Genomic DNA, 230686 nt, shown 5'->3' with positions numbered 1-230686 from the left:
CAACCCGCAGAAGCGCAGCTACTACGGCGGCATGGTGTCCGCGCCGGTGTTCGCCAAGGTGATGGAAGGCGCGTTGCGACTGCTGGACGTGCCGCCGGACAACGTGGGCCGCTGGTACGTCGGTGGTCCGCTGCAGGGCGCTGGCGGCCTGGCCGGCAGCAATCCGCCGGTCGAGGCGCCGATCGACGACGCCCCCATCGACGACGGTGCGCCATGAGCATGCATCGTCTGGACCACCTCTTGCTCGGTATCGGCGATGCGGCGCTGGCGCAGGCGGCCGGCGCGCGTGGCCTGTCGATCGCGGGGCTTGCCATCGATTCGCGGCAGGTCGCGCGGGGCGAGGCCTTCATTGCCTTGCGCGGCACGCAGACCCATGGCATCCGTTTCGCCCCTGCCGCCGCGCAGCGCGGCGCCTCGGTGGTGCTGGCCGAGGCGCCGATGCCGGACGACATCGCCGCGCCGTCGTCGCAGGCGGTCGGCGGCGTGCCGGTGGTGTGGATCGACCAGCTCGCTTCGCAGGTTGGCGAGATCGCTGCGCGCTTCTACGGCCGCGCCAGCGAGGCGATGCGCGTGGTTGGCATCACCGGCACCAACGGCAAGACCTCGTGCGTGCAGATGCTGGCGCAGGCGTTGAGCTTCCTCGGCCATCGCAGCGCCACCATCGGCACGCTGGGCGCCGGCGTGCACGGGCAATTGCACGAAGGCGCGCGCACCACGCCCGACGCGGTGGCCGTGCACCGCTTGCTGGCGGAATTCCGCGACGCGGGCGTGAGCCACGTGGCGATGGAGGTGTCCTCGCATGCGCTGGTGCAGCACCGCGTGGCCGCGGTGGATTTCGACGTGGCCGCCTTCACAAACCTCACCCGCGATCACCTGGATTACCACGGCGACATGGCGTCGTACGGCGCGGCCAAGGCCAGGCTGTTCGCGTGGCCCAGCCTGCGTGCGGCGGTGATCAATCTTGACGACGCGTTCGGTCCGGAGCTGCTGGCGCAGCTGGATGACGCCGTGCAGCCGCTGCGCACCAGCATGGCCGACAAGGCCGATGCCGATATCGGCGCCAGTGCCATCGTCACCTCCTCCAGCGGACTGGGCTTCGTGCTGCGCACGCCGTGGGGCACCGCGCCGGTGAAGAGCTCCTTGCTGGGGCGCTTCAACGTGGCGAACCTGCTCACGGTGGCCGGCTGCCTCGGTGCGCTGGGCGAGCCGTTCGAGCGCATCGTCGCCGCACTCGAAAGCCTGCAGCCGGTGCCCGGCCGCATGAGCCGCCTTGGCGGGCAGGGCGACCTGCCGCTGGTGGTGGTGGACTATTCGCACACGCCCGATGCGCTGGAGCAGGCGCTGACCGCGTTGCGCGCGCACTGCGCCGGCCGCCTGGTCTGCGTGTTCGGTTGCGGCGGCGAGCGCGATGCCGGCAAGCGCCCATTGATGGGCGGCATCGCGGCACGGCTGGCCGACCAGGCCATCGTCACCGACGACAATCCGCGCGGCGAGAACGGCGATGCCATCGTGGCGCAGATCGTGGCCGGCATGCCCGCGGGCACCGTGGTCGAACGCGACCGTGCCGCAGCCATTGCCCTCGCGTTGCGCGACGCCCATGCCGGCGACGTGGTGCTGATTGCCGGCAAGGGCCACGAGCCCTACCAGGAAGACGCCAGCGGCAAGCATCCCTTCGACGACATGGCTGTGGCGCAGGCGGCGCTGGCACGCCGGGAGCCGCGCGCATGATGTCCGCAAGCACCATCGCCCTGTGGACCCACGGCCGCCTGCTTGGCGCCGACGCCAAGGTCACCGGCGTGGTCATCGATACGCGCCAGGTCAAACCCGGCGACCTGTTCGTGGCGATCAAGGGCGATCGCGTCGATGGCCACGACTACCTGGCCGACGCGGCCGCCCGCGGCGCCGTCGCGGCCATGGTGACGCGCAAGCTGGAGCACGAGCTGCCGCAGATCGTGGTGCAGGACAGCGCGCTGGCGCTGGGCGACCTGGCCAGCGCCGTGCGGGCGCAGCGCGATGTGCGCGTGGTCGGCATCACCGGCTCCAACGGCAAGACCACGGTCAAGACACTCGCCGCCTCGATCCTGTCGCGGCACGGCCGCACCCATGTCAGCGCGGGCAACTACAACAACGAGCTGGGGTTGCCGCTGAGCCTGCTGGCGATGCCGCTCGATACCGAGTTCGCGGTGCTGGAAATGGGCGCCGGCAAGCCGGGCGACATCGCCTACCTGGCCGCCATCGCGCGGCCCGACGTGGGCGTGGTCAACCTGATCGCGCCCGCGCACCTGGAGCGGATGGGCAGCATCGAGGGCGTGGCTGAAACCAAGGGTGCGCTGTACCAGGCACTGCCCGCCGACGGCGTGGCCATCGTCAATGCCGACGATGCCTTCGCCAGCTTTTTCGACGGACTGGCCAGTGGCCGCAAGCTGCTGCATTTCGGGCTGGACCATGCGGCCGACGTCAGCGCCCGCGTGCTGGAACAGCGGGCGGACGGATCGCGCTTCGTGCTGCGGACGCCGCTGGGCGAGGCGGAGGTCTCGTTGCCGCTGCCCGGTCGCCACAACGTCGCCAATGCGCTGGCCGCCAGTGCCATCGCGCTGGCGCTGGACGTGCCGCTGGCCACCATCGTGGCGGGGCTGCAATCGGCCGAGGGCGTACCCGGCCGGCTTCGTCGCGAGGTGACGGCCGCTGGCTGGACGGTGATCGATGACAGCTACAACGCCAACCCCAGCTCGATGATGGCGGCGATCGACACACTGCTGCTGGCCAGCGGCGAGCGCTGGCTGGTGCTGGGCGACATGGCCGAACTGGGCGCCGATGCGCGCGCCTTGCACGCCTCGGTGGGACAACGCGCCCGCGAGCGCGGCGTGGAACGGCTGTTCGCGGTGGGCCCGCTGGGCGCGGCCACGGTCGAGGCTTTCGGCGACGGCGGGACGCATTTCGCCGACAAGCCTGCCCTGATCGCGGCGCTGCGCGCGCAACTGCATGCGGGCGTGACCTGCCTGGTGAAAGGTTCGCGCTCGGCCGGCATGGAACAGGTGGCGGCGGCGCTGGGGCAACCCGTGGGTGCCGGCCAGGCGAAGGGGGGCGCGTCCGATGCTGTTTGAACTGGCCGAATGGATGTCGCGCCATTTCGTGGCGCCGCATCTTTTCCAGTACATCACCTTCCGCGCGATCATGGCCGCGCTCACCGCGCTGGCGGTGTCGCTGCTGCTGGGCCCGGCGCTGATCCGCAAGCTGAGCGCGCTGAAGGCCGGTCAGGTGGTGCGCAGCGACGGCCCGCAGACGCACTTGGTCAAGGCCGGCACGCCGACCATGGGCGGCGTGATGATCCTGCTGTCGGTGGGCATTGCCACGCTGCTGTGGGCCGACCTGCACAACCGCTACGTGTGGGTGGTGCTGGCGGTGATGCTGACCTTTGGCGTGATCGGCTTCTACGACGACTACCGCAAGCTGGTGCTGAAGGACAGCCGTGGGCTGGCCAGCCGCTGGAAGTATTTCTGGCAGTCGGTGTTCGGCCTCGGCGCCGCGCTGTTCCTCTACTACACCGCGCCGCACGCCACCGGCGCGCTGCCGGTGGCGGAGACGGCGTTGTACGTGCCGCTGTTCAAGCACGTGGTCGTGCCGATGGGGCTGTTCTTCGTGGTGGTGGCGTATTTCATGATGGTGGGCTTTTCCAACGCGGTGAACCTCACCGACGGTCTGGATGGCCTGGCCGTGATGCCGACCGTGCTGGTCTCCGGTGCGCTGGGCGTGTTCGCCTACCTGGCCGGCAACAAGGTGTTTTCCGAATATCTGGGCATTCCCTCCATCCCCGGCGCGGGCGAGCTGGCGATCTTCACCGGCGCGCTGTCGGGCGCCGGACTGGGCTTCCTGTGGTTCAACACGTACCCGGCGCAGGTGTTCATGGGCGACGTGGGCGCGCTGGCGATGGGTGCGGCGCTGGGTTGCGTGGCGGTGATCGTGCGCCAGGAAGTCGTGCTGCTGGTGATGGGCGGCGTGTTCGTGATGGAAACGGTGTCGGTGATGCTGCAGGTGGCCAGCTTCAAGCTCACCGGCAGGCGCATCTTCCGCATGGCGCCGATCCATCACCACTTCGAACTCAAGGGCTGGCCGGAACCCCGGGTGATCGTGCGTTTCTGGATCATCTCGGTGGTGCTGGTGCTGGTGGGCCTTGCCACGTTGAAGGTGCGTTGAGCATGGACGGGATTCGGCATTCGGGATTTGGGATTCGGAAAAGCGCGCGCACCGCGCTGTCGCGCGCTTGCGTCCGCGAATCCCGAATCCCCAATCCCCAATCCCGCGCCGGAGGCGCCCATGTTTGACGTCTCCCAGGCAAAACGGCGGCACGGCCCGCGCGGCAGCTTTGATCTGCCGTTGCTGGTGGCGCTGGTCGCGCTGGCCGGCATCGGTGTGGTGATGGTGGCATCCAGCTCGATTTCGGTGGCCGACAGCCAGCACCTGGGCGCGTTCTATTACCTGAAGCGGCATCTGGTGTTTCTAAGCCTCGGGCTGCTGGCGGCGGGCGTGGCCATGCGCACGGAGATGAAGCTGCTGGAGAAGTTCGCGTTTCCGCTGCTGGCGTTGGCGTTCGTGCTGCTGGTGGCGGTGTTCGTGCCGCACCTGGGCATGCGCATCAATGGCGCGCGGCGCTGGCTGAACCTGCTGGTGACCAGTTTCCAGCCGGTGGAGGCGGTGAAGCTGATCCTGGTGGTGTACATCGGCAGCTATCTGGTGCGTCATCGCGAGAATGTGGAAACGCGCTTTCTGGGCCTGTTCAAGCCGGTGATGGTGGCGGGGCTGATCGTGCTGCTGCTGCTGGCGCAACCGGATTTCGGCTCGGCCACGCTGGTGATCGCGGTGACCATCGCGATGGTGTGGCTGGGTGGCGCGCGGCCGATCTTCCTGTTCCTGATGGGGCTGCCGCTGATGCCGTTGCTGTACGTCGCGGCCACCGGCGAGAGCTACCGCATGAAGCGGCTGACCTCGTTCATGGACCCGTGGAAGGACCCGTTCAACGACGGCTTCCAGCTCACCCAGTCGCTGATGGCGATCGGTCGCGGCGAGTGGACCGGCGTGGGGCTGGGCTCGAGCGTGCTGAAGCTGTCGTACCTGCCCGAGGCGCATACCGATTTCATCTTCGCGGTGATCGGCGAGGAGCTGGGCCTGGCCGGCGTGGTGATGGTGATCGGCCTGTTTGCGCTGGCGGTGGGACGCGGACTCCACCTGGGCCTCAAGGGCGTGGAAGTGGGCCAGCGTTTTTCCGGCTACGTGGCGTTCGGCACCTCGCTGATGCTGGCGATGCAGGCGATCGTGTCGGTGGGCGTGAACCTCGGCGCGTTGCCCACCAAGGGGCTCACCTTGCCGCTGATCAGCTACGGCGGCTCCTCGATGGTGCTGACCTGCGCCATGGCCGGCGTGCTGCTGCGCGCCACCTTCGAGATCAACCGCGCGCTGGACGCCCGCTACATGGCCACCCGGATGCCGGCGGCGGTAACCGCTGTCGATGCGAATGCCGCGGCACTGCCGCGCGAGCAGGTGGCGGCATGACTATCAACGGGAATCGGGAGTCGGGAATCGGGAATCGCCAAGCCGCGGCGCGTGCGGCCTTTGCCGACTCGCGGCCCGTGCTGATCATGGCCGGCGGCACCGGCGGCCACATTTTCCCGGGCCTGGCGGTGGCCGAGACGCTGCGTGGTCAGGGTGTGCCGGTGATGTGGCTGGGGGCGGTCGGCGGCATGGAAACCCGGGTGGTTCCGGCGCACCACATTCCCCTGCACACGGTGGCGGTACGCGGGTTGCGCGGCAAGGGCTGGAAGGCCCGCCTGCTGGCGCCGGCGATGTTGCTGCGGGCCTTGCTCGACGCGCTGGCGCTGTTGCGGAAAATCCAGCCGCGCAGCGTGTTGTCGATGGGCGGTTACGTGGCCGGGCCCGGTGGGCTGGCGGCGTGGCTGTTGCGGCGGCCGCTGCTGGTGCACGAGCAGAACCGCGTGGCCGGTTTCACCAACCGCAAACTGGCCAGCATGGCTCGCCGCGTGCTGACCGGTTTCGACGGCGCGCTGCCGCAGGGCGAATGGGTGGGCAACCCGGTGCGCCAGGTGATCGCCCAGCTGCCGCCACCCTCGTCGCGCATGGCGCAGCGGCACGAGGCGCCGCGCCTGCTGGTGTTGGGCGGCAGCCTGGGTGCACGCGCCTTGAACCTGGCGGTGCCACGCGCCCTGGCCATGCTCGATGCGTCACAGCGGCCGCAGGTGCTGCATCAATGCGGCGCGCGCGGCCTCGACGAGACCCACGCCGCCTATGACCAAGCCGGTGTCCGGGCGCAGGTGGTGCCGTTCATCGATGACATGGCCGCCAGTTATGCCTGTGCCGATCTGGCGGTTTGCCGCGCCGGCGCGCTGACCCTGGCCGAGCTGTCGGCGGCCGGGCTGGGCGCGGTGCTGGTGCCGTTTCCGCATGCGGTGGACGACCACCAGACCCGCAATGCCGACGTACTGGTGCAGGCCGGCGCGGCCGTCCTGCTGCCGGAATCCAATCTGAAAGGGAACAGCTTGAACGTAGAACTTCTGGCGCAGCAGCTCGCTGCGCTGCTTGGCGATCGTGACCGCCTGCTGGCCATGGCCGAGTCCGCCCGCACGCTGGCCAAGCCCGATGCGGCGGCCGCCATCGCCCGCGCCTGTCTGGAGGTGGCGGCATGAACCCGCGCCGGCTTTCCGCCCAGGAAGATCTGATGAGCACGTTTCGTCGCGTGCATTTCATCGGCATCGGTGGCGTGGGCATGAGCGGCATCGCCGAGGTGCTGCACAACCTGGGCTATGCCGTCTCCGGCTCCGACCGCCACGCGTCGCCCACCGTGCTGCGGCTGCAGAGCCTGGGCATCACGGTGCACGTCGGCCATGCGGCAAGCAACCTGGGCGATGCCGACGTGGTGGTCACCTCCAGCGCGATCCCGCACGACAACCCCGAGTTGCTGGCCGCCCGCGAGGCGCGCATCCCGCTGGTGCCGCGGGCGGAAATGCTGGGCGAGCTGATGCGCTTCCGTCGCGGCGTCGCCATTGCCGGCACCCACGGCAAGACCACCACCACCAGCCTCACCGCCAGCGTGCTGGCCGAGGCCGGCTACGACCCCACCTTCGTGATCGGCGGCCAGCTCAACGCCGCCGGCGCCAACGCGCGGCTGGGCACGGGCCAGTACCTGGTGGCCGAGGCGGACGAATCCGATGGCTCCTTCCTGCTGCTGTCGCCGATCATCGCGGCGGTCACCAACATCGACGCCGATCACCTGGAGAACTACGGCGGCGACTTCGCCCAGGTGAAGAAGGCCTTCGCCGATTTCCTGCACCGGCTGCCGTTCTACGGCTTGGCCGTGTTGTGCGTGGACGACGCCGAGGTGCGCGAGCTGGCCGGCCGCACCACGCGCCGCGTGATGACCTACGGCATCGCGTCGCAGGACGCCGACGTGCGCGCCAGCGCGTTGCGGCAGAGCGGCTTCGAGATGCACTTCAACCTGCACCTGCCGGGCCGCGACGAGCCGCTGCCGGTGATGCTGAACCTGCCCGGGCGCCACAACGTGCTGAACGCGCTGGCGGCGGCGGCGATCGGCTGGCAGCTGGGTGTCGAGGCGGAAGCGATCGCGCACGCGTTGGGCCAATTCCAGGGCGTGGGCCGACGCTTCCATCGGCGCGGCGAGATCGCGCTTGACCAGGGTTCGGTCCTGCTGGTGGACGACTACGGCCATCATCCCAGCGAGCTGGCGGCGGTGTTCGCCGCGGTGCGCGGTGGTTGGCCCGATCGGCGCTTGGTGGTGGCTTTCCAGCCGCACCGCTACAGCCGCACCCGCGACCTGCTGGACGATTTCGCCAACGTGCTGGCCGAGGTCGACGTGCTGGTGCTGACCGATGTCTACGCCGCCGGCGAAGCGCCGATCGCGGGCGCGGATGGCCGCGCGCTGGCGCGTGCCGTGCGCGCGCGCGGCAAGGTCGATCCGGTGCTGGTCGACCACCCGCGCGAGTTCGGCGACACCTTGCCGGCGCTGCTGCGCGACGGCGACCTGCTGCTGCTGATGGGCGCCGGCGACATCGGCGCCGTGGCGGTCGAGCTGGGGCGGTCCGGTCAGTTGAGGACACGCCAATGAGCGCCACGCAACGCCACCGCATCGAGCATCCCGCCGACTTCGGCCGCGTGGCCGTGGTGATGGGCGGCAGCTCCACCGAGCGCAGCGTGTCGCTGGATTCGGGCCGCAATGTGCTGGCCGCCTTGCAGGCGCGCGGTGTCGATGCGCACGCCGTCGACGGCATTCCCGCCTTGCTGGACGCGCTGCGCGCCGGCCGCTTTGCGCGCGTGTTCAATATCCTGCACGGCCAGCACGGCGGTGGCGAGGATGGCGTGCTGCAGGGCGCGCTGGAGGCCATTGGCGTGCCATACACCGGGTCGGGCGTGCTCGGTTCCGCCTTGTCGATGGACAAGACACGCTCCAAGCGGGTGTGGCAGTCGCTGGGCCTGCCCACGCCGGCGTTCATGCCCTTGCCGCGCGGCGCCGATGTGCAGGCTGCGGCGCGGACGATCGGTTTTCCGCTGATCGTGAAGCCCGCCTGCGAAGGCTCCAGCGTGGGCGTGAGCCGCGTGTTCGATGCCGCGCAACTGGACCAGGCGGTGGCGCTGGCGGCGCAGTATCCCGGCGACCTGCTGATGGAAACGCTGATCGAAGGCGACGAGCTCACCGTCAGCATCCTGGGCCGCGACGTTCTGCCCAGCATCCACATCGTGCCGAAGGCGCAGTTCTACGATTTCAACGCCAAGTACGTGGCCGAAGACACCCAGTACCTGTGCCCGGGTCTGGAAGGCGAGGCCGAGGCCGCGCTGCGTGCGCTGGCGTTGCAGGCTTTCGATGCGCTGGGCTGCAGCGGCTGGGGCCGGGTCGACGTGATGCGCGACCGCCAGGGCCGCAACTGGCTGCTGGAAGTGAACACCGCCCCGGGCATGACCTCCCATTCGCTGGTACCCAAGGCCGCCGCGGCCGCCGGCATCGATTACGAGGAACTGTGCTGGCGGGTGCTGGAAACGAGCTTCGGAGCACCGGTCGCCGGCTCCTCCGAATCCCCAATCCCCAATCCCGAATCCCGCGACTCCAACGGAGGCGCCCAGTGAAAAGCTCCGTCCGCCTGATCGCCTGGTGCCTGGCCATCGCCCTGGTGGCGTTGCCCATCGTGGGCGTGCTGCGCGGCTGGTTCGCGGCCGCGCGGTGGCCGGTGAACCATCTGACCGTGCAGGCGGAGTTCAAGCACGTGACGCCGGCCGAAGTGCGCGCGGCGGTGCTGCCCGGCATCGGTCGCGGGTTCTTCGCGCTGGATCTGGACAGCGTGCAGAAGGCCGTCGCCGCGCTGCCGTGGGTGGAGTCGGTGGAAGCGCGCAAGCGCTGGCCCGACACCCTGGCGCTGCGCATCTACGAGCGCCAGCCGTTCGCCCGCTGGAACGACAAGCGGCTGATCAGCCGCCAGGGCCTGGTGTTCGATGCGCCAGGTGCCGGCGACATGGTCGCGCTGCCGCACCTGCAGGGCCCGGATGATCGCCTGGCCGAGGTGGTCAGCTTCTATGCCCAGACCCGGAAAGCCTTTGCCGGCAGCGGTCTGCGCATCAACGGCGTGGCCCTGAGCGAGCGCGGCAGCTGGAGCATCAGCACCGCCGCCGGCGCGCGCATCGTGATCGGCGACCGCGATCAGGCCGGCCGGCGGCTGCGCCGCTTCCTCGATGTCTATCCGCAGCTGATGGCCGGCCATGCCGAGCCGTTTGCCTACGCCGATCTTCGCTACACCAACGGATTCGCAGTGCGCTGGCCGCAAGCGGCCCCCGCCAACGCTGGAGGTTCGCCCCCCACCATGAACATTTCCTCATGAAACCACGCAACGACAAGCAGCTCGTCGTCGGGCTCGACATCGGCACCTCGAAGGTGGTGGCGATCGTCGGCGAATACGAGATCGGCGAGCCGATCACGGTGATCGGCATCGGCACCCATGTGTCGCGCGGCATGAAGCGCGGCTCGGTGGTCGATATCGAATCGACCGTGCACTCGATCCAGCGCGCGGTGGAGGAGGCCGAGCTGATGGCCGGCTGCGACATCCGCTCGGTCTACGCTTCCATTTCCGGCAGCCACCTGGAAACCCGCAACTCGCACGGCAATGCGGCCATCCGCGACCGCGAGGTGACCGTGGGCGACCTGGAGCAGGTGCTGGAAGCGGCCAGCGCGGTGGCGATCCCGGCCGACCGCAAGGTGCTCTACAAGGAGTCGCAGGAATACCGCATCGACGGCCAGGACGGCATCCGCGCGCCGGTGGGCATGAGCGGCGTGCGCCTGGAAGCCAATGTGCATCTGGTCACCGGCGCGGCGGCGGCGGTGCAGAACATCACCAAGTGCATCCAGCGTTGCGGCCTGTCGGTGGATGAGCTGGTGCCCTCGGCGCTGGCCAGCGCCAAATCCGTGCTGACCGACGATGAGCGCGAGCTGGGCGTGTGCCTGGTCGACATCGGCGCCGGCACTACCGACATCGCCATCTACACCCACGGTTCGATCCGCTTCACCGCCTCGCTGCCGGTGGGCGGCGACAACGTCACCGGCGACATCGCCCAGGGCGTGCACACGCCCACCGCGCATGCCGAGGAAATCAAGATCAAGTACGCCTGCGCGCTGGCCGGTCTGGCCCACGCCGACGAAACCATCCAGGTGCCCAGCGTGGGCGACCGCCCGCCGCGGCGGCTGGCGCGGCAATCGCTGGCGCAGAGCGTGCAGGCCCGCTACGAGGAAATCTTCGAGATGGTGCAGGACCAGCTGCGCCGCTCCGGCTACGAGAACCTGGTGGCCGCGGGTGTGGTGCTGACCGGCGGCGCCTCCAAGATGGAAGGTGCGCTGGAGCTGGCCGAGGAGATCTTCCACATGATGGTGCGCATCGGCGTGCCGCAGGAGATCAATGGCTTGGGCGAAGTCGTCTCCAGCCCGCTGCACGCCACCGGCGTGGGCCTGCTGCTGCACGGCTCGCGCGCCGGCGGCACCCGCGTCAGCCACCCCATCGGCGGCAGCGTGGGCGGGCTGGTCGGCAAGTGGCGCAACTGGTTCACCAGGAATTTCTGAGGGGGCGCGGGATGCGCCACCGCGGGTGACGGATTCACCCACCACCGCGGGACGGCAGGAGCCGTATCCGCGGTTACAACGACAACAACTCTACGGAGAACGGGAAATGTTTGAACTGATCGAAAAACTCGCACCCAACGCCGTCATCAAGGTGATCGGGGTGGGCGGTGGCGGCGGCAATGCCGTGGCGCACATGCTCAACTCGCACATCGAGGGCGTGGAATTCATCGTCGCCAACACCGACGCCCAGGCCATGACCAACTGTGGCTCGCGCACCCACCTGCAACTGGGCGGCAACGTCACCAAGGGCCTCGGCGCCGGCGCCAACCCGGAGGTGGGCCGGCAGGCCGCGCTGGAGGATCGCGAACGCATCGAGGCGATGCTGGAAGGCGCCGACATGGTGTTCATCACCGCCGGCATGGGCGGCGGCACCGGTACCGGCGCCGCGCCGGTGGTGGCGCAGTTGGCCAAGGAAAAGGGCATCCTCACCGTGGCGGTGGTGACCAAGCCGTTCCCGTTCGAGGGCCGTCGCCGCATGCAGGTGGCGCTGAAGGGCATCGAGGATCTGCAGCAGCACGTGGATTCGCTGATCACCGTCCCCAACGAGAAGCTGCTCAGCGTGCTGGGCCGCGAAGTCACCCTGCTGAACGCGTTCAAGGCGGCCAACGACGTGCTGCAGGGCGCCGTGCAGGGCATCGCCGACCTGATCACCGCCCCGGGCCTGATCAACGTCGACTTCGCCGACGTGCGCACCGTGATGTCGGAAATGGGCCTGGCGATGATGGGCACCGGCACCGCATGCGGCGACGACCGCGCCCAGGCGGCCGCCGAGGCGGCGATCAAGAACCCGCTGCTGGAAGACGTCAACCTCAACGGCGCATGCGGCATCCTGGTCAACGTGACGGCCGGCCCCAACCTCACCATGCGCGAATTCGACGAAATCGGTCGGGTCATCCACGACTTCGCCAGCGAAGATGCCACAGTGGTGATCGGTACCTCGCTGGACCCGGAGATGAAGGACGATGTGCGCGTCACCGTGGTCGCCACCGGACTCAACCGTGCTGCCGCCTCGCGCCAGCCGATCCGTGCGGTAGAGACCCAGCAGCAGGTGCAGATGCGCCCGCGCCCGGTGGTGCTGCGTACCGGCACCGGCAACGAAGTGGTCGACTACGCCCAGCCCGAAGCGACAACCGGCCATGGCCGCACGGAAGCGGGCGCCGCGCCGGCGCGCAATGCCGAACCGAATATCGACTATCTCGACATTCCCGCCTTCCTGCGCCGCCAGGCCGACTGAGGTAACGCATAGACTGAACAAACCTACGCACCGCTTGTCCATCTCTGCATCGCCTGGCGCCGGCTGCTCACCGGCGCTGCCGCGTTGCGTCGTTGTTCGTTGCCGCGCTGGCATGACTGTCGTGCGGCGAAGGTCGGCGTGGGTTCACCGGTGACAGACGTGATGTCGCGTTCAATCAACGACATACGTCTTTACATGGCACTCCGCTCCAGCGGCGCGCCCCGATGGATGGCTTCACCGCCACTGCGCTCGACCCGGCTTCGCGGACTACCTTCCGCAGGGATGAAGGAATCATGAAGGCTTAATCAGACTGTACGGTTCGGTTTGCTTTTATCGCAGGTTAAATCTGTGTTAGCATCCGCTCCCTGATTGGCTGCTACCTACACAGGTACCAACAAAAATGATCAAGCAGCGTACGCTCAAGAACATCATCCGGGCCACCGGCGTGGGTTTGCACACCGGCGACAAGGTCTACATGACCCTGCGTCCGGCCGCGCCGAATACAGGCATCGTGTTCCGCCGTACCGACCTCGAACCACCGGTGGAAATCCACGCGCGACCCGACAATGTCGGTGACACGCGCCGGTCCACCACGCTGGCCAAGGGCGACGTGCGCGTCTCCACGGTGGAACACCTGTTGTCGGCGATGGCGGGGCTGGGCATCGACAATGCGTATGTCGATCTTTCCGCCCCGGAAGTGCCGGTGATGGATGGCAGCGCCGGCCCGTTCGTGTTCCTGCTGCAGTCGGCGGGCATCGAGGAACAGAACGTCGCCAAGCGCTTCATCCGGATCAAGAAGCCGATCAAGGTGCAGGAAGGCGACAAGTGGGCCAGCTTCACGCCGTTTGACGGCTTCAAGGTGGGTTTCTCGATCGACTTCAACCATCCGATCATCTCCAAGCGCACCTCGCGCGCCGAGATCGACTTCTCCACGACCTCGTTCGTGAAGGAAGTCAGCCGGGCCCGCACCTTCGGCTTCATGCGTGATATCGAGATGCTGCGCGAGCACAACCTGGCGCTCGGTGCCTCGATGGACAACGCGGTGGTGCTGGATGACTACCGCGTGCTCAACGAGGACGGTCTGCGCTACGAGGACGAGTTCGTGAAGCACAAGATCCTCGACGCCATCGGCGACCTGTACCTGCTCGGCCACAGCCTGATCGGCGCCTATGACGCGCACAAGTCCGGCCACGAGCTCAATAACAAGCTGCTGCGCACGCTGATCGCCGACGCCTCGGCGTGGGAAGAAGTCAGCTACCAGGACGATCCGGCCACTTCGCCGATCTCCTACGCGCATCCAGCCCAGGCGATCTGAGGCCCGCCACCCGGCCCATGGCGTCGCCAGAAACGGCCCTGCGACGGCAGGGCCGTTTTTTTGTGCGCGTCGTTCGCGTTCCCGGCGCCGCTTCACGTTTTCGCGACATGCAAAGTGCTTCGCGACGCAAACGCGTGGTATAAAAACCCTCCGACCGCCAACCCGGCGCGGTCGACGGGGGTCTCGCGGGCATGAAACGGCGCTGCCGCTTGCAGCTATCCGGCCTGGGGGCGAGGGGAATCAGCGGGTTCGGCGATGGACGCCAATTCAAGGAACAGTCCCTGCAATTCGGGGTCTGTCATGGATGCCGCGGCGGCCCGGAGATGGGCGGCTGCGGCAGGCGAAAGCGGTTTTGACCGAGGCGGCTGCGCAGGGGCCGGCGGTTGGGGGACCACTTTCACGGCAATCGCACTGGCGTCGGTGCCGATGGCATTGGCGGTGGCCAGGATCTGCGTCTGCATCAACCGCAGGCGTGCCGCCCAGGCCGGTGAGGTTGCCAGGAAGACAAGGCGTCCGTTGCGTACGTTGGCGAATCGTGTTTCGTCGCGCAGCGGCAAGGGCAACGTCTGACGCAGTGCGCGATCGAGTGCTTCCAGCGCGCCGGCCTTTCGGGCCAGGGCTGCGAAGGAGCCGCAATCGACCAGGGCTTTCGGGCCATGGCCGGGGCGGCGCGAAGCAGGTTCGGCGTGCTGCGTCACGGCGGGATTCGACTTGGGAAACTCATGCAAATCATACTCGTCTCACGTCACCGAAAGTTGCCGCGCACGCTCGATCTGTCGCGGCGCTGGCTGCGCTGGAAGCTGTACGTGGCCGCCGGATTCGTGCTGCTCGGCTGCATCGGCGTGGGGGCGGCGCTGGCGTTGACCATCGCCAGCCCGCAAGAGCGCACGTTGGCCCGCATCCACGACCTGCAGCAGCAGATCCGGCAACAGGATGCGCAATTGCAGGGTGTCCGCCAGGACGCCGAGCGTGGCCTGGACGCGCTGGCGCTGAAGCTGGGCCAGTTGCAGGCCCAGTCGACCCGTCTCAATGCGCTGGGCGTGCGGCTGGCCCAGGTCGGCAAGCTCGACGACGCCGAGTTCAGTTTCGACCAGCCGCCTCCGGTGGGCGGCGTCGAGGAGGCCGGCGACACGGGTTACGCGCTGCCGCCGGCGCTGGAAGCGAGCATCGACCAGCTCGCCGGGCAGTTCGACAGCCAGCAGGCGCAATTGTCCGCGCTGCAAAGCCTGTTGCTGGACGCGCGCATCGAATCCAGCCTGAAACCCACCGGCATGCCGGTGCAGGGCTATATCTCGTCGTATTTCGGTGGGCGCCCGGACCCGTTCGACGGCCACATGGCGCGCCACACCGGCATCGACATCGCGGTGCCCAAGGGCACGCCGGTGCATGCCGTGGCGGCGGGGATGGTGACGTTCGCGGGTGTTCGCCGCGGCTACGGCAAGGTGGTCGAGATCGACCATGGCAACGGCTACATGACGCGCTACGCCCACAACAGCAGCTTGCTGGCGCATCCGGGCCAGCGCGTGCGTGTGGGTCAGGTGATCTCCGACGCCGGCTCCACCGGGCGTTCGACCGGTTCGCACCTGCATTTCGAGGTGTGGCACGGGGGCCGGGTGGTCAATCCGCTCACCTACGTGCGCAGCCATCGCTGAAATCTCTGCCCCCGGTGCGGCCGTCGGCGGCCGCCATGGGCGCGCGTTGCCCTTGAATACCGGCGCGGCGACCGCCATTCCGAATCCCCTGTGGGGCCTGCCTGTGGGGCCTGTAGTAATATGCCCGATTGGCCCGCGCCGGTTGGCGGGCATCCCGTTTATCTACCCGGAAGATCGATGTTCAATCGTGCCTTGACGAGCCTGTTTGGTAGCCGCAACGAGCGCGTGCTGCGTCAGCTTTCCCGATCCGTCGCCCGCATCAATGCGCTGGAGCCCGAGTTCGAGAAGCTCAGCGATGACGCACTGCGCGGCAAGACCGAGGAATTCAGGCAGCGCGTGGCCGGGGGCGAATCGCTGGACAAGCTGCTGCCCGAGGCGTTCGCCGTGGTGCGCGAGGCGGCCAAGCGCGTGCTGGGCATGCGCCACTACGACGTGCAGATGATCGGCGGCATGGTGTTGCACCAGGGCAAGATCGCCGAAATGCGCACGGGCGAAGGCAAGACCCTGGTCGGCACGCTGCCGGTGTACCTGAATGCGCTCGAGGGCAAGGGCGTGCACGTGGTCACCGTCAACGATTACCTGGCCCGGCGCGACTCGGCCCAGATGGGCCAGCTGTATGGCTTCCTGGGGCTGACCGTGGGCGTGGTGTATCCGGGCATGGACCACGCCGACAAGAGTGCGGCCTATGCCGCCGACATCACCTACGGCACCAACAACGAGTTCGGTTTCGACTACCTGCGCGACAACATGGCGCTCAGCAAGGAGCAGCGCTACCAGCGTGGCCTGAACTACGCCATCGTCGACGAGGTCGACTCGATCCTGATCGACGAGGCGCGTACGCCGCTGATCATCTCCGGCCCGGCCGAGGACTCCCCGGCGCTGTACATCGCGCTGAACAAGATCGTGCCGCACATGATTCGCCAGACCGAGGAAAACGGCAGCGGCGATTACTGGGTCGATGAGAAACAGAAGCAGGTGCACTTGTCCGAGGAGGGCATGCAGCACGCCGACGAACTGCTGCGCGCCGCCGGCGTGATCGACGCGGACAGCGGCCTGTACGACTCCAAGAACCTGGCGGTGGTGCATCACCTTAACGCCGCGCTGCGCGCCAACGGCATCTACCAGCGCGACGTCGACTACATCGTGCGTGATGGCGAGGTGGTGATCGTCGACGAGTTCACCGGCCGCACCCTGACCGGCCGGCGCTGGTCCGACGGCCTGCACCAGGCGGTCGAGGCAAAGGAAGGCGTGCCGATCCAGCGCGAAAACCAGACTCTGGCGACGGTGACGTTCCAGAATCTGTTCCGCATGTACAAGAAGCTGGCCGGCATGACCGGCACCGCCGACACCGAGGCGTTCGAGTTCCAGAGCATCTACGGCCTGGAGGTGGTGGTGATCCCCACCCACAAGCCGATGATCCGCAAGGACAACCCGGACATGATCTTCCTGTCGCAGACGCCGAAGTACAACTCGGTGATCGAGGACATCAAGGCCTGTCACCAGCGCGGCCAGCCGGTGCTGGTCGGTACCACCTCGATCGAGGTGTCCGAGCTGCTCTCCGGCCTGCTGAAAAAGGCCGGCGTGGCGCACGAGGTACTGAACGCCAAGCAGCATGAGCGCGAAGCGCAGATCGTGGCCCAGGCGGGCGCGCCGGGGCAGGTCACCATCGCCACCAACATGGCCGGCCGCGGTACCGACATCGTGCTGGGCGGCAGCCTGGAAGTGGCGCTGGCCGCGCTGCCCGAAGGCGCCAGTGAGGTCGATCGCGCCCGCGTCAAGGCCGACTGGAAAAAGCTGCATGACCAGGTGCTCGCCGCCGGCGGCCTGCACATCATCGGCACCGAGCGGCACGAGTCGCGGCGCATCGACAACCAGCTGCGCGGCCGCTCCGGCCGCCAGGGCGACCCGGGCTCCTCGCGCTTCTACCTGTCGCTGGAAGACAACCTGCTGCGCATCTTCGGCGGCGAAGGCCTGGTGCGCTGGATGAAGCGCTTCGGCATGAAGGACGACGACGCGCTGGAAGATCGCATGATCAGCCGGCAGATCGAGAAGGCGCAGCGCAAGGTCGAGCAGCACAACTTCGACATCCGCAAGCACCTGCTGGAGTTCGACGACGTCGCCAACGACCAGCGCAAGGTGATCTACCGCCAGCGCGACGAGCTGCTCGAGGGCGAGGAAGTGGCCGCGACCGTGGCCGATATCCGCGAGGACGTGGTGACCAGCATCGTGCGTGCCCACGTGCCGGCGGACAGCATCGACGAGCAATGGGACATTCCCGCCCTCAACCGCGAGCTCGAAAGCCAGTTCGGTCTCTCGCTGGGTCTGGTCGAATGGCTGGAACAGCAGCATGAGGTGGATGCCGACGCGATCCTGGCGCACGTGCGCGAGGCGCTCGATGTGCTGTTCCAGGCCAAGGAAGCGCAGATCGGCGCCGAAACCATGCGCCAGCTCGAAAAGCACATCATGCTGACCGTGGTCGACAACGCCTGGAAAGATCACCTGGCCAACATGGATTACCTGCGCCAGGGCATCTATCTGGTCGGCTACGCGCAGCAGGACCCGAAGCAGGCGTTCAAGAGCGAGGCGTTCAAGCTCTTCTCCGAAATGCTCAACCGGATCAAGACCGAAGTGGTGCAGATGCTGGCGCGCATCCGCATCCGCAGCGAGGAGGAAGTGGCGGCAATGGAGGCCGAGCAGCAACGCCTCGCCGAGCGCATGCAGAAGCAGATGCTGGCCAGCGGCGGCGGCGCGCCGGGCGAGTCCGCGCTGCCTGCCAGCGGTGCGGGCATGCGGCCGGTCACGGGCGAGAAGGTGGGCCGCAATGACCAGTGCCCCTGCGGCTCGGGCAAGAAGTACAAGCACTGCCATGGCCAGCTGTCGTGACCATGCGGTTTGATTGAACGATGGGAAGGCGGTCGGCATGGCCGCCTTTTTTCATCCCCCTAGCGCGGGCGCGCGGTGAACATGGCCGATTCCAGCGTGAAATCGAGCGTCGCGCGAATGTTGTAGTAGCGCTGCACCTCGGCCGGCGCATCGGCCAGCAGATGGCGGATGGCCGCCTCCAGCACGGGCGGCGTGCGCATGCGCGCGACCCAGCTGGCGAAGTCGATCTCCAGCGGCCAGGCCTGCTCGGCCGTCACCTCGAAACCCGCCCGTTGCAGCATCGTCCGCCATTCGGCCGGGCTGTAGTCGCGCACATGCGAGGTGTCGCGCAGCAGTTCCAGTGCCTGCAGGTGCGTATCCAGCAGCGCGGCATGCGGCCCCTGCGGCCCCACCACGTCGATGAAGCACAGGCATCCCGAGGGCTTGATCACCCTGGCCGCCTCGCGCAGCGCGGCGGCCGGATCGCTCCAGTGGTGGGCGCTGTATCGGCTGATCACCAGGTCGAACGCGCCGGCCTCGAACGGCAATCGCTCTGCCGGCCCCTGCTCGGTGCGCACCGAGGACAACCCCCGCTGCGCGGCGGCATCGCGCACCACCGCAAGCATGTCGCGCGCGAGGTCATAGGCCACCACCTCGCCTGCATGGGGCGCCACGGCGAAACTGGCGTGGCCGGCGCCGCAGCCCATGTCGAGCACGCGCGCACCGCGCGGCAGTACCGCTGCGAGTGCGGCCAGGTGCTGCAGATCCGCCCCGCGGGCGTGTACCGCGCTTTCCAGGTAGGCCTGGGCGCGCGAACCGAATTGCCGGTCGACCTTGGCGTGATGTTCCATGGCATCCACTCATGCTGCGGAGCAGCAAAGCTAGCACATGGCATGGTCCATCGGATTGCATCGGCTGTGCGCCGTGGATGGCCCGACGGCGATACCCGCGATCGGCCGGCTCAGTCGCCGCCGCCGGGCGGACGGACGCGGTGCGGCTCCGCGTCGACCGTGATGTACTGGATCTCCTCGGCATCCAGCCGCAGCGCGGTGAGCTTGCCGCCCCAGACGCAGCCGGTATCGATGGCATGCACGCCGAAGCCGGCGAAACGCTCCAGCGCCGACCAGTGACCGCAGACGATGCGCGTATCGCGCCGGCGCATGCCGGGCACCTCGAACCAGGGGTAGAGCCCGGGCTTCTGTGTGCCAGGCACGCCCTTGGCATCGAAATCGATGCGGCCGTTGACGTCGCAATAGCGCATGCGCGTCAACGTGTTGATGGTGGCGCGATGGCGATCCATGCCTTGCAGGCGGTTCGACCAGACGGCGGGCCTATTGCCGAACAGGTTGCGCAGCAGGCGCGGGTGGCGCGGGCTGGAGAGCTCGCGTTCAACCTCCTGCGCCGCGCGTTGTGCCTGGCGCAAGGTCCACACCGGCGCCAGGCCGGCGTGGATCATGGTCCAGTTGAGCTTCTCGTCGTGGTGCAGCAGTTTCTGCGAGCGCATCCATTCGAACAGCACCGGCGCGTCGTGCGCGAACAGGACTTCACGCAATTCGGGATTCACGCGCGCCTGCGCGTCGGGCTTGCGCTGGGCGATCGCCAGCAGGCTCAGGTCGTGGTTGCCCAGGGTGACCACACTGGATTCGCGCAGGCTGTGGATCAGTCGCAGCGTCTCCAGCGACTGGCCGCCGCGATTGACCAGGTCGCCGCAGAACCACAGTTCGTCCCGCGCGGTATCGAAGCGCAGCTTTTCCAGCAGCCGTTGCAACTCGGGGTAGCACCCCTGCACGTCGCCGATGGCGTAGGTGGCCATGTCAGGACGCGTCCATCAATGCAGGGTGCGCGGAATCGACAGGGTGAAGGTGGGGATGGGCGCGTCGAACTCGGTGCCGTCGTCGGCCAGCATCTGGTAGCTGCCGCCCATCGTGCCCACCGAGGTCTCCAGCACCGCGCCGGAGGTGTACTCGAACGCGTCGCCGGGGCGCATCCACGGTTGCTCGCCGACCACGCCGTCACCGCGCACTTCGTCGACCTTGCCGTTGGCATCGGTGATCATCCAGTGCCGCGTGAGCAATCGCGCGGGCACGCTGCCGGCGTTGCGCAGCTTGACGGTATAGGCGAAAACGTAACGGTTGTCGCCGGGCCTGGATTGATCGGGGACGAAACGTGTTTCGACCTGCACATCGATCGTGTAGGAAGATTTCTCAGTCATGTCCGGATTGTAGGGCTTGTCGCCGTGCATGGGGCAGGCCATGTCGAGCCATCGTGCACATCGCGGCCGGGACGGTCATTGGCCACCGTGGACTTTCGCCAGGCGCACGAAATCCGCGGGTGCCAGCGTCTCGGCGCGGGCGCCGGGGTCGACGCCCGCGCGGCGGATCGCGTCGGCATCCATCAGTTGCCTGAGCGCATTGTTGAGGGTCTTGCGCCGTTGCGCGAAAGCCGCCTTGACCACGGCGTGGACACCGTCCGGATCGGCATCGTGGCGCTCCTCGGGCGCCAGCGGCACCAGCCGCACCACGGCCGATTCCACCTTGGGTGGCGGCCGGAAGGCTTCGGGCGGCACCGTGAACAGCGGTTCCACGCGGCAGGCCAGTTGCAGCATGACCGACAATCGACCGTAGACCTTGCTGCCGGGTTCGGCGGCCATCCGGTCGACGACCTCCTTCTGCAGCATGAAGTGCATGTCCGCGATCGCACGGGAATGCTCGACGCAATGGAACAGGATCGGGCTGGAGATGTAGTACGGCAGGTTGCCGGCGATGCGCAGCCGCTCGACGCCATGGCGCTGCGCCAGCGCGGTGAAGTCGACCTTCAGCACGTCGGCGTGGATGACCTGCAACGCACCCACGCTGGCCGCGCGCGCCTGCAGCGCCGGGATCAGGTCGGTGTCCAGTTCGATGGCGGTAAGCTTGCCGGCCGCTGCCAGCAGCGGCAGCGTCAGCGCGCCTTCGCCGGGGCCGATTTCCAGCACGAAGTCGGTGGCGCGCGGCGCCATGGCGGTGACGATGCGGTCGATGTAGCGGCCGTCGTGCAGGAAGTGTTGGCCGAAGCTTTTCTTGGGGCGCGCGTTCATGGGGGCGTTTCCCGCAGGATTGGCCCCTCACCTCGCTCCTCTCCCCTTGGGGGAGAGGATGGATGAGTGGCGCGGCGCGCCACGAGGTCCAATGCGAGGTTTGCCGCGGCGATCAGGCTGGACGGATCGGCGCGGCCGCTGCCGGCCAGGTCCAGCGCAGTGCCATGGTCGACCGAGGTGCGGATGAACGGCAGGCCGAGCGTGAGGTTGACGGTGCGGTCGAACGCCTCGCTCTTCAGCACCGGCAGCGCCTGGTCGTGGTACATCGCCAGCACCGCGTCGTAACGCGGGCGCATCGCCGGCACGAAGGCGGTGTCGGCCGGCAGCGGCCCCAGCAAGTGCATGCCCTCGGCGCGCAACCGACCGAGCACCGGTATCACGGTGTCGATCTCCTCGCGCCCCATGTGTCCGCCTTCGCCCGCATGGGGGTTGATGCCGAGCACGGCGATGCGGGGTTGCCGCAGGCCGAACTTCGCCTGCAACTCCGCGTGCACGATGCGCAACACCCGGGTCAGCAACGCAGCGGTGATGGCGTCCGGGACGGCGCGCAACGGCAGGTGCGTGGTCGCCAGCGCCACCCGCAGTTCGGGGCTGGCAAGCATCATCACCACGTCGGCGTGTGCCCGTTCGGCAAAGAACTCGGTGTGCCCGCTGAAGGCGATGCCCGCTTCATTGATCGAGGATTTCTGCAGCGGCGCGGTGACCACGGCGGCGTAATCGCCCGCCATGCAGCCATCGGCGGCGGCGGCGAGGGTGGCCAGCACGTGGCCGGCGTTGCGGGGGTCGGGCTGGCCTGGGAGTTCCTCCGTTTCCAGCGCCACGTGGCGCACGCGCAGGGTGCCGGCCGCGCGATCGGGAGGCGCGCTGCCATCGTCGTCGAGCAAATCGATGGCCACGCCGCAGCGTGCGGCGGCGCGCTGCAGCAGGGCGCGATCGGTGATCGCCACCAGCGTGGCGGCCAGCGGCGTGGCCGCCAGGCGGATCAGCAGTTCGGGGCCGACGCCCGCGGGTTCGCCCGCGGTGAGGGCGAGCCGTGGCAAGGGCATCGACATGCCGCCGGTGTTACGAGGAGGCGCCGTCGGTGTCGGCGTCGCGCAATTCGGGCGCGACGATCTGCACGTAGGCATTGGCGCGCAGGTCGCGCAGGTAATCGTCATAGGCCTGCTCGGCCTTGCGATTGCCGATGGCCTGGCGCGCCTCGTTGCGCTCGAGCTCCACGGTCTGGTCGCTCTGGCGGGTGCCCAGGCGCTGCAGGATGTGCCAGCCGGCCTGGGTCTGGAACGGCTTGGATACTTCGCCGTCCTTCAGGTTGGCCAGCTGCGCGGCGATGCTTGCGCCCCAGGCCTGCTGCGGAAACCAGTCCATGTCGCCGCCGGCGTTGGCGGTGGTGTCGTCATCGGAGTCCTCCTTCGCCAGCTTGGCGAAGTCCTCGTGCTTGTCGACGATGCGCTCGTACAGGTCGCGCGCCTTCTGCTCGGCCTGCGCCGGGGTCACCAGTTCGCTGGGCTTGATCAGGATCTGCCGCGCGTGGAACTCGGTGACGATCTGCTTGCTGGGCTCGCGCTGCCCGATCAGCTTGATGATGTGGAAACCGGTGGGGCCACGCAGCGCCGCGCTGACGTCGCCCGGCTTCATGGAAGCCAGGGTTTCGGCGAACGCCGGCGGAATTTCGTCGAGCTTGCGCCAGCCCAGGTCGCCGCCATCGAGCGCATCGGGGGCGTCGGAGTAGCGGATCGCCGCGGCATTGAAATCCATTCCGCCCTTGATGGCGTCGAGCGCCTGCTGCGCCTTCTCCGCGCTGGCCTGGATGGCCGCCGCGTCGGCGCCGCCGGGAATGCTGATCTGGATGTGGGCCAGATGGACTTCACCGGCCCTGTAGGTGGGGCTGCTCAGCAGGTTGTTGATCTCGCTGTCGGTGATGGTGACCGAACTCTGCACCACGCTTTGCTGCAGGCGCTGCACCATCAGCTGGTCGCCCAGTTGCTTGCGGAACGCCTCGTAGCTCTCGCCGCTGCGTTCCACTTCGTTGCGCAGCTGTTCGGGCGTGAGCTTGTTCTGCGCCGCCACGGCGGCAACGGCCTGGTCGATGTCGGCATCGGAGATGCGGATGCCCTGTTCCTGTGCCTTTGCTATCTGCAGCTTCATCAGCACCAGGCGATTCAGCACCTGCTTCTGCAGCACCTGCTGCGGCGGCAACTGTTCGGGATGGGCCGCGTACTGCTGTTGCACCGAGGCCACGGCCTGGTCCAGCTCGCTCTGCAGGATCACGTCCTCGTCCACCACCGCCACGATGCGATCCAGCGGCTGGCTGGCCGGCGCCGACGCGGGCGCCAGCAATTGGGCGTGGGCCGGGAGCGCGAACGCCAGGGCGAGCAGCAGGGAGGCGAAGAGTTGCTTCATCGATGAAAGCCCGCGTAATGCGATTATTGATAGCCGAGAATATCACGCTGCAACAGCGCGTCGATCTGGTGGCCGGACGAGCCCAGGCCCTTGAAAACGATTTCGAACATGATCGCGTTGTCGCGCCGATCGGCGTTCGCCGACACGATGCCGTACCCGCTCTGCTTCACGTAGTTGCGTCCGACCAGACGCAAGGCCACGCAGCAGCTGTCGTATTGCACGCCGGCCATGGCTTCCACCGAATGGCCATCGGGCACCGACCACGCCAGCGCGCCGACCAGCCGCCAGCGATCGGAGATCGGGTAGACCCCCGAGACGCCGTATTGTTCCATGAGGTTGCGGCGATAGTGGTAGGAGACGTTGAGGATGCCGTCGTCGCCCACGCGGCGCTGCAGTTCCAGCGAGCCCATTTCGGTCATCCGCGTGTTGGGGCTCCATTGGTAACTGCTGTTCAGGCGCCAGCGGTCGCTCAGCTGCAGGCCGAGCTGGGCCACGTAGGCCGAACGCACCCAGTCGTTGCCGATCACCCGCTGCGGCGAGAAATAATGGATCTGCCCCAGGCTTGCCGACATCCGCTCCACGCCGTCCTCATCCAGCAGCCGGCTGGTCAGCGCGGCGGTGAGGTTGTTGGCATCCATCTGGCGGTCGGCGCCCGAGAACTGGTTCGGCGAGAACAGCTGCCAGTAGTCGAACGACATCAGCCGCGTGTCGAACAGCGGCAGGTTGTCCTGCTTGCGGTAGGGCACGTACAGGTAATACAGCCGCGGCTCGAGCGTCTGCGTGTAGTTGGTGCCGAACAGCGACGTGTTGCGATCGAACACCAGCCCACTGTCGATGCTGACGATGGGCAGGGCCCGGGTCGGCGATTGTTCGGTGAACCTGGCGCCATACTTCTGGTAGTCGTCATTCAACTGGTACGCGGTGTACCGGTACGCCAGCCTCGGTCGCACGAACCATGCGGGCGTGCCGAAATAGGCGGCCAGGTAGGGGTAGAGATCCTCGCGCTGGCCCTCGATGTAACCCGGCTTGCGGAACGCGACGGCTTCCGAAGCCATGCCGAATTCCAGCCATGGCGCCAGCGGCACATCCATCGAAAAGGTGGCGTACGGAAGTTGCCGGTATTGCAGCGACGCGTCGGTCACGAACGGGTTCACGTTCTGGTAGACGGTGGCGCCCACGGCCGCACTCCACCATTTTCCGGACCCGCGCATGGCCACGCTGGAGCTGAGCGTGCGCACCACGGTGCCCGATGTCGCCAGGTCTTCGCCGTAGTCGTAGTAATAGCCGCTGTCCGAGGCGCGGTTGATCGAGCTGATCAGGCGCCAGCTGCCCCACAGGCTGGTGACGTTGCTGAAGTTGACCAGGTAACGCTCGGTGTTGCTGGTGTCGTCCAGGCCAACCCGCTCGCCGCGGTCGTGCGGCACGTACTGCACGTTGAACTGGCCCCGCGTACGCGGGAACAGGTAGCGGAATTCACCGCCCAGCATCGGGCCGCGCGCGGTGTACATGCGCGGGTCCAGGGTGGCGTCGTAGTTGGGCGCCAGGTTCAGGTAGTACGGCGTGCTGATCTCGAAACCGCCGCGGCTGCTCTTGCCGAACACCGGATACAGGAAGCCGCTCTTGCGCTCGTCGTTCACCGGAAAGGTGAAGTACGGCAGGTACAGGAACGGCACCTTGCCCATGCGCATGGTGGCGTTGCGCGCCACGCCCACGCCGGTGGTCTTGTCGATGGCGATCGACTTGGCGCGGAACTCCCACACGTGGTGGCCCACGTCGCAGGTGGAATAGGTGGCGCGGGTGTAGCGGGTGCGCTGGGCGTCGAACATCTGGCCCTTTTTGGCCACGCCGTTGCCGCGCGCATCCAGCATCTGGTAGCGCACGTCGTGGGCGATGCCGCGGCTGGCATCGGTGTTGCCCTGCATGTGGCTGGCCGACAGCAGCTGGCCGGCTTCCTGGTAGCGCACGTTGCCGCGGGCGTCGTAGTCGGTGCTGACGTTGTTGTAATCGAGGGTGTCGGCCTGCAATTGCTGATCGGCGCGGTCGAGCTTCACGTTGCCGGAAAGGTGGTAGACCGACTGGTCCGAACTGTCCACGTGCTGCGCCCACACGCTGGTGAGGCTGGTTTCGCGCAGGGTCGGGTCGCGGCTCAGCGTGGGGTCGTAGAAGTCGAGCATCGCGTTGGGCCGGCACATCGCGTAGCTGGGCGGCTTGGGAGCGCAATGGAACGTGCCCAGCGGGCACGCCGTATCGGCGTTGCCGGTGGTGGCGCGGCCAGGTGGCGCGGTTTCCGCGTTGGCCGCTTGGCCGATCAGGGCGAGTGCGGCGGCAACGGCCAGCAGGCGTCGTGGGGGTAGCGTGCGCGTCACAATGGGATTCTGCCGACTTCGAAGGCTCGTTAAGCTAGCAGAAAGACCCCATGTACGGCAGGCGGGCCCTTTCGAAACCGAGCGAGGATTCAGCATGACCGAGCAGAAAATCATCAAGTCCGATGCCGAATGGCGGGCACAGTTGAGCCCCGAGCAATATGCCACCTGTCGCTGTTCGGCCACGGAGGCGCCGTTCAGCGGCAAGTACTACCAGCATGACGCCGCGGGCACCTATGTTTGCGCGGCCTGCCAGGCCGAGCTGTTCGGTTCGGACAGCAAGTTCCAGTCCGGCTGCGGCTGGCCCAGCTACTTCCGGCCGATCACGCCGGCGGCAGTGGCCGAGCTGGACGACGACAGCCACGGCATGCATCGCACCGAGGTCGTGTGCGCGCGCTGCGATTCGCATCTGGGCCATGTCTTTCCGGATGGTCCGCCGCCGACCGGGCTGCGTTATTGCATCAACTCGACGGCGCTGGATTTCAAGCCGGCGTGATGACCGGTGGAGCGGCAGGCCGCCGCATCGGGGCGGTTCCGCTTACGCCATCAGCGCGCCGACATGGGCGGTGACGCTGGCGGCCAGCGCGCCGAGGTCATAGCCGCCTTCCAGCGTGGACACCAGCCGCCCGCCGGCGTGGCGCCGCGCCAACGAGAGCAACTGGTCGGTGATCCAGGCGTAGTCTTCCTGGCCCAGACGGATGTCGGCCAGCGGATCGTTCCGGTGCGCGTCGAAACCCGCCGACACCAGCACCAGTTGCGGCTTGAACGCATGCAGCCGCGGCAGCAGCCGGTGCGTCCACAGCTCGCGGAATTCCAGCGATCCGGCGCCGGGCGACAGCGTGCCGTTGACGATATTGCCCACGCCGCGCTCGTCCTCGGCGCCGCTGGCGGGATACAGCGGCGACTGATGGCTGGACAAAAACAGCACGCGCGGCTCGCGCTCGAAGATGGCCTGGCTGCCGTTGCCGTGATGGACGTCGAAATCGGCGATCGCCACCCGCTTCAGCCCGTGCACGGCGATCGCCTGGGCGGCGCCCACGGCCACGTTGTTGAACAGGCAGAAACCCATCGCCTCGTCGCGGGTGGCGTGGTGGCCCGGTGGCCGCACGGCGCAGAACGCGGCTTCGCACCGGCCGCCGATCACCGCATCCACCGCCGCGGCCACCGCGCCGGCGGCACGCAATGCCGCCTCGACCGAGCCCGGGCCTACCCAGGTGTCCTCATCCAGCGCCTGCAGTTCGCTGTCGCCGGCATGGGCGAGGATGCGCTCGACGTGGGCGGCGCTGTGCACGCGCAGCAACTGCTCGCGGCTGGCGCACGGCGCTTCGATGCGGTCGAGTGCCGCGAAGCGGTCGTGATCCAGCGCCTGCAGCACGGCGCGCAGGCGGGCAGGGCGTTCGGCGTGGTCGAGGCCGGCAGTGTGCTGCAGGCAATCGGCGTGGGTATAGAGCCGCATCATCCGGCGGGTTAGTCCGTGGCGGGCTTGGGCTTGCGCCGGCGTTCGTGCTGCCACAGCACTTCGCCGTGACCGCTGGCGCGCGCCAGCACGCGGCAGATCACGAACAGCAGGTCGGACAACCGGTTGAGGTAACGCTGCGGCTGCGCACGGATGTCTTCCGATCGCGCCAGGGCCACCACTTCGCGCTCGGCGCGGCGGCAGACCGTGCGCGCCAGGTGGCCGCAGGCAGCCGCCATGCCGCCGCCGGGCAGGATGAATTCCTTAAGTGGCGGCAGCGGCTCGTTGAGCTCGTCCAGGGTGGATTCCAGCCGCGCGATATCGCTGTCCTGCACCGTGGCCATGCCGGGAATGCACAGCTCGCCGCCCAGGTCGAACAGGTCGTGCTGCACCTGGGTCAGTATCTCGCGTACCGCCTCGGGCACGCCGTCGGCGGCCAGCACCATGCCGATCGTGCTGTTGAGCTCGTCCACCGTGCCGTAGGCGGTGACGCGCGGCGAATCCTTGCCTACGCGCGAGCCATCGCCCAGCCCGGTGCTGCCGTCATCGCCGGTGCGGGTGTAGATGCGCGACAGCCGGTTGCCCATTGCCGATCAACGTGGCGGCTGCGAATGGCCGGCGCTGTTCAGGGCGCGCGACACCTGCGTCGCCAGCACATGCAGCACCGCGCCAATGCCCACGTACAAGGCCGTGGTCTGCAGGAACGGCAGGTACCAGTCGACCATGTTGGCCGACCATGCGCCCATGCTGCGGGGCAGCGGCACCGTGTCGCTCAGCCAGTAGTAGCTGCCGTTGGACAACGCATAGCAGACGGCCCAGCTCGCCAGAAAGGCCACGGCGGCCATGCCCAGCGTCTGCAGGCGCAGGCCCACCTGATGGCGCGCCAGCAGGCTGCCGCCCATCCACAGGCTGAAATAGGCCGGCAGCAGGAACCAGTACGCCGCCGAGACGCAGTAGTGGCCCCAGAAATCCAGGCCCTGGCCAGAAATCACCAGGTAATCGATCAGCACCGCTTCGGCCATCAGCAACGGGAAGGCCCAGCGCCCCGCGCCGCGGAGCCAGAAGCCGGCCAGGAAGAAGATGCCCCACGAAGCGTCCGGCAGCGCGTCGAAATGGTGCAGGATCGAGTGATGCATGCGGGTGGCGGCCATCACCACGGCGAGAACCACGAAAATGCCCAGGCGCTGGGTGGATGTCTTGGGCATGCTGAGGCTCCATGTGCGGCGATGAGAGACGCCCAGTTTAGCCCAATGTGGCCGTGACGAAAGCCGCAGGTATCATCGGCGGATGAACGCATCGCTGCCTTTCTCCCCCTCGAACTCCGGCGTGCTGATCGTGGGCGGCGGTCTGGTCGGCGCCAGCCTGGCCATCGCGCTGGACGCGGCCGGCATCGCCGCCACGCTGGTGGAAACCGCCGCGCCGCGCACCGACCAGCAGCCCAGCTACGACGAGCGCAACCTGGCGCTGGCACGCGCCACCGTCAACGGCCTGGATGCCATCGGCGTATGGCGCCATGCCGCCGGGCGCGCCACGCCGATCCGGCATATCCACGTGAGCCGCGCGGGCGAGTTCGGCAGCGCGCGCATCGACGCGGCCCGGCATGGCGTGGACGCGCTCGGCTGGACCTTGCCCGCGCGCGAACTGGGCGCCGCCTTGCTGCGGCGGCTGGACGAATGCACGCGGTTGACGCGCCTGGCACCCGCCACCTTGCAGACCCTGCAGCCGCTGGCCGCGGGTTGGCGCGCCGGTATCGCCACCGCCGATGGCGTGCGCCAGGTCGATGCCGCGTTGCTGGTCGGTGCCGATGGCAGCGAATCGTTCGTGCGCGGGCAACTGGGCATCGACGTAGAGCGGCACGATTACGAACAAACCCTGTTCGTCAGCACCGTCACGCCGGAACGCGACCACGGCGGCCGCGCCTTCGAGCGCTTTGCCGATGACGGCCCGGTGGCCTTGCTGCCGCTGGCCGAGCGCCGCTGCGGGCTGGTGCTCACGGTGCCTGCCGCGCAGGTCGGGGCGGTGGCGGCGATGGATGACGAAAGCTTCATCGCGCTGGCGCAGCAGCGTTTTGGCTGGCGGCTGGGCCGCCTGACGCGGCCGGGCCGGCGCCATCCCTACGCCATCCACCGCATTGCCGCGCAGCAGGTGATCGGGCCGCGCGCGGTGCTGGTCGGCAATGCGGCACAGACCATCCACCCGATCGGCGCCCAGGGCTTCAACCTCGGCCTGCGCGACGCGCTGACCCTGTCCGAGCTGGTCGCGGCTGCCGCCGATCCCGGTGCCGCCGACCTGTTGCGGAGCTACGCGGCGCGGCGCGCGCCGGACCGCGAAGGCACCATGGCGATGAGCCATGGGCTGGTGCGGCTGGCCTGCCTGCCGCAACCGCTGCTGGCCCCGCTGCGCTCGCTGGCCTTGCTGGCTTGCGATCGGCTCTCTCCGCTGCAACGGAAGCTGGCGCGGCGCGGCATGGGTTTTCGTGGCGAGCCGCCGCAGGCGGTGCTGGAGCGCCTGCCATGAATCGACCGATGCGGGACATGCCGCGCCGGCGCAGCGCGATGCCGGACGTGGCCGTGGTCGGCGGCGGCATGGTCGGCGCTGCCGCGGCGCTGGCGTTGGCGCGGGCAGGCTTCGACACGGTCTTGCTGGAAGCGCGCGCACCCACGCGGTGGCAGCCGCAGGACGAGGTGGATCTGCGCGTGGTCGGCCTGGCGCCATCGTCGATCGCGCTGCTGGATGATCTGGACGTCTGGCCGTCCATTCGCGAGGCGCGCGCATCCGCTTACGCGCACATGCATGTCTGGGACGCGGCCAGCGGCGCGGCGATCGATTTCGACGCGGCGGCTGAAGGCCGGCGCGAGCTGGGCTTCATCGTCGAGAACAACCTGGTGCAGTGGACGCTGTGGCAGGCGCTGGAGACGGCGGGCGGCAGCTCCAGCGCATCCTGCGCTCGCAGCACTGGCACATCCATGTGCGGCGTGCGGCGCCTGTGCCCGTCGGCGGTGCGGGGGTTCGAAGCGCGCGAGGATCATGTCCGGCTGCAATTGGACGACGGCGAAACCCTGTCGGCGGCGTTGCTGGTGGCAGCCGACGGCAGTTCATCACCATTGCGCCAGTTGGCGGGCATCGGCACGCGTGGCCGCGATTACGCACAGCGCGCGGTGGTGGCTCACGTGCATACCGAGCGTCCTCACGAGAGCACCGCTTGGCAACGTTTCCTGCCTGACGGTCCGCTGGCCTTGCTGCCGCTGGCCGATGGCCGCAGCTCGCTGGTGTGGTCGCTGCCGGAGGAGCAGGCGCAACGCGTGCTGGCGATGGACGATGCCGCCTTCTGCGATGCCCTGGGCGTGGCCAGCGACTTCCGGCTGGGCCGCGTCACCGGTACCACGGCGCGCGCCTCGTTTCCGTTGAAGCTGCAACTGGCCGAGCGCTACCAGGCCGAACGTTTCGTGCTGCTGGGCGATGCGGCGCATACGGTGCATCCGCTGGCCGGGCAGGGCGTCAATCTGGGCTTGCGCGACGTGACCGAATTGCGCGATACGCTGGTGGCCGCGCGCGCCGCCGGCCGGGACATCGGCGCCGCGCACGTGCTGCGCCGCTACGCCCGGCGCCGCCGCAGCGCCGACACGCTGGACGCGCTGGGTTTCGACGCGCTGGCGCGGGTCTACGCCTGGCAATCGTCGCCGCTGGTGGCCGCACGCGGCGCCGGCGTCCGTCTGCTCGATCGCCTCACGCCCTTGAAACGCCTGCTGTCGGGACACGCGGCAGGGCAATAACCACCCACCGGAGCCAACCTCATGCGCATCGTTCGATTGTGTTGCCTGCTCGTGCTTGCCGGCGCGGCGTTTTCCGCCAACGCCAAGATGGTCCATCGTGCCGTGGACTGGACCCTGGACGGTACCAAGTTCCACAGCGTGCTGATCTACGACGACGCCACCAGTGCGAAACGCCCGGGCCTGCTGATGGTGCCCAACTGGTACGGCGTCAACGATGGCGCGGTGAAAAAGGCCGAGGCGATCGCCGGCCGTGACTACGTGATCCTGCTTACCGACATGTACGGCGAAAAGATTCGTCCTGCCTCCTTCGACGAGGCGAAGGCCGCGGTCAAGCCGCTGTACGACAACCGTGCGTTGATGCGCAAGCGCATCGGGCACGCGCTTGACGAGTTGAAAGCCCAGGCCGGCAGCGCGCCGCTCGATGCCAGCCATCTGGCAGCGATCGGCTTCTGCTTCGGCGGCGGCGCGGTGCTGGATCTGGCGCGCAGCGGTGCCGACGTGGGCGCGGTGGTGTCGTTCCACGGCAGCCTGGAGACCGACAACCCGGCGCTGGCGAAAAACATCAAGGCGCGCGTGCTGGTGATGAACGGCGCCGACGACAAGGGCACCATGCCGGCCGCCGACGCCTTCATGGATGAAATGCGCCAGAGTCCGGCCGACTGGCAATTCGTGGTGATCGGCAACGCGGTGCATTGCTTCACCGAAGTGGGCGAGAACTCGCCCGGTTGCCGCTATGACGAACCCATCGCCAAGCGCAGCTACCGCCTGATGCACGACTGGCTGCACGAGACGTTTGCGGGCAAGCGCTAGGGAGCGACTTTGCAGGAGCGGCTTCAGTCGCGATGCTCTTGCTTTGGCTTTTTGCAAAGAGCATCGCGGCTGAAGCCGCTCCTGCAGTTCCAGCCATTCAATACGTACGCTGCACCGAATAGTCGGCCAGCGTCGCCAGGGCGTCGCGATAATCGGACGCGGGCAGCGCCGCCAGTGCATCGCGCGCGGCCTGCGCGTGCGACAACGCGCGCTCTCGGGTGCGCTCCAGCGCGCCCGAATCGCGGATCGAGGCAATGATGCGGTCCAGCGAATCCAGGCCGCCGTGCTCGATCGCGTGACGCAGCGACTGCGTCTGGTCCGGGCTGGCCTTTTCCAGCGCGTAGATCACCGGCAGCGTGGGCTTGCCTTCGGCCAGGTCGTCGCCGATGTTCTTGCCCAGCGCTTCGGGGCTGGAGACGTAGTCGAGCAGGTCGTCGGCGATCTGGAACGCGTAGCCCAGCTCCATGCCGTAGCGGCGCAGCGCATCCACCTGGGCTTGCGGCAGGCCGCCCAGGATGCCGCCCAGCTCGGTGGCGGCGGCAAACAGCACCGCGGTCTTGCGCTCGATCACCGCCAGGTACGCCGCCTCGCTGACGTCGGCGTTGCCGATGTTGAGCAGCTGCAGCACTTCGCCCTCGGCGATGGTGTTGGTGGTGTCGGCCAGGATGCGCATGATGCGCATGTCGTCCAGTTCCACCATCAGCTGGAACGAGCGCGAGTAGAGGAAGTCGCCCACCAGCACGCTGGCCGCATTGCCCCACAGCGCGTTGGCCGTCTTGCGGCCGCGGCGCAGGTCCGATTCGTCCACCACGTCGTCGTGCAGCAGCGTGGAGGTGTGGATGAACTCAATCACCGCCGCCAGCTTCACGTGCTGCTCGCCGGCATAGCCGGCGGCGCGGGCGGCCAGCGTGTGCAGCATCGGCCGCAGGCGCTTGCCGCCCCCGGCGATGATGTGGTCGGCGATCTGGTTGATCAGCACCACGTCGGAGGAGAGCCGATGGCGGATCAGCGCGTCGACGTGCTGCATGTCGACGGCGGCAAGATCGCGCACCTGGGTGAAGTCGGCGGGGCGGCTGGCGTCGGCTGGCATCAAGGTCATGGGGGAATTCAGCAGGGTTATCGGGTCGATTATAGGGCCCGGCGGTGACCGGCATGTCGCGATCGGCACCCGCGCCGCCGCCGCGACATGTCGCCACAAACCGCCGCGCGGGTCGCGACTCTATAATGCCGCCCATGCCTTTCCCGAAATCGATACCCCGGTGAGCAAACTCTCCCGCCTGGAGCGGCGCAGTGCCCTGACCCTGGCCTGCGTGATCAGCCTGCGCCTGTTCGGCCTGTTCCTGATCATGCCGGTGTTTTCGCTGTACGCGAAGACGATGCCGGGCGCCACCGGTTTCATGATCGGGCTGGCGCTGGGTGTTTACGGATTGGGGCAGGTGCTGCTGCAGATTCCGCTGGGGCTGCTGTCCGACCGGATCGGGCGCAAGCCGGCGATCACCCTGGGCTTGCTGCTGTTCGCGCTGGGCGGGCTGATCGCGGCGATGTCGCACACGCTGACCGGCATCGCGATCGGTCGTGCGGTGCAGGGCATGGGCGCGGTGGCCGGCGCCGGCATCGCGCTGGCGGCCGATCTCACAGTGGAGGAAAACCGCGGCAAGGTGATGGGCATCATCGGCGTGTCGATCGGGCTGGCGTTCCTGCTGGCGCTGATCCTGGGCCCGCCGCTGGAGGCCATCGACGGCCTGCCCGGCCTGTTTGCCGCCACCTCGATCCTGGCGCTGGTCTCGCTGGCGCTGCTGTGGCTGATCGTGCCCACGCCCGAACGGGCGCGGGCGCCGGCCGCGGCCGGCTTCGGCCACGTGCTGGCGATGCTGCGCGACACGCGCATGCTGGTGCTGAACGGCTCGGTGTTCTTCCTGCATGCGCTGCTCACCGCCAGCTTCGTGGGTTTGCCGCTGTTGCTGGCGCACACCCTGAACCTGCCGGTGAACCGCCATTGGGAGCTGTACCTGCCGGTGATGGTAGTTGCCGCGCTGGTGATGGGCGCCAGCCTGCGCCACATGCGCGAGGTCGCGCAGAGCCTGCGCGTGGTGATGGTCTGCGTGGTGGCGATCGGGCTGGCGTTGCTGGGTTTCGCGCTGTCGGGCAACCACCTGATCGCGTTCGGCGTGGCCGCCGCGGTGTTCTTCTCGGCCTTCAACCTGCTCGAGGCCGCGCTGCCCAGCCTGGTCTCGCGACTGGCACCGGCGCACCTGCGCGGCGCGGCCATGGGCGCCTATTCCACCAGCCAGTTCATCGGCGCGTTCGTGGGCGGCACCTTCGGCGGCATCGCGCTGGGCCGGCTGGGGGCCAGCGGCATCTTCATCTGCGCCGCCGCCATGACCCTGCTGTGGCTGCCGCTGGTGATGGCCGGCGCGCGGCGCATCGGCGCCGACATCAGGGCGGCGGCCGTGACCGAAGCGCCCGCGCTCTAGCCGCCCCGGAATCCCTGTGGCAGCGGCTTCAGCCGCGATGATCCTGTCCGGTTCGAACCGGCGGCACCGCGGCTGGAGACTCCCACATGCCGCAGGTTCGACGCCCACGAAAGCTGCCGGCAAGCGCTGGCGGCAAACCGGCCATCGCGCACTACTTGCGCGGCCCGTGCACGGTTATGATGGCCAGCCGAAACACCACTCCGGCCGTAATCATCCGTCAAATACGGCCGGCTCAACGAGGGCACTCCCATGGCACGTGGCGTCAACAAAGTCATCCTGGTCGGCAACCTGGGCGCGGATCCGGAAATGCGCCACACCGGCGGCGGCACTGCCGTCACCACCCTGAACGTGGCCACGTCGGAAAGCTGGACCGACAAGCAAAGCGGCGAAAAGGTCGAGAAGACCGAGTGGCACCGGGTAAAGATGTTCGGCCGCCTGGCCGAGATCGCCGGCGACTACCTGAAGAAGGGCCGCCAGGTCTACATCGAAGGCTCGCTGCGCACCGACAAGTACACCGGCAAGGACGGCATCGAGCGCTACAGCACCGACATCATCGCCAGCGAGATGCAGATGCTGGGCGGCAATGACGGTGGCGGTGGCGGCCAGCGCTCGCAGGGCGGTGGCCAGCGCCAGGGCGGCGGCAACTACGGCGGCCCGTCGCGCGGCAACGACCAGGGCGCGTCACGCTCGTCGCCGCCACCGGCGGACAATGGTTTTGCGGACGATGAAATTCCGTTCTAAAACGGACTTGCAAGCCATCTCTCGTCTTTTGTCGGGAAACCCCTGTAGAACAGGGGTTTTTTCCTTTCACCCGCTCTGGCCGTTCTGATCCTGTTGCAAAACGGGTAGGGTGCCAGTGCCGGTTCCGGCTTCGGCGGCGCGTCCGGTACCGTGTTTGGTGCGCGTGGCCAGGCCAATTTCCTCACCGTGCCATCGGCGCTCTCGCCGTGGTGGCTTCGCGCTTGACCTGGGCGCGGGTATTCACCTGAACTGATGTCTTGGAGCGCACGGCGTCTGTTGCGCCGCGACGCAAATTTGAAGGAAGTCGGTTGCAGTCAGGGCTGCTCCGCCAACCAATGCGCCATCGACGTCGGCTTGCGCAAATAATTTTGCGACGTTGGTTGCGGTGACGCTGCCGCCATAAATCAGCCGGGTCCGACGGGCAATTGAAATATCTTCCTTTTCGAGTTTGCTGCGAATGAATGCGTGGACGTGTTGCGCCTGCTGCGGTGTCGCCGTCTCACCGGACCCTATCGCCCAGACCGGTTCGTATCCGACCAACGCTGTGTCGAAGCTCGCGATGCCGTTGAGCTTCAGTACCGCATCCAGTTGCTGGCCGATAACCGCTTCTGTTTCGCCATTGTCTCGCTGCTGCCTCGTTTCACCGACACAAAGGATGGGAGTGAGCCCCGCGGCCCTCGCTGCGGCGAATTTTCGTGCGACGCATTCGTTGCTTTCGCCGTGATACTTGCGGCGCTCCGAATGGCCCACCAACACGTAATTCGCACCGACATCCGCCAGCATCGCGGCGCTTACGTCGCCCGTGAAAGCGCCCTGACCTTCGCGCTCGCTGAGATCCTGCGCACCGAACTGCAGCCCCGAGCCGACGAGTTGCGCGCGCAGGGTGGCGATGTAGGGAAGCGGGGGAAACACGGCGACATCGATTTCGGCCGGCATGTTGGCGCCAATGGCACCGGCGAGGTCCGAAGCCATGGAGCGGCTGCCGTACATCTTCCAGTTTCCGGCCACAAGTTTTCTGCGCATGGTGTGTTTCATAGCTGCACCGGCGCTCCGGTTCTCATGGATTCACCCGCCGCCTCGGCCAGCGCCAGCGCGGCCACGCCGTCGGCGTAGCCAACCTGTGCGGGCGCGCCGTCGAGCATGTCGGCAAAGTGATCCATTTCGCGACGATAGGCTTCCGCGTAGCGGTCGAGGAAGAAGTTCTGGAAGCGGTCGGTCGCGACGCCGCTTTCGCTCCAGAGCTGTACGGTGCTTTCGCTGACGTTGTCCGCGCGCACCATGCCGGCGGAGGCGAACGCCTCGACCCGCTGGTCGTAGCCGAAGCCACTGCGCCGGCTGTTGGCGATGACGCACAGGCGGCCGGAGCCGGTCCTCAGCACGGTCCGCGCGGTGTCGACGTCGCCCAGTTCGCCGATGGCCGGGTCCACCAGGCAGCTGCCGGTGGCGTAGACCAGTACGGGCTCCTCGCCCAGCAGCCAGCGCGCCATGTCGAAGTCATGGATCGCCATGTCCTTGAACAGGCCGCCGGAAACGGCGATATAGGAAGGCGGCGGTGGGGCAGGGTCGTTGGAGGTGATCTGCAGGGTTTCGATCGCGCCGACCGCGCCGCTGTCCAGACGGGCCTTCAAAGCCTGGAAATTGGGGTCGAAACGCCGGTTGAACGCCAGCAACATGTTGGCGCCCGAAAGCCCCGCACGAGCGGTGCGGGCACGGCCGAGATCCTGATCAATCGGCTTTTCGCAGAAAATCGTCTTGCCGGCGGCAGCCGCGCGCAGGCTGTAATCGAGGTGCGTGTCGGTCGAGCTGGCCACGATCACGCCGCTGACGGTCGAGTCGGCCAGGGCCGCGTCGAGCGTCGTTACCGTGGTATTCCATTCGCGGGCCAGCGCCTGGGCCGAGGCGTCGACCGCATCGACCACGCCGGCCAGTTCGATGCGCGGGTGCAGCGCGGCGTTGCGCGCGTGGATATGGCCGATGCGGCCGGCACCGATAAGCACGACTTTATGCATGAGGGTTCTCGTTGGGCAGGGTGAAGACCTGCTGATGGCGGGCGGACCACCCGCACGCCTCAGCCAGGACCAGGGCGGCCACGCCGTCGGCGTAACCGATGAGGGGTTCGGCGCAACCGTGCACCACGTCGGCGAAATGGCCGATCTGGTCGCGGTAGGCGTCGCGATAGCGTTGCGCAAACGCCGGCATGATCGGCGCGCCGCCGGTGCCGCTTTCGGTGAGCGTATGCACGGTGTCGCAGGCCACGTTGCCCGCGCGAATCATGCCGAGGGCGCCGAACGCTTCGATGCGCTGGTCGTAGCCGTAACCGCTGCGGCGCGTGTTCGAGATCACGCACAGCCGGCCGCTGGCGGTCTTCAGCACGCAACGGGCCGTGTCGACGTCGCCCTCGCGGCCGATGTCCGGGTCCACCAGGCAGCTGGCCGTGGCGAACACCTGCACCGGTTCCTCGCCCATCAGCCAGCGCGCCATGTCCAGGTCATGGATGGTGAAGTCCTTGAACAGGCCGCCGCTGGTGGGCACGAAACCCGGTGGGGGCGCGGCGGGGTCGTGGTTCACCAGGTGCAGCGACTCCAGCCGGCCCACTGCGCCGGCGTCCAGCTGCTGCTTGAGGCGGATGAACTGCGGGTCGAACCGGCGGTTGAAGCCGAGCAGGAAACGCGCGCCGTCGAAACGCGGCTGGGCGGCGCGCACTTTCTCCAGGTCCAGGTCGATGGGCTTCTCGCAGAACACCGCCTTGCCCGCGTCCACCGCCGCCAGTGCATGTTCCAGGTGCCGGTCGGTAGTGCTGCACACCAGCACGCCGCCCACGGCGGGATCCGCCAGCGCCTGTTCAATCGTCACCAGCCCGGCGCCATGTTGCGCGGCAAACGCGCTTGCTGCCGGTCGCGGGTCGACGACGTACTTGAGGCGGAGCCGGGGGTGGCGGGCGGCGTTTCCGCCGTGGATCTGGCCCATCCGGCCAGCGCCGATCAATGCGATGTCGATCCGGTCCAAGAGTACACTCCCCCCGAAAATCGGGCTGCGCGGTCATGGAACATATGTTCTGTTTCGTAGTGTAATAGAATTTCTAGCAAGGTGTAGTTTTTTCCAACGCGCGCGCCCAGCCTGGACGCGCGTCGCATTTAGGGAGGAAGGAATCATGGTTGAAGTGGACGTGCCCCCGACCAGCGCCGACGCGTTGCGCGCTGCCATCCTCGAGCGCTACGAAGGGCTCAGCAAGCGGCTGCAGCAGATCGCCCGCTATGTCCTGGACGAACCCAATGCGGTGGCGCTGGAAACGCTGGCGGTACTGGCCGAGCGCTGCGGCGTGCAGCCCTCGGCGATCGTGCGGTTTGCCAAGTCGTTCGGTTTCGAGGGGGCCACGCAGATGCAGCGCCTGTTCCGCGACGGTCTGCTCTCGGGCAATGCGTCGCTGGGCTATGGCGAGCGCGTGCGCCAATTCAGCCAGAGCGTGGACAGCAAGCTGGTGGGGGATCCGGCGCAGGTGCTGGCGGAATTCGTGCAGGGCAACGTACTGGCGCTGCAGAACCTGGGCGATGCGATCGGCAAGAAGAACCTGGCCGCCGCCGTCAAGCTGATCCGCGAGGCCGAGACGATTTACGTGGCTGGTTTTCGCCGCGCGTTTCCGGTGGCCGCCTACCTTGCCTATTCGTTGCACCAGGTCGACAAGAAAACCGTGTTCATCGACAGCATCGGCGGCATGACCCGGCAGCAGGTGCACGCCATCTCGAAACGCGACCTGCTGATTGCGGTGAGCTATCACCCGTATGCGGAGGAAGCCGTGCAATTGATCGACGCGGCCACCGCCCAGCGCTGCCGCGTGCTGTCGATCAGCGACAGTCTGGTCAGCCCGGTGGCGCAACCGGCGACGGTGGTGCTGCAGGTGCGCGAGGCGGAAATCCGCAAGTTCCGTTCGCTGTCCGCGTCGATGTGCCTGGCGCAGGCGCTGGTGATCTCCTACGCCTTTACCACCAGCACGCAGACCCGTAACGCTTCCGCGCTGGGCGGGAACATCCGTTCCAAAAAATGAAACATATGTTGCGTTCCAGAAATAAATGGAATATATTTTACGTGCATTCGGCGCGATGGGCGCCGGATATTCGTGAGAGAAAGCACTTATGCCAGGGGCAGCGCAGCAGCTTGACCTGATTACCATCGGGCGATCGAGCATCGATCTGTACGGCGAACAGACCGGTGGCCGTCTGGAAGACATGATGTCTTTCGCCAAATACATCGGCGGCAGCCCCACCAATACCGCCATCGGCGTGGCGCGGCTTGGCTTGCGCAGCGGCCTGATCACCCGAGTCGGCGCCGACCATTTCGGCCGTTTCATCACCGAGGAACTGGCCCGCGAAGGTGTGGTAACCGACGGCGTCGCGATCGACAGCGAGCGATTGACGGCGCTGGTCTTCCTGGGCATCAGTGACCCGGATACGTTTCCGTTGATCTTCTATCGCGAGAACTGCGCGGACATGGCGCTGGTCCCGGACGACATCGATGAAGCGTTCGTGCGCTCGGCCGGTGCCGTGCTCATCAACGGTACGCACCTGTCGCAACCGAATGTTTTCGATGCCTCCGTGCACGCTTGCCGCATCGCGCGCGCCGCCGGGGCGCGGGTGGTTTTTGACATCGATTACCGCCCGGTGCTGTGGGGGCTCACCAGCAAGGACATGGGCGAGAACCGCTTCGTGGCCCATGCCGGCGTCACCGCGCGGTTGCAGGAAGTGTTGCCGTTGTGCGACCTGATCGTGGGCACCGAGGAGGAGATGCACATCCTGGGCGGCTCCACCGACACTGTCGCGGCGATGCGCGCCATCCGCGAAAAGACGTCCGCATTGCTGGTGTGCAAGCGCGGCGCCCACGGCTGCTCCGCTTTTCCCGGGGCGATCCCCGACAGTCTGGACGATGGCGTGGTCGGTCGCGGCTTTCGCGTGGAAGTGTTCAATGTGCTGGGCGCCGGTGACGCGTTCATGGCCGGGTTCCTGCGCGGCTGGTTGCTGGACGAGCCGCTGGAAACCTCGTGCGAGTACGGCAATGCCTGCGGCGCCATCGTGGTATCCCGCCATGGTTGCGCGCCGGCGATGCCGACCTGGGACGAATTGCAGCAATTCCTCGATGGCACGCCGCGCCCATTTCGCCTGCGCGACGATGCGGCGCTAGAACATGTGCATTGGGCATCCACGCGCACGGGCGCCTACGACGACCTCACCGTACTGGCGATGGATCACCGCAGCCAGTTCGAGGAGCTGTGCCGCGAAACCGGCGCCGACCCTGCGCGTATTCCGGCGTTCAAGGCGCTCACGCTGCGTGCGGTGAACCAGCTGGCCAACGCGGGTGGACACTTCGGGATATTGCTGGACGGCCGCTACGGTATGCGCGGACTGGAAGCGGCGGCCGATTCGCCCTACTGGATAGGGCGGCCCATCGAGTTGCCCGGTTCGCGCCCGCTGGCCTTCGAGAGCTCGGAGGACGTGGCCACCGAGGTGGCTACCTGGCCGCGCAACCACGTGGTGAAGTGCCTGGTGTTTTATCACCCGGACGACCCGATCGAGTTGCTGGGGCAGCAGGAGCGGCAGTTGCGCCGCCTGCAGGATGCCTGTCGCAAGACGCGTCACGAATTGTTGCTGGAGGTAATCGTGTCGCGTCACGGCGCGGTGGATACGCAGACCGCGGCGCGCGCCATCCAGCGCCTGTACGACCAGGGCTTGAAGCCGGACTGGTGGAAGCTCGAGCCGGCGGCCGACAGCGAAACATGGGGCAATATCGAGCGCGTGATCCGGCGCAACGATCCCTTGTGCCGCGGTGTGCTGCTGCTGGGCCTGCAGGCAAGCGAAGCGGCGCTGGCTGCTTCGTTCCAGGTGGCCGCGGCCAGCCCGATCGTCAAGGGTTTCGCGGTGGGGCGCACGATATTCGCCGACGCCGCCGCGCGCTGGCTGTCCGGCGAGATCGACGACGATGGTGCGGTCGCCGAGCTCGCCACCCGCTTCGGCACCCTCGTGAACGCCTGGCGTGCGGCGCGTGAAGCTGCCAACAATGCCCCCTCCAGTGGTGCCACTCGCGAGGCGGTGTGAGATGACGACGGTTCGACTGACTGCAGCGCAGGCCACGGTCCGCTGGCTGGCGGCCCAGCAGATATCGCTGGATGGTCGCGAGGTGCCCTATTTCGCCGGTGCCTGGGCCATCTTCGGACATGGCAACGTAGCCGGCATCGGTGAGGCGCTGCACGCAGTGCGCGACACCTTTCCGACCTGGCGCGCGCACAACGAGCAAGGCATGGCGCATGCGGCCATCGCGTACGCCAGGCAGATGCGCCGCCGCCGCGCGATGGTGTGCACCACCTCGATCGGGCCCGGCGCCACCAACATGGTGACCGCCGCGGCGCTGGCGCACGTCAACCGGCTGCCGGTACTGCTGTTGACTGGCGACGTGTTCGCCGGTCGCCAGCCAGACCCCGTGCTGCAACAGGTGGAGGATTTCGCCGACGGCACCGTGTCGGCCAGCGATTGTTTTCGTCCGGTGTCGCGGTATTTCGACCGCATCACGCGGCCGGAGCAGGTCATGGACGCGTTGCCGAAAGCACTCGCCACGATGCTCGACCCGGCCACCTGTGGGCCGGCCACCGTCACGTTCTGCCAGGACGTGCAGGCCGAGGCATACGACTACCCCGAATCGTTCTTCGCGCCGCGCCTGTGGCGTGAGCGGCGCCAGGCCGCGGACAGCGGTGAGCTGGCCGCGCTGGTCGCGGCGCTGAAATCGGCCGAGCGCCCCTTGCTCGTCGCCGGTGGTGGCGTGCGCTACAGCGAGGCGGAACGCGCACTGATCGCGCTGGCCGAAGCCACGGATTTGGCCGTGGCCGAGACCCAGGCGGGCAAGGGCGTGTTGCCGTGGAACCATCCCAATGCATTGGGTTCGATCGGCGTCACCGGCTCCAGCGCGGCCAATGCCGCGGCCGCCCGCGCCGATCTGGTGATCGGCATCGGCACGCGGCTGGCGGATTTCACCACCGGCTCGCGCAGCCTGTTTGCCGGCGCACGGGTGGCGCAGATCAACGTGCAGGCATTCGACGCGCACAAGCATGATGCGCTGGCGGTGGTGGGCGACGCGCGCACCGTATTGCGGGCGCTGACCGAGGCATTGTCGGGTTGGCGGGCCAGCGCGGCCCCGCACCAGGGCGAAATTGCGGCGTGGCATGCCGCCGTCGACGCGGCCGTCGCCGGCGTCCCCACGCAGACGCAACCGAGCGATGCGCAGGTGATCGGCGCCGTGCAGCGGGCCTGCGACGCCGACGCCGTCGTGGTCTGTGCCGCCGGCGGCCTGCCGGGGGAATTGCACAAGTTGTGGCGCACCGCGCGGGCGGGCGGTTACCACGTCGAATACGGCTATTCCTGCATGGGCTACGAGATCGCCGGCGGCCTGGGCGTGAAGATGGCCGAGCCCGATCGCGACGTGGTGGTGATGGTCGGCGATGGCAGCTACCTGATGCTCAACTCCGAACTGGCCACCTCGGTGATGCTGGGCCACAAGCTGATCGTGGTGCTGCTGGACAACCGGGGCTACGGCTGCATCAACCGGCTGCAGCATGCCACCGGCGGCGCCGGCTTCAACAACCTGCTGGCTGACGCCTCGCACCAGGTGTTGCCGCAGATCGATTTCGCCGCCCATGCCGCCAGCCTGGGCGCGTTGTCCGAGCACGTGACCACGCTTGGCGAGCTGACGGCGGCCATGGCGCGGGCGCACGCGGCCGAGCGCAGTTACGTGGTGGTCATCGACACCAACCCACTGAAAACCACCGAAGCCGGTGGCTGGTGGTGGGATGTCGTCGTGCCTGAAGTCTCCGAACGGTCCGAGGTGGAAGCGGCGCGTCACGCTTATGAACAAGGCACACGAATGAAGAGGGATTTGTCATGAGTATCCGTTTTGGCGTCAGCCCGATTGCATGGGCCAATGACGACATGCCCGAGCTGGGCGGCGAAACGCCGCTGGAAAGCATCCTGGAGGACATCCAGCAACTGGGTTTCGAGGGCGTGGAGCTGGGCGGCAAGTTTCCCCGCGATGCCGGCACGCTGAGGCCGCTGCTGGCGCAATACAAGCTGGATCTGATCGGGGGCTGGTATAGCGGCTCGCTGCTGACACAAACGTCGTACGAGGAGATCACCTCGCTGCAGGGGCACCTGGAGTTGCTCAAGGCGATGGGCAGCACGGTGTTCGTGTTTGCCGAAACCAGCAACGCCATCCACGGCCGGCGCGGCCAACCCCTGGCCAACACGCCGCGGCTTCCGCCCGGCGACTGGGCGTTGTTCGGCCAGCGCATGACCGACGTGGCCGACTACGTCCAGAGCCAGGGCCTGCGCTTTGCCTATCACCATCATCTGGGTACGGTGGTGGAAACGGCGCAGGACCTGGAATCGTTGCTGGCCCTTACCGGCCCGTCGGTGGGGCTTACGCTGGATACGGGCCATGCCGCATTGGGCGGCATCGATGCGCTGGGGGTGATCGGTCGCCACCCGCAACGGATCGCGCACGTGCATTGCAAGGACGTGCGCGGCGACGTGTTCACCCGCATGCAACGGACCGGCGCCAGCTTCCTCGACGGCGTGCTGGCCGGCATGTTCACCGTGCCGGGCGATGGCGGCCTGAATTACGCGCGCATCATGTCGGCGCTGGCAGCCATCGATTACAGCGGCTGGATCGTCATTGAGGCGGAGCAGGACCCCGCCATCGCTGATCCGCGCGAATACGCCAGGCTGGGCTTGTCCACGTTGCGGCGTGATGCCGCCACGGCGGGTCTGGCGCGATGAACGACTTGCGTGTGCGCCCCCGCGAGGCAGACGCCGATGGCACCGTGCTGGAGGTGACGCCGGCCAGTGCGGGCTGGAAGCATGTCGGCTTTCGCGTAGTGAAGCTGGCCAACGGCCAGCGCTACAGCAACCGCGAAACGGGACGCGAAACCTGCCTGGTGATCGTCGCCGGCAGCGCCGACGTGCACGCAGGCAACGCCCATTTCGTGCATGTGGGGACGCGCGCCACACCCTTCGACGCGAAGGCGCCGGGCGCGGTCTATGTGCCGGCAGGGCTGTCCTACACGGTGACCGCGTGGGGCCCTGTGGAACTGGCTGTCTGCACGGCACCGGGCTCGGGCGACGGCCTGCCGCGCCTGATCGCCGAAGCGTCCATGAGCCGCGAAGTGCGTGGCAGCGGCACCAATACGCGCTATGTGCGCAACATCCTGCCGCAAACGGAACCGGCCGACAGCCTGCTGGTGGTGGAGGTGATCACGCCGGGCGGGCACTGGTCCAGCTACCCGCCGCACAAGCACGACACCGCGGCGCCCGACGCCGAGACCGCGCTGGAAGAAACCTACTACCACCGCCTGAACCCGCCGCAGGGCTTCGCCTTCCAGCGCGTCTACACCGACGACCGCACGCTGGACGAAACCATTGCGGTCGAAGACGGCGACGTGGTCATGGTGCCGCGCGGCTACCACCCGGTGGGCGCGCCGCACGGCTACGACCTGTATTACCTCAATGTCATGGCGGGTCCGAATCGCCAATGGATTTTCCGCAACGACCCGGCACACGACTGGATCGCCCGGCGCCCTGGCTAGGGCCGGATTTCGCGACGCTTCAAGTTTCCTTCCCCCGCTGTACGCGGAGAACGCAGAAGGATTTCACGGGTTCACGGGAAGCGGATCTCTCAGCCGGAGATTCGGTACCCGCCAGAAAGCATTCATGCAGGAGTGAGTCATGCGCAACATCGAACATTTCATCAACGGCCAATCGGTGGCCGGCACGACCGGCCGCTACAGCGACGTCTTCGATCCCAATACCGGCAAGGTGCAGGCGCGGGTGTCGCGAGCCAATGCCGCCGAGCTGGATCTCGCGGTACGCAGTGCCGCCGCCGCGCAGCCGGCCTGGGCCGCGGTAAACCCGCAGCGCCGCGCGCGCGTCCTGATGGAGTTCTTGCGCCTGCTCAACCTGCACAAGAACGAGCTGGCCGAACTGCTGGCCAGCGAGCACGGCAAGGTGGTGTCCGACGCGCACGGTGATGTGCTGCGCGGGCTGGAGGTGATCGAGTTCGCCTGCGGCATCCCGCATCTGCAGAAGGGCGAGTACACCCAGGGCGCCGGCCCGCGAATAGACGTCTATTCCGCGCACCAGCCGCTGGGTGTGGTTGCTGGCGTCACGCCGTTCAACTTCCCCGCGATGATCCCGATGTGGATGTTCGGACCCGCCATCGCCACCGGCAACGCCTTCATCCTGAAGCCCTCCGAGCGTGATCCCTCGGTGCCGGTGCGGCTGGCCGAGCTGATGATCGAGGCCGGCCTGCCGCCGGGCATCCTCAACGTGGTGCACGGTGACAAGGAGATCGTGGACGCGATCGTGGCGCACCCGACGATCAAGGCGCTGAGCTTTGTCGGTTCGTCCGACGTGGCCCAGTCGGTCTACGCCGCCGGCGCGGCGCAGGGCAAGCGCGTGCAGTGCATGGGCGGCGCCAAGAACCACGGCATCGTGCTGCCGGACGCGGATCTGGACCAGGTCGTCGCCGACCTGATGGGCGCGGCGTACGGCTCGGCCGGCGAGCGCTGCATGGCCCTGCCGGTGGTAGTGCCGGTGGGTGATGCCACTGCCGAGGCGCTGCGGGCGAAATTGTTGCCGGCGATCGCCGCGCTGCAGGTGGGCGTCTCCAGCAATCCTGACGCGCATTACGGTCCGGTGGTATCGGCCGCGCACAAGGCTCGGATCGAAAGCTACATCCAGCTCGGCGTCGACGAGGGTGCCGAATTGGTGGTGGACGGTCGCGGCCTGAAAGTGCCTGGGCACGAAGATGGCTTCTTCCTCGCCCCCACCTTGTTCGATCACGTCACCACCAGCATGAAGACTTACCAGGAGGAGATCTTCGGGCCCGTGCTGCAGATCGTGCGCGCGCACAGTTTCGAGGAGGCGCTGCAACTGCCGTCGCAACACCAGTACGGCAACGGCGTGACCATCTTCACCCGCAGCGGCGACGCAGCGCGCGAGTTTGCCGATCGGGTCGAGGTGGGCATGGTGGGTATCAACGTGCCGATCCCCGTGCCGGTGGCGTACCACAGCTTTGGTGGCTGGAAGCGTTCGGGCTTTGCCGACCTCAACCAGTACGGCATGGACGGCGTGCGTTTCTACACGCGCACCAAGACCGTTACCCAGCGCTGGCCGAAGGGCGGCGAGGCGATCGAGCAGAGCTTTGTCATTCCCACGCTGTGAAGCGGCATGCAGCGATTTTCCTTCTCCCGCTCCGCGGGAGAAGGTGCCCGGAGGGCGGAAGAGGGCGCTCTTGATCTTGCCCCACAAAAAAACGTCCCCCTCAGCCCTTCGGGCAGCTCCCCCCGCGAAGCGAGGGGAGCAAGAGACCCGGTGTCAATGGAATAATTCTTCCAATTTATAGACTAATGAAATAATCTGATCGCAACAAGGCCGGGGTATCTGCACGCCGGCCGTTGAAGGGGGAATCGCATGGCGGGTGGATGGCTGGCATTTTTCGCAACCGGCGCCGACCAGCCCGAGATCGCCGACCGGGGCGTGATCGATCGGCAGTATCGCAAACACCGCTTGCGCGTGATGCTGGCGATCACGTTGGGTTACGGGTTGATCTACACCTGCCGGCTGGCGCTTGGCGTGGTGAAGAAGCCGATCATCGACGCCGGCATCTTCAGCCCCACCGAGTTGGGTTTGATCGGCTCGGCGTTGTTCTACACCTACGCGATCGGCAAGCTCACCAACGGTTTTCTGGCCGACCACGCGAACATCAAGCGGTTCCTGGCGTTCGCATTCCTGGCCACGGCACTGTGCAACCTGGCGATGGGCTTCGTCACGGCGGTGTGGCTGGCGGTGATCCTGTGGGGCATCAACGGCTGGTTCCAGAGCTTTGGTGCACCCGGCGGCGTGGTAGCGATGACGGCCTGGTTTTCCAACCGCGAACGCGGCCGCGCGTACGGCATCTGGAGCACGGCACATTCCATCGGCGAAGGGCTGACCTTCCTGGTGGTGGGCGCCACGGTAGCCGCGTTCGGCTGGCGCTTCGGTTTCTGGGGCCCGGGCATGATCGGCGTCATCACCGCCATCGGTGCCTACCTCTTGTTGCAGGATCGACCGCAGACGCTGGGCCTGCCCACCGTCAACGACTGGCAGAACGACAATTTCGGCGAAGCCGCCAAGCCGAAAATCACCTCGGTACTGAAGCTGCAGTTGTCGATCCTCAAGATGCCCGCCATTTGGGTGTTGTGCCTGGCCTCGGCGACCACGTACGTGACGCGGTACGCGATCAACTCGTGGGGCATCCTGTACCTGCAGGAAATCCACGGCTACTCGCTGACCATGGCCGGCACGCTGCTGATGATCAGCACGCTGGCGGGCATGGCCGGCGCGATCTCGTTCGGTTTCATTTCGGACAAGCTGTTCGACGCGCGACGGCCGCCGGTCAACCTGCTGTTCGCTGCGCTGGAGCTGGTGGGCTTGGGGCTGTTTTTCTACGGGCCCAGCAACCTGCCGATGATGATCTTCGCGATGGTGCTGTTCGGCATGGGCATGACCGGTTTGGTGACGTCGCTGGGCGGCCTGTTCGCGGTGGATATCGCGCCCAAGCGCGTGGCCGGCGCGGCGATGGGCGTGATCGGCATCTGCAGTTACATTGGCGCGGGTATCCAGGAGCAGGTGTCCGGCATGCTGATCCAGCACGGCATGAAAATGGTCGATGGCGTACGCCACTACAACTTCGGGCCGGCCATCGCCTTCTGGATCGGATCATCCGTACTTTCCATGCTGCTGGCGCTGAGCCTGTGGCGCACACGTCGCAGGGACTGATTCCAATGTTGCAAGCTTCCGATGACTTGAAGGTGATGATGGATGCCGCGCGGGCCGCCGGCGATGGACTGATGCGCCACTTCGGCGCGCTCGCCTCGCTGGGCGTGCGCACCAAGAGCGGGCCGGCCGACCTGGTCTCCATCGCCGACGAGGAAGCCGAACGCACCATCCGCGCGATCCTGGGCAGGGCGCGGCCTTCATACGGTTTCCTGGGCGAGGAAGGTGGCGCCACCTCCGGCGGCGACGATGCGCAGACGTGGATCGCCGACCCCTTGGACGGCACCACCAATTTCCTGTTCGGCACGCCGCTGTGGGGCGTCAACGTGGCGCTGGCACGCGAGGGCGACATCGTTGCCGGCGTCACCTGGCTGCCTGTGTTGAACGAGATGTACGTGGCCGAAAAAGGCGCCGGCGCGTGGCTGAACGGTCAGCGCATCCATGTATCAAGCCGCCATCGGCTGGTGGACAGCGTACTGGGTTGCGGCATTCCCTTCGCGGGCAAGCCCGACCATCCGGTGTTCGCTCGCGAGATGGCGCTGCTCTCCGCCAACGTCGCGGGCATCCGCCGCACCGGCGCCTGTTCGGTCGACATGGCCTATGTCGCCGCGGGCCGCTGGGATGCGTATTGGGAGCGCGCGCTCAACGCGTGGGATATGGGGCCTGGCGTGATCCTGGTGCGTGAAGCGGGCGGCGTGGCCAGCTCCGTCACGGGCGCCGCGCTGGACGTGCACGGCGGCAACGTGTGCGTCAGCAACGGCACCATCCACGATGCGCTGATCGAACAGTTGAACCGCGCACTGCGGGCGCCGACGTCATGAATCCGCATCGTCGCGCCTTTCTTGCCGGCTCCGTGATGGCCGGCTTGTTTGCCCTGGTGCCGCGGGCCATCGGCCGCGTGCTGGGTTATCCGCGGGCGTTGAACGGCCCCATGATCGGCGCCTCCGGACCGGATCATTTCAGCGTGTGGGTGCGCGCCAGCGGTGCATTCGATGTCACGCTGGAATACGCCACCGACCGCGATTTCAGCACCCCCATCATCGGCCCCACGATCCGCGCCAGCGCCGCGAACGATGGCTGCGTGGTGCTGCGCGCGGAAGGGCTCAAGCCCGATACCCCGTACTGGTACCGGCTGAAACACGCAGGCGAGCAGGATCGCTACCAGTGGTTCAACTACACCACGCGCACGGCGCCAGCTGGCCTGGCGGACTTCCGCGTGGCGTTTGGTTCGTGCTGCCGCATCCAGTACGACGCCGACCAGCCGATCTGGAACGCGGTGCGCGGCCTGCAGCCGGATCTGTTCTTCTGGCTGGGTGACAACATCTACGGCGACAGCGATGATCCGGCGGTGCTCACCGACCTGTACAGCCGTGGCCGCGTGGTGGAAAGGCTGGCCCCGCTGTTGCGCAGCACGCCGCAACTGGCCATCTGGGACGACCACGATTTCGGCTATAACGATTCCGATGGCACGCACCCGCGCAAACAGGAGTCGCTGAAGGTCTTCAGAAATTTCTGGGCCAATCCCTCCTATGGCGAGGCTGATTCGCCGGGCGTGTATTTCAGTCATTCGCACGGCGGCGTCGACTTCTTCTTCCTCGATGGCCGCTACAACCGGGACCCGATCGAAAAGCCCGACAACGCGGCCAAGAGCATGCTTGGCGCACGCCAGAAGCGCTGGCTGAAGGCGGCGCTCAGCGCCAGCAAGGCTCCGTTCAAAGTGCTGGTTTCCGGTGGCGGTTGGTCCACGGCGGAGAACGAAAAGGGCGGCGACTCCTGGGGCACCTACCTGACCGAGCGCAACGAGATATTCGACTACATCCGCGACCACGACATCGGTGGCGTGTTCTGCATCTCCGGCGACTCGCACATGGGCGAACTCAACTGCATTCCACGCTCGACCGTGGGCGGTTATGACATCTACGACATGTGCTCCTCGCCGCTGGCGCAGATGCCGGCGAACAAGAACACGCGGCAGATGCCGGAAGTGCGCGTGCGCGATACCTGGACACGCAGCGTCAACGTGGGCCTGATGCACTTCCGCATGACCGGCGGCAAACCCAGCATGACCTACACCCTGCATGACGTGCTCGGCGAACCGGTGTGGGAACCGCTGGTGCTGACCCCGGACGATCTGCGCAATGGCGTGCAGACCTGGGACAGCAAATCCGATCCGAACGAACTGAAGCGGCTGGAACGCTTCAAGCGCGGCGGCGGGTACTACGGCAACGACGTGCCGGAAGGCTGGCCCGAGCAGCCGTACACCACCCGACAGTCCGGCTGAGGCTGCCGAACGCCGCGCTGGGATTCTCCCGCGGCCACGGCACACGGCGACGGGCGATGGCATCATCTTCAGCGGCGCGCGTCTTGCCGCCGAAACTCCGCGTCTGAGCATTGGCGCAAAGGCGGCCGGAGGCAGCTTCGACGCTTTCGGGCGATCAGCGCGCGCACCGGTTGCCCCTTTAGCCCGGCGCGTTTTACGTGCGCTAGGCCCCTGTTCGGCAGCGGAAGGTGAGGCTCACGAACCCCGGTGACCGCCGCTGGCGCCGCTCGATTTCCTCCAGCGGTTCGGTCGAACGTGGCCCATCGTACTTCTCCCGCGTCTCCTTGAACCCGCGTCCGAACAGATCGGTCGCCTCCGCACGTACGCGCCAGCGCGTCCCCAGTTCCCGCTCGACGAACACGGTCCAGCCCATGCCTTCGGACTGGCGCTTGATCTCGTCGTAGCGGTATTCGGTTTTGCGTTCGGCAATGTGTTCGAGTTCGATGCCCCAATGGGTGCGCAGGATGGGCAGGTCCTGGGTGAGTTCGATGCTGCCTTCGACGGGTTTTTCTTCGGAGATCGGGCGGGATTGGCCAGTGGTGGGGTCGGTGACGCGGCTGCGGCGCCATTGCATCGAGGAAGTGAGGCGGCCGCCGTGGAAGCCGATGCCGTCGAGCGGAAGTGACAAGTCGAGCGCCAGGGTATCGCGGCGGCCGTCGCCGATGTTTCCGGGAGCGTCGAAGATGTCGTCGTCGGTGATCACCAGCACGCGGTCGACGACGTCGCTGATGCGGTCGTGCGTCCAACTCGCGGTGAAGGCGGCGTCGTGCCAGAGCTGGTGTTCCCAGGTGAGGGCGCTGCGCCAGGTGCGGTCGGGCTTGAGTTCGGCGTTGCCTGCGCTGATGCGGCCGGTGTCCAGCGAAGCGGAGGCCACGAAATCCTCGAAGTCCAGCTGGCCGACTTCGCGCGAGAGCGCCAGCCGCAACTGGTCGTTGGCGTCGACATCCCATTGCACGGACACGCGCGGCTTGGGGTAGCTGAAGTGGCGCTGGCGCGGGGAATCGCCGGTTTGCGCGATGGTGGATTGCTCCAGCCGCAGGCCGGCGTCGAGCATCCAGCCGGGCGCGGGTTTCCAGGTGGCGCCGGCGGCGGCTTCGCTGCGGCGCTCTTCGATGTGCACGTCGGAGCCGGGCAGGGCGACGTCGACGCCGTCCTGCTGCAGGCGGGTGGTGCTGCGCAGAGTGTTGCGTGCGCCTTCGAACGAGCCGTTGAAGGTGAGTGCATCGGACCAGGCGTGGGTGAGGTCGATGCGGCCGATGCTTTCGCCGGTGCGGGTGTTCTCGTCGAAGGTTTCGTCGTTGCCGTCTTCGTGCGAGCGCTCGCGATCATCCAGCCAGGCCTGGTGGCGGGTGGCCATCAGTTCCAGCCGCGTGCGTTCGCCGAACTCGCGTACGTAGCGGGCGCCGGCTTCGGCTTCGTCGGTGTCCTCGTTTTCGTGCACGCGCTCGCTGCCCTCGGCGGGCGCCAGCGCGTCGATGCGGGTGTCGGTGCGCGCGCGTTCGCCGCGGGCGGCGGCGGTGAGGGTGAGTTGCCCGTCGGCCAGTGGCTGGCGCCAGCTGGCGCTGGCTTCGGCCTTGTTCTTGATGGTTCGGGTGTCCAGCCGCTCGCGCTGCTGCCGCGTGCCGTCCGGCGAGAAGGTGTCGATGTGGCCCCGGCCGGTGTCGTCGTCCAGTTCGGGATCGAGCTTCACGGCCAGCTCCAGCGCGTGGCCGTCCCAGCGGCGGCCGTATTCCCATTGGCCCTTCGGCGCCAGCCATCCGTCGGCGGCGGCGAGCAGCCCGGCTTCGATGGCGGACTGGCTGGTGGCTTCGTGCCGGCGTACGACGTTGGCGAGCAGGGCGTAGCCGGCCATGTCGATGCCGGGCACGCCGCCGCGGATCAGCTCGATGCGTGCCACCGCGCTGGCCGGGATGCGCTTGAGCAAGGTCTTGGTGTCCTCGTGCTTGCTGGTGGGGCGCGCGCCGTCGATCAGCACGTTGCCGCGAGCGCCGGCATAGCCGCGCACGTCCTCGTCGGCATCCACGGTGACGAAGCCGGGCAGGCGCGAGAGCATGTCCCACGCGTTGGCCGGGGCGTTGCCGGCGAAGTCGGCCGGGAGGTGGACGGTCACGTCGCCGCCGCGCGCCGCCGCGGGCGGCTGCGTCTGTGCCGGAGCGGGGAGGATCGAGAATCCGGTGATGGCGATCAGGATGAATCGGCTTGCACGCGAAGCGATGGACATGGAGACTGGATTCCGCCGGAGTTTCCCGCAGTCTGTGCCGGCGTTGCTGACATCCGCGCCACGCCCGATGTCAGCTTGTTGTCAGCGCGGTTGCCGCAGGATCGACCCCATGAATACGCATATGATCCGCCGCATCGCCATCCCCTTCTCGCTCGCCGCGTTGTTGCTGGCCGCGTTCGCGCTAGGCCTTTCGCCGCGTGTGCAGGCCGGCAGCCATGACGACCACGTCGAAGCCCGCGCGCTGCTGCAGCGGGGCGAGATCCTGCCGCTCAGCCGCATCCTCCCCATCGTGCAGCAGCAGGTGCCTGGTGACGTCATCGAGGTCGAACTCGATCACGGCAAGCACCACGGCTGGGAATACGAGGTGAAAGTGCTCACCGCGCAAGGCCGCGTGCGCGAGGTGAAACTCAACGCGCGTACCGGCGAGGTGCGCAAGGTCGAGGACGACTGATGCGCTGCCTGGTGGTCGAGGACGATCCGGACATCCAGGCCGACCTGGCGCGCGCGCTGGAAGCCGCCGGCTTCGTCGTCGACCGCGCCGGCGACGGCGACGATGCCTGGTATCGCGGCGACGTGGAGGACTACGACGCAGCGGTGCTGGACCTGGGCCTTCCACGACTGGATGGCTTGTCGGTGCTGCGCCGCTGGCGCGCGGCGGGGCGCGCGTTCCCGGTGATCATCGTGTCCGCGCGCGGCGACTGGACCGAGAAGGTGGAAGGCATCGAGGCCGGCGCCGACGACTACATGGCCAAACCGTTCGAGATGGGCGAGCTGGTGGCGCGGGTGCGCGCGCTGGTGCGCCGCGGCGCGGGGCGCGTGTCCAGCGTGGTGGCAATCGGCGGCCTGCGGCTGGACACCATGCGCATGAGCGCGGTGTTCAACGGCGCGCCTGCGCGGTTGTCGCCGCTGGAATTTCGGTTGCTGGATTACCTCTCCCACCAGAGCGGCCGTGCGGTGTCAGCTGGCGAGCTGGCCGAGCATCTCTATGGCACTGCCGAGGACGGCGACACCAACGCCATCGAGGCGATCGTGGCGCGGCTGCGGCGCAAGTTCGGCGCCGGCATCATCGTCACCCGCCGTGGCTTCGGTTACCTGCTGGAGCCCACCGCATGATCGCCCGCTCGCTGCACTGGCGCCTGCTCGGCGGCGCCATGGCGGCGATCCTGCTGGCCCTGGTGCTGGCCTGGCTGTTCATGACCGTTCTGTTCGAACACCACCTGGAGCGCCGGCTGCAGGCGGAGATGACGCGCGATGGCCTGCGCCTGGTGGCCGGATTGGCGATGACACCGGGCGAGGCGCCGCGGATTGAGCGCCCGCCGGTGGATTCGCGACTGGAAACACCGGCCGGCGGCTACTACTGGCAAGTGACCACCGCCAACGGCACGCTGCGTTCGCGCTCGTTGTGGGATGGCGATTTGCCGCCACCCTCGGACGCGCCGCTGGATAGCTGGCGCCTGCGCCACGCCAACGGGCCTTACGGCAAGCCGGTGTCGCTGCTGGAACGGCGCGTGGCGCTGGCGGGCGAAGATGCGCCCGCGCTTCTGCAACTGGCGCAGGACAGCGCGCCGCTGGCCTCGGCCCGGGCTGAATTCGGCCGCGAGCTGGCGGCGTTCCTTGCGGGGTTGTGGGTGGTGCTGTCCGGCGCGGCGTGGTTGCAGGTGCGGTTGGGTTTACGGCCGCTCGGCCGCGTGCGCAGCGAGCTGGCCGCGTTGCGCGACAGCGCCAGCGCGCGCTTGCCCGAAGCGCGCCTGCGCGAGGTGCAGCCGCTGATCGATTCCATCAACGCGCTCGCCGATACGCGCGAGCGTGACCTGGCGGTGGCACGCCAGCGCGCGGCGGATCTGGCCCATAGCTTGAAAACACCGCTGGCCGCCATGGCCGCGCAAAGCCGGCGCGCCCGCGACTCTGGTGCCGACAAGGCCGCCGACGGACTGGATCGCGCCATCGCCGCCATCCAGCGCACCGTCGAGGCGGAACTGGCACGCGCGCGCATCGCCGCAATCCGCCGCCAACCCGGCGGCAACGCCGCGGTCCGGGAGACGGTGGAACGGCTGGTGACAGTGCTGGAGCAGACGGATCGCGGTGGCGAACTGGCGTTCACCCTCGACATTCCTGCCAACCTGCACCTGGCGGTGTTGCCGGATGACCTGTCGGAAATTCTGGGCGCGGTGCTGGAAAACGCCGTGCGCTATGCGCGCCGGCAAGTGCGCATACAAGCGGAGGCTGGGCCGGGATGGACGCGTGTGGCGATCGAGGATGACGGCCCCGGCATCGGCACCGACCAGGCCACGGCGGCGCTGGCACGCGGGGGCCGACTGGACGAGGCGCAGGGCGGCAGCGGCTTGGGGTTGGCGATCGCGCGCGAACTGGCCGGGGCCACCGGCGGCGCCATCGGCATGTCCCGCTCCGCACTGGGCGGCCTGCAGGTCTGCTTTACCTGGGACGCCAGCGGAAAGCCGGGCTGAGAGGCGGCGGTTGCGCGGGACGGAACACGGCACCGGGCTGGCCGAGTGCGGTGTTCGCGGCCCGGTTGGCTCGCCTGTCGCCATTACCGGCTGGTTGGCGAACAGGACCTGCCGGAAGATCCATGAATCCACCGGGGCGGAGATACCGCCCCGGTAAAACGCTCACTTCGCCGCTGGCGCACGCAGCGGTTCGATCAGCCTGGCGCCCACGATCCGCTCGAAATCTGCGATGGGGCAGCGCTGGTCGCAACCCGGGATCGACAGATATTCGTAGGACGGCGGGTTGCCTTCATCCAGCTTCTGCAGCTCGCGCACCTGGTCCATCGTCTGCGAGCGGTAGAACGCACGCACGAACTGCTCGCCGGCCGCATCGGCCAGGACCTCGAAACCGATCGCACCGGCAGGCGGCGGATCGTCGCGCGGATAGCCGGGCACCTGCCAGTGCAGGTCGAGCATGCCGCCCAGGTCGGCGATGTTGGTGTCGTGACCCACCAGCAACGTGAGCTTGGGGCCATGCTCCACGGCGGCGAGCATGCGCGCGGCCAGCGGCGAGGCAGCACGATCGGCAACGTAGGGCACGCGGCCTTCATAGCGGTACTTGATCGGATGGAACTCGAGCAGGGTGGCGATCTGTTCGCGATCGAGGCGGCCCCAGGCGACATCCTTCATCGGCATGCCTTCGAGATATTCCAGCAGGAAGGTCTGGCTGGCGGTGGAGGCGATGCCGAACGGGTCGCCCACATCCGGGCGATCGTTCTCGTTGCGCACCAGGCCGGCCGGCATGGTCGAGATATCGCACGCGGCGCCGGGCGTGCAGCCCAGTGCGTGGTTGAGCAAGTCGAAGAGCGGCGCGTTGGCCTTCACTTCCGCGGCCATGCCGCCGGGCGGCATCACGGCCTCCACGGCGCGCATGGCTTCGTCGGCGTCGATCGCCATCGCGCCGGTTTCCAGCGGGTGGAACAGCACGTCGTCGTGCTTGTCGGCGGGGAACGAAACGTCGATGTGGCAGCCCGGTGCAAGCCCCTCCAGCAGCGCACGCGCCGTCGCCTGGGTGCGCGATTTGGAACTCGCCGCCACATCCACGTCGGCCACTGGCGGACAACCCGTGGCGGGCAGCAGGCCACGCGCCGCCCAGTTGGCACGGTCCCACTTGCCGAGCAGGCGCACGGCGTCGTAACCGTGTGCGGTCAACTCGCCGAAATCCGTGGTCCATTTGGGCCACGGTTGATCATTGGTCCCTGGCGGGGTGACCTGCGGCTTGGTGGGCGGGCGCACGCCATGGCGCATCAACATGACCACGCGCTCCAGCCGCAACCCGCTGGGCGCAACGGTGGGCGCGACGTTGGGCGCGGAACTGGCGTGCGCGGAGGCAGCGGGAGCCGTTTCATGCGGACGCGTGCATGCGCCCGCTGCCAGCACGAAGGCGCCTGCCAGCAGGGCAGGCAGCACCGGATGTGTCTTGAGCATGGTTGGGTTCCTCGTGGATCAGGGCCAACGGCTGGTTGCCGTGACCTCGTTCGCGATGGATGCAGAAAAAAGCGGCGATCCCGAGGGACCGCCGCCAGCCACCGTGGGGACGGTAAGTTCAGAAGACGGCGCGGAACGTTAGCGACCATCGTGGCGAGGAGCATTCGCGCTCCAGTTCCATGAAGTCGACGTTGTACGCCTTGTTGTTGGCCATCATCTCGCTGGCGTCGTCGCCTGCGAAATCCTGCTCGAGCTGCTGGCTGCACGAATCGAGCAGGTTGTTGCCGGTCAGGCGAACCACGTAGGCCTTGCCGATGCGCTTCTCCAGGAACAATTCCAGGTTGCCGCCATACATCGTGCTTTGCGTCTCTCCCGGTGAGTTGTGCTGGTAAGCGGCGCCCTGCTTCTGGTAGCTGGCGCCGAAGCTGGCCTTCCACGCAGGGATTTCCTGGGTGATGCCCACGTTGTAGACGTACGACGGCTGGTCGTCGATGGTCGTGTCGCGGCCGGTGATCGGATTGAGGCGCTTGGAGAACAACCGCGTGTAGTTGCCGAAGATGCCGGTGTTGTCCATCCCCAGCACCGTCAACGGCATGGAAAGGTCGAACTCGGCGCCACGAACCCTGGCCGTGCCGATGTTCTCGAAACTGTAGAGGCCGCCCGGGAAATCAGCCGGGTCCTGGCCGGCGTCGGTAACCGGACGGGTGGTGCGCACCATGCCGATGAGATCGGAGATGTTGCGCTGGAAAAGGTTGACGCCGACGATACCGCTCTTGCCGATGTTGTGCTCGAACCCCAAGTCGAAACCGAGCGAATGCTCCATCTTCAGGTTCGGGTTGCCGATCGTCACATCGTAGTCGCCGGGCGATTCCAGGCTGACCGACGGTACCAGTTGATCTACGCTGGGACGGCGCACGGTACGCGCGACGCTGAAACGTAGCTGGTCGGCGTCGCTCAGCTTCCACTGAAGATGGGCCGAAGGATTGAGCATGAACTCACGGCTGTCGGCCCCGCCGGTGGTCTGTCCCACCTGCGCGCCGTTGACGGTTTCGGTGCTGACATAGTCCTGGGCGGTTCGTGTTTTCTCACCACGCACACCTGTCGTGAGGGTGACGTTGCGCGACAACTCCCAATCCACCATGGCGAAGGTGTCGAAGCGGTTCTCGGTGTACTGGAACTGCCCGGTCGTGCCCTTCTGCTTGGCCTTGCTCAGGCCCGATATCTGCGCGTCCGTGTACAGGCGATCCTTGTTTTTGAGTTGCACGCCGACTTTCAGCGTTGCACCGTAAATCCCCAGGGATTTGGCGAAGTCGGGCATGCGGCGCGTGAGCTTGACGTCGGCCGCCCAGTTCTTGTCGTCGGCCACCGTGCCCTTGATCTTGTCCTTGGTATCGGGCGTGTCCTTGAAATAGTGCTTGGTGGTGCTGCCTTTGGTGGCGTTGCGGCCCAGGTAGGCTTCGAAGTCGGTTTGATCGTTGATCGCGGTATCGAATACGGCGGACAAGCCGTAGCTGTCCTCGTCGATCGGCGTCGACTCGAATTTGCGTTCGGGGTTGTCAAGATCGAGGCCGCCAACGGTGCCGTCTCCCTCGTAGATGAAGGTGTTTTCGCGCTCGTGGCGACGCGTCTGCATGGCGAAACCGTCGAAACGCAGGCTGCTGGCGTCGGAGATCAACCAGGTCAGGTCGCCATTGAACGAGAGATCCCTGGATTCGCGGACATCCCCCTGCTCTTCGCGCGAGGTTGCGCGGGACTTGCTGCGATTGTCCCAACTCTGCAAGGTATGGCCATTGCCATGTGCCGCCACGACGTCGGCAAAACCCACGGTGTCGGCGTCCACCACTTCCTGCACCGCGTGCTTCTCGTTGAAGCGCTTCTGCGCGTCCACCGTCACCGAATAGAAGAGGTTCTTGGCGTCGTTGCCACCCGACCAGGAAATGGATGCATTGGGGCGGAACGTGCCGCTTTTCTTGTCCCAGGTTTCGCCGACGCGGGCAATGACGCCCGGTGGCAAGGTGGCGCCATCCTTCAGGATGATGTTGATGGTGCCGCCCACGCCCTGGCTATCGAAGTCTGCCGAGGGAGAACGCACGATTTCGATCCGATCGATGATTTCTGCCGGGATGCGATCCACTGCCACGGAGCGATCGTTGCCAATCCCGGGCACCGAGCGGCCGTTGATCAGGATCTGGGTGTAGCCGTTGCCCAGGCCGCGCATTTCCGGCGCCACGGATTCGCCCACGTCGCCAACAAACGCGACGCCCGGAACGCGACGCAACTGGTCGCCGACGGATACCGGCTCGAATTTGGCGAAGAACTGCTGGTCGTACACCAGCACCGGCGCGGGAATGTCGATGTGGCTGCGGTACTGGATGTTGCCCGTCACGACCATGCCCTGCAGGTCGATGGTTTTTTTATCGTCTGTGGCTGCGGCTTGCTCGTTGTCGCTGGCCGTGGTTCCGGCGCCGGCGTCCTGAGCGAAGCCGGGTATGGCGAGCACGCAGCCGCTCAAAAGCAGGGCCGCGTACAACGCATTTCGGCGAAAAGTGGTCATGGATCATCTACCCCCGAAGACGTGCCATCTTCGACTGCGCCCCCATGGCGAAGCATCTGGCAAACGTAGATTACGAATAAATTTTCTAATTTGCAACACCTTTGGAATTTTTCGTGCAAATGGCGATCTTCTCCCGTATGGTTGGGCAGACGGCCGCGCACGGGCATGGCCGACAGCGAGGAGTTGGGGATGAAAACAATGTTTCTTTACGGTTTGGTGGCAACCTTCGCGCTCGGCGCCGCGGGTTGCGGCGGCGAAACGCGGAGCGCTCCAGTCGCGGGGACAGCGACCGTCCCTGCGCGCGTGCAGACGCAGCCGACCAGCAGCGGCAAGGCCAATGCGGCTGTCGTGGTGGCCAGTGCCGACGGTCAGGCGCACGTCGTTGCGGCCGCGGCGCTGGGCGGGCTGCAAGTGTTCGGCATGGACGGCGCAAGCCAGCGCAGCACCCCTGCGGCCGAGGCGGCGGGGGTGGATGTGGGCTATGGCTTTTCGCTCAACGGCAAACCCACAACGATCCTGGCCGCGGTCGAATCCAGCGGCAACAACCTGCGGCTGTTCACCATGCACGGTGGCACTCCCGTCGAAGCCGGCGCCCGCGCCATTCCGCTGGACTTTGCTGTCGAGGGCGTTTGCCTCTATCGCAGCCGGCTGGACAACGCCTTTTACGCCTTCGTGATCGGTGACGGCGGCGAGGTGGATCAACAGATGATCTACGCCAACGCCGACGGCAAGCTGGATGCGCGCCAGGTGCGCCGCATCAACCTGCCCTCCAAGCTGAAGCAGTGCACCGCCAACAGTGCTGGCGATGTCTATATCAACGAGCAGACGGTGGGCGTCTGGCATCTGAACGGCAATCCGGAGGCAGACCTCGCCGCCACCCTGGTGGACGCGCCGCGGCTGGGCCATCTGGGCGAGGAGAACGAAGGCGTCGCGTTGTACGACGGCGGCGAGGGCAGCCAGTGGCTGCTGGTATCGAACACTTCCGAGGGGCGCATCAATGTCTACGATCGCGCCCACGACCACGCGTTCCTGGGCAGTTTCAGCGTCAGCGCCGGCGACAAGAAGAACACCGTGGCCGATCTCGGGCCACTGTTTGCCACCAGTGCCGCGCTTGGTAGCGGCTTTCCGCATGGCGTGCTGCTGATTGGCGACGAGGATGGCGGCAGCAACTACAAGCTGGTATCGATGGCCGACGTGGCCAGCGCGCTGAAGCTTCCGCCGGGCACGCCGCAGGACCCGCGCAACGCGCCGAAGCCCGCCATCGCCACGGTGACCGCCCTTGTGGAAACACGCCCTGTCAGCAGCTACGGCGATGCGGCCGACGACCCGGCCATCTGGGCCCACCCGACGGATCCAGCCAAAAGCCTGGTGGTGGCCACCGACAAGAAGGCCGGCATGGTGCTGTACGACATGCAGGGTGATCTGTTGCAGTTCCTGCCCGATGGCAAGATGAACAACACGGACCTGCGCGACGATTTCGCCCTGGGCGGCAAAAAGATCACCCTGGTGACCGCCAGCGATCGCACCCACAAATCCATCGCGATCTACCGGCTCGACGGCGACGCGCGCCGGCTCGTCAACGTGGCCGACGGCGTGCAGCCGACCGGGCTGGACGATCCCTACGGCCTGTGCATGTACCGCAGCGCGAAAAGCCACAAGACGTACGTCTTCATCAACAGCGGCGATGGCCTGATGCGGCAGTGGGAACTGCTCGATGCGGGCAATGGCAAGGTGCGTACCACGCAGGTGCGCGAGTTCAAGATCCCCAGCCAGGCCGAGGGCTGCGTGGCTGACGACATCGGCGGCGCACTGTTCGTGGGCGAGGAAGACGTGGCGCTGTGGAAGATGGATGCGGAACCGGACGGCGGCAGCGCGATGACGGCGGTCGACCGCGTGGAAAGCAATCCCGCGATCAAGGATGACATCGAAGGCATGGGCATCTACGACCTGGGCAATGGCCGTGGCTATGTGGTGGTTTCCAGCCAGGGCAACGACACGTACGCCGTCTACCGCCGCGACGGCGATCACGCCTACCTGGGCTCGTTCGCGGTGGTGGCCGACGGTGCGCGCGGCATCGATGGCATCTCCGAAACCGACGGCCTCGACGTCAGCAGCCGCAACCTGGGCCCCGGCTTCGAGCACGGCGCCATGGTGGCGCAAGACGGCCGCAATGTCCTGCCCTCGCAAAACCAGAACTACAAGTACGTGCCATGGGAGTCGATTGCCAAGGCACTGAAACTGGAGATGCGCTGAGCGGTCGTGACTGTCTCAACCTCCCGGGCCCGCCATGGATGGTCGGGAGCGGGCCGATCACGATGGATGCGCGTGGATGCGCTCCGGTGAATCGCCACCAGTCAAAAACCATAGGGCAGCAGCCTGCTGCCCCATGGCGAAACGACCCGGCACAATCGGTGCGTGCTGCGTTTCAAGCCAGGTGCAGGCTTACCAGGGTCGACAATGCACTACTCATGGCGCACCGAAAAGTCGTCAAGACGCTTTGCGTTGGCGGCCTCGGCTGGATGGAGCCGCGTTGATCCGCACCAGGCTCGTGTTTGAGGCCGGAGAGCAGGTCGCGAGCTCCCCCGTCGAGCAGACACTTCAAACGCAAACCGCTGGCAGCTCGTTGGCAGTACCCGGCAGGCGCCGGCTCGCCAAGGATGAACAGGCACATCCGCAGCGCCGCGTGCCGCGCCTGCGCATGTCCTGCCGGCTGAAGGTAATGCCCCGACCATAATTGTCAGGTTGTGCCGTGGTGTCGGAACTGCGGGAAGCCTGCTGAGGCCATTGGGCGGCAGGTTTGTGGCAGGACAGGCCGCGGCGCGCATCCGCATGAAGCGTTCGAAGGGAGCCAGCGCGGGTCCAGGTCGCCTGGGCGACGAATCGTCGGGCGTGGCACGCAAATTGCGTAGCACCGCCTGCAGCGCGCGTGCGGTGTTGCCCGTGCGGTCACGCAACCACCGAGGTTGTCCGCCGATCACTTCCGCCCAGGCGATTGGCGGTCGGCTGCCCGGAAGGCAAGGGAAGAGGGGACCCCATCCAATGCTGTGCGATGCTCCCGACCACCTCAATCCGCTGCCCTCCGGCGGCGCCGATGCCGTCAGCGTCGGCACCGCGCGGGATGGCGCCCCTGCGCGGGTGCTCGCTCCATGGTCGAACATGGCGGCAGCCTTTCTGGGTGGACCGCGATTGCTCGCTATCACCCTGGTACTGGGCCCGGCCGTGCTTTTGCCGGCCGGAGGTGTGCAGGCGCAAACCTATGTGACGTACGGCCCGAACCAGTTCCACGTCGAACGGACACAGGGCGCCGACGGTGCCGATGGCCTCAGCATCCCGGCTGACCAATGCGGAACCCCCAGCCCCGGCGGAACCGGCGCGCGCGGCGCGGCCGTACCTGCCGCAGGCGGTCAGGGCGCGTTGACCTATGCGCCCGGTGACCCGCAGACGATCTTCAATGGCGACATCGTGGTGGTTGGCAGCGCCGGCGGCGATGGCGGCGATGGCGGCAGCGATTGGGTTGACAACGGTTGCAATGACAACGGCGCGAGGGGCGGCGCGGGCGGGGCCGGCGGCAATGTCTCGTTGACGATGAACGCTGGCGAGGATGCACCCAAAGGCGGCTACAAGGTCGGCAACAGCGCGATCATCGCCTACAGCCATGGCGGCAATGGCGGCACCGGTGGCGACGCACGGTACAAGAAGAGAACCGGAGGCGATGGCGGCGTGGGTGGCAATGGCGGCCAGATTGCCATCGTCAACAATCTTGCTCTGGACATCACCGGCACAAGCAGCACGCTGGGCAGCGCCACGGCGGCGGGCATCGTGGCACAAAGCGCCGGAGGTGCCGGTGGCGAAGGCGGTTTCGTCCATAACAGCGATTCACACGCATCGGGCGGCAGCGGCGCATCCGGTGGTGCCGGTGGCTGGGTGAAGATCACCAACAATGCGGCGATCCACACGGCTGGCGGCATCGGGGTCGTGGCGCAGAGCATCGGCGGCTTTGGTGGCGATGCCGGCACAACCGTCAAGGGCTATGGCGGTGCCGGCGGCGGCGGCGGCAATGGCGGCGCGATCACGCTCACGAACCACGGCGCGATCACGATCGGGACGGCAGGACTGCCCGGATGCACCGACGAGAACAAATACGGTTGCAATGCCAGCGGCATGGCCGGGGTGGCGGCGCAGTCGGTAGGCGGCGGTGGCGGAGATGCGGGGGCCGATGCCGGCCTGCACGCGCTGGGCGCGGCGGGTGGCCTGGCCGGCAATGGCAACAATGTCCAGGTCGTCAATTCGGGGACCATCAGCGTCTTCGACACGGCCTCCCACGGCGTGTTCGCACAGTCGGTGGGCGGCGGTGGCGGCAAGGGCGGGATGGCCTTTGGCAGCGGTGGATCGACCACCGCGATTGGCGGCAGCGGGGGCGGCGGCGGTTCCGGCGGCATGGTGCAGGTCTACAACAGCAACGCGATCTGCACTGGCGGGGCCTGTCTCTCCAAGGCCTTGACCCCGGACAACCACACGGCCGGCGGCGCGGCCGGGATTTTCGCGCAGTCGGTCGGCGGTGGCGGCGGCCTTGGCGGCTTTGCCCAGGCGAAGTCGAAAAGCGTCTTCGGCGGTTCGGCCCATGCGACCGGGGGCAGCGGCGGCAGTGGCGGCGATGGCGGCGGCATCGCCGTGACCAACCTGGGGAATGTCGCCACCGCGGAGATCAATTCGGCCGGCATTTTCGCGCAGTCGGTCGGTGGTGGCGGCGGATCCGGCGGCGGCGCACTGTCGATGGCGGCAGCGGTTGTGGGCGGGGCGGTCTCCGTCTCGACCGGCGGATCGGGCGGCAGCGGCGGCGACGGCGGTTACATTGCCGTCAACTGCGGCGCCTATGGCGTCGGCGCGACGTCGCATGTCTGCAACATGCTTGGCGACTTCATGCATGCGGATGCGGTCCAGCCCGGCGCGACGATCGCCACGGCGGGTGATGAATCGCCCGGCATCCTTGCGCAGTCGATCGGCGGTGGCGGCGGCAATGGCGGCTATGCCATCTCGCTGGCGGCGGGCATGACCGGCGCGATGTCGCTGTCCTTCGGCGGCAGCGGCGGCGACGGCGGCACGGGCGGCGACGTGTTCGCCAGCACGAATGGCAGTGGCATCTCGACGCTGGGGCAAAGCGCCGCCGGCCTGCTCGCGCAGTCGGTCGGCGGCGGTGGCGGCAGTGGCGGCGCGTCGATCAGCGTCGCGGCCGGCGGCACGGCCGCACTCGGCCTGGCGCTGGGCGGCAGCGGCGGCACCGGCAATGGCGGCGGCAATGTCACGGCCTTCAACCCCGGCGGCGACATCGGTACGGCGGGGGACAATTCACCGGGCCTGCTGGCGCAATCGGTCGGCGGCGGCGGTGGCCAGGGTGGCGCGGCCATCACGTTGGCGGCCTCGCTGCAGGCATCGGTCGGGCTGTCGCTCGGCGGCAGCGGCGGCTCCGGCGGCAAGGGCAACTGGGTCACTGTCTACAACCAGTCCTCGAAGAACAGCCCGAGCTATGGCAGCGGCGCCATCACCACCACCGGCTACAACTCCAGCGCCATTCTTGCCCAGTCGATCGGTGGCGGTGGCGGTCAGGGCGGCTTTGCGCTCGCCGGCTCGCTGGCACTGTCCGAAACCGGCGCGGCCGCAGGCATCGCCATCGGCGGCAGCGGCGGAAGCGGCAACGATGGCAACAATGTCAATGTCTACAATTATGGTGCGCTGACCACCAGGGGCGGCGGCGCGGCGGCCGTGCTGGCGCAGTCGATTGGCGGTGGCGGCGGCAACGGCGGCGGTGCGATGGCGCTCGGCCTTGCCGGCTCCGGTGCGATTGCCGTGGGTGCCGGCGGCGCAGGTGGCAGCGGCGGCACCGGCGGCAAGGTGTTGATCCGCAACATGGGCGCCATCAATGTGATCGCGCCGCGCAACGGCTATGCCGGCAATGCGCCCGGCATCCTTGGCCAATCGATCGGTGGTGGTGGCGGCACCGGCGGATTCGCCGCGGCCGGCGCGCTGGCGCTCGATGGCGCGGCCAGCGTCGCGGTCGGCGGTGGCGGCGGCAATGGCGGCAATGCAAACGCGGTGACGCTTGACGACTGGTCCGACATTACCGTCGCCGGACCGATGTCCTCCGGCATGATCGGCCAGAGCATGGGCGGCAATGGGGGTACCGGCGGATTTGCCGTCGCGGGCGCCGGATCGCTCGGCTTTTCGGTGGCGGCCGCCGTGGGCGGCGGTGGTGGCGCGGGTGGCAAGGGCAGCAATGTCGCGCTGGGCCTGCATGGCCCGGGCGCCATCCGCACGAGCGGCGACCAGTCCGCGGGCATGCTGGCGCAGTCGCTCGGCGGCAGCGGTGGCACCGGCGGCTGGGCGTTCTCTGCCGGCATCGGCGGGGAGGCCCAGGCCAGCGTGGCGCTGGGCGGCGACGGCGGCGGCAATGGCCGGGCGGGAAATGTCAGCGCCATCACGGAAGCGGGCACGCTGTTGAAGACCGACGGCAAGCTGGCCCCTGCGATCATGGCGCAGTCGATTGGCGGCTCGGGCGGCTTTGGCGGCTTCACCGCTTCGGATTCGGGATCGAAGACCCTGACCGCGACCGTCGGCGCGTCCAATGGCAGTAATCAGGACACCACGCCGGGCACGGCCCAGGTGGACAATGCCGCCGACATCGACACCGGCGGAGACCTGTCGGCGGGCATCGTCGCCCAATCCATCGGTGGCGGGGGCGGCACCAGCGGCTTTGCCACCAGCAGCAGTTCCGGCCAGACATATCACGCAACCCTCAAGGCTCGCGGCTATCGCAACGGTGGCGGCAGTGCGCGCGGCGTCAGCGTGGGGCAGAACGGGATGCTGGCCACGCATGGCGCCGGCTCGATGGGGATATTGGCGCAGTCCATCGGCAGCGGGGGCGGCAATATCGGCGCTACCGCAAGCATGGCCGGTCAGGGCCGCAGCGCCACGGCGACCTTCAATCTCGGCAATTCGGGCAATGCGCGTGGCGATGGCGGATCAGCGACCGTCTGCGGCGCGCTGTCGGACTCGGGCGCGTGCACGGGCGTGCTCGGCGGCAGCGTCGCGACCGATGGAGACACCGCCATCGGCGCGATGACGCAATCGGTCGGCGGTGGCGGTGGGGTCGCGATCTCGGTGGCCAGCGCCAAGCGCGCGGGTTCGACCGGCGACCATAGCCAGGCCGCGACGAATGCGAACCGCTACACGGCCACGGCAACGACCTCGAACGGATACGCGATGGCAGCTTCGTTGGGGGCCGCTGGCTCAAGTGGCGGCGGCCATGGCGGCGATGCCAAGGCCTCGATAGGTGCGGCGATCGCCACGCGGGGCGACATGGCCACGGCGCTGATCGCCCAGTCGGTCGGCGGCGGCGGCGGGACGACCCTGTCGGGCATGACCCATGCCGATAGCGGCACCTTCGCCGCCAACCTCGGCCTCGGCAATGTCGGCAATTCTGGTGGCAAGGGCGCAAGCGTGCAGGCCAGCCTGGCCATGGGTTCGGCCATCTCGACCCAGGGGAGCCTGTCCTACGGCGTGCTGGCGCAGTCAGTGGGTGGCGGCGGCGGCCTGGCGCAATCGTCGAGCGCAACCACGGCGGGCGGCGGGATCGGCAGGACATATCAGATGCTGGGCGCCAGCGGCGGCGCGCACGACCAGGACGGCAGCACGGTCAGCGTCACCAATTTCGCGACCATCGCGACCCAGGGTGTGGCTGCGATGGGTCTGGTGGCGCAGTCGATCGGCGGGGGCGGCGGCGTGGCTGGCGTGGTGCAATCAAGCGCGAGCACCGGCTGGGCCGAATCCAACATGACGCTCGGTGCCGGTGGAAACACCATCGGCAATGGCGGCACGGTGACGGTGAATGCGTCCTTCGACGCCAACACCTATGCGGCAAGCTGGTCCGACCTGCTCAAGGCAAACGGTACCGACGCCACGAAAAACACCCAGCATTTCATCAGTCGCATCCAGCAAGAGCGCTACACCAACCTGTTCAACGCTGGCCAATACCTGGCGAACTATTCCGATATCGAAAAGGCCTATGGTGGCGACCTGGCCGGCGCGACGCGCCAGTACATCACCAATGGCTACAGGGAAGGCCGGACCTCGGCTCCGCTTTCGGGTGCCGAGGTTGCGCCGATGGCCGAAACCGGGAGAATTGCGACCACCGGCAATCAGGCGACCGGGCTGCTGGCCCAGTCGATCGGTGGCGGTGGCGGGGTGGCGAGCTTCGACAACATCCGCGCGAGCGGCAATAACGACAATGGCGCGGCGCGCTACACGCTCGGCGCCACCAGTGCCGGAGCCAGCGGCCATGCCGGCGCAGTCACGGTCATCATGGGCACGGGCGCGGATCACACGTCGTCGGTCGTTTCCACCGTAGGGCAAAATGCCAGCGCCATACTGGCCCAGTCCATTGGCGGCGGCGGTGGCTTGGCGACCTATGCCACGAGCGGCCTGATGGGCAGCAAATACATCGCCGTGGACGCCAGCCTCGGCGGCGTTGCCCATGGCCACAACGAAGGCGGCGCGGTCGGCGTGTATGTCGGCAAGGCGGTCATCGACACCCGCGGCGTCAATTCCTTCGGCATCGCCGCGCAGTCGATCGGCGGCGGTGGCGGCATTGCCGCGCTGGACGTTGATGGCGCGTCCACTTTGCGCATCAACGCCCACCTGGGGGAAGCCGACAGCGACAACAAGGGCGGCTGGGCCATCAGCGGCGCCGTCGCGGTCAGCAGCGTCGCCGACATCCACACCCGCGGCAACGGCTCGACCGGCATCGTCGCCCAGAGCATCAGCGCGGGCGGCGGCATTGTGGGGTTCGATCCCAACGCATGGCTGTCCGCCAATGCCACGATCGGCATGGGCGCGATGGGCGGCAAGGGCGGACAGGCCGCCGCCAACGTCACCGTCAAGTCCTATGGCAGCATCACGACCGACACGCTGATGTCGCATGGCATCGTCGCGCAGAGCATCGCCGGTGGCGGCGGCATGAGCACCGGGCGCCCTGCCAATGTGATCCTTGGCGGCCGGCACAATGGCGACGGCGGCAGCGTCGTCGTCAATAGCTACGACGCCATCACCACCTCCGGCACCACCTCCATCGGCATCGTCGCGCAGAGCATCGGCGGCGGCGGCGGTCTGGCGGCAACGACCGGGACGGCAACGCTGGGCGGCTCGGAGAACGGCTCGGACGCCGGCGCGGTCACGGTGACCAGCAACGCCCCCATCGCCACCAGTGGCACCAATGCGGTCGGCATCCTGGCGCAGAGCGTCGGCGGCGGCGGCGGCGCGGTGCTTTCCTTCGGCAATCGCGTTCCGACCACGCTCCTGTGGGGCGGCGGGAACGCATCGGACGTGACCGTCAATGTGAATGCGCCGATCACCACCACCGGCGGCGGAGCCGACGGCGTCGTCGCGCAATCGGTCGCCGGTGGCGGCGGGCTGGTCATGGACGGCACCACCGTGAACCTGCGCACAAGCCGTGGCAACGGCCGCAGCGGCGTGGTCTACGTCAACGTCGCGCCGCATATCAGCATCAGGACGAGCGGCACCAACGCCGCTGCCATCAAGACGATGTCGAGTACGGACCCGGTCATCAAGGTAGGGGAGGGCGCCTCGATCGTCGGAGGCGACGGCGGAGCGGCAATCCAGTCGGACAGCCCGCTGACCCGGATCGACAATGCCGGCACGCTCGCCACCATCAACGGCACCGGCATGGCGATCCGGGCCCTGTCCGGCGACACCACGGTGAACAACACCGGCACGTTGCTGGGATCGATCAGCCTTGCCCAGGGCGGCGCAAACATTCTGCAGAACGCCGCCGGCGGCACCATCCTCGCCGGCGCATCGCTCGACCTCGGGGGAGGGAGCCTGCACAACGCAGGTACGCTCGGGCATGCCGGCACGCAAACCGGGCGGACGGTGATCAATGGCTCACTGGCACAGGCCGACCGTGCATCACTGATCGTCCGGATGGATCAGGCCACCGACACCGCGGACAGCTTCGATGTCAGCGGGTCCGCCACATTGTCCGGCACGCTGCGACCGGCCCTGCTCAATGCCGAAATGACCAGGCCAGGCACCCTGCTCAAGACCGTCCTGAGTGCGGCCGGGAACCTGGACATTTCGGGACTTGAGCTCGCCGGCCAGAGCGCCGTGGTCAAGTACGGAATCAGCAGCGCGGATGGCAAGGTCGGGTTGGCAACCAAGGTGGATTTCAGCCCCGGTGGACTCACGCGCGACGGTGCGGCCATCGGCAGGATCATTGGTCAGGCCCAGGCCACGGGGCGCACCTCCTTCAGGAGGTTGATGCCCAGACTGCTCGCCCTGCAGAGCACGGCCGATCTCGATCAGGCGTACTTCAACGTGAGTGGCGCCTCGCTTTCCGAGCTTTCGAACGTTGGCGCCGAGGCGTCGACCGAGTTCATGACACACCTGCTCGATCTCCCCGGCAGCTCCGTACGCTCGCGCGGGAGCGTGCCGTTGGCAGCGCAGCAGAGCCAGGGGGATGAGCAGGGCTGGCGTGTCTGGGGACGCGACTTCGGTGGTTCCAGCCGCACGCCAGCGAGGCAGAGCGCAGGCCCGGGTGAGCTGTCCGTAGCCGATCATGGGATGGCCATCGGCTTTGACTATCGCAACGAGCCGGGCACGATGTTCGGGGTCGGCTTGGCCAAAGCGGCCACCCGCTTCACGACAGGCAGCGGCACGATGGGCAACAGCGACGACCATCAGTTCGGCGTCTATGGCACGACGCAGGTGGGGTCGTTCTATCTCGCGGGGGCGGCGTCGACGGGAAGGTTTGACTACGCGACGACCCGCACGCTGTCGCTGATCGGCGCCAGCCATAAGGCATGGTTCCGAGCCACGAGTTGGGGGGCGAGGATGGAGACCGGCGTGCGTCTGGACACGGCAAGCCTCGGCATCACCCCGTATGTGGCGATGCAGTTCGCAAACTTCGTCACGCCCGCTTTCGACGAGGCGCCGGACCAGCATGCGCCGGTGGCCGCATTGCGCTTTCTGCGACGGTCGACCGACAACTATCGGATGGAAGAAGGCGTCGCGTTCGAGCGCATGTTCGACCTCCGCGGGCCTCGCTCCCTGGCCATCAGCCTGCGCGCCGCATGGGTGCATCAATGGTCGTCCAACCCTGATCTGGGCGCCGCGTTCGAGGCGGCCGAGTTTTCCAGCTTCCGGGTGGGCGGGGAGCCGCCGGTGAAGGATCTCGCGTTGCTTTCCGCCGGCGCAGACATGCGGCTGACCGGGAATCTGTCGATCGGCGCCCGGTTCGACGGCCAATTCGGATCCCGTGCACGCCATTACAGCGGCTTGGCCACGCTCGGCTATCGTTGGTAGCGCTCTTTCGTTCAAGCGCGCTCTTGCGACCCCACGAGCCCGCTTGTCCGTGCCCGGTACTGCCGGGGAAGCAAGCTGGCAGGCATGCATTGCGACATCGCGCGCTCGATCCCGGTCGCCACGGCGCGATGCATCAAAGACGAGTCCATGGCCCCACGTCGAACGCCCACCGGTTGCATACGTATTCATTCGCGGCGAGGGCCGATTGGCGGCAACGCTATGCGAGACTCCCAGCCGGCCGTGGCCATCCGTTGGCGCTGGACGCCAGGCGGTGCGGCGAGCTCGCCTTGCAGCTGACGCTCGCGGCCATTCCACGAAACAGTCATCCATGGCGGTTGCCGTGGGAGGGGTTCGCAGCGTGACCAGCAAAATGCCATTCATGCGTTTCGTCGCCGCCATCGTGCTGTTGCTGGCGGCGGGCGGAAGCCTTGCATCCACCGTGGCGGCGCCTGCCGTCGACACCACGCCCCGCATCGAACATCGCCGTGACGGCGTGGAGGTGCACCGCGGTGCCGTATCGCTGCGTGTGACGGCACTGACCGACCACGTCCTGCGCGTGCGGATCGCGCGCGACGGCGCGTTTGCCGAAGACGCCAGCTGGGCGGTGCCGGCTCAGGTGCGCCGCGCGCATGTTGCCGTGGAAGCCGCTGCCGACGGCTTTTCCACCACGGCGTTGCGCGTACGCGTCGATCCACGAACGTTGCGGATGCGGGTGGAGGATGGTCAGGGCCGCACGATCTCGGCCGATGCCGCGCGACCGTTCGATGCGGATGGCCGCGCCTTCACCCTGCGCAAGCAGCTGCCGCAGGCCGAACACATCTTCGGCCTCGGCGACAAGACCGGTGGCTCGCTGGATCGGCGCGGGCAAAGCTACGTGGACTGGAACACCGACGCCTACGGTTTCAGCAGCGCCACCGACCCGATCTACAAGTCGATTCCGTTCTTCATCGGCGTGGGCGGCACGGGCGGCAGCTACGGCATCCTGCTCGACAACACCTGGCGCAGCTGGTTCGACTTCGGCCACCGCGAGGCGGACACGCTGGCCTTCGGCGCGCCCGACGGGCCGATCGACTATTACCTCATCGCCGGCCCCTCCACGGCGGAGGTGGTGCGCCGCTACACCGACCTCACCGGCAAGGCGCCGCTGCCGCCGAAGTGGGCGTTCGGCTACCAGCAGTCGCGCTACAGCTACATGAGCGCCGACGAAGTGCGCCAGGTGGCGGCGCGCCTGCGCGCGGACAAATTTCCCGCGGACGTGATCTGGCTGGATATCGATTTCCAGGACCGCAACCGCCCGTTCACCATCAACCGGCAGGCGTTTCCCGACATGCCGGGGCTGGTGCGCGACCTGCGCGGCGAAGGCATCAAGCTGGTGGCGATCACCGACCTGCACATCGCCAGCGCACCGGGCGAGGGCTACGCGCCGTACGACAGCGGCACGGCCGCCGATGCGTTCGTGCACAACCCGGACGGCTCGGTCTACGTGGCGCCGGTATGGCCGGGGCCGTCGGTGTTTCCGGATTTCACCGAGGCCAGCGTGCGCGACTGGTGGGGCACGCTGTACCGGCCGTTCGTGGCCGATGGCATCGCCGGGTTCTGGAACGACATGAACGAGCCGGCGGTGTTCGACACGCCGACCAAGACCATGCCGCTGGACACCGTGCACCGCATCGCCAGCGACGATTTCGCCCGCCGCACGGCCAGCCACACCGAGATCCACAACGTCTACGGCATGCAGAACACGCGCGCCACCTACGACGGCTTGCGCAAGCTGCGCCCGGACGAGCGCCCGTTCGTGATGACGCGCGCGAGCTATGCCGGCGGCCAGCGCTACGCGGTGACCTGGACCGGCGACAACGCCTCCAGCTGGGATCAGCTGAAACTGTCGGTGCACCAGCTGATCAACCTGGGCCTGTCGGGCTTCGCATACAGCGCCGCCGACGTCGGCGGATTCACTGGCGGCCCCAGCGCCGAGCTGCTCACGCGCTGGTTCGAGATCGCCACGTTCACCCCGGTATTCCGCGACCATGCGGCCAAGGACACGCCGCGCGCCGAGCCGTGGGTGGACGGGCCCGAGCATCTGGCCATCCGCCGCCGTTTCGTGGAGGAGCGCTACCGCCTGCTGCCGTATTTCTACGCGCTGGCCGACGAAAACGCGCGTCTGGGCGATCCGGTCATGCGCCCGGTTTTCTACGATTACCCGGACGCGATCAGCGCCTCGTGCGACCAGTCGATGGCGTTCACCCTGGGCCGCCAGTTGCTGGTGGCGCCGCCGCCGACGCCGGAATCGCCGCAGGCCTACGACGTCTGCCTGCCGGCCGGCGGCTGGTACGACTACTGGACCGGGCTGGCGGTCGATGGCGCATCCGTGGATGGCGCCAGCCAGCCGATCCAGTCGGCGTCGCAGGCCACCAACGAGAAGCGCTCCAGCAGCCTCGTGGTGAAGGAGACGCCACGGCTGGACAAGCTGCCGGTGTTCGTGCGCGCCGGCAGCATCCTGCCGCGCCAGCCGCTGGTGCAAAGCACGGCGCAAACGCCCACTGGCGCGTTGCAGATCGACGTCTATCCGGGCGCCGATTGCCGTGGCCAGCTGTATGCCGACGACGGCCACAGCATGGCCTACCGCAAGCAGGGTTTCCTGCGCCAGGTGCTTCGTTGCACCGTGACCGCGGACGGCGTGCGCATCGATTTCGCCGCGCGCGAGGGCCAGTTCAAGCCGTGGTGGAAGCAGTTGGCAGTGACGATCCACGGCTGGGATGGCGCCGGGTACGCAATGGCCGGTGGGCATCGCGTGGAGGGGGTGGCCGACAGCGCCGCGCGGACTCTGCGCTTTACGGTGGCCGACCAGCCGCGCGCCGCGACTGTCGAGGCCGTGCACCGCTGAGGCGTGATCCCTTCCTGTTTGCGCATCCGTCGTTCCAGCGAATGCTGGAATCCAGTGTCTTCACGCGGTTGTCGAGGCGCTGGATCCCAGCTTTCGCCGGGATGACGATCTAAGGCATCGCCACCGTGTTGTTGTCGCGCTGCACGTCCGGCAGCGCATGCGCCGGATCGATGCTGACGGACTTCACCGCGCGCGTGCCATCCACGTGCACGACGTAGCGGCGATGTTGCTGCCAGGTTTCCCAGGGCACGCGCACCTGCTGTTTGCTGCCGTCGTCGTAGACCACTTCCAGTGTGGCTGGCAGCACCAGCTTGCCCAGGTTGGCCACGGTCACGTCGAGACCCTTGCGGTAGTCGCCACCGGTGTACGCCAGCTTCTGCAGCGCCAGGTCGAAGGTCCAGTTGTGCTGGAACCAGCCGCGCCAGAACCAGCCCAGGTCCTCGCCGGTTTCGCTTTCCATGAAGCGGAAAAAATCCGACGGGCTGGGGTGTTTGTACGCCCAGGCGGCGATGTAGCGGCGGAACGCGGGGTCGAACCGCTCCCGCCCGATGATCTGCTCGCGCAGCAGCACCATGCCGAAGGCGGCCTTGAAGTAGGTGATCGGGTGGCGGTATTTCTCCGGCACCATGTCGGCGCCGATCAGCAGCGGCGGCGCATCGGCGTCCATCATCACCTTGGCGATCTCGTCGGCGGGATTGCCGCCGCCGGGCGCGTATTCGCCGTCGCGCTTGGGCGCGTATTCGCCGTGGTTGAAGGCGTCGTCCTCGTACACGTCGATGAAGGTGTTGAAGCCTTCGTCCATCCACGCGTCGCGCCGCTCGTTGCTGCCCACGATCATCGGAAACCAGATGTGGCCGATCTCGTGCGCGATCACCATGTGCAGGTCCTTGCCCTTCGCCTCCTTGTCGTCGAACGTGATGCCGGGGTATTCCATGCCGCCGGCGGTACCGGCCTCGTTGATCGCCACCGGCCACGGGTACGGATACCACTGCTTCGAGAAATACTCGGTGGACGCCTTGAGGAATTCGGTGGCCCGGCCCCAGGCCTGCGGGCCCGCGCTCTCCACCGGATACACCGACATCGCCAGCGCGGTCCTGCCTTCGGGCAGGTTGATGCGTGCCGCGTCCCAGACGTAGGCGGCGGAAGCGCCGAAGGCTACGTCGCGGGTGTTCTGCATGCGGAAGCGCCAGGTCAGCGTGCCGCTCTGCTTTGGACGGCTGGACGGCTGAACGACTTCGGCGGGCGTGCGGATCATCACCGTCTTGTCGCTGTGCCGTGCCTGCTGCAGGCGCTTCTGCTGCGTCGCCGTCAGGACGTCTTCGGGGTTGAGCAGCTCGCCGGCGCCGGCCACGATCATGTTCCACGGCACGGTGATGGCGTAGTCGAAATCGCCGTATTCCAGGTAGAACTCGCTGTTGAGGTAGGGCGCGGTGTCCCATCCGCGCAGGTCGTCGTAGACCGCCATGCGCGGATACCACTGCGCGATCTCGAAGATGTCGCCGTTCCTGCTGGGGTTCACGTCCATGCGGCCGCCGAATTCGCCCGGCACGGTGAAGCTCCACGCCACGTGCAGCCGCAGCTTGCCGCCATGGCCTTGCAGCGCGTCCGGCAGGCGCACCTGCATGCGCGTATCGGAAACCACCCACTTCACCGATTGCCGGTGGCCGCGAGCGTCCTCCACGGCCACCGACTCGATCCGGTAGCCGTCGGTGAATTCGGTGGGAAAGGCGTCGCCGGTGAACGCACCGCGCGCATCGCGGCGGTAGCGGTTCTGGTCCAGTTGCAGCCACAGCACGTCGAGCGCGTCGGGGCTGTTGTTGGTGTAGATGATCACTTCGCTGCCGGTGAGCTTGCGGCTGGCCGGATCGAGCGTGGCGTCGATGCGGTAGTCGGCACGGTTCTGCCAGTACGCCGGCCCGGGCAGGCCGCTGGCCGAGCGGTAGGCCGTCGCCGGCTGCGGGTAGTTGAACGGTGCGAACGCTTGCTGCGGATTGAACACGGCGCCCGCGGCCGCCGCGGCCATCGCGGGCAGGGCCAGGCACAGCAGCGCAGCGCCGATCAGGGTGCGCGCGGTGGATCGGATCATGGCGGCCTCGATAACGGATGAAACAAGGCAGGCATGTTATCCGGTGACCTCGCCGGTGCCGCCAGGTCCCGGCGCGCGGTTGCCCGCCGATCACATCGTGCCGGCTCGAATGCGGTATGTTTCCCCGCCGAATCAATGCCATGCGATGGACATGCGATACTCCGGACGCTCGCGTCCAGGCGCCATCCCCGTTGCTGGACAGCCCGAAAAAGCATGCAAGAATGAAGGATATTTTTTCTCCAGCAGGCCTTGCCGGCGATGCAAGCCCCATGAAATTCAACGGTATCGTGCGCTGGCGCACCGTCGGCCTGTTGCTGGCGATGATCATCATCGTGGGCCTGCCGTACGTGGTGACGCTGTCCGGTCAGCGCGACACGGTGCGCGCCAATGCCTGGGTCATTCATTCCAACGCGATCAAGGCGCTTACCTACAAGATCGCCTACGCGGTGCATGACAGCGAGGCGGCCAGCTACCGCCTGCTGGCGGGCGACGCCACCGACGCGGTGCGCCGGCGGGCAGCCAGGGCGGCCGATGAGGTGGGCGAATCGCTGCGGGCGCTGCGCGCCATGACGCGCGACAACCCCGAGCAGCAGGCGCTGGTCAGTTCGCTGGAAAGCAGCGTCAGCGGTCGCATCGCCTTGATGACCCAGGCGCAGACACGGTTGGGCAAGGGCGACACCGCCGGTGCGCGGCAATCGCTGCGCGACGGCGATGACTTGTTCGAGATGAACGAGCAGATCGGCGCCATCGTGGCCAACGAGGACGACCTGCTGGCCGAACGGCAGCGTCTCGCCAACGACCAGGCGGCCACCGGCCGTGCCGTGCTGACGATCACCGCGCTGGCCCAGCTGGTGCTGCTGGCGATCATCGTGATCATGTCCGAGCGGCAGATCGGCCAGCGGCGACTGGCGGAAACGCGCGAGGGCCGGGCGGTGCTGCGTTCGCAACTGATCTTCCAGGCCGTGCGCGAGCCGATCGCCCTGTTCGACGAGGATCTGAAAAGCCTGCTGGTGAACAACGCCTTCAGCGAGCTCTACGGCATGGGTGCGAACCAGCGCTCGCTGCCGCTGGCGCAGATCGGCGAGGGCGCGTGGCACGACAGCGTGCTGCTGCAGCGGCTCAAGGACGTTCTGCTGCGCGACCGCGAGCTGTGGGACTACGACATGATCCAGCGCACCGTCGACGGCATGGACCGCCACGTGGTGGTCAACGCGCGCCGCCTGCAGAAGCTGGACACCGACGCGCCCACGCTGCTGCTGACGGTCAGCGACGTCACCACCCGCGCGCTGGCCGAGCAGCAGGTGAACGACCTCAACCGCCAGCTGGAAGGCAAGGTGGCGCAGATTTCCGACGTCAACCGCGAGCTGGAGGCGTTCAGCTACTCGGTGTCGCACGACCTGCGCGCGCCGCTGCGGCACATCTCCGGTTTCGCCCGCAAGCTGGAGCAGCACCTGGGCGACCGGGTGGACGAGAAGGCCAGCCACTACATTGAGGTCATTGGCAGCTCGGCGCAGCGCATGGCGCTGCTGATCGACGACCTGCTGGTGTTTTCCCGGCTGGGACGCGGCGCGCTGCGACTGCAGGCGGTGGACATGCAATCGCTGGTGGAGGAGGCCAGCGCGCTGGCCGAATCGGGCGTGCAGGACCGGCGCATCGTGTGGACCATCAAGCCGCTGCCGATGGTCATCGGCGACGAGAACATGCTGCGTACCGTATGGCAGAATCTGCTCGGCAACGCGGTCAAGTACACCAGCCAATGCGAGGTGGCGCAGATCGAGGTGAGCGCCACCCAGAGCCGCCAGGGCGAGTACGAATTCACCGTGAGCGACAATGGCGCCGGCTTCGACATGCAATACGCGGACAAGCTCTTCGGCGTGTTCCAGCGCCTGCACCGCGCTTCCGAATTTCCGGGCAACGGCATCGGGCTGGCCAACGTGCGCCGCATCGTGGCGCGCCATGGCGGCCGCGTCTGGGCCGAGGCCGAACCCGGGCGCGGAGCCCACTTCCACTTTTCGTTGCCGGCCACCGATCTGGCCGGTTCACATACCTGAGACCGAAACATGAACAAGAAAGACCTGCGCACCATCCTGCTGGTTGAGGACAGCGCCGCGGATGCGGAAATGGCGATGGACGCGCTGGGCGAGGCGCATCTGGCCAACCCGGTGGTGCACGTGGAAGACGGCGTGGAATGCCTGGACTACCTCTACGCGCGTGGTGCCTGGGCCTCGCGCGAACCCGGCGATCCGGCGGTGGTGCTGCTGGACATCAAGATGCCGCGCATGAATGGCCTGGACGTGCTCACCCAGATGCGCAACGACGAGCAGCTGCGGCGCATCCCGGTGGTGATCCTGTCCTCGTCGCGCGAGGAAAGCGACCTGGCGCGCAGCTGGGACCTGGGCGCCAACGCGTACGTGATCAAGCCGGTCGACGTGGACCAGTTCTTCGAGGCGGTGCGCACGCTGGGCCAGTTCTGGGCCGTGCTGAACCAGGCGCCCGAGCAGGAATGAGCGCCGACGCACGCACCGGCGCGGATTGACAGGATGAAGACCATGGCGGAGAGCACCAAGCCGAACCGACAGCCGCCCAGCCTGCCCGTCGTTCGCGTGCTGCAGGTCGAGGACAACCAGCTCGATGCCGAGCTGGTGCTGGCCGAGCTCGACGACGACGGCCTTTCCTACGAAGTGCTGCTGGTCGACGACGAGGCGCGCTACAGCGCCGCCCTGCGCGACTTCAAGCCGCATATCGTGCTGTCGGACCTCAGCCTGCCGGGCTTCTCCGGCCAGCACGCGCTGGAGCTGCTGCGCCGGCACGACGAGGATCTGCCCTTCATCTTCGTCTCCGCCACGCTGGGCGAGGAGGCGGCCATCGAGGCGCTGCGCAACGGCGCCACCGACTACATCCTGAAACAGAACCCGGCCCGGCTGGCCAGCGCCGTGCGTCGCGCGCTGGCCGAGGCCGAGGCGCGCCGGGCCAGCCGCCGCGCCGAGGCCGAACTGATCCGCGCGCAGCGCTTCGAAAGCCTGGCCATGCTGGCCGGCGGCCTCAGCCACGACCTGCGCAACCTGCTGCAGCCGCTGCTGCTGGCCGGCGACAGCCTGCAGGACTACCAGGACGACCCGCGCCTGGCGCGGCTGGGCAAGCTGGTACGCGACTGCGGCAAGCGCGGCCTGGACATGGTGCAGTCGATGCTGTCGTTCGCGCGCGGCGCCCGCCGCGCCGAACAGGTGCGGCTGGGCGAACTGTTCAACGCGCTCGACCTGCTGATGCAGGGCAGCGTGCCCCGTTCGGTGGCGATGGAACTGGCCATCGACGATCCGGAGCTGTCGTTCGAGGGCAACCACACCGAACTGCAGCAATGCCTGCTCAACCTGTGCCTCAACGCCATCCAGGCCATGCCCGATGGCGGCAAGCTGCGCATCGAAACCAGCCAGGCCGAACTTCCGCCGGACTTTTTCCTGGCCGGCGAACAGCCGCATTCGGGCCGTTACCTGCGCATCAGCGTGATCGACAGCGGCCCGGGCATGGACAGCGCCGTGCTGGAGCATCTGTTCGAGCCGTTCTTCACCACCAAGGAAACCGGCACCGGCCTGGGCCTGATGTCGTGCAAGCGCATCGTGGGCAGCCACGGCGGCGTGATGCGGGTGGACAGCGTGCCGGGCCGTGGCACCCGGTTCGACCTCTACATTCCGCTGAAGGAACTGATCGCTGACGCCGATCAGGCGCTGGAGGAGGATCTGGACGGCGCCGCCGAGAGCGTGCTGGTGGTGGTGGAGGAGGCAGGCCAGCTGTCGCTGCTGGTCGACACCCTCGACGCCTACGGCTACGAGGCGCACGCCAGCCAGAGCGGCACCGCCGCCCTGCAATGGATCGAAGCCTGTGGCCTGCCCAACCTGGTCGTGCTCGACGCCGACATGAACCTGTTCACCGGCGTGCGCACCCTGGCCGCGCTGATCGACCACGGCTACACCGGCGCGGTCATCCTGCTGGCACGCCCCGATGCACCGCCAGACCCGAATGAACTGCCGCCGCTGGAGAACCTTTTCGTGGTCGACAAGCCTGTGGTGACGCAGGTACTGCTGCGTACCTTGCGCAAGGCGCTGGACGCGAACACCGCCTCCGAGTGACAGCAAACCCTTGGCTCCTCCCCCGGCACGCAGGGGGAGGTTGGGAGGGGGTTGCGCGGGCTGGCGGGAAGATCACAAGCGACCCTCCCCAGCCCTCCCCTGCAAGCAGGGGAGGGAGCAAAGCGATGGGCTTGGGCTCCTTCCCCTGCGTGCTGCGCGCCTCAGTCGATGCCCAGCTTCTTCAGCTTGTAGCGCAGCGCGCGGAAGGTGATGCCCAGTTTCCGCGCGGCGGCGGTCTTGTTGTAGCGCGATTCCTCCAGCGCCTTGATGATGGCGGTGCGCTCGAGGTTGCTGATGTAGTCGTCCAGGCCACCGTCGGTGGCGTCGACCGTGGGCGATGGCGCCGGGTTGGTGGCCGGCTCCGCCGGGTCGCGGTTCTGGCGGGCGGTGCGCTGCGGCAGCATCAGGTCGGCCGCGTCGATGCGCTCGCCGTCGCACATGGCCATCGCGCGCTCCAGGATGTTTTCCAGTTCGCGCACGTTGCCGGGGAAATCGTAGGCTTCCAGCGCCTGCTTCGCCTCGGGCGACAGTTGCCCGACGCTGTCGCCGTTCTTGCCGGCCAGCGCCTTCAGGATGAAGGCCGACAGTTGCGGCACGTCGCCGCGGCGCTCGCGCAGCGGCGGCACACGCAGTTCGATCACGTTGATGCGGTAGAACAGGTCCTGCCGGAACTGGCCCTGCTCGACCAGCTGGCCCAGGTTCTTGTGGGTGGCCGAGAGGATGCGCACGTCCACCGGGATCTCGTCGCGGCCGCCGATGGCGCGGACGGCTTTTTCCTGGATCGCGCGCAGCAGTTTGACCTGCATGTGCAGCGGCAGCTCTGCCACTTCATCGAGAAACAGCGTGCCGCCCTGGGCGGCCTGGAACAGGCCTTCCTTGTCGGCGGCGGCGCCGGTGAAGCTGCCCTTGCGGTGGCCGAAGAACTCGCTTTCCATCAGCTCGGACGGGATCGCGCCGCAGTTGACCGGGATGAACGGGCCGGCCGCGCGCGGGCCCTGCTCGTGGATCAGCCGCGCCACCAGTTCCTTGCCCACGCCCGATTCGCCGGCGATGTACACCGGTGCCTGGTTGCGTGCCAGCTTGGCGATGGTGGTGCGCACCTGCTGCATGGCGGGCGAGTCGCCGATCAGGCGCGAGCCGAAATCGCCGGCCTTGGCGGTGCCGCCGCCGTTGCGCTTTTCCTCGGCCAGGCGCAATGCGGTGCGCACCAGCCCGCGCAACATCTGGATGTCCACCGGCTTGGACACGAAGTCGAAGGCGCCGGCTTTCAGCGCGGTCACTGCCGCGTCGACGTTGCCGTAGGCGGTGATCATCGCCACCGGCGTGTCGGGGCAGGTCTCGGCGATCAGTTCGATGATCTCCTGGCCGTTGCCGTCGGGCAGCCGCATGTCGGTGAAGCAGAGGTCGTAGGTGCGTTCGGCCAGCGCGCGGCGCGCGTCGGCGACGGTGCCTACGGCGTCGACCTGCAGGTCCATCCGGCCCAGCGTGATGGTCAGCAGTTCGCGGATATCGCGTTCATCGTCGATGACCAGAACGGTCTGTGCAGTCATGGGCTTCTTGCTTGGCAACGGTGCTGTGCAGGTTACTAGGGCAGGGCGAAAGGTCAACGCGTGGCGGTGCGATCGGCGGCTTCCGCGTCCGCCGGACTGCGCGCAGGCGGCGTCAGCAACAGCCGGAAGCAGCTGCCGCCGCCGGGCACGCGCACGTATTCCAGCGCGGCCTGGTTGGCGTCGCTCATCTGCCGCGCCAGGTACAGGCCCAGGCCGGTGCCGTATTCGTGGGTGGTGTAGAACGGCTCGAAAATCTGCGCGGCCACTTTCGGCGCGATACCGGGGCCGCGGTCGATCACTTCCAGGATCGGCACGCCGTGCTCGCCGTGGCGCGCCACCACAAGCACGCGTGCGGGCTGGCCCGGCATGCGGCCGTAGCGCAGGGCGTTCTGCACCAGGTTCCAGATCACCTGCTGCAGTTGCTGCGGATCGGCCACGGCGGCCACTTCGGTGTCGCTGTTGGTCACCGCGCGCAAGCTGTCGGCGCCGATGTCGTTGCCTTGCTTGTATTCCTCCACGAACGCCTGCGCCCAGCGGCCCAGGTCCAGCGTTTCCGGCCGCGAGCGCTCGCGCCGCGACAGCTGCAGGATGTTCTCGATGATCTCGTTGAGGCGGATGCAGTGGTTGTTGATGATCTCGACCATGCGCTGGTCGGTGCTGTCCATGCTTTTCGATTCGGCCAGCAGCTGTGCGGAGTAGCGGATGGCCGCCAGCGGGTTGCGGATCTCGTGCGCGATGGAGGCCGACAGCCGCCCCAGCGAGGTCAGCGTGAGCTCCTCGGCGCGGCGCGACAGCAGCGAGGTGTCGTCCAGGAAGATCAGCACGTGGGAGTCGTCGTTAGGCGCCAGGCGCGAGAAGCGCGGCACCACCTCGGGCACGCCGTCGGCCAGCTGGGTGGCGGTTTCGTCCAGCTTGCCCGAGGTCATCCAGTGATACAGGCGGCGCGACAGCTCCGGCGCCAGCTGGCCCAGGTCGCGCTGGTCGGCGCCGGGGTTGCCCAGCAGCATCCAGGCCGATTCGTTGATCTGGTGGATGCGGTTGGCGTCGTCCACCAGCAGCACGCCGGTCTTCATGCGGCGGATGATCAGCTCGTTGACCTGCGCCAGGTTGGCCAGGTCGGTGCTGCGCTGCTCGGCCAAGGCCTCGGTGGCACGCAGTTGCCGCCCCAGCACGTGGCACAGCGTGGTGGTGGCGAAATACGCCAGGCCGAACAGCGCCGCCTCCAGCAGGTCGCGATCGCTGGAGCCGGCCTGGGTGGTGTCCAGCAGGGTGTGGCCAAGCGTGCCCAGCGTGGCCAGCGCCGCGAAGAAGCTGGACAGGCGCAGCGGCAGGATCAGGGCGCCCGCGCTGAGGTTCACCGCCAGCATCATCGCGATGCCGATATGCGCGTCGCGCATGGCGGTGATCGCCAGCAGCGCGCCGCCGATGTCCACCACCAGCGACGCCGACACCGCGAGCCGCGCGTAGGGCAGGCTGCGCCGGTTCAGCAGCAGCGACACCAGCGCGAACAGCAGGTAGGCCTCGGCCACGTGGCGGGCGAAAGCGGGGTCGGGCACGTCGGGCCAACCCAGTCCCGCGGGGCTGAAGGCGAGCCCCACGTAGACCAGCGCCTGGACCAGCCGGAAAACGTTGAGAAAGGTGAGCTCGTTGTAGAAAGTCTTGGCGGGCCCGCCGGAGGCGGACAAAAGCGACGTGCTGGACATGCGCAAGACACCCCGGGGCAGTGGCGCGAGTATAAGCGTCGCGCGCCGGGCGCGCAGTGCGTTGGACAGGGTTTTCCGCAGCTGTCGCGTGCGCCGGCGAACGCCGCCGGCCGCGCGGCGGGTTGAGGCATTGGCAGGCATTTGCGAGCATGGCCGCCTGCGAAACCGCATGCCGTGTCTGATCCGGCCGTTCCGAATCCCACTCCCCGAACAAGGTAGAACGCCATGCACGACTGGCTTTCAGGGCATCAGTTTTTCCACGTCCCGGTACTGCGCTGGGCCTATGCCGCGCTGGTGGCGCTGGGCGGTTTCCTGCTGACGCACGGCTTTCTGCGCGCGCTGTCGACCCGCATGCGCAAACTGGCCGAGCGCACCGGCAATACCGCGCTGACGATCATGGCCTCGGTGCTGAAGCTGACCAGCGCCACCCTGCTTTTCGTGCTTTTCGTGCTGATCGGCCTGTACGTGCTGCAGCCGTCGCCGTCGGTGACGCGCTGGCTCGACAGCCTGGTGTTTCTGGTCGTCGGCCTGCAGGTGGGGCTGTGGGCCAGCCACGCGATCCGCGCGTGGACGGCCAGCAGCCTGAGCCGCACCGATGCCGGCGCGGGCAACCCGGTGGTGATGGCGATGCTGAGCTGGTTTGCGCGCACCATGGTCTGGGCGCTGCTGCTGCTTGCTGTGCTCGACAACGTGGGCGTCAACGTGACCGCGTTCGTGGCCAGCCTGGGCATCGGCGGCGTGGCGGTCGCGTTGGGTCTGCAGAACGTGCTGAAGGATCTGTTCGCCTCGCTGGCGATCGGCCTGGACAAGCCGTTCGAAATCGGCGAATTCATCCACTTCGGCGATTTCCTGGGAACGATCGTGCACGTGGGCATCAAGACCACCCGCATCCGCTCCCTGAGCGGCGAGGAGATCAGCATCAGCAATTCGATGCTGCTGGACCAGACCATCCGCAACTACAGCCGCATGCAGACGCGCCGCATCGTGTTCGGCTTCGGCTTGCCGATCGACACGCCGCGCGAGAAGGTGCAGCAGGTGATCGACGCGGTGCGCGAGGTGGTCAGCGCCGCGCAGAACACCCGGCTGGACCGCGCGCACTTCCAGCGGTTCGGGCCCAGCTCGCTGGATTTCGAGGTGGTGCACATCGTGCAGAGCCCCGACTACAACGTCTACATGGATATCCAGCAAGGCATCAACCTGGCGCTGATGGAACGGCTGGAGGCGCTGGATCTGGCCTTCGCGGTGCCCGTACGCACCCTGCGCGCGGACAGTGCGGTCGGCGTGCGGTTGCCTGCCGACGAGGGCTCGGCGGCGTAGGCCTTGCACCTGGCCAGATGCCGTGCGAACCGGCGCCGGGCCTCGTTTTGGGTGCTGCCCTTTCCATTGCGGCCCCCATCCGCGAAAATGGCGGGCCGAATCGCGTGGATTTTGCCTCTTTCGTGGCAGAAAGCTCCTCCCGCCTTCCGCCTTCATGACCCACGCAGCGGCACCGTGTGCGGCCACCATGTTCCCCCGTTCGCTCGAGGTATCGAATGAATTTCCACGAATACCAGGCCAAAGAACTGTTCGCGCAATACGGCATCGCCGTGCCGCCGGGCAAGGTCGCCAACTCCCCCGACGCTGCCGTCGATGCCGCCAAGGCACTGGGTGGCAAGCAATGGATGGTCAAGGCGCAGATCCATGCCGGCGGCCGCGGCAAATCCGGCGGCGTGAAGTTCTGCCGCAGCTTCGACGAGGTGCACGCCGCCGCCAAGGCGATGCTGGGCACCAACATGGAAACCTACCAGTCGGCCGGCCGCGCGCTGCCGGTGAACCTGGTACTGGTGACCGACGCCACCGACATCGCCCGCGAGCTGTACCTGTCGATCCTGGTGGACCGCGATTCCAAGGCCGTCTCGTTCATCGCCTCCAAGCACGGCGGCGTGGACATCGAGCAGGTGGCCCGCGACACGCCCGAGGACATCCACACCATCGTGGTCGACTTCGTCGAAGGCCTGCAGCCGTACCAGTGCCGCCAGCTGGGCTTCGCGATGGACCTCACCGCCAAGCAGGTCAACCAGCTGACCAAGATCATGCTGGGCCTGTACAAGCTGTTCAATGAGCAGGACCTGGCCCTGGTCGAGCTGAACCCGCTGGCCGTGCTGGAAGACGGCAACCTGGCCGCGCTGGACGGCAAGGTCAACTCCGACGACAACGCCGAGTTCCGCCACCCGAACCTGGCCGCGATGCGCGACCTCACCCAGGAAGACGCGGCCGAAGCGGCCGCCGTGAAGTACAACCTCAACTACGTGACCATGGACGGCTCGATCGGCTGCATGGTCAACGGCGCCGGCCTGGCCATGGCCACCATGGACGTGATCAAGCTGGCCGGCGGCGAGCCGGCCAACTTCCTCGACGTGGGCGGCGGCGCCACCAAGGAGCGTGTGACCGAGGCGTTCAAGCTGATCCTGTCCTCGGACAAGGTGAAGTGCATCCTGGTCAACATCTTCGGCGGCATCGTGCGCTGCGATCTGATCGCCGAGGGCATCATTGCCGCGGTGAAGGAAGTGGGCCTGACCATCCCGGTGGTGGTGCGCCTGCAAGGCACCAATGTCGACCAGGGCCGCGAACTGCTGGCCAACTCCGGCCTGGCGATCACGCCGGCGGATGATCTCAACGACGCGGCCCAGAAAGCCGTGGCTGCGGCCCAATAACCCTGTAGGAGCGCACCTTGCGCGCGATGCTTTCCGTCCACGTGACGACGAGCCATCGCGCACAAGGTGCGCTCCTACACGAATACAGGACATTCCCATGAGCGTTTTGGTCAACAAGAACACCAAGGTGATCGTGCAGGGCTTCACCGGCCAGCAGGGCACCTTCCATGCACAGCAGTGCCTCGATTACGGCACCCAGATCGTGGGCGGCGTGACGCCGGGCAAGGGCGGCTCCGAGCACATCGGCCTGCCGGTCTACAACGAAGTGGCCGAGGCGGTGCTGGAAACCGGCGCCGACGCGTCGGTGATCTTCGTGCCGCCGCCGTACGCGGCCGATTCCATCCTCGAAGCGATCGACGCCGGCATCAAGGTCATCGTGGCGATCACCGAGGGCATCCCCGTGCTGGACATGTTGCGCGTGAAGAACGTGCTGGCCCAGCACCCGGAAGTGGTGCTGATCGGGCCCAACTGCCCCGGCATCATCACCCCCGGCGAATGCAAGATCGGCATCATGCCCGGCCACATCCACAGCAAGGGCAAGGTCGGCGTGGTCTCGCGCTCCGGCACGCTCACCTATGAAGCGGTGTTCCAGACCACCAACGAAGGCCTGGGCCAGTCGACGGTGATCGGCATCGGCGGCGACCCGATCAACGGCCTCAACTTCATCGACTGCCTGAAGCTGTTCCAGGACGACCCGCAGACCGAAGGCATCATCATGGTCGGCGAGATCGGCGGCAGCGCCGAGGAAGACGCCGCCGAGTTCATCGGCGAATACGTCAAGAAGCCGGTGGTTTCCTTCATCGCCGGTGCGTCCGCCCCTCCGGGCAAGCGCATGGGCCACGCCGGCGCGATCATCTCCGGCGGCAAGGGCACCGCCGCGGCGAAATTTGCCGCGCTGGAAAAGGCCGGCGTCACCACGGTGAAGTCGCCGGCGGACCTGGGCAAGGCGCTCGCCAAGCTGATGAAGTAAGGCGCCTGGCACCTTGTCGACGAAAGGCCGCGCATCGCGCGGCCTTTTGTTTTGGAGCGTGCCCCCATCCGCCCTGTCGGGCACCTTCCCCCGCAGGCGGGGGAAGGAAGCTGGCTGTTTCGGGGAGGTCCGATCGCTTCCTTCCCCCGTGCAACGGGGGAAGGTGCCCGACAGGGCGGATGGGGGCGCTTTCATCACCCGTCGCTGCATACCCACAACACCCACCGAAAAGCCCGCTACACCGACCCCGGCTCGTCTCGCCACACTCATCACTGGACGGCAGACAGTGAGCCACTCATGCGCGAGGGCACCAAGATCCACTTTGCGCGCCAGCTCCGACGCGAGATGACGACGGCGGAACGCTATCTCTGGACGCGGCTGCGTCGCCGCCAATTGTCGGGCTGCCGCTTTCGTCGACAGCATCCACTCGGCCCTTACATCGCCGATTTCGTCTGTATCGAAAAGATGCTGGTCATCGAAATAGACGGCTCCCAGCACGGCGAGCCGGGTACCGACGCGCGCCGTGATGCATGGTTGCGGCATCAGGGTTTCAAGGTAATTCGCTGCTGGAATCACGATGTGGTCGACCGCACCGACCAGGTCCTGGCCTCAATTGCAGAGGCATTGGCCACCCCGCGTCCGGCCGGCTGATCGCCCGCACACAAGTGGACGGCTGCCTTCTTCCCCCGGCAGTTGAATTACCATGGCGGCCCCCTTCCCAAAGAATGTTTTTTGCCATGGCAAAGCTGCGTCTGGCATTGGCCCAGCAGGATTTTCCGGTCGGTGCGGTGGCTGCCAACGCGGATCGCGTGCGCCAGCTCGTCGCCGAGGCTGCGGCGGGCGGGGCGGCGCTGGTGGCGTTTCCGGAGCTGACCTTGAGCGGGTATCCGCCCGAGGATCTGCTGCTGCGGCCGAGTTTCCTGGCCGCCTGCGAGAGCGAACTTGCGGCGCTGGCCGCGCAGTCCGCTGACGTCGCCGTGCTGGTCGGGCATCCGCACAGCGAAGGCGAGGTGTTCAACGCGGCCAGCCTGTTGCGCCGGGGGCGCGTCGAGGCCGTCGCGCACAAGCAGGCGCTGCCGAACTACGGCGTGTTCGACGACATGCGCTATTTCCAGCCCGGCCACGAAACCGCCACGGCGGTGGTCGATGGCGTCACCGTGGGGCTGCTGATCTGCGAGGACGTCTGGCGCAGCGAACCGGCCGCGCAGGCGGCCGCCGCCGGTGCGCAATTGCTGCTCGTGATCAATGCCTCGCCTTGGGACGACGCCAAGCAGGCCGAGCGCGAGGCGGTGCTGGTGGCGCGCGCGCGGGAAACCGGCTGCGCGATCGCCTACCTCAACCTGGTTGGCGGCCAGGACGAGGTGGTCTACGACGGCGCCTCGATCCTGGTGAACGGCGACGGCTCCATCGCGGCACGGGCACCGGCCTTTGTCGATGCCCTGCTGTGGGCGGAATTCGATGCCGATACGCGCACCCTGGCCGCGCACGACTGGCCGCTCGCCGCCGATGCCGGGGCCGACGCCACGTTGTATCGCGCCCTGGTGCGCGGCATTCGCGACTACATCGACAAGAACGGTTTCCCCGGCGTGCTGCTGGGCCTGTCCGGCGGCATCGATTCCGCGCTGACACTGGCGCTGGCGGTGGATGCCTTGGGCGCCGACCGCGTCACCGCGGTGATGATGCCCACGCGCTATACCTCGCAGCTGTCGCTGGACGGCGCGCGGATGCAGGCCGAACGGCTCGGCGTGGCGTACCACGTGATCTCGATCGAGGCCACGTACGAGTCCTTCATGGGTGCGCTGGCCCCGGCCTTCGCCGGCAAGAGCGCCGACACCACCGAGGAAAACCTGCAATCGCGCACCCGCGGCGTGATGCTGATGGCGCTGTCCAACAAACACCGCCAACTGCTGCTGGCCACCGGCAACAAGAGCGAGATGGCGGTGGGCTACGCCACGCTCTACGGCGACATGTGCGGCGCCTACGCACCGCTGAAGGACGTGTACAAGACGGTGGTGTACCGGCTGGCGCGGTGGCGCAACGGAGCGGGGAACGGGGAACGGGGAACGGGGAACGTGAGCGATCCAAGACTATCTGGTGGACGCGCTTCGGATGCAGATCCCAGTCGGGATGTTATGGGTCGCATCGCCGCCGATGTTCCCCGTTCCCCGTTCCCTGTTCGCTGCTCCTGGATCATCCCTCCGGAAGTCATCGACCGCCCACCGTCCGCCGAGCTGCGCGACAACCAGACCGATCAGGATTCGCTGCCCGCGTACGACGAGCTGGATGGCATCCTCAACCGCTTCATCGAACGCGAGCAATCGCAGGCGGAGATCGTGGCGCAAGGTTTCGACGCCGACACCGTGCATCGCGTGGTGCGCCTGGTGCTGGCCAACGAGTTCAAGCGCCGCCAGTCCGCGCCGGGCCCGCGGGTGACTACGCGGGCGTTCGGAAGGGAGCGGAGATATCCCATCACTTCCGGATGGAAGTGATAAAACACATAAAACCGATCAAGCCTCGTACCTGACGATCGCGATCACGCCCATGGATCGCACCCGCCCACCGCGATCGCTCCCTCTCCCCCGCGGGGAGAGGGTTGGGGAGAGGGGGCCGGTGCTTGCCAAAAGCTCCACAAAAACCAGCTTTCCTGAAAACCAAGTGCCTGACCGGCTCTCGCTGCCGGAACACCCACGAACCCCCGCTCACGCGCACAAAAAAACCGGCCAAACGCCGGTTTTTTTCTTCACCCAAACCCCCCGCTCAATGATGCCCCGAAAACGGCACCATCTTGCGCAGCGTGGACGGCGGATGCGGCCACTTGGGGTCGTCCAGGTACGGATGGTCGGGGTAGTTCAGCGCCAGCACCTTGCGCACCTGCTCGCCCTGTTCCTTCTGGTCCATCGACAGATAGCTGCGCGCGAGGATGGCCAGCGCATCGCCGGTCTGCGGTGCCTGCTGGTAGTGCTCGATCACGTACTGGGCGCGATCGGCCGATGCCACGTACGCCTTGTTGCGCAGGTAGAACTCGGCCACGTTGATCTCGTACTGGGCCAGCACGTTGCGCAGGTAGATCATCCGCTGGCGCGCGTCGGCGGTATAGGCGCTGTCGGGGAAACGGCGCGCCAGTTCGGAGAAATCGTCGAACGCCTGCAGGTTGTAGGCCTGGTCGCGCCGCGATTGCTGGTCGCTGCGCTTGAGCAGGCGCTCGATCGCGCCGCCGGTGCGATCGAAATTGATCAGGCCGCGCAGGTAATAGGCATAATCGACGTGCTTGTTGGTCGGATACGTCTTGATGAAGCGGTTTACCGTCGAGATCCCGTCGTCGGGGCGGTTGGCCTTGTACTGCGCATAGGCCAGTTCGAGCTGCGCCTGCTCGTTGTACACGCCCGAGGGGAAACGTGCGATCAGGCGCTCGTAAGCCTTGCCGGCGGCGGCGTAGTCGGCCTTTTCCAGCGACTCGTGCGCCTTGTTGTACAGCGCGTCCACCGGCATCGTGTCGAGCGAGTTGTGCTTGTTGCGGAACATGGAGCACGCGCTCAGCGACACGACCACGGCGATCACCGCGAGCGCCTTCAGTACTGGCAGGTTGAACTTCGGCAGCTTCATTACGCGCATGGGAAGGAATTCAGATGTTTGATCGAAAAGGCATGATAGCGGAAACCGGCCCGACCCCGCGGAGCCCGGCGTGACCACCATCAGGCAGGAAGCGGCGGTGCCATTGACCGCCGCAGGACGCAGGTTCGACCAGGCCCTGGCCGAGATGTTCCCCGATTATTCGCGCTCGCGGCTCAGCGGCTGGATCAAGTCCGGCGCGGTGACGCTCGACGGCGCCACCGTGCCGCCGCGCCAGTTGCTGCGTGGCGGCGAGCAGGTGGTGCTGCAGGCGGAACTGGAGAACGAGGTCACCAGCGCGCCCGAGGACATCGCGCTGGACATCGTGCACCAGGACGAGCACCTGCTGGTGCTGAACAAGCCGGCCGGCCTGGTGGTGCATCCGGGCGCGGGCAACCCCGCCGGCACCTTGCTCAACGCGCTTCTGTTCCACGATCCCAGGCTGGCCGAACTGCCCCGCGCCGGCATCGTGCACCGGCTGGACAAGGACACCTCCGGCCTGATGGTGGTGGCGCGCACGCTGCCCACGTACACCGCGCTGGTCGATCTGTTGTCGCGCCACGAGGTCGAGCGCCAGTACGAGGCGGTGGTGCTGGGCACGATGGTGGCCGGCGGCACGGTGGATGAGCCGATCGGGCGCAGCATGGGCGACCGCCTGCGCCAGGCGGTGCGCGACGAGGAGGACGGCAAGCGCGCGGTCACCCATTACCGGCTGCGCGAACGCTTCCGCGCCCACAGCCTGGTGCAGTGCCAGCTGGAAACGGGCCGCACCCACCAGATCCGCGTGCACCTGGCGCATATCCAGCATCCGCTGGTGGGCGACCCGCTCTACGGCGGCGGACTGAAGCTGCCCAAGGGCGCGTCGGCGGAGCTGGCCGCCACGCTGCGCGGTTTTCGGCGCCAGGCGCTGCATGCCGAAAAACTCTCGTTCGTGCATCCGGCCACCGGCGAAGCCGTGTCCTTCCATGCCGACCGTCCCGCCGACCAGCAGTCGCTGATCGAGGCGTTGCGGGCGGACCTGGCCGAACACGGCTCGGACTACTACTGAAACCGGTGAGAAACCCAGGCGCGCCACCCTCTCCGATTCCCGATTCCAGACAGAATGACCGAACCCGGATTTCCCCATTGGCACAGCGCCTCTGGCGCACGCGGCAGGTACCGGAGCAGGCGGCCTTGACGACCGACATCGATCCAGTCGCCACGCGACCGCGCTGGTTCCTGCCCACGCTGTTCGTCATCGTCCTGCTGGGCCTGGCGTTGCGCTGGTGGACGGCGGTGGGCACGGACGTCGACATCCCCATTCGCAACGACGCCCGCGACTACGTGAGCTATGCGGCCAACCTCACGTTGGATGGCGTGTATTCGTCCGATCCCCACGTGCTGGTCGGCCAGTTCAAGGGACGGGCGGTGCCGGATGCCAAACGCCCACCGGGTTATCCGTTGTTCCTGGCGGGCTTTTTCGATCTCGGCGACCTGGGCGGTTTCATCCATCGCGTGGTGGTTGCGCAGGCCTGGCTGGGCGCGCTGGTGGTGTGGTTCGCCGGTCTGCTGGCGGCGCGGTTGCTGGGGTGCCGGTGGGCGATCCCGGTGGCGCTGCTTGCCGCGCTCAGTCCGCACCTGGTGGTCTACGTGCCCTACCTGCTTACGGAAACGCCGTTCTCCCTCGCCCTGATGACTTTCGTGATGGCGGCGGCCTGCGGCCTGATGGCGTCGTCGCCGGGATGGCGGGTCACGTTGGTGCTGGTTGCGGGCCTTTGCCTGGGCATGGCCTGCCTGCTGCGACCCACGCTGGACCAGTTGGCCTGGGCGGTGTCGGCGCTGGTGCTCGTGGTGCCCGCCTGGCGGCGCCAGTGGATGATCGCGCTGGTGTTCGTGCTCGGTTTCGTCACCGTGATGGGGCCGTGGTGGCTGCGAAATACCCAGGTTGCGCACCAGAAACAGTCGCATGCGATGGCGGTGACGATCCATCAGGGCAGCTATCCGGACATGATGCGCGACGGCGATCCGGCGACCTTCGGCTACCCCTATCGCGGCGATCCCGCGGCCGCGCGGGCGGAATCGAGCGTGCACGCCGCGCTGGCTGACCTGGCCGGAAAGTTTCGTGCCCATCCGCTGCAGATGCTGCGCTGGTATCTCGTCGGCAAGCCGATGGCGTTGTTTGCCTGGAGCGAACAGAGCGGTTGGCGAAACCTGTTCGAGTATCCGCTGCATCGTTCGCCCTGGCTTTCCAGTGGCGGCCTGATCGTCCTGATGTCGGTGATGGTCGGGCTACATCCACTGCTGGTGCTGCTGGCGCTTGCCGGCAACGTGCTTGCCTTTGTGCCGGCGGCGTGCCGGTGGTTGCCACGGGCCGCCGTTACGGGGGTGCGGGTGGTGGCCTGGGTCCATGCCTATTTCCTGCTGGTGCATCTGGCGGCCTTGCCGTTGTCGCGCTACAGCGTTCCGTTTCGCCCGTTGACCTTTCTGCTGGCGATCTTCGCGCTGGCTTGTCTCGTTGCCTGGGTGCGGCAGCGGAAGGCTGGACATGCCGCAGCTGAGGCGTGAGCGGCACAGCGGTTTCAATGGTGTTTGCCGGCTCCGGTACCATGCCGCCATGAGCGAAGCCTGGATTTTCCCCGATTGGCCCGCACCGCCGCAGGTGCATGCGGCGGTGACCACGCGGCAGGGGCCGGGCGTGTCCGCCGCGCCGTTCGAGCGTTTCAACCTGGGCCTGCGCAATGGTGACGTGGCCGAGGCGGTGGCGACCAACCGTAGCGCCTTGCAACAGGCATTGGCATTGCCCTCGGCGCCGCGCTGGTTGCGCCAGGTGCACGGTACCGAGGTGGCTGAGCTGGGGCCGTTGCCCGGTGCAGGGGAGCCGGTGGCCGATGCGGCGGTAGCGCGGGTGCCCGGTACGGTGCTGGCCATCCTCACCGCCGATTGCCTGCCGGTGCTGTTCTGCGCCGCGGACGGGCGCGAGATCGCCGCCGCGCACGCGGGCTGGCGCGGCCTGGCCGGCGGCGTGCTGGAGGCCACGCTGGAGCAGATGGCCTCGCCGCGCGGCGACGTGCTGGCCTGGCTGGGGCCGTGCATCGGCGCGGCGTCGTACGAGGTGGGCGACGAGGTGCGCGCGGCGTTCGTGGCGCACGAGGCCGCCGCTTCGGCGTGTTTCGAACCGACGCGCCCCGGCCACTGGCTTTGCGACCTGGCGGCGCTGGCGCGCCGGCGTCTGCAGGCGGCCGGCGTGCGGAAGGTCAGCGGTGGCGGCTTCGACACCTTTGCCGACCCCCGCTTTTATTCGTACCGCCGCGACGCGGCGGGAAGCGGCCGTTTCGCCAGCCTGATCTGGCTGGCGCCGTCCCGGCGCGGCTGACGCGCCGGGCGTCGTTCAACCCAGCGTCTGGGCGATCCGCCGTTGCGCCACGGGGGCCTTCTCGGTCAGTGCGCTGAGGAAGGAGCGGCGCCAGAACGTGATGTCGTTGTGCTCCAGCACCTTCATCATCGCCCGCCAGCGTTCGCGCCGTTCCCGCAGCGGCATGTTGAGCGCACGCTGCAGCGCATCGGCCACCTCCTCGGTGTCGGCCGGGTTCACCAGCAGCGCGGTGGTGAGTTCCTGCGCGGCGCCGGCGAAGCGCGAGAGGATCAGCACGCCCGGGTCGTCGGGGTTCTGCGAGGCCACGTATTCCTTGGCCACCAGGTTCATGCCGTCGCGCAGCGGCGTCACCAAGCCGACGCGGGCGCTGCGGTAGTAGCCGGTCAGCAGGCGGTGCGGGAACGACTTGTTGATGTAGCGCAGCGGCGCCCAGTCCGGCGTGGCGTACTTGCCGTTGATGTGGCCGGCGCTGCGCTCCAGCTCGCGGCGGATCTGGCGGTATTCCAGCACGCTGCCGCGCGAGGGCGGCGCGATCTGCATGAAGGTGACCTGGCGGTGCAGTTGCGGCTCGCGTTCCAGCAGCCGGGCAAAGGCGTCGAAGCGCTGCGGCAGGCCCTTGGAATAGTCCAGCCGGTCCACGCCGATGATCAGCGCCCGGCCCTCCAGGCTGTTGCGCAGCTGGCCGATCTCCTTGTGCGATTCGGCGTGGCGGGCGATCTCAACGATGCCCGCGGTGTCGATGCTGATGGGGAAGGCCGCGGCGCGGAAGGTGCGCCCGCTGGCCGAGCGCATGCGCCCGCCCAGCCGCATGGAGGCGCCCGCCTCGTGCAGGAAATAATCCTCCAGCGCGCGCAGGTCGCGGGTGGTATGCACGCCGATGAGGTCGTAGCTGGCCAGGGTTTCCAGCAGCTCGCGATGATTGGGCAGGGCAATCAGCAGCCCAGCCGCGGGCAAGGGCGTGTGCAGGAAAAAGCCGATGCGGTTCTTGACGCCGCGCTTGCGCAGCATCGCCGCCAGCGGGATCAGGTGGTAATCGTGCACCCACAGCACGTCGTCGGGCGTGATCAGTTTGGCGAGGCGTTCGGCGAACAGTTCGTTGACCCGCAAATAGCCTTCCAGATGGCTGCGCTGGTAATCGACGATATCGGGCCGGTAATGCAGCATCGGCCACAGCGTGCCGTTGGCGAAGCCGGTGTAGAAGTCGTCGTGGTCGGCGCGCGAGAGGTCGATGGTGGCGTAGTCCACCTTGCCGTCGCGTACCCGGTGCAGCTGGGCACCGCTTTCGGCAGCCAGCTTGCCGCTCCAGCCGAACCACAGGCCACCGAGTTCGTGCAGCGCGGCCTGCAGTGCCGATGCCAGGCCGCCGGTGGCGGTCTGGCGCGGCAGGGCCACGCGGTTGGAGACCACCACCAGGCGGCCCTGAGGGTTGCGATCGGCCATCACAGGGCGTCCTCCCAGCGGCGCGACAGGCGCATGGCGGCCTGGATCAGCCCCACCAGCGAGTACGTCTGCGGATAGTTGCCCCAGTGCTCGCCGCTGTCGGGCGCCAGGTCTTCGGACAACAGCCCCAGCGCAGTGCGCTTCTTCAGCATGTGCTCGAACATCGCCCGCGCGCGGTCCTTGCGGCCGGTGGCGGCCAGCGCCTCGATGTACCAGAACGTGCAGATGTTGAAGCTGGTTTCCGGTGCGCCGAAATCGTCGGGGGCGATGTAGCGGAACAGGTATTCGCCGCGGCCCAGCGCCGCGCCGATGGCGTCCACGGTGGCGATGAAGCGCGGGTCCATCGGCTCGACGAAACCGATGTCGGCCAGCAGCAGCAGGCTGGCGTCCAGGTGCTTGCCGTCGTAGGCATCGACGAAATGGCCCAGCGCCGCGTTCCAGGCGCGTGCCTCGATGCGCGCGTGCAATTGCACCGCCTCCTCGTGCCAGTAGCGTGCGCGATCGTCCAGCCCCAGCTCGGTGGCGATGTGCGCCAGCCGGTCGCAGGCGGCCCAGCACATCGCGGCCGAGTAGGTGTGCACCGCGGCGCGGCCGCGGAATTCCCACAGCCCCGCATCCGGCTGCTCGGCGGTGCGCAGCGCCAGCGCGCCCATGCGCTCCAGCCGCTGGAAGGTGAGCTTGTCGCCGCGGTGTTCCAGCCGGCGATCGAAGAACAGCTGCGCCGAGGCCAGCACCACCGAGCCGTAGACATCGTTCTGCCGCTGCCGCCAGGCATCGTTGCCCACGCGCACCGGGCCCATGCCGCGGTAGCCGGCCAGGCTGGGCACCTGGCGCTCGGTCAGCTCGCGCTCGAAGGTGATGCCGAACACCGGGCCGATCTCCGCGTCGCCGGTTTCCGGGGCCGGTTGCGCGGCGATCAGGTTGAACACGTAGCGGATGTATTCCTCCATCGTGCGGGTGGCGCCCAGCCGGTTCAGCGCGCGCACGGTGAACGCGGCGTCGCGCAGCCAGCAGTAGCGGTAATCCCAGTTGCGCGCGGTGCCGGCCGATTCGGGGATGGACGTCGTCAGCGCGGCCACGATGGCGCCGGTGGCCTCGTACTGGCACAGCTTCAGCGTGATGGCGGCGCGGATCACCGCGTCCTGCCATTCGTACGGCACCGACAGGTAGCGCACCCACTCGCGCCAGTATTCCAGCGTGCGTTCCAGCATCAGGTGGAAGAACACCGTCGGGCTTTCGGTGAGGGTCTCGTCGGGGCCGAAGATGAAGTGGGCCGGACGGTCCAGCCCGAACGGCAGCCCGCGCTCGATCAACACCGTGGCCACGTCGCTGGTCAGCCGCTGCACCACGCTGCTCAGCAGGTAGCGGATGTGGTTGCTGCCCGAGGTGGTGGGCGCGGCGTAGGCGCCGTAATCGCACAGCGGGCGCAAGCGCACGCGGATGCGTGGCGAACCGCTGATCGGGCTGACCCTGCGCGCCAGCATCACCGGATGGTAGACGCGGCCGTTGGAGCGATGCCGGGGCGCGAAATCGATGATTTCCACGGCGTCGCCGTGGCGGCTGAAAAGGCGGGTGACCAGCACGGCCGTGTTCTGCAGGTAGTACTGCTCGGCGTGGTCGAAATCCTCCAGCTCGATCGCCCAGTCGCCGCCTTCGGTGGTGGGCGAGAGCAGCGCGCAGAAGCTGGCGTCGTCGTCGAAGCGGGGCAGGCAGCACCATACGATGCGCGCATGGCTGTCGATGAGGGCGGCAACGCTGCCGTTGCCGATGACGCCCAGCTCAAGGCTGGCGGGCGTCGTGACCTCCGGGGATTCGGGCATGGGTGGGGGTTCCTTGCATCAGTGCGTCCAGGACGCGATCCAGCCAAGCTTGCGTGGCGGCGGGGCCAGGCAATGTGAAACGGGCACGGGTGGGCTCGCGGTCACCCACGCGCACGCTGAGGCCGTGGCATTGGTTGATGCTGGCGAAGGCGTGCTCGTCGGTGAGGTCGTCGCCCAGGTAGATCGGCCGGCGGCCGCGGAAGGGATCGCTGTCCAGCAGCTCCAGCAGCGCCTTGCCCTTGTCCATGCCGGCGGGCTTGAACTCCAGCACCAGGTTGCCCGGCTGCAGTTCGTAGCCGGGCAACTGGGGCAGCAGGTCGATCGCCGCCGCCTGCAGCGGCGCGAACTGCGCCGGTGCGCGGCGGCAATGCAGGGCGATGCCGTTGTGCTTGTCCTCCCAGGTCACGCCTTCGAAACCGGCCGCCAGCGCCTGCGCGGCACGGCAGAGCTGCGCCTGCCGCGCGGGCGGGGTGGCGATCTCGCGGACGCTGCCATCGGCGCGGCGCAGCTGCAGCCCGTGCAGGCCGGCGGCCGCCCAGTGCGAGGCGCCGAAGATGCGGTCCAGGTCGGCCACGGCGCGCCCGCTGACCAGTGCCATCGCCCCGTCGAGCGCCTGGTGCAGCGCGTGCAGCAGCTCGCGCAAGGACGCGTCGGCGTGCACCGCCAGCGGGTCGTCGACGAAGTCGAGCAAGGTGCCGTCCACGTCCAGGAACAACGCCCAGGACGCATCGGCGGCAGGCAGGGGCGGTGGCGGAAGCGTGGCAGGTGGCGCGATCGCCGGATTGGGGGTCGCAGTCGACATCCGCATGACTCTAGCAAACCCGGCGTGAAAGGAATCTTGCGAACCGGGCGCCACTGCGACGAATCGTGCGCTGCGTCGCGCTTGAATCGCCGGGCTCCGTCCGCATGTCGCATGTCAGCGGCGCGCCTCGCGCCAACTTCGATGGTGGACATCACGATGCGAATGGACAAACTCACGTCGCGTTTCCAGCAGGCGCTGGCCGACGCCCAGTCGCTGGCCGTGGGCCGCGACAACAACATGCTCGAACCGGTGCACGTGATGGCCGCGCTGCTGGGCCAGCAGGGCGGCTCGACCGCGCCGCTGCTGACCCAGGCCCAGGTCAACGTGCCGATGCTCACCCAGCGCGTGAACGAGATGCTCGAGCGCCTGCCGCGGGTCAGCGGGCAGGAGGGCAACATCAACCTCGGCAACGACCTCAACCGCCTGCTCAACCTCACCGACAAGCTGGCGCAGCAGCGCGGAGACCAGTTCATCGCCAGCGAGCTGTTCGTGCTGGCGGCGCTGGAGGACAAGGGCGAGCTGGGCTCGGCGCTCAAGGCGGCCGGCGCGAACAAGGCGAATCTCGAGGCCGCCATCGAGAAGCTGCGCGGCGGCGAGAAGGTGCAGAGCGAGAACGCCGAGGAGCAGCGCCAGGCGCTGGAGAAATACTGCATCGACCTCACCGAGCGCGCCGAGCGCAACAAGCTCGACCCGGTGATCGGCCGCGACGAGGAGATCCGCCGCACCATCCAGGTGCTGCAGCGGCGCACCAAGAACAACCCGGTGCTGATCGGCGAGCCCGGCGTGGGCAAGACCGCGATCGTCGAGGGCCTGGCCCAGCGCATCGTCAAGGACGAGGTGCCCGAGGGCCTGCGCGGTCGCCGCGTGCTGGCGCTGGACATGGGCGCGCTGATCGCCGGCGCGAAATTCCGCGGCGAATTCGAGGAGCGGCTGAAAGCCGTGCTGAGCGACCTGGCCAAGCAGGAAGGCCGGGTGATCCTGTTCATCGACGAGCTGCACACGATGGTCGGCGCCGGCAAGGGCGAGGGCGCCATGGACGCCGGCAACATGCTCAAGCCGGCGCTGGCGCGCGGCGAGCTGCACTGCATCGGCGCCACCACGCTGGACGAATACCGCCAGTACATCGAGAAGGATGCCGCGCTGGAGCGGCGTTTCCAGAAGGTGTTCGTGGGCGAGCCCAGCGTCGAGGACACCATCGCCATCCTGCGCGGCCTGAAGGAGCGCTACGCGGTGCATCACGGCGTGGAGATCACCGACCCGGCGATCGTCGCCGCGGCCACCCTGTCCAACCGCTACATCGCCGACCGCCAGCTGCCGGACAAGGCGATCGACCTGATGGACGAGGCCGCCTCGCGCATCCGCATGGAGATCGACTCCAAGCCGGAGGAGCTCGACCGGCTGGAGCGTCGCCTGATCCAGCTGAAGATCCAGCGCGAGATGCTGAAGAAGGAAAAGGACGCCGAGTCGAAACAGCGCCTGGCCGACCTGGAAACCGACATCGACAAGCTGGAGCGCGAGTTCTCCGACTTGAACGAGGTGTGGAAATCCGAGAAGGCCGCGCTGCAGGGCACGACCAAGGTCAAGGAGCAGATCGAGCAGGCCAACCAGGAACTGGAAGCCGCTCGGCGCGCGCAGGATTACGCGCGCATGAGCGAGATCCAGTACGGCAAGCTGCCCGAACTGGAAAAGCAGCTCGCCGCGGCGCAGGCCGCCGAGACGCAGGATTTCAAACTGGTGCAGACCAGGGTCACTGCCGACGAAATCGCCGAGGTGGTCAGCCGCTGGACCGGCATCCCGGTCAGCAAGATGCTGGAGGGTGAGCGCGACAAGCTGCTGAAGATGGAAGACGAGCTGCACAAGCGCGTGGTCGGCCAGGACGAGGCAGTGCACGCGGTGGCCGATGCCATCCGTCGCTCGCGCGCGGGCCTGTCCGACCCCAACCGGCCGAACGGCTCGTTCCTGTTCCTGGGCCCCACCGGCGTGGGCAAGACCGAGTTGTGCAAGGCGCTGGCCGAATTCATGTTCGACACCACCGACGCGATGGTGCGCATCGACATGAGCGAGTTCATGGAGAAGCACTCGGTCTCGCGCCTGGTCGGCGCGCCTCCCGGCTACGTCGGCTACGAGGAGGGCGGCTACCTCACCGAGGCGGTGCGCCGCCGGCCGTACAGCGTGATCCTGCTGGACGAGGTGGAGAAGGCGCACCCGGACGTGTTCAACATCCTGCTGCAGGTGCTGGACGACGGCCGCCTCACCGATGGCCAGGGCCGCACCGTGGACTTCCGCAACACGGTGATCGTGATGACCTCCAACCTGGGCTCGCAGATGATCCAGGACGCGGCCGAAAGCGGCGGCGACGCGGAGGAGCAGTACACGCAGATGAAGGCCTCGGTGATGGGCGTGGTGCAGGCGCACTTCCGTCCCGAGTTCATCAACCGGCTGGACGAGATCGTGGTGTTCCGCCCGCTGGACAAGGCGCAGATCCGCGCCATCGCGAAGATCCAGCTGGAGTACCTGGAGAAGCGCCTGGCCGAGCGGCAGCTGAAGCTGGAGGTGGAGGACGACGCGCTGACCCTGCTCGGCAATGTCGGCTTCGACCCGGTCTACGGCGCGCGGCCGCTGAAGCGGGCGATCCAGCAGCAGCTGGAAAACCCGCTGGCCCGGCAGATCCTGCAGGGCCAGTTCCAGAGCGGCGACACCATCCGCGTCGCCGCCGAGGGAGGTCAGCTGGTGTTTCGCGGCAGCGGCCAGCCCTGAAGCGCGTGATCCCGCAAAGAAAAAACCCCGGACATGCCGGGGTTTTTTTCTTGCCGCGGAGGGTGGCGACTTACCAGTGGTAGGCGACCTTGCCGTAGGCATAGCCGCCGTTGAAGCCGTACGGCGAGTAGACCGAGTACGGCATGGTGCCCTTGTTGGCGCCGTAGCCGTTGATGGCGTTGACCTTGTTCGGGTACTTGTCGAACAGGTTGTCCGCGCCCAGCGTGAAGGTCCAGTGGTCGAGGTTGTAGCTGGCCGACAGGTCGGTCACCCAGTTTGCGCTGTAGACCTGGTCGTAGGTGGCGCTGGAGGAACTGAACGAGGTGAAGCTGCCGTAGCGGGTGATGGTGGCGTTGATGTCCCAGTTGCCCACGCTGTACAGGCCGTTGAGCACCAGCTTGCTGCGCGGGGCGGTGTCGGCCAGCAGGCCGTAGATGTCGCGCCGGTCCACACGTTTGAGGCTGACGCCCAGTGCGTCGAGCGCCGCGGGGTTGGGCTTGATGCCGGTGACCTTGTTGTAGTTGTAGTTGTAGCTGAGCGAGGTCTGCAGGCTGCCGGCGTTGCCGAAGTCGACGTGGTAGCCGCCGACGAAGTCGATGCCGCGGGTGCGCGTGTCCACGGCGTTGGTGAAGTAGGCGACACTGCTGTAGTTGCTGTCGGTGATGCCGTTGGCCGCCAGGTAATCCTGCACGACGGGCGAGGTGGTGCCGAGGTAGCTCGACAGCGTGATCCGGTTGTCGACCTCGATCTGGTAGGCGTCGAGGCTGAGGCTGAGCGCATCGGTCGGGTTCCACACCGCGCCCACGGTGAAGTTGCGCGACTTCTCCGGCTTCAGCGCCTCGCCGCCCAGCAGGCGGCCCAGCGGGCTGATCGACGACACCAGCGCCGTGTTGTAGATGCCCGGGGTCAATCCGAGGTTGTTGCCGGGGCCCTGGTAGTTGGAGGAGGTGTACGCGTAGTACTGCTGGGCCAGCGCCGGCGCGCGGAAACCGGTCGAGGCGCTGCCGCGCAGGGCGAAGCTGTCGGTGAAGTCGAAGCGGGCCGCCAGCGAGCCGGTGGTGGTGGTGCCGAAGTCGCTGTAATCCTCATGGCGCACCGCCAGCGACGTGCCCAGCCGATCGGTGAGGTTGGTTTCCAGGCTCAGATACTCGGCCACGTCGTGGCGGGCGTAGGAGCCGGCGTCCGAAGGTTGGTAGCCCCCAAAGCCCTGCGCGCCGCCGGACACGCCGGAGGTGCCCACGTAGTACGAGGCCGGTTCGCCCGCATCGATGCGGTAGCTCTGGCGCAGGTATTCGGTGCCGAAGGCGAGCGTCACCGGGTTGGGCAGCCAGCCCACCGGGAGATCCTTGGCGATGTCGATGTCGAACGACTGCTGGTCGGCATGCAGGATGCCGTCGTGGAAGCTGGACTGGGTCGAGCCGAAGTCGTTCAGCAGCGCGCGGTTGACGCTGTGGATGGTGCGGTAGGACACGCGGTTGCCGCCGGCGTTGCCGCTGATGTCCCAGCGCCAGCCGCCGCTGGTGGTGCCGCGCAGGCCGACCACCAGCGAGCGGTCGATCGACTTGCCCTGCTCCAGCGGGGTGTAGCCGTTCGGATAAAGCGAAAGGACGGCGTTGCCGCTGGCGGTGTCGCGGAAGAAGGCCGGCGAGGTGGTGTCGCGGACGCTGTAGTGGCCCAGCGCGTACAGCTGCACGGCGGGCGTGATGTCGTACTGGGCGTTGAGGAACAGGTTCTTGTTCTTCACCGCCGGGTCGCCGTAGCGCTGGCCGATCTCGAACGGCGCCACCTGCTCGGGGGCGGAGCGGTCGGAGTAGTTCTGGCTGCCGTCCTGCAGGGTGAAGCGGACCCAGCCCTTGTCGTTGTTCAGCGGCAGGCCCACGTTGGCCGAGCCCTGCCACTGCCGGCCGTCGCCGGCGTAGTACTGGCCGCCCAGCGCCTCGATCGAGCCGCCCTCGGCGCCCTTCTTCAGGATGATGTTGACCACGCCCGCGATCGCGTCCGAACCGTACTGGGCGGAGGCGCCGTCACGCAGCACCTCGATGTGGTCGATCGCCGCCATCGGGATGGTGTTGAGGTCGACCGCCTGCGAGCCGCGGCCGACCACGCCGTTCGTCAGCAGCAGGGCGCCAGGATGCCAGCGCTTGCCATCCACCAGCACCAGCACCTGGTCGGGCGAAAGGCCGCGCAGCTGCAGCGGACGCTGCTGGTCGGCGGTGTCGCCGCCGGCCGGGCGGGGGAAGTTGAGCGAGGGGATGATCCGCGCCAGCGCGGTGGACAGCTCGGTGGTGCCGGTCTGCTGCAGCACCTTGGCGGAGACCACGTCGATCGGGGTCAGCGAACTGCTTTCGGTGCGGTTGTCGGCGCGGGTGCCGGTGACGATCACCGCATCCAGGCGCTGGGCCCTGCTCGGCGAGGGCGCAGAGGTGTCCTGCGCGGCGGCGCCGGTGGACAACGCCAGCAGCGCCAGTGCGGGCAGCCAGGCGGTTCGGCTCGAATCGGAGTGCTTGCTCATGGGGGATTTTCCGTGGGGAGGGGATTGCTGCGGTGCAACGTGCCGCAGGGTAGGCTCACTCGCCGCGTGCGTCAATAGACGTATAGACGTCCAAATGATGTCGCGGCCCCGGACCTGGCCGCGCTTCCGCACGCCAGGGCGTGGAGACTACGCCGGCGTGGCGGCTGCGCCCATGGGCCCGGTGGTACGTTGAAATCCGGTCGTGCGGGTCGATAATGAGAAGTTTTCATCGCCATCGCGATCGATCGATTACGGAGTTCCCCATGCCCATCTACGAGTTCGAATGCAGTCATTGCGGTCATCGGTTCGACCATCTGCAGAAGTTGTCCGACGCCGACCCCACCGTTTGCCCCGCCTGCGGCGAGCCGCGGTTGCACCGGATGGTCAGCGCGCCTTCTTTCCGGCTGGCGGGCAGCGGCTGGTACGAGACGGACTTCAAGAAGGAAGGCGACAAGAAGCGCAACCTCGCCGGCGACCACGCCGCCGCCGCGAAGCCGGCCGCAAGCCCGGCTCCCGCCCCGTCGCCTGCGCCCGCTCCGTCGGCGGCCCCGGCGCCGTCGGCCAGCGGCAAGGCCTGATTCGCCGCCGCTGCAGCCAGCGGCGGCAGTGGTAACATTCGCGGTCTTTTCCCCTCGCTTTTGCCGCCGACGCGGCCCGGAGTTTCAAGCGCATGCGTACGCATCTTTGCGGCCTCATCGACGAGTCGCTGATCGGTCAGACCGTCACCCTGTGCGGCTGGGTCAACAAGATCCGTCTGCAGGCCCACGTGGCCTTCGTCGACCTGCGCGACCATGAAGGGTTGGCGCAGGTGGTGATCGAGCGCGAGAACGCGGCTGCATTTGAGGTCGCCGGCGAGATCGGCAACGAGTACTGCCTGCGCGTCACCGGCAGCATCCGCCCGCGGCTGTCGGTCAACGACAAGCTGAAAACCGGCACCATCGAGCTGCTGGCGGACACCGTCGAGATCCTCAACGCCGCCAAAGACCTGCCGTTCGCGCTGCACGAGAACCCGAACGAGGACATGCGGATGACCTACCGCTACCTCGACCTGCGCCGCCCGGAAATGCAGGCGATGATGCGCAAGCGGATCAAGCTGGTGCAGGCGCTGCGCCGCTACCTGGACGAGCGCGGTTTCCAGGACATCGAGACGCCGATCCTGACCAAGGCCACGCCCGAGGGCGCGCGCGACTACCTGGTGCCCAGCCGCGTGCATCCGGGCCAGTTCTACGCGCTGCCGCAGTCGCCGCAGCTGTTCAAGCAGATCCTGATGGTGGCCGGCTTCGACCGCTACTACCAGATCGCCCGCTGCTTCCGCGACGAGGATCTGCGCGCCGACCGCCAGCCCGAATTCACCCAGCTCGACCTGGAGTTCGCCTTCGTCGAGGAAAAGGACGTGCAGGATTTCGTGGAGGAATTGATCCGCCACGTGTTCCGCGAAGTGCAGGGCGTGGAGCTGGATGCCAGCTTCCCGCGCATGACCTGGATGGATGCGATGCGCCGCTTCGGCTCGGACAAGCCCGACCTGCGCATCGCGCTGGAGCTGGTGGACGTGGCCGAGGCGGTGAAGCACGTGGAGTTCAAGGTGTTCGCCGGCCCGGCCAACGATGCGGGCGGCCGCGTGGCCGCGCTGCGCGTGCCCGGCGGTAGCACGCTGTCGCGCAAGGACATCGACGGCCTGACCGAATACGCCGCGCGCTACGGCGCCAAGGGCCTGGCCTGGCTGAAGGTCGACGACCTGGGCAAGGGGCGCGAGGGCATCAGCTCGCCGGTGGCGAAGTTCCTCGACGACGCGGCGCTGGATGGCGTGCTGAAAACCACCGGCGCGCAGACCGGCGACATCGTGTTCTTCGGCGCCGGCGCGTGGAAGACCGTCACCGACTTCATGGGCGCGCTGCGGCTCAAGGTGGGCAAGGATCGCGGCCTGGTCGAGGAGGGCTGGAAGCCGCTGTGGGTCACCGATTTCCCGATGTTCGAGTACGACGACGAGGCGCAGCGTTTCGTGGCCCTGCACCATCCGTTCACCGCGCCCAAGGTGGATGACATCGACGACTTGCGGGCGAACGCGGCCACGGCGGTGAGCCGCGGCTACGACATGGTGCTCAACGGCAACGAGATCGGCGGCGGTTCGATCCGTATCCATCGCCCGGAGATGCAGAGCGCCGTGTTCGAGCTGCTGGGCATCGGCGCGGAAGCCGAGGCCAAGTTCGGCTTCCTGCTGAAGGCGCTGAAGTTCGGCGCGCCGCCGCACGGCGGGCTGGCCTGCGGCATCGACCGCATCGCCGCGCTGATGGCCGGCACCGAGTCGATCCGCGACGTGATCGCCTTCCCCAAGACCACCAGCGCCCAGGACCTGATGACCGACGCGCCCTCGCCCGTGGACGCCGCGCAGCTCAAGGAGCTGCACGTGGCCGTCAGGGAATGAGGTGTAGATAGCGGGCATGGTTCGCCGTGTCCGCTTCTTCGACTCTCCATTCCCGATACCCGTTCCCAGCCCCGAATGTCCGACCACGTGATCCTGCTGCACGGCCTGTGGATGCGCGGCTTCGCGCTGGCCATGCTGCACCGGCGCCTCGGCGAGGCGGGGTTCCAGGTCGATCGCTTCGACTATCTCAGCGTGGCGGCCACCGAGCAGCAGATCCTGGAGCCGTTGCGGCAACGCATGCATGCGCTGGGCGCCGATGGCGAGCCGGTGCACCTGGTTGGCCACAGCCTCGGCGGCCTGCTGGCCCTGCGCGCCTGCCTGGGCGCCGAGCTGCCGCAAGGGCGCGTGGTGTGCCTGGGTTCGCCGTTGAAGGGCAGTGCCGCGGCGCGCAGCTTCTCCGCCTGGGGGCGCGGCGGCGAAGTGCTGCTGGGGCACAACCGCGAGCTGCTTGAGCAGGGCTTCGACTGCTGGACTGGTCCGCGTCAGGTCGGCGTGATCGCCGGCTGCACGCCGCTGGGCTTGGGTGCCGTGCTGGGTCACCTGGATGGCGAGCACGACGGCACCGTGGCGGTGGAGGAAACGCGCCTGCCCGGCCTCACCGGGCATTGCGTGGTCGAGGCCAACCATACCGGCCTGCTGTTTTCCGCCGACGTGGCGCAGCGTGCCGGCCATTTCCTGCGCGAGGGCCATTTCCCCGCCGGCTGAGCATGCCGTGGCCTGAGCGCGCAAGTGCCGGCAGCGGCGCGGAAATCAGGTAAAATTGGCCGCTTGTCCAATGAGTCCAGTGCAGGCAACGCCATGGGTAGAGGCCCTTCCATCGAAGGTCGCAAGAACGCCGAGGACGCCAAGCGCGCCAAGGTGTTCACCAAGCTGATCCGCGAGATCACCGTCGCCACCCGTGCCGGCGTGGCCGATCCGGCCGGCAACCCGCGCCTGCGCGCGGCGGTGGACAAGGCGCTGGCGGCCAACATGACCAAGGACACCATCGAGCGCGCGATCAAGCGCGGCTCGGGTGCCGACGGCGGCGCCGACATGCAGGAGCTGCGCTACGAGGGCTACGGCCCGGCCGGCATCGCGCTGATCATCGACTGCTTCACCGACAACCCCGTGCGCACCGTGGCCGACGTGCGCCACGCGCTGACCAAGCACGGCGGCAACCTGGGCACTTCGGGCTCGGTGGCGTTCCAGTTCAGCCGCTGCGGCGAGCTGGTGTTCGAGACCGGCGGCGACGAGGCGGCCGAGGAGAAAGTGCTGGAAGCGGCGCTGGAAGCCGGCGCCGACGACGTCATCAACGAGAACGGCGAAAGCGCCGTGCTGTGCTCGCCGGAAAGCTTCGAGGCGGTGCAGCAGGCACTGATCGCCGCCGGCCTGGATGCCGTCCACGCCGGCGTGGTGATGCGCCCCAACAACCGCGTGGCAGTGCCCGAGGATGCGCAGGAAACCCTGATCGACCTGCTCGAAAAACTCGACGCGCTCGATGACGTGAGCGACGTGTCGCACAACGCCGTGCTGCCGTGAAGGGCGTTGGGATTGGGGATTCGGGATTGGGGATTCGCCAAAGCATGGTCAGGCGGGCCCCGCGGCTCGCTCCAGTGTTCGCGAGGTGAGATGGTGCGAGCCGTGGCTTTTCCCGAATCCCGAATCCCGAATCCCGAATCCCATGCGGTACGCATCCTGGGCATCGACCCCGGCAGCCAGCGCACCGGCGTGGGGATCATCGACGTGGATGGTGCGGGCCGGTTGACGCATGTCTTCCATGGCGCGTTGGCGGTGGCCGGCGAGGCCACGTTTTCGCTGCGGCTGAAACGCATCTTTGACGAACTGTGTGACATCATCGCCGCCCATCGACCGGCCGAGTGCGGTATCGAGCGCGTGTTCATGGCGCGCAATCCCGATTCGGCGTTGAAGCTGGGACAGGCGCGCGGTGCCGCGATCTGCGCGGTGGTCAGCCAGGGGATCGCGGTGCACGAATATGCGGCAACCGAAGTGAAACAGGCCGTGGTCGGCAGTGGTCGCGGCGACAAGGCGCAGGTGCAGCACATGGTCGGCATGCTGCTGGGCCTGAAGGGCCCGTTGCAGGCCGACGCCGCCGATGCGCTGGCGATCGCCGTCACCCACGCGCATACCCGCGCCAGCCTGGCGCGGGTCGGCATTCCGCGTGGCGCATGGAGGCGGCGCTGATGATCGGCCGTCTGCGCGGCACCCTGCTGTCGAAACAACCGCCCTCGCTGCTGATCGAGGTGGGCGGGCTGGGCTACGAGGTGGATGCACCGATGTCCACCATCTACGACCTGCCCGGCATCGGCAAGGAAGTGATCCTGCTGACCCATTACGCGGTGAAGGAAGACAGCGCCGCGCTGTACGGTTTCCTGCGCGAGAGCGAGCGCACGCTGTTCCGCAACCTGCTCAAGGTCAGCGGCATCGGCGCGAAGATCGCGCTTGCCGTGCTGTCTGGTGTTTCCACCGACCACTTCGCGCGGCTGGTGCAGGCCGGCGACGTGGTGGCGTTGACCAAGATTCCGGGCATCGGCAAGAAGACGGCCGAGCGTATCGTGGTGGAATTGCGCGACCGCGTGGATGGCCTGTCCAGCCTGCCGGGCACTGCGTTATCCGGTGCCGCCGCGCCATTGGATGCCGCCGGCGAAGCCACCGTGGCGTTGCAGCAACTGGGCTACAAACCGGTCGAAGTGACCCGGCTGGTGCAGAAGGTCGCCGCCGAGGGCGACAGCGCCGAGGCCATCATCCGCAAGGCGCTGCGCGCCGCGCTGGGGGCCTGAGCGTGCATCCGGAAAGCGCCCACGGCGAGGTGTCGCCCGAGACCAGGCGCCGGTTGACCGCGCTGGCGCTGGGCGCCATCGGCGTGGTGTTCGGCGACATCGGCACCAGCCCGCTCTACACCATGAAGGAAACCCTCGGCACCCACGGCATGACACCCACGCCGGCGGCGGTGCTGGGCGTGCTGTCGCTGGTGTTCTGGTCGCTGATCATCGTGGTGTCGCTGAAGTACGTGACCTTCGTGATGCGCGCGGACAACAAGGGCGAGGGCGGCATCATGGCGTTGATGGCGCTGGCGCAGCGCTCGATGAGCGGCTCGGCGCGGGCGCGCTGGACGCTGGCCGCGTTCGGCATTTTCGGTGCGTCCCTGTTTTATGGCGACGGCGTGATCACGCCGGCCATCTCGGTGCTGGGCGCGGTGGAAGGCCTGCAGGTCGCTGCGCCCGGGCTGGACAAATACGTGGTGTGGATCGCGCTGGTGATCCTGCTCGGCATGTTCGCCGTGCAGCGCCACGGCACGCACAAGGTGGGCAAGGCGTTCGCGCCGGTGATGACGTTGTGGTTCCTGGTGCTGGCGCTGCTCGGGGTACGGCAGATCCTGGCCAACCCCGAAGTGCTGTATGCACTCAATCCGTGGCACGCGGTGCGCTTTTTCATCCGTCATGGCGACACCTCGTTCATCGCGCTGGGCGGCGTGGTACTGGCGCTGACCGGTGCCGAGGCGCTGTACGCGGACATGGGCCATTTCGGCAAGAAGCCCATACGCGTGGCATGGTTCGGCTTCGTGCTGCCGGCGCTGGTGCTGAATTATTTCGGGCAGGGTGCGCTGCTGCTTAACGATCCGCTGGCGATCGAAAGTCCGTTCTACCGGATGGTGCCCGAGGCGCTGCTTTACCCGATGATCGTGCTGGCCACCGCCGCCGCCGTGATCGCCTCGCAGGCGGTGATTTCCGGCGCGTTCTCGATGACGCGCGAGGCGATGTCGCTGGGCTACTCGCCGCGCATGGCGGTGGTGCATACCTCGCGCGAGCTGTCCGGGCAGATCTTCGTGCCGTGGGTGAACCGCATGCTGATGGTGCTGGTGATCCTGGCGGTGCTGTTTTTCCAGAGTTCGGACAACCTGGGCGCCGCCTACGGCATCGCGGTGACCGGCACCATGACCATGACCACGCTGCTGGCCCTGGTGGTGGCGCGCAAGCGCTGGCACTGGAACTGGCCCACGCTGGTGCTGGTGGGCGTGCTGTTCCTGATCATCGACCTGTCCTTCTTCGGCGCCAACCTGCTGAAGGTGGCGCACGGCGGCTGGTTCCCGCTGGTGCTGGGCGTGGGCATCTTCACCATGATGACCACCTGGCGGCGCGGCCGCGAGCTGGTGGTGCGCGAGATCAAGCAGTCGGGCCTGGCGTTGGCGCCCTTCATCGAGAACATTGCCGAGCATCCGCCCTTGCGCGTGCCCGGCACCGCGGTGTTCCTCACCGCCAACCAGAACGCGGTGCCGCACGCGCTGCTGCACAACCTCAAGCACAACAAGGTGCTGCACGAGCGCAACGTGCTGCTGACGGTGGAGATCCTGGAAACGCCGGTGGCGGAAGTGTCCGAGCGCGTGCAGATCACCGCCATGGGCAGCGATTTCCACGGCCTGGAGCTGCGCTTCGGCTTTGCCGAAGACCCCAACGTGCCGCTGGCGCTGAGCCAGTGCGGCCGCGAGGGGCTGAGCTTCGACATGATGGACACCACCTTCTTCCTGTCCCGCGAAAACGTGGTCGCCGACGTCCGGCGCCCCGGCATGGCGCTGTGGCGCGACAAGCTGTTCGTGATCCTCTCGCGCAACGCGCTGCCCGCCACCGCCTTCTTCCAGATCCCCGGCAACCGGCTGATCGAGCTGGGGGCGCAGGTCGAAATCTGAAATCGTAGGAGCGCACCCTGTGCGCGATGCTCTTCGTCACACAACGCGAAAGCATCGCGCACAGGGTGCGCTCCTACATGCGTTGCGCGGCCTGCCATAATGCCGGCATGACCGAAGCCCGCATCATCACCGCCGCCGCCCAGCTCGACGACGAGGCGCTGGAAGCCACGATCCGGCCCAGGCGGCTCGACGAGTACCTGGGTCAGCAGGCGGTGCGCGAGCAGTTGTCGATTTATATCGAGGCGGCGAAGAAGCGCAGCGGCGCGCTGGATCACGTGCTGATCTTCGGGCCGCCGGGCCTGGGCAAGACCACGCTAAGCCACGTCATCGCCAACGAGCTGGGCGTCAACCTGCGCTCCACCTCCGGCCCGGTGCTGGAGCGCGCCGGCGACCTGGCCGCGCTGCTGACCAACCTGGAGCCGAACGACGTGCTGTTCGTCGACGAGATCCATCGCCTGTCGCCGCTGGTGGAGGAGGTGCTGTACCCGGCGATGGAGGATTTCCAGATCGACATCATGATCGGCGAAGGCCCGGCCGCGCGCTCGATCAAGCTGGACCTGCCGCCGTTCACCCTGATCGGCGCCACCACCCGCGCCGGCATGCTCACCGCGCCGTTGCGCGACCGCTTCGGCATCGTGCAGCGGCTGGAGTTCTATACCGCCGACGAACTCACCGCGATCGTGCGCCGCGCCGCGAAGATCCTGGGCATCGCCTGTGCGCCGGAGGGGGCGCAGGAAATCGCCCGCCGCTCGCGTGGCACGCCGCGCATCGCCAACCGCCTGCTGCGCCGCGTGCGCGACTACGCCGAAGTGCGGGCCGACGGCGAGATCACCCTGGCTGCGGCCAGCGCGGCGCTGGACATGCTGAAGATCGACCCGGAAGGCTTCGACGAACTGGACCGCCGCCTGCTGGGCGTGATCATCGAAAATTTCGACGGCGGCCCGGTCGGCGTGGAATCGCTGGCCGCCGCGCTGAGCGAGGATCGCGGCACGCTGGAAGACGTGGTCGAACCCTACCTGATCCAGCAGGGCTACCTGGTCCGCACCGCCCGAGGCCGCATGGCCAGCGCCAGGGGCTGGCGGCACCTGGGCCTGGTGCCACCGCCGCGGCAGGCGTTGGCACCGGATCTGTTCGAACCCCAGGAGTGAGGGCAGAGGAGTGAGAAGTGAGAGAATCGCGCCTTGGCTTTCGCTCACTTCTCACTCCTCTTCACTCGCTCTTGTCCTCCCGTCGGTCCTGCCATGCCCCCCGCTGCAACCCGAAATGTCCCCTTCACCTGGCCCGTCCGCGTCTACTGGGAAGACACCGATGCGGGCGGCGTGGTCTATCACGCCAGCTACCTGCGCTTCATGGAGCGCGCCCGCAGCGAGTGGCTGCGCGCGCTGGGCGTGGACCAGTTCGCGTTGAAGCAGGCCACCGGGCTGGCCTTCATGGTGCGCGGCATGCAGATCGATTTCCTCAAGCCGGCCCTGCTGGATGATGAACTGCAGGCAACGGTCGCCGTCATGGAGCGCCGTTCAGCCAGTATCCTGTTCGACCAGACGATCACGCGCGCGGACGGCACCTGCCTGATCCGCGCCAGCGTGCGCGTGGCTTGCGTGGACATACACCAGATGCGACCGGCGCCGATTCCCGCGGAGGTGGCGCGGCTGATCTGATGGCGCCCGCCGGCGTTTGACCACCACAACTCTCGTTTCCACAACCCAGCCGAACTGGCGGAGAACCTTCAAGCAATGAACGGTGGACTGAATATTTTCACGCTGGTCTCGCAATCGAGCCTGCCGGTGCAACTGGTGCTGCTGGTCCTGCTGGCGTTCTCGTTCCTGTCGTGGGTCATCATCATTCGCAAGTACTCGCAGACCAAGACGGCGATGGAAAACGCCGAGCGTTTCGAGGAGCGTTTCTGGTCCGGCGGCGATCTTGCGCAGCTGTTTCGCGAGGTGAGCAATCGCGGTGGCGATGGCGGCATCGAGAACATCTTCGAATCCGGCTTCCGCGAATTCGCCCGCCAGCGCCAGCGCAAGACGCACGACACGCGCAGCGTGATCGAAGGCGCCGAGCGCGCCATGCAGGTCACCACCACGCGCGAGATCGGCCTGCTGGAGCGCAACCTGGAATTCCTCGCCAACGTGGGCTCGATCAGCCCGTACGTGGGCCTGTTCGGCACGGTCTGGGGCATCATGGGCGCGTTCCAGGGCCTGGGCGAAATGAAGGACGTAACCATCGCGGTGGTCGCCCCGCATATTTCCGAAGCGCTGATCGCCACCGCCATGGGCCTGTTCGCCGCCATTCCCGCGCAGTGGGCGTACAACCGCTACGCCAACAAGGTCGAACGCATCGCCTCGCGCTATGACGTGTTCCAGGAGGAGTTCTCCTCCGTGCTGCAGCGGCAGATCCAGACCGACGACGCGGCCTGAGCGGGAGCAGCAGCCATGCGAAATCCGCGGCGCCCCAAGCGCAAGCTCAAATCCGAAATCAACGTGGTGCCCTACATCGACGTGATGCTGGTGCTGCTGATCATCTTCATGGTCACCACGCCGATGCTCAATTCCAACGTCGACGTGCAACTGCCGCAGTCCGACGCCAAGTCGATGCAGGACAAGAAGGACCCGATCGTGGTCTCCGTCGGCCAGGATGGCTCGCTGTATCTCACCATGAGCGGCGCCAAGCAGGAGCCGATCGACGAAGACGGCCTCAAGCTGAAGGTCGGCGCGTTCGTGCGCGAAAACCCCCAGGTCAGCGTGCTGGTGGCCGGCGACACGCGCGGCAATTATGGCGGCGTGTTCAAGGTGCTTACCGACCTGCAGCAGGCCGGCGTGGCCAAAGTGGGCCTGATGGGGCAGCCCGCCGGTACGGAAGGCCAGGGCAAGAGCAGCGCCGATGGACGAAAGTAAGGCGACGCCGAAGGCGGTCGTACTTTCCGCCATCCTGCATATCGGCATCGTGGGGTTTCTGTTCCTCGCGGTATTGCCGTGCGCCAGCTACGAGAATTTCTTCAATGCCCTGGGCCTGCCGGCCTGGATGAACCCGATTGCCTGTTCCAAGCCGCTGCAACTGCAGGGGCCGGTCATCGAGGCCACCCTGATCGGTCCCACCGGCAGCCCGCCGCCGAAGGCGGTCAAGACCAAACCCGTGCCCAATACGGTGCCGCCGCCGCCCGCCACGCCGCCGCCGAAACCGCAGGTGGAGGCGCCACAGATGAAAACCCTGCCGCCGCCGCCCGAGCATCCCGACGTGAAGGACCAGGAGCGGATCGTGGCCGACGCGGCGCGCAAGGCCGAAGACGCGAAGAAGCTGCAGGAAGAAAAGCAGCGCCAGCGCCAGGCCGAGCTGGACGCCAAGATGGCCAAACAGAAGGAAGAGAAGCAGAAGCAGATCGACGAGATGTTCGCCAAGATGGATGCGGCCGCCAACCGCACCAAACAGCTGGACAACAAGGCGAAGCAGGCCCGTCAGCAACTGGAGGATCTGAAGAACGCCAAGGACGACGGCCAGTCCGATCTGCCGGCAGCGGCCCAGCGGCAAACGGGCAACAACGCCGACCACAGCGATCTGAGCGATGCGTACGCAGCGGCCATTCAGAATGCGGTCACACCCAATTGGTTAAGGCCGGATAACATGCCCGCTGTTCCATGCCAGGTGCATATCGTGCAGTTGCCCGGGGGAGACGTGATGAGCGCCACGGTCGATCCGAGCTGCCCGTATGACGAGGCTGGCCGCCGTTCGGTCGAAAATGCGGTGCTGCGAACCAAGACCCTGCCGTACGCGGGTTTTGAGAGCGTGTTCCGTCGCAACCTAACTTTCACCTTCAGGCCGCAATGATCAACACCATGCGCAAATTCAGTTCACGTCTCGCCCTCGCCTTGCTGGCCGCCGCGGCGCTGTTGGCCGGTCCGGCGGCGGCGCAGTCGCTCAACGTCGATATCGTCGGCGGCGTCAAGACCGCCACGCCGATCGTGGTGGTGCCTTTTGCCCAGGCCGGCGGCGCCCCGCTGCCCACCGACGTGGCCGACGTGATCCGCAACGACTTCAACCGCTCGGGCAAATTCCGATCGCTGGCCAAGAGCGACATCGTGGAATTCCCCTCGCGCGGGGCGGACATCAAGTTCCCCACCTGGCGGCTGATGAAGCAGGACTACATCACCGTGGGCCGCATCAGCGATGCTGGCAACGGCACGGTGCGGATCGAATACGAGCTGTGGGACGTCAACAAGCAGCAGAGTCTGCTGGCGCAGGCGTTCACGGCGCCCACCGGTGACCTGCGCGGTGTGGCGCACCAGATCGCCGACCAGATCTACCAGAAGATCACCGGCGTGCGCGGCGCCTTCTGGACCCGCATCGCCTACGTCACCGCGGTGGGCCTGGGCAACAACACCACCTATTCGCTGATCGTGGCCGATTCGGACGGCTACAACCCGCAGGTCGTGGCGCGCTCCAAGGAGTCGCTGCTGTCGCCGGCATGGTCACCCGATGGCAAGAAGATCGCCTACGTTTCCTTTGAAAGCGGCAATTCCTCGATCTACGTGCAGGACATCACCACCGGCTCGCGCCAGCTGGTGGCGGCGCATCCGCGGGGCATCAACGGCGCGCCGGCATGGTCGCCCGACGGCAGCAAGCTGGCGGTGGCGCTTTCGTACGTGGGCAACCTGGAATTGTTCTCGCTGGACGTGGCCAGCCGGCATGAAACCCGCCTGACCAACAACCTGGCGATCGACACCGAGCCGGTCTGGGCGCCGGATGGCCAGAGCATCTATTTCACCTCCGATCGCTCGGGTCGGCCGCAGATCTACCAGGTGTCCGCCGGCGGTGGAAATGCCGAGCGCGTGACCTTCCAGGGACAGAACAATGCCGACCCCGCGGTCAGCTATGACGGCAAGCAGATCGCCATGGTGCAAGGCAACGGGAACGTGTATCGTATTGCTGTCATGGATCGCAGCCTGGGTGGTCAAGTGCGCTTCCTTTCTCCCGGTTCGCTGGATTTCTCGCCGAGTTGGGCACCCAACGCAAGCATGCTGCTGTATGGCGCCACCGAGGGGCCGCGCAGCGTGTTGTATGCCGTTTCGGCCGATGGCATGGTCCGCCAGCGCCTGGCGCTGGCCGATGGCGACGTGAGTGACCCGGCCTGGGGCCCCTATCGGCAGCAGTAATTGACAAATGATTATTGAGCCGGTGCGCGCGAGCGTGCCGGCATGATGTCCATGGAAGGGCCCGCAGACGCGCCGAGAGGCACCGTCTCGGTTTTCGACAGTGACGCTGTTGGTGCTATCGCCAGCAAATCGACGAAGAAGCATCACGCGGTGTCGATCTATCGAGTGTAACAATAACAGCCGGGCTCACCGGCGATCGCTGTCCCGTTACCGTAGTCGTAATCATCGTCGTAATGTTTGGAACCTAACCCGTTTGAAGGAACGTCACCATGAATAAGACCGTTCGCGTCGCTTTGGTCGCCCTGCTCTGTGTCGGCGCGGCCGCTTGCAGCAAGAAGCAGGAAGTCAAACCGCAGGCCCCCGCACCGGAACCCGTTGCCCAGACCCAGGCCCCTGAGTCCGATGGCAAGTACACCCCCGCCGACCTCGATACCGATGCCTGCCTGCGTCAGCGCGTCGTGTACTTCGATTTCGACAAGACCGAGATCAAGCCGGAGTTCCAGCAGATCATGGCGTGCCACGCCAAGTACCTGCAGGATCGTCCGAGCGCGCATATCCGCATCGAAGGCAACACCGACGAGCGCGGCACCCGCGAATACAACCTCGGCCTTGGCGAGCGTCGTGCCAATGCGGTTTCCAGCGCGCTGCAGGCCAACGGTGGCTCGGCCAGCCAGCTTGAAGTCATCAGCTACGGCAAGGAAAAGCCCGTTTGCCGCGAGCACAACGAGGATTGCTGGAGCAAGAACCGTCGCGCCGAGATCGTCTATACGGCGCAGTAAGCATGAAGCAACTGGCTAACCGTTTCACAGCCAGGTTCGGCATGGCGGGTGCGATTGCATCCGCCATGCTGTTTGCGTTTCCCGCTTTTTCGCAGGATTCGCGCCTGAGCCTCGCCGACCGCGTCTCCCGCCTCGAGCAGCAGGCGCAGAAGGACCAGGGTGGCGTAGGCATGGTCAACCAGATGCAGCAACTGCAGGAGCAGGTGCGCCAGCAGCAGGGCCGCATCGAGGAACTGCAGCATCAGCTGCAGCAGCTGGAAGACAAGAACAAGGCCCAGTACGTCGATCTGGATTCGCGCATCGGGCGACTGGAAGGCGGCAACGCCGGTGGTGCCCCGGCTGGCGCCGCGCCGACAGCTGCCCCTGCCACGGGTGCAGCGCCAGCGGCATCTTCCGCAGCGGCAGGCAACCCGGCCCAGGCGCAGGGCGGCAACGCCGACCCGGCCACGGTCCAGGCGGCCTACGACGTCGCATTCAAGGCGTTGCGGGCAGGCGATTACGCCGCCGCTTCGCGCGATTTCCGCTCCTTCGTGCAGCAGTATCCGAACGAGTCGCTCACCCCCAACGCCTACTACTGGCTGGGTGAGTCGTACTACGTCACCATGAATTACCCGGTGGCGCTGGAAGCTTTCCAGCAGTTGCTGAAGCAGTTCCCGCAGAGCGAGAAGGCGCCCGACGCGCTGCTCAAGGTGGGCTACAGCCAGTACGAGCTCAAGCAGATCGACGCGGCCCGGGCCACGCTGACCGAGGTGGGTACGAAGTATCCGGGCACGAATGCGGCAAACCTCGCCAAAGAACGGCTGCAACGCATCCAGTCGGCCAACTGAGGTCGTCCGTGGTGACCGGCACAGATGCGCGCGTGGAAACCGCCACGACAGGGGCGGTTGGCGCCGAGCGGTTGCGCATCACCGAAATCTTCCATTCGCTGCAGGGCGAAGCCGATGCCATCGGCTGGCGCACCGTGTTCGTGCGCCTCACCGGTTGTCCGCTGCGCTGTGTGTGGTGCGACACCGAGTATTCGTTCCACGGCGGGCAATGGCATGACATTGATGCGATCCTGGCCGAAGTGGCGCGGCACGATGCAGCCCACGTCTGCGTCACCGGCGGCGAACCGCTGGCGCAGAAGCGCTGCCTGATCCTGCTGCGGAAGCTGTGCGACGCCGGCTACGAGGTGTCGCTGGAAACGTCTGGTGCACTCGATGTTTCCGCGGTCGATCCACGCGTGCGCAAGGTGATGGACCTGAAAGCCCCGGGTTCGGGCGAAAGCGCGCGCAACCTGTGGTCGAACCTGGCTTTCCTGCATGCGCGCGACCAGATCAAGATCGTCATCGCCAGCCGCGACGATTACGACTGGGCGTGCCGCATGCTGGTCGAACACGCGTTGGCGGCCCGTTGCATGGTGCTCTTCTCGCCCGTGCACGGGGCGATATCGCCGCGCCAGCTCGCCGACTGGATCATCGAGGACAGGTTGCCGGTACGCTTCCAGCTGCAGCTGCACAAGCTGCTCTGGAACGACACGCCAGGACATTGAATCAGGGAGTGAGTGGAGAGGAGTGAGGAGCGAGAGAAGGCGCACGGCGCGCAAACCTGGCGCGGGCTCCGCCGCATGACACGCGGCGACATGCGCAAAAAGCGGAACAACCGGGCGCCCATCTGTCACTTCCAGCGCCGCTCTGACCGCTCCTGCTTCACGCGCCGTGGCCTGCAAGCCGCGAGTGCTTTCCGGCCGGTGACCGGCCGTCGCGAGGAACCATCATGTCTGCAAACACTCCCCCCAAGGCCGTCGTGCTCGTTTCCGGCGGCATGGATTCGGCGGTCACCATCGCCATCGCTCGCGAGCAGGGCTACCAGGTGCACGCGCTGAGCGTGGCCTATGGCCAGCGGCACAACTCGGAGCTGGCGGCCTCCGAGCGCGTCGCGCGTATGCTTGGCGCGGCCGAGCACAAGACGGTCGCGGTCGATCTTCGCCGCATCGGCGGCTCGGCGCTCACCGCCGATATCGACGTGCCGCTGGACGCCGACGGCGGCGACGCCATCCCGGTGACCTACGTGCCGGCCCGCAACACCATCATGCTGTCGATCGCGCTGGGCTGGGCCGAGGTGCTGGGTGCCCGCGACATCTGGTGCGGCGTGAACGCGGTCGACTACTCGGGCTATCCGGACTGCCGGCCCGCCTTCATCGCGGCGTTCGAAGCGCTGGCCAATGTCGCCACCAAGGCCGGCGTGGAGGGCGCGGGGCTGCGTATCCACGCGCCGTTGATGGCAATGAGCAAGGCCGACATCGCGCGCGAAGGCCAGCGCCTTGGCGTCGATTTTTCCGCCACCGTCAGCTGCTACCAGGCCGACGACGACGGTCGCGCCTGCGGCCACTGCGATGCCTGCCGGCTGCGCGCACAAGGTTTCCGCGAAGCGGGCCTGCCCGATCCCACGCGCTACGCCTGAACGGCGCTTGCTTGTGCCACCCGCGCCCAGCCCGTAAAATTGTCCGCTTGAGTTTTGCCGTGATTGCGCAGCACGGGTCGTTAGCTCAGTTGGTAGAGCAGTAGACTTTTAATCTATTGGTCCCGGGTTCGAGTCCCGGACGACCCACCAATGCCACCCGCCGATGCGAGTCGAGCGGGTTTTTTTGTGGCTTGGGTGTTGCCCTCGCCATGCCGCCCCAGGAGCGTGGGCGGCGGAAACGCAAGGGGCTGCGGCTTCGCGCTTTTGGCCAGGTTTTCCGCTCCTTCTCGTCAGATGGCTACGGCTATCTTCCTCAGACGATCGAAAAACCTGACGCAAAACTGTTTTGCCTCGCTCCCTTGGTTTCCACCACCCACGCTCCTAGGGCTTGCCCGCACGCAGTTGCTGCAGGAGCTGCCGGTGGTCGTTCGCGATCTTCTGCAGCCGCGCCTGCAGGGCCGCGGGGCTCACCCACTGGGCGCTGAGCGCGCGACGGCGGTCCAGCTGGTAGTCGATGTCGGCAAAGGGCACCAGCGCGCTGTTGCCGGCGGCGGCGAAACCGCTGATGTCGTGGATCCGCTTGAGCTTTTCGAGCTCGGCGGCGACATGGGGGCCGGTGCGGGCGTAGCGGGTGACGAAACCGACCACAGCCTGGCGCACGGCGGGGTCGAGATCGCGGCGCACCACGATCACCGCGTGCGGGATCAGGCTGGACGTCCACAGCACGCGCAGGCGCGCGAACTGGTCGGGGAAGTGCTCGGCGAAGCGCTCCATGTCGGCGGTATTGTTGGTGGCCACGTCGACTTCGCCATTGGCCACGGCCAATGCGTTGTTCTGGTGGTTGTCGATCGTGACGGAGGCGAAGAACGTGTCCGAATCCAGGTTGCGGCTGGCGAATATCTGGGTCTCGGGAACCAGGTAGCCGGATACCGAAAGCGCTTCGCCGCGCGCGTAGCGCCAGTGCCCGGGCTGGCGCAGCAGGTCGGCCACGCTGTGCAGCGGCGAGTCGCGGCGCACCAGCAGGACGGCGTGGTATCCGTGCGAACCGTCGCCGCGGGTCAGCTGGGCAATGACCTGCATGCGATCGAGCGTGACGGCCTGCAGGGCGAGGCGGCCGGAGACGAAGGCGATGTCCACCCGCTCCTCGTTCAAGGCCTGCGCCAGGCCCTCGTAGGTGCTGACGGAAATGCTGCGGACGGGTTGATGCAGGGCGTGGCTCATGTCGTCCAGCATCGGGCGCCACGCGGTCAGCGATTCGGCGGGGCCGCCGATGGGCAAAATGCCGAAGGTGAGCGGCGCCGGCGTGGGCGCGGGGGTTGCGGCGTCGCCCATCGCCGGCCCGGCCCCGGCCAGCGCCAGCAGGAGCAGCGCCTTCGCAAGCCCGGATCGGCGGGCTGATGACCTGCGGTGAGCCGCCGGGATCGATGTCTTGTGGTGTATGTCCTGCACCTTTCGTCCCCTGCCATCCCTGTCCCCCCGCCGACGAGTCTGCGGGCTGGCGGGGCGGAAATTCAAGCGGTGGGGCGTGCGATTTGGTGTCGTTGGACTTCGTTGGAACTTTCCCGCGGCGTGTCCCCCTCTCCCTGCCCTCTCCCCGCAGGGGAGAGGGGATTACGGCTTCCTCCGGATTTGCGGCTTGGCGGGTGGCCTGTTTGGCATCGACGATAAACGGAGAAGTCCGAAGACACCTTGACCTCCTCTCCCCCTTGGGGAAAGGAAAGAGGAGAGGGGGCGGTGCTTGCGGGAAAGCCGCCGACGGCGCGGTCAAACCTCGCCGATGCGGCGCGAGGCGACCACCGCCTCCACCCGGTTGCGCACGTTGAGGGCGCGGAAGATCGCGGCGAGGTGGATTTTCACGGTGCCTTCGCTGATGCCCAGTTCGCTGGCGATGACCTTGTTCGGCTTGCCCTTGGACAGCAGCCGCAGCACGTCGAGCTGGCGTTCGGTCAGCAACTGGTGCAGACGCTCTTCCAGTCGTGCGGCGGCGCCTTCGGCCGTCGCCGATGGCGGCGGGAGCACCAGCGGCTCGTCGGCCTGCAGCATCATCGGCGGCACGTAGACGCCGCCGGACAGCACCAGCCGCACCGCCGACAGCATGACGTCGGCGGAATACGCCTTGGGGATAAAACCCTGCACGCCCATGGCCAGCAACTCGCGGATCAGTGCCGGGCTCTCGGCGCCGGACAGCACGATCACCGGTACGCCGGGCCAGGCGGTAATCACTTCGGAAAGATGTTCGCGCCCGTGCACGCCGGGCATGGTCAGGTCGATCAGGGCCAGTGCGGGCGGCGATTCCTGGCGCAGCGCCTGGCGCAGCTCCTCGATATCCAGCGCTATCGTGAACTCGGTGCCGGGCCCGAGTTCGGCCAGCTTGAGCCTGGCCCCTTCGGCGATCAGCTGGTGGTCGTCGGCAATCACTATGCGCATGTCATCTGTTCCGGAAGTGGGGGCGATGGCCGCGTGCGGACAGCGGCAGGTCGTGGTGGCCACCGTGGTGGCGGCATGGAGTCGAGCATCATGTCCCCTCGCGTATGGACGCCCAGACGGCCATCAGGCTTTCGCGCAGTTGCGCGGGCGATACCGGCTTGTAGAGCAGGGGAATGTTTGCCGTCAAGATCGGTTGCAGCCGGTCGCGGCGTGTTTCGCCGGTGATAAGCAGGCGCGCGAACGGTCGGCTCCCCTCGCGCTTGTAGTAGGCATCCAGCAGGGCCAGCACTTCCAGGCCGCTCTCGCCTTCGCGCAGGTGCAGGTCGGAAATCACCAGGTCCGGCGCGGTTCGCCAGTTTTCCACCGCCTCCAGCGCCTGCGCGCCGTCTTCCGCGGTGACCACCTCGCAGCCCCAGCTGCGCAGCAGGTAGCGGATGCCCGACAGGATCGCCGGCTCGTCGTCCACCACCAGCACGCGCATGCCCGAGACATCCAGCGGCATGTCCACCAGCAGGTCGGCGTGCGGTTGTGGCGCGACTTCCGGCAGCACAAAGCTGAAGACGCTGCCGCGGTGGGGGCGCGAGTGCAGCTGCACGTCGCTGCCGATCAGTTCCGCCAGCCGCTGCACGGTGGAGAGGCCAAGCCCCAGCCCGCGTCGGGGGCCATCGCCCGGCGGCGCCTCGCAATGATTTTCCACCCGGTAGAACTCGTCGAACACGCGCGCCTGGTGCTCCGCCGCGATGCCGATGCCGGTGTCCCACACATCCACCCGCACCTGTTTGCCCGGTCGCCGGCGCGCGGCCACCAGCACGCCGCCCTCGGGTGTGTAGCGCAGCGCATTGCTGACCAGATTGTTGAGGATGCGGCCCAGCATGGTGCGGTCGCTGCGCACCCATACGTCGGTGGTGCGTATCACCAGCCGCAGGTCGTGCTGCTCGGCGATCATGCGGAAATTGCGGCTGACCTCGTCGAACACCTGGTCCAGCGGAAACTCGCTCATCTCCACATCCATCGTGCCGGTCTCCAGCCGCGACAGGTCGAGCAGTTCGCTGAACAGGTGGTCGAGCGCCTGCACGCACTCCTGGATATGCGCGATGCGGTCCAGCCGGACGACGTCGTCCTCGTCCACGGCCAGTGCGGAGGAAAACAGCGTCAGCGCGTACAGCGGCTGGCGCAGGTCGTGCGAGGCCGCGGCCAGGAAGCGTGCCTTGGCGATGCTGGCCGCCTCCAGCGCGGCGTTCTTGTCCGCCAACGCGCGGGTGGCCTGGTCGATCTCGCGCTCCATGTCGCGATGCATGTCGAACAGCGCCGCCGAGGCGGCGTTGAAGCCACGCTGCAATTGGCCGATCTCGGTGCGGTCGGTGATCTCCACCACCACCGGTGCGTCGCCATGGCCGAGCTGCTGCACGGCGGTGACCAGCCGGCGCAGCGGCGCGCTCAGCCAGCGCGCGACCTGCCAGCCGATGATGCCGGCCACCAGCAGGCTGATCGCCAGCGTGATCAGCGCGTTGTGCAGGCTCGACCGCTGCGCGGCGATCGCGTCGGCCAGGCTGACCCGCACCATCACCGAGCCGAGCGACGGGCCGAGCGGCCGGCGCGGGTCGGTCACCTCGCGGATCACGGTGAGGCCACGGGCGGTGTCGTCTGGCTGCGCGTCGTGGTGGTCGGCCAGGATCTCCCCGTCGACCGAACGGATCTGCACCCACGCCACATGCGGCAGCTCCCCGGTCGCCTGCGCAATGCGCGCCAGTTCGCGGCGCTGCGATTGGCGCAGCGGTTCGGCGGAGACGGCCGCCGCCTGGATCGCGATGGCGTTGGCGGTGTCCTGTGCCATCACACGCAGCGTGGCGAGCTGGTGGCGCGTCAGCGTGGTGACCAGCAGCACGGCGGTGACCAGGGTGGGCACCAGCGCGACAAAACCCAGCCTCTGCATCAGCGACGTGCGTCGCCACAGTCGCACCGCGAAGTTGCCGCTCCCCATATCCGTCACCGCCCGCAGGTCTCCTGGTATGCCAGGGCGCGCCGATGCCGCCGTTGCCCACGGTCCGACGCGTCGGTGGTCTTGTCGGGCCAGCCTAGCGCGAAAGGCGGCGGCAGGCAGTACGGCTTCCGGCGGCGGCCCAGGCCATCGGTTCTAGGCCGAATGGCAGTGGGCGGTCAGCCCGGATGGCGAAGTTTTTCGCGAAGGTCCTTCACGTCGCTGCTCGACACCGGCGCGGCGTGGTTGCCCCAGGCCTGGCGGATATAGGTCGTGAGCGCTGCAATGTCGTCGTCGTCCAGCCGTTTGCCGAACGCGGGCATGGCCAGCCCGGTGGGATCGGCGTCGGTGGCCGGCACGGCGTCGCCGCGCAGGATCGTGGCGATCAGGGTGTCCGGGTGTTCGGCCTGTATCGCGGAACTGTCGCGCAATCGAGGGAACGCGCCGGCCTCGCCGGTGCCGCCACGCCGGTGGCAGCCTTCGCAGTTGTCCAGGTACAGCGCCGCGCCGTGGCGCATCACTGCGGCGTCTGCGGTGGCGACGTCGTCCTGTGGCGGCGCCGGCAGGCTTTTCAGGTACACGGCAATGGCGCGCAGGTCGGGCTTGCTGAGGTAGCGGGTGGACTGGCTGACCACTTCGGCCATCGGCCCGGCGGCGGTGGTGATGGCGTTGCGGCCGGTGCCCAGGTAGTCGACGATGTCCTGCTCGCTCCACTGGCCCAGGCCGTCGCGCTGGCCGCCGGTGAGCGCGGGCGCGAACACGTGCTCGGCGAAGCCGCCGCCGAGCGGGTGATCGGCATCCACCGCGCCGGCGAAATTCTTGTCGCCGTGGCAGGCGCTGCAATGGCCCACGCCGCGCACCAGGTAGGCGCCGCGGTTCCATTGCGCCGATTTCTCCGGATTGGCACGGTAGCTGCCGGCATCGAAGTACATCGCATCCCACACCGCCATCGCGCTGCGCACGCTGAGCGGCCAGGGCAGTTTCGGCGCGATGTCGCGCTGGCGCACCGGCGTGCGCGTGTCGAGATACGCCTTGATGTCGCGCACGTCGTCGCGGCTGAGTTTGGTGAACCAGGGGTAGGGAAACGCGGGGTACAGCCGATGCCCGTCGCGCGCGATGCCCTCGTGCATGGCACGGTAGAAATCATCGCCGTCCCAGCGGCCGATGCCGGTGTCCGGGTCGGGCGTGATGTTGGTCGAATAGATGGTGCCGAACGGCGTGGGCACGGCGCGGCCACCGGCGTAGGGCGCGCCGTTGCTGGCCGTGTGGCAGGCCATGCAGTCGCCGGCGCGCACGAGATAGCGCCCGTGTTGCACCGAGGCATGCGGCCCCGGACTGGTGCGATCGCTCATGCCCGCGTTGGCGGCCACGGCGCCGGCCGCGCAAAGGCCGACACCGAGCGCCAGCGTGATGGCGAGGCCGGGGCGCGCGTTCATGCCGTCACCAGCGGGCCGGGGTTTTTCAGGTAGCGCTTCATCGCCTCCGCGGCCCAGAACGTCAACGCGCCCACGGTGCCGGTGGGGTTGTAGCCGGCGTTCTGCGGAAACACGCTGGCGCCCATCACGAACAGGTTGGGCACATCCCAGGATTGCAGGTAGCGGTTGACCACGCTGGTGGTCGGGTCGGTGCCCATCGCGGCGCCGCCGGTGTTGTGGGTGGTCTGGTAAGGCACGATGGAATAGTGGCCGTCGCGCTTCTTCACGTGATGGGTGGCGCCGGGGATGGCCTGTGCGATCTTGGTGGCCTGGTCGGTGAGGTAATCCGACATGGCGTGTTCGTTGGGCTGGAAATCGAAGGTGAGGCGCAGCAGCGGGTTGCCGTAGTCGTCGCGCCAGGTGGGGTCCAGATCGAGGTAGTTGCTGCGGTAGCTCATCACGCTGCCGTGGGTGGCGATGGAGGTGGCGGTGAGGTAGTTGTCGTGCATTGCCTTCTTCCAGCCGCTGCCCCAGGTCGGCGCATCCGCGGGCAGGTGGTGCTGCAGGATGGGCCGGCCGCCGGTGTTCCACAGCGCGATGTAGCCGCCGCCGATGAAGCCCAGCGGGCCGTGGTCGAAATTGTCGCCGTTGAAGTTGTCCACGCCCTGGCCCAGCGCGCCGGCGCCCATGAACGGGTTGAGGATCTCCTTCTGGAACACGTCCACCGACGAGGTGATCTGGTAGGCATAGTTGCGACCGACCACACCGCGCCCGGTCGCGGGGTCGTACGGCGTGCCGATCCTCGACAACAGCAGCAGGTGCACGTTGTGCTGCGCAAACGCGCACAGCACGACCATGGCGGCGGGTTGCTCGATCTCGTTGCCGTCCACGTCGACGTAGGTGACGCCGGTGGCGCGTTTGCCGGTGTTGTCGGTGTTGACCCGGGTGACGTTGCAGCGGGTGCGGTAGCTGAAGTTGTCCTTCTTCAGCAGCACCGGCAGGATCGTGGTCTGCGGGCTGGCCTTGGAATAGTTGCCGCAGCCGAACCACTCGCAGTAGCCGCAATACGTGCACTGGCCCATCTGCACGCCCAGCGGGTTGCGGTACGGTTTCGAGGCGTTGGCCGCGGGGCAGGGGAACGGATCGAAGCCCACCTCGCGTGCGGCCTTGTCGAACAGCATGGTCGAGGCGCTGCGCTTCAGCGGCGGCAGCGGATAGCCGCGCTTGCGCGCGCCCTCGAACGGATTGCCGCCGGGTTGCTTCACGCCGCCGATGTTGCCGGCGGTGCCGGAAACGCCGCACAGGTATTCGAAGCGATCGTAATGCGGCTCCAGCTCGTCGTAGGTCACGCCCCAGTCCTGCAGGTTCATCTGCTCGGGGATGAATTTCTTGCCGTAGCGCTGCTCGGTATGCGTGCGGATCTCGAAGTCCTGCGGCAGGAAGCGCCAGCACTGGCCGTTCCAGTGCACGCCCGCGCCACCGACGCCGGCGGCGGGCATGAACGAGCCGAGATGGCGCATCGGCAGGGCGGTCTGGTCGGCACTGTTGCGGAAGGTGAGCGTCTCGCGCTCGGGCGATTCGAAAATCTGCTTGCGCACGGCGTAGCGCAATTCATCCTGGATGGTGTCGGTGGCGAAGTCCGGCACGGTGTCGCGAAATTCCCCGCGTTCCAGCGCCAGCACCTGCACGCCGGCCTCGGTCAGTTCCTGGGCGATGATCGCGGCGGTCCAGCCAAAACCCACCAGCACCACGTCGACCGGTCGTTCGCGCCGGGCCATCACGATTCTCCGCGCAGGTAGGCGGAAGGATCGCGCCCCACCAGGCTCACGAACGGCGCCTGGTACGGCTTGCCGAATTGCTCGATGTCCTCGACGTAGTTGTAGCGCGGGCCGGGGAAGCCGATGAGTTTCCAGCCGGCGAAATCACGGTTGCCGCTATACGCCGGATCGGCCAGGTAACCCTCCTGGGTGTTCTGCCACAGCATGGTGAAGAAGGTCTTGGCGGGAATGTCGCCGAGGTCGAGCTTGCCCTGCTCCAGCGCGTGCAGCAGCTCATCCTGCCGCGCGCCATCCAGCTGCGCGAACGGCTTGCCATGTTGCTGCCGGCAATGCGCGTCCACGCGCTTGATCGCATCGCGGTAGATCTGCGCCGGCGTGTACTTCAGCTGGAAGCCCTGCTGGTCGCTACCCGAGGGCCACGGCCCCTGCATGTACCAGCGCTCCGCGCGGCCATAGGCGCCGGCCAACTGCAGGTCGAGAAAGGTGGTGATGCCCGCCTCGTTGGCGCCGCCGCCCAGGGTGTCGGCGGGGATCAGCCGCTGCGTGGCCGCATCGATGAAGGCGGCTTCCTGCGGCGTGAAGAACACCGGTGCCCGCCCCTGCACCGACCCATCGTTCGAGGTACAGCCCAGCAGGCCCAGCGCCGGTGTCGCCGTCAGCACGCTTCGGAGAAAGTTGCGGCGCGACGTTCGCCGAGGTGTGTCGCCACGTCCGTGATGCTTGCCGTCTTGCGAATCCCGCACCGACATGGCGACCTCCCGCAGCTGAAAAGCGAAGCGTAGGGAGACGAGGGTGAAGCGTCGGTGCCAGCGCGGGGCGGTTTTCTTCAGACGGCGATATCAAAGGCGAAGAACGCGTGAAGACGCGCGGCCGATGTCAGGACGATCGGTCGCGCGAGCGTCGGCGCCGGGTAACGCGCTCCAGCGCCAGCGGCAACAACGCCAGCAAGGCGATCGCCGCCAGCGGCAGCAGCACCTCGCGGTGCATGAAAAGGCCCATGCCGACGCGGTCGCTGTGGTTCAGGGCGTCGCCCAGGCCGGCGCCGATGGAGGTCTCGAAGATCAGCGACACCGTACCGCCCAGCCAGGTGGCGCCCAGGAACAGCCACAGCGGACAGCGCAGCCAGGCCAGCGCCACGGTCACCGCGCCAAAGGGCACCACCGGCACGAAACGCAGGAACAGGGTGTAGCTGGCCGGGTGGCGTTCGAACCCGTGCCGCAGCCGCGCCACGACGGGTGGCGGTTGGCGGGTGCCGGTGCCGAACGCGAAGCGGCTGGCCAGGTACAGGATCAGCGAGCCCAGCGTCAGCCCCACCGACGAACACAGCGTGGCGTCGACCACGCCAAAGGCGAAGCCGCCAGCCAGGATCACCACGATGGTGCCGGGGATGCCGGTGGCCATGGTGAGCGTCAGCAGGCCGATGTAGGCCAGCCGGCTCAACCAGGGATGGTCGGCGATCTGCGCCTGCAGTTCGGCCTGGTGCGTCACCAGGTGCTGTGGGCTCAACCGGTCCAGCGAGCCGGACGCAAACAGCACGATGCCGGCCAGCACCAGCAGGATCAGCGGCAGCGCGGCACGCCAGCGGCTCAATACGAGGGGCCGTTGCGGCCGTAATCGGCCAGCACGTCGCGCGCCGCGTCGCGCAGGATGTCGCGCCGCACCGCGATGCCGCGACGCTCGAGTTCGCCGACCCAGTCGGCCGGTAGCGGGCCTTCGTCGAAGTCGGTGAGGCTTTCCACATCCTCGGTGCGCGCGCCGATCAGCAAGGTGTCGATGCCGGCCCACACGGTGGCGCCGTAGCACTGGCAGCACGGCTGCGCGCTGGTGGCCAGCACGTAGTGGCCGCCATCCTCGTTGATGCGATGCCGGCCCAGCCGCTGCTGGGCGATCATCAGCGCCATGGTTTCCGCGTGCGCCAGCGAGCAGTGCTGCGGCACCACGCGGTTCACGCCCACCGCCACCAGCCGCCCGCTGTGGTTGTTGAACACCGCCGCGCCAAACGGCCCGCCGCCGCCGCGGTCCACGTTTTCGCGTGCCAGCGCCACCGCCACGCCCATGCGTTCCTCGTCGGTGGCGTAGCGCCGGTTGACGTCGGCGACGTCGCCGATCCACGGCGGCAGCGTGAGATGGATCTGCAGCGGCAGCATGCGGTCGCTCCGTCAGTTCCCGGCCTGCCGGGCCCAGGTGTCGCGCAGGGTGACGGTGCGGTTGAAGACCGGCGCGTCGGCGCGGTGGTCGACGCGGTCGGCCACGAAATAGCCCAGCCGCTCGAACTGGAAGCGCTGCTCGGGCGGCACGTCCGCTGCCGCCGGCTCCAGCCAGCCGCGCAGCACGCGCTTGGCCTCGGGGTTGACGTGGTCGAGCCAGCTCTTGCCGTCCTCCTCGCTGTCCGGTGCGGGCACGCTGAACAGGCGGTCGTAGACGCGCACCTCGGCCGCCACCGCGTGTTTCGCGCTGACCCAGTGGATGGTGCCTTTCACCTTGCGGTCGGCGCCGGGCAGGCCCGAGCGGGTGTCCGGGTCCAGCGTGCCGTGCAGTTCGACCACGTTGCCGTCGGCATCCTTGATCACCTGCTCGCACTTCACGATGCCCACGCCGCGCAGGCGCACCTCGCCCTCGGGCTTCAGCCGGTGGAAGCCCTTCGGCGGCACTTCGGCGAAATCCTCGCGCTCGATCCACAGCTCGCGCGAGAACGGCACCTGGCGCGTGCCGAAGCTGTCGTCCTTGGGGTGGTTGGGAAAGCTCAGCGTTTCCTCGTGGCCTTCGGGCAGGTTGGTCAGCACCAGCTTCAGCGGCTCCAGCACGGCCATGCGGCGCGCCGCGGTGGCGTCCAGATCCTCGCGGATGCAGCCTTCCAGCACGGCGTAGTCGATCACGCTGTTCTGCTTGGACACGCCCACGCGGTCGATCAGCAGGCGCAGCCCGGCCGGGGTAAAGCCGCGTCGGCGCAGGCCGCGCAGCGTGTTCATGCGCGGGTCGTCCCAGCCGTCCACGTAGCCATCGGCCACCAACTGCGCCAGCTTGCGCTTGCTGGTGATGCAGTAGCTGAGGTTGAGCCGGGAGAACTCGATCTGTCGCGGCTTGGCCGGCTGCGCGTGCAGGCCGGCGGCGACCACCGACTCCCACAGTTCCGGATGGTTCGGCAGGTCGACCTTGTCCACGCACCAGTCGTACAGCGGCCGGTGATCCTCGAATTCCAGCGTGCACAGCGAATGGGTGATGCCCTCCATCGCGTCGGACAGCGCGTGCGCGATGTCATACATCGGGTAGATCGGCCAGGCATCGCCGGTGTTCTGGTGGGGGATCTTGCGGATGCGATACAGCGCAGGGTCGCGCAGGTTGATGTTGCCGGCGGCCATGTCGATCTTCGCGCGCAGGGTCTTGCTGCCGTCGGCGAATTCGCCCGCGCGCATGCGGCGGAACAGGTCCAGGTTTTCCTCGACGCTGCGGTCGCGGTACGGCGAGTTGCGGCCGGGGGCGGTGAGGGTGCCGCGGTACTCGCGCATCTCCTCGGCGCTGAGGTCGTCCACGTAGGCCACGCCGTCCTCGATCAGCTTGCAGGCGGCGCGGTAGAACACCTCGAAATAATCCGAGGCGTGGCGCAGCGCGTGCCATTCGAAGCCCAGCCAGCGTACGTCCTCCTTGATGCCCTCGACAAACTCGGGGTCTTCCTTGCCGGGGTTGGTGTCGTCCAGGCGCAGGTTGCACCAGCCGTCGAACTCCCGCGCGATGCCGAAGCTGAGGCAGATCGCCTTGGCGTGGCCGATATGCAGGTAGCCGTTCGGCTCGGGCGGGAAACGGGTGTGGATGGCGACGTGCTTGCCCGAGGCCAGGTCGTCGCGCACGATCTGCCGGATGAAATCCTGGTGCGGCGCGGTGGCCGCCGGAGCGGCGGGATTTTCGGTCGACATCGGCAAGCTCGCGTACGTGGTCGGGAACACGCAAGTTTACCCTGTCGCCCGCGGCGCACCCAGCGCGCTTGCCCGCGGCGCGCGCGGGGGTTAGCGTGGCGTCATGCACACCGTCTACCGGGCCGAAAACCTCATCGACGCGCACCTGGTGAAGGATGCGCTGGAGGCCCAGGGCATTCCCGCGTTCATTGCCGGCGAATACCTCACCGGCGGCGTGGGCCAGCTGCCGGCGATGGATTTCATGGCGGTGATGGTGCCCGAATCGAGCCTGCCCGAAGCCAGCGCCATCGTGCGCGAGGTGGAGGCCCGGCTCAGCGACGCGCGCCTGGCCATCGACGAGGACGCCCGGCGCGACGATCCGCTGGGCGCCTGCGCAATATGACGCGCGCCTCCGCGGTGACTTCGCAGCTGGCCGCTCTGATCCGCGACGTGGCGGATTTCCCGCAGCCCGGCGTCACCTTTCGCGACGTCACCCCGTTGCTTGCCGACGCGCGCGGCTTTGCCCACTGCATCGACGCGCTGGCCGAGCCCTGGCTGGCGCAGGGCGTGCAGGCGGTGTGCGGGATCGAGGCGCGCGGTTTCATTTTCGGCGCCGCGCTGGCGCAGAAGTTGGGCGCCGGCTTCGTGCCGTTGCGCAAGCCCGGCAAGCTGCCGCCGCCGGTGTTGTCGATCGACTACCAACTGGAATACGGCCGCGACCAGCTGGAGATTCGCGACGATGCCCTGCAACCGGGCGAGCGCGTGCTGCTGGTGGACGACGTGCTGGCCACGGGCGGCACCCTGGCCGCGGCGTGGGCGCTGGTGCAGCGTTTCGATGCGGTGCCGGTGGGCGCCTGCGTGGTGGTGGAACTGACCGCGTTGCAGGGGCGCCTGCGCTGGCAGAGCCGCGAGCCGCTGCACAGCCTGCTGCGTTATTGAGGCGTCGCGGCCAGCGCGGCCTCAGAGCTTGTGAAGAAAACCACTTTCTGTGGTTTTCTTCTATCGCGCGTCCGGTGCATGCCAGACGCGCTCGCGCGAACCCGTCACTTGCGGGACGATTCGCGAGCAGCCTGATCAATCGGCTTCTTGCTCGTCATGACTGAGGAAATGTGGCGAAAGCCGCTTGCTGGTGCCGAAGGGGGCGCCGCAAGTCTCCCTCCCCTGCTTGCAGGGGAGGGCTGGGGTGGGGTGCTTTTGACTTGAAGGTCAAAGCGTCACCCCCTCCCAACCTCCCCCTGCAAGCAGGGGGAGGGGCCTATCCGGTAACCGGAAATATTCCGGACAGCAGTGAGCTCCTCTGGGATGACGAGCAAAATCAGGGCTTCCCTCAGTCGACGATCTCCAGACTCTCCACGTAGACCAGCTCGCAGGCGCCCGCGCCGGTGTCGCCGCGGGTCAGCGAGGTGTTCCAGTGCCAGCCGCCTGCGCGGCGGGCGTCCACCAGAAAGCCTTCGATATGCACCAACTGGCCCTTGCGCACGCGCTTCAGCGCGCCGCGCACGCCGGCGTCGGCGGGGATGATGTGCATGTTGGCGCTGGACTGCTCGATCTCCCGGCGCGGGATCGGCCAGGCCTTCGTGCGCCAGTAGTAGAAGCGGCCGGACTGGCTGATGTCGATCCCCGCCAGCACCGCGCTGTCGGACATGCGGCCCCAGCCCAGCGCCAGGTCGGTGGGTGACAGGACGGCTTCGGCGTCCCACGCGTAGTCCTCGCGCGACAGCACGCGGGCGGTAAGCTCGATATGCGCGCGGGTGGTCAGGCTGATGTCGTCGCGGCGCAAGGTGGCGCCGTCGTCCAGGTTCACCTGCTGTGGTGCATCGGGCGCCAGCACGCCCGGCGACTGGATCACGTCGCGGTGGCGCCAATGGTGCAGGGCGCCTGCGCCGATCAGCAGCACCGCCACCACCGGCAGCAGGCGCATGGATCAGTCCGCCTGCACGCGCGCCGGCGCGTCCACGTCGGGCTTGAACAGGGACGGCGGCAAATCGCGGAACACGCCGGCCAGCCGCTTCAGGAAAGCCGCCATCGACGAGCTCTTGCGCCACACCATGGCGATGCGCCGGCTGGGCGGATGCCCGGCGAATTCGATCAGGTGCACGTTGTCGGTGCGCGCCATCGGCGGCTTGGTGGCCAGCGTGGGCAGCAGGGTGATGCCGACATTCGCCGCCACCATCTGCCGCAGGGTTTCCAGGCTGGTGGCGCGAAAGCCGGTCTTCTCGCCCGCGCCGGCCAGCTGGCACACCTCTAGCGCCTGGTCGCGCAGGCAATGGCCGTCTTCCAGCAGCAGCAGTTTCTCGTTGGCCAGGTCGTTGAGCTTGAGCCGGTTCCTGTGCCCGGCCAGCGGGTGGTGATCCGGCACCGCCAGCACGAACGGCTCCTCGAACAGGAACTCGCTGTGCAGGCTGTCCTCGTGCACCGGCAGCGCCAGGATGCCCGCATCCAGCGCGCCCTCGCGCAGCATGTGGAGCACCTGCTCGGTCTTCTCCTCGGTCAGCAGCAGCTCCAGCCGCGGAAAGCGTTCGCGCAGCAGCGGGATCACGTGCGGCAGCAGATATGGTCCCAACGTGGGAAAGATGCCCAGCCGCAGCGTGCCCGCTTCCGGGTCGCGGGTGCGCTGGGCGATCGCCTTGATCTCCTCCACCTCGGCCAGCACGGCGCGGGCGCGGCGGGCGATCTCGCGGCCGGTCTCGGTCAGCAGGATCTTGCGCGGCGTGCGCTCGACCAGGGCCACGCCCAGTTCCTCCTCCAGCTTCTTGATCTGGGTGGACAGGGTGGGCTGGCTGACGAAGCTGGCTTCCGCGGCGCGGCCGAAATGCCGGTGCTCGGCCAACGCCAGCAGGTAATGCAGGTCACGCAGGTTCATCGGCGGCCCTTGGGCTGATAGTCGATGCCTATGATTGTGGCGTGGTCCATGGGCTCGAACAATGCCAGCGACGCGTTTTCCACGCCCATCGTGGCGAAATGGCGAAAGTGTGCCCAGGCGCACGCCGAACCCGGCCATCCCGCGGAAGCAACGTGCCCTATGGCACTGGGCCGGCGGTGGTGGCCGCCCTAGCGTGATCCTTTTGCCAGGAAGTTTCCGATGTCCCGTCTCGTTCGTCCCATGGTATTGGCCGCGCTGGCGGCCTGTTGCGGCGCCGCGCTGGCCGCCCCTGCCGACCAGGCCCCGAAAGGCCAGTTGCCCGATTGGGCCGTGCCGCAGTCCTACCGGCTGGCGTTCAAGGTGGACCCGGCGCAGAAGGATTTCTCCGGCACCACCACCATCAAGGTGAAACTGACCAAGGCGTCCGACCACGTCTGGCTGGACGGCAGCGAGCTGAACGTGTCGAAGGTGACCGTCACCGATGCCAACGGCAAGTCGCAGCCGGGCAAATACGTCAGCGTGGAGCCCAGGGCCGGCGTGGTGCGGGTCGATTTCGGCCGCACCCTGCAGCCGCAGGAGATAACGCTGAAGTTCGAGTACACCGCGCCGCTCAATGCGCAGCTGCAGGGCTTGTACAAGGTCGCCGCCAAGGGCAAGCCGTACACCGTCACGCAGATGGAGCCGATCAGCGCGCGCTTCGCCTTCCCCGGTTTCGACCAGCCCGGCTTCAAGACACCGTTCGACATCAGCCTCACCGTGCCCGAGTCGCAGACCGCCGTGGCGAACACGAAGCAGGTGAAGGAAACCCCCGCCGGCGACGGCTGGAAAACCGTCACCTTCGCGCAGACCGTGCCGCTGCCCACCTACCTGGTGGCGTTTGCCGTGGGCCCGTGGGACATCGCCGCCGGCCCCGACATCGCGCCCGACGCCTACCGCGCCAAGCCGCTGCAGCTGCGCGGCATCGCCGCCGCGGGCGAGGCGCACCGCATGAAGCACGTGCTGAGCGAAACCCCCAGCATCATCCACGCGCTGGAGAACTACTACGGCTTCGGCTACCCGTTCGACAAGCTCGACCTGCTGGCCGCGCCGGATTTCTCCGCCGGCGCCATGGAAAACCCCGGCCTGGTCACCTTCCGCGACTGGCTGCTGCTGCTGGACAAGGATTCCCCCGCGAAAAACGTGCGCAGCTCGTTCAACGTCAACGCGCATGAGCTGGCCCACATGTGGAGCGGCGACACCGTCACGCTGCAATGGTGGAACGACATCTGGCTCAACGAGGCGTTCGCCACCTGGATGCAGCAGAAAGTGACCATGCAGGTGCACCCCGAATACCGCGCCGATCTCGATCGCGTGGATGGCGCGCAGATGGCGATGGCCAACGACAGCCTGGTCAGCGCGCGCAAGATCCGCCAGCCGATCACCGGCAACGGCGACATCGAGACCGCGTTCGACGGCATTACCTACGAAAAGGGCGCCAGCGTCATCGGCATGTTCGAGAACTACGTGGGCGAGAAGACCTTCCAGAAGGGCATGCGCGCCTACGTGCAGAAGCACAAGTTCGGCAACGCCGTGGCCGACGATCTGGTGTCGGCCATCGCCACCGCGGCGGGCAAGGGCGATGCGTTCAAGCAGGCCTTCAACAGCTTCCTCAACCAGACCGGCGTGCCGTACATCGCCACCCAGCTGGAGCAGAAGGACGGCAAGACCGTGCTGCACCTCAGCCAGAGCCGCTACCTGCCGGTGGGCAGCACCGGCGACGCGCAGCGCATCTGGGGCGTGCCCGTGTGCGTGCGTTATGGCACGGCTGACGGCAGCAAGGTCGCCTGCGACATGCTCGACAAGACCCGCGGCACGATGACGCTGGCCGGCGCCAGCAAGCCGACCTGGGTGATGCCCAACGCCAACGCCAGCGGCTACTACCGCTTCAGCCTCGACAAACCCGCGCTGGGCCGCCTGGTGGGGCAGGTCGGCAAGCTCAGCGACGCCGAGCAACTGGCCTACGCCGACGCGGTCAATGCCAGCTTCCAGCACGGCGAGCTGGACGCCGGCGACGTGCTCACCGCACTGCAGCCGCTGACCACCTCCAAGACCCGCGAAGTCGCCACCGCGCCGCTGGACCAGATCCAGTGGATCTACCAGAACCTGGCCAGCACCGATGCCCAGCGCGCGCATATCACCGACTGGATCAAGGCCGCCTACCTGCCGCGCCTGCAGCAGTTGGGCTACCAGCGCAAGGCCGGCGAATCGGAAAGCGACTCGCTCTTGCGCAGCACCCTCGCCGGCAGCCTGGCGCTCGACTTCAAGCTGCCCGAAGTGCGTGCCGCACTACTCAAGCAGGGCGATGCCGCACTCAAGCCCGCCGCCGATGGCAACCTGAACCTGGCCGCCGCCGACCCCGACCTGCTGGGCGACGCGCTGGCAGTGGCGGTGCAGACCCACGGCAAGCGCGCGGTCGACGCCTTGATGGCGCAACTGCCGAAAACCAGCGACCCGGCCCTGCGCAACGGCATGCTCGACGCCATGGCCATGGCGCAGGACCCGGCCGCGCTGGAGCAGGTGCGCAACTTCTCGCTGACCAAGCCGGTCAAGGTGGGCGAAATGGCCCGCCTGCTGAGGGAAGGTCGCGACACCCAGGCCCAGCGTGACGCCCTGTGGCAGTGGTTCACCGCCAACTACACGGCGATCCTGGAGCGCACCGGCAGCTTCGCCGGCGGCCGCCTGCCGTCGCTGGCCGCCAAGGACGGCTGCAGCAAGGCCGAGGTCGATCGGCTGCAGGCCTTCTTCCAGCCGCGCCTGAAAGACGCCGCCGGCGTCGACCGCGGCCTGGCCCAAACCAGCGAAAAGATCCAGCTGTGCAGCGCGTTGAAGGAAAAGCAGGACGCCAGCGCGATCCTGCGCTGAGCATGCCGCACCGATACCGGCGCTACCCGCGCCGGTATCGCCTCAGCCCGAAGGGGCCGTTACCTCATCGCGAGGCAACGGCCCCTTCGGCACATTGGCGTCCAGCCAGTCGATGACAAACCGCTCCAGCGCCACCCGCGGCGGCACCTCGACACCCGCCGTCCGTACAAAAGCCGCCGCCTTGATGAAAGCCTGCCGCGCCTGACTACCCGCCTGCCGCGCCGCCGCCTGCTGCTGCCGCAACCGCACGATGTGCGCGGATGGCCGGCCGGGCTTGGCGAATTTCTGATAGCGCCGCAACGCATCGGCCACCAGCTCGCCATCCAGCGACGCCTGCAGCACCGCCTTGCGCGCTTTCAGCAACTCAATCAAGTCAGTGACGACAGGTGTGGATGGGCCACCGTCCGCGGTGAGAAGGATGCACGCCAGCGATGGCGACAGCGACGTGGCCGTGACCCGCTGAATGGCCGCACCAGTGTGCTCCAGGTCGTGCAGGAAACCTGCGTGGGGGAAGGGCTTTGGCGTTGCCATGGCTGAGCCGATGGGTGGGAGACGGCGACCATACGTCGTTCAAATGCCAGGCGCCATGGCGGTGTTGATCTTCCGAATTCAACTGTAGGAGCGACTTCAGTCGCGACGCTCTTGCTCCGATGCCCGCCGCACAGAGCCTTCAGAGCAAGCGCTTTCGTCTGCCTGCGGCTGCCGAGTTACTTATCTCTTGCGTGGCAAGAGATAACCAACAGAGAAGGCCACCCCGCTTGGCGCTCGCCGCCCATCCATGGGCGGCAAGTCGGTGAGCCGGCGCTGGCTTTTCGACAGGGCATCCTGCCCTGGCGAAAAGGAGCCGACAACGGGCAACCGCTCCTGCGTTGCCTCAACTCCGGCGTCCATGCCGTCGCCGTGTCGACTCCCGCTTCGCGGCTTGTCGTCCCCGACTCACCGCCGCAAGGGACCCCGGGTAGAGCGGCGCGCCATCCTGGCGCGCACTCGGTGCGCAACTGCTGCGCGGTCGCGAGAGCTTGTGGCTTCTGGCGTTGGATGGATATTTCTACTGGGGCCAGTGTCTGTTGTCGGCCAGAAGCGGACATTCCGTATAGTGGAGGCAAGAGATAGTAAGAAAATAACTGCACCCGCTGTTTCTAGCACATCCGCACCTAACTAGCCTGGGCGGAGTCGACTGCGCATGAATCCGAAGACTGAATCTGAACTTCTGTTTGAAGCGTTCTGCACCCATCACGGACTTCGGTGGGAGCCCATCGACACCGACACGACGTCGAGACCGGACTACCTCCTAACTGTGGGTGAGATATCCATTGCTGTCGAGATCAAACAGCTCGATGAATTAGTGGGGTTCAATCCGGGCGGTGTCAGCAGTCGGACGCTGGGGCAGCACGTACGCGCAGCTATCAAGAGCGCGCGCGACCAGATCAAGTGGGCACATCAGGCGAACATGCCCGGATTGCTTATCGTCTATAACGCGCGTGATCCGTGGCAGATTTTCGGCTCGGAAGAGCACGACTTCACTACCGGGATGTATGGCGAGCTGACAGCCAACGTCTCGGTTGTTAGCGGACGTCGCAGTACCTTCTTTCATGGCAGGAACGCAAGGTTACGCGCTGATGACAATATGTGGTTCAGTGGCGTCGGGCATCTCGTCCGTCATGCCTCCGGCTCACCGACTCTGACCGTCTACGAAAACGTACACGCTAAACACGTCTTGCCCTTTGAACAATTGGCGCCCTACGTCGATGTAAAACGGATCGAGATCGAAGAAGTAAATCCTTTTCCTGCGCCGTAACAAGGAGCCTTATGGACAGGCGTCCAGACCAGACGGTACCGGTTGGGTGGGCCACAAACAGCGGCCTGTAGCAAGTCGACCACCATTTCAAAATCCCCCCGCTCGCACGTCTAACAGTTCAACTCGGCATGACGAGACGAACCGATGGGCATCGCACAAAGTACGACCGGCATGTTGTGGCTGGAGGCATTGCGCCGGCGCTGGTCGCTGCGGCGGACGGCGGGCGAGAGTCGGTGGCAGTTTGTGGTGCGGATGGCCGGCTGGGTGCGGTTGTGCGTTTGGCAGACGCGCTGGCTGCGGGCGCTGGACGCGCGGGAGACGCTTCGGCGGGCGGCGCGGGCGGACCCGGGGCTCTACGAGCGTTGGCATCGGCCGTATATTTCGACGCATTTCGATGGCGGGACGCGGCGGCGCATCGTGCGTTCGCACTATGCGTTCGTGATGCGGCGTTTTCCGGCGCGGCTGCGCGAGCGCATCGTGGCGGGTGGCAGTGTGCGGCTGGCCACGTTGCGGCTGGATGGCGCCTGCGGGGTGTACCTGAGCCTGCGCAAACCCTCGCGCGGCGAGGCGGGCGAGCTGAGCCTGTTGCTGCTGACGCTGGACAAGCAGGTGCTGGCGTCGTGCACCCTCACTTTCGACCGCTGCGACAGCGTCATCATTGGCGCGATCAGCGATGCGGGGCCGCATACCCCGGCCGAGGCGGTGCGCGAATTCGTCCAGGCCAGCCACGGCCTGCATCCGACCGATCTGCTGGTGTCGCTGGTGCAGGAGCTGGCGGCGGTGCATGGCTTGAAGCGCATCCGTGCGGTCGCGTCATCGGCGCGCGTGGCCGCTACGGGGCACGGGATCGATGGCGATGCGTTCTGGCAGCGACAGGGCGGCCTGCCGGTCGAGTCGGGGTGTTACGAAGTGCCGCTGTCGCTGGTGCGGGTAGCGTGCGTCGATGGGCCTCGCAGCCGCCGCGAGAAGCGGCAGCAGCGGGAGGCTTTCCGCGACAGGGCCTGCGCGGCGTTTGCCGCGGCCTTCCGCGTGACCGACGGGCGTTTTCCCGCCGGCGCAGCCTCGCGCGATGCCGGCGTGGTCCGCGCACGCGCCTCGCTGGCGCAGCGGCCGGCGTCGGAACATGGCGGCATGCTGGTGGCCGGCCTGTGAAGCGCGCGCGTTCCATAGGACAGATCGTCATCCCGGTGAAAGCGGGGATTCAGTGCGCCGGCAGCATGAAGGCACTGGATTCCAGCGTTCGCTGGAATGACGAAATGGGCTTTTCCAGGCTAGAAATCGCAGGTGGCGCTGAGCAGGAACGTCCGCCCCTCGCGCACCGGCACGAACGACGATTCGGCGTTGACCGCGTACAGGGTGCGCGCGAACAGGTTTTTCATGCCCAGCGTCACCGACCAGGCATTGCCGTACCAGGTCAGGTTGGCCTCGGCGCTGAGCTGGCCGGGGATGTCGAAGTAGCCGCCGCTTTCCACGCGGCCGCGGGTGCGCGAGCGCGCGAACGCGCCGCCGGCCACGCCCCAGGATTGCAGCGCGCTGCCCTGGAAGCGGTAGCTGGCCCAGGCGTTCCATTGATGCCGCGGCGCGCCGTACGGAAGGCTGCCGTCGTGGTTGCGGACGCGCGCGCCGGTGTAGCTGGCCGATATGTCCAGGCCGGGCATGATCTGGCCCTGGAACTCCACCTCCACGCCGCTGTTGGTCTGGCCCGGGCCGGGCACGGCGAAGTGCGGCGGTTCCGGCGATACCCGGTTGATGCCGTGATCCAGCCGGATGCGGTACCACGCTGCGCTCAGTCGGGCGCGCTGGTCGAACAGGTCCAGCTTGGTGCCCACCTCGATCTGGCGCGACACCGACGGCGGCAGCGGGCGGCCATCCTCGCCGAGCAGCGCGTCCACCTGGAAGCCGGTGTTGCTGGAGGCATAAAGCGAGAGGTCCGGTGCGGGCTTGTAGACCACGCCCAGGCGCGACACCCACTTGGACTTTCGCGTGGTGGGCGCCTGGCCGCCGGTGAGTTCGTAGGTGGCGTGGCGCACGGTCGCCAGCACGTTCCATGACTCGCCGATCGACAACTGGTCCTGCACGAAGATCCCGGTGTTGCTGGACCAGGCGCCGCCCAGCGGCCGCGTGCGCATCAGCTTGGCGTCCTGCGAGGTGACCGAGGGCAGCAGCTGCAGCTCGGCGTTGATGGTGGCGCCGGTGGTGCGCATGCCCGATTCGGCGCTGTCGCCGGTGTGCGTGCGGGCATAGTCCACGCCCAGCAGCACGTCGTGCACCAGCGGCCCCTGGTCGAAGCTGGCCGCCAGCTCGTTTTGCAGCGTGTAGAACGCGTCGGCATAGCGGTAGGTGCTGGCCACTGCCTCGGTGAGGCCGAAACGCTGCGTATCGGAGAATGCCCAGGCCTGCCCGCTGCTGCGCTGGCTCACGTACTGGCCGCGGCTGCGCAGGCTCCAGCGCTCGCCCAGCGCCTGCTCGGCCATGTAGAACGCGCGCCGGGTGCGAAACCTGGCGTGGTCGTCCGGGCTGCCCAGCAATACGTTGAATGACGACGTCTCGGCCAACGAGGGGCCCAGCAGCACGGTGTGGTCCGGCACCGGCACGCGGTTGTCGATGTACTCGAGGCCGAGCAGCAGGTAAGTGGTGTCGCCCTGCCAGGCGATGGACGGCGCCAGGTAGCCGCTGCGCTGGCCGTGGTAGCCCTGCACCGTGCGGCCGGCGCGATTGCCGGCGGCGATCAGGCGATAGCTCAGGTTGCCCTGCGGATCCAGCGGTCCGGCCAGGTCGATGCCCAGCCGCGTGCCGTCGTAGCGCCCGGTGGAAAACATCAGTTGCCGCACCGGTTCGGCCTGCGGCCGCTTCATCACGATGTTGACCGAGCCGCCGAAATTGTCGGCCACCGAGGGCTCGCCGAGGATCGTCTCCGGCCCCTTCAGCACCTCGACCCGTTCGATGCCGATCAGCGGCGGCAGATCCTCGATGCGTGCCACGCCGTTGGGCATGCCGTCGGTCAGGCCGTTGCCGGTGCTGAAGCCGCGGATGCGGAACAGCGGCGGGCCGCCGAAACCGTCCACGTAATCCACGCCCGCCACGTGGCGCACCACGTCGGCCACTTCGAAGGCCTGGCGCGAATCCATCAGGTCGCGCGTGACGATGCTCACCGACTGCGGCAGGTCGGTCAGCGCCGCATCCGTGCGCGTGGCGCCGCGGGTGGTCTTGCCGATGAAGCCCACGTCGTACAGCACCAGGCCGGAAACCTGCACCGCATCCAGGGTCGAGACGATCGGCACGCTGGGCTTGGTGCCGCTGAGCCGGCTTTCGTAGGAGATCGCGGGGGTGAAATCGCGCTGGCGTACCACTACCGTGCGGCGGCCGATCACCTCGTAATCCAGCCCGGTGCCCTTGAGCAGATGCGCCAGCGCGGCCTCCACCTTCAACGTGCCGGTGGTGCCGGTGCTACGCCGCCCCGCGATCGCGGTGCTGGAGGTGAGGATCTGCACGTCGGCCTGGCGGCCCAGCGCCATCAGCGCGCTGGACAGCGGCTGCGGCGGAATCGAGAAGCGGGTCTTGCCGTCCCTCAGCGAGAGGCTTGGCGCGGCGTCGGCACGATCGGGACAGCCCGCCACAACACCCCACGCCAGGCAGGCGAGCAGCGCAGGCCGCAGCCATCGTGCCGCGCGGCGCGGCGTCATCGGCAGCTCCGCGGCGTGCGCCCATCGCGGCGGTGGCGCTTACGTTCCGCCATCTTGCCTGCCCTGCATCGACGCGTGATCCGGTTAGGGTTGCCCGGCGCTCGAAAGCACCACGTGGTCGGCGAAGGTGCTTACCTGCACCGGGAAAACATGCGGCAGGGCGCCCACCCAGCTGTCGATGGTAGTGGTGTTGACGGTGCCGGTGAACATCAGTTCGCCCAGGCGCGGATCGGCCAGCTGTATCGGCTGGCGGCTGTAGCGGTTGACGTTGGCCAGCACCGCCGACAGCGGCTCGTTGACGAACTCCAGCCGATGCCGGCGCCACGCCGCCGCGTGCTCCACCGCCACTTCGGAAACGCTGATCGCGCCGGTGGCCGGGTCGTACTCGGCGCGCTGCCCGGCCACCAGATCCAGCCGGCCGGAGGCGGCGCCGCCACCCGGCGATGCGCCGGCGGACGGCGACAGCCGCACGCGTCCCTCGGTCACCGCCACGCTGACCCGCTGCCCGGTTCGCCGCACGTTGAACGCGGTGCCCAGGTCCTCGATGTGCAACGGGCCGGCGCTGACCACGAACGGGCGGTCGCGGTCATGGGTGACGGTGAAAAACGCCTCGCCGGTGCGAAGGTCGACAGCGCGCCGATCGTCGGCGTAACGGGTGGTCAAGGTCGATGCGGCGCCGAGCTGGACCGCCGTGCCATCGGCCAGCTGGATGTCGCGGTCCTCGCCCACGGCGCTGGTGTATTGCTGCGATGGCGCGGCCATGTCCAGCCGCCCGCCCAGCAGCCACCAGCTGCCCAACGCCAGGCCGATCACGGCAGCCGCGGCGGCGGCCAGCAGCGGGCGGCGCGGACGAGCCGCGCGGCGGGGAGCGAACTCGTCGATCAACTGCTGGCGCTGCTCACTTGGCGCGTGCGCGACCGCCTCGCCCAAGACGTTGAGCTGCGCGAAGGCTTGCGCGTTGGCGGGGTCGGCCGCCATCCACGCGCTCCAGCGGTCGAGCAGGTCGGTGGAAGGCTCCGGATCGCGCAGCTGCGTCCACCAGATCGCCGCCGTATGCATGGGGTCTTTCCCGAACTCGGTCGTGTTGGCCATTACGGCGCCTCCGGTGCAAAACAGCGTTCTCGACAGTGCGCCATGGCATGGCTGACGTGATAGCGGACCATCCGTTCGCTGAGTTTCATGTCGGTCGCAATCGCGGCGAACGAACGGCCCTCCACCACGTGCAGCACGAACGCGCGGCTGGCCTTGGCAGGCAGCTCGCGCAGCGCCGCCTGCACCTTCTTCCACTGCTGGCTGGCCCACAGGTGCTGCTCGGGCCATGGCGTGGCGTGCACGTTGTCGTCCATCGGGTCGGGTGGCGCGTTGGCGCGCACCACGCGTTTGCGCAGGTAGTCCATCGACTGGTTGATCGCCATGCGGAACAGGAACGCGCGCGGGGATTCCACGTGCGTGAGGTCATTCATCGTCAGCAACTTCACATAGACTTCCTGCGCGATCTCCTGCGCGTCGGTGCGCGAACTGAGACGGCATTGCAGCAACGCCACCAGGGCGTCGTGATGATCGCGATACAGCGCAGCCACCTGCCCGGCATGGGCGGAAGGGCCGCCTTCGCGCGGGGCCTGGTGGCGGGGATGTTCCATGCGGTACGGGCTGTCCATCGGCAGCAGGGTCATGGCGCTCGGCGCGGGTTTTCGGCGTTCTCCTGTCAGAGACGTGCGAACCGGGCGATTTTGAAATGGCGGGCTTTTCCCGGCGGATTGTATCGGCCGTGGACGCAGGAGATGGCGCGCCCTGCGCGCGCCGCGTTGCACCTACACTGTGCCGGCCAGCAGGCACACAGGGAGAAATGCATGCGTCGTCGATCGCCAGGATTGCCCGGTCTTGGGCTGTTGGGTTTGCTGTGGTTGCTGTTTGCTGTGCCGTCGCTGGCGCAGGACGTGCCGCCGCCGCTGCGCGACTGGCAGGGCTGGGTGCTGCACGACGTGCCGCAGCACGACTGCCCGTTTCTGGCCGGCCGCATGCCCGGCGATGGCAGCTACCGCTGCGCGTGGCCGGGCCGGCTGACCGTGGAGGCGGACAAGGACGGCGGCCGTTTCCGTCTTGACGTGCACGTGGATGCGGCCAGCTGGGTGGCGTTGCCGGGCGATGCCCGCAACTGGCCGCAACAGGTCAGCATCGACCGTCAGGCGGCCACCGTACTGCAACGCGGCGGAGTGCCGATGCTGTGGCTGGCGCCGGGCGATTACCAACTGAGCGGCACGCTGCCGTGGGTGGCGCGGCCGGCGCGGCTGCGCGTGCCGGCCGCGATCGGGCTGGTGGCGCTGACCGTCGATGGCGCCGCGGTGGCGCGCGTCGAGCGCAATGGCGACCAGCTCACCCTCGGCGAGGCGGCCGCCGCGCAGCGCGCCGCCGACGCCTTGTCGCTGCGCGTTTATCGCCGCCTCGACGATGGCCTGCCGGCCACCTTGCAGACCCGGCTGCAGCTCACCGTCAGCGGCAGTGCGCGCGAACAACTTCTGGGGCCGGTGCTGCCGGCCGGCTTCGTCGCCACCGCCCTGTCCGGCGAGCTGCCGTCGCGGCTGGAAAGCGATGGCCGGCTGCGCGTGCAACTGCGCCCGGGGGAGTGGACCGTGTCGCTGGACGCGCGAAGCTTGGCGCCGCTGCACAAGGTGGCGCTGAAACTGCCCGCGGCGCCGTGGCCGCGCCAGGAAATCTGGAGCTATGCCGACGACACCGGTCTGCGCAGCACGCGCGTCGAAGGCCATGCCACCGATGCCGCGCAGGCGGGCGTGCCGGGCGAGTGGAGCGAGCTGCCGGCGTTTGTGCTGGATGACGATGCGGGATTGGCGATCGAGCAGGGCAGCCGTGGCGGCGAAGGCGGGCAGAGTGACCAGCTGCGCCTGCAGCGGCAGATGTGGCTCGACTTCGATGGTCGCGGCCTCAGCGTCGCCGACACGCTGACGGGTGAACTGCGCCACCGCCAGCGGCTGGACGTGGCGGCACCGTGGCAATTGCAGCGCGCCAGCCAGGCCGGCGATCCGCTGCTGGTCACTCAAGGCGAACACGGTGCCGGCGGCGTCGAGTTGCGCGATCGCACGCTCGATCTCGCCGCAGGTTTGCGCCTGGCCGCGCATGCAGGCGCGATCCCCAGTGCCGGCTGGCAGGTGCCGCTGGAAAGCATCGACGCCACCCTGCACCTGCCGGCCGGCTATCGCCTGCTGGGCGCGGTCGGCGTGGATCGCTCACCCGATTCGTGGGTGGCCCAGTGGAGCCTGCTCGACCTGTTCGTGCTGGCGCTGGTCGCCCTGCTGGCCGGCCGGCTGCTGGGCTGGCCGTGGGCGTTGCTGGCGGCGGGCTACCTGGTGCTGGCGCAGCACGAGAACGGCGCGCCGTTGTGGGGCATCGCCGTCGTGCTGGCACTGGCGCTGCTGCTGCGGGCGCTGCCCGAAGGACGCCTGCGTGCGACGGCGCGCATCGGCGCCATGGTCGTCTTTGCGCTCACCGTGCTGTCGACCCTGCCGTTCGCCGCCAGCCAGCTGCAGTACGCGTTGCATCCGCAGCTTGAGGGACAGGGGGTGGAGCACGCACATCCGCAGAAAAAGGAGCGTGTTCTGCGGGACGAGTTCGTTACGCCGCCCGCGCCACCGGCTCCATCCGCGCCGGCCCCCGCGATCGCGGAGATGGCGAGCATGGCCAGTCCATCGCCGCGGCTGGCATCGCGGTCCGGCGTCAACGTCCGTATCGCCGCGGCCACCGTCGACAAGTCGGCCGATCGCCTCGACCCCCGCAGCGTGGTCCAGGCCGGCGCCGGCATGCCGCATTGGGATCAGGGCAACAACTACCGCCTCGGCTGGTCCGGGCCGGTGACGGTGGAGCAGAGCAGCCGGCTGGTGATTGCGCCGGCATGGCTGGTGCGCCTGCTGCGGGTGGTGATGGTGCTGTTGCTGGCGGTGCTGCTGGGGCGGCTGGTCATGGTGTTGGGACTGCCGTGGCGCGATCGCTGGCCGCGCTGGCGCGGCCGCGGCGTGGCGGGTGCGGCGCTGCTGGCGCTGGCGCTGCTGCCGCACGGCGTGCGGGCGCAGGCAATGCCGAGCGAACAGCTGCTCGACCAGTTGCGCACCCGCCTCACCGAAGCGCCGGCGTGCGCGCCGAACTGCGCCGCCCTGGCACAGGCGCAGTTGCGCGCCAGCGGCGAGACGCTGGAGGTCGAGCTGGAGGCCCACATCGGGGCCCCCGTGGCCCTGCCGTTGCCGCAGGCCGATGACGCCACGCCCTTGCTCGCGGTGGCTGTGGATGGCCAGGCTGACGCGCCGCTCACCCGCGACGCCGGACAGCTGCTGCTGCGGCTGGATCGCGGCGTGCATCGCATCAGCCTGCATTACCGCATCGCCGACGCGGACAGCACGAACCTGCGCTTTGCGCAGCGGCCGCAGCGCGTCGGTTTCAGCGGCGAGGGCTGGTCGCTCGATGGCGCCGACGACGGCCGCGCGCTGGGCGACAGCATTGCGCTGCACCGCGTGCGCACGACCGACGACGGCAAGCGCCTGCCGCCCAGCCAGAGTTTCCCGCCGTATGTGAAGCTCACCCGCACCCTGGTCCTGGGCCTGGACTGGACCGTGCAGAACGTGGCCGAGCGCATCGCGCCGCAGCAGGGCGGTTTCAGCATCACCTTGCCGCTGCTCCCCGGCGAGCATCCGCAGGGCGATGACGCGCGGGTCAGGGATGGGCGGATCAGCGTCACCTTCAATGCCAACAGCAACACGGTCAGCTGGACCAGCCGCCTCGACCAGGTCGCCGCGCTGGCGCTCAAGGCACCGGCGCTGGGCGAACGGGCGGAGGTGTGGAGCATCCAGGCCGCGCCGATGTGGCATGTTGAGGCGAAGGGCGTGCCGGCCAGCGCCAGCGAGGACGGCCTGCTGTACCGGCCCTTGCCGGGCGAAACCCTGCAGCTCGCCTTCAACCAGCCGGCGGCCGTGAAGGGCGACAGCCTGGCCTTCGACGGTGTCGAACTTGCCAGCACGGCCGGCGAACGGGCCACGGAAACGGCATTGAACCTGCGCGCACGCAGCACCCGCGGCGGCGAGCATGCGATCGACCTGCCGGCGGGGACCGAGCTGCTGGAGGCGCAGCGCGACGGGCAGCCGGTCGCGCTGGCCGTGCGGGACGGCAAGCTCAGCCTGCCGCTGCTGCCCGGCGAGCACGGCTACCGCCTGCGCCTGCGCGAGCCCCGTGGCGTCACCGCCCGCGTACGCACGCCGGTGTTCGCCTTGCACGCGCCGGTGGCCAATATCGAGCTGACGCTGCAGCTGCCGCAGGACCGCTGGGTGCTGTGGACGTGGGGCCCGACGCAAGGGCCGGCGGTGCTGTACTGGTCGCAGCTGATCGTGCTGTTGCTGGCCGCCTGGCTGCTGGCGCGGTTCGCGCCCACGCCGCTGCGTTTTCACCACTGGCTGCTGCTGGGGCTGGGCTTCTCCGCCTTCGCGTGGAGCGCCTATGCGCTGGTGGTGCTGTGGCTGATCCTGCTTGGCCTGCGCGCGCGGGCGTCGACGGAGCGGTTCGGCGTGACCACGTTCAACCTGCTGCAGGCCGGCCTCGCCGGGCTCACGGTGCTGTCGCTGATCGTGCTGATCGGGGCGGTGCCGACCGGCCTGCTGGGCCTGCCGGACATGCACGTGGCCGGGCAGAATTCTGGTGCGTGGAACCTGCACTGGTTCGCCGATCAGAGCGCGAACGTGCTGCCCAGTGGCGGCGTGCTCAGCGTGTCGCTGTGGGTCTACAAGATCGCCATGCTGGCGTGGGCGCTGTGGCTGGCGAACGCGCTGATCGGCTGGCTGCGCTGGGGCTTCGAGGCCTGGACGCAAGGCGGCCACTGGCGCAAGAGCGCGCCGAAACCGGCCGCGGCACCGCCGCCGCTGCCGCCATCGGGGGGATCATCGCCCGATGCCTGAGGTGCGCCACCTGCTGGCCGCTGCCACCCAGCAACTCGGCGATCGCGCCGAGGCCGAATTGCTGCTGCTGCACGCGGTGCGGCAGCCGCGCAGCTGGCTGTTCGCGCACGCCGGGGACGACATCGATATGGACGTCCAGACGGTTTATGGAGAATTGCTTGAACGTCGCGCGCGCGGCGAGCCGGTCGCCTACATCACCGGCTCGCGCGGCTTCTGGTCGCTGGAGCTGGAGGTGACGCCGGCCACGCTGATCCCGCGCCCGGAGACGGAGCTGCTGGTGGAGCTGGCGCTGCAGCGCCTGCCGCGCGACTCGGCTTGTGCGGTGGCGGATCTGGGCACCGGCAGCGGCGCCGTGGCGCTGGCCTTGGCGAGCGAACGGCCGCGTTGCCGCGTGATTGCCACTGACGCCAGTGAAGCCGCGCTGGCGGTGGCCGCGCGCAATGCCGCGCGGTTGGGCATCGGCAACGTGGTGTTCGCCCAGGGCGACTGGATGGCGCCGCTGGGTGATGCCCGGTTCGAACTCATCGTCTCCAATCCGCCATACATCGAGGCCGGCGACGTCCACCTGGCGCGCGGCGACCTGCGTTTCGAACCGGCCACCGCGCTGGCCTCGGGCCGCGACGGGCTGGACGACATCCGGCGCATCGTGGCCACCGCGCGCCAGCACCTGCTGCCCGGCGGCTGGCTGCTGTTCGAACACGGCTGGAACCAGGGCGACGCCGCACGCGCGCTGCTGGAGCAAGCCGGCTACACCGACGTGTTCACCGCGCAGGACCTGGAACAACGCGACCGCGTTTCAGGGGCGCGCAACCCGGTGTAGGAGCGCACCCTGTGCGCGATTGCTCTTGCTCTTGCGAATCCCGAAAAGCGATCGCGCACACGGTGCGCTCCTGCAGAAATCAGCTGGCGTTGGCGATCGCCGCCGTCAATCGCGGAAACCGCACGTGGATGGCCTCGCGGATCTGCGGCAAGTCCAGCCCCGCCATGGTAAGCACTTCCTCGCGGCTGCCGTGTTCCAGATAGATGTCTGGAAGGCCAAGATGAAGGATGGGCAGGGTGATGCCGTTGGCCGCCAGGCACTCGGCCACGGCCGAACCGGCGCCGCCGGCGACGGCGTTGTCTTCCAGCGTGACGAAGCCTTCGTGGGTCCTGGCCAGCTCCAGGATCATCGCCTCGTCCAGCGGTTTCACGAAGCGCATGTTGACCAAGGTGGCGTCCAGTTCGGCGGCGATCACCGCCGCCGGCTCCAGCATCGCGCCGAAGCTGAGCAGGGACAGGCCGTGGCCGCGGCGCCGCCGCTGCGCCTTGCCGATGGGCAGGGTTTCCAGGTCGTGATGAGCCGCCACGCCTGAGCCCACGCCGCGCGGATAGCGCACGGCCGCGGGGCCGGGGTGGCGGTACGCGGTGGTCAGCATCGCGCGGCATTCGTTCTCGTCGGCCGGCGCCATGATCACCATGTGCGGCAGGCAGCGCAGGAAGGTGAGGTCGAAGCTGCCCGCGTGGGTGGCGCCGTCGGGGCCGACCACGCCGGCGCGGTCGATGGCGAAGGTGACGTCGAGGTTCTGCAACGCCACGTCATGGATGGCCTGGTCGTAGGCGCGCTGCAGGAAGGTGGAGTAGATCGCCACCACCGGCTTGGCGCCTTCGCAGGCCATGCCCGCGGCCAGCGTCACCGCGTGCTGCTCGGCGATCGCCACGTCGAAATAACGCTGCGGGTACTCCTTCGAGAAACGCACCAGGCCCGAGCCCTCGCGCATCGCCGGGGTGATCGCCAGCAGGCGCGGATCGGTGGCGGCCATGTCGCACAGCCAGTCGCCGAAGATGTCGGTATAGGTGGGCCTGGTCGCCGCCTTCTTGGCCAGACCGGCCTGCGGGTCGAACGGCCCCACCGCGTGGTACTTGATCTGCGCCTGCTCGGCGGGCGCGTAGCCCTTGCCCTTGGTGGTGACCACGTGCAGCAGCTGCGGGCCGGGCAGGTTCTTCACCGTGCGCAGCGCCTGCAGCAGCTGCGGCATGTTGTGGCCGTCGATCGGCCCGGTGTAGTGGAAGCCCAGCTCCTCGAACAGCGTGCTGGGCACGAACATGCCCTTGGCGTGCTCCTCCCAGTTCTTGAACAGGCGCCCGAAGAACGACTGCCTGGGGATCGCCCGCTTGGCGCGCTCGCGCCACTGGTTGAGCCGCTGGCTGGCCATGGCGCGGGCCATCATCTTGGTCAGCGCGCCCACGTTCTCGCTGATCGACATGCCGTTGTCGTTGAACACCACCAGCATGTCCGGCTCCACGTCGCCGCCGTGGTTGAGCGCCTCGAACGCCATGCCGGCGGTCATCGCGCCATCACCGATCACCGCCACCACCTTGCGGGGGTCTCCCTGGCGCTGCGCGGCGATCGCCATGCCCAGCGCGGCCGAGATCGAGGTGGATGAATGGCCCACGCCGAACGTGTCGTATTCGCTCTCGGCGCGGCGCGGGAACGGCGCCAGCCCGTCCTTCTTCTTGATCGTGGTGATGCGGTCGCGGCGGCCGGTGAGGATCTTGTGCGGATAGCACTGGTGGCCCACATCCCACACCAGGCGGTCATGCGGCGTGTCGAACACGTGGTGCAGCGCCACGGTCAGCTCCACCACCCCCAGGCCGGCGCCGAAGTGGCCGCCGGAGCTGGCCACCGACTCGATCAGGTACTGGCGCAGCTCGTCGGCCACGGCCGGCAGGTCGTCGTCGCTCACGCGGCGAAGATCCGCCGGCGAGTCGATCGCGGCGAGGTGGGGGAAACGGGAAAGGTCGTTCATCCGCGTATTGTTGGGCCAGCGGCGAGGGGGAGCAAGCGTGGCGCCGTGAAATGGCGGCCCGCGGGCGGCGTCTGCACATCCGCCACACGGACGAGGCGGGATGCTGGCGGGAGTCAAGGCATGGGTAGGCCAACATGGGCAAGGTATCGCAATCGTTCCGTCATTTCGCCGAGGCGACGGCGCGTTATTCAGGCAAGCCGGGCGCGTTCCTGCTGGCCGCCGCCATGATCGTGGTGTGGGCGGCCACGGGGCCGCTGTTCGGTTTCGGCGACACCTGGCAGCTGGTGATCAACACCGGCACCACCATCATCACCTTCATGATGGTGTTCCTGATCCAGAACAGTCAGAACCGCGACAGCGCGGCACTGCAGATCAAGCTGGACGAGCTGATTCGCGCCACCGCCGCGCACAACGGCCTGCTCGACGTGGAGAACCTGGACGAGGACACGCTCGAGCGCATCCGCGAGAACTACCGCAAGCTGGCCGCGCGGCGCGAAGAGGAAGCCACCCGGTCGCGCGAGGGGAAAAAGGTGGAGGCGAAGCAGGAGCAGACCGAAGCCTGCGAGGAGATGGAGGAGATCGACCGCGAACTGCGCGAGCAGCGCCAGGTCGCCGAGGAGGAAGCGAAGGCCGCCGCGGCCGGCGACGAGAAGCCCGCCAGCTAGCCAGCTGGCGCCGCGGCTACCGGGCCGTCATGCCGCGTTGGCTTGTTCCGCTATCGGCCCGCGTCGGCTGCGCGGCAGGTGGCTCACCAGAAACTCCATCTGGTCGGCCAGGATATTGCGGTTGGACAGGATCAGGTGCTCCACCCAACTGGGCCGGTACGGCACCGCCAGCAGCGGCATGTTGGCCTGTTGCGGCGTGCGGTTGCTTTTTTTCAGGTTGCACGCCACGCAGGCGCTGACCACGTTTTCCCACTCGTCCTTGCCCTGGCGCGACAGCGGCAGCACGTGGTCGCGGGTGAGTTCGGCGCGGGTGAAATGCTCCCCGCAGTAGAGGCACAGGTGGCGGTCGCGGGCGAACAGTGCGGTGTTGGTCAACGCTGGCGCCGGGTCCACCGCGTGGTCGCGGCAGTGGCCGGTGCTGGCGATGATGGGGTGCAGGTGCAGCAGGCTCTGCACGCCGCGCAGGCGGTTGATGCCGCCGTGCACGGTCAGGCACGGGTCGCCCAGGGTCCAGGCCACGGCCTCGCGGACATACAGACATACGGCGTCCTGCCAGCTGATCCAGTCCAGGATGCGACCGGAAACATCCAGCGACAGCACGCGGGTCGCCTGGAGATCGGGCCGGTTCGGTACTTCCATCAGCATGTACGGATTCCTTCAGCGGCAGCGAAAGAGCGTTTGCGCGATGCAGATGGCGGCCAGCATAGACCAAAACCCCTTTCCGCCGCGCACAAGCTGCTGTCTCAACAAGCATTTGCCGCGGTTTCCCGGCGTGCGTCGGCGCTGATATAGTTGCCCATTCACAGACCCCGACGCCGGGTTTGGTAGGGGGCGCTTCGGTGGCGACCCCGGCACGGCGGGGCTAGAGGTAGGCAACGTGGCTGAAGTCCTTTTCTACGAGCGTCCGGTTCCGCTCAATCGCAACGCACACAAGGATCTGCGGCTGAAGCCGCTGGAGAGCCTGAAATTCGCCATCAGCGCCCATTCGGTGCCGCTGACCGGCGCCGAGTTCGCGGTGGCCGCGCGCGACATGATGATCGTGTTTGGCGGCAAGACGATTGCCGAGGCCGGCCCGCTGGCGGTGCTTGGCCTGCGCGAGAACGAAAACCTGTACGTGGACGCCGAGGGCCGGTGGGAGAGGGACGCCTACATCCCGGCATTCGTGCGCCGCTACCCGTTCGTGCTGGCGGAGAAGCCCGCGGGCGCCGAAGGCGACGATTTCACCGTGTTCCTGGACGAGGCCTACAGCGGCTTCAACACCAGCGAAGGCGAGCGCCTGTTCAAGGAGGACGGCAGCAACAGCGAGATGCTGACCAAGGCGGTCGGTTTCCTGGGTGAATTCCAGGACCAGGTGGCGCGCACCAAGTGGTTCATGGAGCAGCTGGTCAAGCACGACCTGCTGGAGCCTCGCAGCCTGCGGCTGGAGAAGGGCAACAAGACGATCAACCTCAACGGCCTGTTCATGGTCAACGAGGACAAGCTGCGCGCACTGGACGCCGCCACCACCCATGAGCTGCTGGTCAGCGGCGCGATGGGCTGGATCTACGCGCACCTGCTTTCGCTGGTCAACATCGACCGCGTGGCCCAGCGGCTGAGCGTGCGCGAACAGGGCGAAGCGGCCAATACCACGACCAACTGAGTTGGTGGTTGCCGGCGATGACGAACAAGCCGCCTTCGGGCGGCTTGTTTTTTTGCGGGATTCGGGAATCGGGATTGGGGATTGGCAGAAGCCAAAGAGCGAGGGCGGGCTCAGGCTACGGGTTTGGCAAGGCGCAGCAGGTCGGTGGCGAAACCGGCTGCGGCGTACAGCGCCCGCGCGCGTTCGTTGCCGGGGAAAACCGCCAGCGTCAGCAACCGGCAGCCGTGTTCCGCCGCCCACGTCTCGGCATGCGCCAGCAAGGCCTTGCCCACGCCGGTGCCTTCATGCCGCGCGGCGACGGCAAGATCCGAGATGTGCGCATTGCTTTGCCCGGTGAAGAAATCCACTGTGCGCTGCAGGTGGATGAACCCGGCCCGCGCGCCATTGGCGTCCTCGGCCACGAACAGGTAGCTGTTGGGTGGCTGGTCGTCCAGATGGCGCGTCAGGTCGCGGCGGATGCCACCGATGCACTCGTCCCGGCGCCGCCACGGCGGCAGCGCGAAGTCCACGAAACGGGTGGTCTGCGCGAGGATGAAATCGCCGTCTTCCTCTTCGGCCAGGCGGATCAGCAGGCGGGTGTCGGTCATGGCGTGATCGGGCGGGGCGGAGGCTGTCGTTTCTACACCTTGCCGCCGGCGCGCGGTAGCCGCCGATCGCGTGGTTGTATGTTGGAGGGATCGCGCCATCGAAACATCTCCAGCCAGGAAACCTCTGCATGTCGACCACCCGCCGCCTCCACATCAAGCCCGAAGCCGACGCGGCGTTCTCGCGCGGCCTGGGCGAGATCCAGCGCGACCTGCGCCTGCCGTCGGCGTTTCCGCCCGAGGTGGAAGCCGCTGCCGCGGCGGCCGCGGCCGAACCGCGCTGGCCGGCGCTGGATCGCAGCGACATTGCGCTGGTCACCATCGATCCGGCCGGCGCGATGGATCTGGACCAGGCCATGTACGTGGAGCGCACCGATGGCGGCTACCGCGTGCATTACGCGATCGCCGATGTCGCCGCCTTCGTCAGCGCGGGCGACCCGGTGGACCTGGAAGCCCATCGACGCGGCGAGACGCTGTATGGCGGCGAGACGAAGATCCCGCTGCATCCCAGGGTGCTGTCCGAGGGCGCCGCGTCGCTGCTGCCTGGTCAGCTGCGTCCGGCACTGTTGTGGACGATCGAGCTGGACGCCAGCGGCGAGGGCGTCGCGGTCGACGTGCGGCGGGCAAAGGTGCGCAGCCGCGCCAGGCTCGACTACGAGAGCGTGCAGAAGCGCCTCGACGCAGGCACCGCCGAGCCCATGTGGGCGGTGTTGCGCGAGATCGGCGAACTGCGCCGGCAGCGCGAAGTGGCCCGCGGCGGCGTGAGCCTGCCGCTGCCGGAGCAGGAAGTCAGCGTGGCCGACGGGCGATGGATGCTGGCCTTTCGCGCGCGCCTGCCGGTGGAGGACTGGAACGAACAGATCTCGCTGCTGACCGGCATGGCCGCCGCGTATCTGATGGTGCAGGCCGGGGTCGGCATCCTGCGCACGCTGCCGCCGCCCGATCCGCGCGCGCTGGCGCGGCTGCGCCTGACCGCGCGGGCGCTGGCGATCGACTGGCCCGCCGCGCTCGACTATCCGGACTTCATCCGTTCGCTGGACCCGTCCAACAGCCTGCACGTGGCCATGCTCACCGCCTGCACCAGCGTGTTGCGCGGGGCCGGCTACGCCGTCTTCAACGGTGCGGTGCCGGAGCAGTCGATGCATTCGGCGCTGGCCGCGCAGTACACCCACGCCACCGCGCCATTGCGGCGGCTGGTGGATCGTTACGTGGGCGAGATCTGCGTGGCCCTGTGCGCGAAGCAAGCTGTGCCGGAATGGGTGCTGGCGGCGCTGCCCGGATTGCCGACCACGATGCAGGCTTGCGGCCATCGCGCCGGCCAGTACGAGAACGCGGTGCTCAATCTGGCCGAAGCGGTGGTGCTGGCGCCGCGCGTGGGCGAGGTGTTTCCGGGCGCGATCGTCGAGGTGGCCCACGACGACCCGCGCAAGGGCACGGTCATCGTGCGCGAGCCGGCGATCGAGGCGACGGTTTCCTCGACGGCCACGCTGCCGCTCGGTGCCGACGTCCAGGTGAACCTGGTCCAGGCCGACCCGGTCAGCCGGACGACGCGTTTCGAGTGGGTCGGTTGACCGGGGGAGTTTGCGAAAAAATTTCGGCAGGATCGCCGTTCCTTCCCCCGTTTGCGGGGGAAGGTGGCGAAGACGGATGGGGGCGCGCGGCAAGCGCGCCCGAGGGAACCCGCCTCAGGCGATGTCGGGCAAGGTCTGCACGCCGGCCTCGATCGCCGCCTTGTGCATCAGCGTGCGCGGCAGGATGCGGGCGAAGTAGAACGCGGCAGTGTCGCGCTTGGCCTGCTTGAATGCCGCGGACTGACTGCTTGCTTCGGCCGCCACCACGCTGCGTGCCCACAGATAGGCGAGGGTGACGTAGCCGGAGTAGTACAGGTAGTCCGTGGCCGCGGCGCCGACTTCCTCCGGGTCGGCCGCCGCGCGCTGGGCCAGGCTCACGGTGAGGTCGCTCCATTCCCTGGCGGCGACGGCGAGCGGGGCGATCAGGCTGCGCAGCGATTCGTTGGCGCTGTGCTGCTGGCAGAACGTGCTGATCTCCTGCAAGAAATGCTTCGCGCCCACGCCCTGCAACTGCAGGATCTTGCGGCCCAGCAGGTCGGCGGCCTGGATGCCGGTGGTGCCTTCGTACAGGGTGATGATGCGGGCATCGCGCACGAACTGCTCCATGCCGTTCTCGGCGATGTAGCCGTGGCCGCCGTAGATCTGCAGCGCTTCCTTGGTGCACTCCTGTGCCAGCTCGGTGACCACGCCCTTGGCGATCGGGATCAGGAACGCCACCAGCTCGCCGGCCTTCTGGCGCGCTGCCTGGTCGGTGGACCGATGCTCGATGTCGGTCTGCAGCGCGGTGTACAGCACCAGCGCGCGCGAGCCTTCAACGAACGCGCGCTGGGTCAGCAGCATGCGCCGCACGTCGGGCTGCACCAGCAGGTTGTCGGCCGGTTTGTCGGGGAACTTCGCGCCCGACAGCGAGCGCGACTGCAACCGCTCGCGCGCGTAATTGAGGCTGTTCTGCAGCGCGCGCTCGGCCAGCGCCAGGCCCTGCACGCCAACGGAAAGGCGCGCCGCATTCATCATGGTGAACATCGCCGCCAGGCCCTTGTGCGGCTTGCCGATCAGGTAGCCCTCGGCGCCGTCGAAGTTCATCACGCAGGTGGAGCAGGCGTGGATGCCCATCTTGTGCTCGATCGCGCCGGCGGCCACGCTGTTGCGCTCGCCCGGCGTGCCGTCCGCATTGAGCTTGAACTTCGGCACGATGAACATCGAGATGCCGCGGCTGCCCTCCGGCGCGTCGGGCAGGCGCGCCAGCACCAGGTGCACGATGTTGTCGGTGAGGTCGTGCTCGCCCGCGCTGATGAAGATCTTGGTGCCGCTGAGCCTGTAGATCGCGTGGCCGTCGGCGTCCGTGCCGGCGGGTTCGGCGCGGGTCTTGAGCAGGCCGAGATCCGAGCCGGCCTGCGGTTCGGTGAGACACATGGTGCCGGTCCAGCGGCCGGCCACGATCGGCTTCATGAAACGCTCGCGCTGCCATTCCTCGCCATGCATTTCCAGCGCGTGGGTGGCGCCCTCGGACAGCAGCGGGTACAGGCTCCAGGCCAGGTTGCCGGACTGGAAGATCTCGGTGGTGGCGGTACCCAGCACGCCCGGCAGCGCCTGGCCGCCGTAAATCTCGGGATTGGTCAGGCCGGTCCAGCCGCCCTCGGCGAATTGCCGGAACGCCTCCTTGAAACCCTTCGGCGTGGTCACCGTCTGGCTGGCCTTGTCGTAATGGCAGCCTTCGGCATCGGCCGGTGCGTTGGTCGGCGCCAGCAATTGCTCGCTGAAACGCCCAGCCTCCTCCAGCACGGCATCGAGCAGGTCGCGGCTGTGCGCTTCGCCGCCTTGCAGCGAGGTCAGTATTTCCTCCGCGCCAAGAACGTCGAAAAGCGCAAAGCGCAGGTCATCGAGCGGGGCTTTGTAGGCAGTCATGTCGGTTCCTCGAAAGATGGTGTCAGCGGAAAGTGCCGGGCGTGCCGGGCACCGGCGAGAGCCAGTCCCTGCCGCTGAAATCGAAATCGCGCGGCGCGTCTTCCTGCTCGGGTTTGGCCGAAGCGCTGCCGCCGATGCGATAGGCCAGCGAGCCGCCGCTGCCCTTGGTCGCGACGGCCTGCAGCGCCTGCGTCATCGCCGCCGTGGGCAACACGTCGAGCTGGATCACGTCGCCGGCAAACGCGGGAATATCCCGCTCGAACGTGGCATGCAGCCGGATCGGCACCAGCTCGGCCACCTGCATGCTGCCCTCCAGCGCCTTGAAATCCATGCCCGAATAACTGTTGTTCTGGATACGCAGCGTCAGCCGCCACTGCCCACCGGGAAGTACCGTCAGTTGCTGCACGGTGACCGTGGGCGGAAACACGCTTTTCTTCGGTGGGCCGCAGGCGACCAGGGCCAGGCACAACAGGGCGGGAACGATCCAGCGCAACACGGACATTGCAGGTTCTCCAAACGATCGTTTGAACCCATGATCTAACCATGTTTGGGCATGCGCACGCCAGCGTGAGGTTTCGTGGCCAGGCGCAAACGGGCATCATGGTTTTTTCTGCCGAAGGTTTCGTTCCATGCCACGACGTTTCGTCGCCCGTCGCTCCCCCATCCACGGCAATGGCGTTTTCGCTGTCGACACGATCGCCAAGGGCGAGGAAATCATCGAGTACAAGGGCAAGCTGTTGACGCATGCGGAGGCGGACGCGCTGTATGGCGATGGCGGCGAAACCGGGCACACGTTCCTGTTCACGCTCAACGACGAGTACATCATCGACGCCAACCAGGGCGGCAACAGCGCGCGCTGGATCAACCACAGCTGCGCGCCCAACTGCCGCGCACTGGTGGAGGAAAACGCCGACGGCGACCGGCGCCGCGACAAGGTGGTGATCGAGGCGCTGCGCAGGATCAAGCCGGGCGAGGAGCTCACCTACGACTACGGCATCGTGCTGGACGTGCCGCATACGCCGCGGCTGAAAAAGCTGTGGCAGTGCCTGTGCGGTTCGCCCCACTGCACCGGGACACTGCTGAAGCCCAAGCGCCGCCGTGCGGCGTGATTACCTGTAGGAGCGCACCCTGTGCGCGATGCCTTGCATGAGAAGCATCGCGCACAGGGTGCGCTCCTACAGATTCGCCCTTCGCTTCAATCCTCCTCGACGCGCGGTTTCCAGCTCTCGCCGAGCTGCTTCTGCACGGCGGGCGGCACGGCTTCGTAGTGGCTGAGGTCGAGGCTGTAGCGGCCGCGGCCGCCGGTCATCGATTTCAGTTCGGTGGGGTAGTCGGTCAGTTCGGCCAGTGGCGCCTGCGCCTTGATCACGCGCTCGCCGCCGCGCTGCGTATCGGTGCCCAGGATGCGCGCGCGCTTGGCCGCAAGCGCTCCCGTGACGTCGCCCACGTGGGGTTCGGGCACGGCCACTTCCACGTTCACGATCGGCTCCAATACGACCGGCCGGGCTTTGCCCACGGCGTCGAGAAAGGCCTTGCGGCCGGCGCTGACGAAGGCCACTTCCTTCGAGTCCACGGCGTGGTGCTTGCCGTCGTAGACGGTCACGCGCACGTCCTGCAGCGGAAAGCCCGCGATGGCGCCGTGCTCCATCGCCTGGCGCACGCCCTTCTCGATCGCGGGTAGGAACTGGCCGGGGATGACACCGCCTTTCACCGCATCGACGAATTCGAAGCCGGCGCCGCGCTCCAGCGGCTCCACCCGCAGGAATACCTCGCCGAACTGGCCCGCGCCGCCGGTCTGCTTCTTGTGGCGGTGATGGCCGTCGGCGCTGGTGGCGATGGTTTCGCGGTAGGCGATGCGTGGCGGGTGCGTGTCCACTTCCACGTCGTAACGCTCGCGCATGCGTTCCAGCATCACTTTCAGGTGCAGTTCGGACAGGCCGCGCACCACCGTCTCGTTGAGCTCCTTGTGATGCTCCACGCGGAAGCAGGGGTCCTCCTCGGCCAGCCGCGCCAGCGCGTTGGACAGTTTCTGCTCGTGGCCCTTGTGCCGCGCGCGCACCGCCAGGCCGAACATCGGTGAGGGGAAGGCCGGCGGCGCCAGCGCGATCGCGTCCTCGTCGTGCGAATCGTGCAGTACCGCGTTGAAGTGGATGTCCTCCACCTTGGATACGGCGGCGATGTCGCCCGGCACGGCCTGGTCGATCTCCGCATGCGTCTTGCCCTGCAGGCGCAGCAGGTGGCCCACCTTGAACGGCTTGCGGCTGTCGTCGATCAGCAGCTGGCTGTCGCGGCGCACCGTGCCCTGCCACACGCGGAACACGCCGAGCTTGCCCACGAACGGGTCGTTGACGATCTTGAACACGTCGGCCACCACATGGCCGGCGGGGTCGGCGCTGATCGGCAAGGGCGTACCGTCGGCGCGCACGAACGGTGGCGGATTGCCCTCGGCCGGATTCGGCAGCAGGCGCTCGGCCAGCTCCAGGAATTCGCGCACCCCCGCGCCGGTGCGGGCGCTGATGAAGCAGATCGGCACCAGGTGCCCCTCGCGCAGGCATTGCTCGAACGCGTCGTGCAGTTGCTGCGGCGTGAGCGCGGTCTCGCCCGCCTCCAGATAGACGTCCATCGTGGTTTCGCCGATTTCGACGACCTGGTCGATGAGGCGCTGGTGCGCCTCGGCCAGCGACGAGAAATCGGTGGCGCCGTCGTGGTGGAAAAAGCAGTCCAGCACGCGGCTGCCGTGGCCGGCGGGCAGATTCACCGGCAGGCATTCGCTGCCGAACTCCTGGCGCAGCGCGTCCACCAGCGCGGCCAGGTCGGCGCCCTCGAAATCGATCTTGTTGATCACCAGCATGCGCGCCAGGCCGCGCGCCCGTGCGTGCAGCATCATGCGGCGCGTGCCGTGCTCGATGCCGTTGACCGCGTTCACCACGATCGCCGCGGTTTCCACCGCCGCCAGTGCGGACAGCGTGCCGCCGCGGAAATCGTCGTAGCCGGCGGTGTCGATCAGGTTGAGGTGGCAGTTGCCGTGATCGATGCTGGCCACGCAACTGTCGATGGAATGGCCGCGCGCCTTCTCCTGCGCGTCGCTGTCCGAGACGGTATTGCCGCGCTCGATGCTGCCGGGCGACTGGATCGTGCCGCCGGCCAGCAGCAGGGCTTCCAGCAGCGTGCTCTTGCCCGATGCGGCGTGCCCGGTCAAGGCGATGTTGCGGATGTGTTCCGTGGAATGCGACACGATGCGACCCTCCCCGGGAAAGGGCGTGGCCTCATGGCATGAGCGGCGCCGCATGAGGCCGCGCTGGCGGCTGACAATGGCGGGCCGTCATGGTCGCGCATCGCCCGCACGCAGCGAGGACGGTCATGGCGGAAGCGGCAGATGCCGCCTGCCTAGACTTGAGCGAAGCGCGCGCCCGGTCAAGCTGCAGCGCAGGGCAGGCACCGCACGGCATGGTTTGCAGAAGGGTAAATCGCGGCCCTGAAGGCGGACGGCGACGACCGGGCGGCACACGTTTCCAGGGCGGCGAGGCCCTAGCGGAACCTTAACCGGCGACGTGATTGCATGCATCTCCCGACCAGGTTTGCGCAGCGAGGGGGCGGCATATCGTCATCGCGTTTGACCATTTCGCGGGGCCACGGAGGCCCCGATACGCTGCAGTCCCCCGACCCCGTGGAGGCGCCATGAGACGATCATCGCTGCTCTTGCTTGCCGCCGTGTTGCTGACCGGAACCGTCCTGGCCGGAACCGCCGCCGCCGCGACCTTGCTCAACGTGTCCTATGACCCCACGCGCGAGTTGTACCGCGATGTGGATGCCGCTTTCCTGGCGCAATGGAACGCCAGCCATCCTAACGACAAGGCCTCGATCCGCATGTCCCACGGCGGCTCCGGCAAGCAGGCGCGCTCGGTAGTGGATGGCCTGCCCGCCGACGTGGTGACGCTGGCGCTGGCCTACGACATCGACGCGCTGGCCGACCGCGGCCTGCTGGCCACGAACTGGCAGAAACGGCTGCCCGACAACGCCACGCCGTACACCTCGACCATCGTGTTCCTGGTGCGCAAGGGCAACCCGAAGGGCATCCGCGACTGGGGCGACCTGATCAAGCCGGGCGTGCAGGTGATCACGCCCAACCCGAAAACCTCCGGCGGCGCGCGTTGGAATTTCCTGGCGGCGTGGGGCTATGCGCGCAAGCTGCCCGGCGGCACCGACGAGAGTGCGAATGCCTTCGTGAAGGCGCTGTTCCAGCACGTGCCGGTGCTCGACACCGGCGCCCGCGCTGCCACCAACACCTTCGTGCAGCGCGGCGTGGGCGATGTATTGCTGGCCTGGGAAAACGAGGCGTTCCTGGCGCAGAAGGAACTGGGCAAGGGCGCGTTCGAGATCGTGGTGCCCTCCATCAGCATCCTGGCCGAGCCGCCGGTGGCGGTGGTGGACAGCAACGCGAAGAAGCATGGCACCCAGGCCCTGGCCGAGGCCTACCTGAAGTTCCTCTACACACCCGCGGCGCAGGAAATCATCGCCCGGAATTTCTACCGGCCGCGGCTGGCCTCGGTGGAAGCGAAGTACGGCGCGCAATTTCCGAAGCTGAAGCTGTTCACCATCGACGACACCTTTGGCGGCTGGCGTGCGGCGCAAAAGCGCTTCTTCGCCGATGGTGGCGTGTTCGACCAGATCGGTCCGGGCCACTGACGCATGGGTCACCGACGACGACGGGTGCTGCCCGGCTTCGGCCTCAGCCTGGGCTACGCGCTGACCTACCTCGGGCTGATCGTGCTGTTGCCGCTGGCGGCGCTGGTGTGGAAGGCGTCGGCGCTGGATCTGGACGGCTGGCTGCAACTGCTTTCCGCGCCGCGCACGCTGGCCGCGTTGAAACTCAGTTTCGGCGGTGCGCTGCTCGCGGCGCTGTTCAACGCGGTGGCCGGGTTGCTGGTGGCCTGGGTACTGGTGCGCTATCGCTTCCCCGGACGGCGGCTGATCGATGCGCTGGTGGACCTGCCGTTCGCGCTGCCCACGGCGGTGGCGGGTATCGCTTTGACGGCGATCTACGCGCCCAACGGCTGGATCGGGCAATACCTGTCGGCGCTGGACATCAAGATCGCCTACACCCCGGCTGGCGTGCTGGTGGCGATGGTTTTCGTGGGCTTTCCGTACGTGGTGCGCACATTGCAGCCAGTGCTTGAAACATTGGACCGCGACGTGGAGGAGGCCGCCGAAAGCCTGGGCGCCACCCGCCTGCAGACCTTCCTGCGGGTGATCGTGCCGGCGCTGTTGCCGACCTTGCTCACCGGCTTCGCACTGGCGCTGGCGCGGGCGGTGGGCGAATACGGCTCGGTGATCTTCATCGCCGGCAACATCCCGCTGCGCTCGGAAATCGCGCCGCTGCTGATCGTGCAGAAGCTGGAGCAGTTCGACTACGCGGGCGCCGCTGCGCTGGGCACGGTGATGCTCGGCTTCTCGCTGCTGCTGCTGGTGGCCATCGCGCTGCTGCAACGCTGGAGCGGGCGCTGGGCGGAGCGCGGCGCATGAGTGGCCTGCATGCAAGTCGCCCGCTGAGCTGGCGTCATCGCCTGCTGCGCGGCGCGTTGATCGCGCTGGTCATGGGGTTCATGGCCGTGCTGGTGCTGCTGCCGCTGGCGGCGGTATTCATCGAGGCGCTGAGCAAGGGCGTGGCCGCGTTCCTGGATGTGCTGGCGCAGCCGGAAACGGTGTCGTCGATCAAGTTGACCTTGCTGGTGGCCGTGCTTGCGGTGCCGTCGAACCTGGTGTTCGGCGTGGCGGCGGCGTGGGCGATGACGCGTTTCGAATTTCGCGGCAAGGCGCTGCTGGGCGCGTTCATCGACCTGCCGTTTTCGGTTTCCCCGGTGGTGGCCGGCCTGGTCTACGTGCTGCTGTTCGGTGCGCAGGGGTGGTTCGGGCCGTGGTTGTCCGATCATGGTGTCACGATCATCTTCGCGGTGCCCGGGCTGGTGCTGGCGACCGTGTTCATCACCCTGCCGTTCGTGGCGCGCGAGCTGATCTCGCTGATGCAGGCGCAGGGCAGCGACGAGGAGGAGGCCGCGCGCACGCTGGGCGCCAGCGGCTGGCAGATGTTCTTCCGCGTCACCTTGCCCAACATCCGCTGGGCGCTGCTGTACGGCGTGCTGCTGTGCAATGCGCGCGCGATGGGCGAGTTCGGCGCGGTGTCGGTGGTGTCCGGCCACATCCGCGGTTTGACGACCACGATGCCACTGGAAGTGGAGATGCGCTACAACGAGTACGACTACATGGGCGCCTTCGCCGTGGCCTCGCTGCTGGGCCTGCTGGCCCTGCTGACGCTGGTGGTGAAGGCGCTGCTGGAATGGCGCTACGGCGATGAACTGGCTGCGCACGCGCCGCGCGGCCATTGAGAAACAACGCATGACTCTGGAACTGTCCCATCTCCATCGCCGCTACGGCGGCTTTGCCGCGCTGGACGACGTCAGCCTGCGCATCGAACCGGGTGAATTCCTGGCGCTTCTGGGCCCGTCCGGCTCGGGCAAGACCACCTTGCTGCGCATCCTGGCGGGGCTGGATTACCCCGACAGCGGCAGCGTGCGGCAGAACGAACGCGACCTGCTGGCGGTCGACGCGCGCGAGCGCAAGGTGGGCCTGGTGTTCCAGCATTACGCGCTGTTTCGCCACCTCACGGTGAGCGAGAACGTGGCGTTCGGCCTGCGCATCCGCCCGCGCAAATCGCGCCCCGGTCGCGCCGAGATCAACGAGCGGGTGCAGCGGCTGCTCGAGCGCGTGCAGCTGGAAGACATGGCGCGGCGCTATACCAGCCAGCTTTCGGGCGGCCAGCGCCAACGCGTGGCACTGGCGCGCGCGCTGGCGGTCGAGCCGGATCTTTTGCTGCTGGACGAGCCGTTCGGCGCGCTCGACGCCCAGGTGCGCGTGGCGTTGCGCCGCTGGCTGCGCAACCTGCACGAGGAGCTGGGCTTGACCAGCGTGTTCGTCACCCACGACCAGGAGGAGGCGCTGGAACTGGCCGACCGCGTGGCGGTGATGAACCGCGGCCGCATCGAGCAGATCGGCACGCCGGAGGCGATCTACCAGCAGCCGGCCACGCCGTTCGTGTGCGAGTTCATCGGCAGGACCAACAGGATTCCGCTGCAGCGCGCGAACGGCGTGCTGAGCGGCGGGCAACGGCCGCTTGGTACCGACCCCTGGCCGGGCAACGCCGTCGGCAGCGCCATCGGCTACGTGCGCCCGGAACACCTGCTGGTGTCGTCGACGCCATCACCCGGTGATTGGGCCGCGCAGTTACGGCATGTCTACCTGGCCGGCGGCCTGGCGCACCTGGAGCTGGACGTTCCTGCGCTGGGACAGGTGCTGGAGGCGGACATGTCCAGCGCTGAGGTGGCCGAGCGCGGCCTGCAGCCAGGGCAATCGCTGGGCGTGCGCCCACGCCTGATCACCGCGTTCCCGCTCGATGCCCAAGGCGAGGCCGATGCGGCCGCACGCCACGTACTGCACCCAGGCTGATTCGCAAACAGAGCAATCGCCCGCGCTGTAGCAGCGCACCCTGCCCCACATAGGGACTTCCTCCGGTCGTGCGCGATGCCCTTGACGCTTGTAGGAGCGACTTCAGTCGCGACGCTTTTGTTGGTCGAGCAAAGTCAAAGGCTTTCGATCGCCGTTGGCGCTCGAGTTACTTTCTCTTTGCGTGGCCAAAGAGAAAGTAACCAAAGAGAAGGCCACCCCGCTTGGCGCTTGCCGGGCTTCCTGCCCGGCAAGTCCGTGAGCCGGGGGCGGGCTTTTCGAGCGGGCTCCTGCCCGCGCGAAAAGGCGTTGCCATCCCTGGCAACGCCCGCTGCGCGGCCTTGTCGACCCCGCCTCACCGCCGCGCAGGGGCCCCGGGTAGAGCAGCGGGCCATCCTGGCCCGCACTCGGGATGGAGCCAGGGCAAAAGCAAAAGGCAAAAGCAAAGGCGCCGCCCACCTCAGCCGTTCGCCCTGAGCGTAGGCCGAAGGCCGAAGTCGAAGGGCCTCCGCCAACCGCACCCTTCGACTTCGCCGCTGCGGGGCTACGCTCAGGGCGATCGGAGGCGAGACGAAAACACCGAAAGCCACATGCCGCCGCGCTCTCGCTGAGGCAACGCCGCGGCGTACCGAGTCCGCGCCACGATGGCGCGGCGCTCTTCCCGGGTCCCCTCTGCAGCGGCGGGCGGGCGAAGGAAAAGCCCGCAGGGTGGCTTGCATGGATGCAAGCCAGTTTGGCGTCAGGGCAGGATGCCCTGTCGACAAACCCCGTAGCCCGCACGCGAACTTTCCGGGCAGGATGCCCGGAAAGCGCGGAAGCGGGGTGGCCTTCTCTTTGGTTACTTTCTCTTGGCCACGCAAGAGAAAGTAACTCGGTCGCCATAGGCGATCGAAAGCTCTTGCTCTAGATCCAACATCAAAACCCAAAAGCATCGCGACCTCTTTGGTTACTTTCTCTTTGGCCACGCAAGAGAAAGTAACTCGAGCGCCGCAGGCGATCGAAAGCTCTTGCTCCTGCCTTTGCTCGACCGACAAAAAGCATCGCGACTGAAGTCGCTCCTACAGGGTGACGCCGACAGTTTTTCTCAAAACGCCAGCTGGGCCCGCAGCGCGAAGATTTCCGGGTCCACGCTTGCTCCGCGTCGGTCGCTCCAGGCGCGGATGTAGTTGGCTTGCAGCTTGAAACCGCGGGGCAAGTACCAGTTCACGCCCAGTGTCCAGTCGTGCTGCTCGCCACCGCGCACGACGCCCTCGTCCAGGTCCACGGCGGAATAGCGCAGCGCAAACTCCAGGGCGCCCCAGCCGTGGGCGGGCGTGGGATCGCCGAAGGCATTGTTGCGATAGCGCCGGGATTCGCCGGTCAGCAACCAGCTTCCCGACACGTAGTAGCCGTCGCTGCGGTAGTTGCTGCCGATGTTGCGGTGGGCGTCGAGCGTGAGGTATTCGGCTTGCGCCAGCCACGGGCCGTGCAGCCACGCTGCCTCCAGCCCGGCGCGCTCGATGCGGTCGATACCGGTGAGAGTGCCGGTGTCGACCAGGCGGATCGTGGTGAGGTTCACCTCGGGACGGGCGCGCACGCGCGCCGTGCGATCGTCGCGCGCCTCGCGTGAGGCGGACAGCCCCAGGTGAATGACTTCGTTGCCTTCATTGACGGGATTGAACACGGCGCGCGCCGCTGCCGTATTTCCGCTGGCCGCGTCGTTCAGGTCGTGGCGGCCGAAATACGCCAGCTGGAACGCCCAGCGCGACAGCCCGGTGTATTTCCACTCCAGGCCCAGCCGCCGCCCCTCGTAGATGGCCTGGCCGGCGAGACTGGTTTCCAGGAAGGTGGTGGCGCTGGCCGAAGTGGCGCCATCCTCCATGCCCACCGGCGTCTTGAACTCGCCGAGCCGGAATTGGCCGATGCCGGTGGTGGCGCCCAGGAACACGTCCTGCCATGCGTTGGACTGGAAGTCGTAGCCCACGTCGGCGTTGAAAACGCCTTTTTTTGCGCCGTAAAGGGTGACCACCTGGCGCCGCCAGGTGGTGGCGTCGTCGAAGCGGTCACCGCTGAACTGGTTGGTGTCGTACTGGAAATTGCCCTTCACGCCGAGCTCGATGCCGTCGCCGAATTGCGCCCGCGTCGGCCACGCGTCGGTGGCGGCGAAAGCATGGGGGGCAAGGCTGAGCAGGCTCAGGGCGAGCAGGTTTCGGGTGTGCATGGGGATTCTCGTCGGTGCCAGCGCTTCGGGCGCCGTTGGCACAACGATATCCAAACGCTCAGCCAACGGAAGTTATTCTCCGTCATTTGGTTATGACGGTCGCGTCAATCGATGCCGCGCACAGCGTGGCGCGGGAACCGGCGCGTGCTGGCGGTGGTCGGGGAAGGGTCGGGTTCAAGCACGATTCGCCATGCTGCCGGCATCCCTTTGCAGCCGGGACATCGTTATCGCCTCCATGCAGCGGACAACCTCGCCATCGCGTTCACCGGCCGGTGGAAACGGTGGCGACTGGAACGATCTGGACGCCGCGACGCTGGCGCTTCTGCGCCAGCGGCACTGGCGCGTTTCGCCGCGCGTGCTGCCGTGGAATCGCCGGTTGCTGGGCCTGGTGGCGCTGCTGCACGTGGTGATGGCGCTGCTGGCGTGGCAGGCGTTGCGGCCGCCGGGACGCGTGGTGGAGCCCGCATCGCAACAGGTGCTGCAGGTGCGTTTCATCCCGCGCGCGGCGATCGAAACGGCCGCGCCGCCGCCACCGGTGATGCCGCCGCTGCCGCAGCGCTCGCCACCGGCGCGCACGAAACCTGCGACCACGCGGGTGATGACGATGACACTGCCCGCCACGCCACCGTCGCGCCAACCGGTGATCCTGTACGACCGCGACGGCCAGCCGTTGCTGCCCGCCGCATCGGCCAGCAGCGCGCCGCCCGACTACGTGTCGCACGCCTTGCAGGGCGACCGCCGCATCATGCAGCACGCCGATCCGATCAAGTACAAGGCCACCTCGCTGGACAAGTATTTTCCGCCGCCCGACGAAACCCTGGGTGGGGCCGCGTTGCGGCATGTCGTGGATGCGGTGGTCAAGGACACCGACGTGGACCTGCCCGGCGGCATCCACCTGAAATGCAAGACCGTGGTGGGCGTGCCCATTCCCGACTGCATCAATCCGCCGGCGCCGCCCTCGGCGAAGGATGGCGACGAGCGTCTCAGCATGGCGCCGTCCAAGCCGCTGGCGCCCGATCCGCATGCGCCGAAACCGCCCAGCGTGGAGGCGTGCATCGCCATCTACCGGGCGAACAAACCGCTGCCCTGGGGCTGCCCCACCGATACCCCGAACCGCGCGGTGGATGCCGAACAGCGCGATCGCGCGGCGGCCGCCGCCAGGGGCGATTGACCGCCGCACCGGCGTGACGCGCCCGGCTACACTTGCCGCCATGCCCTTGCCGCCTTCGGACCAACCTGCCGGCCCTTCAGCCGGCCCTGCAGCTGATCGTCCGGCACGGGTGCTGATGGATTCGCCGCTGGCCGCCCGCCGCGCCATCGCCTACCGCCAGCGCACCCGCGTCGAGCCGCGCGAAACCGGCCGGCGCATCGCCGGCATGGTCGGCACGCTGCTGGTGCACGTGGTGTTTCTGCTGGTGTTCGTGCTTGGTCCGGCCTACCCGGTGAAACCGCCGCCGGAATCCACCGCGAAGGCGCTGCGGGTGCGCCTGATCGACGCGCCCGAACCACCGCCGCCGCCGCCCGTGCGCGGCACGCCACCGAAGGAAATCGGTCCGCGACACCGCGCCCGCACGCGCGTGGCGGCGACGCGTCCGACGCTGCACCACACAGGCACCAGCACGGCGGCACCGTCGATGGCGCGCGTCAGCGAAGCGAAGCCCTTGCCCGAGCCGGCGGTGGTCAGCACGCCGGCGCCGGTGCGCGCGCCGGCCGCGAAAAAGCCGGCCGCGCCGCCACCGCCGATCAGCCTGCCCACACCCGCCCCCACGCCGGAGCTGCAACCGATCCCGCTGGCCGCCGAGCCGCCCAGCGTGACGCCGCCGGAGGTATCGCTGCAGCCGCCGGTGCCACCGAAATTCCAGCCCGAGGCGGTGCGCAAGCCGCAACTCGAGGGCACCGAGGCGATGCCGCCGCCGGCCTCGCTGGCCCTGCCGCCGCTGCCGGCGCAGGCGCCGCCACCGCTCGCCGCGCCCAGTGTGGCGCTGGACATGAAAGTCCCGCGCAGCAGCGAGCCGCCGAGCGTGCAGCCGATCCACGCCACCGTGACGGCCGCGCCGCCGGTACCGGACATGCAGGCGGTGCCCTTGCCCGCGCAACCGTCGCCGCAGGTCAACCTGGAGGCGACCTTCACCGTGCCCACGCCGGTGGTGGCACGCGAGGCGCCGCGGATCGAGGCGCCCGCCATCGAAGCGGCCGAGGCGCAACTCGACGCGGTGCCGCAGACCACGCTGGCGCGGCCCACGGTGGCGGTGCCGGAAGCATCGGCGGTGAAGATCCAGGACACGCGCAAGGCCATGGCGGCGGTCGAGCGCCCGGCATTGGCCCGCCCGCAACTCAGCGAACAACCCGCGCCCGAGCCGGCCGCCACGGTCGAGCCTGCTGCCGCGGCGGCTGCAGAGGCCGCCGTCGCGAAGGACACCAGCGCCGCGGAAACCGCCGCCCGCGAAGCCAGCGAGTCCACCGCCAGCGCGGAAGCCAGCGCCCCGAGCAGCCAGGCCGATGCCGGACGCGACGTCAGCACCGCGCCTGACGCCAACGCGCAGGGCAGTGACGCCGCCACGCCGGGCCAGCCCGCGGGCGTGGCCAAGACGGTGGCCGATGGCACCGGTCAGCCCGCGCCCGTGCCGGCGCAAGGCAGCAAGGAAACGGCCAGCGGCAAGAGTCGCGGCGCCGGCGAGCAGGGCGCCGCGCAGGCCGGTGCGGCGCAGGGCGAGAAGCAGGGCGAGCTGGGCGACTACGTGCAGCTGAAACCGCGCGGCAACACCGACGTCATGAGCCATCGCTCCGCCGGCATCACCTACAAGGCGACCTCGTTCGACAAGTACTGGGCGCCGAAGAACGAAAGCGCGCTCGACACGGCGCTGCGCCGCGCGGTGGAGAAAACCACGGTCAAGCACACCTTCAACCTTCCGCAAGGCATCCGCGTCGAATGCTCTGCCTCGCCGCTGCTGCCGATCGCGCTGCTCGGTTGCGGCAACCCCGATCCGCCGGCCAAGCCGCTCGGCCAGGAGGTCTATCGCCGGCTCAACCTGCCCTCGACCGCGGCGGGCGTCCCCAGCGTGCCGGCGCCGGCGGCCAGCGCGCCGAAGCGGGCTGCCGTGGTGTTCACCAACGACGCCGAATGCGCCGCCGCCCGCGTCGCCGGTGGCCCCTTGCCGCCCGGCTGCGAAAGCGCGCTCGCCCCTGCCGCCAGGCCGGCGCTGCCCGCGCGCTCATCCAGCTCGTGGGTGCCGGCCAGCGATCAGTTTCACTAGGAAAGGTCAGGATTTGCGCGTCATCCCAGCTGAAGCTGGAAGCGCATTTCAACAGCCGAAGGCTGGTCATCCAGCGTATTGAACACAAGGCGCTGGCTTCCTGCTTGACCAGCCGTTCGGCCGTTGAAGAGCGCCTCGCAGGAATGACGAGCACAAACGGAATGATCAGGCGTTGGCTGGCGCTGGGCATTCCCAAGCCGCCGCGCGACTTTCACGAATCCCGAATCCCGAATCCCGAATCCCAAATCCCGGCCCTAAAGCAACCGCAGCAGCTCCTTCATCAGCGGCAGCCGGCGCACGCGCACGGCGCTGGCGCGGAAGACCGCGTTGGCCAGCGCGGGGGCGGCGGTGGGCATGGCCAGGAAGCTGGCGCCCGCGGGCGAGCGGTCGCCGGCCACGGTGATCACCTCCACGTCGTTGGGCAGCTGCGCCATGCCGGCCAGCGGGTAGCTCTTGTAGTCGTGTTGCTGGATGCGGCCGTCCTTGTAGGTCACTGCCAGGTTCAGCGCGGTGGACAGCGCATCCAGCGTGGCGCCGGCGACCTGGCCGCGCAGGCCCAGCGGGTTGACCACGCGGCCCACGTCGACCGCGCACACGGCGCGCTCGATGGTGAGTTTCTCGCCCTGCATCGACGCCTCGATTGCGTGCGCCACGTAGGCGCCGTCGATGTGCCAGCAGGCGATGCCCAGGCCGTTGACGCTGCGCAGCCAGTTTTTCCATTCGATGCGGTCGGCAACCAGCTTGAGCACGTTGACGAGGCGGCCGAGGTCGAGCGCGCCGCCGCCGGCCAGCGGCAGCGTGCGCGGTTCGCCGAGCAGGCGCAGGCGCGTCTTCAGCGGGTCCTCGCGCATCATGTGCGCGATCTCGTCGATAAAGCTTTCCACCGCGAACGCGTTGCTGAGGTGCGGCATGCCGCGCATCGGGCCGCGTGGTATCGCCGAGTCCAGGGCGTACCAGTCGCTGCGGTAGTTTGGCACCAGGCCGGCGGGCAACTGGTCGACGCGGGTTTCGGACGTCCACAGGCGGTTGTCCGGCACGCCGCGCTGCACCAGCGCCGAGGCGCTGGCCATGCGCTGGTTCCAGCCGATGAGGTTGCGCTTGCGGTCCACGATCGCGCTGATGCGGTGCACGCTGGCGCTGCGGTAGAAGTCGTGGCCGAAATCCTGCTCGCGCGTCCACAACAGGCGCACGGGCTTGTCGACCAGCTTGGCCAGCATCACCGCTTCGGCCACGTAGTCGTGATCGAGCCGGCGGCCGTAGCCGCCGCCGACGCGGGGCACGCGGATGTCGATGCGGTCGGGGGCCAGGCCGGTGAGCCGCTGCACCACGGCCCAGGCGCGCTGCGGCGCCTGGGTGGGCACGACCAGGCTGGCGCGGTCCTTGTCCAGCCGTACCAGGCAGTTCATCGGTTCGGCGGTGGCGTGGGCCAGCCACGGTTGCACGTAGGTGGCCTCCAGCCGGCGCGCGGCTTTCTTGCCGGCCGCATCGACGTCGCCGTCGTTGCGCACGCGCGCGGTGGGCGCCTCGTCGCCGTCCAGCCGCGCCTGCGCCTGCTGTTCGAAGGCGTAGCTGCTTTCCGTGCCGCTGGCGCCGGGTTTCCATTCCAGCTCCAGCTTGTCGCGCCCCTGCAAGGCCGACCAGGTGTCCTGCGCCAGCACGGCCACGGCCGGTGCGATCACCGTTTCGCCGCGCGGCTGGTCTTTCTCCGGCTGCAGCTGCAGCACCTTGACCACGCCCTTGACCGCCAGCGCCGCGGCCGTGTCGATGCGCGCCAGGGTGCCGTCGGGCCAGGGGCAATGCACCAGCACCGCCACCAGCGCGTCGCCGTAGTGATGGTCGATGGCGTAGCTGGCCTGGCCGGTGACGATGGCATGCGCATCCACGTCGCCGGCCGGTGCACCGATCAGGGTGTAGCGCGCCGGTGTCTTCACGGGAGGCACGTTCTTGCTCAGCGGAATCTTGCCGGCCACCTCGACCAGGCTGCCGTAGGTGACGCGGCGTCCGTCCGGCGCGATCACCGTGCCCGACTCGCAGCGCAAGCGGTTGGCCGGCACGCCCAGCCGGCGCGCGGCGGCCTGCAGCAGCAGCCAGCGGGCCAGCGCGCCGACCTGGCGCAGCTCCTGCCAGGCGGCGGGGATGGAACCGCCGGTGCCGCCGAGCTGGCGGCCGTAGATCCAGCGCGGCTGGCCGTGGTCGTTTTCCACGCCCAGCCCCAGCGGGATCACGCTGACGCGGTTCCAGTCCGCGTCCAGTTCGTCGGCGATGATGCGCGGCAGGGACGTGGCCACGCCGGTGCCGGTGTCCGGGTCGCGCGCGCCGATCAGCACGTTGCCGTCGCTGTCGATCTGCACGAAAGGCCCCAGCGCCTGGAAGGTGCCGCCCAGCAGTGCCGGCGGCAGGTCGACCGCCCCGGCCGTGCGGATGCCCACGATCAAGGCCCCGGCGGTGCCGGTGAGTACCTGCAGGAAGCGTCGCCGCGAGAGTCGGATCTGCCCGCTCATGCCTGGCCCGCCTTGCCCGCGGCCGCCCGCTTGATCGCGCGGCGCACGCGCGTCTGGGCGCCACAGCGGCACAGGTTGGGCAACTGGTCGATGTCGTCGTCGGAGGGTTGCGCGGTGCGCGCCAGCAGGGCCACCCCGGAAATCAGCCAGCCCGGCGTGCAATGGCCGCAGCCGATCGCGTCCTCGTCGATGAAGGCCTGCTGCAAGGGATGCAGGGTGCCGTCGTTGGCGGCCAGGCCCTCGACCGTGGTGACTTGCTTGCCCGCCAGCGCCTGCATCGGCTGCCCGATGGCCGGCAGCGGCTTGCCGTCGACCAGCACCAGGTCGGCGCCGTTGCCGGCTTGCGCCTCGCCGCCGTACTTGGTGCCGGTCAGGCGCAGCACGTCGCGCAGATACCACAGCAGCGGCATCGCCGGATCGCCGGTATGACGGAAAGGTTCGCCGTTGATGACCACGTCGATGCCATCGCGGACTTTCTCCGGCACGATGTTGCTGTCCGGGGTCGGCATGGCCTGATCTTGCGCGGGCGGCATCCATCGTCTCCTTGGCGGGTATCGCCCTATTGTGACATCCACGCTCCCGATTCAGGGTGCCGCGCGGCTGAACAGCCGGCGCCAGAGCACGTACACCGGTGCGCCGGCCAGCATGATCAGCGCACCGATGCCGGCATTGCGCGGGTTGTCGCGCATGGTCATCACCACCACCCACGCCACGATGCCGATGAACAGCAGCGGCAGCCACGGATAGCACGGCACACGGAAGCTGGCCGTGGCGCCGTCGCGGCGGCGATACCAGAACAGCGTGGCCACGCCCGCGGCGCAGGCCAGCCAGTCGCCGAATGTGGCGTAATCCAGCAGCTGGCCGTAGCTGCCCGACAGCGCCAGCACGATCGCCCAGCCGGACAACAGCAGCAGCGCCGTGTTGGGCGTGCGGTAGCGCGGATGCAGCCGCGCCACCGCGCGGAAGAACAGGCCATCCTCGCCCATCACCTGCAGCACGCGCGCACCGGCCACCAGGGTGATGTTGCAGAAGCCCAGGGTGGAGATCGCCACGCCCAGCGCGATCACTTTCGCGCCCGCCGGCCCCAGCACGCGCTGCATCACGTCGGCCGCCGGCGCCGTGCTGGCGGCCAGCCCGTCGTGTCCCAGCACGGCGAGATACGCCACGTTGACCAGCACGTAGGCCACGATCACCAGCGCCATGCCCAGGGTCAGCGCGCGCGGCAGCGTGCGTTGCGGATCGCGCACCTCGCCGGCGAGATTGTTGAGATAGGTGAAGCCGGAATAGGCGAACAGCACCGGCAACGCCGCGCCAACAAAGCCCACGCCGTGGCGTGCCGGGTCGACCGCCAGCACATGGCTGTGACCGGCGCCGGCAAGGAACAGCCCGCACACCACCAGCGCCGCCACCGCCAGCAGTTTCAGTATGGAAAACAGGTTCTGTACCTGCGCGCCGAGCCGCAGGCCGAACAGGTTCAGCCCGGCCACGAACACCAGCGCGCCCACCGTCAACGGCAGCGACCACGTCGGCGGCAGCCCGAACAGCGACGCGGTGTAGCTGGCGAAGATCGTGGCCACCGCCGCGCTGGAGCCGGAGTAGATCACCAGCAGCATGGTCCAGCCAAACAGAAAGCCGGCCAGCGGCCCGAACGCCTCGCGCAGGTACACATAGGTGCCGCCGGCATGCGGGCGACGCGCACCCAGCTCGGCGTAGCACAGCGCGCCGATCAGGGTCAGCACGCCCGCGCCGGCCCAGACCAGCAGCAGCGCCAGCCCCGACCCGGTGCGCTGCGCCGCCACGCCCGGGCTGAGGAAGATGCCGCCGCCGATGATGCCGCCGACCACGATCAGGGCGGCATCCCAGGGCCGCAGGCTGCGGTCATAGGTTCGGGGCGGGGAAGGTGCGGACATGCGATCGATCACGAAAGGGGTGGGCCAGCATGGCGGCCGTCAACGCGCGCGGCAAGCCGCGCCTTGCTCCCTCCCCTGCTCGCCCTAAAGGGACTTCCTTCGGTCGCAGGGGAGGGCTGGGGAGGGTTCGCTTTTAGCCATGGCATCAAAAGCGACCCCTTCCCAACCTCCCCCTGTTGCACAGGGGGAAGGGTGCCATCACGTCGCATCCGGTCTTTCAACGCAATGGCGGCAACTGCAACTCGCCGCGCACGCCGATCACGCAGTGGCCGCCGATCGTGATCGCGCCGCTGGCTTCATCGCGCGCCACGTCCACGTAGCCGTCGCGGCCGACCTCGCGGCCCTGGCTGGCGCGATAGCGCAGGCCGTAGCCGTCGCGATCGCCGCGCGCGGCCAGCCACGCCATGATTGCGGCGTTGGCGCTGCCGGTGACCGGGTCTTCCGGGATGCCGTCGGCCGGGCAGAACGCGCGCACGGCCATTGCCGCCTCGCCGGAGGACTCGCGCCCGAACACACCGACGCCGACCGCCTGCTGCGCCAGGCAGACAGCGGCGAGTGCCTGCATGTCAGGCTGCGCGGTGCGGACGCTGGCCGCCTCCCCGAGGTTGCACAGGATCCAGTGCGGGCCGTTGTCGGCATGAGTGGCCTGGAGGGGCGCAAGGTCGACGTGCAACGCCGCGGCGAGGCGGGCGCACAGCGCCTCGTCAATCGCGTTCAGCCGCGCCGGCGGTGCCTGCACGTGGATGCTTCGCGCCGCGCCGTGTCCCATCACCTGCACCGGCAGCAGGCCCGCCGCGCACTCCTGGATCAGCGCGCGCTTGGCGCCATCGACCAGGCCCGATTCGATCGCCACATAGGCGCTGCCCACGCTGGGATGGCCGGCGAACGGCAGCTCCTGCCGCGGGGTGAAAATGCGCACGCGATAGTCCGCCTGCGGCTGGGTGGGCGGCAGCAGGAAGGCGGTTTCGGACAGGTTGGTCCAGCGTGCGATCTGCTGCATGGTGCCGGCGTCGAGCGCGGCACCATCGAGCACGACGGCCAGCGGATTGCCCGCAAACAGGTGGCTGGAGAAAACGTCCAGTTGCAGGAAAGGCAGCGGGCTTGGCATGCGCAGGCGATCAACGGGGAAAAGGATTGCCACCATGCGCCGGCATGCCGGCGCTGGCAAGGTGGAATCCCGCGGCCTAGAACTCCCGCCAGCCACCGTCGCCGGCAGCGGCCAGGGCGAGGGCCGGACGCGGCACGGGCGGTGCGGGGCGCGCAGCTTCCTCGGCCGGCACGGCCTCCTCGACCTCCTCGGCAAGCGCATCGGCCAACTTGAAGAACGCCACCTGGCGGATCAGCAGCGCCGCCTGTTCCTGCATGCCGCGGCTGGCGGCCGAGGCTTGCTCGACCAGAGCTGCGTTCTGCTGGGTGCTTTCGTCCATGGCGGTGACGGTATGGCTGACCTGGTCGATACCGGCGGCCTGTTGCTGGCTGGCGGCGGCGATCTCGGCCACGGTGTCGGAAACTTTTTTCACGCTGCCGATGATGTTGGCCAGCGTGTGGCCGGAGCGCTCCACCAGCTCGCTGCCCACCTCCACCTTGGCCAGGCTGTCGCCGATCAGGCCCTTGATTTCGCGCGCCGCATCGGCCGAGCGCTGCGCCAGGCTGCGCACCTCGCCGGCCACCACGGCGAAGCCGCGGCCCTGTTCGCCCGCGCGGGCGGCTTCCACCGCCGCGTTGAGCGCCAGCAGGTTGGTCTGGAAGGCGATCTCGTTGATCAGGCCCAGGATGTCGGCAATGCGCCGGCTGGAGGCGCTGATCGCCTGCATTGCGTCGTTGGCATCGGCCATCACCCGGCCGCCGTCCTCGGCATCGACGCCCGCGCTGCGGGCCAGCTGGTCGGCGCGATTGGCGTTGTCGGCGTTCTGCTTGACCGAGGAGGTCATCTGCTCCATCGACGCGGCGGTCTGCTGCAGCGCCGCGGCCTGGTTCTGCGTGCGGCGCGACAGGTCGTCGTTGCCCTTGGCGATCTGCGCCGAGGCCTCGCCCACGTCCTGTGCCACGCGCCGGATCGAATCGACGATGCCGGACAGCTGGCCCGCCATGGCCTGCAGCTTGCCCAGCACCGAGCGCGCATCCGCCTCGCCCTCGTCCTGCCGCGGCTGCAGGTCGCCGGCCGCGATGCGCTCGACGATCGTGCGCAACTGCTCGGGTTCGGCACCCAGGTCACGGGCCACCGCGCGCAGCAGCAGCCAGGCGCCCAGCACCAGCACCAGCAGCACGGCCACGCCGGACACGGCGTTGGCGGTCGTCAACCGCTGCACGCCCAGGCGCGATGCGCCGAGACGATCCTCCACGCCTTGCCGCGCGGCTTTCATCTCGCGCTCCAGCAGCGTCGACAGCGCCTGTTGCGATGCCTGCATCGCCGCCACCTTGGCGGCGGTGTCGCCCTGTGCATCGAGCATGCTGCCGGCCGCATCCAGCGCGGCCGCCACATAGCGGTCGTACGCCTTGCCCACGGCCTTCGCGTTGGCCTTGTGGCCTTCCAGCGTGGCCAACGCGCGCACCGCGCCGGTGGCTTCGGTGGCGGTCGTGCGCACGTCGTCCAGCTTGCTCTTGTCGCCTTCGGCCACCGCGCTCTGGGTGGTCTGGGTGGTGCGCTTGACCAGTTCGTCGAGGCGGCTGATGCCTTCCAGATAGGGGTAGTCGACCGCGCCCAGCGTGGCGACGGTGGCGGCAGTGCGCTGGGCGACCGTGGCACTCACCAGCCAGCCGGTGCCGAACAGCACGAAGGTGATCGCCGGCAGCAGCAGAATGCGCGTCTTGAATTTCATGGTTTTCTCGGTTTCATGGATTCCGCCCGCCGCGGTCCGGCAGGGTCACGGGGCGGCGGGCGGACGGATCACGGCAGCTTGAAGACCGGCTTGACCGATCCGTCGAGCGCGCTGCTGTCGATGTAGCCCACGGCCGCCGGGTCGGCGGCGACGGCCTTGACCACGGCCGCGTCGTTGGCCACTTCATGCGGCGGCAAGACGCGGCCGCTGAACACCAGTCGCGACCATACCGACTTGACCTGGCTGGCCGACTTGCCGGTGGCGCCCAGGTAGAACTTCTCGCGGCCGGGGTTGGTTTCGGCCAGGTCATACAACTTGGCGCTGCCGCCACCGGGGACGGACGAGGTCTTGCCCAGGTAGAGCGCGGCGACGTCGGCCTTGGTGAGGCTTTTAACCGGGCTCTTGGCGCTCATGATCACGATCGTGCCGGCGAAGGCCTGCGTGCAGGCGAACGCCAGGATCCCGGCCAGGATGCCGTTGCGGAGAATGCGATGCATGGGGGAATCCTCAGAATACGAAGTCGACGACGGCGGAGTACACGTTCACGGCGCTACCGTCGAAACCCGGTGCCACCGCGCTGAACGTGCCGCCGTGGCGGGACGGCCGCACATGGTCGACCTGGGCCTTGAACGCGACGTTGCTGCGCAGATCCACCTTCAGCCCCAGCGAGGCGGTGTGCTGGCTGTTGCCAGCGGCCAGTTGATCCAGACCCATCGACAGCGGAATCAGCGGGCCGTAGGGCGGCACGTCATTGCGGGCGCGCTGGTCGTCCCGGTCGTAACCGGCGTAGGTGAAGTAGGGCATCCACTTGCCGAGGCGATAGCCGAAGGTGCCGTACCAGCCGGTGGCGCGGCCGATCATCTTCGAGCCCGAACGCAGCTGTGCGTACTCGCCGGTCAGCAGGATGTTGTCCGCATCCCAGGTGGCGCCCACGCTGCTGAAGGTGGTGCGCGCGTTGTCCGGTTCAAACGCGTCGGCGGTCTGCCCGAATCCGGCCTGGCGCAGGCCGTCGAACAGCGCGTTGGTGCCCTCGGACAGGTAGGTCACCTTGCTGGTGCTGAGGCCGCCGCGCACGCGCAGGCTGCCGATTTCGTAGGTGAGGTAGGCGCCGGTGAGCTGGTTGCTCTTGACGCGCGAGGTGTGCTCGCTGTCGTACGGCATGGGCGAGGAGACATGGCCGGCCAGCACCTGTGCGCTGAGGAAGCCGTCGCCGACGCCATGGGACCAGACCACGTCCGCACCCTCGTAGCTGTCGAGGCTGGCGAGGTTGTAGACCTCCAGCGGAGCGCGCACCCACGGGTTGGCGTAACCGACGTAGCGATAGTCGGAGACGAGATAGGCGGGCAGGCTCAGGCGGCCCAGCCGCACGGCCACACTGTCGCTGACCTTGTAGCGCAGGAACGCCCACTGCACCTGCGGCATGGACTTGCCCTCGGCGTTCTGCATCGCGATCGCCTGCACGGTGGCGCTCAGGGCCGGAGTGAAGGACAGATCCAACTGGCCGCCAAGGCGGGAATCGACCAGGCCGGAGCCGTTCTGGCGCGCGCCCTTGAGCTGACCGGGGTTGGTGAACAACACATCGTCGGTATCGGTGGCGGCATAGCCGACCGTGCCGAAGCCTGAGAAGCGGTAGTTGAAGCCATCTTCGGCGTGCGCGGCCGAGGCAGCCGCGAGCGACAACGCCAGCGTCGCGGCGAGGATTTTCTTGGGGGACATGGTTTTTCTCGGGGAATGCGGAGTGGGGAAGCTCCGCTCGGGATCAGCTAACGGCGGGCGCAGCGCGGACTTGAGTGGCCCACGCGGGTTGCGGCGTTTTGCCGCGCGAGCAGGGCGGCCGGTTTGCGCCGCCGGCGTCCGTGCGCAGACCCGGGTCGCGCTTGCGGCACAATAGGCGGCTGGCGCGTGCCGAACCTGCGCTCCTGAGTGCGGCACGCCTTTCCCCGTCGATCAAAAACCGCCCATGACCACCATCAAGCAAGAAGACCTGATCCAGTCCGTCGCCGACGCCCTGCAGTACATCAGCTATTACCACCCCGTCGATTACATCAAGGCGCTCGCCGCCGCCTACGAGCGCGAGGAAAGCCCTGCCGCGAAGGATGCGATGGCGCAGATCCTGATCAACTCGCGCATGGCCGCCGAAGGCCACCGGCCGCTGTGCCAGGACACCGGCATCGTCACCGTGTTCCTGAAAGTGGGCATGAACGTGCGCTGGGACGACGCCACCATGTCGCTGGAGGACATGGCCAACGAAGGCGTGCGCCGCGCGTACATGGACCCGGACAACAAGCTGCGCGCCAGCGTGCTGGCCGACCCGGCCGGCAAGCGCATCAACACGAAGGACAACACGCCCTCGGTGGTCAACATGTCGATCGTGCCGGGCGACACGGTCGAGGTGATCGTGGCGGCGAAAGGCGGCGGCTCCGAGGCGAAATCGAAATTCGCCATGCTCAACCCGTCCGACTCGATCGTCGACTGGGTGCTCAAGACCGTGCCCACCATGGGCGCCGGCTGGTGCCCGCCGGGCATGCTCGGCATCGGCATCGGCGGCACCGCGGAGAAGGCGATGCTGATGGCGAAGGAGTCGCTGATGGAGGCCATCGACATCCAGGAGCTGATCGCGCGCGGCCCGGCCAATCGCGCCGAGGAACTGCGCATCGAGCTGTTCGAGAAGGTCAACGCGCTGGGCATCGGCGCGCAGGGCCTGGGCGGCCTCACCACGGTGCTCGACGTCAAGGTGAAGGATTTCCCCACCCACGCGGCGAACCTGCCGGTGGCGATGATCCCCAACTGCGCCGCCACCCGCCACGCGCACTTCGTGCTGGACGGCAGCGGTCCGGTGATGCTCGATCCGCCGTCGCTGGAAGACTGGCCCAAGCTCACCTACGACGCCTCGAAAGGCCGTCGCGTGAATCTGGATACGGTGACGAAGGAAGACGTGGCCAGCTGGAAACCCGGCGAGACCCTGCTGCTCAGCGGCAAGCTGCTCACCGGCCGCGACGCCGCGCACAAGCGCATGGTCGAGATGTTGAACAAGGGCGAGCCGCTGCCGGTGGATTTCAAGGGCCGCTTCATCTACTACGTCGGCCCGGTCGACCCGGTGCGCGAGGAAGTGGTCGGCCCCGCCGGCCCCACCACCGCCACGCGCATGGACAAGTTCACCGAGCAGGTGCTGGCGCAGACCGGCCTGCTGGGCATGGTTGGCAAGGCCGAGCGCGGCCCCGCCGCGATCGAGGCGATCAGGAAGCACCAGTCGGTGTACCTGATGGCGGTAGGCGGCGCGGCGTACCTGGTGTCGAAAGCGATCAAGGCGTCGCGCGTGGTCGGTTTTGCCGATCTCGGCATGGAGGCGATCTACGAGTTCACCGTGGAAGACATGCCGGTGACGGTGGCGGTGGATTCGGGCGGCAGCTCGGTGCACCAGACCGGGCCGCGGGAGTGGCAGGCACGGATCGGGAAAATCCCCGTCTTTGTTCAATAAATCAGTGCGCGCAGCGCACGCGTTCGCCTCCTCCCCCCGTGGGGGAGGATTGAGGAGGGGAGCGCCGGGCCGCCTCAGCTACCCATCGAAGCTTGAGTATCGCCGCCTCATCTCCCCGCTCCGCCCGTACCCCCATCCGTCGCTACGCGCCACCTTCCCCCGGAGGGGGAAGGGTTCAACAGGTAGCCACGCCATTGCTTTGGACGTCCAAACGGGTTGCCGTTCCCCGCCTGTTCATTCATTATGACGCGTTGCAACACCGATGCCGGCGCAGCATGACGCGCCAACGAGACCTCCTTCTTCCTCCCACGACGGCGACTGACCGTGACCGCTTCCGTTTCCCAACCCTTGCCCCCCAACGCCCCCTGGATCGTGATGAAGTTCGGCGGTACCAGCGTGGCGACGCTGCCGCGCTGGCAGAACATCCGCGAACTGGTGGCCAGCCGCCGTGCCGAAGGCGCGCGCGTTCTGGTTGTCGTTTCCGCGCTGTCCGGCATTACCGACGCGCTGAAACAACTGTGCGCGCAGGGCGACAAGGGCAAACGGATCGAGGCGGCCGCGGCGATCAAACAGCGCCACCACGAGCTGCTGGCGCAAATGGAGCTGGCGCCGTCGGAGGCCTTGCTGGCGCGGCTGGACGACCTGGCGCAGCTGGCCGAGGACGGTCCGCGCGTGCTGGGCGAACTGGCCTGGCAGGCGCAGGTGCAGGCGCACGGAGAGTTGCTGTCCAGCACGCTGGGTGCCGCGTTCCTGAGCGCCACCGGCTTGTTCACGCAATGGCTGGATGCGCGCGACTTTCTCGCCGCCGTGGCACTGCCCAACCAGAACGAGCGCACGCGGCTGCTCTCGGCGATGGTCGAGGCGCGCCCGGACCCGACCCTGCCGCCGCGCCTGGCGCCCCTGGGCGAGGTGTTCATCACGCAGGGTTTCATCGCGCGCGAGAGTCGCGACGACGGCGTGGCCGGGCGCACGGTCCTGCTGGGCCGGGGCGGTTCCGATACCTCGGCGGCGTACTTCGGCGCCCTGCTGAAGGCGTTGCGCGTCGAAACCTGGACCGACGTGGCCGGCATGTTCACCGCCAACCCGCGCCAGGTCACCGGCGCGCGACTGCTGCAGCGGCTGGATTACGAGGAGGCGCAGGAAATCGCCTCCACCGGCGCCAAGGTGCTGCACCCGCGCTGCCTGTCGCCGCTGCGCGAGCCGCGCGTGCCGCTGTTGATCAAGGACACCAACCGGCCCGAACTGGAAGGCACGGTGATCGGCCCGGAGGTGCGCGAGCACGCGCCCAGCATCAAGGCGATCAGCGCGCGCAAGGGCATCACCCTGATCTCGATGGAGTCGGTGGGCATGTGGCAGGAGGTGGGTTTCCTGGCCGACGTGTTCGCCTATTTCAAGCAGCACGGCCTGTCGGTGGATCTGATCGGCTCGGCCGAAACCAACGTCACCGTGTCGCTGGACCCGGCGGAAAACCTGCTCGATTCCGACGCCATCGCCGCGCTGGCCACCGACCTGGCCAAGGTGTGCCGGGTCAAGGTGATCGCGCCCTGCGCCGCGATCTCGCTGGTGGGCCGCGGCATGCGTTCGATCCTGCACACGCTCTCCGGTGTGCTGGCGGAGTTCGGCCAGTTGCGCGTGCACCTGATCTCGCAATCGTCCAACAACCTCAACCTCACCTTCGTGGTGGACGAGGAAGTGGTCGATGCGCTGGTGCCGCACCTGCACGACCTGCTGATCGGCGCGGGCGCGTTGCGCACCGACGACAGCGCACTGTTCGGCCCCAGCTGGGAAGCGCTCTATGGCCGCGGCGACGTGGCGCCCGCCGCCGCGTCGTGGTGGCGCACCGACGAGCGGCAGCAGTTGCTGGACATCGCCGCAAAAGGCACGCCGCGCTATGTCTACCATCTGCCCACCGTGCGCCAGCAGGCGCGCGAGCTGAAAAAGCTGGCGGCGGTGGACCGGCTGCACTATGCGGTGAAAGCCAACACGCACCCGGCGATCCTGGGCGCGCTGGCCGAAGAGGGTTTCGGCTTCGAGTGCGTTTCCCCGGGCGAGTTGCGCGCGGTCATTGCCGCGGTGCCGGCATCCGCGCCGCTGCTGTTCACCCCCAACTTCGCCCCGCGCGAGGACTACGAATTCGCGCTGACCACCCGCGCCACCGTGTCGCTGGATGCGTTGCATCCGCTGCAGTACTGGGGCGAGCTGTTCCGCGACCGCGAGATCGTGCTGCGCGTGGATCTGGGCCGCGGCCTGGGTCATCACGAAAAGGTGCGCACCGGCGGCAGCGGCAGCAAGTTCGGCCTGCCGGTGGACCAGCTCGACAGCTTCCTGCGCCTGGCCGACGCGCATGGCGTGGTCGTGCGCGGGCTGCATGCGCACCTGGGCTCGGGCATTCTCGACGACACCCATTGGGGCGAGGTCTACGGCCAGCTGGCCAGCCTGGCCGAGCGCATCGGCAGCGTCAGCTTCATCGACATCGGCGGCGGCCTGGGCGTGCCCTCGCATCCGGGTGAGGCAGCGCTGGACATTGCCGGGCTGGACCGCGTGCTGCGCGAGGTGAAGACGGCTTATCCGCATTACCAGCTGTGGATGGAGCCGGGCCGTTACCTGGTGGCCGACGCCGGCGTGCTGCTGGCGCGCACCACCCAGCAGAAGGGCAAGGGCGCGTTCCGCTACCTGGGCATCGACACCGGCATGAACAGCCTGATCCGCCCCGCGCTGTACGACGCCTGGCACCAGATCGTCAACCTCACCCAGCTCGACCAGCCGGCCACCGCGCTGTACCAGGTGGTGGGCCCGATCTGCGAAAGCGGCGACGTGCTGGGCACCGACCGCCGCCTGCCCGAGGCCAACGAGGGCGACGTGATGCTGATCGCCCAGGTGGGCGCGTACGGCAAGGTGATGTCCTCGCCGTACAACCTGCGCGACGAGGCGGAAGAGGTGGTGATCGCTTGATCCCCCTCTCCCCTCTGGGGAGAGGGTCGGGGTGAGGGGCCACGCCGCCGTGAATCCCCAACGAAGGAGCGTTCAAGGATGAAGCGTCTCAACGTGGATCGCGCGCGCAAGCTCCGTCGCACGATGACCGACGCGGAACAGTTGTTGTGGCGATACCTGCGTAACCGCCACTTGTCGGGCTGGAAATTCCGACGGCAACACGAAGTAGGCCAATACATCGTCGATTTCGTCTGCGCGGAGGCCTTGTTGATCATTGAGCTGGATGGTGGACAACACGCTGAGCAAGTGGATTACGACGAGCATCGGACGCAGTATTTGCAATCCATGGGTTACCGCGTGCTGCGTTTCTGGAACAATGATGTGTTGGCCAATATCGAGAGCGTGCTTGAGGTGATTCTGGAGGCCGTGGCAAGCCCGGCCCCTCACCCCAGCCCTCTCCCCACAGGGGAGAGGGAGCCAGGCATGCCGGAGAGTGAAGAGTGACAACGACAATCCAACCGCGCCTGACCCAGGTTTTCCGCTTCGTGCGGGCCAGCTACGCCGATGGCGTGGCCGAGCTGGCGTATGCGTTCGACGATGGCCAGGAGCTGGTCGAGCGGATCAGTTTTCCGGATGCGCCGGCCGTTCCCGCCGCCCGCGCCGCCGCGTTCGATACGGCGCTGAAGCTGCTGCATCTGGTCGCCGGCATCAGCTACTACAAGGCTGGCGTGCCGCCGAAGATCGAGCTGGCCGACGGTCCGCTCGATGACGCCACCGCCGACCTGCTCGACACCTTGTACCTGCACGGCCTGGCCGAGTTCGCCTACCGCAACGGCCTGGACCTGCGCGGCCGCATAAATTTCCCGCGCGCCACGCCCCCCTCTCCCGCTGGCGGGAGAGGGGCCGGGGGAGAGGGTGCGGGCAGTGCCCCAACGCTGGGCCTGCCCAAAAACACCCTCGTCCCCATCGGCGGCGGCAAGGATTCGCTGGTGGCGGTGGAGGCGATCAAGTCCATCGGCGGCGACGCCACCGCCGTATGGGTGGGCAATTCGCCATTGATCGCCGCCTGCGCCGAGCGCACCGGCCTGCCTGTGCTGAACATCCAGCGCGAACTGGCGCCAGGCCTGTTCGAGCTGAACCGGCTGGGTGCGTGGAACGGCCACATCCCGGTCACTGCGGTGAATTCGGCGATCCTGGCCGTGGCGGCCGTGCTGTACGGCCACGATTCCATCGCATTCGCCAACGAGCGCTCCGCCTCGGTGGCCACGCTGGAATATGAAGGCCAGCAGGTGAATCACCAGTGGAGCAAGGGCTACCTGTTCGAGAGCTTGCTCAACGACTGGCTGCATAGCCATGTCGCCGCGGACCTCGACTACTGCTCGCTGCTGCGCCCGTACTCCGAGCTGGCGATCACCCGTGCGTTCGCCAAGCTGACGCCGTATTTCGACGTGTTCTCCAGCTGCAACCGCAACTTCAAGATCCTCGGCCCCAAACCCGCCGACCGCTGGTGCGGGCAGTGCCCGAAGTGCCACTTCGTGTTCCTGGCGCTGGCGCCGTTCCTGCCCAAGCCGCGGCTGCTGTCGATCTTCGGCCGCAACCTGCTGGATGACGAGGCGCAGGCGGCCGGCTTCGATGCGCTGCTGGAATACCAGGACCACAAACCGTTCGAATGCGTGGGCGAGGGCGCCGAGGCGCGCGCCGCGATGTACGCGCTGAGCCAGCGACCGGAATGGCAGGAAGATGCCCTGGTCGCCCGCTTCAGCAACGCCATCCTGCCCCAGCTCGATGCCTCGCAGCTGGCGCTGGAACCCTGGCTGCAGCCGCTGGGCGAGCATCGCGTCCCGGCCCGGTTGCAACCGGCGCTGGCGACAATCGGTTGACCGATTCGCGCACCCGATACTCCTGTAGGAGCGACTTCAGTCGCGATGCTCTTGTTTTGGGGGCAAAAAGCATCGCGACTGAAGTCGCTCCTACAAAGGTTCGGCAATGACGGGATCGCTGTCCATGCGCATCGCTGATCTAAGCGGCCGGCGCGTCGCCATCTGGGGTTTCGGCCGCGAGGGCCGCGCGGCGATCCGCGCGCTGCGCCAGCGCTGCCCCGACCAGCATTTCACCGTGTTCTGCAGCGCCGCCGAGGTCGAGGCGGTGCATGCGTTCGACGCGGCGCTGGAGGTGATCGCCGGCGAACCGGATGCCACCTCCCTGGCCCGATTCGAGATCGTGGTGAAATCACCCGGCATCTCCGCCTACAAGCCGGCGCTGCTCGCCGCGCAGGCGCAGGGCACGCGATTCACGTCGGGCACGGCACTGTGGTTTGGCGAGCAGCCGGACGCACGCGTCATCGCCGTCACCGGCACCAAGGGCAAGAGCACCACCAGCGCGATGATCGCGCACCTGGCGCGGAGCTTGAGCGTGCCCACCGCGCTGGCCGGCAACATCGGCCTGCCGCTGCTGGAATTGCTCGATCAACGCGCCGATCTGTGGGTGATCGAGCTGTCCAGCTACCAGACCGGCGAGGCCGGCCCGCTGGAGCTGGGCGTGGTCACCAGCCTGTACGAGGAACACCTGGACTGGCACGGCTCGCGCGAGCAGTACGTGATCGACAAGTTGCGCCTGGCCGATGTGTCGCACCGGTTGCTGGTGAATGGCTTGCAGCCCGGCTTGCTGGAGCGCACGCAGCGCCACCCCCGTCGCCTGCTGTTTGGGCGGCCGGAAGGCTGGCATGTTGCCGAGGGCTTCATCCGCCGTGGCGCGCAGCCGGTCTTCCCGGTCGCGCAGTTGACCGCGCCGGGCCTGCACAACGCGCTCAATGCCTGTGCCGCGCTGGCGGCGCTGGACGCGCTGGGCATGGATGCGCTGACCGCGGCGCCCGCACTGGCGCGTTTCCGCCCGCTGCCGCATCGCCTGCAGCCGCTGGGCGAACACGGCCGCTGGCACTGGGTCAACGACTCGATCAGCACCACGCCGCTGGCCACGCTGGCCGCGCTGGAAAGCCTGCACGATCGCAAGGTGACTGTGCTGGTCGGCGGCCATGACCGCGGGCTGGACTGGACGCCGTTCGTCGACGCGATGCGCCGCGCGCCGGCCAACGCCATCGTGTGCATGGGCGCCAACGGAGCGCGCATCGAGAGCGCGTTGCGCGCGGCGGGGGTTGGCTGTCCGATTCTTCTGGTGGCCGACCTCGCCAGCGCCGTCGAAACCGCCAGACCCCACACGCCCGACAACGGCGTGATCCTGCTCTCGCCCGGTGCGCCGAGTTTCGACCAGTTCAAGGATTATGCGGAGCGCGGACGCCGGTTCGGTGCGTTGGCCGGTTTCGATGCCGCTGGCGTTGCCGGCATCGACGGGCTGGGCATCGCGGATCTCCCTGCCGCCTGAAGCCGGCGACCGGTCGCGGCATCGCCGACGGCAGGGCGATGTCGGTGCAGGCGCCGGTCGGCGATCAGGCCGACAACTGCCCCAGCGCCTGCTTGATCTTCGCCATGTCCGGGCCTTCGCCCGCCCCCTCGTAGAAGGACAGATCCTCGTCGATGCCGACCAGCCGCATGCACTGGCCGCCAGGCGCCTGGAAGTACAGGTGCGGGTCGGGCAGGGCGAGCCGTCTCACGCCGGAATCGAGAATCCTGCGGCGCATGGCCTCCACATCGTCGGACTTGATCTCCAGCCAGACGGAGCGGGCGCTGCGCAAGAACTCGCTCTCGTCGCTGACGTCGCCGAACAGGAAGGCGATGAAGAAATCCTCGCCCAGGCGGATGAAGTCGCGGTCGGGTTCCGACCTCATCAGCCTGCCGCCGAGCACGTCGCAGTAGAACCTGCGGATGCTGTCGCGTTCGTGCTGCGGAACCAGCACCGAGGAGTGGTTTCCGAAAATGACCTTTGCCATGGCGGTGTCCTCCGCTGGATGCGCCGGCGTGGGTGGGAAGGGGCGCCGTCGGCCCCGTCAGTGGCTGCGACCGAGCAACTGGTGCGCGGACGAGCCGGTGGTGGGCACGGTGTTGCTGCCCTGCATCAGCACCCAGCGGCCGCCGTCGTTGCGCCAGCTGGTACCGAAGCGCACGGTGACCGGCGGCCTGCCGCCGGCCGAGAACGGCACGTCGAAGAATGCGCTGGCCGCCGTGCCCTCGACCCGGATGTCCAGGTTGGCCGGCGCGCCGAAGCGGGCGGTTCGCCACAAGGCAAAATCATCCGCCATCAACTGGCGCAGTTCGGCGGGGTCGTGCACGACCTCGGCGACGTCGCTGCCGTACAGCGTGAAGCCGTGCGGGTCGAGCAATGCCAATACGGCGGCCGGATCGTTGTCGGCATAGGCGTGCAGCAGATTTTCGATCTGCTGTTCCACCTCGCTGCGTGCGTCGGCGGTGCTGCGCGGCGACGTCGAGGCGCAGGCCGCAAGGGTCAGTGCGAGCGGAAGGGCGAGCCAGTAGCGTTTCATGCCTGCGCCTCCCGAACCGGGCCGGTCGCCGTCGCAAACGCGGCCAGCAGGGCGCCCCAGCCGCCGGTGACGGCGTCGTGGATGGCCTGGCCGGCGGCACCGTGGCGTTCGAAACCGCGATGCTCGAACTCGACCCGCGTGCGCGTGGGTGATTCGGCGAAGAAGCGCACTTCGAACTCGCTGCAGCGGGAAGGGTCGGGCTCGAACTGCCATTCGCCGTTGATCTGCCACGACACCCTCACGCTCGAGGGCGGGTCCCATGTCAGCACGCGTCCCCAGTCACACTCGCTGCCATCCACGCCGCGCTCGTACAGGCGGCCGCCGGTGCGCGGCTCCATCACGACCTGCTGCAGGGGTTGTTTGCCGATGTGGTGGTCGCGAAACCACCATCGGTCGATGCCCTTGGTGAAAACATCAAAAGCGCGTTCGCGGGGCACCTCCACGACCAGCGCGTGGCGGACGGGGGCGATCAGGGAGTCGGTTGCGTTCACGAGGGTTCCTCCGGGCTTTCGGCGGCTTGCTTGAAGGCCAACAGCGAATCGCGCCAGAAGCGGTCGAAGTAATCACGTAGTTCGGCCAGGCTTTGCGGCTCGATCTGGTACAAACGACGATTGGCGGCGGGCTGGTCGATGACCAGGCCGGCGAGTTTGAGGACTTTCAGGTGCTGGGACACCGCCGGTCGGGTGACCGCCAGCCCCTGCGCAATGTCGACGACGGCCAATGGCCGGCCCGCATCCGCCAGGCGTTCGAAGATCGCCATGCGGGTGGGATCGCCCAATGCCTGGACGCGCATTTTAAGGTTAGTATTCACTAACCGTTAGTGTAGGCTAACCATCATTTCTGTCAACACCCGGTTGAACACGGGTGCCGGTCATGCCCGGCCGTGGCGTCAATCGCCTTGCGGTTGCGGGTCCAGGTGCGGATCGGTGGACGGCGCGGGGTGGCCGAGAAAGCCGCTGTCGCTGAGCCAGTCCTCGATCTGCTGGGGCGAATGTTTCAGCGCCACCAGGTCGGTGCGCTCGCCCAGGTTGTAGGCGTGGCCGCCGGCCCGGTAGATGTGCAGCTCGGCCGAGGCGCCGCCCTTGCGATAGGCGTCGAGCAGATCGATTGCCGGCTGCGAGCAACACTGGTCGTCGTTGGCGGCGGCCAGGAAGATCGGTGGCGAGGCAGGGGTGACGTGTTCCGCACCGTGCAGCGGCCCGGGGAAGATCAGCATCGAGAAGTCCGGCCGCGCGCTCAGCCTGTCGATGTTGTCGCCCTTGCCGCGGGCCGCCACCGGCGGACTCAGGGTCACCATCCGCGCCAGCTCGCCGCCGGCGGAGAATCCGATCACGCCGACGCGGTGCGGATCGATGTGGAATTGCCCGGCGTGCGCCCGGATGAAACGCATGGCGCGCTCGGTATCGGCACGAGCGTCGTCGAGCTTGTACGGCGAGCCTTCCTCGCGAAACAGCCGATAGCGCAACACGAACGCGGCGACGCCGCGCTGGTTGAGCCATTCGGCCACCGCCGATCCCTCGCTCGTCGTCACCAGCAGGGCGTGGCCGCCACCCGGCACGACCAGTACCGCGGTGCCGTTGGCTTTGGCCGGATCGGGCAGGTAGGCGGTCACGCTCGGGTTGTTGACGTGCTTGGTCCAGTAATCCTTCGAGATTTCGGGGATGGACGCGCGCGCCTCGAAGCCCGGCACGCCACCCTGCCAGAGCGGGAACCGCTGCTGGGCGGATACGGCGCAGGCGAACGACAGCAGGCTGGCGAATAGAGCAAGACGTTTCATGCGGTTCACCCCGTGTTTATTCCCGTCACGATCAAGCCGCGGCGCGGCGCTGTCAAGCGACGGCGGGCGGCTGGGCAGGCTCCGGTTTCCCGTGTGGTGCCCGCCCTTCACGTTGCCCACAGCCTTGCCGCCGGATGATGTCGTTTTCGCCACGGAGTAGACATGATGATCAAGATCAAGCTCGGCGTACTCGCCGCCGCCTGCGTGTTCGCCTTGTCGGCGTGCAGCGACAAGTCGCCAACCACGACTCCCGAGGCAGCACCCGCGTCCCCCGCCACCGCACCGACCGCGGCGACGCCGCAGGATTCGATGCAGGCAATGCCGCCGGCGCAGGCGCCGACCACGCCTGCGGCTGCGGCGGCGGACACGAACGTCGCGGCGAATGGCAAGCCGACCGCCCAGGTCACGAACTGCTCCACCGAGTTCGAAGGTACGGATGCCATGCAGTACAGCATCTCGTCGATCGTGGTGCCGGCCTCGTGCACCGACTTCAAGATCACCTTGAAGCACACCGGCAAACTGCCCGTGGCGGCGATGGGGCATGACGTGGTGATCACCAAGACGTCCGATGTGGAGGCCGTGGATGCCGATGGCCGCGCCGCCGGCCAGGACAACGGTTACGTGAAGCCCGACGATCCGCGGGTCATCGCCCATACCAAGCTGATTGGTGGTGGCGAAACCACGTCGGTCAGCTTCCCGGTCAGCAAGATCAAGGACGGCGGGCCGTACACGTTCTTCTGCAGTTTCCCCGGGCACTCGGCGTTGATGAAGGGATCGATCAGCGTGCAGTAGGACGGCGTGCGACACGTCGCCGGTGTCTGCAGGTTCCCTGCAACGCATGGCTGAACGGGCGGGCCGCGGTCCATCGGATCGCGGCCCGTCCGTTTGCGTGGACCGCATGGAGACGGCTTTCAGCGCCCGTAGCGTGCGCGGCGCTCGTTCACGCGCTTGCCGGCATCGAAGCGGACGTGCTTGCGCAGCCAGTCGGCGAAGTCGGCTTCGGGCAGGGTGCCTTCGGCGAGGGCAAGCATGGCGACGTATTTCTCCTCGTCGCTGGCGACGACATCGGCGCCATTGAGCGCGAGGAACACGCGATAACAGACGTGCGCCGTGCGTTTGTTGCCATCGACGAAGGGATGGTTGCGGGCCAGGCCGAAGGCCAGGCTTGCGGCCAGGTCGACCATATCCGGAGGCGGATCGCCATAGGCATGCCGATGCTGTGGGCGCGCGAGTGCCGAATCCAGCAGGATTTCATCGCGTACGCCCATACCACCACCATGCTCGGCCAATTGGCGTTCGTGAATGGCTACAGCGAGCGGCTTTTCGATCCAGATGATCATGTCCACCGCTTATTGCGCCAGCTTGTGCAGGACGTGCCGGTCCTTGCGCATGATTTCCTCGGCCACTTCCATTTGCTTGGCCAAGGTGGGGTCATAGGTGGTGAGCCGCACGCCGTCGGGGGTTTCCAGCGCGAACAGCTCGTCACCCTTTTCCAGACGCAGGCGGGCCAGCAACTCGCGGGGCAGGATGACGCCGGCGGAATTGCCGATGGTGGTGATCTTCAGTTTCATGGGGCGGCCTCGGGCTAGTTATAACGAATGTTATACTAGCCCTTCGATCGAAGGCAATGTGCTTGAACCCCGCACCGCCAGAAGCGGCTGTTGCGCTTTTGGCTCGCGATCACAGCCAGGAGCCTAGGCCGCTACGGGATCCGGCACGAAATCCGCCATCTGGTCGCGCAAGGCCTTCTGGAAGGCCGGGCGCGCTTCGCAGCGTTCGCTGTGCGCTTTCAGTGTCGGGTAGTGCGCCAGCATGTCGGTATGGCGCAGGTTGCGCAGCACGGTGACCATCAGCAGATCGCCGGCGGTGAAGCGCGTTTCCAGGTACTCGCGTTCGCCCAGCCATGCGGCGAGCGCGCCGAGCCGTTTCCTGACGGTGCCTTCGACCTGCGGCCGGCGTTGCTCGACCCATGCTTCGTCGCCGTGGAACAGGTCCATGCCCACCAGCTCCTGCACCGATGGCTCGATCGAGTTGAGCGCGGCGAACAGCCATGTCCGCACGCGCGCGCGGCCGGCCGCATCGGGCGGCATCAGGACGTCCGACTGCTCGGCGATGTGCAGCACGATGGCGCCGGATTCGAACAGCTTCATGCCGTCCTGTTCGTAGGCGGGCACCTGGCCAAACGGCTGCCAGGCGAGGTATTCCGCGCTGTCCTTTTCCTCGCCGCCGATGAGCTTGACGCGATAGGGCAGGCCGGCTTCCTCGAGTGCCCAGCGCACGCGCAGGTCGCGCACCAGGCCTCGCGCGAAGGCGGGTACCCAAGGGTAGGCAGTGACGGTGATCGGGCTCGTGTTGGTGGCCATCTCGTTTCCTCTTCGTGGGCGGGGGCTCAGTGGGCGAGCAGGGTTTCCAGCAATGCCAGTGCGGCGGTCCAGCCGCGACCGTGGCCGACGGCGGCGTCGTGATCGGGCATGCGTTCGTGGGTGAGCACGATCTCGGTGCCGGAGATGGACGGGTGGAAGTCCACCGTCACCAGCGTTTCGGCGTGATGCGTGGCGTCGGAAATCCAGGTGAAGACCAGCTTGCGGTTGCGCTCGATCACGCGGTATTCGCCGTGGTGGCGCTTCGGCCCGTCCGGGTGGTGCATCACCACCTCGAACGCCCCGCCCACGCGCGCATCCACCGTGGCGGTGCTTAGTGCGTCGATGCCCGGCCGCATCCACTGCGCCAGGCTTTCGGGGTCGAGCCAGGCGTCGAACAACTCGTCGACGGTGGCGGGGATGGTGCGCTTGACCACGACCTTGCCGCCTTCGCTGGCGAAGGTGGTTGGTGCTTGTGTCATTGCTTGCTCCCGTGTTTGTCCGTGTGGCGTTTCTTGGCGACAAAGGCTTCCAGCGCGGCCAGCCGGTCGGTCCAGAACTGGCGGTAGAACTCCAGCCAGCCGGCGGCTTCCGCCATCGGGCCGGCGTTGAGCGACAGCACGTGGTCGCGGCCGCGTACGGAGCGTGTGACAAGCCCTGCGCGTTCGAGCACGCGGATGTGCTTGGAGGTGGAGTTCAGCGAAATCGTGAAGGCGCTGGCCAGTTCGGTCACGCGCGCGTCCGACTGCGCCAGCCGCGCCAGGATCGCGCGGCGCGTGGCATCGGACATGGCGCCGAAGAGGCTGTCGAGACGAGGGTCGTTATATTCATCCATATGGGTGAATATACGGAGCCGCCTTGCCGGCGTCAACAGAGCGCCGGCGCATGTGCCATTGCGTCCCGCCGGCGGGTTTATTTCACCGCGGCCATGGTTACCCGCGGTGCTCCGTCGCGCATTTTCAGTTCGTCGGTCAAGGCGCCGACCTGATCCCTGAAGGCCCGGCGCCGCCGGCCAAGCCAGACGAAATAGGCCACGCATGGTGCGGCCAGCAACAGCGCCAGGACGTAATGCCCGGCGATCACCGCGATCAATCCGCCGAAGAAGCCGACCAGAAAGGCCGAGCCGCCGATCAGCGAGGAGCCAAACGGGATGCATGCCTTGTCCGCGCCATCGGGGATGAAATCCAGCGACGCCGTGTTGTGGTTGAAGATCGCCACATACGGACCGTTCTGCTTGCCGCTGCGGATCGCATATATCAGCGATACCCAGTGGCCCGGGCGAATGGCCAGTTCGACGTTTTCGAGCTTGAGGGACCGTTCCTCGCCATCCGGCGCCAGCACCAGGAGCTGTGCGTGGTTGGTGGTCTTCGATTTCACCGGGTTGTTGCTGACGTAGCCGCTGCCGTTGCTGATGACGCCGCCGCCGCCGCCGCCGGATACCTCGGTGGTCGACCATTTTTCCGCGGACGTCACCTGGCCGCTGAAGCGGTGGATTTCGAGGCGGCGCGAGCCGATGGTGATGGTTGTCAGTTGGGTCATCGGATTCACCGGGGCGAGGGCGGGCGGCAGGTTTCGACGTTCGCTAACCCGCGGGCACCTGCGCGCGTGCGAGGGTGGCGCCATTGCCGGCATCGCGCAGGTTCCACGACACGACATGCGCGACGATCGTGCCGCCGCGGGAGCCGGGGAACGTCTTGCGGATGCTCAAGGTGGCGTCCAGGGTGAGGGTGTCGTTGCCGATCTTGTCGGCGATGGCCTGGGCCTGCTCTTTCGGCACGCTCCAGCTCTGCGCGGCCAGGCCGTTGTCGAACTTCAGGCTGATGGTCTGCCCCTGCGCCTTGAAGGTGTATGCCGCGCCAGGCGACAGCGCGCCGACGGTGAACTCGCCGTAGGTGGGGTCGTAGGGGCTGAGGTCCGCGTTGGCGGTGAGATGGATCACGCCGACGCCGTGCACGGCGGCCAGGCCCGCGTCGAACTCGGCCCTGACCGTCTTGCGCAGCGTGGCCTTGTCGGCGCCGCGGGCGTAGTTCACCCGGTTGTCCTCCTCCACCCACTGGTCGATCGGCGGCGCGATGCCGGCCAGGTCGTAATAGAGGAACACCATGGTGAGGTTGTCGGGATCGGTCAGTTCGCCGGTGCGTCCGGCCATGCCGCCGACGTCGGCTGGCGCGGTGGCGCTGCCGTGTTCGCCGCCGGATGCGCCTGTCACTGCGGCCTGGACACCGCCGCTGACCGCCGACGTGGCGGGAGATTTGCCGCAACCCGCCAGGCCCAGGGCGGCCAGGGAAAGGGTGCCGGCCAACATCACGATCGACCTGGCGATCGGATTCATGCGCATGATGCGGTCCTCACAGTTGGGGTGCTTCGGCGTTCTTGCTGGCGTCCTGCACCTGCTTGGCGCGGCGTGCCGCATCCATCGCCTGCAGGCCTTGCTGGGTATCGGTCAGCGCCTGGTAGCCGGCCGCCTGGTCGACCACGCCGACCTGGAGGTCCTGCGCCAACGCGGGATTGCTGCGCAGGGGTATGACCGTGGCCGCCACGACGACGCCGCAGTCGGCCGAAAGCTGCACGCCGTCGTCGGGGCTGGCGGCGCCGTTGCATCGGCTGTAGAGCGGCGAGGTTTCCGTGATCAGCCGCCCGCGTGGGTCGTGGGCCCAGCGCAGTTGGTGATACGTGTCGCGGTCCCTGCGCTCGGTGGGCGTGCCGTATTTGGCCAGCAGCGCCTGTTCGACACTGTCGATGGTCGGGTTGCGGCCTTCGTCGAACCATTGGTCGCGCGCCGCGCTGATGACCTTCTCCTGGCCCGGCATGCCCATGGTGCCGACGAACCATTTCGACTGGCCGGGCTGCATGTCGTGGCGCGCCACGTTCAGGCCGCGCTCCATCGCAGCCTGCTCCATCTCCTGTGCGAGCTGGCGCCCGGTTTTCTGCACGCGCGGTTCGGCAAAGCGTGCGCTGAAGCCCTGGCGGATGGTCTGGCCGTAGGTCTGCATGTCGAAGCCACGGCCGGTTTCGGGCTGGACCACCAGCAGCGGGCTGCTGCACATCACCGTATTGGCGGCTTGCTCGTAGGTCATGCCCGGGCGCACGCCGACGATGTCGTCCACCGGCGCGCCGGACGGTGTGGGCGTGGTATCGGCCGGGCAACTGACGTCACCGCGCGCGGCGGCGGCCACCTGCTCGGCGGTGGCGTTGCCGGTGTCTTGCCCCGAAGCGTCGCCGCCTGCCATGCCGCGGCCCGGTGCGGCAGTACCCGGTTTGCCCGAGCCGCAGGCCGATACCAGGGCGGCGATGAACATGAGGCCCATGAGTTGTCTGGTGTGCATGATGGTGTTCCTCGCTGTCGAAACTGGTCGGGATGGGCCGCGCCATTCAGGCGTCCGGCGGCGTGCTGCCGGGTGGCGTGCCGTCGCCGGATTTGCCGGTGTGCTCCCGGGCCAGTTGCGTGGCGCGGGCCTGCACCTCGCGTGCCTTCTGCTGCGCACGCGCGGCTTGCGCACGCATCTGCGCCTCCAGTGCCGTGGGGTCCAGGTCGCTTGCGATGTCGTTGAAGATCGCCACCCAGCCACCGGCGCAGACCATCAAGCCCAGGCTGAAGGCCAGGAAATACAGCACGGCCGAGGCGGCGCCGACCGTGCGCAGGCTGGCCAGCGCGGCGGGCAGGCCGCCGCCCATGCCGCCGAGTGCGCCGTACATGCCGCCGTAGCCGCCCATGTGGCCATAACGGCCCACGTGGTCGTGGCCCACGTGCACCATCTGCTGCAGCGCGCCGGAGGCGCCGACGCCCAGCGATACGATGATCAGCGCCAGCACGATCACGAATGCCGCCATCAGGTTCAGCAGCACGCCGCGCACGGCGGTGTCGAACAGGCGCGAGCGGATCACCAGCACGACCGTGGCCACGATGCCGAACACCGAGCGTCCGCTGCACGCCGCCACCGCGGCCAGCGGCGCGGCGATGAACAGCAGCGCATACAGCGCCACGCCGATGACCAGCGCGACGATCGGAAAGACCAGGTAATTGAGCGCCGGGCCGATCCCGGGAATCTGCGTCACCAGGAACAGCAGGCTGGCCGCCAGCATCAGCAGCAATACCGCGGCGCCGAGCAGCAACATCGCCAGCAGCACCTTGACCGCGGCGGCGAAACCGCTGATGGCCGACCCCGCCACGCCACCGGGCCGGTACCCGCGGCTGGCCTGCAGCCGGCGCAGGGTCACGGCGCAATAGCCGGCTTCGCCGACCAGCCAGGCCAGCACGATCAGCAGCAGGCCGAGGGTCGTTGCGGCGCCCCCGTGCGCCATGCCGGCCATGGCCATGGTCAGGATCAGCAGGGCCAGGATGGCCGCCCCGGCAACGAGGACCAGGTTGGCCGGGCTGCGCAGGGTTTCCAGCGCAGACAGGATGTTGCCGTCGGGAGTGGTGGGTGTCGGAGTGGGCATCGTGGTCGTCTCGTTGAGGGTCGGCGGATGGCGGTTCGTACGCGCTTCGGGTTACTCCCTGCAGGCCACCTGCAAGGTGTTGCCGCGGCAGCGCAGGCGGTCGGCCGCGGCGGCCTTGCCGCTCACGGCGCAGACGGCGCCCATCTGGTGCACCAGCTCGGCATCCCGGTTCATCGCGCTGATCCGGGCGTCGTTGCAGCCGCTGGCGTCGACGTCGACCCAGCTGACGCGCCGGTCGCATGCCGCCAGCGTGGCCAGCATCAACAGCAGGGGCGCGGTCATCGAATGGCGCAGCACGGGCATGTCGGACGTCGTGGCGAAGAGGTGTCGAACGCGGGGTACCGAATTCGCCATGGATTGGCGCACCAAAGCGCCGCTGAAGTCGTCACCAGGGTCTAACGGATCACTAACGGCGCCGGCCGGGTCCGCCGGTTCGCTCGCACCACGGTCCCGGCTGCGGCATAGTTCCCGCGGGGGGAGGGGCTTATGCAACCGATGGAGCAGGGCGGCGAACAACCGCTTTATCGGTACGCGTTCGGCAATGTCGAGTTCGACGAGGCGCGTGGCGAATTGCGGGTGGACGGCTTGGCGGTGGAGCTGGAACAGCGGCCGCTGCAGGTGCTTGCGTGCCTGTTGCACCACGCCGACGAGGTGGTGCCGCGCGAGGAATTGTTCGAGACGGTATGGGCCGGGCGCCCTACCGTGGACAACGTGCTGGCCAACGCCGTGACCAAGCTGCGCAAGGCGCTGGGCGCCGCCGGGCGCGACCGCATCGTCAACCTGCCGCGGATCGGCTACCGGCTTTGTGGCCCGGTCGAGCGCACGGTCGCGGGCCGGCGCCTGCACGGCCGACTCGACCTGGCGGCGGGGCAGGTGGTGCCGGCACGCGAGCATTTCCGCCTGTGCCAGCAACTCGGGTCCGCGCGGGGCAACGAGGTGTGGCTGGCACGCCACGAGAAGACCGGCGAGCCGCGCGTCTACAAATTCAGCGTCGACGGCGAGCAACTGGCCGCGCTCAAGCGCGAGGCCACCATCCATCGCCTGTTGCGCGAGAGTCTGGGCGACCGCGACGATTTCGTGCGGGTGATCGACTGGAATTTCGCGCTGGCGCCGTTCTACCTGGAGTGCGAATACGGCGGCCCGGACCTGGCGTGCTGGGCCGAGGGCGAGCCGGGGCTGGCCGGCCTCGACCGGGCGCAGCGCCTGGAGCTGTTCCTGCGGATCGCCGACGCGATCGCCGCGGCGCACGCCGTCGGCGTGCTGCACAAGGACATCAAGCCCGCCAATGTGCTGATGCAGCCGCATGGCGACGGCTGGCAGCCGCGGCTGGCCGATTTCGGCGCCAGCCGGCTGCTGGAGCCGGAGCGGCTGGCCCAGTGGGGCATCACCGCACTCGGTTTGACCCTGACCCAGGCCGGCGCCGGCTTCAGCGCCACGCCGCTGTATCTCGCGCCGGAGTTGCTGGCCGGGCAGGCGCCGACCGTGCAAAGCGACGTCTACGCGCTGGGCCTGATGCTGTACCAGTTGCTGGTGGGCGACCTGCGCCGCCTGCTGTCGCCCGGCTGGGAAGCCGACGTGGACGACGAGCTGCTGCGCGAGGACATCGCCGCGGCCACCGACGGCTCGCCGGCGCGCCGGCTCGGCAGCGTCGGCGAACTGTGCGAGCGGCTGCGCGGCAGCGATGCGCGGCGGATGGAGCGGCGCCGATTGCGCGATGCCGAGGCGCGCGCGCAACGCGCCGAACAGAAACTGCAGCGCAGCCGAGCGCGGCGGCCGTGGATTGCCGCGGCCATGCTGCTGCTGCTGGCCGGGCTGGGCACCGGCCTGTGGCAATTCCAGCGCGTCCGCGTGGCGCGCGACGAGGCGCAACGCCAGGCGGCAATCGCCACGGCCACCAACCGCTTCCTCAACGAGGATCTTCTCGGCGCCGGCATCGGCGGCGACTCGCCGGCGTGGTACGAGAAGAACCCGCACCTGAGCGACATCCTGGACGCGGCCGCCTTGCGCCTGGACCAGCGTTTCGGCAAGGCGCCGCTACTGGCGGCCGGCCTGCACCAGACCCTGGGGCGTGCGTATCGCAGCACCGGCGACTACGCCAAGGCCAGTGCGCAACTCAAGGCGGCCGCCGACCTGTTGCGGCAGAAGCTGGGCAGCGCCGACGAACGCAGCCTGCTGGCCGAGTACGAGCTGGCGGTGATGCAGGCGCACCTGTCGCAATTCAAGCAGGCCGGCGATCGCATCGATCGCGCCGATGCGGTCGCTGGTGTGCGCCGGCAGGCGGTGTCGGAGATCAGCCTGCGTTCGCACCTGGCCCGCGGCGACCTGGCCTATCAGCAGATGCAGGTGCAGCTGGCGCTGGACAACTACCGCGCGGCGCGGATCGTGCAGAAGATCCTGCACCCGGACGATGCGTTGACGTCCGTGCACCTGCTGCTGGGCATCGCCGGCTGCGAATTGCGCCTCGACCATGCCGCCGCGGCCGAGCGCATCGCGCGCCAGGTGCTGGCCGAGCCGTCCTATACCGCGCAGCGGATCGGCATCGGCCAGCTCGCCCTGGCCCATTCGCGGCTGGGCGATGCGCTGCGGGCGCAGGGCCACTACGCCGCGGCCATCGCAGCCACCCGGCAGGCGGTGGCCGAGTACGCATCGGCGCAGGGAGCGAGCGGGCAGGGCACGATCAGCGCACTCAGCACGCTCGGCTATCTGTATTCGCTCGATGGCGATACCGCGAAATCGTTGAGCATCCAGCGCGACGTCTATCAGCGGGCGCTCTCGCGCTGGGGCCGCGACAGCCAGTACACCCTGGTCGAGCGGCTCAATCTGGGTTCGCAGGAACAGGAGGCCGGCGACCTGAAGGCTGCGCTGGTCGACCTGCAGGCCGCCGAACACGGGTTGTTGGCAGTGTCCGGCGAAAAAAGCCCCACGGTGCAGGCGGCGCGCGCGGCAAGCGCCGACGTGCTCAGCGCGCTGGGCCGCAACGCCGAGGCGCTGGCGCTGGTGGAGCGGGTCGATCCGGTGGCCTATCAGGCCAGCACCTCCGACCCCGGCCGCGCGGCGGTGCTGATGGCGCTGCGGGCGCAGATCCTGATGCGCCTCGGCCGGCGTGCGGAGGCGCAGGCGGGCATGCGGCAGGCGGTACAGGACATGCAAGCGGCTGGCGTATCGACGGCGGAGATCGCGCCTTATCGCAAGGCGTTGCTCGACAACGCGGTGACCGCGCGGTGAGCGCTACTTCTCGATGCGGTAGTTGAAGCTGGCGCGGCTGAAGTCGGTGGCGTTCTGCGCCTCGAAGCTCCAGCGGTGGCTGAGCCGATAGCGCAAGGTGATCACCGTGCCCGGTTCGAACAGCCCCACGCCGTAGCTCAGGTACAGCCGCGGCGACAGGTACTTGCCCACGGTGAACGCCGACTCGCCGCCAAGCGCCTCGTTGCTGGACACGCTGATGTCGTCCACGCCCACCTGCGAGCCGATGCGCTTGGCCAGCAGGTTGCCCGCGGCCGAACCCAACGCCTGCGCCGCCGCGCCCACCATGTCGCCTTCGCCGCCCTTGACGTCGGACAGCGGCTTGCCGGTGATGAGGTACGACAGCGCATCGGATTGCTCCATCACCGGGTTGGAGAAAACCGTCAGCACCGGCCGCTGCGCCGTGCCGGCGATGTACAGGCCCACTTCCTGGCCTTCATCGATGGTGGCGTTGGGATTGAGCTTGCGCGTGGCGCGGATGTTCAGGCCGGGGTTGTCGATCGGCGTGCTGGCGAACAGCAGTTGGCCACGCTGGATCTGCAGGTTCTGCCCATAGGCGTGATAGGTGCCGGTCACGGCGACCTGCCCCTGGCCGGTGGTGGCGTGACCGGGCCGTTCGTTGACGGTGAGCGCGCCGGTGACGCGGCCATCCAGACCCATGCCCACCACGTGCGTCCGCCGACCCAGGTCGACCTTGACGTGGGCGGTGATGGGCAGCTGGCTGGCGGCCTCCTCCTTCTGCTGCTGGTCCACCACCACGACATCGGGCGAGGCCTTGACGCTGCCGTTGCCGACCAGCCGGTCGGCATTGATGTCGGCGCTGTCGATGGCGACGCTGCCACCGATGTCCAGCCCGTGCGCATCCTGCTTTACGAGCAGGTCCGGCGAGACCACCACCCTGGCGGCGGGAACGTCGGCGGCGGTGAACGCCTCGCCCTTGAGCGCAATGGACGTGGTCGCGCCGGCGCCGATGCCGGCCACGCCATGGATGTCGACATGGCCCTTGCCCGACCGCACGCTGCCATCCAGCCGGATTTGTCGCGCATCGACGGCACTGATGGCCAGGCTGCCATGGCTGAGTTCCAGTCCGATCGCGGGCAGCTCGGCGGCAAAATCGGCGAGGTTGGCATGGCCGCTGACGGACGGCTGCTGCAGCGTGCCGGCGAAACGGAAACTGCCGTCGAGTTGGCCCTTGGCGTTGGCCACGTCGGTGCTCAGCAGCTCGATGAACGCCAGGTTGCGCAGGCGAAGGTCGAGCTCGCCAGCCAGCTGTTGTTGCGCGCCGGTCAGCGTGATATGGCCGTCCAGACGTCCGTTCTCGTCCAGGCCGCTGTGCAGTTCGATACGCTGGCTGCCCGGCGCCAGCGTGGCGGCAAGGCGCAGCCGGTCGTAGCGAAGCAGGGGCTCCTCGCTGCGATCGGTATATGTGACCGAACCACCGGCCGAACGGATCTCGGCGTTGCCGGCAAGTGCGCCCGCGGCGCTGCGGCGAAGCCTGCCTTCGCCTTCCAGCGTGCCGTCGACACGCAACGGCAAGTCGGCGTTGCCGCTGGCGCTCAGCAGCAAGGCCAGCGGCAGCGCGTGCAGGCGGTAACTGGCGTCCAGGTTTCCGCCCTTGCCCCGATTGGCCGCCACGCACACATGCGGATCGCCAGCGGTGAGGCAAAGCTCGGACAGGCTCGCCGCGCCGTTGCGGTAGCGCAGCGACGCGGCCTGCTGCAGGCGCCACTCGGGCATGCCTTGCGGGGCAAGGTCCAGCCTTTCCAGCGTGCCGTCCCAGTTCGCGCCCTTGCTTGAACCGTGCAGGGCAAGCCGGGTGGAAAGCTGCGTGCCCTGCGCATCCAGGGTTAACCGGTGGTTGGCCTGGCTGCCCTCGGCCAGCAGGTGGATCTGCCGGAACGCCAGCCCTTGCACCCAGGCATCGCTGGCCTGTACGTCGAGCTTGCCGGCGGGACGGCTGATGTCGGGCACGCCGGCGATCAGGCGCAGCGTGTCGATTTTCTGCTGCTGCCAGGAAAGCGCCCGGCCGTGGAGTTGCCCGTTGACGGCCAGTCCCGGCAGCTTGCCGCGGATGGTGAAATGGCCGTTTAGACGTCCGCCGGCATCGGGCAGCCAGTCGGCCAGCGAGGCGATCGCCAGTTCCAGCTGCGCGTCGTTGCTGGCTCCCGGCCTGGCGTCCAGCCGGATCGTGCTGCCGCCCGATGCCAGGTCGAGGCGGCCGTCCACCACCTCGTTCGAGGACAGGTGCAGCTTGCCGTGGCCGCTGACAGCGCGTTGGCGCAGCTTGCCGCCCAGCTTGCGGATCTCCAGCGTGGCGTCGGGGCCGTCGCTGGGCAGCGAGCCCTGGCTGGCCAGGTCGAAATCCAGCGCGCCATTCCATCCGGCAAACAACTGTCCGGGATCGAAGCGATCGGCGTTCACCTGCGCCTGCCACGCCAACGCCGGTTGCAGGATCAGGCGACCGCTGGCGCGCACGCCGCCGTTGGCCTGCTCCAGCGCCAGCGTGCGCAGCACCAGGGTCTGCGTGTCGCCATCCAGGTCGAGCGACAACGCCGCCAGCTTGCCGGGTGGCCCGATCGCGATGTCGCCCTCGGCGTGATACTTCGCCGTGCTGCCATGGGCGCTGATCGCGCCGTGGCTGGCCAGCACCTGGCCGGCCAGTTCCTCGGGCAGTTCCAGGTCGCTCCAGCGAAGGTCGAGCGCGGCGCTGACCGGCTTTGCCGCCAGTTGCACGGTACCGGTGGCCGCCAGGTTGCCCTTGATACGCGGCGAGCCGAGGCTCAACTGCTCCAGCGTCAAGGTGTCGAAATCGGGACTGAAGCGGGCACGCAACGGCTGCAACAGCAAGGGGTAGTCGTTGAGGTCGAGCCGGCCTTCCAGGCTGCCGCCGTAGCGATCACCCTGGCCCTTGAGCGTGGCGGCCACGGTATCCAGCGAACTGTCACCCAGAAGCACCTGTGGGTCGAAACGCGGCACGTCGAGCGCGGCGGTCCACGGGTAGTTACCGCCCTGGGTCAGGTCCAGTTGCAGATGCAACGCGCTCGGCTGGCTCAGCGCCAGTTCGACATGCGCCAGCTTGCCGTCGCTCTGCGCTGCCAGTTGCCCGGCAACGTCGACATCGCCCAGCTTCCAGCGGAAGCTGGCCTTGCTGCTGCCGGCGTAGCCGGTGCCGATGGCGAGCGTGCCACCGAGTTGCACGTGGCCGTCCGGCGCCTGCAGCGCCAGTTGTTTCACAACCAGTCCGCTGTCGGTCCAGCTGCCCGACAGATCGAGCTGATTGGACAGAAAAATCGGCGCACCGCCCTGGCGGATGGCCAACGAGCCCACGTGCACGCGATCGAGCCACAGCTGTACCGGCGGCTTCAGCGAGAACGCCGTGCGCTCCCGCGATGGCGGCGAGCTTGGCGGCAAGCTCACCTCGACGCCGTCCGCGTCCAGGTCGAGTACGTGCACACGGCGCGCCAGCAGCGGCCAGAGGCGTACGTGCAAGTGCGCCTTGGCCACCGTCACCACGGTGCCGCTGCCGTCGTCGTAGCGCAATCCCGTGACATCGATCGGACCGGCCAGGTGACCGCGCACCTGCTGCACGCGCAGCGCGCCGTGGTTGAAACCTTCAGCCCGATCGAGCGCAAAACGCAGCCCCGCATGGCTGCCCAGCAGCCACCACAGCCCCGCCGCCGCAACCAGCAGCAGGGCGGCAAGGGTGAGGGCGATGCGCTTGAGCCATTTCATGGGGTGGCCGGGATTCGGGATTTGGGATTAGGGATACGGAAAAGCCTGGAGCACGAGCCGTAAGCGCATCGCCTATCCTCCTGAGCGTAGACCTGAAGGGCCGAAATCGAGGGGCCGCCACCGGCGACTGCGCGACGCCTTACGCCCAGGCGGGACGACGGCAGCGCCGCTTTTGCCAATTCCGAATCCCGAATCCCGAATCCCGATTTCATAAATCTGGCCCGATCACCAAATGCAGCTCCACGCCATGGGCATTGGCGTCGCGGATCGGCGTGCCGACGTCGACGCGGATCATGCCTACCGGGCTCAGCCAGCGAACGCCCAGGCCGGCGCCGATGCGTGGCCGGTAGTCGGTGCCGGTGAACGCATTGCCGGCGTCGACGAACGCGGCCATGCCCCAACGGCGGGTGAAGTAGTGCTCCAGCTCCGTGCTGGCCACCAGCAGGTTGCGTCCGCCGACGACGCGGCCGGCGCTGTTGCGCGGGCCGATCGACTGGAAGCCGTAGCCGCGCACCGAGCGGTCGCCACCGGCAAAAAAGCGCAGCTGCGGCGGCAGCGCGGAAAAATCGCTGGTGCGGGTGATGCCGGCGCTGCCGCGCAGGATCAAGCGGTTGCGGCTGCGTTCGCCGAACGCGTGGATCCACTTGGCGTCGGCGGTGAGCTGGCTGAAGCTGGCGTCGGACAGCAGCGTCCCGGCGGTGCTGCGCGCGGCCAGGTTGACCGACCAGCCGCGCCGCACGAAGGTGGCGTTGTCGGCCTTCTTGCGCGACAGCGCCGCTTCGGCGAACACCAGCGTGCTGCGGCCGTGGTCGATGCCGGGCGTGTTGTCCGGCTCGTTGCCGCGCTTGCCCACGGTGAAGGTGCCCGACAGCGCATGCGCGCCGATGGTGCGCACCCAGCCATGCCATTGCCGCGTTTCGTTGCCCACCAGTTCCAGCGTGCGCGATTGCGAGGTGGTGGTGTCGGCATCGCGGAAATTGGCGCCGACGTTGTAGCTGCGCTGGTTGGGGCCGGGCAGGGGAATCGAATAGAGCGTGGAGAGCGTCTTCAACCGCTGCGCCACCACCAGTTCGTTCTTCCACTTGTGGCCGCGCCGGTTGACCCAGCGTCGCTCCATGCCGCCACGCACGCCGAAACCCGTATCGGTACCGATGAAAGGCCCGCCGGTATAGATCGTGCGCTTGGCCGGCGCCAGTTGCACGGTGACGTCGACCACGCCGGCGTGGGCTTCGTCCACGTCGGGCAGCACGTTGACCACCGAAAAATAATCGGCGCCGTTCAGCGCCTGCTGCAGCGCCAGCAACTGGTCCTGTTCGAAATAATCGCCGGACTTGAACGGCACGTAGCGATCGAGAAACCCCTCGGCAAACTGCGAGCCCTCGAAGTGCACCTTGCCGTAGCGGTAGCGTGGGCCTGCCTGCCAGGCCAGCTTGACCACCGCGCTTCGATCCGCGCGCGTCACCTCCACGCGATGGGTGCGCAGGCGCGCATCGAGGAAGCCATGCGCGGTCAATTCGGCCGAGAGCGCGTCGCGTGCGGCATCGTAGGCACCGTGGTTCAGCACCTGGCCCTTGAGCCGCTCGATCGCGCGTCGCGCGCGGCGGATCGACCCGATGCGCGACGCGGTCTCATCCAGCTGCAGTTCCACCGCCGTGACCTTCACCGGCTCGCCCGGTTTCACGTGCAGCGTCACGCGCCAGTCCTTGCCCAGCGGCTGAACGTCGCTGGTGATGGTGGCGTCGTAGTAGCCGTACGGCTCCAGCGCGCGTTGGCCCTGCTCCGGCGCACGCTCCACCAATCGCCGAACCTGTGCATCGCTGACATCGCGCGTGGCGTACTGCGACAGATCGACCGCCGTCGCCACGGCCCCGCGCAGCGGATCATCCACGCCATCGACCATCAGCTGCACGTTCGCCTGTGCCAGCGGCGGCAGCAGGCACAACAGCAGACTCAGGCGTCGGAACATTCGGCGCATTCGTGGTGGCGACCTTCGGCAAAGTGAGGGCAGCTTACCCAAGCGCGTGTGGGCGTCGTATGAACCGGGCGCCCATTCCCGCATGACGCGCCGGATCAACCCGCCTTGTCGCCCGCCTTGTGCGCGATCCACGCGCCAATCACCGCCGAGAAATACGGGATCGATTGCGCGCTGAGGATGAAGATCCACAGCGTGCCCTCGATGTAGCGGGTGCCGAAGCCGGTTGCCATGCCGATCACGCACAGCACCAGTGCGATCGCCATCAACAGTTCTTCGCGCACCGGCGCGAACGCGGCGAAGCTCGATTCGCCCAGGCGGCGGCTCTTGGCGGTGACCACGAACGAGGTCTTCTCGCGCGTCAGGCCGTGCAGGATGCCGCGGGCGATGGCGTGGGAAAGCCCCATGCTGGCCAGCGAGGCCATCAGCGTGTCGTACCAGCCGCACGGCACGCGGGCGCGGTACAGCACGATGCCGAAGATGGCCTTGGCGAAGAAGAAGCCGATCACCGGAATCAGGAACAGCTGCATCGGCAGGCTGAACACCTGCGGGAACGCCACCATGCCCGCGGTCCAGAAAATCGCCATCAGGGTGAAGATCAGATGCAGCGCATCGGCAAACCAGCTGAACCAGCCGGTGAGGAAATGGAAACGCTGCCCCACCGACAGCGGGCCACGCTGGGTCATCCAGTTCCAGCGGCCCTTCAGGATCTGCATGGCGCCGAACGCCCAGCGGTAGCGCTGGCTCTTGTACGCCTTGAAATCGGCCGGGGTGAGGCCCTTGCCCATCAGTTCGTCGACGTAGACCAGCTCGTAGCCGGCGTGCATCAGCCGCAGGCCCAGCTCGGCGTCCTCGCAGATCGTCCATTCCGACCAGCCGCCGGTGCCTTCCAGCGCGCTCCGGCGGACCATCGTCATGGTGCCGTGCTGGATGATCGCGTTGCGCTCGTTGCGGTGATGCATGCCGATGCGGAAGAAGCCGTCGTATTCCCACGCGGTCATGCGGCGGAAGGTGTTGTTCTCGAACTCGCGGTGCGCCTGCGGGCACTGCACCACCGCCACCTTCGGGTCGTGGAAGTAGCCGGTGAGCGTGGCCAGCCAGTCGGGACGCACTTCATAGTCGGCGTCGATCACCGCCACCACGTCGGCGGCCGGATCGGTTTCCTTCAGGCCGAAGTTCAGCGCGCCGGCCTTGTAGCCAGGCCACGGTTCAAGATGGAAGAAGCGGAAGCGCTTGCCCAGCTGCTCGCAATACGCCTGCACCGGTTTCCATACATCCGGGTTCTTGGTGTTGTTGTCGATCACCAGCACCTCGAAGTTGGCGTAATCCAGCGCGGCCAGCGAATCGAGGGTGACGATCACCATTTCCGGTGGTTCGTTGTAGCAGGCCAGGTGGATCGACACGAACGGCTGCTTTTCCGGCGGATCGGGCCTGAGCATGCCGGCGTCACGCATCCAGCGGCGGCGCCACAGCACCTCGGTGAACTCGAAGCCGTTGATCAGCAGGATTGCCAGAATCGCGATCTGCGCCGGGAACAACAGCACCAGCATGGTCCAGTCGACCCAGCTGAGGTAGAAGTTGAACGGCAGCGTGGCCGACCAGGTGATCAATCCGCAGGCCAGCTGGATCAGCATGCAGAAGAACAGCCGGCCCATCAGCTTGAAGCGGCTGAAGCGGCGCGCGAACAGGATCATCGGCAGCAGCGCCAGCAGGCTGGCGGCCAGCGCCTTCCACGGCCAGGCGGTGTCTTCGGTGACCGGGCCGGTGAACGGGAATTTCAGCTGCCGGTCGGCATTGAACATGCCCCAGTACGCGCCGGTGCGGCCTTCGCCCAGGCCCTCCTTCCATGGCTGGTCGAACGCTTCCATCACGTAGTAGTCGATGTGCTGCTCGCGCGCCGCGTTGAACCACTGGCGCAGGAAGATCGCCTCGTTCGACACCGACGGCGTGGCGTACTGGAAGCGGTCGCCATTGGACGGCCAGCCGATTTCGCCCACCACGACGGGCTTGTTCGGATACAGCTGGCGCAGGTGGTTGTAGCGCGACAGCGCGTCGGCCAGCGCATCCTTGCGGTCGATGCCGTTCCAGTAGGGGAACAGGTGCACGGTGATGAAGTCGACGTGCTGCACCAGCTCGGGATACTTCTCCCAGATGTGCCACGGCTCGGCGGTCGACACCGGCTGGTGCAGCGCGGCGCGCACACGATCGAGATAGGTCATCAGCTGCTCAGGACTGATGTCGTTGCGCAGCAGCACCTCGTTGCCCACGATCACCCGGTTGACCGTACCCGGGTAGTGCCGGGCCTGGGCGATCAGGGTGTCGATCTCCTTCTCGTTGTTGTCCAGCCGCCGGTCGATCCAGGCGCCGGCCATCACCTTCAGCCCCTCGCGCTCGGCCAGCCGCGGCACCTGCGGGTTCTCCAGCATCGAGTAGGTGCGCACGCGCGAGGTGTACTTGCTGATCAGCTTGAGGTCACTGTCGATCTCCTCGTCGCTGGGAAAATCGTTCTTCAGCGGACTCTGGTAGCGCTGGAAGGCCGACAGCGCGAAACCGCCGATCTTGCCGTGCCAGTCCTCCGGCCCGTGCGGCAGGTTGCCCCACCACCACAACCCGATATTCATTGACGCCACGATCAGCGCCAGCACCACGGCGGAGAGCAACGGAAACCGGCTGTGCTGCTTTGCTGCGTTGGCGCTCAAAGAAAAACCCCGGAGAAAGCCTGCGCAACAGGCGATAAAGCCCACGGAGCTTAACCAATGGATGGCATCGGGCTCAATAAAAGCCGCCGGCGGCGGTCAGCGCAAGGTCAGGCGGTGGCGCGGGTCAGGTCAGGGGCGCCAGGTTTTCGGCAAGGGCGGCGGAATCCGCCACCAGCATTTGAAGCCGGCCGCCAAGTTGCGCCGCCGTCGGAATCAGCACTGCGCCGATGCTGCCGAGTCGGTAGCCCAGCCGTCTGCTCATGCGCCGCCAAACCTCCCGGTTCGATGCATCGAATGACTGCTCGATCTGCGCGCGAAGCAGCCATTCACCCACGTCGGCTTCCAGCGTCGTCGCCATCGCCTCGATCAATCGCGGCTCGGCTTGGCTACCGCGCGTGCGCCAGTTGCTGACGGTCTGACATTTGATGCCCAGCGCGGCGGCACCGGCGCTGTCGGTGCGCGCGCCGATGTGCAATTTGTATTTCTCGAAAAGTTGGATAGTCGCCGACACATCTTCACCCTGTTGATTAGCGTACTCAAGGTGAGTATAAAAAGACGGTTGGCTCATCCTAGCCGGTGCAGAGCCATCTAGCGACAGGGAGTAGCTCGTGTCAGGATTGCTGTTTCGACAGGAAGTCGCGGACGCCCGCCGTGGAGAATGGCTGGGCCATCATTGTCGCGGCGCCCTTGTCGCGCTGGGCCCTCACCGTGTTGGTCGTGGCGTTCGCCGCCGCCATTCTTCTGTTTCTCGTTTTCGGCCACTACACCCGCCGCGAGACCGTGGTGGGCCAGTTGGTGCCCAGCGCCGGGCTGCTGAACGTCGTGGCTCCCGGCGCCGGTACCGTGACCAAGCTGTACGTGCACGATGGACAAGCCGTCAAGGCCGGCGGCGTGTTGCTGGAGTTGTCCGGTGATCAGGACAGTGCGGCGTTGGGTGATACGCATGCCCTTGTGGGGCAGCAGCTGGAGGCGCAGCGCGATCGGCTGCAGGCCGACCTCGCCAACCAACAGCAACTAGGCAGGCAGCAGACCGATGCGTGGCGCGGCAAGATCGTGCTGCTGCAGGCCCAGCTGAGGCAGATCGGCGACCAGCAGAGCATCGCCCGTCAGCAGATGACGAGCAACCAGCATCTGCTGGAGCGCATCGAGCCGCTGGGTGCCAAGGGGTACGTTTCCGAGGTGCAGATCCAGCAGCAACGCGCCGCCGTGCTGGAGGCGAAGAGCCAGCTCAAGACCTTGAACCCGGCAGCAACTGGATACGCGCCAGCAACTCGATGCCGCTCGCCAGCAACTGGCACAACTGCCGCTGGATCTCGCCACCAAGCGCAACGACACCGAGCGTCAACTTGCGGGGGTGGCGCAATCCATTGCCCAGAACGAGTTGCAGCGTGCCACCGTCTTGCGTGCGCCTCGCGACGGCACGGTCTCCGCCGTGCTGCCTAAGCCAGGGCAGATGGTGAGTGCGGGCCAATCGCTGCTGTCCATTCTCCCGGCTGGCTCCGCCCTGCAGGCGCAATTGCTGGTGCCCAGCCGTGCCATCGGCTTCATCGACCCGGGCAGCAAGGTCGTGCTGCGCTACGAGGCGTTTCCGTACCAGAAGTTCGGGCAGCAGTACGGTGAGGTCGCCGACGTCTCGCGCGGTGCCCTGGGCGCCTCCGATATCGCCGCCCTGATCGGCCAGCAAAGCCAGCAGCCGTTGTACCGCGTGCAGGTGACGCTGGATCGCTCCTTCGTACTGGCCTATGGCAGGCGCGAGGCGCTGAAACCCGGTATGGCGCTGCAGGCGGACATATTGATGGATCGGCGCCGCCTGCTGGGATGGGTGTTCGAGCCGCTGTACGGCATGGCGCACCACCTGACAGGAGGTGCCCATGGCTGACGGCTCGCAATCGCGCGCGAAGGCGCATGTCGTGTATCGCTCCGCCCTTCAATTCGGCTGGTCACGCCGGCTGCCCATGATGTTGCAGACCGAAGCCGCCGAATGTGGTTTGGCCTGCCTGGCGATGATCGCCACCCATCACGGCCACGACGTGGACCTGGCGGGCCTGCGCCGGCGCTTCTCCACCTCGCTCAAGGGCATCACCCTGGCCCGCTTGATGGAAATGGCGGGCCAGCTCGGCTTCACCTGCCGCCCGCTCAAGCTCGATCTGGATGAACTCCCGCAGTTGCGCACGCCCTGCGTGCTGCACTGGGATCTCAACCACTTCGTGGTGCTCAAGCGCGCCGACAAGCGTGGCATCGTGATCCACGACCCCGCACGTGGCATCCGCAAGCTAGGTTTGCGCGAGGCCTCCGAACATTTCACCGGCGTGGCGCTGGAGCTGACACCCGCGGCTGACTTTACCCCCGTGAGCGTGCGCCAGGCCATCTCGCTGCGCACGCTGACCGGCAAGGTACGCGGCCTGGTGCCGGCGCTGGGGCAGATCCTGCTGCTGGCCCTGGCGCTGGAAGTGTTCGCGCTGGCCGGGCCGTTCTACCTGCAATGGGTGCTGGATCAGGTACTGGTGTCCGCCGACCACAGCCTGCTTACGCTACTTGGTCTGGGCTTTCTCGGCATCACGGTGTTCTCCGCCCTTATCACGGCGGCGCGCTCGTGGGCAGTGACCTGGCTGGGTGCCACGATCAACGTGCAGTGGGCCAGCAACCTGTTCGGCCACCTGATGCGCCTGCCGCTGGACTGGTTCGAGAAGCGCCATATCGGCGACGTGGTATCGCGCTTCGGCTCCATCCAGACCATCCAACAAACCCTCACCACGCAGTTCATCGGCTCGTTGCTTGATGGCCTGATGTCGCTGGTGACTCTGGTGGTGATGGGCTTCTACAGCCTCACGCTCACCACCCTTGTGGTGGGCCTGTTCCTGGCCTACGGCCTGCTGCGCTGGGCCTTCTTCGACCCGCTGCGGCGGGCGAACGAGGAGCGGATCGTCTACGGCGCCCGCCAGGAGAGCGAACTGCTGGAGTCCATCCGCGGCGCCATGCCGATCAAGCTGGCCAACAAGCAGGACGAGCGCTTCGCGCGTTACGCCAACGCCACGGTAGCCACCGCCAATCGCGGCATCGGCATCCAGCGCCTCGTCATCGCCTTCATGCTGGGCAACCAGCTGATGTTCGGCATTGGCCGGGTCGCGACGATCTGGATCGCCGCCACGCTGGCATTGGAGAACACGTTCACCGCCGGCGCCCTGATCGCCTTCATCGCCTACGCTGACCAGTTCACCGGGCGTGCGGCGGGGCTGATCGTGCTGGGCGAGCGACCCAGCGACCGACCGACGGCACGCAGGCTGTCGCCAGACTCCAGCCGCTGCTGGATCTCCACTCTCTCTTCCAACGTCAGTTCGCTATATGTTCTCATCGCAACAGCCTATGCCAGATCGGACTAGGTGTTGCACGTGGAGTTTGAGACGGCCAAAAAACTTTCTAGATGAAATGTAATGCCATGGCCTCGCGGAAATGGCATTGCATTCTTTACCCGCTGTTTGGGAAACCGCGAATGTACGGAACGATAATGAAGTCAAGGTTGGTCGCACTGGATGAGCGGATTACACGATTAAATGTTGCAAAAATCATCGTTGTTATGCTCTTTTTGTCATACTTGTCCCCGCTCATTGCTGATTCCATATTATATGTACTTCAAACCTTGTTGTTCGGTGCGCGCCCATAAATCATGAGCATGATTTTCTTGGGACAAAAGGGTTGGTCTCCCTGGCGATTGCCGGATGTCTTATAGCGCCACCATTGGAAACATTGCTTTTGCAGTGCGTGCCCATACGCATTTGCCAGGTATCGCTTCACTGGTCAAGGACGCGCTCGATAATCATCTCCGCGCTACTGTTCGGTGCTCTTCATTATTACAGTTTCGGATACGCGGTCTGGGCATTCGCGGCTAGCCTGACGTTGGCCTATGCGTTCACGGTGTTCGACCGAAAAGGCAGCAACTCGGTGCTCTGGGTTTCAATATTGCACGCCGCAAGAAATGGCGTCAGCCTTGTATATCTGATTTTTAACCTTAAGAACCATGCATTGTGAAGCGCCGGGGCCGATTCGATTTTGAAATCCGGGCACGCAAGAAACAAAGCAACGGCGGCAAGTTTGATTTGGCGTGACAGCCAGGGATGGCCTGAGCAAGTCGTCATCCCAGCAAAAGCCGGGATTCGGTACCCCGACGTCGCCCCGGCAACCTCTTGAAGACCATGGATTCCAGCTTGAGCGGCCCTTCGGCCGTTGAAAAGCGCTTCGCTGGAATGGAGACCAAAGGTTTGTTCAGACTTTCCCTGGCGTTTGCGGGATCGCCACCCGCACGCGCAGGCCGTTGCCGAACGGCGAGTCGAGCAGTTCGATGGTGGCGCCGTGCAGTTGGGCGGCGCGCTGCACGATCGACAGGCCCAGCCCGAAGCCGTCGCCGTGGCTGCCGGCTTCGCGATGGAAGCGGGCGAATACGCTGGCGCGGCGTTCGGCCGGGATGCCGGGGCCATCGTCGATGACGTCGATCAGCGCCATGCCCTGGCCCTGTTCGATCGCCAGTTGCACCTGGCCGCCGCGCGGAACGTGGCGCAGCGCATTCTCGACCAGGTTGCGCAGCAGCGCCGCGAGCGCGGCCTCGTAGCCTTGCACGGGTACGTGCGGCGTCAGTCGCGAAAAGCTGAGGTCCACGCCACTGTCGGCGATCACGGCCGACAGCTCCTCGATCACATCCATCGCCACGGCGACCAGGTCGACGTGGCTGCGCTGGCCCGATGCCGCGCCGGCTTCCAGTCGGGCCAGCGCCAGCAGTTGTTCGATCCGTCGCGCCAGCCGCGCGATGCCATGCTGGGCGCTGCCCAGGCCGGTCTTGAGCTCGGCCGGGTCGGTGGTGGCCATCGCGCTTTCGAGGTTGATCATGGCGCTGGCCAGCGGCGTGCGCAGCTCGTGCGCCACGTCGGCGCTGAAGCGGCGCTCGCGCTCCAGCGCATCCTCGAGCCGCGCCAATTGGCCGTTCAGTGCGGCCAGCACAGGCTGAAGTTCCTGCGGTGCGGCGGGCAGGCGGATCGGTGCATGACTGCCCGGTTGCCGGGTCGAGAGTTCGCGAGTCAGGGTTTCGAGCGGGGAAAGTCCGCGCCTTACCGCCCAGCCCACCAGCCAGGCCAGCAAGGGCAGGCCAACCAGGAGCGGAAGGCTGTGTTCCAGCCATACCGCATGCATGATGTCGTTGCGGCTGTCGTAGCGCTCGCCGGTGCGGATCATCACGCGGTCGAGATCGTCGTGCAGGGTGAATATGCGCCAGCGATACTTGCCCTGACGTACGTCCTGGAAGTCGGCGTCGGTAGCGGTTGGCTGCAGCAGGGTCGCGATGGTGGTGGTTGTCAGCATCGTGCGACCGGCGTGATCGAACACCTGGAAGCCCACTTCGGATTCGTAGGTTCGATGCCGCCGCGGCAATGTGGCTTGGCCGACCTCGATCGGTACCAGCATGCCGGTGGCATCCCGACCCTGCAGCGCGGACAGGCCGGCGTGTTCGATCAGCACCTGCAGGGTGCGCGCCGATTGCGCCAGCCGGCCGTCGGACAGTTCGTCCACCTCGGTGATCGTGCGCTGGAAGCTGAAAATCCCCAATGGCAGCAGCACCGCCAGCAACACCAGGATGATCAGCAGGCGCAATCGCCCGTGCAGGCTGGCCGGTTTCAGCGGGCTCGTCCGCTTCATTGGGGTTCGCGCGGAATCATGTAGCCGAAGCCGCGCACGGTCTGGATGGTGTCGAAGCTCAGCTTGCGGCGCAGCGTATGCACCAGCACTTCCAGCGCGCTGCTGCCGACGATGTTGTCCAGCCCGTAAAGCGAATTCTCCAGACCCTCGCGGCGCACCAGCCGCCCGGCGCGCTCCATCAGGATCTGCAGCAGGGCGAACTCGCGCTTGGTCAGCTCCACTCTTTCGCCGCGAAAGCGCACTTCGGACGTGCCAAGGTCCAGGCTCAGTGCGCCTGCCTCGATGCGGTTCGCCGCCAGCCCTTGCGCACGCCGGGTCAACGAACGGATGCGCGCCGCCAGCTCGTCCAGGTGGAAGGGCTTGACCAGGTAGTCGTCGGCGCCGGCGTCGAGGCCGCGAACGCGGTCATCCAGTCCGTCGCGGGCCGTCATCACCATCACCGGCGTGGTGACGTGGCTGCGGCGCGCTTCGGTCAGCACCTCCATGCCGTCCTTGCCGGGCAGGCCGAGATCCAGCAATACCAGGTCGGCGGTCTGGTCGCGCAACGCGCTCAGCGCCTCGCGACCGTCACGCAGCCAGGTGACCGTATAGGCCAGACGCTCCAGCGCCCGCGCGATGGCGGCGCCGAGCTGCGTGTCGTCTTCCACCAGGATGATGTGCACGGCGTTACCTTCGAAACCGGGCCCGCGAATCGATCCGCGGCAAGCATGACATGCTGTGGATTATCCGAGGCTTCGCTTACGAAGGGCTTAAAGGCGTGCCGCACCGCGCAGATGCCTGTGGGAGCGACTTCAGTCGCGATGCTTTTGCGTCAGACATCAGAGCATCGCGACTGAAGTCGCTCCTACAGGGAACCTCGAAAAACCCGGCGCATGTGGGGTCACATCACGTCGATGAAGCTGTTGATCGACAGTCGCCCGGTCAGTGGATCGGGCGGCGGAATGTCGTGGTTTTCGATGCAGGCCGAGTGCAGCGAGTTGCGTCGGTAGACGAGCATGCGGTTGAACACGGCATCGGCCCTGGCGGTCTGCTCGAACAGCGCGGTGTCACCATTGATATAGCCGGGGGCAGGGGCGTCGGCACCCTGGCTTTCCGCTTCAAGCTGGCGGAAATAGGCTTCCTTGCGCCCATCGTCGATGGACTCGAAACCGGTCTTGCGGTGGCGGTAGAAGGCGGTGCCGCCCCAATGGCCGTGGAACAGGTAATGCACGGTGGCCAAGCCGTCGCCGCCGGTCGAATCGATGTGTGGCACGCGTTGCAGGAACTTCAGTTCCTGCGGCGGCGTGGCCACCAGCGAGTAGTGGCACATCGAGAACTTGAAGCGTCCGGGCTGGATACCGAAATGCTCGAGCAGCAGCGGGTTGAGCACCGACTCCAGAAAAGGCGCGTACATGGCCGGAGCCCGCGTACGCGGTCCGGGAAAGTAGTTGCTCGTGATATCGAAGGCGCGGCGCGCGGCCTTGCGCACCAGTCGCTCGGGATCGGCGACGAGGTTGTCGATGACCAGCAAGGGCGCAGCTTCGTTGCCGAAGCTGCGCTTCTCGATGCGCATGTTGGCGTGACGTTCGATCAGCATCGCAGAAGTCTCGGGTTGTGTAGAAAACCACGATCCCGTGGTTCCCTTCTATCGGACGTCTCATACATGCCCGAACGCCAGCGCGAGGACCCGTCGCTTGCGCGACCGACCCACGCGCGGGCATCGGGCAACTGCTCCATGCGTTGCCTCAGCTCGGGCATCGGGCAATTGCTCCATGCATTGCTTCAACTCGGGCATCGGGCAATTGCTCCTTGCGTTGCCTCAACTCGGGCATCCATGCCCTCGCCATGCCCTCGCCCTGGTTGGAGCCGGGTAGCCGAAAACTGCCTCAGCCCAGTCGATGCATGTCCCATATGCCGTCAGGCGACTTGCAATAGCGATCGATGAACTCCTGCTGCACGGGCATCAAGGGCAGGATGCGATCGATCGGCCCACGGATGCTGTCGAGCAGGCGGCGCAGGTCGTTGTCCGACAGCTCCCGCGTCACCGGATGGTGCTGGGTCGGCATGACTTCCTGGCCCAGGAAAACGTGCATCCACGAGGTGGTCGCGAACAGTTCGCCCTGGTCCTTCCACACATGCGCGCGGTCGCGCCAGGCGTCGATGCGGATCTGCAGGGAATCGGGCAGCGACATCTCGCGGCAGTCCTTCCACATTTTCTCTTCACGCTTGTTGGCGTGATAGTGCAGGGTGATGAAGTCGCGCACGTGTTCCAGTTCGCCACGGCAGACATCGTTGTAGCGCTTGACCAGCGAGTCCGGGATGCCTTCGGACGGGAACAGCTCCACCAGCAGCATCACCGCGCTCATCGCCAGGTGGATGCTGGTCGACTCCAGCGGTTCGATGAAGCCGCTGGCCAGGCCCAATGCCACCACGTTCTTGTTCCACGCCTTGAGCCGGCGTCCGGTGCGGAACTTCACCTGCCACGGGTCCCTGACCGGCTCGGCGCCGACATCGTGCAGCAGCTTGGCGCGTGCCTCGTCGTCGGACATGTAGCGGCTGTCATACACCAGCCCGCAGCCGACGCGATGCTGTACGGGGATGTGCCAGCGCCAGCCCGCCTCGTGGGCGATGGCGCGCGTATACGGCACCGGCGACGGATCGACCGAACGGGTCTGCACGGCAATCGCGCGGTCGCAGGGCAGCCAGTTGTTCCAGTCCTCGTAACCGGTCTTCAGCGTTTGCTCGATGAGCAGGCCGCGGAAGCCGGTGCAATCGATGAACAGGTCGCCTTCGATCACCTGGCCATCGTCCAGCAGCAGCGATTCGATATAGCCGCTGTCGGGGTTCTGGCGCACTTCCTTGATCATGCCCTCGATCCGCTTGATCCCGTAACGCTCGAACTTCTTGCGCAGGAACTCGACGTAGAGCGCGGCATCCATGTGGTACGCGTAGTTGATCTCCGGGTTTTCGGTCAGCGCGAACTTGTCCTCCAGCGCAGCCATCGCTTCCAGGCTGAAATTGCCCAGATCCGACTTCATGCCGCGGCGCAGGCTCTCCAGCCAGTATTGCTGGAACCCGGCGACCAGCGTGCCCTTGCCGGTATTGCCGAAAGGATGGATGTAACGGTGCCCCGGCCGGACGAAGTTCTCGAACGAGATGGCCAGCTTGAACGTGCCGGCGACCGCGCGCAGGAATTCCTGCTCGTCGATGTTCATGAACCGGTTGAAGTTGCGAACCGGCGGCACGGTGGCTTCGCCCACGCCGACAGTGGCGATCTTGGACGATTCAACCAGCGTCACCTCGATCTGGTCCCGCAGCTGGTACGCCAGCGCGCTCGCCGCGATCCACCCCGCCGTGCCGCCGCCAGCGATCACCACCTTGCGAATTCTGTTGCTACCCACGTCTACCCCTCCCCATTTTGGTCGTACTTCATTTTCCCCGCTTTTGCGGGGTTCCGTAGTGCTTGAGACGTTTTGCCGCGCTCGTGCTAGGGCGGCTTGAAACGTCCGTCGAGGTCGCCGGGGTTCATCGGTTGAGCCGGTCAATCAGCATGGCGCGCAGCTGCCGGACCCTGGTTTCGTCCAGCGGGCCAAGCGCGCCGCGTGCTTGCTCGGGGAGATGCTCCGCGGCCCGCTCGGCGGGGCCGAACACGTAATAGTCGAAGACGTCGCGCCAGGCGCGTTTCTCATGCTCGGGGCGGTCGCGGATGGCCCACAGCGCGTGGTAAAGCGCGTGCATGGGTGTGGGCACGTCGTGGCGCACGCTGCTCCACCAATAATTCACCAATACGTTGAACGGCTCGAGCCCTTCCACGTGGTGCCACCACATGTTCGGAATGAATATCGCATCACCAGCCTCCAGCTCCACGGCTTGCGCGGAGGCGAGCGCTTCGCGAAAACGCGGATACTTGCCGAAATCGGGCGCGGCAAAATCCACGACACTCACGACTTGCCCCCCTGGCGTCGGCTCCAGCGGGCCGGGATACAGGTTGCTGATCTGCTCCGGCGGGAACAGCGTGAATCGACGGCGGCCTACGGCATTGCAGGCGATGTTGTTCATCGCGTCGTAATGGGCCGAGGCGATGGTGCGGTTGCCGATCCAGATGCGTGGGGGGGCATCGATTCCGCTGGCCGCAAAATTCAGATCGTCGGTTTCGCGCAGGCCCGGCAACAAGGCGTCGACGGGTGCCGAGGCCATGTACCAGGTGGGCGGCCGTGGGTCGTCCAGATGTGCGCCGATTTCGTCGAGGAGTTCGGTAAGCGTGCCGCGCAGCACCTGACAATTGATGGCGGTGAAGTCGTCGTTGTAGAACACGCGCCCGGCGATATCGGGTGCGCCATGGGAGTACTGGATCGGCCGCTGATTGTAGAAGCGGGCCAGGCAGGCCATGGCATCCGTCGTGGAGCGCTGTCCTGCCCTGGTCAGCTCCCAGTCGCGCACCAGAGCGCGCAGGACGACAGGTTGTCCTGCTTCGAGCAATTCGTCGACGGGAAGTGCGTCGGCGCGAACATCCGATCGCTCGCGGACGCTGGCAACAGGCTCCCTCATGGCAGTCAACCCGCGTTGGCGGCGACTTCCTCCCGGCTCAGGCGGCGCTGCTTCTCGGCCATCAGCCGGCGCATGTTGTGCATCGAGGCCAACACCAGGTAGGCGCCCTCGAGATAACCCGAGCGATGCAGCGAATGCAGCGACTCCGCGTCCAGCGCGGCCAGCCGTTCGCGGTCGATGCCGAGCAGGCCGGTGACGTTGGCGCCGTGCTCGTTGTCGAACTTGATATCAAGCGTGAGCGGCTGGATCAGATCGAGCGAATCGAAGGCGGCGTACATCGCCTTGCCGCCTTCCACACCGTCGCGAATGCCGCGAAGCAGGGTGGTGACGTGCTCGAGGTACGGGCTATTGCCCCCCTGGGGAAGAAAAACCGCTTCGCCTTCTTCGAAGTTGACGCGCGGGTGGTCCAGATCAACGCTGATAACGGCCTCGTGGCGCAATTCGCCGTCCACGTTCCGCTCCTGGAAACCGATCAGGAAAGGACCCCGCGCAATATGGGCGGGCAAATACGTCGCTTTCCATTGTTCGCCGTCGAGAAAAAGATTTTCTTTGCCGTCGAAACCGAGAAGGACCACCGACTGATATTCACCGTCTTCGTTCTTGCGGAAGAAGATCGGATATTCGCGCACCAGCTCGGCATATTCAGTGGGGTAGGCCGGCACCATGCCGATGTCATCCCCATAGGCCGCGCCAAAGCGGGTGGCGACGCGCAGCTCCTTGTGCGCCACATTGTTGAGCATTTCGTACCGGGCCATTCGGCTCCCCCAAATCGCTTTCTTCGGATTAATTCCAAGCCATCGATATTACCGCAGACGCCGCAAAAAAAGGGGCCACTGCAAGCAGTGGCCCCCGGTTTACTACGCTACTGACGCAATCAGAACTTGTAGCGGACACCAAGCCCGTAACGCGGCTTCTGGTCAACCACTCGCACGAACTGCTTGACCGTACGGCCATACCAGCGCACGTTTTCGCCCGTCAGGTTGATGCCTTCAAACTGGAACGACAGGTGGTCGTTCAGGTTGTAGTTCACGCTGAGGTCGAGCTGGTGGTACTGGTCGACGTAGGTCGGGTTCTGGGCAGACGCTGCGGTCAGGAACGCGGCACGCCAGTTGTAGGCCAGGCGTACGGAGAAGTCATACTTCTCGTACATCAGTACCGCGTTGGCGCTGTCGCTGAGGCCGGTCAGCGCGAACTGGTCGACGTCCGGGTCGCCGGCATTGTTGTAGTGAACGTCACCATCGACCTTGGTGTAGTTCGCCAGGATGCCGAAGCCGGTGTCACCCAGGAAGTACTGACCACCGAACTCCCAGCCGTGGAGCATGGCGCTGTGCACGTTGGCCGGCTTGGAGACCTTGTAGATGTAAAGCGGGTCGTCCGGGTTTGCGGTGACGTTGTAAGCGCTTTCCAGGGCCAACGCCTGCGCGTCCGTGCCGTTGTAAGCGGCGAGGCCACCACTTGCCGGATTCGAGAGCAGCGCTACCGTCGAGAACAGGCTCGTATCGTTGACTGCGCACGGCGCTCCCGTCTGGGCAGCACATTGCGGGCTGTTCAGGAACGCGAGGGCCTGCTGGGCGCGGGGCCCGGTAGTCGGGTCACGCTGGTCGAACATGCTCTGGTTCGTCACCGACGTACCGATGAAGTTGTTGACGCGCTTGTCCCAGAAGGTGACCGACAAGTAGCTGGACGGTGCGAAGTACCAGCCCAGGCTGAGGTCCAGGTTGTCGGACACCAGCGGCTTCAGGCCCGGGTCGTTCTCGTTACCAGTCGCTTGCGACGAGGCATTGATCAGGGTGGAGCCGCCCGGGTTGCCCACGCCACCGCCCGCGTACAGGTTGCCGTACGGCGCGCGTGCAATGGTCTTGCTGTACGAAGCGCGGCCCTGCAGCGAGTCGGTGAGGTCGATGCTGAAGTCGACGTTGGGCAGCAGGTTGCTGTAGCTGCCGGTGTCCGTCACGGGCTCGACCGTCGTGCCGCTGGGGTTCTGGAAGTCGTTGTTGGACAACCATACGATCCCGCTCGGCAGAGCGATCTGCGTGTTGGAGCGCACGTCGGTCTGCTCGTAGCGCATGCCGAAGCGCGTGGTGGTCGGCAGGTCGCCCAGCTGGCCTTCGAGCACGAGTTGTGCGTAAGCGGCCTTCGTGTTCTCGATCACGGTGTTGTCGGCGGCCAGGGTCTTGTTGACCATGTAGTTGGCGGTCGGATACTTGCCGACCGCAAACTTGGCAAGATCGTTGGCGTTGCCGACCCAGGTGCCCTGCGAGATGCCCTTGGTATTGTAGTCCTCGAACTGGCTGGCAAAATTGACCTGGCGAATGACGTCCGTAATGTCCGGATAGTCGCCCGCGTCGTTCACGCTCCAGTCGCCCAGCGCCTGATAGTTCTGCGACGCCTGGGTGCGGTGCAGCTTGGTCTTCATGATGTCGGCGCCGAACTGGAACCGACCGTTGTCAAACTCCAGCTCGCCGCCGAACTTCGCTTCCTTGACTTCGGTCGTCTGCGATTGCGCGTCGACACGCAGTGGCTGGATGCCGATGTTGTTGACGCCCCACGGCTGGTTGACCACGCCAGGGCCGGTGGAATCCGTGGTCGGATACCAGGTGCGGGTGGCGATGGGCAGGCTGTTGTTGAAGAAATACTCCTGCGCCCACGAACCGCCACACTGCGGGCCGGTGGCGCAGTTGTTGGTACCGGCGATGCTCACCGCCGTGGCACCGCCGCCGGTCAACCCGTCGTTGGGTACGCTCTGGCTCTTTGCATCGTGCAGGTCAAGCGTCAGCTTGAGGCTGTCGGTAGCCTGCCACTCGGTATTGAAGCCGATATCGTCCAGCTTGTAGCGCTGGGCGTTGTGCTGCTGCTCCATGCCGAAGTCTTTGGTCTGCACGACGTCGCGGATGTACGTCGGTGTAGCCACAGAACGGCTGGTATCGAACGTCACGTCGCTGTAGTAGCTGTTCTGCAGCCACATGCCCTGCTCGCCGCGGTTCGAAGTGAGATCGTAGCGGGAGTACAGGTAGTCCAAGGTCATGGTCAGGCCATCGACCGGAGCCAGCTGCAGCACGGCGTGCGCGTTCGTGCGCTTGCTCTCGAAGTCGTTCACCGCATAACGGACGTCGTTCGGCATGGCGTAAAGCTGGCCGACGGTCGGAGCATTGGTGACGGTGGTGAGCGGCGGCTTGGTCTCATCGAAATTGAAGCCATTGCCGCTGGCACCGGTCCACTCCTGGATCTTCCAGTTGTTCTCGGTCGCTTCCGCCGCACCACCATGACGCCTGGCCAGGCTGGCATCAAGACCGATACCCCAGGTCTTGTCCGGGTTCGCGTAGCTGAAGTTGCCCGAGAATTCCGGCGTGATGCTGCTGCCGTACGGCTGCGACTTGTCGGTGGTGGCCTTGGCGCCGACCGAGCCGATCAGCTTGCCGCCCTCGTGATAGAACGGACGGTCGGTACGGATGTCGATCGTGGCACCGATACCGCCGCTGGCGACGTCAGCGCGGCCGGTCTTGTAGACCTCCAGCGAGCTCACGCCGTTGGGCGACAGCTGGGCGAAGTTGAACGAGCGCGTACCGCCGTTGACGCCGCCGATCGGCACCTGGCCGGCAGCACCGAACGCATCGGCGCCGGGAACGGTACGACCGTCCACGGTGATCAGGTTGAAGTTCGGACCGAAGCCGCGAACGGTCACCTGCGAACCTTCGCCGTTGCGGCGATCGATCGACACGCCGGTGATGCGCTGCAGCGACTCGGCGAGGTTGGTGTCGGGCATCTTGCCGATGTCTTCGGCGCTGACCGCATCGACACCGCCGATGGCGTAGCGCTTGATGTTCATCGACTGTTCGAGACTGTTGCGCACGCCGCTGACCGTCACGGTCTGCAGCGTGGTTGCGTCAGGCTTTTGCGACTGCTGCGTCGCCGGCGCGGCGGTCGGCTGCGTGTCCTGCGCGTAGAGCGGGTTGATGATGACGGCACCACCGACGATGGTGAACATCACCTTCGACCTGAGGTGCTTAAACTTGTCGTGGTTCATTCGTGTGCACTCCCCTTCCAATTAATTGAACTCAATAGCAAACAATGGTGCGTGCGAAGTTTCTTATCCACGTTGTGGGTCCTTTCACTCCATGGCCTTCAACCAGGTTCGCGCCACCGAATACCGGTCGGCATTCACAGTGACTGCTGGTTGACCAAAAGACGTCTCCATCCCCGGAACGCCTGCGGACGCTGATCCGCCTTTTCTGCCTCCCTCGACTCCCCGAACAACTTCAACCGGTCGCCCGTGGGCGCCCATCGTCCATTACCTCGGTTCACCGCGCGCGCGGGAGCCGGAAAACGCATCTAATGTTAGCGTTAACATCTTTATCACACCCCGGAAGGCCTGTCCAGCGCCGCGGAGCGCGCGACGGGGCACGCGCGGAACGCGGCCGTTGCAGCTGCCGGCGCTGGCCACAATCGCGGCTTTTGTGCAACAGGACATTCCAAAAGCAGATGCCTCATTTCCGGTGGTTTCCCCGCGAATGCGCTGCGACATCGACGGTGTACATGAGTGTGACAGCGCTGTCAATTTTTCGTAATATGGTGCCCGGGGAATCGCATACCGCCGCCGTTCCGCGGATGATGCCGAGTTGGCATATGCATATGACGCATGGTTATTTTGGCGGCTCCAGCGATCCGCCTCATGGGGCAACGGCGGATCAGGCATTCATGATGAGTACCGGGGGAGGCTGCCGATGAGAGCGCGCATCGAGGACGTGGCGCGGGAGGCCGGGGTCTCCCCGAAGACCGTTTCGCGCGTGCTCAACAACGAACCCAATGTCAGGGATGAAATGCGCCAGCGCATCGTGGCTGCGGTGCAGGCGCTCGGGTATCGGCCAAATCCATCCGCGCGCAGTCTGGCCAGCAACCGTGCCTTCCTCGTTGCGCTGTTGTACGACAACCCCTCGCCGCACTACGTCATGGAAGTCCAGCAGGGCGCGCTGGAGGCATGCGACGCCCATCAGTACAGCATGATGGTTCGGCCGCTCGTTTCGGGCGCAGCCGATTTCGTCGAGCGGGTGGATGCGCTGATATCGCAGTTCAGGCTGGATGGCCTGCTGCTGACGCCGCCCATCTGCGACCATGCGGCGCTGCTGGATCTGCTTCGCACCCGCGATATCCCGTGGGCGAGCATTTCGCCAAAGAACTACACGGAAGGCGTCGGCGCCACGCTGGACGAACGGTCGGCCTCCTGCGAAATGGTGCAGCACCTCGCGTCGCTGGGACATCGGCGGATCGCCCACATCACCGGTCACCCGAAGCATGGCGGCAATGTCTGGCGCCTGCGTGGCTATCGCGACGGGCTGGAGCAGGCCCATCTTGCCTACGACCCGGCGTTGGTCGTCGAAGGCCAGTTTTCCTTTGATTCGGGGGTGGCGGGCGCGCGTCGGCTTTTTGCGCTCGAGCATCGGCCCACGGCGATTTTCGGCGCCAACGACGACACCGCCGCAGGCGTTCTCTGGGCGGCGGCCGAACGGGGGCTCCAGGTGCCCAAGGATGTTTCCGTCTGCGGCTTCGATGACATTCCGCTGTCGCGCCAGGTGTGGCCGGCGCTGACCACCGTACGGCAGCCCAGCCAGGACATGGGGCGGATCGCAGCGATGCAACTGCTGCGCACCATCAAGAGCGGAAAACCTGGCCAGATGGTGTCGGTGCCGTACACCTTGCGCCTGCGGCAATCCACGGGGCCGGCGCCCAGGCGCATACGCCCCTGATGCGCGGGCAATGGCGCGATTCGGACGCGCTTTCGGTAACGCCGCGTTGCCCGTCGCCGTTGATTGACAGCGCTGTCACGTTCGGCAAATACTCGAACAGATACGGGGTCATGTGGCAATCACGCCATGGCGCACAGTTGGGGAGAGTCACCATGCAGCTTGTCTTTCGTGATCGGCGTGGGTCGGTCAAACGGGCTTTCACAACGGCAGGAGCGCTCGTTTGCGCTGTCTCCTTCGCCGGTGCCTGCAGCGCGGACGTCAAGCCGACACCGACAGACGGGGTGCACTCGGCGGTAGTGCACCCGGAAGCATGGCCCAAGGTGAAGTGGCCGTTCGCGTACGACGCAGCGCTGGAGCAGCGCGTGAAAAGTCTGCTGGCCAGGATGTCGGACGAGGACAAGGTCGGCCAGATCATCCAGGCCGACATCGCCAGTGTCACCCCGGAAGAAGTACGTAAATACCGGTTGGGTTCGATCCTGGCCGGCGGCAATTCCAAGCCCGGCGGCAAGCTGTCCGGCGGCAAGGCGTGGCTGGAATTGTCCGACGCGTTCTACCACGCGTCGGTGGACACCACCGATGGCGGCCTGGGTATCCCCGTGCTTTTTGGCGTGGATGCCGTGCATGGCCACAACGACGTGGTGGGCGCCACGATCTTCCCGCAGAACTCCGCGCTGGGCGCGATGCGCGATCCCGCGCTGGTGGCCGAAATAGCCGCTGCCACCGCCGAGGAGGCACGCGCGACGGGCATCAACTGGACATTCGCGCCCACGCTCACCGTGCCGCAGGACGATCGCTGGGGCCGCGCGTTCGAAGGCTATTCGGAAGACCCGGCCGTGGTGGCCAGCTATGCCGCCGCCGTGGTCGAGGGCTTGCAGGGCAAGCCGGGCACGGCCGGCTTCCTCGACAACGCGCACGTCATTGCCTCGGCCAAGCACTTCGTGGGCGACGGCAGTACCACGGACGGCAAGGACCAGGGCGACGCGCAGGTCAGCGAAGCCAACCTGCGCGACGTGGCTTCCGCCGGCTACCCTCCGGCCATCGCCGCGGGCGTGCAGACCGTCATGGCATCGTTCTCCAGCTGGAACGGGGCGAAGATGTCCGGCCACAAGGGCCTGCTGACCGACGTGCTGAAGGGTCGCATGGATTTCCAGGGCTTCGTGGTGGGCGACTGGAACGGTCACGGCCAGGTTCCGGGCTGCACCAACGAGGATTGCCCGCAGGCCATCAATGCCGGTATGGACATGTTCATGGCGCCGGACAGCTGGCGCGGCCTGTACAAGAACACGCTGGCGGAAGTGAAATCCGGGGTGATCCCGATGTCGCGTCTGGATGACGCGGTATCGCGCATCCTGCGGGTGAAGATGCGCCTGGGCCTGTTCGATAAGGGTTCGCCGTCGTCGCAGGTTTCGGACAACCCGTCCTACGCCCTGGGCAGCCCGGAGCATCGCGCCCTCGCACGGCGGGCGGTTCGCGAAACGCTGGTGCTGCTGAAGAACCACGACGGCATCCTGCCGCTGAACCCGAAGCAGCGAATCCTGGTGGCCGGCGACGGTGCGGACAACATTCCCAAGCAGTCCGGTGGATGGACATTGACCTGGCAGGGCACCGGCACCACCAATGCCGACTTCCCCAACGCGCAGTCGATCTGGGACGGCATCCGCGAGCAGGTCGCCGCCGCGGGCGGCACCGCGCAGTTGTCGGTGGATGGCAAGTACACGCAGAAGCCGGATGTTGCCATCGTGGTCTACGGCGAGAATCCGTATGCCGAGTTCCAGGGCGACATTCCCAACCTGCTGTTCTCGCCCGGTGACAGCAGCAACCTGGACATGATCAGGCGTCTGCGGGCGCAGGGCATTCCGGTGGTGTCGGTATTCCTGTCCGGACGGCCGTTGTGGGTGAACCGCGAGATCAACGCGTCCAACGCGTTCGTGGCGGCATGGCTGCCCGGCTCGGAGGGCGGCGGCGTGGCCGACGTCATCCTGCGCACCGCTGCCGGCGCGATCAATCACGATTTCCACGGCAAGCTGGCCTATTCGTGGCCGCGCACCGCCGTGCAGACGCCGCTCAACGTGGGCCAGAAAAACTACAACCCGCAGTTCCCGTTCGGTTACGGCTTGACCTACAAGGACAAGGACACGCTGGGCAAGCTGTCGGAGGTTTCCGGCGTCAAGGACAGCGCGGTCGCGCCCGGGCTGTACCTGCAGCGGGGCAAGCCGGTTGCCGGCCTGACCCTGCAACTGACAGGGGCCAATGGCGCCACCACCGACGAGGTCGTGGCACCGGCAAGTTCGCGCGACGGCAGTGTTCGCATCACCGCCATCGACTACAAGGCACAGGAAGATGCGCGGCGCATCGAATGGTCCGGTGCTGGCACGGCGTCGGTGGCGCTGCATTCGAGCTCGCCACTGGACCAGGATCGCCAGACCAATGGCGATGTGCTGCTGGTCACCACCATGAAGGTGGACGCGCTGGCGCCGGGCAAGGTCAGCCTTGCCGTGGCTTGCGGTGACAAGTGTGGCGCCAGCATGCCGATGGATGCGATGCTGGCCACGCTGCCCAAGGGGAAATGGCTGCGCGTTGGCATTCCGCTGAAATGCTTCCGCGAGGCGGGGGCGGACATGACACGGATCGACGTGCCGTTCCGCCTGCAAAGCGCGGCCAAGGCGACGCTTTCGATTGCCCGAGTGGCACTGGGTACGGACGTGGACAAGCAACTGGCGTGTCCCACCCATTGAAGCATCCGGTCGCGCGTGCGGGGCGCGCGGCTTTTTCCGCTCGACCGCAGGCGGCAGCGCCATCAGCCGCCTGCATAACAACAATCCATAGAAGTCGAACGTTTATCGAATACGGGGAATGACATGAACGCTATCGCTGAACCGGTTGTCGCGCGTCCGAAAACCACCGTGGTATTTACCTGCGTGCTCGCCGCGCTGGCCGGGCTGATGTTCGGCCTGGACATCGGCGTGATTTCGGGTGCCACCCAATTCATCCAGAAGGAATTCCTGATCGACGACCACATGATCGAGTGGATCGTCAGTTCGATGATGCTCGGCGCGGCGATCGGCGCCCTGGGCGCGGGCTGGATGTCCGCCACGCTGGGGCGCAAGCGGTCGCTGATCCTGGCTGCCGTGATGTTCGTGGCCGGCTCGGTGCTCAGCGGCGCCGCGTGGTCGCCGGAAACGCTGATCGCGGCGCGCCTGATTCTGGGCTTGGCGATCGGCGTGGCCACGTTCACGGCACCGTTGTACCTGGCCGAAGTGGCGCCGGAGAACATTCGCGGCGCGATGATCTCGCTGTACCAGCTGATGATCACCACCGGCATCCTGGTGGCGTTCCTGTCCGATACCGCCTTCAGCTACACCGGCAACTGGCGCTGGATGTTGGGCATCATTGCCATTCCCGGCGTGCTGTTCCTGCTTGGCCTGTTTTTCCTGCCGGAAAGCCCGCGCTGGCTGATGATGCGGGGACGCAAGCAGACGGCGACCGACGTGCTGCAGAAATTGCGTGGCGATGCCGAACACGTCAACCAGGAAGTGGCCGACATCGAGGAGCAGCTGAAGACGCCGCAGAAGGGCTGGCACCTGTTCCTCGAGAACCGCAATTTCCGCCGCTCGGTGGGTCTGGGCGTGTTGCTGCAGGTGGTCCAGCAACTGACCGGCATCAATGTGGTGATGTACTACGCGCCGCGCATCTTCCAGGACATGGGCTATGCCACCACCGCGCAGATGTGGTTCACCGCGGCGGTGGGCCTCACCAACATGCTGGCCACCTTCATCGCGATCGGCTTTGTTGACCGTCTCGGCCGCAAGCCGATCCTGTACGCGGGTTTCAGCGTGATGGCGGTTGGGCTGGGCCTGGTCGGCACGATGATGCATCTGGGCATCACCACGCACGGCGAGCAGCTTTTCACCGTGGCCATGCTGCTGGTGTTCATCGTGGGCTTCGCGATGTCCGCCGGTCCGCTGATCTGGACGCTGTGCTCGGAAGTGCAGCCGTTGAAAGGTCGCGATTTCGGTATCGGCGCCTCGACCTTCACCAACTGGATCGCCAACATGATCGTGGGCGCCACCTTCCTCACCCTGCTCAACGGCATCGGCAACGCGGCCACGTTCTGGTTGTATGGCGCGCTCAACGTGGTGTTCATCCTGATCACGTTCTTCCTGATCCCCGAGACCAAGAACGTCACGCTGGAACAGATCGAACGCAACCTGATGGCCGGCAAGCCGCTGCGTGACATCGGCCAGTAAGCGCCGCGCACCACCGTTCAAAAGCAGAGGCCCCGCATGCGGGGCCTCTTGCTGTGGGGCGTTCGAACCCGCCGGGCCGTCACTATTCGTCGTCGAACCCGGTATAGCCTTCCGGGAAAATGGGGGTGCCGTCTTCCTCCAGATCGAGCATGTCGGCAAGCGCTCTGGCAGCAGCGGTCTGCGCCACGTCGATCTCGCGGAAACTGCGGTTTTCGCAAATGGCGTAATAGACGGGAAAGCCATGCTTGCGCGGGGTGACCGCCAGGTAGGCGGTGTAGCGCGAGCCTTCCAGCGTGGCGCCCGAACGTACGGTGAAGTGGGGGAACGCGCGTTCGGCCATGGTCCTGTCCCGATGGAAACGTGCAGTGTATAGCGCGCCGCCAGTGCGTCATCATGCCGGGATGACTGACGACGAAGATGCCGTGCCGCGCATCGTTCTGGATACCAACGTGTGTCTGGACCTGCTGGTGTTCCGCGATCCGGCCTGCATGCCATTGCGCGATGCCTTGCAGCGCGGCGCCGTGCGCGCGGTGACCCGGCCGGATTGCCGCGATGAATGGCGACGCGTGCTGCATTACCCCGGCTTGCCGGTGGACGACGACGCGCGGCCGGTGCTGATGGCGGTCTTCGATGCCTTGAGCCACATGGCGTCGCCGCAGCAGGCACGGCCGGTCGGGTCGCCGTTGCCTCGCTGTGCCGATCCCGATGACCAGAAGTTTCTGGAACTGGCATCGGAGACTGGAGCAAGATGGCTGCTCAGCAAGGACAAGGCATTGTTGAAACTGGCCAATCGCACGTTGCGCGTATGCCGGTTCGCGATCCTGCAACCCCAGGCGTGGTCATTGGCCGAACTGCCATTCCACGCGCCGCCACACGTCTCGTAACGCCCCTGCCGGAGAGAATGCCGATGCTCGTTCCCCACGCCATCGACTGCCCGTACTGCGGCGAGTCGATCGACATCTTTCTCGACGCTTCCGTTTCCCATCAGCGTTACATCGAGGATTGCCAGGTCTGTTGCCGGCCGATCACGCTGGACGTGAGCGTGGACGAGGAGGGCATGCCGAGCGTCCACGTCAGCGGCGAAAACGACGCCTGAGCAAAACCCGCCGCTTTCAGTCCGCCGTATCGAGGGTCACGATGCCGCCGGCATGCAGTGCTGCACGCGTGGTGACATCGCTGCGCGGTGTGACGGGGCGGCTGAGATCCCACAGCAGGCTGGCACGGAATCCCAGCGCCACGGCATCCTGGGCGGTCCACAGCACGCACACGTCGCGCGCCAGTCCGCACACGTGCACTTCGGCTACGCCGCGATCGCGCAACCAGCCGGCCAGGCCAGTGCTGGGGCGTTCGCCGCCTGGCCCATGGTTTTCGCGAAACCCGCTGTAGGAGTCCACCTCGCGGCGGCTGCCCTTGCGGATCACCACGTCCACCGCCGACCAGTCGATGTCCGGATGCAAGGCCGCGCCGGCCGTGCCTTGCACGCAGTGATCCGGCCACAATGTTTGCGGCTGACCGTGCAGCAGGATCTGTCCAAACGCCTCGGCGCCGGGATGCGAACTGGCGAACGACGCATGCCCCGGCGGATGCCAGTCCTGGGTGGCGACCACGTGGCGATAGCGGCCACGCCGCAGCAGCCGGTCGATTCCCGGCACGATGGCGTCGCCCTGGTGGCAGGCCAGCGCGCCGCCGGGCATGAAGTCCGGCTGCACGTCGACGGCGATCAATGCGATATCGGGGGACATGGGGCGCCTGGTGGGGAGGCAGTGGCCAGCGCCGGCATTCTAGCGCGGCCGTGCGGCGCCAACCGGCAGGCATAATGCGATATTCCCCGGGCAACGGAGCGGCAATGCAGTACGACCAATCGTGGATGGGCTACGGCATCGTGGGTGGCCTGCAGGCCGGGTCGATCGCCGCCGTGGCCGCCGCGCTCCTGTTTGGCTTTTTCCATTGGCTGGGGCGCCGCCACGGCTGGAGCCATGGCCCGCAGATCGGGTGGACCTTCCTGTCGGCGACGTTGCTGACGGCCAGCGGCGATCTGTGGAACCTGTTCTATTTCAACTACGCCCAACTGCAATCGCTGCAGTTGCTCAAGGCCAAGTTGGCCATGGTGCATGACCCCGATGGCATCGGCATTCGCGTGCTGTGCGAGTTCGTTGGCGTGGGCGTCGGCATTGCCGTGGGATGGCTGCTGTCGCCGCACGGTGGACTCGCCCATTTCCGCCGCGATCGAAAATGACCGCGCCGCGCGCGGGGCTTCCGGCGGGCAAAAAAATCCCCGCATGGGCGGGGAAAGCGGATGCGGGGAGGTTGAAGCATCCACGACAGTTAGTGTCGCCCCTGTAATATCGAACGAACGTTCAATTGCTGTAAAAACGGTGTTCATTGGCGAAGATCCTGAGACTTCGCACACATTCCGGGGGGGGGGCAGGAAGCCCAAGCCAGCCCGGTCGCTATGCCGTCCTCACCGGTCGCTGGCGGGCGGCTCCGGTATTCTTGCCGTCATGCCCAACCTCTCCCGCACCGCTACCGACACCGGCTACAGCTTCGGCGATGAACTGGCCGCCAGCGTTATCCACGGCTTGGGTATCGTGCTCAGCATCGCGGGGCTGGCCATCCTCGTGGCCTTTGCGGCCCTGCACGGCGACAGTCGCGTAGTGGTGGCCAGTGCGGTCTATGGCACGACGCTGGTGCTGCTGTACACCGCATCCACGCTTTACCACTCGATCCCGCTCGCCTCCGCGAAACCGACCTTGCGGGCGCTCGACCATATGGCGATCTACCTGCTGATTGCCGGCACCTACACGCCGTTCACCCTGATCGCCATGCCCGATCCGTGGGGATGGCGCCTGTTCGCCGCGGTGTGGGCACTGGCGCTGCTGGGCAGCGTGCTGGAGCTGGGCTTGTTCAGGCGCTACCACCGCTGGGCGGTGGTGCTCTACGTGGGCATGGGCTGGATCGGCGTGCTCGCTTTCGAACCGCTGACCGAGCACCTGCAACTGGGTGGCACGCTGCTGCTGTTTGGCGGTGGCCTGGCCTACACGCTGGGCGTGCCGTTCTACCTGT

General features: G+C 67.4%; 181 protein-coding genes, 1 tRNA gene and 2 pseudogenes (2 of these 184 only partly in view). 101 read left to right on the top strand and 83 right to left on the bottom strand.

All coding sequences use genetic code 11. The features are described from left to right. From ABD017_RS09865 to lpxC, 12 genes are all read left to right on the top strand, one after another. Positions 1-217 carry the 3' portion of a peptidoglycan D,D-transpeptidase FtsI family protein gene (locus ABD017_RS09865; protein WP_343882587.1) on the top strand. Its footprint begins 1595 nt before the window's first position, so the window shows 217 of its 1812 coding nt (coding positions 1596-1812); its start codon lies beyond the left edge, outside the window; its stop codon occupies positions 215-217. Then, on the top strand, positions 214-1728 hold the full coding sequence (locus ABD017_RS09860) for a UDP-N-acetylmuramoyl-L-alanyl-D-glutamate--2,6-diaminopimelate ligase (RefSeq protein WP_343882586.1): 1515 nt from the start codon (positions 214-216) through the stop codon (positions 1726-1728). The genes ABD017_RS09865 and ABD017_RS09860 overlap by 4 nt, the downstream gene beginning before the upstream one ends. Then, entirely contained in the window at positions 1725-3104 is a 1380-nt protein-coding gene (locus tag ABD017_RS09855) for a UDP-N-acetylmuramoyl-tripeptide--D-alanyl-D-alanine ligase (protein WP_343882585.1), read from the top strand. Before ABD017_RS09860 ends, ABD017_RS09855 begins: the two co-directional genes overlap by 4 nt. Then, positions 3094-4194, top strand: coding sequence for a phospho-N-acetylmuramoyl-pentapeptide-transferase (mraY, locus tag ABD017_RS09850; protein ID WP_343882584.1), 1101 nt, complete (start codon positions 3094-3096; stop codon positions 4192-4194). Before ABD017_RS09855 ends, mraY begins: the two co-directional genes overlap by 11 nt. Positions 4195-4314: 120 nt before the next feature. Then, positions 4315-5547 carry a putative lipid II flippase FtsW gene (ftsW, locus tag ABD017_RS09845; RefSeq protein ID WP_343882583.1) on the top strand — a complete coding sequence of 411 codons (1233 nt, stop codon included), beginning with the start codon at positions 4315-4317 and terminating at the stop codon, positions 5545-5547. 86 nt (positions 5548-5633) lie between these two features. Beyond that, positions 5634-6695 carry an undecaprenyldiphospho-muramoylpentapeptide beta-N-acetylglucosaminyltransferase gene (gene murG / locus ABD017_RS09840; RefSeq protein WP_425543730.1) on the top strand — a complete coding sequence of 354 codons (1062 nt, stop codon included), beginning with the start codon at positions 5634-5636 and terminating at the stop codon, positions 6693-6695. After that, the gene (murC, locus tag ABD017_RS09835) at positions 6692-8131 is read left to right on the top strand and encodes a UDP-N-acetylmuramate--L-alanine ligase (RefSeq protein WP_343882582.1); all 1440 of its coding nucleotides are present in this window, start codon (positions 6692-6694) and stop codon (positions 8129-8131) included. The genes murG and murC overlap by 4 nt, the downstream gene beginning before the upstream one ends. After that, positions 8128-9144, top strand: a complete 1017-nt coding sequence (locus tag ABD017_RS09830) for a D-alanine--D-alanine ligase (protein ID WP_343882581.1) — start codon at positions 8128-8130, stop codon at positions 9142-9144. The genes murC and ABD017_RS09830 overlap by 4 nt, the downstream gene beginning before the upstream one ends. Further along, on the top strand, positions 9141-9890 hold the full coding sequence (locus tag ABD017_RS09825) for a cell division protein FtsQ/DivIB (RefSeq protein ID WP_343882580.1): 750 nt from the start codon (positions 9141-9143) through the stop codon (positions 9888-9890). The genes ABD017_RS09830 and ABD017_RS09825 overlap by 4 nt, the downstream gene beginning before the upstream one ends. Then, positions 9887-11119 carry a cell division protein FtsA gene (gene ftsA / locus ABD017_RS09820; protein WP_343882579.1) on the top strand — a complete coding sequence of 411 codons (1233 nt, stop codon included), beginning with the start codon at positions 9887-9889 and terminating at the stop codon, positions 11117-11119. Before ABD017_RS09825 ends, ftsA begins: the two co-directional genes overlap by 4 nt. A 106-nt stretch (positions 11120-11225) precedes the next feature. After that, on the top strand, positions 11226-12413 hold the full coding sequence (ftsZ, locus tag ABD017_RS09815; RefSeq protein WP_343882578.1) for a cell division protein FtsZ: 1188 nt from the start codon (positions 11226-11228) through the stop codon (positions 12411-12413). Between the two features lie 400 nt (positions 12414-12813). After that, positions 12814-13728, top strand: coding sequence for a UDP-3-O-acyl-N-acetylglucosamine deacetylase (lpxC, locus tag ABD017_RS09810; protein WP_007080222.1), 915 nt, complete (start codon positions 12814-12816; stop codon positions 13726-13728). A 215-nt stretch (positions 13729-13943) separates the two neighbouring features. Here lpxC and ABD017_RS09805 read toward each other — a convergent pair whose 3' ends face one another. Beyond that, positions 13944-14426 carry a DciA family protein gene (locus ABD017_RS09805; protein ID WP_343882577.1) on the bottom strand — a complete coding sequence of 161 codons (483 nt, stop codon included), beginning with the start codon at positions 14424-14426 and terminating at the stop codon, positions 13944-13946. A gap of 24 nt (positions 14427-14450) precedes the next feature. Between ABD017_RS09805 and ABD017_RS09800 the strand changes: the two genes are divergently transcribed. Beyond that, a complete protein-coding gene (locus ABD017_RS09800) occupies positions 14451-15380 on the top strand; it encodes a M23 family metallopeptidase (protein WP_343882576.1) in 930 nt (309 codons plus the stop codon). Between the two features lie 177 nt (positions 15381-15557). Beyond that, positions 15558-18263 carry a preprotein translocase subunit SecA gene (gene secA / locus ABD017_RS09795; protein ID WP_343882575.1) on the top strand — a complete coding sequence of 902 codons (2706 nt, stop codon included), beginning with the start codon at positions 15558-15560 and terminating at the stop codon, positions 18261-18263. A gap of 59 nt (positions 18264-18322) precedes the next feature. Here the strand turns inward: secA and ABD017_RS09790 are convergent, their stop codons facing one another. The 7 genes from ABD017_RS09790 to ABD017_RS09760 form a co-directional block, all read right to left on the bottom strand. Next, on the bottom strand, positions 18323-19093 hold the full coding sequence (locus ABD017_RS09790) for a class I SAM-dependent methyltransferase (RefSeq protein ID WP_343882574.1): 771 nt from the start codon (positions 19091-19093) through the stop codon (positions 18323-18325). Positions 19094-19203: 110 nt separating this feature from the next. Next, positions 19204-20055, bottom strand: coding sequence for a symmetrical bis(5'-nucleosyl)-tetraphosphatase (locus ABD017_RS09785; protein WP_343882573.1), 852 nt, complete (start codon positions 20053-20055; stop codon positions 19204-19206). A 15-nt stretch (positions 20056-20070) separates the two neighbouring features. Beyond that, positions 20071-20454, bottom strand: a complete 384-nt coding sequence (apaG, locus tag ABD017_RS09780) for a Co2+/Mg2+ efflux protein ApaG (RefSeq protein WP_343882572.1) — start codon at positions 20452-20454, stop codon at positions 20071-20073. Between the two features lie 75 nt (positions 20455-20529). Then, positions 20530-21318 (bottom strand): 16S rRNA (adenine(1518)-N(6)/adenine(1519)-N(6))-dimethyltransferase RsmA, encoded by a 789-nt coding sequence (gene rsmA / locus ABD017_RS09775; protein ID WP_343882571.1) that lies wholly within the window; start codon positions 21316-21318, stop codon positions 20530-20532. Next, positions 21315-22364: a 4-hydroxythreonine-4-phosphate dehydrogenase PdxA gene (gene pdxA / locus ABD017_RS09770; RefSeq protein WP_343883081.1), complete on the bottom strand. Its 1050-nt coding sequence runs from the start codon at positions 22362-22364 to the stop codon at positions 21315-21317. The genes rsmA and pdxA overlap by 4 nt, the downstream gene beginning before the upstream one ends. A 16-nt stretch (positions 22365-22380) precedes the next feature. Continuing rightward, positions 22381-23718 (bottom strand): peptidylprolyl isomerase, encoded by a 1338-nt coding sequence (locus ABD017_RS09765; RefSeq protein ID WP_343882570.1) that lies wholly within the window; start codon positions 23716-23718, stop codon positions 22381-22383. A 23-nt stretch (positions 23719-23741) separates the two neighbouring features. Beyond that, entirely contained in the window at positions 23742-26084 is a 2343-nt protein-coding gene (locus ABD017_RS09760; RefSeq protein ID WP_343882569.1) for an LPS-assembly protein LptD, read from the bottom strand. Between the two features lie 94 nt (positions 26085-26178). On the opposite strand from ABD017_RS09760, the gene msrB reads away from it, so the two are divergent. Next, entirely contained in the window at positions 26179-26577 is a 399-nt protein-coding gene (gene msrB, locus ABD017_RS09755) for a peptide-methionine (R)-S-oxide reductase MsrB (protein ID WP_343882568.1), read from the top strand. Positions 26578-26619: 42 nt separating this feature from the next. Here the strand turns inward: msrB and ABD017_RS09750 are convergent, their stop codons facing one another. From ABD017_RS09750 to ABD017_RS09740, 3 genes are read right to left on the bottom strand one after another with little or no spacing between them, the layout of a single operon-like run. Then, positions 26620-27540 carry a histone deacetylase family protein gene (locus ABD017_RS09750; RefSeq protein WP_343882567.1) on the bottom strand — a complete coding sequence of 307 codons (921 nt, stop codon included), beginning with the start codon at positions 27538-27540 and terminating at the stop codon, positions 26620-26622. Between the two features lie 8 nt (positions 27541-27548). Then, on the bottom strand, positions 27549-28124 hold the full coding sequence (locus tag ABD017_RS09745) for a cob(I)yrinic acid a,c-diamide adenosyltransferase (RefSeq protein WP_343882566.1): 576 nt from the start codon (positions 28122-28124) through the stop codon (positions 27549-27551). A gap of 6 nt (positions 28125-28130) precedes the next feature. Beyond that, entirely contained in the window at positions 28131-28742 is a 612-nt protein-coding gene (locus ABD017_RS09740; RefSeq protein ID WP_343882565.1) for a hypothetical protein, read from the bottom strand. An 82-nt stretch (positions 28743-28824) separates the two neighbouring features. On the opposite strand from ABD017_RS09740, the gene ubiH reads away from it, so the two are divergent. From ubiH to ABD017_RS09725, 3 genes are read left to right on the top strand one after another with little or no spacing between them, the layout of a single operon-like run. After that, positions 28825-30054 carry a 2-octaprenyl-6-methoxyphenyl hydroxylase gene (gene ubiH / locus ABD017_RS09735; RefSeq protein WP_343882564.1) on the top strand — a complete coding sequence of 410 codons (1230 nt, stop codon included), beginning with the start codon at positions 28825-28827 and terminating at the stop codon, positions 30052-30054. Continuing rightward, positions 30051-31310 carry a UbiH/UbiF/VisC/COQ6 family ubiquinone biosynthesis hydroxylase gene (locus ABD017_RS09730; protein WP_343882563.1) on the top strand — a complete coding sequence of 420 codons (1260 nt, stop codon included), beginning with the start codon at positions 30051-30053 and terminating at the stop codon, positions 31308-31310. The genes ubiH and ABD017_RS09730 overlap by 4 nt, the downstream gene beginning before the upstream one ends. Before the next feature lie 21 nt (positions 31311-31331). Beyond that, complete coding sequence (locus ABD017_RS09725) at positions 31332-32120, top strand: dienelactone hydrolase family protein (RefSeq protein WP_343882562.1); 789 nt, start codon at positions 31332-31334, stop codon at positions 32118-32120. Between the two features lie 97 nt (positions 32121-32217). Here the strand turns inward: ABD017_RS09725 and ABD017_RS09720 are convergent, their stop codons facing one another. After that, positions 32218-33219: a polyprenyl synthetase family protein gene (locus tag ABD017_RS09720; RefSeq protein ID WP_343882561.1), complete on the bottom strand. Its 1002-nt coding sequence runs from the start codon at positions 33217-33219 to the stop codon at positions 32218-32220. A gap of 160 nt (positions 33220-33379) precedes the next feature. Between ABD017_RS09720 and ABD017_RS09715 the strand changes: the two genes are divergently transcribed. The 3 genes and pseudogenes from ABD017_RS09715 to secG all read left to right on the top strand — a co-directional run. Then, on the top strand, positions 33380-34594 hold the full coding sequence (locus ABD017_RS09715) for an MFS transporter (protein WP_343882560.1): 1215 nt from the start codon (positions 33380-33382) through the stop codon (positions 34592-34594). A gap of 249 nt (positions 34595-34843) precedes the next feature. Continuing rightward, positions 34844-35335, top strand: coding sequence for a single-stranded DNA-binding protein (gene ssb / locus ABD017_RS09710; protein WP_343882559.1), 492 nt, complete (start codon positions 34844-34846; stop codon positions 35333-35335). Between the two features lie 75 nt (positions 35336-35410). Beyond that, positions 35411-35521, top strand: a pseudogene (secG, locus tag ABD017_RS09705) (preprotein translocase subunit SecG); the annotation flags it as partial. 54 nt (positions 35522-35575) lie between these two features. Here the strand turns inward: secG and tpiA are convergent. From tpiA to iolG (ABD017_RS09690), 3 genes are read right to left on the bottom strand one after another with little or no spacing between them, the layout of a single operon-like run. After that, positions 35576-36358 (bottom strand): triose-phosphate isomerase, encoded by a 783-nt coding sequence (gene tpiA, locus ABD017_RS09700; RefSeq protein WP_343883080.1) that lies wholly within the window; start codon positions 36356-36358, stop codon positions 35576-35578. A gap of 8 nt (positions 36359-36366) precedes the next feature. Then, positions 36367-37344, bottom strand: coding sequence for an inositol 2-dehydrogenase (gene iolG, locus ABD017_RS09695; protein ID WP_343882558.1), 978 nt, complete (start codon positions 37342-37344; stop codon positions 36367-36369). Next, the gene (gene iolG / locus ABD017_RS09690; protein ID WP_343882557.1) at positions 37337-38341 is read right to left on the bottom strand and encodes an inositol 2-dehydrogenase; all 1005 of its coding nucleotides are present in this window, start codon (positions 38339-38341) and stop codon (positions 37337-37339) included. Before iolG (ABD017_RS09690) ends, iolG (ABD017_RS09695) begins: the two co-directional genes overlap by 8 nt. 145 nt (positions 38342-38486) lie before the next feature. On the opposite strand from iolG (ABD017_RS09690), the gene ABD017_RS09685 reads away from it, so the two are divergent. From ABD017_RS09685 to ABD017_RS09645, 9 genes are all read left to right on the top strand, one after another. After that, positions 38487-39377, top strand: a complete 891-nt coding sequence (locus tag ABD017_RS09685) for a MurR/RpiR family transcriptional regulator (RefSeq protein ID WP_343882556.1) — start codon at positions 38487-38489, stop codon at positions 39375-39377. Positions 39378-39465: 88 nt separating this feature from the next. Next, positions 39466-41418, top strand: a complete 1953-nt coding sequence (locus ABD017_RS09680) for a bifunctional 5-dehydro-2-deoxygluconokinase/5-dehydro-2-deoxyphosphogluconate aldolase (protein ID WP_343882555.1) — start codon at positions 39466-39468, stop codon at positions 41416-41418. Position 41419: 1 nt separating this feature from the next. Next, positions 41420-43255 carry a 3D-(3,5/4)-trihydroxycyclohexane-1,2-dione acylhydrolase (decyclizing) gene (iolD, locus tag ABD017_RS09675; protein WP_343882553.1) on the top strand — a complete coding sequence of 612 codons (1836 nt, stop codon included), beginning with the start codon at positions 41420-41422 and terminating at the stop codon, positions 43253-43255. Continuing rightward, a complete protein-coding gene (gene iolE, locus ABD017_RS09670; RefSeq protein WP_343882552.1) occupies positions 43252-44145 on the top strand; it encodes a myo-inosose-2 dehydratase in 894 nt (297 codons plus the stop codon). Before iolD ends, iolE begins: the two co-directional genes overlap by 4 nt. Continuing rightward, complete coding sequence (gene iolB, locus ABD017_RS09665) at positions 44142-44951, top strand: 5-deoxy-glucuronate isomerase (RefSeq protein WP_343882551.1); 810 nt, start codon at positions 44142-44144, stop codon at positions 44949-44951. The genes iolE and iolB overlap by 4 nt, the downstream gene beginning before the upstream one ends. 139 nt (positions 44952-45090) lie before the next feature. Beyond that, positions 45091-46587 (top strand): CoA-acylating methylmalonate-semialdehyde dehydrogenase, encoded by a 1497-nt coding sequence (locus ABD017_RS09660; protein WP_343882550.1) that lies wholly within the window; start codon positions 45091-45093, stop codon positions 46585-46587. 249 nt (positions 46588-46836) lie between these two features. Then, entirely contained in the window at positions 46837-48183 is a 1347-nt protein-coding gene (locus ABD017_RS09655) for an MFS transporter (RefSeq protein WP_343882548.1), read from the top strand. A gap of 5 nt (positions 48184-48188) precedes the next feature. Continuing rightward, positions 48189-49001, top strand: a complete 813-nt coding sequence (locus tag ABD017_RS09650; protein ID WP_343882547.1) for an inositol monophosphatase family protein — start codon at positions 48189-48191, stop codon at positions 48999-49001. Next, the gene (locus ABD017_RS09645; RefSeq protein ID WP_343882546.1) at positions 48998-50461 is read left to right on the top strand and encodes an alkaline phosphatase D family protein; all 1464 of its coding nucleotides are present in this window, start codon (positions 48998-49000) and stop codon (positions 50459-50461) included. The genes ABD017_RS09650 and ABD017_RS09645 overlap by 4 nt, the downstream gene beginning before the upstream one ends. 202 nt (positions 50462-50663) lie before the next feature. On the opposite strand, the gene ABD017_RS09640 is transcribed toward ABD017_RS09645, so the two are convergent. Next, the gene (locus ABD017_RS09640; protein WP_343882545.1) at positions 50664-52721 is read right to left on the bottom strand and encodes a TonB-dependent receptor plug domain-containing protein; all 2058 of its coding nucleotides are present in this window, start codon (positions 52719-52721) and stop codon (positions 50664-50666) included. Positions 52722-52830: 109 nt separating this feature from the next. On the opposite strand from ABD017_RS09640, the gene ABD017_RS09635 reads away from it, so the two are divergent. Genes ABD017_RS09635 through ABD017_RS09625 form a run of 3 tightly spaced genes read left to right on the top strand, consistent with a single transcriptional unit; the run spans position 52831 to position 55186 of the window. Beyond that, a complete protein-coding gene (locus tag ABD017_RS09635; protein ID WP_343882544.1) occupies positions 52831-53172 on the top strand; it encodes a PepSY domain-containing protein in 342 nt (113 codons plus the stop codon). After that, positions 53172-53834, top strand: coding sequence for a response regulator transcription factor (locus tag ABD017_RS09630; protein ID WP_343882542.1), 663 nt, complete (start codon positions 53172-53174; stop codon positions 53832-53834). The genes ABD017_RS09635 and ABD017_RS09630 overlap by 1 nt, the downstream gene beginning before the upstream one ends. Then, complete coding sequence (locus tag ABD017_RS09625) at positions 53831-55186, top strand: sensor histidine kinase (RefSeq protein ID WP_343882541.1); 1356 nt, start codon at positions 53831-53833, stop codon at positions 55184-55186. The genes ABD017_RS09630 and ABD017_RS09625 overlap by 4 nt, the downstream gene beginning before the upstream one ends. Before the next feature lie 162 nt (positions 55187-55348). Here the strand turns inward: ABD017_RS09625 and ABD017_RS09620 are convergent, their stop codons facing one another. After that, on the bottom strand, positions 55349-56653 hold the full coding sequence (locus ABD017_RS09620) for a histidine-type phosphatase (protein ID WP_343882540.1): 1305 nt from the start codon (positions 56651-56653) through the stop codon (positions 55349-55351). 118 nt (positions 56654-56771) lie between these two features. Continuing rightward, positions 56772-59207 carry a TonB-dependent receptor plug domain-containing protein gene (locus ABD017_RS09615; protein ID WP_343882539.1) on the bottom strand — a complete coding sequence of 812 codons (2436 nt, stop codon included), beginning with the start codon at positions 59205-59207 and terminating at the stop codon, positions 56772-56774. Between the two features lie 165 nt (positions 59208-59372). Here ABD017_RS09615 and ABD017_RS09610 point away from each other — a divergent pair, with 165 nt between their 5' ends. From ABD017_RS09610 to ABD017_RS09600, 3 genes are all read left to right on the top strand, one after another. Then, a complete protein-coding gene (locus ABD017_RS09610) occupies positions 59373-61460 on the top strand; it encodes a phytase (RefSeq protein WP_343882538.1) in 2088 nt (695 codons plus the stop codon). Positions 61461-62246: 786 nt separating this feature from the next. Then, a complete protein-coding gene (locus ABD017_RS09605; protein ID WP_343882537.1) occupies positions 62247-70580 on the top strand; it encodes a hypothetical protein in 8334 nt (2777 codons plus the stop codon). Positions 70581-70959: 379 nt separating this feature from the next. Continuing rightward, the gene (locus tag ABD017_RS09600; RefSeq protein WP_343882536.1) at positions 70960-73464 is read left to right on the top strand and encodes a glycoside hydrolase family 31 protein; all 2505 of its coding nucleotides are present in this window, start codon (positions 70960-70962) and stop codon (positions 73462-73464) included. 109 nt (positions 73465-73573) lie between these two features. Here ABD017_RS09600 and ABD017_RS09595 read toward each other — a convergent pair whose 3' ends face one another. After that, a complete protein-coding gene (locus ABD017_RS09595; protein WP_343882535.1) occupies positions 73574-75550 on the bottom strand; it encodes a M1 family aminopeptidase in 1977 nt (658 codons plus the stop codon). A 269-nt stretch (positions 75551-75819) separates the two neighbouring features. Here ABD017_RS09595 and ABD017_RS09590 point away from each other — a divergent pair, with 269 nt between their 5' ends. Genes ABD017_RS09590 through ABD017_RS09580 form a run of 3 tightly spaced genes read left to right on the top strand, consistent with a single transcriptional unit; the run spans position 75820 to position 79674 of the window. Continuing rightward, positions 75820-77601, top strand: a complete 1782-nt coding sequence (locus ABD017_RS09590; RefSeq protein ID WP_343882534.1) for a sensor histidine kinase — start codon at positions 75820-75822, stop codon at positions 77599-77601. 9 nt (positions 77602-77610) lie between these two features. Further along, positions 77611-78057 (top strand): response regulator, encoded by a 447-nt coding sequence (locus ABD017_RS09585; RefSeq protein WP_343882532.1) that lies wholly within the window; start codon positions 77611-77613, stop codon positions 78055-78057. A gap of 42 nt (positions 78058-78099) precedes the next feature. After that, positions 78100-79674 (top strand): response regulator, encoded by a 1575-nt coding sequence (locus tag ABD017_RS09580; RefSeq protein ID WP_343883078.1) that lies wholly within the window; start codon positions 78100-78102, stop codon positions 79672-79674. 161 nt (positions 79675-79835) lie between these two features. Here ABD017_RS09580 and ABD017_RS09575 read toward each other — a convergent pair whose 3' ends face one another. Continuing rightward, the gene (locus ABD017_RS09575) at positions 79836-81224 is read right to left on the bottom strand and encodes a sigma-54-dependent transcriptional regulator (RefSeq protein WP_343882530.1); all 1389 of its coding nucleotides are present in this window, start codon (positions 81222-81224) and stop codon (positions 79836-79838) included. A 53-nt stretch (positions 81225-81277) separates the two neighbouring features. Further along, on the bottom strand, positions 81278-82927 hold the full coding sequence (locus ABD017_RS09570; RefSeq protein WP_343882529.1) for a sensor histidine kinase: 1650 nt from the start codon (positions 82925-82927) through the stop codon (positions 81278-81280). Positions 82928-83152: 225 nt separating this feature from the next. Between ABD017_RS09570 and ABD017_RS09565 the strand changes: the two genes are divergently transcribed. The 5 genes from ABD017_RS09565 to ABD017_RS09545 all read left to right on the top strand — a co-directional run bounded on the left by ABD017_RS09565 (position 83153) and on the right by ABD017_RS09545 (position 89079). Beyond that, positions 83153-84244 (top strand): mechanosensitive ion channel family protein, encoded by a 1092-nt coding sequence (locus tag ABD017_RS09565; protein ID WP_343882528.1) that lies wholly within the window; start codon positions 83153-83155, stop codon positions 84242-84244. Between the two features lie 215 nt (positions 84245-84459). Beyond that, positions 84460-85620 carry an ADP-forming succinate--CoA ligase subunit beta gene (sucC, locus tag ABD017_RS09560; protein WP_343882527.1) on the top strand — a complete coding sequence of 387 codons (1161 nt, stop codon included), beginning with the start codon at positions 84460-84462 and terminating at the stop codon, positions 85618-85620. Positions 85621-85717: 97 nt separating this feature from the next. After that, positions 85718-86590 carry a succinate--CoA ligase subunit alpha gene (gene sucD, locus ABD017_RS09555; protein ID WP_343882526.1) on the top strand — a complete coding sequence of 291 codons (873 nt, stop codon included), beginning with the start codon at positions 85718-85720 and terminating at the stop codon, positions 86588-86590. A gap of 297 nt (positions 86591-86887) precedes the next feature. Next, on the top strand, positions 86888-87241 hold the full coding sequence (locus ABD017_RS09550; protein ID WP_343882525.1) for an endonuclease domain-containing protein: 354 nt from the start codon (positions 86888-86890) through the stop codon (positions 87239-87241). An 86-nt stretch (positions 87242-87327) separates the two neighbouring features. Then, positions 87328-89079 carry an NAD+ synthase gene (locus ABD017_RS09545; RefSeq protein ID WP_343882524.1) on the top strand — a complete coding sequence of 584 codons (1752 nt, stop codon included), beginning with the start codon at positions 87328-87330 and terminating at the stop codon, positions 89077-89079. A gap of 268 nt (positions 89080-89347) precedes the next feature. On the opposite strand, the gene ABD017_RS09540 is transcribed toward ABD017_RS09545, so the two are convergent. Beyond that, complete coding sequence (locus tag ABD017_RS09540; RefSeq protein ID WP_343882523.1) at positions 89348-90202, bottom strand: outer membrane protein assembly factor BamD; 855 nt, start codon at positions 90200-90202, stop codon at positions 89348-89350. A 70-nt stretch (positions 90203-90272) separates the two neighbouring features. Between ABD017_RS09540 and rluD the strand changes: the two genes are divergently transcribed. From rluD to pgeF, 3 genes are all read left to right on the top strand, one after another. Beyond that, a complete protein-coding gene (gene rluD, locus ABD017_RS09535; RefSeq protein WP_343882522.1) occupies positions 90273-91247 on the top strand; it encodes a 23S rRNA pseudouridine(1911/1915/1917) synthase RluD in 975 nt (324 codons plus the stop codon). 77 nt (positions 91248-91324) lie between these two features. Further along, entirely contained in the window at positions 91325-92743 is a 1419-nt protein-coding gene (locus ABD017_RS09530) for a hypothetical protein (protein WP_343882521.1), read from the top strand. Between the two features lie 49 nt (positions 92744-92792). Next, entirely contained in the window at positions 92793-93551 is a 759-nt protein-coding gene (gene pgeF / locus ABD017_RS09525; protein WP_343882520.1) for a peptidoglycan editing factor PgeF, read from the top strand. Positions 93552-93566: 15 nt separating this feature from the next. On the opposite strand, the gene otsA is transcribed toward pgeF, so the two are convergent. The 3 genes from otsA to otsB are packed head-to-tail and all read right to left on the bottom strand — an operon-like array spanning position 93567 to position 97613. Further along, on the bottom strand, positions 93567-94991 hold the full coding sequence (otsA, locus tag ABD017_RS09520; protein ID WP_343882519.1) for an alpha,alpha-trehalose-phosphate synthase (UDP-forming): 1425 nt from the start codon (positions 94989-94991) through the stop codon (positions 93567-93569). Beyond that, positions 94991-96811 carry a glycoside hydrolase family 15 protein gene (locus ABD017_RS09515; RefSeq protein ID WP_343882518.1) on the bottom strand — a complete coding sequence of 607 codons (1821 nt, stop codon included), beginning with the start codon at positions 96809-96811 and terminating at the stop codon, positions 94991-94993. Before ABD017_RS09515 ends, otsA begins: the two co-directional genes overlap by 1 nt. Continuing rightward, positions 96771-97613, bottom strand: a complete 843-nt coding sequence (otsB, locus tag ABD017_RS09510; RefSeq protein ID WP_343882517.1) for a trehalose-phosphatase — start codon at positions 97611-97613, stop codon at positions 96771-96773. The genes ABD017_RS09515 and otsB overlap by 41 nt, the downstream gene beginning before the upstream one ends. Positions 97614-97769: 156 nt before the next feature. On the opposite strand from otsB, the gene clpB reads away from it, so the two are divergent. Then, positions 97770-100370, top strand: a complete 2601-nt coding sequence (gene clpB, locus ABD017_RS09505; RefSeq protein ID WP_343882516.1) for an ATP-dependent chaperone ClpB — start codon at positions 97770-97772, stop codon at positions 100368-100370. A 70-nt stretch (positions 100371-100440) separates the two neighbouring features. Here clpB and ABD017_RS09500 read toward each other — a convergent pair whose 3' ends face one another. Next, positions 100441-102882, bottom strand: a complete 2442-nt coding sequence (locus tag ABD017_RS09500; RefSeq protein ID WP_343882515.1) for a TonB-dependent receptor plug domain-containing protein — start codon at positions 102880-102882, stop codon at positions 100441-100443. A gap of 263 nt (positions 102883-103145) precedes the next feature. Here ABD017_RS09500 and ABD017_RS09495 point away from each other — a divergent pair, with 263 nt between their 5' ends. From ABD017_RS09495 to ABD017_RS09410, 18 genes are all read left to right on the top strand, one after another. After that, complete coding sequence (locus ABD017_RS09495; RefSeq protein WP_343882514.1) at positions 103146-103460, top strand: FmdB family zinc ribbon protein; 315 nt, start codon at positions 103146-103148, stop codon at positions 103458-103460. A gap of 92 nt (positions 103461-103552) precedes the next feature. After that, positions 103553-105304, top strand: coding sequence for an aspartate--tRNA ligase (aspS, locus tag ABD017_RS09490; RefSeq protein ID WP_343882513.1), 1752 nt, complete (start codon positions 103553-103555; stop codon positions 105302-105304). A gap of 75 nt (positions 105305-105379) precedes the next feature. Next, a complete protein-coding gene (locus ABD017_RS09485) occupies positions 105380-106009 on the top strand; it encodes an alpha/beta fold hydrolase (RefSeq protein ID WP_343882511.1) in 630 nt (209 codons plus the stop codon). Positions 106010-106102: 93 nt separating this feature from the next. Next, the gene (locus ABD017_RS09480; protein ID WP_343882510.1) at positions 106103-106822 is read left to right on the top strand and encodes a YebC/PmpR family DNA-binding transcriptional regulator; all 720 of its coding nucleotides are present in this window, start codon (positions 106103-106105) and stop codon (positions 106820-106822) included. A gap of 90 nt (positions 106823-106912) precedes the next feature. Beyond that, complete coding sequence (ruvC, locus tag ABD017_RS09475) at positions 106913-107485, top strand: crossover junction endodeoxyribonuclease RuvC (protein ID WP_343882509.1); 573 nt, start codon at positions 106913-106915, stop codon at positions 107483-107485. After that, entirely contained in the window at positions 107485-108081 is a 597-nt protein-coding gene (ruvA, locus tag ABD017_RS09470; RefSeq protein WP_343882508.1) for a Holliday junction branch migration protein RuvA, read from the top strand. Before ruvC ends, ruvA begins: the two co-directional genes overlap by 1 nt. A gap of 2 nt (positions 108082-108083) precedes the next feature. After that, positions 108084-109985, top strand: a complete 1902-nt coding sequence (locus tag ABD017_RS09465) for a potassium transporter Kup (protein WP_343882507.1) — start codon at positions 108084-108086, stop codon at positions 109983-109985. Between the two features lie 107 nt (positions 109986-110092). Continuing rightward, positions 110093-111133 (top strand): Holliday junction branch migration DNA helicase RuvB, encoded by a 1041-nt coding sequence (gene ruvB, locus ABD017_RS09460; protein WP_343882506.1) that lies wholly within the window; start codon positions 110093-110095, stop codon positions 111131-111133. Positions 111134-111226: 93 nt separating this feature from the next. Beyond that, on the top strand, positions 111227-111643 hold the full coding sequence (gene ybgC, locus ABD017_RS09455) for a tol-pal system-associated acyl-CoA thioesterase (RefSeq protein ID WP_343882505.1): 417 nt from the start codon (positions 111227-111229) through the stop codon (positions 111641-111643). A gap of 75 nt (positions 111644-111718) precedes the next feature. Then, a complete protein-coding gene (tolQ, locus tag ABD017_RS09450; RefSeq protein ID WP_343882504.1) occupies positions 111719-112402 on the top strand; it encodes a protein TolQ in 684 nt (227 codons plus the stop codon). Positions 112403-112417: 15 nt separating this feature from the next. Beyond that, on the top strand, positions 112418-112879 hold the full coding sequence (gene tolR, locus ABD017_RS09445; RefSeq protein WP_343882503.1) for a protein TolR: 462 nt from the start codon (positions 112418-112420) through the stop codon (positions 112877-112879). Next, positions 112866-113807 carry a cell envelope integrity protein TolA gene (gene tolA, locus ABD017_RS09440; RefSeq protein WP_343882502.1) on the top strand — a complete coding sequence of 314 codons (942 nt, stop codon included), beginning with the start codon at positions 112866-112868 and terminating at the stop codon, positions 113805-113807. The genes tolR and tolA overlap by 14 nt, the downstream gene beginning before the upstream one ends. 8 nt (positions 113808-113815) lie before the next feature. Then, positions 113816-115132: a Tol-Pal system beta propeller repeat protein TolB gene (tolB, locus tag ABD017_RS09435; protein ID WP_343882501.1), complete on the top strand. Its 1317-nt coding sequence runs from the start codon at positions 113816-113818 to the stop codon at positions 115130-115132. A 269-nt stretch (positions 115133-115401) separates the two neighbouring features. Beyond that, complete coding sequence (gene pal / locus ABD017_RS09430; RefSeq protein WP_343882500.1) at positions 115402-115911, top strand: peptidoglycan-associated lipoprotein Pal; 510 nt, start codon at positions 115402-115404, stop codon at positions 115909-115911. Positions 115912-115913: 2 nt separating this feature from the next. Further along, the gene (ybgF, locus tag ABD017_RS09425; protein WP_343882499.1) at positions 115914-116738 is read left to right on the top strand and encodes a tol-pal system protein YbgF; all 825 of its coding nucleotides are present in this window, start codon (positions 115914-115916) and stop codon (positions 116736-116738) included. Between the two features lie 11 nt (positions 116739-116749). Next, on the top strand, positions 116750-117442 hold the full coding sequence (gene queE / locus ABD017_RS09420; protein WP_343882498.1) for a 7-carboxy-7-deazaguanine synthase QueE: 693 nt from the start codon (positions 116750-116752) through the stop codon (positions 117440-117442). Positions 117443-117666: 224 nt separating this feature from the next. After that, positions 117667-118353 (top strand): 7-cyano-7-deazaguanine synthase QueC, encoded by a 687-nt coding sequence (gene queC / locus ABD017_RS09415; protein ID WP_343882497.1) that lies wholly within the window; start codon positions 117667-117669, stop codon positions 118351-118353. Between the two features lie 74 nt (positions 118354-118427). Beyond that, positions 118428-118503: transfer RNA gene (locus tag ABD017_RS09410), tRNA-Lys, on the top strand. Between the two features lie 231 nt (positions 118504-118734). Here the strand turns inward: ABD017_RS09410 and phnD are convergent. The 9 genes from phnD to ABD017_RS09365 form a co-directional block, all read right to left on the bottom strand. Next, a complete protein-coding gene (gene phnD, locus ABD017_RS09405; RefSeq protein ID WP_343882496.1) occupies positions 118735-119802 on the bottom strand; it encodes a phosphate/phosphite/phosphonate ABC transporter substrate-binding protein in 1068 nt (355 codons plus the stop codon). A 315-nt stretch (positions 119803-120117) separates the two neighbouring features. Next, positions 120118-120780: a LuxR C-terminal-related transcriptional regulator gene (locus tag ABD017_RS09400; RefSeq protein ID WP_343882495.1), complete on the bottom strand. Its 663-nt coding sequence runs from the start codon at positions 120778-120780 to the stop codon at positions 120118-120120. Between the two features lie 88 nt (positions 120781-120868). Next, the gene (locus ABD017_RS09395; protein WP_343883077.1) at positions 120869-122761 is read right to left on the bottom strand and encodes an ATP-binding response regulator; all 1893 of its coding nucleotides are present in this window, start codon (positions 122759-122761) and stop codon (positions 120869-120871) included. A gap of 176 nt (positions 122762-122937) precedes the next feature. Next, positions 122938-124194 (bottom strand): c-type cytochrome, encoded by a 1257-nt coding sequence (locus ABD017_RS09390; protein ID WP_343882494.1) that lies wholly within the window; start codon positions 124192-124194, stop codon positions 122938-122940. Further along, entirely contained in the window at positions 124191-125951 is a 1761-nt protein-coding gene (locus ABD017_RS09385; RefSeq protein WP_343882493.1) for a GMC family oxidoreductase, read from the bottom strand. Before ABD017_RS09385 ends, ABD017_RS09390 begins: the two co-directional genes overlap by 4 nt. Further along, the gene (locus ABD017_RS09380) at positions 125951-126700 is read right to left on the bottom strand and encodes a gluconate 2-dehydrogenase subunit 3 family protein (protein ID WP_343882492.1); all 750 of its coding nucleotides are present in this window, start codon (positions 126698-126700) and stop codon (positions 125951-125953) included. The genes ABD017_RS09385 and ABD017_RS09380 overlap by 1 nt, the downstream gene beginning before the upstream one ends. A 127-nt stretch (positions 126701-126827) precedes the next feature. Further along, on the bottom strand, positions 126828-127541 hold the full coding sequence (locus ABD017_RS09375) for a TVP38/TMEM64 family protein (RefSeq protein ID WP_343882491.1): 714 nt from the start codon (positions 127539-127541) through the stop codon (positions 126828-126830). Further along, the gene (locus tag ABD017_RS09370; protein ID WP_343882490.1) at positions 127538-128098 is read right to left on the bottom strand and encodes a nucleoside deaminase; all 561 of its coding nucleotides are present in this window, start codon (positions 128096-128098) and stop codon (positions 127538-127540) included. Before ABD017_RS09370 ends, ABD017_RS09375 begins: the two co-directional genes overlap by 4 nt. Positions 128099-128110: 12 nt before the next feature. Continuing rightward, the gene (locus tag ABD017_RS09365) at positions 128111-129862 is read right to left on the bottom strand and encodes a glutamine--tRNA ligase/YqeY domain fusion protein (protein ID WP_343882489.1); all 1752 of its coding nucleotides are present in this window, start codon (positions 129860-129862) and stop codon (positions 128111-128113) included. A 103-nt stretch (positions 129863-129965) separates the two neighbouring features. Here ABD017_RS09365 and ABD017_RS09360 point away from each other — a divergent pair, with 103 nt between their 5' ends. Together ABD017_RS09360 and ABD017_RS09355 are read left to right on the top strand one after the other, a co-directional pair. After that, the gene (locus ABD017_RS09360) at positions 129966-130244 is read left to right on the top strand and encodes a putative signal transducing protein (RefSeq protein WP_343882488.1); all 279 of its coding nucleotides are present in this window, start codon (positions 129966-129968) and stop codon (positions 130242-130244) included. Next, positions 130241-130780, top strand: coding sequence for an adenine phosphoribosyltransferase (locus ABD017_RS09355; protein ID WP_343882487.1), 540 nt, complete (start codon positions 130241-130243; stop codon positions 130778-130780). The genes ABD017_RS09360 and ABD017_RS09355 overlap by 4 nt, the downstream gene beginning before the upstream one ends. A 388-nt stretch (positions 130781-131168) precedes the next feature. On the opposite strand, the gene ABD017_RS09350 is transcribed toward ABD017_RS09355, so the two are convergent. Beyond that, entirely contained in the window at positions 131169-131762 is a 594-nt protein-coding gene (locus ABD017_RS09350) for a hypothetical protein (protein WP_343882486.1), read from the bottom strand. A 3-nt stretch (positions 131763-131765) separates the two neighbouring features. Beyond that, positions 131766-132704, bottom strand: a complete 939-nt coding sequence (oxyR, locus tag ABD017_RS09345) for a DNA-binding transcriptional regulator OxyR (RefSeq protein ID WP_343882485.1) — start codon at positions 132702-132704, stop codon at positions 131766-131768. 219 nt (positions 132705-132923) lie between these two features. On the opposite strand from oxyR, the gene ABD017_RS09340 reads away from it, so the two are divergent. Continuing rightward, the gene (locus tag ABD017_RS09340; protein ID WP_343882484.1) at positions 132924-135605 is read left to right on the top strand and encodes a M1 family metallopeptidase; all 2682 of its coding nucleotides are present in this window, start codon (positions 132924-132926) and stop codon (positions 135603-135605) included. 42 nt (positions 135606-135647) lie between these two features. On the opposite strand, the gene ABD017_RS09335 is transcribed toward ABD017_RS09340, so the two are convergent. Continuing rightward, entirely contained in the window at positions 135648-136136 is a 489-nt protein-coding gene (locus ABD017_RS09335; RefSeq protein ID WP_343882483.1) for a hypothetical protein, read from the bottom strand. A 652-nt stretch (positions 136137-136788) separates the two neighbouring features. On the opposite strand from ABD017_RS09335, the gene ABD017_RS09330 reads away from it, so the two are divergent. Both ABD017_RS09330 and ABD017_RS09325 read left to right on the top strand, forming a co-directional pair. Continuing rightward, the gene (locus ABD017_RS09330) at positions 136789-137403 is read left to right on the top strand and encodes a hypothetical protein (RefSeq protein ID WP_343882481.1); all 615 of its coding nucleotides are present in this window, start codon (positions 136789-136791) and stop codon (positions 137401-137403) included. A 144-nt stretch (positions 137404-137547) separates the two neighbouring features. Next, on the top strand, positions 137548-138555 hold the full coding sequence (locus ABD017_RS09325) for a DUF535 family protein (protein ID WP_343882479.1): 1008 nt from the start codon (positions 137548-137550) through the stop codon (positions 138553-138555). 119 nt (positions 138556-138674) lie between these two features. Here the strand turns inward: ABD017_RS09325 and ABD017_RS09320 are convergent, their stop codons facing one another. The 3 genes from ABD017_RS09320 to ABD017_RS09310 all read right to left on the bottom strand — a co-directional run bounded on the left by ABD017_RS09320 (position 138675) and on the right by ABD017_RS09310 (position 142759). Further along, a complete protein-coding gene (locus ABD017_RS09320) occupies positions 138675-141086 on the bottom strand; it encodes a TonB-dependent siderophore receptor (protein WP_343882477.1) in 2412 nt (803 codons plus the stop codon). A gap of 84 nt (positions 141087-141170) precedes the next feature. Next, complete coding sequence (locus tag ABD017_RS09315) at positions 141171-142178, bottom strand: FecR family protein (RefSeq protein ID WP_343882475.1); 1008 nt, start codon at positions 142176-142178, stop codon at positions 141171-141173. Beyond that, positions 142178-142759 carry an RNA polymerase sigma factor gene (locus ABD017_RS09310; protein ID WP_343882473.1) on the bottom strand — a complete coding sequence of 194 codons (582 nt, stop codon included), beginning with the start codon at positions 142757-142759 and terminating at the stop codon, positions 142178-142180. Before ABD017_RS09310 ends, ABD017_RS09315 begins: the two co-directional genes overlap by 1 nt. A gap of 177 nt (positions 142760-142936) precedes the next feature. On the opposite strand from ABD017_RS09310, the gene ABD017_RS09305 reads away from it, so the two are divergent. Together ABD017_RS09305 and prmC are read left to right on the top strand one after the other, a co-directional pair. Continuing rightward, positions 142937-147034, top strand: a complete 4098-nt coding sequence (locus tag ABD017_RS09305) for a hypothetical protein (protein ID WP_343882471.1) — start codon at positions 142937-142939, stop codon at positions 147032-147034. Beyond that, positions 147027-147854: a peptide chain release factor N(5)-glutamine methyltransferase gene (prmC, locus tag ABD017_RS09300; RefSeq protein WP_343882469.1), complete on the top strand. Its 828-nt coding sequence runs from the start codon at positions 147027-147029 to the stop codon at positions 147852-147854. Before ABD017_RS09305 ends, prmC begins: the two co-directional genes overlap by 8 nt. Before the next feature lie 79 nt (positions 147855-147933). Here prmC and dxs read toward each other — a convergent pair whose 3' ends face one another. After that, positions 147934-149820 carry a 1-deoxy-D-xylulose-5-phosphate synthase gene (gene dxs / locus ABD017_RS09295; RefSeq protein ID WP_343882467.1) on the bottom strand — a complete coding sequence of 629 codons (1887 nt, stop codon included), beginning with the start codon at positions 149818-149820 and terminating at the stop codon, positions 147934-147936. 134 nt (positions 149821-149954) lie between these two features. Between dxs and ABD017_RS09290 the strand changes: the two are divergent. Then, positions 149955-150338, top strand: a pseudogene (locus ABD017_RS09290) (low affinity iron permease family protein); the annotation flags it as partial. Positions 150339-150512: 174 nt separating this feature from the next. Here ABD017_RS09290 and ABD017_RS09285 read toward each other — a convergent pair. Further along, the gene (locus tag ABD017_RS09285) at positions 150513-151130 is read right to left on the bottom strand and encodes an HNH endonuclease (protein ID WP_343882464.1); all 618 of its coding nucleotides are present in this window, start codon (positions 151128-151130) and stop codon (positions 150513-150515) included. Between the two features lie 232 nt (positions 151131-151362). Between ABD017_RS09285 and ABD017_RS09280 the strand changes: the two genes are divergently transcribed. Further along, on the top strand, positions 151363-152124 hold the full coding sequence (locus tag ABD017_RS09280; RefSeq protein ID WP_343882462.1) for a SapC family protein: 762 nt from the start codon (positions 151363-151365) through the stop codon (positions 152122-152124). 110 nt (positions 152125-152234) lie between these two features. Here ABD017_RS09280 and ABD017_RS09275 read toward each other — a convergent pair whose 3' ends face one another. After that, positions 152235-152711, bottom strand: a complete 477-nt coding sequence (locus tag ABD017_RS09275; protein ID WP_343882461.1) for a GNAT family N-acetyltransferase — start codon at positions 152709-152711, stop codon at positions 152235-152237. 128 nt (positions 152712-152839) lie between these two features. Between ABD017_RS09275 and ABD017_RS09270 the strand changes: the two genes are divergently transcribed. Next, on the top strand, positions 152840-154279 hold the full coding sequence (locus ABD017_RS09270; RefSeq protein WP_343882460.1) for an RNB domain-containing ribonuclease: 1440 nt from the start codon (positions 152840-152842) through the stop codon (positions 154277-154279). A 114-nt stretch (positions 154280-154393) separates the two neighbouring features. On the opposite strand, the gene ABD017_RS09265 is transcribed toward ABD017_RS09270, so the two are convergent. Both ABD017_RS09265 and ABD017_RS09260 read right to left on the bottom strand, forming a co-directional pair. Next, positions 154394-156184 carry an acyl-CoA dehydrogenase C-terminal domain-containing protein gene (locus ABD017_RS09265; RefSeq protein ID WP_343882459.1) on the bottom strand — a complete coding sequence of 597 codons (1791 nt, stop codon included), beginning with the start codon at positions 156182-156184 and terminating at the stop codon, positions 154394-154396. A 22-nt stretch (positions 156185-156206) separates the two neighbouring features. Beyond that, on the bottom strand, positions 156207-156686 hold the full coding sequence (locus ABD017_RS09260) for a hypothetical protein (protein ID WP_343882458.1): 480 nt from the start codon (positions 156684-156686) through the stop codon (positions 156207-156209). 127 nt (positions 156687-156813) lie between these two features. Between ABD017_RS09260 and ABD017_RS09255 the strand changes: the two genes are divergently transcribed. Next, the gene (locus ABD017_RS09255) at positions 156814-157293 is read left to right on the top strand and encodes an SET domain-containing protein (protein WP_343882457.1); all 480 of its coding nucleotides are present in this window, start codon (positions 156814-156816) and stop codon (positions 157291-157293) included. Between the two features lie 86 nt (positions 157294-157379). Here the strand turns inward: ABD017_RS09255 and fusA are convergent, their stop codons facing one another. After that, positions 157380-159419, bottom strand: coding sequence for an elongation factor G (gene fusA / locus ABD017_RS09250; RefSeq protein WP_343882456.1), 2040 nt, complete (start codon positions 159417-159419; stop codon positions 157380-157382). Positions 159420-159862: 443 nt separating this feature from the next. Between fusA and ABD017_RS09245 the strand changes: the two genes are divergently transcribed. From ABD017_RS09245 to ABD017_RS09230, 4 genes are read left to right on the top strand one after another with little or no spacing between them, the layout of a single operon-like run. Next, entirely contained in the window at positions 159863-160870 is a 1008-nt protein-coding gene (locus tag ABD017_RS09245) for a sulfate ABC transporter substrate-binding protein (protein WP_343882455.1), read from the top strand. Positions 160871-160873: 3 nt separating this feature from the next. Beyond that, a complete protein-coding gene (cysT, locus tag ABD017_RS09240; protein WP_343882454.1) occupies positions 160874-161707 on the top strand; it encodes a sulfate ABC transporter permease subunit CysT in 834 nt (277 codons plus the stop codon). Further along, the gene (gene cysW, locus ABD017_RS09235) at positions 161704-162567 is read left to right on the top strand and encodes a sulfate ABC transporter permease subunit CysW (protein ID WP_343882453.1); all 864 of its coding nucleotides are present in this window, start codon (positions 161704-161706) and stop codon (positions 162565-162567) included. The genes cysT and cysW overlap by 4 nt, the downstream gene beginning before the upstream one ends. 10 nt (positions 162568-162577) lie before the next feature. Continuing rightward, on the top strand, positions 162578-163684 hold the full coding sequence (locus tag ABD017_RS09230; RefSeq protein WP_343882451.1) for a sulfate/molybdate ABC transporter ATP-binding protein: 1107 nt from the start codon (positions 162578-162580) through the stop codon (positions 163682-163684). Between the two features lie 1081 nt (positions 163685-164765). On the opposite strand, the gene ABD017_RS09225 is transcribed toward ABD017_RS09230, so the two are convergent. Beyond that, on the bottom strand, positions 164766-165881 hold the full coding sequence (locus tag ABD017_RS09225) for an OprO/OprP family phosphate-selective porin (RefSeq protein ID WP_343882450.1): 1116 nt from the start codon (positions 165879-165881) through the stop codon (positions 164766-164768). Positions 165882-166116: 235 nt separating this feature from the next. Between ABD017_RS09225 and ABD017_RS09220 the strand changes: the two genes are divergently transcribed. Both ABD017_RS09220 and ABD017_RS09215 read left to right on the top strand, forming a co-directional pair. Then, on the top strand, positions 166117-167052 hold the full coding sequence (locus ABD017_RS09220) for a hypothetical protein (RefSeq protein WP_343882448.1): 936 nt from the start codon (positions 166117-166119) through the stop codon (positions 167050-167052). Between the two features lie 115 nt (positions 167053-167167). Continuing rightward, positions 167168-169135: a hypothetical protein gene (locus ABD017_RS09215; RefSeq protein WP_343882446.1), complete on the top strand. Its 1968-nt coding sequence runs from the start codon at positions 167168-167170 to the stop codon at positions 169133-169135. Positions 169136-169389: 254 nt separating this feature from the next. Here the strand turns inward: ABD017_RS09215 and ABD017_RS09210 are convergent, their stop codons facing one another. The 7 genes from ABD017_RS09210 to ABD017_RS09180 form a co-directional block, all read right to left on the bottom strand. Beyond that, entirely contained in the window at positions 169390-171636 is a 2247-nt protein-coding gene (locus tag ABD017_RS09210; protein WP_343882444.1) for a xanthine dehydrogenase family protein molybdopterin-binding subunit, read from the bottom strand. After that, entirely contained in the window at positions 171633-172169 is a 537-nt protein-coding gene (locus ABD017_RS09205) for a (2Fe-2S)-binding protein (RefSeq protein WP_343882442.1), read from the bottom strand. Before ABD017_RS09205 ends, ABD017_RS09210 begins: the two co-directional genes overlap by 4 nt. Positions 172170-172220: 51 nt before the next feature. After that, positions 172221-173546, bottom strand: a complete 1326-nt coding sequence (locus tag ABD017_RS09200) for an APC family permease (RefSeq protein ID WP_343882440.1) — start codon at positions 173544-173546, stop codon at positions 172221-172223. Positions 173547-173763: 217 nt separating this feature from the next. Next, positions 173764-174654, bottom strand: coding sequence for a PhzF family phenazine biosynthesis protein (locus ABD017_RS09195; RefSeq protein ID WP_343882438.1), 891 nt, complete (start codon positions 174652-174654; stop codon positions 173764-173766). 76 nt (positions 174655-174730) lie between these two features. Beyond that, positions 174731-176365 (bottom strand): methyl-accepting chemotaxis protein, encoded by a 1635-nt coding sequence (locus tag ABD017_RS09190; protein WP_343882437.1) that lies wholly within the window; start codon positions 176363-176365, stop codon positions 174731-174733. 68 nt (positions 176366-176433) lie between these two features. Further along, complete coding sequence (locus tag ABD017_RS09185) at positions 176434-176862, bottom strand: phosphate ABC transporter substrate-binding protein (protein WP_343882435.1); 429 nt, start codon at positions 176860-176862, stop codon at positions 176434-176436. A gap of 10 nt (positions 176863-176872) precedes the next feature. Continuing rightward, complete coding sequence (locus tag ABD017_RS09180; RefSeq protein ID WP_343882433.1) at positions 176873-178081, bottom strand: hypothetical protein; 1209 nt, start codon at positions 178079-178081, stop codon at positions 176873-176875. Positions 178082-178325: 244 nt separating this feature from the next. On the opposite strand from ABD017_RS09180, the gene ABD017_RS09175 reads away from it, so the two are divergent. From ABD017_RS09175 to murD, 5 genes are all read left to right on the top strand, one after another. Continuing rightward, positions 178326-179843 carry a fumarate hydratase gene (locus ABD017_RS09175; RefSeq protein WP_343882431.1) on the top strand — a complete coding sequence of 506 codons (1518 nt, stop codon included), beginning with the start codon at positions 178326-178328 and terminating at the stop codon, positions 179841-179843. A 324-nt stretch (positions 179844-180167) separates the two neighbouring features. After that, a complete protein-coding gene (locus tag ABD017_RS09170) occupies positions 180168-182795 on the top strand; it encodes a bifunctional aspartate kinase/diaminopimelate decarboxylase (protein WP_343882429.1) in 2628 nt (875 codons plus the stop codon). 78 nt (positions 182796-182873) lie between these two features. Continuing rightward, positions 182874-183278, top strand: coding sequence for an endonuclease domain-containing protein (locus ABD017_RS09165; RefSeq protein WP_343882427.1), 405 nt, complete (start codon positions 182874-182876; stop codon positions 183276-183278). Continuing rightward, positions 183275-184654 (top strand): UDP-N-acetyl-alpha-D-muramoyl-L-alanyl-L-glutamate epimerase, encoded by a 1380-nt coding sequence (gene murL / locus ABD017_RS09160; RefSeq protein ID WP_343882425.1) that lies wholly within the window; start codon positions 183275-183277, stop codon positions 184652-184654. The genes ABD017_RS09165 and murL overlap by 4 nt, the downstream gene beginning before the upstream one ends. Before the next feature lie 124 nt (positions 184655-184778). Beyond that, complete coding sequence (gene murD, locus ABD017_RS09155) at positions 184779-186152, top strand: UDP-N-acetylmuramoyl-L-alanine--D-glutamate ligase (RefSeq protein WP_343882423.1); 1374 nt, start codon at positions 184779-184781, stop codon at positions 186150-186152. Between the two features lie 64 nt (positions 186153-186216). Here the strand turns inward: murD and ABD017_RS09150 are convergent, their stop codons facing one another. From ABD017_RS09150 to ABD017_RS09130, 5 genes are all read right to left on the bottom strand, one after another. Then, positions 186217-186657 (bottom strand): VOC family protein, encoded by a 441-nt coding sequence (locus ABD017_RS09150; RefSeq protein ID WP_343882421.1) that lies wholly within the window; start codon positions 186655-186657, stop codon positions 186217-186219. A 57-nt stretch (positions 186658-186714) separates the two neighbouring features. Next, positions 186715-187206, bottom strand: coding sequence for a DUF4440 domain-containing protein (locus ABD017_RS09145; RefSeq protein ID WP_343882419.1), 492 nt, complete (start codon positions 187204-187206; stop codon positions 186715-186717). Next, positions 187203-187697 carry an SRPBCC family protein gene (locus ABD017_RS09140; protein WP_343882417.1) on the bottom strand — a complete coding sequence of 165 codons (495 nt, stop codon included), beginning with the start codon at positions 187695-187697 and terminating at the stop codon, positions 187203-187205. The genes ABD017_RS09145 and ABD017_RS09140 overlap by 4 nt, the downstream gene beginning before the upstream one ends. Then, positions 187694-188017, bottom strand: a complete 324-nt coding sequence (locus tag ABD017_RS09135) for an ArsR/SmtB family transcription factor (protein WP_343882415.1) — start codon at positions 188015-188017, stop codon at positions 187694-187696. The genes ABD017_RS09140 and ABD017_RS09135 overlap by 4 nt, the downstream gene beginning before the upstream one ends. Before the next feature lie 78 nt (positions 188018-188095). Beyond that, positions 188096-188983: an alpha/beta hydrolase gene (locus ABD017_RS09130; RefSeq protein WP_343882413.1), complete on the bottom strand. Its 888-nt coding sequence runs from the start codon at positions 188981-188983 to the stop codon at positions 188096-188098. A 162-nt stretch (positions 188984-189145) separates the two neighbouring features. Between ABD017_RS09130 and azu the strand changes: the two genes are divergently transcribed. Then, a complete protein-coding gene (gene azu / locus ABD017_RS09125; protein WP_343882411.1) occupies positions 189146-189775 on the top strand; it encodes an azurin in 630 nt (209 codons plus the stop codon). A gap of 119 nt (positions 189776-189894) precedes the next feature. On the opposite strand, the gene ABD017_RS09120 is transcribed toward azu, so the two are convergent. From ABD017_RS09120 to ABD017_RS09075, 10 genes are all read right to left on the bottom strand, one after another. Next, a complete protein-coding gene (locus ABD017_RS09120) occupies positions 189895-190323 on the bottom strand; it encodes a type II toxin-antitoxin system death-on-curing family toxin (RefSeq protein WP_343882409.1) in 429 nt (142 codons plus the stop codon). A 9-nt stretch (positions 190324-190332) separates the two neighbouring features. Further along, entirely contained in the window at positions 190333-190554 is a 222-nt protein-coding gene (locus ABD017_RS09115) for an AbrB/MazE/SpoVT family DNA-binding domain-containing protein (RefSeq protein ID WP_343882407.1), read from the bottom strand. A 123-nt stretch (positions 190555-190677) separates the two neighbouring features. Beyond that, positions 190678-191346, bottom strand: a complete 669-nt coding sequence (locus tag ABD017_RS09110) for a glutathione S-transferase family protein (RefSeq protein ID WP_343882405.1) — start codon at positions 191344-191346, stop codon at positions 190678-190680. A gap of 26 nt (positions 191347-191372) precedes the next feature. Next, positions 191373-191825, bottom strand: coding sequence for an SRPBCC family protein (locus tag ABD017_RS09105; RefSeq protein ID WP_343882403.1), 453 nt, complete (start codon positions 191823-191825; stop codon positions 191373-191375). Next, complete coding sequence (locus ABD017_RS09100) at positions 191822-192178, bottom strand: ArsR/SmtB family transcription factor (protein WP_343882401.1); 357 nt, start codon at positions 192176-192178, stop codon at positions 191822-191824. Before ABD017_RS09100 ends, ABD017_RS09105 begins: the two co-directional genes overlap by 4 nt. A gap of 77 nt (positions 192179-192255) precedes the next feature. Continuing rightward, on the bottom strand, positions 192256-192882 hold the full coding sequence (locus tag ABD017_RS09095; RefSeq protein WP_343882399.1) for a hypothetical protein: 627 nt from the start codon (positions 192880-192882) through the stop codon (positions 192256-192258). A 43-nt stretch (positions 192883-192925) separates the two neighbouring features. Continuing rightward, complete coding sequence (locus tag ABD017_RS09090; protein WP_343882397.1) at positions 192926-193681, bottom strand: hypothetical protein; 756 nt, start codon at positions 193679-193681, stop codon at positions 192926-192928. A 10-nt stretch (positions 193682-193691) separates the two neighbouring features. Beyond that, positions 193692-194669 carry a hypothetical protein gene (locus ABD017_RS09085; protein ID WP_343882395.1) on the bottom strand — a complete coding sequence of 326 codons (978 nt, stop codon included), beginning with the start codon at positions 194667-194669 and terminating at the stop codon, positions 193692-193694. 46 nt (positions 194670-194715) lie between these two features. Beyond that, the gene (locus ABD017_RS09080; protein WP_343882393.1) at positions 194716-195783 is read right to left on the bottom strand and encodes a hypothetical protein; all 1068 of its coding nucleotides are present in this window, start codon (positions 195781-195783) and stop codon (positions 194716-194718) included. 51 nt (positions 195784-195834) lie between these two features. Continuing rightward, entirely contained in the window at positions 195835-196086 is a 252-nt protein-coding gene (locus tag ABD017_RS09075; RefSeq protein ID WP_343882391.1) for a hypothetical protein, read from the bottom strand. A gap of 183 nt (positions 196087-196269) precedes the next feature. Between ABD017_RS09075 and ABD017_RS09070 the strand changes: the two genes are divergently transcribed. Then, positions 196270-199008 carry a protein kinase domain-containing protein gene (locus ABD017_RS09070; protein WP_343882389.1) on the top strand — a complete coding sequence of 913 codons (2739 nt, stop codon included), beginning with the start codon at positions 196270-196272 and terminating at the stop codon, positions 199006-199008. 3 nt (positions 199009-199011) lie between these two features. Here ABD017_RS09070 and ABD017_RS09065 read toward each other — a convergent pair whose 3' ends face one another. The 4 genes from ABD017_RS09065 to ABD017_RS09050 form a co-directional block, all read right to left on the bottom strand. Further along, a complete protein-coding gene (locus ABD017_RS09065; RefSeq protein ID WP_343882387.1) occupies positions 199012-202758 on the bottom strand; it encodes a translocation/assembly module TamB domain-containing protein in 3747 nt (1248 codons plus the stop codon). Between the two features lie 208 nt (positions 202759-202966). Continuing rightward, positions 202967-204733 (bottom strand): autotransporter assembly complex protein TamA, encoded by a 1767-nt coding sequence (locus ABD017_RS09060; RefSeq protein WP_343882385.1) that lies wholly within the window; start codon positions 204731-204733, stop codon positions 202967-202969. Between the two features lie 95 nt (positions 204734-204828). Further along, complete coding sequence (locus ABD017_RS09055; RefSeq protein WP_343882383.1) at positions 204829-207429, bottom strand: glycosyltransferase; 2601 nt, start codon at positions 207427-207429, stop codon at positions 204829-204831. A 124-nt stretch (positions 207430-207553) separates the two neighbouring features. Beyond that, on the bottom strand, positions 207554-207997 hold the full coding sequence (locus ABD017_RS09050) for a hypothetical protein (protein WP_343882382.1): 444 nt from the start codon (positions 207995-207997) through the stop codon (positions 207554-207556). An 83-nt stretch (positions 207998-208080) separates the two neighbouring features. Between ABD017_RS09050 and ABD017_RS09045 the strand changes: the two genes are divergently transcribed. From ABD017_RS09045 to ABD017_RS16775, 4 genes are all read left to right on the top strand, one after another. Then, positions 208081-208872 (top strand): HlyD family secretion protein, encoded by a 792-nt coding sequence (locus tag ABD017_RS09045; RefSeq protein WP_343882380.1) that lies wholly within the window; start codon positions 208081-208083, stop codon positions 208870-208872. Next, complete coding sequence (locus ABD017_RS09040; RefSeq protein ID WP_425543704.1) at positions 208862-209308, top strand: beta-barrel domain-containing protein; 447 nt, start codon at positions 208862-208864, stop codon at positions 209306-209308. The genes ABD017_RS09045 and ABD017_RS09040 overlap by 11 nt, the downstream gene beginning before the upstream one ends. Continuing rightward, on the top strand, positions 209301-210809 hold the full coding sequence (locus ABD017_RS09035; protein ID WP_425543702.1) for a peptidase domain-containing ABC transporter: 1509 nt from the start codon (positions 209301-209303) through the stop codon (positions 210807-210809). Before ABD017_RS09040 ends, ABD017_RS09035 begins: the two co-directional genes overlap by 8 nt. A 313-nt stretch (positions 210810-211122) precedes the next feature. Next, positions 211123-211455, top strand: a complete 333-nt coding sequence (locus ABD017_RS16775; RefSeq protein WP_425543701.1) for a CPBP family glutamic-type intramembrane protease — start codon at positions 211123-211125, stop codon at positions 211453-211455. A 234-nt stretch (positions 211456-211689) separates the two neighbouring features. On the opposite strand, the gene ABD017_RS09025 is transcribed toward ABD017_RS16775, so the two are convergent. From ABD017_RS09025 to ABD017_RS08995, 7 genes are all read right to left on the bottom strand, one after another. Next, a complete protein-coding gene (locus ABD017_RS09025) occupies positions 211690-213108 on the bottom strand; it encodes a sensor histidine kinase (protein WP_343882376.1) in 1419 nt (472 codons plus the stop codon). Continuing rightward, a complete protein-coding gene (locus tag ABD017_RS09020; RefSeq protein WP_343882374.1) occupies positions 213105-213770 on the bottom strand; it encodes a response regulator in 666 nt (221 codons plus the stop codon). Before ABD017_RS09020 ends, ABD017_RS09025 begins: the two co-directional genes overlap by 4 nt. Before the next feature lie 218 nt (positions 213771-213988). Further along, positions 213989-214684: a DUF6445 family protein gene (locus ABD017_RS09015; protein ID WP_343882372.1), complete on the bottom strand. Its 696-nt coding sequence runs from the start codon at positions 214682-214684 to the stop codon at positions 213989-213991. 289 nt (positions 214685-214973) lie between these two features. Then, positions 214974-216488: a tryptophan halogenase family protein gene (locus ABD017_RS09010; protein WP_343882370.1), complete on the bottom strand. Its 1515-nt coding sequence runs from the start codon at positions 216486-216488 to the stop codon at positions 214974-214976. 124 nt (positions 216489-216612) lie between these two features. Further along, positions 216613-217635, bottom strand: coding sequence for a cupin-like domain-containing protein (locus ABD017_RS09005; RefSeq protein ID WP_343882368.1), 1023 nt, complete (start codon positions 217633-217635; stop codon positions 216613-216615). Positions 217636-217640: 5 nt separating this feature from the next. Further along, the gene (locus tag ABD017_RS09000) at positions 217641-218390 is read right to left on the bottom strand and encodes a SapC family protein (protein WP_343882366.1); all 750 of its coding nucleotides are present in this window, start codon (positions 218388-218390) and stop codon (positions 217641-217643) included. 119 nt (positions 218391-218509) lie between these two features. Continuing rightward, complete coding sequence (locus ABD017_RS08995; protein WP_343882364.1) at positions 218510-221659, bottom strand: TonB-dependent receptor; 3150 nt, start codon at positions 221657-221659, stop codon at positions 218510-218512. Between the two features lie 697 nt (positions 221660-222356). On the opposite strand from ABD017_RS08995, the gene ABD017_RS08990 reads away from it, so the two are divergent. The 3 genes from ABD017_RS08990 (at position 222357) to ABD017_RS08980 (ending at position 227623) form a co-directional block, all read left to right on the top strand. Beyond that, positions 222357-223376, top strand: a complete 1020-nt coding sequence (locus ABD017_RS08990) for a LacI family DNA-binding transcriptional regulator (RefSeq protein ID WP_343882362.1) — start codon at positions 222357-222359, stop codon at positions 223374-223376. Positions 223377-223528: 152 nt separating this feature from the next. Then, positions 223529-226111 carry a glycoside hydrolase family 3 protein gene (locus tag ABD017_RS08985; RefSeq protein ID WP_343882361.1) on the top strand — a complete coding sequence of 861 codons (2583 nt, stop codon included), beginning with the start codon at positions 223529-223531 and terminating at the stop codon, positions 226109-226111. Between the two features lie 123 nt (positions 226112-226234). Beyond that, a complete protein-coding gene (locus ABD017_RS08980; protein ID WP_343882359.1) occupies positions 226235-227623 on the top strand; it encodes a sugar porter family MFS transporter in 1389 nt (462 codons plus the stop codon). A gap of 82 nt (positions 227624-227705) precedes the next feature. Here ABD017_RS08980 and ABD017_RS08975 read toward each other — a convergent pair whose 3' ends face one another. Further along, on the bottom strand, positions 227706-227963 hold the full coding sequence (locus ABD017_RS08975; protein WP_343882357.1) for a hypothetical protein: 258 nt from the start codon (positions 227961-227963) through the stop codon (positions 227706-227708). A gap of 61 nt (positions 227964-228024) precedes the next feature. Between ABD017_RS08975 and ABD017_RS08970 the strand changes: the two genes are divergently transcribed. Together ABD017_RS08970 and ABD017_RS08965 are read left to right on the top strand one after the other, a co-directional pair. Then, positions 228025-228507: a putative toxin-antitoxin system toxin component, PIN family gene (locus tag ABD017_RS08970; RefSeq protein WP_343882355.1), complete on the top strand. Its 483-nt coding sequence runs from the start codon at positions 228025-228027 to the stop codon at positions 228505-228507. Positions 228508-228530: 23 nt separating this feature from the next. Next, positions 228531-228719 carry a CPXCG motif-containing cysteine-rich protein gene (locus ABD017_RS08965; protein WP_343882353.1) on the top strand — a complete coding sequence of 63 codons (189 nt, stop codon included), beginning with the start codon at positions 228531-228533 and terminating at the stop codon, positions 228717-228719. Between the two features lie 16 nt (positions 228720-228735). Here ABD017_RS08965 and ABD017_RS08960 read toward each other — a convergent pair whose 3' ends face one another. Further along, positions 228736-229365 (bottom strand): nicotinamidase, encoded by a 630-nt coding sequence (locus ABD017_RS08960; protein ID WP_343882352.1) that lies wholly within the window; start codon positions 229363-229365, stop codon positions 228736-228738. Between the two features lie 104 nt (positions 229366-229469). Between ABD017_RS08960 and ABD017_RS08955 the strand changes: the two genes are divergently transcribed. Together ABD017_RS08955 and trhA are read left to right on the top strand one after the other, a co-directional pair. Next, positions 229470-229859: a hypothetical protein gene (locus ABD017_RS08955; protein ID WP_343882350.1), complete on the top strand. Its 390-nt coding sequence runs from the start codon at positions 229470-229472 to the stop codon at positions 229857-229859. 265 nt (positions 229860-230124) lie between these two features. Continuing rightward, positions 230125-230686, top strand: partial view of a PAQR family membrane homeostasis protein TrhA gene (gene trhA / locus ABD017_RS08950; protein ID WP_343882348.1) — the 5' portion only. 110 nt of this gene lie beyond the right edge of the window; 562 of the gene's 672 nt are visible here — the first part of the coding sequence; its start codon is at positions 230125-230127; its stop codon lies off the right edge, out of view.

This window comes from Rhodanobacter caeni (assembly GCF_039523575.1).
GTDB lineage: Bacteria > Pseudomonadota > Gammaproteobacteria > Xanthomonadales > Rhodanobacteraceae > Rhodanobacter > Rhodanobacter caeni.
This window is presented reverse-complemented; position numbering and strand designations above follow the sequence as displayed.

What these genes read in the sequence shown, in the direction of transcription:
- ABD017_RS09005 (WP_343882368.1), bottom strand. Translation starts at nt 217,635, where the DNA reads ATGAGGGAGCCTGTTGCCAGCGTCCGCGAGCGATCGGATGTTCGCGCC.
- ABD017_RS09195 (WP_343882438.1), bottom strand. Translation starts at nt 174,654, where the DNA reads ATGCCAAGCCCGCTGCCTTTCCTGCAACTGGACGTTTTCTCCAGCCAC.
- ABD017_RS09545 (WP_343882524.1), top strand. Translation starts at nt 87,328, where the DNA reads ATGGCAAAGCTGCGTCTGGCATTGGCCCAGCAGGATTTTCCGGTCGGT.
- ABD017_RS09575 (WP_343882530.1), bottom strand. Translation starts at nt 81,224, where the DNA reads ATGACTGCACAGACCGTTCTGGTCATCGACGATGAACGCGATATCCGC.
- ABD017_RS09485 (WP_343882511.1), top strand. Translation starts at nt 105,380, where the DNA reads ATGTCCGACCACGTGATCCTGCTGCACGGCCTGTGGATGCGCGGCTTC.
- iolG (WP_343882558.1), bottom strand. Translation starts at nt 37,344, where the DNA reads ATGCATAAAGTCGTGCTTATCGGTGCCGGCCGCATCGGCCATATCCAC.
- ABD017_RS09855 (WP_343882585.1), top strand. Translation starts at nt 1,725, where the DNA reads ATGATGTCCGCAAGCACCATCGCCCTGTGGACCCACGGCCGCCTGCTT.
- ABD017_RS09370 (WP_343882490.1), bottom strand. Translation starts at nt 128,098, where the DNA reads ATGCTGCCGCTGCAGATCCATCTCACGCTGCCGCCGTGGATCGGCGAC.
- clpB (WP_343882516.1), top strand. Translation starts at nt 97,770, where the DNA reads ATGCGAATGGACAAACTCACGTCGCGTTTCCAGCAGGCGCTGGCCGAC.
- ABD017_RS09330 (WP_343882481.1), top strand. Translation starts at nt 136,789, where the DNA reads ATGAATCCGAAGACTGAATCTGAACTTCTGTTTGAAGCGTTCTGCACC.
- ABD017_RS09255 (WP_343882457.1), top strand. Translation starts at nt 156,814, where the DNA reads ATGCCACGACGTTTCGTCGCCCGTCGCTCCCCCATCCACGGCAATGGC.
- ruvB (WP_343882506.1), top strand. Translation starts at nt 110,093, where the DNA reads ATGACCGAAGCCCGCATCATCACCGCCGCCGCCCAGCTCGACGACGAG.
- msrB (WP_343882568.1), top strand. Translation starts at nt 26,179, where the DNA reads ATGACCGAGCAGAAAATCATCAAGTCCGATGCCGAATGGCGGGCACAG.
- ABD017_RS09205 (WP_343882442.1), bottom strand. Translation starts at nt 172,169, where the DNA reads ATGCCGCCCGCGCAAGATCAGGCCATGCCGACCCCGGACAGCAACATC.
- tolR (WP_343882503.1), top strand. Translation starts at nt 112,418, where the DNA reads ATGCGAAATCCGCGGCGCCCCAAGCGCAAGCTCAAATCCGAAATCAAC.
- ABD017_RS09540 (WP_343882523.1), bottom strand. Translation starts at nt 90,202, where the DNA reads ATGCGCGTAATGAAGCTGCCGAAGTTCAACCTGCCAGTACTGAAGGCG.
- murG (WP_425543730.1), top strand. Translation starts at nt 5,634, where the DNA reads ATGGCCGGCGGCACCGGCGGCCACATTTTCCCGGGCCTGGCGGTGGCC.
- ABD017_RS09000 (WP_343882366.1), bottom strand. Translation starts at nt 218,390, where the DNA reads ATGGCCCGGTACGAAATGCTCAACAATGTGGCGCACAAGGAGCTGCGC.
- ABD017_RS09185 (WP_343882435.1), bottom strand. Translation starts at nt 176,862, where the DNA reads ATGCATCGCATTCTCCGCAACGGCATCCTGGCCGGGATCCTGGCGTTC.
- ABD017_RS09860 (WP_343882586.1), top strand. Translation starts at nt 214, where the DNA reads ATGAGCATGCATCGTCTGGACCACCTCTTGCTCGGTATCGGCGATGCG.
- tolQ (WP_343882504.1), top strand. Translation starts at nt 111,719, where the DNA reads ATGAACGGTGGACTGAATATTTTCACGCTGGTCTCGCAATCGAGCCTG.
- ABD017_RS09210 (WP_343882444.1), bottom strand. Translation starts at nt 171,636, where the DNA reads ATGAGCGGGCAGATCCGACTCTCGCGGCGACGCTTCCTGCAGGTACTC.
- ABD017_RS09025 (WP_343882376.1), bottom strand. Translation starts at nt 213,108, where the DNA reads ATGAAGCGGACGAGCCCGCTGAAACCGGCCAGCCTGCACGGGCGATTG.
- ABD017_RS09725 (WP_343882562.1), top strand. Translation starts at nt 31,332, where the DNA reads ATGCGCATCGTTCGATTGTGTTGCCTGCTCGTGCTTGCCGGCGCGGCG.
- prmC (WP_343882469.1), top strand. Translation starts at nt 147,027, where the DNA reads ATGCCTGAGGTGCGCCACCTGCTGGCCGCTGCCACCCAGCAACTCGGC.
- ybgF (WP_343882499.1), top strand. Translation starts at nt 115,914, where the DNA reads ATGAAGCAACTGGCTAACCGTTTCACAGCCAGGTTCGGCATGGCGGGT.
- ABD017_RS09075 (WP_343882391.1), bottom strand. Translation starts at nt 196,086, where the DNA reads ATGCCCGTGCTGCGCCATTCGATGACCGCGCCCCTGCTGTTGATGCTG.
- dxs (WP_343882467.1), bottom strand. Translation starts at nt 149,820, where the DNA reads ATGAACGACCTTTCCCGTTTCCCCCACCTCGCCGCGATCGACTCGCCG.
- ABD017_RS09220 (WP_343882448.1), top strand. Translation starts at nt 166,117, where the DNA reads ATGCAGCGGACAACCTCGCCATCGCGTTCACCGGCCGGTGGAAACGGT.
- ABD017_RS09615 (WP_343882539.1), bottom strand. Translation starts at nt 59,207, where the DNA reads ATGACCACTTTTCGCCGAAATGCGTTGTACGCGGCCCTGCTTTTGAGC.
- ruvC (WP_343882509.1), top strand. Translation starts at nt 106,913, where the DNA reads ATGGTGCGAGCCGTGGCTTTTCCCGAATCCCGAATCCCGAATCCCGAA.
- ABD017_RS08960 (WP_343882352.1), bottom strand. Translation starts at nt 229,365, where the DNA reads ATGTCCCCCGATATCGCATTGATCGCCGTCGACGTGCAGCCGGACTTC.
- ABD017_RS09550 (WP_343882525.1), top strand. Translation starts at nt 86,888, where the DNA reads ATGCGCGAGGGCACCAAGATCCACTTTGCGCGCCAGCTCCGACGCGAG.
- otsA (WP_343882519.1), bottom strand. Translation starts at nt 94,991, where the DNA reads ATGGCCGATCGCAACCCTCAGGGCCGCCTGGTGGTGGTCTCCAACCGC.
- ftsW (WP_343882583.1), top strand. Translation starts at nt 4,315, where the DNA reads ATGTTTGACGTCTCCCAGGCAAAACGGCGGCACGGCCCGCGCGGCAGC.
- ABD017_RS09515 (WP_343882518.1), bottom strand. Translation starts at nt 96,811, where the DNA reads ATGCCCGAATCCCCGGAGGTCACGACGCCCGCCAGCCTTGAGCTGGGC.
- ABD017_RS09495 (WP_343882514.1), top strand. Translation starts at nt 103,146, where the DNA reads ATGCCCATCTACGAGTTCGAATGCAGTCATTGCGGTCATCGGTTCGAC.
- tpiA (WP_343883080.1), bottom strand. Translation starts at nt 36,358, where the DNA reads ATGCGCAGAAAACTTGTGGCCGGAAACTGGAAGATGTACGGCAGCCGC.
- ABD017_RS09800 (WP_343882576.1), top strand. Translation starts at nt 14,451, where the DNA reads ATGCAAATCATACTCGTCTCACGTCACCGAAAGTTGCCGCGCACGCTC.
- ruvA (WP_343882508.1), top strand. Translation starts at nt 107,485, where the DNA reads ATGATCGGCCGTCTGCGCGGCACCCTGCTGTCGAAACAACCGCCCTCG.
- ABD017_RS09150 (WP_343882421.1), bottom strand. Translation starts at nt 186,657, where the DNA reads ATGGCAAAGGTCATTTTCGGAAACCACTCCTCGGTGCTGGTTCCGCAG.
- rsmA (WP_343882571.1), bottom strand. Translation starts at nt 21,318, where the DNA reads ATGAACGCGCGCCCCAAGAAAAGCTTCGGCCAACACTTCCTGCACGAC.
- ybgC (WP_343882505.1), top strand. Translation starts at nt 111,227, where the DNA reads ATGCCCCCCGCTGCAACCCGAAATGTCCCCTTCACCTGGCCCGTCCGC.
- apaG (WP_343882572.1), bottom strand. Translation starts at nt 20,454, where the DNA reads ATGACTGAGAAATCTTCCTACACGATCGATGTGCAGGTCGAAACACGT.
- ABD017_RS08965 (WP_343882353.1), top strand. Translation starts at nt 228,531, where the DNA reads ATGCTCGTTCCCCACGCCATCGACTGCCCGTACTGCGGCGAGTCGATC.
- ABD017_RS09635 (WP_343882544.1), top strand. Translation starts at nt 52,831, where the DNA reads ATGAATACGCATATGATCCGCCGCATCGCCATCCCCTTCTCGCTCGCC.
- ABD017_RS09500 (WP_343882515.1), bottom strand. Translation starts at nt 102,882, where the DNA reads ATGAGCAAGCACTCCGATTCGAGCCGAACCGCCTGGCTGCCCGCACTG.
- iolE (WP_343882552.1), top strand. Translation starts at nt 43,252, where the DNA reads ATGAGTATCCGTTTTGGCGTCAGCCCGATTGCATGGGCCAATGACGAC.
- ABD017_RS09350 (WP_343882486.1), bottom strand. Translation starts at nt 131,762, where the DNA reads ATGCGCCTGCTGCCGGTGGTGGCGGTGCTGCTGATCGGCGCAGGCGCC.
- ftsZ (WP_343882578.1), top strand. Translation starts at nt 11,226, where the DNA reads ATGTTTGAACTGATCGAAAAACTCGCACCCAACGCCGTCATCAAGGTG.
- ABD017_RS09630 (WP_343882542.1), top strand. Translation starts at nt 53,172, where the DNA reads ATGCGCTGCCTGGTGGTCGAGGACGATCCGGACATCCAGGCCGACCTG.
- ABD017_RS09740 (WP_343882565.1), bottom strand. Translation starts at nt 28,742, where the DNA reads ATGCCCAAGACATCCACCCAGCGCCTGGGCATTTTCGTGGTTCTCGCC.
- ABD017_RS08970 (WP_343882355.1), top strand. Translation starts at nt 228,025, where the DNA reads ATGACTGACGACGAAGATGCCGTGCCGCGCATCGTTCTGGATACCAAC.
- ABD017_RS09685 (WP_343882556.1), top strand. Translation starts at nt 38,487, where the DNA reads ATGGTTGAAGTGGACGTGCCCCCGACCAGCGCCGACGCGTTGCGCGCT.
- murC (WP_343882582.1), top strand. Translation starts at nt 6,692, where the DNA reads ATGAACCCGCGCCGGCTTTCCGCCCAGGAAGATCTGATGAGCACGTTT.
- ABD017_RS08980 (WP_343882359.1), top strand. Translation starts at nt 226,235, where the DNA reads ATGAACGCTATCGCTGAACCGGTTGTCGCGCGTCCGAAAACCACCGTG.
- ABD017_RS09480 (WP_343882510.1), top strand. Translation starts at nt 106,103, where the DNA reads ATGGGTAGAGGCCCTTCCATCGAAGGTCGCAAGAACGCCGAGGACGCC.
- secA (WP_343882575.1), top strand. Translation starts at nt 15,558, where the DNA reads ATGTTCAATCGTGCCTTGACGAGCCTGTTTGGTAGCCGCAACGAGCGC.
- ABD017_RS09015 (WP_343882372.1), bottom strand. Translation starts at nt 214,684, where the DNA reads ATGCTGATCGAACGTCACGCCAACATGCGCATCGAGAAGCGCAGCTTC.
- ABD017_RS09050 (WP_343882382.1), bottom strand. Translation starts at nt 207,997, where the DNA reads ATGAGCCAACCGTCTTTTTATACTCACCTTGAGTACGCTAATCAACAG.
- ABD017_RS09325 (WP_343882479.1), top strand. Translation starts at nt 137,548, where the DNA reads ATGGGCATCGCACAAAGTACGACCGGCATGTTGTGGCTGGAGGCATTG.
- ABD017_RS09565 (WP_343882528.1), top strand. Translation starts at nt 83,153, where the DNA reads ATGCACGACTGGCTTTCAGGGCATCAGTTTTTCCACGTCCCGGTACTG.
- ABD017_RS09100 (WP_343882401.1), bottom strand. Translation starts at nt 192,178, where the DNA reads ATGGATGAATATAACGACCCTCGTCTCGACAGCCTCTTCGGCGCCATG.
- ABD017_RS09230 (WP_343882451.1), top strand. Translation starts at nt 162,578, where the DNA reads ATGACTCTGGAACTGTCCCATCTCCATCGCCGCTACGGCGGCTTTGCC.
- ABD017_RS09285 (WP_343882464.1), bottom strand. Translation starts at nt 151,130, where the DNA reads ATGCTGATGGAAGTACCGAACCGGCCCGATCTCCAGGCGACCCGCGTG.
- ABD017_RS09395 (WP_343883077.1), bottom strand. Translation starts at nt 122,761, where the DNA reads ATGGGGAGCGGCAACTTCGCGGTGCGACTGTGGCGACGCACGTCGCTG.
- azu (WP_343882411.1), top strand. Translation starts at nt 189,146, where the DNA reads ATGATGATCAAGATCAAGCTCGGCGTACTCGCCGCCGCCTGCGTGTTC.
- ABD017_RS09355 (WP_343882487.1), top strand. Translation starts at nt 130,241, where the DNA reads ATGACGCGCGCCTCCGCGGTGACTTCGCAGCTGGCCGCTCTGATCCGC.
- ABD017_RS09105 (WP_343882403.1), bottom strand. Translation starts at nt 191,825, where the DNA reads ATGACACAAGCACCAACCACCTTCGCCAGCGAAGGCGGCAAGGTCGTG.
- ABD017_RS09035 (WP_425543702.1), top strand. Translation starts at nt 209,301, where the DNA reads ATGGCTGACGGCTCGCAATCGCGCGCGAAGGCGCATGTCGTGTATCGC.
- iolB (WP_343882551.1), top strand. Translation starts at nt 44,142, where the DNA reads ATGAACGACTTGCGTGTGCGCCCCCGCGAGGCAGACGCCGATGGCACC.
- lpxC (WP_007080222.1), top strand. Translation starts at nt 12,814, where the DNA reads ATGATCAAGCAGCGTACGCTCAAGAACATCATCCGGGCCACCGGCGTG.
- ABD017_RS09640 (WP_343882545.1), bottom strand. Translation starts at nt 52,721, where the DNA reads ATGTCCATCGCTTCGCGTGCAAGCCGATTCATCCTGATCGCCATCACC.
- pgeF (WP_343882520.1), top strand. Translation starts at nt 92,793, where the DNA reads ATGAGCGAAGCCTGGATTTTCCCCGATTGGCCCGCACCGCCGCAGGTG.
- ABD017_RS09720 (WP_343882561.1), bottom strand. Translation starts at nt 33,219, where the DNA reads ATGACCTTGATGCCAGCCGACGCCAGCCGCCCCGCCGACTTCACCCAG.
- aspS (WP_343882513.1), top strand. Translation starts at nt 103,553, where the DNA reads ATGCGTACGCATCTTTGCGGCCTCATCGACGAGTCGCTGATCGGTCAG.
- ABD017_RS09830 (WP_343882581.1), top strand. Translation starts at nt 8,128, where the DNA reads ATGAGCGCCACGCAACGCCACCGCATCGAGCATCCCGCCGACTTCGGC.
- ABD017_RS09400 (WP_343882495.1), bottom strand. Translation starts at nt 120,780, where the DNA reads ATGCGCATAGTGATTGCCGACGACCACCAGCTGATCGCCGAAGGGGCC.
- ABD017_RS09390 (WP_343882494.1), bottom strand. Translation starts at nt 124,194, where the DNA reads ATGAACGCGCGCCCCGGCCTCGCCATCACGCTGGCGCTCGGTGTCGGC.
- ABD017_RS09730 (WP_343882563.1), top strand. Translation starts at nt 30,051, where the DNA reads ATGAATCGACCGATGCGGGACATGCCGCGCCGGCGCAGCGCGATGCCG.
- pdxA (WP_343883081.1), bottom strand. Translation starts at nt 22,364, where the DNA reads ATGCCCTTGCCACGGCTCGCCCTCACCGCGGGCGAACCCGCGGGCGTC.
- ABD017_RS09570 (WP_343882529.1), bottom strand. Translation starts at nt 82,927, where the DNA reads ATGTCCAGCACGTCGCTTTTGTCCGCCTCCGGCGGGCCCGCCAAGACT.
- queC (WP_343882497.1), top strand. Translation starts at nt 117,667, where the DNA reads ATGTCTGCAAACACTCCCCCCAAGGCCGTCGTGCTCGTTTCCGGCGGC.
- sucC (WP_343882527.1), top strand. Translation starts at nt 84,460, where the DNA reads ATGAATTTCCACGAATACCAGGCCAAAGAACTGTTCGCGCAATACGGC.
- ABD017_RS09275 (WP_343882461.1), bottom strand. Translation starts at nt 152,711, where the DNA reads ATGACCGACACCCGCCTGCTGATCCGCCTGGCCGAAGAGGAAGACGGC.
- pal (WP_343882500.1), top strand. Translation starts at nt 115,402, where the DNA reads ATGAATAAGACCGTTCGCGTCGCTTTGGTCGCCCTGCTCTGTGTCGGC.
- ABD017_RS09610 (WP_343882538.1), top strand. Translation starts at nt 59,373, where the DNA reads ATGGCCGACAGCGAGGAGTTGGGGATGAAAACAATGTTTCTTTACGGT.
- ABD017_RS09260 (WP_343882458.1), bottom strand. Translation starts at nt 156,686, where the DNA reads ATGTCCGTGTTGCGCTGGATCGTTCCCGCCCTGTTGTGCCTGGCCCTG.
- ABD017_RS08955 (WP_343882350.1), top strand. Translation starts at nt 229,470, where the DNA reads ATGCAGTACGACCAATCGTGGATGGGCTACGGCATCGTGGGTGGCCTG.
- ABD017_RS09625 (WP_343882541.1), top strand. Translation starts at nt 53,831, where the DNA reads ATGATCGCCCGCTCGCTGCACTGGCGCCTGCTCGGCGGCGCCATGGCG.
- ABD017_RS09785 (WP_343882573.1), bottom strand. Translation starts at nt 20,055, where the DNA reads ATGGCCACCTACGCCATCGGCGACGTGCAGGGGTGCTACCCCGAGTTG.
- ABD017_RS09270 (WP_343882460.1), top strand. Translation starts at nt 152,840, where the DNA reads ATGTCGACCACCCGCCGCCTCCACATCAAGCCCGAAGCCGACGCGGCG.
- ABD017_RS09130 (WP_343882413.1), bottom strand. Translation starts at nt 188,983, where the DNA reads ATGAAACGTCTTGCTCTATTCGCCAGCCTGCTGTCGTTCGCCTGCGCC.
- ABD017_RS09385 (WP_343882493.1), bottom strand. Translation starts at nt 125,951, where the DNA reads ATGGCCCGGCGCGAACGACCGGTCGACGTGGTGCTGGTGGGTTTTGGC.
- ABD017_RS09060 (WP_343882385.1), bottom strand. Translation starts at nt 204,733, where the DNA reads ATGCGCCGAATGTTCCGACGCCTGAGTCTGCTGTTGTGCCTGCTGCCG.
- ftsA (WP_343882579.1), top strand. Translation starts at nt 9,887, where the DNA reads ATGAAACCACGCAACGACAAGCAGCTCGTCGTCGGGCTCGACATCGGC.
- ABD017_RS09080 (WP_343882393.1), bottom strand. Translation starts at nt 195,783, where the DNA reads ATGCCCACTCCGACACCCACCACTCCCGACGGCAACATCCTGTCTGCG.
- ABD017_RS09590 (WP_343882534.1), top strand. Translation starts at nt 75,820, where the DNA reads ATGAAATTCAACGGTATCGTGCGCTGGCGCACCGTCGGCCTGTTGCTG.
- ABD017_RS09360 (WP_343882488.1), top strand. Translation starts at nt 129,966, where the DNA reads ATGCACACCGTCTACCGGGCCGAAAACCTCATCGACGCGCACCTGGTG.
- ABD017_RS09585 (WP_343882532.1), top strand. Translation starts at nt 77,611, where the DNA reads ATGAACAAGAAAGACCTGCGCACCATCCTGCTGGTTGAGGACAGCGCC.
- murD (WP_343882423.1), top strand. Translation starts at nt 184,779, where the DNA reads ATGCGCATCGCTGATCTAAGCGGCCGGCGCGTCGCCATCTGGGGTTTC.
- ABD017_RS09215 (WP_343882446.1), top strand. Translation starts at nt 167,168, where the DNA reads ATGGATTCGCCGCTGGCCGCCCGCCGCGCCATCGCCTACCGCCAGCGC.
- ABD017_RS09315 (WP_343882475.1), bottom strand. Translation starts at nt 142,178, where the DNA reads ATGGCCAACACGACCGAGTTCGGGAAAGACCCCATGCATACGGCGGCG.
- ABD017_RS09095 (WP_343882399.1), bottom strand. Translation starts at nt 192,882, where the DNA reads ATGACCCAACTGACAACCATCACCATCGGCTCGCGCCGCCTCGAAATC.
- ABD017_RS09645 (WP_343882546.1), top strand. Translation starts at nt 48,998, where the DNA reads ATGAATCCGCATCGTCGCGCCTTTCTTGCCGGCTCCGTGATGGCCGGC.
- tolA (WP_343882502.1), top strand. Translation starts at nt 112,866, where the DNA reads ATGGACGAAAGTAAGGCGACGCCGAAGGCGGTCGTACTTTCCGCCATC.
- ABD017_RS09620 (WP_343882540.1), bottom strand. Translation starts at nt 56,653, where the DNA reads ATGCTCAAGACACATCCGGTGCTGCCTGCCCTGCTGGCAGGCGCCTTC.
- ABD017_RS09120 (WP_343882409.1), bottom strand. Translation starts at nt 190,323, where the DNA reads ATGATCATCTGGATCGAAAAGCCGCTCGCTGTAGCCATTCACGAACGC.
- ABD017_RS09070 (WP_343882389.1), top strand. Translation starts at nt 196,270, where the DNA reads ATGCAACCGATGGAGCAGGGCGGCGAACAACCGCTTTATCGGTACGCG.
- ABD017_RS09380 (WP_343882492.1), bottom strand. Translation starts at nt 126,700, where the DNA reads ATGTCGGTGCGGGATTCGCAAGACGGCAAGCATCACGGACGTGGCGAC.
- ABD017_RS09180 (WP_343882433.1), bottom strand. Translation starts at nt 178,081, where the DNA reads ATGTCCCCCAAGAAAATCCTCGCCGCGACGCTGGCGTTGTCGCTCGCG.
- sucD (WP_343882526.1), top strand. Translation starts at nt 85,718, where the DNA reads ATGAGCGTTTTGGTCAACAAGAACACCAAGGTGATCGTGCAGGGCTTC.
- iolD (WP_343882553.1), top strand. Translation starts at nt 41,420, where the DNA reads ATGACGACGGTTCGACTGACTGCAGCGCAGGCCACGGTCCGCTGGCTG.
- ABD017_RS09365 (WP_343882489.1), bottom strand. Translation starts at nt 129,862, where the DNA reads ATGTCGACCGAAAATCCCGCCGCTCCGGCGGCCACCGCGCCGCACCAG.
- ABD017_RS09310 (WP_343882473.1), bottom strand. Translation starts at nt 142,759, where the DNA reads ATGACCCTGCTGCCGATGGACAGCCCGTACCGCATGGAACATCCCCGC.
- ABD017_RS09245 (WP_343882455.1), top strand. Translation starts at nt 159,863, where the DNA reads ATGAGACGATCATCGCTGCTCTTGCTTGCCGCCGTGTTGCTGACCGGA.
- ABD017_RS09110 (WP_343882405.1), bottom strand. Translation starts at nt 191,346, where the DNA reads ATGGCCACCAACACGAGCCCGATCACCGTCACTGCCTACCCTTGGGTA.
- ubiH (WP_343882564.1), top strand. Translation starts at nt 28,825, where the DNA reads ATGAACGCATCGCTGCCTTTCTCCCCCTCGAACTCCGGCGTGCTGATC.
- ABD017_RS09650 (WP_343882547.1), top strand. Translation starts at nt 48,189, where the DNA reads ATGTTGCAAGCTTCCGATGACTTGAAGGTGATGATGGATGCCGCGCGG.
- ABD017_RS09745 (WP_343882566.1), bottom strand. Translation starts at nt 28,124, where the DNA reads ATGGGCAACCGGCTGTCGCGCATCTACACCCGCACCGGCGATGACGGC.
- ABD017_RS08985 (WP_343882361.1), top strand. Translation starts at nt 223,529, where the DNA reads ATGCAGCTTGTCTTTCGTGATCGGCGTGGGTCGGTCAAACGGGCTTTC.
- ABD017_RS09175 (WP_343882431.1), top strand. Translation starts at nt 178,326, where the DNA reads ATGACCACCATCAAGCAAGAAGACCTGATCCAGTCCGTCGCCGACGCC.
- ABD017_RS09265 (WP_343882459.1), bottom strand. Translation starts at nt 156,184, where the DNA reads ATGACTGCCTACAAAGCCCCGCTCGATGACCTGCGCTTTGCGCTTTTC.
- ABD017_RS09605 (WP_343882537.1), top strand. Translation starts at nt 62,247, where the DNA reads ATGCTGTGCGATGCTCCCGACCACCTCAATCCGCTGCCCTCCGGCGGC.
- ABD017_RS09750 (WP_343882567.1), bottom strand. Translation starts at nt 27,540, where the DNA reads ATGATGCGGCTCTATACCCACGCCGATTGCCTGCAGCACACTGCCGGC.
- ABD017_RS09580 (WP_343883078.1), top strand. Translation starts at nt 78,100, where the DNA reads ATGGCGGAGAGCACCAAGCCGAACCGACAGCCGCCCAGCCTGCCCGTC.
- ABD017_RS09085 (WP_343882395.1), bottom strand. Translation starts at nt 194,669, where the DNA reads ATGCACACCAGACAACTCATGGGCCTCATGTTCATCGCCGCCCTGGTA.
- ABD017_RS09680 (WP_343882555.1), top strand. Translation starts at nt 39,466, where the DNA reads ATGCCAGGGGCAGCGCAGCAGCTTGACCTGATTACCATCGGGCGATCG.
- ABD017_RS09765 (WP_343882570.1), bottom strand. Translation starts at nt 23,718, where the DNA reads ATGAAGCAACTCTTCGCCTCCCTGCTGCTCGCCCTGGCGTTCGCGCTC.
- ABD017_RS08975 (WP_343882357.1), bottom strand. Translation starts at nt 227,963, where the DNA reads ATGGCCGAACGCGCGTTCCCCCACTTCACCGTACGTTCGGGCGCCACG.
- ABD017_RS08995 (WP_343882364.1), bottom strand. Translation starts at nt 221,659, where the DNA reads ATGAACCACGACAAGTTTAAGCACCTCAGGTCGAAGGTGATGTTCACC.
- ABD017_RS09335 (WP_343882483.1), bottom strand. Translation starts at nt 136,136, where the DNA reads ATGGCAACGCCAAAGCCCTTCCCCCACGCAGGTTTCCTGCACGACCTG.
- ABD017_RS09225 (WP_343882450.1), bottom strand. Translation starts at nt 165,881, where the DNA reads ATGCACACCCGAAACCTGCTCGCCCTGAGCCTGCTCAGCCTTGCCCCC.
- ABD017_RS09790 (WP_343882574.1), bottom strand. Translation starts at nt 19,093, where the DNA reads ATGGAACATCACGCCAAGGTCGACCGGCAATTCGGTTCGCGCGCCCAG.
- otsB (WP_343882517.1), bottom strand. Translation starts at nt 97,613, where the DNA reads ATGTCGACTGCGACCCCCAATCCGGCGATCGCGCCACCTGCCACGCTT.
- ABD017_RS09145 (WP_343882419.1), bottom strand. Translation starts at nt 187,206, where the DNA reads ATGAAACGCTACTGGCTCGCCCTTCCGCTCGCACTGACCCTTGCGGCC.
- ABD017_RS09595 (WP_343882535.1), bottom strand. Translation starts at nt 75,550, where the DNA reads ATGATCCGATCCACCGCGCGCACCCTGATCGGCGCTGCGCTGCTGTGC.
- ABD017_RS09320 (WP_343882477.1), bottom strand. Translation starts at nt 141,086, where the DNA reads ATGACGCCGCGCCGCGCGGCACGATGGCTGCGGCCTGCGCTGCTCGCC.
- ABD017_RS09115 (WP_343882407.1), bottom strand. Translation starts at nt 190,554, where the DNA reads ATGAAACTGAAGATCACCACCATCGGCAATTCCGCCGGCGTCATCCTG.
- ABD017_RS09305 (WP_343882471.1), top strand. Translation starts at nt 142,937, where the DNA reads ATGCGTCGTCGATCGCCAGGATTGCCCGGTCTTGGGCTGTTGGGTTTG.
- ABD017_RS09660 (WP_343882550.1), top strand. Translation starts at nt 45,091, where the DNA reads ATGCGCAACATCGAACATTTCATCAACGGCCAATCGGTGGCCGGCACG.
- ABD017_RS09200 (WP_343882440.1), bottom strand. Translation starts at nt 173,546, where the DNA reads ATGTCCGCACCTTCCCCGCCCCGAACCTATGACCGCAGCCTGCGGCCC.
- cysT (WP_343882454.1), top strand. Translation starts at nt 160,874, where the DNA reads ATGGGTCACCGACGACGACGGGTGCTGCCCGGCTTCGGCCTCAGCCTG.
- oxyR (WP_343882485.1), bottom strand. Translation starts at nt 132,704, where the DNA reads ATGAACCTGCGTGACCTGCATTACCTGCTGGCGTTGGCCGAGCACCGG.
- mraY (WP_343882584.1), top strand. Translation starts at nt 3,094, where the DNA reads ATGCTGTTTGAACTGGCCGAATGGATGTCGCGCCATTTCGTGGCGCCG.
- ABD017_RS09190 (WP_343882437.1), bottom strand. Translation starts at nt 176,365, where the DNA reads ATGAAATTCAAGACGCGCATTCTGCTGCTGCCGGCGATCACCTTCGTG.
- ssb (WP_343882559.1), top strand. Translation starts at nt 34,844, where the DNA reads ATGGCACGTGGCGTCAACAAAGTCATCCTGGTCGGCAACCTGGGCGCG.
- ABD017_RS09655 (WP_343882548.1), top strand. Translation starts at nt 46,837, where the DNA reads ATGGCGGGTGGATGGCTGGCATTTTTCGCAACCGGCGCCGACCAGCCC.
- ABD017_RS09165 (WP_343882427.1), top strand. Translation starts at nt 182,874, where the DNA reads ATGAAGCGTCTCAACGTGGATCGCGCGCGCAAGCTCCGTCGCACGATG.
- ABD017_RS09090 (WP_343882397.1), bottom strand. Translation starts at nt 193,681, where the DNA reads ATGCGCATGAATCCGATCGCCAGGTCGATCGTGATGTTGGCCGGCACC.
- ABD017_RS09600 (WP_343882536.1), top strand. Translation starts at nt 70,960, where the DNA reads ATGCGTTTCGTCGCCGCCATCGTGCTGTTGCTGGCGGCGGGCGGAAGC.
- ABD017_RS09340 (WP_343882484.1), top strand. Translation starts at nt 132,924, where the DNA reads ATGTCCCGTCTCGTTCGTCCCATGGTATTGGCCGCGCTGGCGGCCTGT.
- ABD017_RS08990 (WP_343882362.1), top strand. Translation starts at nt 222,357, where the DNA reads ATGAGAGCGCGCATCGAGGACGTGGCGCGGGAGGCCGGGGTCTCCCCG.
- cysW (WP_343882453.1), top strand. Translation starts at nt 161,704, where the DNA reads ATGAGTGGCCTGCATGCAAGTCGCCCGCTGAGCTGGCGTCATCGCCTG.
- tolB (WP_343882501.1), top strand. Translation starts at nt 113,816, where the DNA reads ATGCGCAAATTCAGTTCACGTCTCGCCCTCGCCTTGCTGGCCGCCGCG.
- ABD017_RS09065 (WP_343882387.1), bottom strand. Translation starts at nt 202,758, where the DNA reads ATGAAATGGCTCAAGCGCATCGCCCTCACCCTTGCCGCCCTGCTGCTG.